The 230,686-nt window shown below is 70.4% G+C and carries 197 protein-coding genes and 4 pseudogenes (1 of these 201 cut by a window edge); 82 read left to right on the forward strand and 119 right to left on the reverse strand.

Translation table 11 applies throughout. The features are described from left to right. The 10 genes from cysD to IE262_RS25100 form a co-directional block, all read right to left on the reverse strand. Positions 1-508, reverse strand: a 508-nt coding sequence (cysD, locus tag IE262_RS25065) for a sulfate adenylyltransferase subunit CysD (protein WP_189876671.1), incomplete at its 3' end; no start/stop codon positions are given. Then, entirely contained in the window at positions 505-1,083 is a 579-nt protein-coding gene (gene cysC, locus IE262_RS25070; RefSeq protein WP_189877125.1) for an adenylyl-sulfate kinase, read from the reverse strand. The genes cysC and cysD, both read right to left, overlap by 4 nt. Positions 1,084-1,103: 20 nt before the next feature. After that, the gene (locus tag IE262_RS25075; RefSeq protein ID WP_134028572.1) at positions 1,104-1,853 is read right to left on the reverse strand and encodes a phosphoadenylyl-sulfate reductase; all 750 of its coding nucleotides are present in this window, start codon (positions 1,851-1,853) and stop codon (positions 1,104-1,106) included. After that, on the reverse strand, positions 1,850-2,029 hold the full coding sequence (locus tag IE262_RS39650; protein ID WP_134028570.1) for a hypothetical protein: 180 nt from the start codon (positions 2,027-2,029) through the stop codon (positions 1,850-1,852). The genes IE262_RS25075 and IE262_RS39650 overlap by 4 nt, the downstream gene beginning before the upstream one ends. Further along, positions 2,026-3,717 carry a nitrite/sulfite reductase gene (locus IE262_RS25080; protein ID WP_134028568.1) on the reverse strand — a complete coding sequence of 564 codons (1,692 nt, stop codon included), beginning with the start codon at positions 3,715-3,717 and terminating at the stop codon, positions 2,026-2,028. The genes IE262_RS39650 and IE262_RS25080 overlap by 4 nt, the downstream gene beginning before the upstream one ends. A 135-nt stretch (positions 3,718-3,852) precedes the next feature. Beyond that, entirely contained in the window at positions 3,853-3,936 is an 84-nt protein-coding gene (locus IE262_RS40585) for a putative leader peptide (RefSeq protein WP_309486338.1), read from the reverse strand. Between the two features lie 105 nt (positions 3,937-4,041). Continuing rightward, positions 4,042-4,605, reverse strand: coding sequence for a GNAT family N-acetyltransferase (locus tag IE262_RS25085; protein ID WP_134028566.1), 564 nt, complete (start codon positions 4,603-4,605; stop codon positions 4,042-4,044). 103 nt (positions 4,606-4,708) lie between these two features. After that, a complete protein-coding gene (locus IE262_RS25090) occupies positions 4,709-6,118 on the reverse strand; it encodes a hypothetical protein (RefSeq protein WP_189876675.1) in 1,410 nt (469 codons plus the stop codon). A 158-nt stretch (positions 6,119-6,276) separates the two neighbouring features. Beyond that, positions 6,277-7,554: a GAF domain-containing protein gene (locus IE262_RS25095; protein ID WP_189876678.1), complete on the reverse strand. Its 1,278-nt coding sequence runs from the start codon at positions 7,552-7,554 to the stop codon at positions 6,277-6,279. A gap of 499 nt (positions 7,555-8,053) precedes the next feature. Continuing rightward, positions 8,054-9,697 (reverse strand): acyl-CoA dehydrogenase family protein, encoded by a 1,644-nt coding sequence (locus IE262_RS25100; protein WP_189876681.1) that lies wholly within the window; start codon positions 9,695-9,697, stop codon positions 8,054-8,056. Positions 9,698-9,794: 97 nt separating this feature from the next. Between IE262_RS25100 and IE262_RS25105 the strand changes: the two genes are divergently transcribed. The 3 genes from IE262_RS25105 to IE262_RS25115 all read left to right on the forward strand — a co-directional run bounded on the left by IE262_RS25105 (position 9,795) and on the right by IE262_RS25115 (position 12,068). After that, positions 9,795-10,955 carry a YihY/virulence factor BrkB family protein gene (locus IE262_RS25105; protein ID WP_189876683.1) on the forward strand — a complete coding sequence of 387 codons (1,161 nt, stop codon included), beginning with the start codon at positions 9,795-9,797 and terminating at the stop codon, positions 10,953-10,955. A gap of 29 nt (positions 10,956-10,984) precedes the next feature. Further along, positions 10,985-11,677 (forward strand): helix-turn-helix transcriptional regulator, encoded by a 693-nt coding sequence (locus IE262_RS25110; RefSeq protein WP_189877127.1) that lies wholly within the window; start codon positions 10,985-10,987, stop codon positions 11,675-11,677. 76 nt (positions 11,678-11,753) lie between these two features. Beyond that, a complete protein-coding gene (locus IE262_RS25115) occupies positions 11,754-12,068 on the forward strand; it encodes a hypothetical protein (RefSeq protein WP_189876686.1) in 315 nt (104 codons plus the stop codon). On the opposite strand, the gene IE262_RS25120 is transcribed toward IE262_RS25115, so the two are convergent. From IE262_RS25120 to IE262_RS25135, 4 genes are all read right to left on the reverse strand, one after another. Continuing rightward, on the reverse strand, positions 12,065-12,460 hold the full coding sequence (locus IE262_RS25120; RefSeq protein ID WP_189876696.1) for a VOC family protein: 396 nt from the start codon (positions 12,458-12,460) through the stop codon (positions 12,065-12,067). The genes IE262_RS25115 and IE262_RS25120 overlap by 4 nt on opposite strands. Positions 12,461-12,545: 85 nt before the next feature. Next, positions 12,546-13,562 (reverse strand): DUF5954 family protein, encoded by a 1,017-nt coding sequence (locus IE262_RS25125; protein WP_189876699.1) that lies wholly within the window; start codon positions 13,560-13,562, stop codon positions 12,546-12,548. A 19-nt stretch (positions 13,563-13,581) separates the two neighbouring features. Further along, positions 13,582-13,770 carry a DUF397 domain-containing protein gene (locus IE262_RS25130; RefSeq protein WP_189876702.1) on the reverse strand — a complete coding sequence of 63 codons (189 nt, stop codon included), beginning with the start codon at positions 13,768-13,770 and terminating at the stop codon, positions 13,582-13,584. Then, positions 13,767-14,552, reverse strand: coding sequence for a helix-turn-helix domain-containing protein (locus IE262_RS25135; RefSeq protein ID WP_229877455.1), 786 nt, complete (start codon positions 14,550-14,552; stop codon positions 13,767-13,769). Before IE262_RS25135 ends, IE262_RS25130 begins: the two co-directional genes overlap by 4 nt. A 158-nt stretch (positions 14,553-14,710) precedes the next feature. Between IE262_RS25135 and IE262_RS25140 the strand changes: the two genes are divergently transcribed. From IE262_RS25140 to IE262_RS25150, 3 genes are all read left to right on the forward strand, one after another. Then, positions 14,711-15,124: an ATP-binding protein gene (locus tag IE262_RS25140; RefSeq protein ID WP_189876709.1), complete on the forward strand. Its 414-nt coding sequence runs from the start codon at positions 14,711-14,713 to the stop codon at positions 15,122-15,124. A 79-nt stretch (positions 15,125-15,203) separates the two neighbouring features. After that, the gene (locus IE262_RS25145; RefSeq protein WP_134028540.1) at positions 15,204-15,662 is read left to right on the forward strand and encodes a MarR family winged helix-turn-helix transcriptional regulator; all 459 of its coding nucleotides are present in this window, start codon (positions 15,204-15,206) and stop codon (positions 15,660-15,662) included. A 110-nt stretch (positions 15,663-15,772) separates the two neighbouring features. Continuing rightward, a complete protein-coding gene (locus IE262_RS25150; protein WP_189876712.1) occupies positions 15,773-16,921 on the forward strand; it encodes a serine hydrolase domain-containing protein in 1,149 nt (382 codons plus the stop codon). Between the two features lie 44 nt (positions 16,922-16,965). Here the strand turns inward: IE262_RS25150 and IE262_RS25155 are convergent. The 4 genes and pseudogenes from IE262_RS25155 to IE262_RS25170 form a co-directional block, all read right to left on the reverse strand. Further along, a pseudogene (locus tag IE262_RS25155) lies at positions 16,966-17,276 on the reverse strand (hypothetical protein); the annotation flags it as partial. Between the two features lie 78 nt (positions 17,277-17,354). Beyond that, positions 17,355-18,095, reverse strand: coding sequence for a VOC family protein (locus IE262_RS25160; RefSeq protein ID WP_189876715.1), 741 nt, complete (start codon positions 18,093-18,095; stop codon positions 17,355-17,357). A 318-nt stretch (positions 18,096-18,413) separates the two neighbouring features. Beyond that, positions 18,414-19,403 (reverse strand): helix-turn-helix domain-containing protein, encoded by a 990-nt coding sequence (locus IE262_RS25165; RefSeq protein ID WP_189876717.1) that lies wholly within the window; start codon positions 19,401-19,403, stop codon positions 18,414-18,416. Between the two features lie 35 nt (positions 19,404-19,438). Further along, positions 19,439-20,497 (reverse strand): AraC-like ligand-binding domain-containing protein, encoded by a 1,059-nt coding sequence (locus IE262_RS25170; RefSeq protein WP_229877457.1) that lies wholly within the window; start codon positions 20,495-20,497, stop codon positions 19,439-19,441. Positions 20,498-20,882: 385 nt separating this feature from the next. On the opposite strand from IE262_RS25170, the gene IE262_RS25175 reads away from it, so the two are divergent. Together IE262_RS25175 and IE262_RS25180 are read left to right on the forward strand one after the other, a co-directional pair. Continuing rightward, positions 20,883-21,296: a hypothetical protein gene (locus IE262_RS25175; RefSeq protein WP_134028530.1), complete on the forward strand. Its 414-nt coding sequence runs from the start codon at positions 20,883-20,885 to the stop codon at positions 21,294-21,296. Between the two features lie 80 nt (positions 21,297-21,376). Further along, on the forward strand, positions 21,377-22,267 hold the full coding sequence (locus tag IE262_RS25180) for a hypothetical protein (protein WP_189876722.1): 891 nt from the start codon (positions 21,377-21,379) through the stop codon (positions 22,265-22,267). A 377-nt stretch (positions 22,268-22,644) separates the two neighbouring features. Here IE262_RS25180 and IE262_RS25185 read toward each other — a convergent pair whose 3' ends face one another. After that, positions 22,645-23,208, reverse strand: a complete 564-nt coding sequence (locus IE262_RS25185) for a snapalysin family zinc-dependent metalloprotease (RefSeq protein ID WP_189876725.1) — start codon at positions 23,206-23,208, stop codon at positions 22,645-22,647. Between the two features lie 176 nt (positions 23,209-23,384). Here IE262_RS25185 and IE262_RS25190 point away from each other — a divergent pair, with 176 nt between their 5' ends. Continuing rightward, positions 23,385-23,969 (forward strand): short chain dehydrogenase, encoded by a 585-nt coding sequence (locus IE262_RS25190; RefSeq protein WP_134028524.1) that lies wholly within the window; start codon positions 23,385-23,387, stop codon positions 23,967-23,969. Between the two features lie 204 nt (positions 23,970-24,173). After that, positions 24,174-24,854, forward strand: a complete 681-nt coding sequence (locus tag IE262_RS25195) for a ThuA domain-containing protein (protein ID WP_189876728.1) — start codon at positions 24,174-24,176, stop codon at positions 24,852-24,854. Between the two features lie 270 nt (positions 24,855-25,124). On the opposite strand, the gene IE262_RS39655 is transcribed toward IE262_RS25195, so the two are convergent. The 9 genes from IE262_RS39655 to IE262_RS25240 form a co-directional block, all read right to left on the reverse strand. Then, the gene (locus IE262_RS39655; protein WP_229877458.1) at positions 25,125-25,481 is read right to left on the reverse strand and encodes an antibiotic biosynthesis monooxygenase family protein; all 357 of its coding nucleotides are present in this window, start codon (positions 25,479-25,481) and stop codon (positions 25,125-25,127) included. 60 nt (positions 25,482-25,541) lie between these two features. Then, complete coding sequence (locus tag IE262_RS25205) at positions 25,542-29,054, reverse strand: nSTAND1 domain-containing NTPase (protein WP_189876731.1); 3,513 nt, start codon at positions 29,052-29,054, stop codon at positions 25,542-25,544. Between the two features lie 235 nt (positions 29,055-29,289). Continuing rightward, positions 29,290-31,224 (reverse strand): alkaline phosphatase family protein, encoded by a 1,935-nt coding sequence (locus IE262_RS25210; protein ID WP_229877459.1) that lies wholly within the window; start codon positions 31,222-31,224, stop codon positions 29,290-29,292. Positions 31,225-31,322: 98 nt separating this feature from the next. After that, complete coding sequence (locus IE262_RS25215) at positions 31,323-32,447, reverse strand: LacI family DNA-binding transcriptional regulator (protein WP_189876734.1); 1,125 nt, start codon at positions 32,445-32,447, stop codon at positions 31,323-31,325. A gap of 323 nt (positions 32,448-32,770) precedes the next feature. After that, positions 32,771-33,745 carry a carbohydrate ABC transporter permease gene (locus IE262_RS25220; protein ID WP_229877460.1) on the reverse strand — a complete coding sequence of 325 codons (975 nt, stop codon included), beginning with the start codon at positions 33,743-33,745 and terminating at the stop codon, positions 32,771-32,773. Further along, positions 33,745-34,629, reverse strand: a complete 885-nt coding sequence (locus IE262_RS25225; protein ID WP_134028514.1) for a carbohydrate ABC transporter permease — start codon at positions 34,627-34,629, stop codon at positions 33,745-33,747. Before IE262_RS25225 ends, IE262_RS25220 begins: the two co-directional genes overlap by 1 nt. 10 nt (positions 34,630-34,639) lie before the next feature. Continuing rightward, positions 34,640-35,977 carry an ABC transporter substrate-binding protein gene (locus IE262_RS25230; protein WP_189876737.1) on the reverse strand — a complete coding sequence of 446 codons (1,338 nt, stop codon included), beginning with the start codon at positions 35,975-35,977 and terminating at the stop codon, positions 34,640-34,642. A 388-nt stretch (positions 35,978-36,365) separates the two neighbouring features. Beyond that, complete coding sequence (locus IE262_RS25235; RefSeq protein ID WP_134028509.1) at positions 36,366-37,454, reverse strand: LacI family DNA-binding transcriptional regulator; 1,089 nt, start codon at positions 37,452-37,454, stop codon at positions 36,366-36,368. Between the two features lie 177 nt (positions 37,455-37,631). Further along, entirely contained in the window at positions 37,632-38,645 is a 1,014-nt protein-coding gene (locus IE262_RS25240) for a hydroxyacid dehydrogenase (protein ID WP_189876740.1), read from the reverse strand. A gap of 571 nt (positions 38,646-39,216) precedes the next feature. Between IE262_RS25240 and IE262_RS25245 the strand changes: the two genes are divergently transcribed. Genes IE262_RS25245 through IE262_RS25270 form a run of 6 tightly spaced genes read left to right on the forward strand, consistent with a single transcriptional unit; the run spans position 39,217 to position 48,897 of the window. Then, positions 39,217-40,566 carry an extracellular solute-binding protein gene (locus IE262_RS25245; RefSeq protein WP_189876751.1) on the forward strand — a complete coding sequence of 450 codons (1,350 nt, stop codon included), beginning with the start codon at positions 39,217-39,219 and terminating at the stop codon, positions 40,564-40,566. After that, positions 40,563-41,558 (forward strand): carbohydrate ABC transporter permease, encoded by a 996-nt coding sequence (locus IE262_RS25250; protein ID WP_134028505.1) that lies wholly within the window; start codon positions 40,563-40,565, stop codon positions 41,556-41,558. Before IE262_RS25245 ends, IE262_RS25250 begins: the two co-directional genes overlap by 4 nt. Further along, complete coding sequence (locus IE262_RS25255; protein ID WP_189876754.1) at positions 41,555-42,424, forward strand: carbohydrate ABC transporter permease; 870 nt, start codon at positions 41,555-41,557, stop codon at positions 42,422-42,424. The genes IE262_RS25250 and IE262_RS25255 overlap by 4 nt, the downstream gene beginning before the upstream one ends. Positions 42,425-42,479: 55 nt before the next feature. Beyond that, positions 42,480-44,264 (forward strand): Ig domain-containing protein, encoded by a 1,785-nt coding sequence (locus IE262_RS25260; protein WP_189876756.1) that lies wholly within the window; start codon positions 42,480-42,482, stop codon positions 44,262-44,264. A 28-nt stretch (positions 44,265-44,292) separates the two neighbouring features. After that, the gene (locus IE262_RS25265) at positions 44,293-47,622 is read left to right on the forward strand and encodes an alginate lyase family protein (protein ID WP_189876759.1); all 3,330 of its coding nucleotides are present in this window, start codon (positions 44,293-44,295) and stop codon (positions 47,620-47,622) included. Between the two features lie 30 nt (positions 47,623-47,652). Then, positions 47,653-48,897 (forward strand): alginate lyase family protein, encoded by a 1,245-nt coding sequence (locus tag IE262_RS25270; RefSeq protein WP_189876762.1) that lies wholly within the window; start codon positions 47,653-47,655, stop codon positions 48,895-48,897. Between the two features lie 203 nt (positions 48,898-49,100). Here the strand turns inward: IE262_RS25270 and IE262_RS25275 are convergent, their stop codons facing one another. Beyond that, positions 49,101-49,979, reverse strand: coding sequence for an alpha/beta fold hydrolase (locus IE262_RS25275; protein ID WP_189876765.1), 879 nt, complete (start codon positions 49,977-49,979; stop codon positions 49,101-49,103). A gap of 88 nt (positions 49,980-50,067) precedes the next feature. Here IE262_RS25275 and IE262_RS25280 point away from each other — a divergent pair, with 88 nt between their 5' ends. Further along, a complete protein-coding gene (locus IE262_RS25280) occupies positions 50,068-50,667 on the forward strand; it encodes a TetR/AcrR family transcriptional regulator (RefSeq protein WP_189876768.1) in 600 nt (199 codons plus the stop codon). A gap of 72 nt (positions 50,668-50,739) precedes the next feature. On the opposite strand, the gene mmuM is transcribed toward IE262_RS25280, so the two are convergent. Then, entirely contained in the window at positions 50,740-51,669 is a 930-nt protein-coding gene (mmuM, locus tag IE262_RS25285) for a homocysteine S-methyltransferase (protein WP_189876771.1), read from the reverse strand. 224 nt (positions 51,670-51,893) lie between these two features. Between mmuM and IE262_RS25290 the strand changes: the two genes are divergently transcribed. The 5 genes from IE262_RS25290 to IE262_RS25310 all read left to right on the forward strand — a co-directional run bounded on the left by IE262_RS25290 (position 51,894) and on the right by IE262_RS25310 (position 58,295). Then, the gene (locus tag IE262_RS25290) at positions 51,894-52,994 is read left to right on the forward strand and encodes a glycoside hydrolase family 43 protein (RefSeq protein ID WP_189876774.1); all 1,101 of its coding nucleotides are present in this window, start codon (positions 51,894-51,896) and stop codon (positions 52,992-52,994) included. Between the two features lie 5 nt (positions 52,995-52,999). Continuing rightward, a complete protein-coding gene (locus IE262_RS25295; protein WP_134028487.1) occupies positions 53,000-54,412 on the forward strand; it encodes an RICIN domain-containing protein in 1,413 nt (470 codons plus the stop codon). Positions 54,413-54,539: 127 nt separating this feature from the next. After that, positions 54,540-55,589 (forward strand): rhamnogalacturonan acetylesterase, encoded by a 1,050-nt coding sequence (locus tag IE262_RS25300; protein WP_189876777.1) that lies wholly within the window; start codon positions 54,540-54,542, stop codon positions 55,587-55,589. Between the two features lie 83 nt (positions 55,590-55,672). Continuing rightward, the gene (locus tag IE262_RS25305) at positions 55,673-57,412 is read left to right on the forward strand and encodes a DUF2264 domain-containing protein (RefSeq protein ID WP_189876780.1); all 1,740 of its coding nucleotides are present in this window, start codon (positions 55,673-55,675) and stop codon (positions 57,410-57,412) included. A gap of 82 nt (positions 57,413-57,494) precedes the next feature. Beyond that, positions 57,495-58,295 (forward strand): isocitrate lyase/PEP mutase family protein, encoded by an 801-nt coding sequence (locus IE262_RS25310; protein ID WP_189876782.1) that lies wholly within the window; start codon positions 57,495-57,497, stop codon positions 58,293-58,295. Positions 58,296-58,912: 617 nt separating this feature from the next. On the opposite strand, the gene IE262_RS25320 is transcribed toward IE262_RS25310, so the two are convergent. The 12 genes from IE262_RS25320 to IE262_RS25375 all read right to left on the reverse strand — a co-directional run bounded on the left by IE262_RS25320 (position 58,913) and on the right by IE262_RS25375 (position 73,815). Beyond that, on the reverse strand, positions 58,913-59,506 hold the full coding sequence (locus IE262_RS25320; RefSeq protein ID WP_189877134.1) for a TetR/AcrR family transcriptional regulator: 594 nt from the start codon (positions 59,504-59,506) through the stop codon (positions 58,913-58,915). A gap of 100 nt (positions 59,507-59,606) precedes the next feature. Beyond that, positions 59,607-60,941: a jacalin-like lectin gene (locus IE262_RS25325; protein ID WP_189876785.1), complete on the reverse strand. Its 1,335-nt coding sequence runs from the start codon at positions 60,939-60,941 to the stop codon at positions 59,607-59,609. A gap of 131 nt (positions 60,942-61,072) precedes the next feature. Next, the gene (locus IE262_RS25330) at positions 61,073-61,873 is read right to left on the reverse strand and encodes an ABC transporter permease (protein WP_189876788.1); all 801 of its coding nucleotides are present in this window, start codon (positions 61,871-61,873) and stop codon (positions 61,073-61,075) included. Between the two features lie 5 nt (positions 61,874-61,878). After that, positions 61,879-62,682 (reverse strand): ABC transporter permease, encoded by an 804-nt coding sequence (locus IE262_RS25335; protein WP_189876791.1) that lies wholly within the window; start codon positions 62,680-62,682, stop codon positions 61,879-61,881. A 1-nt stretch (position 62,683) separates the two neighbouring features. Beyond that, on the reverse strand, positions 62,684-63,703 hold the full coding sequence (locus IE262_RS25340) for an ABC transporter ATP-binding protein (RefSeq protein WP_134028472.1): 1,020 nt from the start codon (positions 63,701-63,703) through the stop codon (positions 62,684-62,686). A 124-nt stretch (positions 63,704-63,827) separates the two neighbouring features. Then, complete coding sequence (locus IE262_RS25345) at positions 63,828-66,713, reverse strand: glycoside hydrolase family 2 TIM barrel-domain containing protein (RefSeq protein ID WP_189876794.1); 2,886 nt, start codon at positions 66,711-66,713, stop codon at positions 63,828-63,830. 12 nt (positions 66,714-66,725) lie between these two features. After that, positions 66,726-67,619, reverse strand: coding sequence for a carbohydrate ABC transporter permease (locus IE262_RS25350; protein WP_134028468.1), 894 nt, complete (start codon positions 67,617-67,619; stop codon positions 66,726-66,728). Further along, on the reverse strand, positions 67,616-68,581 hold the full coding sequence (locus IE262_RS25355; protein ID WP_134028466.1) for a carbohydrate ABC transporter permease: 966 nt from the start codon (positions 68,579-68,581) through the stop codon (positions 67,616-67,618). Before IE262_RS25355 ends, IE262_RS25350 begins: the two co-directional genes overlap by 4 nt. A 20-nt stretch (positions 68,582-68,601) precedes the next feature. Next, on the reverse strand, positions 68,602-69,864 hold the full coding sequence (locus tag IE262_RS25360; RefSeq protein WP_189876797.1) for an ABC transporter substrate-binding protein: 1,263 nt from the start codon (positions 69,862-69,864) through the stop codon (positions 68,602-68,604). A 227-nt stretch (positions 69,865-70,091) separates the two neighbouring features. Continuing rightward, complete coding sequence (locus tag IE262_RS25365; protein WP_373305141.1) at positions 70,092-71,336, reverse strand: ROK family transcriptional regulator; 1,245 nt, start codon at positions 71,334-71,336, stop codon at positions 70,092-70,094. Between the two features lie 215 nt (positions 71,337-71,551). Continuing rightward, positions 71,552-72,796 carry an FAD-binding protein gene (locus IE262_RS25370; protein ID WP_134028462.1) on the reverse strand — a complete coding sequence of 415 codons (1,245 nt, stop codon included), beginning with the start codon at positions 72,794-72,796 and terminating at the stop codon, positions 71,552-71,554. 95 nt (positions 72,797-72,891) lie between these two features. Continuing rightward, positions 72,892-73,815 (reverse strand): aminoglycoside phosphotransferase family protein, encoded by a 924-nt coding sequence (locus IE262_RS25375; RefSeq protein ID WP_189876804.1) that lies wholly within the window; start codon positions 73,813-73,815, stop codon positions 72,892-72,894. 133 nt (positions 73,816-73,948) lie between these two features. Between IE262_RS25375 and IE262_RS25380 the strand changes: the two genes are divergently transcribed. From IE262_RS25380 to IE262_RS25405, 6 genes are all read left to right on the forward strand, one after another. Further along, positions 73,949-75,268: a radical SAM protein gene (locus tag IE262_RS25380; protein ID WP_189876807.1), complete on the forward strand. Its 1,320-nt coding sequence runs from the start codon at positions 73,949-73,951 to the stop codon at positions 75,266-75,268. A 304-nt stretch (positions 75,269-75,572) separates the two neighbouring features. After that, complete coding sequence (locus IE262_RS25385) at positions 75,573-77,066, forward strand: cellulose-binding domain-containing protein (protein WP_189876810.1); 1,494 nt, start codon at positions 75,573-75,575, stop codon at positions 77,064-77,066. A 198-nt stretch (positions 77,067-77,264) separates the two neighbouring features. Beyond that, positions 77,265-79,073 carry a glycoside hydrolase family 15 protein gene (locus IE262_RS25390; RefSeq protein WP_189876813.1) on the forward strand — a complete coding sequence of 603 codons (1,809 nt, stop codon included), beginning with the start codon at positions 77,265-77,267 and terminating at the stop codon, positions 79,071-79,073. A gap of 328 nt (positions 79,074-79,401) precedes the next feature. After that, entirely contained in the window at positions 79,402-80,466 is a 1,065-nt protein-coding gene (rsgA, locus tag IE262_RS25395; RefSeq protein WP_373305142.1) for a ribosome small subunit-dependent GTPase A, read from the forward strand. Positions 80,467-80,605: 139 nt separating this feature from the next. Continuing rightward, on the forward strand, positions 80,606-82,015 hold the full coding sequence (locus IE262_RS25400; protein WP_229877490.1) for a bifunctional transcriptional activator/DNA repair enzyme AdaA: 1,410 nt from the start codon (positions 80,606-80,608) through the stop codon (positions 82,013-82,015). A 1-nt stretch (position 82,016) separates the two neighbouring features. After that, on the forward strand, positions 82,017-82,520 hold the full coding sequence (locus tag IE262_RS25405; RefSeq protein WP_134028450.1) for a methylated-DNA--[protein]-cysteine S-methyltransferase: 504 nt from the start codon (positions 82,017-82,019) through the stop codon (positions 82,518-82,520). A 359-nt stretch (positions 82,521-82,879) separates the two neighbouring features. Here the strand turns inward: IE262_RS25405 and IE262_RS25410 are convergent, their stop codons facing one another. After that, positions 82,880-85,243 (reverse strand): glycosyl hydrolase family 95 catalytic domain-containing protein, encoded by a 2,364-nt coding sequence (locus IE262_RS25410; protein ID WP_189876817.1) that lies wholly within the window; start codon positions 85,241-85,243, stop codon positions 82,880-82,882. A 212-nt stretch (positions 85,244-85,455) separates the two neighbouring features. Between IE262_RS25410 and IE262_RS25415 the strand changes: the two genes are divergently transcribed. Both IE262_RS25415 and IE262_RS25420 read left to right on the forward strand, forming a co-directional pair. After that, complete coding sequence (locus IE262_RS25415) at positions 85,456-86,781, forward strand: protein phosphatase 2C domain-containing protein (RefSeq protein ID WP_189876820.1); 1,326 nt, start codon at positions 85,456-85,458, stop codon at positions 86,779-86,781. 259 nt (positions 86,782-87,040) lie between these two features. Continuing rightward, positions 87,041-87,493 (forward strand): ATP-binding protein, encoded by a 453-nt coding sequence (locus tag IE262_RS25420; protein WP_373305143.1) that lies wholly within the window; start codon positions 87,041-87,043, stop codon positions 87,491-87,493. Between the two features lie 112 nt (positions 87,494-87,605). Here IE262_RS25420 and IE262_RS25425 read toward each other — a convergent pair whose 3' ends face one another. Both IE262_RS25425 and IE262_RS25430 read right to left on the reverse strand, forming a co-directional pair. Beyond that, the gene (locus tag IE262_RS25425; RefSeq protein ID WP_134029022.1) at positions 87,606-88,649 is read right to left on the reverse strand and encodes a DUF2637 domain-containing protein; all 1,044 of its coding nucleotides are present in this window, start codon (positions 88,647-88,649) and stop codon (positions 87,606-87,608) included. A gap of 341 nt (positions 88,650-88,990) precedes the next feature. Continuing rightward, positions 88,991-89,833: a (2Fe-2S)-binding protein gene (locus tag IE262_RS25430; protein WP_189876823.1), complete on the reverse strand. Its 843-nt coding sequence runs from the start codon at positions 89,831-89,833 to the stop codon at positions 88,991-88,993. Positions 89,834-90,010: 177 nt separating this feature from the next. Between IE262_RS25430 and IE262_RS25435 the strand changes: the two genes are divergently transcribed. Continuing rightward, entirely contained in the window at positions 90,011-90,871 is an 861-nt protein-coding gene (locus IE262_RS25435) for a GntR family transcriptional regulator (RefSeq protein WP_373305127.1), read from the forward strand. Positions 90,872-90,991: 120 nt separating this feature from the next. Here the strand turns inward: IE262_RS25435 and IE262_RS25440 are convergent, their stop codons facing one another. Further along, positions 90,992-91,750: a hypothetical protein gene (locus tag IE262_RS25440; protein ID WP_229877462.1), complete on the reverse strand. Its 759-nt coding sequence runs from the start codon at positions 91,748-91,750 to the stop codon at positions 90,992-90,994. Positions 91,751-91,929: 179 nt separating this feature from the next. Next, positions 91,930-93,609 carry a PucR family transcriptional regulator gene (locus tag IE262_RS25445; protein WP_134028439.1) on the reverse strand — a complete coding sequence of 560 codons (1,680 nt, stop codon included), beginning with the start codon at positions 93,607-93,609 and terminating at the stop codon, positions 91,930-91,932. Positions 93,610-93,936: 327 nt separating this feature from the next. On the opposite strand from IE262_RS25445, the gene IE262_RS25450 reads away from it, so the two are divergent. The 4 genes from IE262_RS25450 to IE262_RS25465 are packed head-to-tail and all read left to right on the forward strand — an operon-like array spanning position 93,937 to position 99,014. Then, the gene (locus IE262_RS25450; protein WP_189876826.1) at positions 93,937-94,827 is read left to right on the forward strand and encodes an FAD binding domain-containing protein; all 891 of its coding nucleotides are present in this window, start codon (positions 93,937-93,939) and stop codon (positions 94,825-94,827) included. Beyond that, complete coding sequence (locus tag IE262_RS25455) at positions 94,827-95,417, forward strand: (2Fe-2S)-binding protein (protein WP_189876829.1); 591 nt, start codon at positions 94,827-94,829, stop codon at positions 95,415-95,417. Before IE262_RS25450 ends, IE262_RS25455 begins: the two co-directional genes overlap by 1 nt. Positions 95,418-95,421: 4 nt before the next feature. Next, entirely contained in the window at positions 95,422-97,815 is a 2,394-nt protein-coding gene (pucD, locus tag IE262_RS25460) for a xanthine dehydrogenase subunit D (RefSeq protein ID WP_189876832.1), read from the forward strand. Between the two features lie 17 nt (positions 97,816-97,832). Beyond that, positions 97,833-99,014, forward strand: a complete 1,182-nt coding sequence (locus IE262_RS25465) for an XdhC family protein (protein ID WP_189876835.1) — start codon at positions 97,833-97,835, stop codon at positions 99,012-99,014. Here IE262_RS25465 and IE262_RS25470 read toward each other — a convergent pair. The 3 genes from IE262_RS25470 to IE262_RS25480 all read right to left on the reverse strand — a co-directional run bounded on the left by IE262_RS25470 (position 98,966) and on the right by IE262_RS25480 (position 100,816). Further along, positions 98,966-99,778: a peptidoglycan DD-metalloendopeptidase family protein gene (locus IE262_RS25470; protein ID WP_189876838.1), complete on the reverse strand. Its 813-nt coding sequence runs from the start codon at positions 99,776-99,778 to the stop codon at positions 98,966-98,968. The genes IE262_RS25465 and IE262_RS25470 overlap by 49 nt on opposite strands. A 139-nt stretch (positions 99,779-99,917) precedes the next feature. Further along, positions 99,918-100,370 carry an SRPBCC family protein gene (locus tag IE262_RS25475; RefSeq protein WP_189876842.1) on the reverse strand — a complete coding sequence of 151 codons (453 nt, stop codon included), beginning with the start codon at positions 100,368-100,370 and terminating at the stop codon, positions 99,918-99,920. A 95-nt stretch (positions 100,371-100,465) separates the two neighbouring features. Continuing rightward, complete coding sequence (locus tag IE262_RS25480) at positions 100,466-100,816, reverse strand: MerR family transcriptional regulator (RefSeq protein ID WP_134028425.1); 351 nt, start codon at positions 100,814-100,816, stop codon at positions 100,466-100,468. A 61-nt stretch (positions 100,817-100,877) separates the two neighbouring features. Here IE262_RS25480 and IE262_RS25485 point away from each other — a divergent pair, with 61 nt between their 5' ends. Beyond that, positions 100,878-101,501, forward strand: coding sequence for an RBBP9/YdeN family alpha/beta hydrolase (locus IE262_RS25485; RefSeq protein WP_134028423.1), 624 nt, complete (start codon positions 100,878-100,880; stop codon positions 101,499-101,501). Between the two features lie 36 nt (positions 101,502-101,537). On the opposite strand, the gene IE262_RS25490 is transcribed toward IE262_RS25485, so the two are convergent. After that, positions 101,538-102,935 (reverse strand): Gfo/Idh/MocA family protein, encoded by a 1,398-nt coding sequence (locus IE262_RS25490; RefSeq protein ID WP_189876845.1) that lies wholly within the window; start codon positions 102,933-102,935, stop codon positions 101,538-101,540. 61 nt (positions 102,936-102,996) lie between these two features. Between IE262_RS25490 and IE262_RS25495 the strand changes: the two genes are divergently transcribed. The 5 genes from IE262_RS25495 to IE262_RS25515 all read left to right on the forward strand — a co-directional run bounded on the left by IE262_RS25495 (position 102,997) and on the right by IE262_RS25515 (position 107,859). Continuing rightward, entirely contained in the window at positions 102,997-104,292 is a 1,296-nt protein-coding gene (locus IE262_RS25495; RefSeq protein ID WP_134028419.1) for an ABC transporter substrate-binding protein, read from the forward strand. Continuing rightward, entirely contained in the window at positions 104,289-105,224 is a 936-nt protein-coding gene (locus tag IE262_RS25500) for a carbohydrate ABC transporter permease (protein WP_134028417.1), read from the forward strand. Before IE262_RS25495 ends, IE262_RS25500 begins: the two co-directional genes overlap by 4 nt. Further along, complete coding sequence (locus IE262_RS25505; protein WP_134028415.1) at positions 105,221-106,090, forward strand: carbohydrate ABC transporter permease; 870 nt, start codon at positions 105,221-105,223, stop codon at positions 106,088-106,090. The genes IE262_RS25500 and IE262_RS25505 overlap by 4 nt, the downstream gene beginning before the upstream one ends. Positions 106,091-106,095: 5 nt before the next feature. After that, positions 106,096-106,704 carry a hypothetical protein gene (locus tag IE262_RS25510; protein WP_189876847.1) on the forward strand — a complete coding sequence of 203 codons (609 nt, stop codon included), beginning with the start codon at positions 106,096-106,098 and terminating at the stop codon, positions 106,702-106,704. Positions 106,705-106,860: 156 nt separating this feature from the next. Further along, positions 106,861-107,859 (forward strand): glycosyltransferase family 2 protein, encoded by a 999-nt coding sequence (locus IE262_RS25515; RefSeq protein WP_189876850.1) that lies wholly within the window; start codon positions 106,861-106,863, stop codon positions 107,857-107,859. Positions 107,860-108,039: 180 nt separating this feature from the next. Here the strand turns inward: IE262_RS25515 and IE262_RS25520 are convergent, their stop codons facing one another. Together IE262_RS25520 and IE262_RS25525 are read right to left on the reverse strand one after the other, a co-directional pair. Then, positions 108,040-109,290, reverse strand: a complete 1,251-nt coding sequence (locus IE262_RS25520) for a cation:proton antiporter (RefSeq protein ID WP_134028411.1) — start codon at positions 109,288-109,290, stop codon at positions 108,040-108,042. Between the two features lie 3 nt (positions 109,291-109,293). Further along, positions 109,294-109,779, reverse strand: a complete 486-nt coding sequence (locus IE262_RS25525; RefSeq protein ID WP_229877463.1) for a cation:proton antiporter regulatory subunit — start codon at positions 109,777-109,779, stop codon at positions 109,294-109,296. 328 nt (positions 109,780-110,107) lie between these two features. Between IE262_RS25525 and IE262_RS25530 the strand changes: the two genes are divergently transcribed. Then, entirely contained in the window at positions 110,108-110,548 is a 441-nt protein-coding gene (locus IE262_RS25530) for a hypothetical protein (RefSeq protein WP_134029018.1), read from the forward strand. 78 nt (positions 110,549-110,626) lie between these two features. On the opposite strand, the gene IE262_RS25535 is transcribed toward IE262_RS25530, so the two are convergent. After that, positions 110,627-111,733, reverse strand: coding sequence for a sugar ABC transporter substrate-binding protein (locus IE262_RS25535; protein WP_229877464.1), 1,107 nt, complete (start codon positions 111,731-111,733; stop codon positions 110,627-110,629). A gap of 510 nt (positions 111,734-112,243) precedes the next feature. Between IE262_RS25535 and IE262_RS25540 the strand changes: the two genes are divergently transcribed. Continuing rightward, positions 112,244-112,849 (forward strand): GOLPH3/VPS74 family protein, encoded by a 606-nt coding sequence (locus IE262_RS25540; protein WP_189876854.1) that lies wholly within the window; start codon positions 112,244-112,246, stop codon positions 112,847-112,849. A 65-nt stretch (positions 112,850-112,914) separates the two neighbouring features. Here the strand turns inward: IE262_RS25540 and IE262_RS25545 are convergent, their stop codons facing one another. Together IE262_RS25545 and IE262_RS25550 are read right to left on the reverse strand one after the other, a co-directional pair. After that, positions 112,915-113,982, reverse strand: a complete 1,068-nt coding sequence (locus IE262_RS25545; RefSeq protein WP_189876857.1) for an L-idonate 5-dehydrogenase — start codon at positions 113,980-113,982, stop codon at positions 112,915-112,917. A gap of 29 nt (positions 113,983-114,011) precedes the next feature. Then, positions 114,012-114,794, reverse strand: a complete 783-nt coding sequence (locus tag IE262_RS25550) for an SDR family oxidoreductase (RefSeq protein WP_134028403.1) — start codon at positions 114,792-114,794, stop codon at positions 114,012-114,014. Between the two features lie 139 nt (positions 114,795-114,933). On the opposite strand from IE262_RS25550, the gene IE262_RS25555 reads away from it, so the two are divergent. Beyond that, positions 114,934-115,701 (forward strand): IclR family transcriptional regulator, encoded by a 768-nt coding sequence (locus IE262_RS25555; protein WP_189876860.1) that lies wholly within the window; start codon positions 114,934-114,936, stop codon positions 115,699-115,701. A gap of 19 nt (positions 115,702-115,720) precedes the next feature. On the opposite strand, the gene IE262_RS25560 is transcribed toward IE262_RS25555, so the two are convergent. The 3 genes from IE262_RS25560 to IE262_RS25570 form a co-directional block, all read right to left on the reverse strand. Then, on the reverse strand, positions 115,721-116,719 hold the full coding sequence (locus IE262_RS25560) for an asparaginase (protein ID WP_189876863.1): 999 nt from the start codon (positions 116,717-116,719) through the stop codon (positions 115,721-115,723). A 208-nt stretch (positions 116,720-116,927) separates the two neighbouring features. Continuing rightward, positions 116,928-117,725 (reverse strand): S1 family peptidase, encoded by a 798-nt coding sequence (locus IE262_RS25565; RefSeq protein ID WP_189876866.1) that lies wholly within the window; start codon positions 117,723-117,725, stop codon positions 116,928-116,930. Between the two features lie 375 nt (positions 117,726-118,100). Then, positions 118,101-120,920, reverse strand: a complete 2,820-nt coding sequence (locus tag IE262_RS25570; RefSeq protein ID WP_189876869.1) for an ATP-binding protein — start codon at positions 120,918-120,920, stop codon at positions 118,101-118,103. Between the two features lie 616 nt (positions 120,921-121,536). On the opposite strand from IE262_RS25570, the gene IE262_RS25575 reads away from it, so the two are divergent. Next, entirely contained in the window at positions 121,537-123,078 is a 1,542-nt protein-coding gene (locus tag IE262_RS25575) for an AMP-binding protein (protein WP_189876872.1), read from the forward strand. A gap of 174 nt (positions 123,079-123,252) precedes the next feature. Here the strand turns inward: IE262_RS25575 and IE262_RS25580 are convergent. Both IE262_RS25580 and IE262_RS25585 read right to left on the reverse strand, forming a co-directional pair. Beyond that, a pseudogene (locus tag IE262_RS25580) lies at positions 123,253-123,546 on the reverse strand (fibronectin type III-like domain-contianing protein); the annotation flags it as partial. Positions 123,547-123,899: 353 nt separating this feature from the next. Continuing rightward, the gene (locus tag IE262_RS25585) at positions 123,900-124,133 is read right to left on the reverse strand and encodes a hypothetical protein (protein WP_189876874.1); all 234 of its coding nucleotides are present in this window, start codon (positions 124,131-124,133) and stop codon (positions 123,900-123,902) included. Positions 124,134-124,652: 519 nt separating this feature from the next. Here IE262_RS25585 and IE262_RS25590 point away from each other — a divergent pair. Then, complete coding sequence (locus IE262_RS25590; protein ID WP_189876876.1) at positions 124,653-129,389, forward strand: beta strand repeat-containing protein; 4,737 nt, start codon at positions 124,653-124,655, stop codon at positions 129,387-129,389. Between the two features lie 102 nt (positions 129,390-129,491). Here the strand turns inward: IE262_RS25590 and IE262_RS25595 are convergent, their stop codons facing one another. Beyond that, the gene (locus tag IE262_RS25595) at positions 129,492-130,172 is read right to left on the reverse strand and encodes a hypothetical protein (protein ID WP_189876879.1); all 681 of its coding nucleotides are present in this window, start codon (positions 130,170-130,172) and stop codon (positions 129,492-129,494) included. Positions 130,173-130,392: 220 nt separating this feature from the next. Here IE262_RS25595 and gcl point away from each other — a divergent pair, with 220 nt between their 5' ends. After that, positions 130,393-132,177: a glyoxylate carboligase gene (gene gcl, locus IE262_RS25600; protein ID WP_189876882.1), complete on the forward strand. Its 1,785-nt coding sequence runs from the start codon at positions 130,393-130,395 to the stop codon at positions 132,175-132,177. A gap of 421 nt (positions 132,178-132,598) precedes the next feature. Here gcl and IE262_RS25605 read toward each other — a convergent pair whose 3' ends face one another. Both IE262_RS25605 and IE262_RS25610 read right to left on the reverse strand, forming a co-directional pair. Beyond that, positions 132,599-133,531, reverse strand: coding sequence for a 2-hydroxy-3-oxopropionate reductase (locus IE262_RS25605; RefSeq protein ID WP_134028386.1), 933 nt, complete (start codon positions 133,529-133,531; stop codon positions 132,599-132,601). A gap of 31 nt (positions 133,532-133,562) precedes the next feature. Further along, on the reverse strand, positions 133,563-134,420 hold the full coding sequence (locus IE262_RS25610; RefSeq protein WP_189876884.1) for a TIM barrel protein: 858 nt from the start codon (positions 134,418-134,420) through the stop codon (positions 133,563-133,565). 263 nt (positions 134,421-134,683) lie between these two features. Here IE262_RS25610 and IE262_RS25615 point away from each other — a divergent pair, with 263 nt between their 5' ends. Continuing rightward, on the forward strand, positions 134,684-134,944 hold the full coding sequence (locus IE262_RS25615; protein ID WP_134028382.1) for a YkoF family thiamine-binding protein: 261 nt from the start codon (positions 134,684-134,686) through the stop codon (positions 134,942-134,944). Next, positions 134,941-135,345, forward strand: a complete 405-nt coding sequence (locus IE262_RS25620; protein ID WP_189876887.1) for a helix-turn-helix domain-containing protein — start codon at positions 134,941-134,943, stop codon at positions 135,343-135,345. The genes IE262_RS25615 and IE262_RS25620 overlap by 4 nt, the downstream gene beginning before the upstream one ends. A gap of 50 nt (positions 135,346-135,395) precedes the next feature. On the opposite strand, the gene IE262_RS25625 is transcribed toward IE262_RS25620, so the two are convergent. Beyond that, positions 135,396-136,655 (reverse strand): cytochrome P450 family protein, encoded by a 1,260-nt coding sequence (locus tag IE262_RS25625; protein ID WP_189876889.1) that lies wholly within the window; start codon positions 136,653-136,655, stop codon positions 135,396-135,398. A 278-nt stretch (positions 136,656-136,933) separates the two neighbouring features. Here IE262_RS25625 and IE262_RS25630 point away from each other — a divergent pair, with 278 nt between their 5' ends. The 6 genes from IE262_RS25630 to IE262_RS25655 all read left to right on the forward strand — a co-directional run bounded on the left by IE262_RS25630 (position 136,934) and on the right by IE262_RS25655 (position 143,147). Next, the gene (locus IE262_RS25630; RefSeq protein WP_189876892.1) at positions 136,934-138,565 is read left to right on the forward strand and encodes an FAD-dependent oxidoreductase; all 1,632 of its coding nucleotides are present in this window, start codon (positions 136,934-136,936) and stop codon (positions 138,563-138,565) included. Positions 138,566-138,638: 73 nt separating this feature from the next. Then, on the forward strand, positions 138,639-139,619 hold the full coding sequence (locus IE262_RS25635) for an amidohydrolase family protein (protein WP_189876895.1): 981 nt from the start codon (positions 138,639-138,641) through the stop codon (positions 139,617-139,619). Positions 139,620-139,773: 154 nt separating this feature from the next. Beyond that, a complete protein-coding gene (gene uraD / locus IE262_RS25640; RefSeq protein WP_373305130.1) occupies positions 139,774-140,343 on the forward strand; it encodes a 2-oxo-4-hydroxy-4-carboxy-5-ureidoimidazoline decarboxylase in 570 nt (189 codons plus the stop codon). Next, positions 140,340-140,759, forward strand: a complete 420-nt coding sequence (gene uraH / locus IE262_RS25645) for a hydroxyisourate hydrolase (protein ID WP_189876906.1) — start codon at positions 140,340-140,342, stop codon at positions 140,757-140,759. Before uraD ends, uraH begins: the two co-directional genes overlap by 4 nt. A 2-nt stretch (positions 140,760-140,761) precedes the next feature. Then, on the forward strand, positions 140,762-141,709 hold the full coding sequence (pucL, locus tag IE262_RS25650; protein WP_189876909.1) for a factor-independent urate hydroxylase: 948 nt from the start codon (positions 140,762-140,764) through the stop codon (positions 141,707-141,709). A gap of 64 nt (positions 141,710-141,773) precedes the next feature. Beyond that, positions 141,774-143,147, forward strand: a complete 1,374-nt coding sequence (locus IE262_RS25655) for an 8-oxoguanine deaminase (RefSeq protein WP_189876912.1) — start codon at positions 141,774-141,776, stop codon at positions 143,145-143,147. A gap of 16 nt (positions 143,148-143,163) precedes the next feature. On the opposite strand, the gene IE262_RS25660 is transcribed toward IE262_RS25655, so the two are convergent. The 5 genes from IE262_RS25660 to IE262_RS25680 form a co-directional block, all read right to left on the reverse strand. Continuing rightward, the gene (locus tag IE262_RS25660; RefSeq protein WP_189876915.1) at positions 143,164-145,374 is read right to left on the reverse strand and encodes an alpha-N-acetylglucosaminidase; all 2,211 of its coding nucleotides are present in this window, start codon (positions 145,372-145,374) and stop codon (positions 143,164-143,166) included. 145 nt (positions 145,375-145,519) lie between these two features. Then, positions 145,520-145,942 carry an acyl-CoA thioesterase gene (locus IE262_RS25665; RefSeq protein ID WP_134028364.1) on the reverse strand — a complete coding sequence of 141 codons (423 nt, stop codon included), beginning with the start codon at positions 145,940-145,942 and terminating at the stop codon, positions 145,520-145,522. Between the two features lie 83 nt (positions 145,943-146,025). Then, positions 146,026-146,658 (reverse strand): hypothetical protein, encoded by a 633-nt coding sequence (locus tag IE262_RS25670; protein ID WP_134028362.1) that lies wholly within the window; start codon positions 146,656-146,658, stop codon positions 146,026-146,028. An 87-nt stretch (positions 146,659-146,745) separates the two neighbouring features. Beyond that, positions 146,746-147,354 carry a histidine phosphatase family protein gene (locus IE262_RS25675; protein ID WP_189876918.1) on the reverse strand — a complete coding sequence of 203 codons (609 nt, stop codon included), beginning with the start codon at positions 147,352-147,354 and terminating at the stop codon, positions 146,746-146,748. Positions 147,355-147,471: 117 nt separating this feature from the next. Next, on the reverse strand, positions 147,472-148,680 hold the full coding sequence (locus tag IE262_RS25680; protein ID WP_189876921.1) for a pyridoxal phosphate-dependent aminotransferase: 1,209 nt from the start codon (positions 148,678-148,680) through the stop codon (positions 147,472-147,474). 87 nt (positions 148,681-148,767) lie between these two features. Here IE262_RS25680 and IE262_RS25685 point away from each other — a divergent pair, with 87 nt between their 5' ends. Next, the gene (locus IE262_RS25685; RefSeq protein ID WP_134028356.1) at positions 148,768-149,406 is read left to right on the forward strand and encodes a winged helix-turn-helix transcriptional regulator; all 639 of its coding nucleotides are present in this window, start codon (positions 148,768-148,770) and stop codon (positions 149,404-149,406) included. 149 nt (positions 149,407-149,555) lie between these two features. Here the strand turns inward: IE262_RS25685 and IE262_RS25690 are convergent, their stop codons facing one another. From IE262_RS25690 to IE262_RS25700, 3 genes are read right to left on the reverse strand one after another with little or no spacing between them, the layout of a single operon-like run. After that, positions 149,556-150,467, reverse strand: a complete 912-nt coding sequence (locus tag IE262_RS25690) for a hypothetical protein (RefSeq protein ID WP_229877467.1) — start codon at positions 150,465-150,467, stop codon at positions 149,556-149,558. Further along, the gene (locus tag IE262_RS25695) at positions 150,467-151,747 is read right to left on the reverse strand and encodes a VWA domain-containing protein (RefSeq protein ID WP_189876924.1); all 1,281 of its coding nucleotides are present in this window, start codon (positions 151,745-151,747) and stop codon (positions 150,467-150,469) included. Before IE262_RS25695 ends, IE262_RS25690 begins: the two co-directional genes overlap by 1 nt. A gap of 49 nt (positions 151,748-151,796) precedes the next feature. Continuing rightward, positions 151,797-153,293: an IucA/IucC family protein gene (locus IE262_RS25700; RefSeq protein WP_189876927.1), complete on the reverse strand. Its 1,497-nt coding sequence runs from the start codon at positions 153,291-153,293 to the stop codon at positions 151,797-151,799. A gap of 225 nt (positions 153,294-153,518) precedes the next feature. Between IE262_RS25700 and IE262_RS25705 the strand changes: the two genes are divergently transcribed. The 6 genes from IE262_RS25705 (at position 153,519) to IE262_RS25730 (ending at position 158,846) form a co-directional block, all read left to right on the forward strand. Continuing rightward, positions 153,519-154,997, forward strand: a complete 1,479-nt coding sequence (locus IE262_RS25705) for an IucA/IucC family protein (RefSeq protein WP_189876930.1) — start codon at positions 153,519-153,521, stop codon at positions 154,995-154,997. A gap of 92 nt (positions 154,998-155,089) precedes the next feature. Further along, entirely contained in the window at positions 155,090-155,812 is a 723-nt protein-coding gene (locus IE262_RS25710; RefSeq protein WP_134028348.1) for an OBAP family protein, read from the forward strand. Positions 155,813-155,884: 72 nt separating this feature from the next. Continuing rightward, positions 155,885-156,727, forward strand: coding sequence for an MBL fold metallo-hydrolase (locus IE262_RS25715; RefSeq protein WP_189876933.1), 843 nt, complete (start codon positions 155,885-155,887; stop codon positions 156,725-156,727). A gap of 84 nt (positions 156,728-156,811) precedes the next feature. Then, on the forward strand, positions 156,812-157,399 hold the full coding sequence (locus IE262_RS25720; RefSeq protein WP_134028344.1) for a hemerythrin domain-containing protein: 588 nt from the start codon (positions 156,812-156,814) through the stop codon (positions 157,397-157,399). Between the two features lie 254 nt (positions 157,400-157,653). Further along, entirely contained in the window at positions 157,654-158,568 is a 915-nt protein-coding gene (locus IE262_RS25725; RefSeq protein WP_189876935.1) for a HipA family kinase, read from the forward strand. Further along, positions 158,565-158,846, forward strand: coding sequence for an Rdx family protein (locus IE262_RS25730; protein ID WP_189876938.1), 282 nt, complete (start codon positions 158,565-158,567; stop codon positions 158,844-158,846). Before IE262_RS25725 ends, IE262_RS25730 begins: the two co-directional genes overlap by 4 nt. Before the next feature lie 3 nt (positions 158,847-158,849). Here IE262_RS25730 and aceB read toward each other — a convergent pair whose 3' ends face one another. Further along, positions 158,850-160,484, reverse strand: coding sequence for a malate synthase A (gene aceB, locus IE262_RS25735; RefSeq protein ID WP_189876941.1), 1,635 nt, complete (start codon positions 160,482-160,484; stop codon positions 158,850-158,852). A 189-nt stretch (positions 160,485-160,673) separates the two neighbouring features. Beyond that, the gene (locus IE262_RS25740) at positions 160,674-161,273 is read right to left on the reverse strand and encodes a nucleotidyltransferase family protein (protein ID WP_189876944.1); all 600 of its coding nucleotides are present in this window, start codon (positions 161,271-161,273) and stop codon (positions 160,674-160,676) included. 209 nt (positions 161,274-161,482) lie between these two features. Here IE262_RS25740 and IE262_RS25745 point away from each other — a divergent pair, with 209 nt between their 5' ends. Further along, positions 161,483-161,797 (forward strand): DUF5955 family protein, encoded by a 315-nt coding sequence (locus IE262_RS25745; protein ID WP_166681496.1) that lies wholly within the window; start codon positions 161,483-161,485, stop codon positions 161,795-161,797. Between the two features lie 325 nt (positions 161,798-162,122). On the opposite strand, the gene IE262_RS25750 is transcribed toward IE262_RS25745, so the two are convergent. Next, a complete protein-coding gene (locus tag IE262_RS25750; protein WP_189876946.1) occupies positions 162,123-162,920 on the reverse strand; it encodes an IclR family transcriptional regulator in 798 nt (265 codons plus the stop codon). Positions 162,921-163,222: 302 nt separating this feature from the next. Between IE262_RS25750 and allB the strand changes: the two genes are divergently transcribed. Together allB and alc are read left to right on the forward strand one after the other, a co-directional pair. Beyond that, complete coding sequence (gene allB / locus IE262_RS25755) at positions 163,223-164,563, forward strand: allantoinase AllB (protein WP_189877143.1); 1,341 nt, start codon at positions 163,223-163,225, stop codon at positions 164,561-164,563. A gap of 49 nt (positions 164,564-164,612) precedes the next feature. Beyond that, the gene (gene alc / locus IE262_RS25760; RefSeq protein ID WP_189876948.1) at positions 164,613-165,761 is read left to right on the forward strand and encodes an allantoicase; all 1,149 of its coding nucleotides are present in this window, start codon (positions 164,613-164,615) and stop codon (positions 165,759-165,761) included. A gap of 12 nt (positions 165,762-165,773) precedes the next feature. Here alc and IE262_RS25765 read toward each other — a convergent pair whose 3' ends face one another. Beyond that, on the reverse strand, positions 165,774-166,865 hold the full coding sequence (locus IE262_RS25765; protein ID WP_308432792.1) for a sensor histidine kinase: 1,092 nt from the start codon (positions 166,863-166,865) through the stop codon (positions 165,774-165,776). Between the two features lie 10 nt (positions 166,866-166,875). Continuing rightward, positions 166,876-167,571 carry a response regulator transcription factor gene (locus IE262_RS25770; protein ID WP_134028326.1) on the reverse strand — a complete coding sequence of 232 codons (696 nt, stop codon included), beginning with the start codon at positions 167,569-167,571 and terminating at the stop codon, positions 166,876-166,878. Positions 167,572-167,748: 177 nt separating this feature from the next. On the opposite strand from IE262_RS25770, the pseudogene IE262_RS25775 reads away from it, so the two are divergent. Then, positions 167,749-167,940 (forward strand): annotated as a pseudogene (locus IE262_RS25775) (M15 family metallopeptidase domain-containing protein); the annotation flags it as partial. 23 nt (positions 167,941-167,963) lie between these two features. Then, positions 167,964-169,040, forward strand: coding sequence for an endonuclease/exonuclease/phosphatase family protein (locus IE262_RS25780; protein WP_134028325.1), 1,077 nt, complete (start codon positions 167,964-167,966; stop codon positions 169,038-169,040). Between the two features lie 66 nt (positions 169,041-169,106). On the opposite strand, the gene IE262_RS25785 is transcribed toward IE262_RS25780, so the two are convergent. After that, on the reverse strand, positions 169,107-169,817 hold the full coding sequence (locus IE262_RS25785) for an SDR family oxidoreductase (RefSeq protein WP_373305135.1): 711 nt from the start codon (positions 169,815-169,817) through the stop codon (positions 169,107-169,109). Between the two features lie 329 nt (positions 169,818-170,146). On the opposite strand from IE262_RS25785, the gene IE262_RS25790 reads away from it, so the two are divergent. Beyond that, on the forward strand, positions 170,147-170,770 hold the full coding sequence (locus tag IE262_RS25790) for a dihydrofolate reductase family protein (RefSeq protein ID WP_189876954.1): 624 nt from the start codon (positions 170,147-170,149) through the stop codon (positions 170,768-170,770). A 109-nt stretch (positions 170,771-170,879) separates the two neighbouring features. Continuing rightward, entirely contained in the window at positions 170,880-171,275 is a 396-nt protein-coding gene (locus IE262_RS25795; protein WP_189876956.1) for a guanyl-specific ribonuclease, read from the forward strand. A gap of 92 nt (positions 171,276-171,367) precedes the next feature. On the opposite strand, the gene IE262_RS25800 is transcribed toward IE262_RS25795, so the two are convergent. Beyond that, complete coding sequence (locus tag IE262_RS25800; protein ID WP_189876958.1) at positions 171,368-171,571, reverse strand: hypothetical protein; 204 nt, start codon at positions 171,569-171,571, stop codon at positions 171,368-171,370. 170 nt (positions 171,572-171,741) lie between these two features. On the opposite strand from IE262_RS25800, the gene IE262_RS25805 reads away from it, so the two are divergent. Then, positions 171,742-173,037, forward strand: a complete 1,296-nt coding sequence (locus IE262_RS25805; RefSeq protein WP_373305136.1) for a sensor histidine kinase — start codon at positions 171,742-171,744, stop codon at positions 173,035-173,037. Between the two features lie 6 nt (positions 173,038-173,043). Here the strand turns inward: IE262_RS25805 and IE262_RS25810 are convergent, their stop codons facing one another. Continuing rightward, positions 173,044-174,072, reverse strand: a complete 1,029-nt coding sequence (locus IE262_RS25810) for an aldo/keto reductase (RefSeq protein WP_134028315.1) — start codon at positions 174,070-174,072, stop codon at positions 173,044-173,046. A 168-nt stretch (positions 174,073-174,240) separates the two neighbouring features. Between IE262_RS25810 and IE262_RS25815 the strand changes: the two genes are divergently transcribed. Beyond that, positions 174,241-174,924 (forward strand): response regulator transcription factor, encoded by a 684-nt coding sequence (locus tag IE262_RS25815; protein WP_189876960.1) that lies wholly within the window; start codon positions 174,241-174,243, stop codon positions 174,922-174,924. Positions 174,925-174,943: 19 nt separating this feature from the next. Here the strand turns inward: IE262_RS25815 and IE262_RS25820 are convergent, their stop codons facing one another. Further along, complete coding sequence (locus tag IE262_RS25820) at positions 174,944-175,954, reverse strand: Gfo/Idh/MocA family protein (protein ID WP_189876962.1); 1,011 nt, start codon at positions 175,952-175,954, stop codon at positions 174,944-174,946. A 128-nt stretch (positions 175,955-176,082) separates the two neighbouring features. Between IE262_RS25820 and IE262_RS25825 the strand changes: the two genes are divergently transcribed. The 5 genes from IE262_RS25825 (at position 176,083) to IE262_RS25845 (ending at position 183,653) form a co-directional block, all read left to right on the forward strand. After that, positions 176,083-176,820, forward strand: coding sequence for a GntR family transcriptional regulator (locus IE262_RS25825; protein ID WP_189877147.1), 738 nt, complete (start codon positions 176,083-176,085; stop codon positions 176,818-176,820). A gap of 154 nt (positions 176,821-176,974) precedes the next feature. Beyond that, positions 176,975-178,120: an ROK family glucokinase gene (locus IE262_RS25830; protein ID WP_134028311.1), complete on the forward strand. Its 1,146-nt coding sequence runs from the start codon at positions 176,975-176,977 to the stop codon at positions 178,118-178,120. Continuing rightward, entirely contained in the window at positions 178,117-178,698 is a 582-nt protein-coding gene (locus IE262_RS25835) for a sugar kinase (RefSeq protein WP_189876964.1), read from the forward strand. Before IE262_RS25830 ends, IE262_RS25835 begins: the two co-directional genes overlap by 4 nt. A gap of 144 nt (positions 178,699-178,842) precedes the next feature. After that, entirely contained in the window at positions 178,843-181,755 is a 2,913-nt protein-coding gene (locus tag IE262_RS25840) for an SCO1167/SCO6262 family helicase (RefSeq protein WP_229877492.1), read from the forward strand. Then, the gene (locus tag IE262_RS25845; protein ID WP_189876966.1) at positions 181,752-183,653 is read left to right on the forward strand and encodes an SWIM zinc finger family protein; all 1,902 of its coding nucleotides are present in this window, start codon (positions 181,752-181,754) and stop codon (positions 183,651-183,653) included. The genes IE262_RS25840 and IE262_RS25845 overlap by 4 nt, the downstream gene beginning before the upstream one ends. A 483-nt stretch (positions 183,654-184,136) precedes the next feature. On the opposite strand, the gene IE262_RS25850 is transcribed toward IE262_RS25845, so the two are convergent. The 5 genes from IE262_RS25850 to IE262_RS25870 form a co-directional block, all read right to left on the reverse strand. After that, complete coding sequence (locus tag IE262_RS25850; protein ID WP_189876967.1) at positions 184,137-184,412, reverse strand: helix-turn-helix domain-containing protein; 276 nt, start codon at positions 184,410-184,412, stop codon at positions 184,137-184,139. Between the two features lie 746 nt (positions 184,413-185,158). Continuing rightward, a complete protein-coding gene (locus IE262_RS25855) occupies positions 185,159-188,128 on the reverse strand; it encodes an RNaseH domain-containing protein (RefSeq protein ID WP_189876969.1) in 2,970 nt (989 codons plus the stop codon). A 31-nt stretch (positions 188,129-188,159) separates the two neighbouring features. Further along, positions 188,160-191,483, reverse strand: coding sequence for an ATP-dependent DNA helicase (locus IE262_RS25860; protein ID WP_189876971.1), 3,324 nt, complete (start codon positions 191,481-191,483; stop codon positions 188,160-188,162). Further along, positions 191,480-192,724: a restriction endonuclease-related protein gene (locus IE262_RS25865; RefSeq protein ID WP_189876973.1), complete on the reverse strand. Its 1,245-nt coding sequence runs from the start codon at positions 192,722-192,724 to the stop codon at positions 191,480-191,482. The genes IE262_RS25860 and IE262_RS25865 overlap by 4 nt, the downstream gene beginning before the upstream one ends. 92 nt (positions 192,725-192,816) lie before the next feature. Then, entirely contained in the window at positions 192,817-194,052 is a 1,236-nt protein-coding gene (locus IE262_RS25870) for a helix-turn-helix transcriptional regulator (protein ID WP_189876975.1), read from the reverse strand. Between the two features lie 409 nt (positions 194,053-194,461). On the opposite strand from IE262_RS25870, the gene IE262_RS25875 reads away from it, so the two are divergent. The 3 genes and pseudogenes from IE262_RS25875 (at position 194,462) to IE262_RS25885 (ending at position 197,975) form a co-directional block, all read left to right on the forward strand. After that, positions 194,462-195,349, forward strand: a complete 888-nt coding sequence (locus IE262_RS25875) for a DUF5655 domain-containing protein (protein WP_189876977.1) — start codon at positions 194,462-194,464, stop codon at positions 195,347-195,349. 376 nt (positions 195,350-195,725) lie between these two features. Beyond that, positions 195,726-196,038, forward strand: a pseudogene (locus IE262_RS25880) (transposase); the annotation flags it as partial. Between the two features lie 605 nt (positions 196,039-196,643). Next, on the forward strand, positions 196,644-197,975 hold the full coding sequence (locus IE262_RS25885; protein WP_229877469.1) for a hypothetical protein: 1,332 nt from the start codon (positions 196,644-196,646) through the stop codon (positions 197,973-197,975). Between the two features lie 34 nt (positions 197,976-198,009). Here IE262_RS25885 and IE262_RS39660 read toward each other — a convergent pair whose 3' ends face one another. Further along, positions 198,010-198,597, reverse strand: coding sequence for a DUF6461 domain-containing protein (locus tag IE262_RS39660; RefSeq protein WP_229877470.1), 588 nt, complete (start codon positions 198,595-198,597; stop codon positions 198,010-198,012). A gap of 210 nt (positions 198,598-198,807) precedes the next feature. Here IE262_RS39660 and IE262_RS39665 point away from each other — a divergent pair, with 210 nt between their 5' ends. Both IE262_RS39665 and IE262_RS25900 read left to right on the forward strand, forming a co-directional pair. Beyond that, positions 198,808-199,452, forward strand: coding sequence for a 7-cyano-7-deazaguanine synthase (locus IE262_RS39665; protein ID WP_229877493.1), 645 nt, complete (start codon positions 198,808-198,810; stop codon positions 199,450-199,452). Then, on the forward strand, positions 199,452-199,676 hold the full coding sequence (locus IE262_RS25900) for a 6-carboxytetrahydropterin synthase (protein ID WP_189876983.1): 225 nt from the start codon (positions 199,452-199,454) through the stop codon (positions 199,674-199,676). Before IE262_RS39665 ends, IE262_RS25900 begins: the two co-directional genes overlap by 1 nt. Positions 199,677-199,786: 110 nt before the next feature. On the opposite strand, the gene IE262_RS25905 is transcribed toward IE262_RS25900, so the two are convergent. From IE262_RS25905 to IE262_RS26050, 31 genes are all read right to left on the reverse strand, one after another. After that, a complete protein-coding gene (locus IE262_RS25905) occupies positions 199,787-200,254 on the reverse strand; it encodes an NUDIX hydrolase (protein WP_189876985.1) in 468 nt (155 codons plus the stop codon). 215 nt (positions 200,255-200,469) lie between these two features. Beyond that, positions 200,470-201,522 (reverse strand): Wadjet anti-phage system protein JetD domain-containing protein, encoded by a 1,053-nt coding sequence (locus tag IE262_RS25910; RefSeq protein ID WP_229877471.1) that lies wholly within the window; start codon positions 201,520-201,522, stop codon positions 200,470-200,472. Beyond that, positions 201,519-205,979: a coiled-coil domain-containing protein gene (locus tag IE262_RS25915; RefSeq protein WP_189876987.1), complete on the reverse strand. Its 4,461-nt coding sequence runs from the start codon at positions 205,977-205,979 to the stop codon at positions 201,519-201,521. Before IE262_RS25915 ends, IE262_RS25910 begins: the two co-directional genes overlap by 4 nt. Positions 205,980-206,000: 21 nt before the next feature. Further along, on the reverse strand, positions 206,001-206,816 hold the full coding sequence (locus IE262_RS25920) for a hypothetical protein (protein WP_189876989.1): 816 nt from the start codon (positions 206,814-206,816) through the stop codon (positions 206,001-206,003). Continuing rightward, positions 206,813-208,363, reverse strand: a complete 1,551-nt coding sequence (locus tag IE262_RS25925; RefSeq protein ID WP_189876991.1) for a hypothetical protein — start codon at positions 208,361-208,363, stop codon at positions 206,813-206,815. Before IE262_RS25925 ends, IE262_RS25920 begins: the two co-directional genes overlap by 4 nt. A 734-nt stretch (positions 208,364-209,097) precedes the next feature. After that, positions 209,098-210,468, reverse strand: coding sequence for an SPDY domain-containing protein (locus IE262_RS25930; RefSeq protein WP_189876993.1), 1,371 nt, complete (start codon positions 210,466-210,468; stop codon positions 209,098-209,100). A gap of 64 nt (positions 210,469-210,532) precedes the next feature. Then, a complete protein-coding gene (locus IE262_RS25935) occupies positions 210,533-211,666 on the reverse strand; it encodes a DnaB-like helicase N-terminal domain-containing protein (RefSeq protein WP_189876995.1) in 1,134 nt (377 codons plus the stop codon). After that, the gene (locus IE262_RS25940) at positions 211,666-212,943 is read right to left on the reverse strand and encodes a DNA cytosine methyltransferase (protein ID WP_189877157.1); all 1,278 of its coding nucleotides are present in this window, start codon (positions 212,941-212,943) and stop codon (positions 211,666-211,668) included. Before IE262_RS25940 ends, IE262_RS25935 begins: the two co-directional genes overlap by 1 nt. Next, entirely contained in the window at positions 212,943-213,815 is an 873-nt protein-coding gene (locus IE262_RS25945; RefSeq protein WP_189876997.1) for an adenine nucleotide alpha hydrolase family protein, read from the reverse strand. The genes IE262_RS25940 and IE262_RS25945 overlap by 1 nt, the downstream gene beginning before the upstream one ends. Before the next feature lie 23 nt (positions 213,816-213,838). After that, entirely contained in the window at positions 213,839-214,804 is a 966-nt protein-coding gene (locus tag IE262_RS25950) for an alpha/beta fold hydrolase (protein WP_229877472.1), read from the reverse strand. 145 nt (positions 214,805-214,949) lie between these two features. Beyond that, the gene (locus IE262_RS25955; protein WP_189876999.1) at positions 214,950-215,315 is read right to left on the reverse strand and encodes a hypothetical protein; all 366 of its coding nucleotides are present in this window, start codon (positions 215,313-215,315) and stop codon (positions 214,950-214,952) included. 107 nt (positions 215,316-215,422) lie between these two features. Then, complete coding sequence (locus tag IE262_RS25960; protein WP_189877001.1) at positions 215,423-216,265, reverse strand: hypothetical protein; 843 nt, start codon at positions 216,263-216,265, stop codon at positions 215,423-215,425. 30 nt (positions 216,266-216,295) lie between these two features. After that, positions 216,296-216,892, reverse strand: coding sequence for a hypothetical protein (locus IE262_RS25965; protein ID WP_189877003.1), 597 nt, complete (start codon positions 216,890-216,892; stop codon positions 216,296-216,298). Positions 216,893-216,911: 19 nt separating this feature from the next. Further along, positions 216,912-217,391: a hypothetical protein gene (locus IE262_RS25970; RefSeq protein ID WP_189877005.1), complete on the reverse strand. Its 480-nt coding sequence runs from the start codon at positions 217,389-217,391 to the stop codon at positions 216,912-216,914. Between the two features lie 98 nt (positions 217,392-217,489). Continuing rightward, the gene (locus tag IE262_RS25975) at positions 217,490-219,277 is read right to left on the reverse strand and encodes a type IV secretory system conjugative DNA transfer family protein (protein ID WP_189877159.1); all 1,788 of its coding nucleotides are present in this window, start codon (positions 219,275-219,277) and stop codon (positions 217,490-217,492) included. Positions 219,278-219,547: 270 nt separating this feature from the next. Beyond that, positions 219,548-220,144, reverse strand: a complete 597-nt coding sequence (locus IE262_RS25980; RefSeq protein WP_229877473.1) for a hypothetical protein — start codon at positions 220,142-220,144, stop codon at positions 219,548-219,550. A gap of 69 nt (positions 220,145-220,213) precedes the next feature. Next, entirely contained in the window at positions 220,214-221,041 is an 828-nt protein-coding gene (locus IE262_RS25985; RefSeq protein WP_229877474.1) for an SPDY domain-containing protein, read from the reverse strand. Positions 221,042-221,111: 70 nt separating this feature from the next. Beyond that, a complete protein-coding gene (locus IE262_RS40225; RefSeq protein WP_268249579.1) occupies positions 221,112-221,240 on the reverse strand; it encodes a hypothetical protein in 129 nt (42 codons plus the stop codon). Further along, positions 221,237-221,602, reverse strand: coding sequence for a hypothetical protein (locus IE262_RS25990; RefSeq protein WP_189877007.1), 366 nt, complete (start codon positions 221,600-221,602; stop codon positions 221,237-221,239). The genes IE262_RS40225 and IE262_RS25990 overlap by 4 nt, the downstream gene beginning before the upstream one ends. Before the next feature lie 111 nt (positions 221,603-221,713). Continuing rightward, positions 221,714-222,454: an SPDY domain-containing protein gene (locus IE262_RS25995; protein ID WP_229877494.1), complete on the reverse strand. Its 741-nt coding sequence runs from the start codon at positions 222,452-222,454 to the stop codon at positions 221,714-221,716. 53 nt (positions 222,455-222,507) lie between these two features. Continuing rightward, positions 222,508-222,873 carry a hypothetical protein gene (locus IE262_RS26000; protein WP_229877475.1) on the reverse strand — a complete coding sequence of 122 codons (366 nt, stop codon included), beginning with the start codon at positions 222,871-222,873 and terminating at the stop codon, positions 222,508-222,510. A 286-nt stretch (positions 222,874-223,159) separates the two neighbouring features. Then, positions 223,160-223,906, reverse strand: a complete 747-nt coding sequence (locus IE262_RS26005) for an SPDY domain-containing protein (protein ID WP_189877011.1) — start codon at positions 223,904-223,906, stop codon at positions 223,160-223,162. 499 nt (positions 223,907-224,405) lie between these two features. Next, positions 224,406-225,152 (reverse strand): hypothetical protein, encoded by a 747-nt coding sequence (locus tag IE262_RS26010; RefSeq protein WP_189877013.1) that lies wholly within the window; start codon positions 225,150-225,152, stop codon positions 224,406-224,408. A 359-nt stretch (positions 225,153-225,511) separates the two neighbouring features. Beyond that, the gene (locus tag IE262_RS26015) at positions 225,512-225,808 is read right to left on the reverse strand and encodes a hypothetical protein (protein ID WP_189877015.1); all 297 of its coding nucleotides are present in this window, start codon (positions 225,806-225,808) and stop codon (positions 225,512-225,514) included. After that, positions 225,798-226,235 carry a hypothetical protein gene (locus IE262_RS26020; RefSeq protein ID WP_229877476.1) on the reverse strand — a complete coding sequence of 146 codons (438 nt, stop codon included), beginning with the start codon at positions 226,233-226,235 and terminating at the stop codon, positions 225,798-225,800. Before IE262_RS26020 ends, IE262_RS26015 begins: the two co-directional genes overlap by 11 nt. Positions 226,236-226,342: 107 nt before the next feature. Then, complete coding sequence (locus tag IE262_RS26025) at positions 226,343-226,840, reverse strand: hypothetical protein (RefSeq protein WP_189877017.1); 498 nt, start codon at positions 226,838-226,840, stop codon at positions 226,343-226,345. A 47-nt stretch (positions 226,841-226,887) separates the two neighbouring features. Then, positions 226,888-227,331 (reverse strand): hypothetical protein, encoded by a 444-nt coding sequence (locus IE262_RS26030; protein ID WP_189877019.1) that lies wholly within the window; start codon positions 227,329-227,331, stop codon positions 226,888-226,890. Positions 227,332-227,429: 98 nt separating this feature from the next. Then, positions 227,430-227,789, reverse strand: coding sequence for a hypothetical protein (locus IE262_RS26035; RefSeq protein WP_189877021.1), 360 nt, complete (start codon positions 227,787-227,789; stop codon positions 227,430-227,432). Between the two features lie 2 nt (positions 227,790-227,791). Beyond that, entirely contained in the window at positions 227,792-228,151 is a 360-nt protein-coding gene (locus IE262_RS26040) for a hypothetical protein (RefSeq protein WP_189877023.1), read from the reverse strand. 67 nt (positions 228,152-228,218) lie between these two features. Next, complete coding sequence (locus tag IE262_RS26045) at positions 228,219-229,397, reverse strand: hypothetical protein (RefSeq protein WP_189877025.1); 1,179 nt, start codon at positions 229,395-229,397, stop codon at positions 228,219-228,221. A gap of 20 nt (positions 229,398-229,417) precedes the next feature. Continuing rightward, positions 229,418-229,951, reverse strand: coding sequence for a hypothetical protein (locus IE262_RS26050; RefSeq protein ID WP_189877027.1), 534 nt, complete (start codon positions 229,949-229,951; stop codon positions 229,418-229,420). Positions 229,952-230,199: 248 nt separating this feature from the next. On the opposite strand from IE262_RS26050, the gene IE262_RS26055 reads away from it, so the two are divergent. Beyond that, a protein-coding gene (locus IE262_RS26055; RefSeq protein WP_189877029.1) for a glycosyltransferase family 2 protein crosses the window boundary here: on the forward strand, positions 230,200-230,686 show its 5' portion. 287 nt of this gene lie beyond the right edge of the window; the window shows 487 of its 774 coding nt (coding positions 1-487); it begins with the start codon at positions 230,200-230,202; its stop codon lies beyond the right edge, outside the window.

Consider the following 230,686-nt stretch of genomic DNA (forward strand, 5'->3'; position numbering starts at 1 on the left):
GGGGGTCCCACTGGGAGAACTCGTCGCGCAGCGAGAAGACCCGTTCCTTGGCCCGCGCCTTCTCCTCGTCGCGGCGGCCGCCGCCGAAGACGGCGTCGAACCGCTCGGACTGGATCTTCTCGGTCAGCGGCACGGTCTGGAGGGGGTTCCGTGTCCCGTCGGGCCGTTCGCGCAGGACGCCGCGGTCGATGTAGTCCTGCACGGAGGCCACGTGCAGGCGCAGGCTGTGCTTCTCCACGGTCCGGTCCCGGTAGTCGATGACCTCGGGGAAGTTGTGGCCGGTGTCGACGTGGAGCAGGGAGAAGGGGATCGCGGCGGGGGCGAAGGCCTTCAGTGCCAGGTGGAGCATGACGATGGAGTCCTTGCCGCCGGAGAACAGGATCACCGGCCGTTCGAACTCGCCCGCCACCTCACGGAATATGTGCACCGCCTCGGACTCCAGCGCGTCCAGGTGCGAGAGGCAGTACGGGCTGTCGGTCTCCGAGGAGACGGTCGCGACGGTCGTCATGCCAGGCCCCTTTCGACGAGCAGCTTGTGAAGCGTGGCGGCCGACTCCTGCACGGTCTGGTTCTGCGACTCGATGCGCAGGTCAGGTGTCTCGGGCTCCTCGTAGGGGTCGTCGACACCGGTGAGCCCGGAGATCTCACCCGCGGCCTGCTTGGCGTACAGCCCCTTCACGTCCCGTACGGAGCAGACCTCGACCGGGGTGGCCACGTGGACCTCGATGTACGCGGCACCGCTCGCCTGGTGGCGCTTGCGGACGGCCTCGCGGCTGTCGGCGTACGGGGCGATGACCGGCACGAGTGCCTTCACTCCGTTGCGGGCCAGCAGGTCGGCGAGGAAGCCGATGCGCTGCACGTTGGTGTGGCGGTCCGTGCGGCTGAAGCCGAGGTCGGCGGTGAGGAACTCACGGATCTCGTCGCCGTCGAGCACCTCGACGAGGTGGCCGTCCTCGCGCAGCCGGTTCGCCAGTTCGTACGCGATGGTGGTCTTGCCGGCACTCGGCAGACCCGTGAGCCAGACGGTGGCTCCGGTCGTCACGTGGTTCTCCCGGGGGGTCGCGGATGTCTCGGTGGTCGGCATGGGCGCCGTGGGGGGCGGCGTCATTCGTGCATCCCGCACTCGGTCTTGGCGCGGCCCGCCCAGCGGCCGGCGCGGGCGTCCTCGCCCTCCAGGACGCGGCGGGTGCAGGGCGCGCAGCCCACGGAGGTGTAGCCGTCCATCAGCAGCGGGTTGGTGAGCACGCCGTGCTCGGCGACGTACGCCTCCACGTCGTCCTGCGTCCAGCGGGCGATCGGGGAGATCTTGACCTTGCCGCGCTTGTCGTCCCAGCCGACGACCGGGGTGTTCGCCCGGGTCGGGGACTCGTCGCGGCGCAGGCCGGTCGCCCACGCGTCGAACCGGGTCAGGCCCTCCTCCAGCGGCTTGACCTTCCGCAGGAAGCAGCACAGGTCGGGGTCGCGGTCGTGCAGCCTGGGCCCGTACTCGGCGTCCTGCTCGGCCACGGTCTGGCGCGGGGTGAGCGTGATGACGTTGACGTCCATCACGGCCTCGACCGCGTCACGGGTGCCGATGGTCTCCGGGAAGTGGTAGCCGGTGTCGAGGAAGACGACGTCCACGCCGGGCCTCGCACGGGACGCGAGGTGCGCGACCACGGCGTCCTCCATCGAGGAGGTCACACAGAAACGCCTGCCGAAGGTGTCCACGGCCCACTGGAGGATCTCCAGCGCGGACGCGTCCTCCAGATCGCGGCCGGCCTGCTCGGCGAGCGCCTTCAACTCGGCGCGCTTCGCCGCCTCCGGGTCGGCCGCGTCGTTCAGTGATGCGTCTGAGTCCGCCTGAGCGGTGGTCATGTCTGATCCCCTCCACTGTCGGCATGTCGCAAGCCCCGGGCGAGAAGCCCGAGGAACTTCAGCTGGAAGGCCCGACTGCACGCTCCGCATTCCCACGCACCGTGCCCCTCTTCACTGGGGCGCAGGTCCTCGTCACCGCAGTAGGGGCAGTAGAAGGGGGCGGCCCGCTCGCTCACGACAACGCCTCCTCAGAAGCGCGCGCGGCCCAGGTGGCGAATCGCTCGCCGTCCTCGCGCTCCGCCTGGAACCGCTTGAGAACGCGCTCCACGTAGTCGGGCAGCTCCTCGGAGGTGACCTTCAGGCCGCGGACCTTACGGCCGAACCCGGCGTCCAGGCCGAGCGCGCCGCCCAGGTGCACCTGGTAGCCCTCGACCTGCTCCCCCTGGTCGTTGAGGACGAGCTGGCCCTTGAGACCGATGTCCGCGACCTGGATACGGGCGCAGGCGTTCGGGCAGCCGTTGAGGTTGATGGTGATCGGCTCGTCGAAGTCCGGGATGCGGCGCTCCAGCTCGTCGATCAGCGCGGAGCCGCGCGCCTTGGTCTCGACGATGGCCAGCTTGCAGTACTCGATGCCCGTGCAGGCCATGGTGCCGCGCCGGAACGGGGAGGGTGTGGCGGTCAGGTCCAGGGCCTCCAGGGCCTCGACCAGCGGCTCGACCTGCTCCTCGGCGACATCGAGGACGATCATCTTCTGTTCGACCGTCGTACGGACCCGGCCCGAGCCGTGGGCCTCCGCCACCTCGGCGATCTTCGTCAGGGTGGCGCCGTCGACGCGGCCGACGCGCGGGGCGAAGCCCACGTAGAAGCGGCCGTCCTTCTGCCGGTGCACGCCCACGTGGTCGCGCCAGCGCTCCACGGGTTCGGCGGGTGCGGGACCGTCGGCCAGCTCCCGCTTCAGGTACTCGTCCTGGAGCACCTGGCGGAACTTCTCCGGACCCCAGTCCGCGACGAGGAACTTCAGGCGGGCGCGGGTGCGCAGGCGCCGGTAGCCGTAGTCACGGAAGATGCCGACCACGCCGGCCCAGACGTCCGGAACCTCGTCCAGCGGGACCCAGGCGCCGAGCCGGACGCCGATCTTCGGGTTGGTGGACAGACCGCCGCCCACCCAGAGGTCGAAGCCGGGGCCGTGCTCGGGGTGCTCGACGCCGACGAACGCCACGTCGTTGATCTCGTGGGCGACGTCGAGCAGCGGGGAGCCGGAGATCGCCGTCTTGAACTTGCGGGGCAGGTTGGAGAACTCCTTGCTGCCGATGTAGCGGCTGTGGATCTCGTCGATGGCCGGGGAGCCGTCGACGATCTCGTCCTCCGCGATCCCCGCGACGGGTGAGCCGATGATGACGCGCGGGGTGTCGCCGCACGCCTCGGTGGTGGACAGCCCGACGGCCTCCAGCCGGTTCCAGATCTCCGGCACGTCCTCGATGCGGATCCAGTGCAGCTGGATGTTCTGCCGGTCGGTGATGTCCGCGGTGCCGCGGGCGAACTCCTGCGAGATCTCGCCGATCACGCGCAGCTGCCGCGTGGTGAGACGGCCCCCGTCGATCCGCACCCGCAGCATGAAGTACTTGTCGTCCAGCTCCTCCGGCTCCAGGATGGCGGTCTTTCCGCCGTCGATGCCGGGCTTGCGCTGGGTGTAGAGCCCCCACCAGCGCATACGGCCGCGCAGGTCGTTGGGGTCGATCGAGTCGAAGCCCCGCTTCGAGTAGATCGTCTCAATGCGTGTCCGCACATTGAGACCGTCGTCGTCCTTCTTGAACTGTTCGTTGCCGTTCAGTGGGGTGAAGTGACCCACGGCCCACTGGCCCTCGCCACGGTGACGGCTCACCTTGCGGCGGGGCGTGGCAGGGCGTTGCGGGGTGGCGGCCATGGTTGTTACGTCCTTCGGGACAGGCGGGAATGCGGCTCTGACCTGCGTCTATGGGCGCATTGCGGCATGTGTGCCGTACGTGCGCGTCGTTGCGCAGGAGGAGGCAGGAGGGGGAATGCGGCGGTGCTGGAGCGATCAGCTCGCCGGACAGATGGCGCTGGACATGCGGCCGAGGTCGACGTGCCGCCGACTCACCAAGGCAATTCCAGTTCCAGACATGACGGAAGCGTGTCATGGCGCTTTGGACCCAGTCCACCATTATCCGCATGGTGGACAAGGATGTCTCGCATGGCGGGACACTGTGATGTGCGTCATGGAGTGCTGCTACGCCCCGGGCCAGGGGCCGGGAGTGGCGACCTCCGGCTCCTCCTCGACCTTGGTGTCGAAGAGCCGGAACCCGCGCCGCTGGTAGTTCGCCATGGCGTGCTCCCCGTCCTTGCTGCACGTATGCAGCCAGACCCGCTTGGTCGGGGGCAGCCGCGGCCAGCGCTCGGCCAGATCCCAGGCCCGCGCGGTCCCGTACGAGAGGAGGTGACCGCCGATGCGCCGCCCCCGGAACGCCGGGACGAGGCCGAAGTACGCGATCTCCACGACCCCGCCGTCCTGCGGTTCGAGCTCGACGTACCCCGCGGGCGTCCCGCGGTCGTAGGCCACCCAGGTCTCCACGCCGGGCCGGTCCAGGTGCTCCTGCCAGCGCGCGTACGGCCACGACAGCCGGTCGGTCCAGCGGATGTCGCCGCCGACGGAGGCGTACAGGAAACGGCTGAACTCGGGGGAGGGGATCTCGGAACGGACGATCCGGACATCTCCCTGCGGGGCCCGCGCGGGCAGCAGGTCGGCCGGGGACGTCTGCTCCAGGGACCAGGTGGTCACGGTGATGGTGGACATGGAAGCCAGGGAACCATGAGGCCGGACCGGCCGCGAAGGCCGGGTCCGGCACTCACCTCCCGGGCCTTGGGTTCCTCGCGCGGCGCCCGGATCTCTGTGCCGGCTAGTTCATGGAGCTGTTGACCGCCGACAGCGGTACCGCGTACAGCACCCGCTCCGGGACGGCCGCCGGCTCCCATGTGCCGTCCGTGTTCGCCGCCGACGCCGTGAGCGTCCACAGCTCGCCGGTCGGCTGCGCGTACGACAGGGACTCGGTGTGCTGTCCCCAGCAGGCGTACGACTGGTCGGCGGTGCACCGGGCGGCGTCGGCGCCGGTCTCGTCGTCGGCGTTCTGCCGCCACAGCGTGCCGTGCTTGCCGCGGCCGCCGGGGGACTGGCCGAGGTACCAGTCGGCCTTGTCCGCCCCGCTCGGCTTGTGCGAGATCACGCCCCGCAGACCGACCGCCTTGGTCTCGTACGCCTCGTCCGCGTTCACGATGCCGCGGGAGTTCGCGCCCAGCAGGCCCGTGCGGCTGAGCGCGGTGCTGAATTGGTAGCGCCAGACACGGGCCGGTTCGCTGCCGGCCGAACTGAACCATTCGTTCGCCACCAGGCTGTTCGGTGTCGAGGTCCGGTCCAGCGAGAGCGAGCCGAAGCAGGGAACCCCGTTGTCGTCGGACGCGGTGCACCTGCCGCCCGTCAGGCTGTACGAGCCGACGGCCGGCAGCACGTACTGGTAGCCGTGCGCCGAGTAACCGCCGCTCACCTTGCCGACCGCGTGGCTCTTGACGTTCGCCTGGAGTATGCGGTGCATGTCGAAGACGTAGAGGGCGCTGTCGTGGCCGGCACCGTTCTTCGCGGTGACGATCAGCTTGTCCTGGTACCAGACCATGCCGCCGACGGGAGAGCGCACGGCACCGAAGTCCTTGCCGCCCGCGAGGGGGGCGACGAGCAGGACCCAGCGGTACTTCAGGTTGTCCGGGTCGTTCGCGTCGATGAAGGCGACCCGGGCGAGTCCCTTGTCCTGCGCCGGCTCACCGGCCTTGCGGTCGTTGTGCGTCCAGCCGGACAGGATCACGCGGTCCTCGCCCCACAGGCCGTCGTCGTCGGCGTCGGCGGAGGTGGTGACGGACTGGGGGAGCCACTTCTGGGTCGTGGCGTCGCCGCTGTCCCAGCAGTACGCGCGGCTCGCGGCGGGCTCGACCGGCAGGGCCGCCCGCTCGGTGTCGTCGCAGGCGGACTTGTTCCGCATCGTGTGGTTGGCGCTCCGCAGGACGCCGCGTACGCCGACGTTCCCGCCCATGTCATTCGTCAGGGTGTCGAGGGTGGATTTGTCGGCCAGGTTCTCGCGTAACTGGAGCTTGCCGATCTCGCTCGCCGAGGTGAGCGGCTTCAGACCGCCCGGGTTGTCACCGCCCGCGGCCTGAGAGGTGCTGATCAGCGTGGCCGCGGCGGTCAGGGCGAGCGCGGTCCCGGCCAGACCGGCGCGCAGCGCACGGCCCCTTCTGCGTCGACGGTGCCTACCGCGACTCATACAACCTCCCAGGAACGGCCAACTGCCTCTCATGATCAGAACGTTGACGGAGAGCCAGGTGGGGCGGCCTGGGAGGGATGCTACTTCAGAGGGCCCCCGCCGGTGTGGGGCTACCGCATAAATGCAGGGATATCCCTCACTCCTGGGCTACCGTCCGTTCACCCGTGCAGTGCCCCGCCGCGGGCCCGGACCACCCCCGGGGCCAAGGAGTGCGGCAGCAGGTCCAGCGGGTCGTCCGGCAGCAGCAGGTCGACTTCCGTGCCGTCCGTGAAGCGGTAGGGCCGGTGTTCCAGCAGGGCGCCCATGTAGCGGCGCACCCGGGACATCTCCGCGCGGACCGTGACCGTGCGGGCCGGGTCGCCGAACATGTCGTCGGCGAGGGCCGCGGCGCTGCGGCCGGTGGGGTGGAGGGCCAGGAGGTAGAGCAGTTCGGCGTGTCGGGGGCTGAGCCCGTGGGTCCAGGAGCCCGCGGCGCCCGAGGCGGTCACCGTGGAGCGGCGCGGGTGCGCCAGGTCCAGGACGACACGGGTCGTGTCGTCGCCGGCCGGCCACTCGGTGCCGGGGCGGATCAGCCAGCCTCCGGGCAGCGGCTCGACCTGGCACGTGCCCAGGTGGGGCAGCCGGCGCCGGCCGTGGGAGAGGGACTTCGGCAGGGCCAGCCGCCTCGTGTACGGCATGCCGGTCACCGCGGCCGTCCAGCCGGCCGTGTCCACGGCCGCCGCCCGCCCGTCGATGCGCGCCAGCACCGGAGCCGCGACCGCGCGCAGCCGTTCCAGCGAGCTCAGGTGCAGATCCCGCAGCCGGGCCTCGGCGAGCTTGGCGACCGAGCCGACGAGGGCGAGCGTGGCGGGGTGATGGGACTCCAGCGGTCCGCTGACGTCCACCGCGCCCAGCAGCCGCCCGTCGCGCGGGTCGGTGATGGGGGCGCCGGTGCACGCCCAGGACTGGAGGGTGCGTACGAAGTGCTCGGCGGAGACGACCTGCAGCGGGCGGCGGGCCACCAGCGGGGTGCCGACACCGTTCGTGCCGACGACCTCCTCCCGGAAGTCCCCGCCGATCCCGAGCCCCTGCCCGTCCGCTCTGCGCAGCCCGACCGGGCTGCCCTCACGCCACAGCACCCGGCCCTCCGCGTCGGCGACGATCACGATGTGCTGACCGGAGTCCGCGTACGGCAGCAACCCCTCGTGCAGTACGGGCAGCACGTGCCGCAGCCGTGAGGTCTGCCGGCGCCGCTCGACCTCGTCCAGGCTGAGCACATCGGCCCGGAAGTCGTGGTCGGGGTCGACCCCGCCGCGAGCCGTGCGGTCCCAGGAGTCCCTGATCACCGGCCGGGGCGCCACCTTCGGCCGTTCCCCGGCGAGCGCGGCGCCGCGCGTCTCGCCGAGTACCCGTGCCGCCCGTCTCGTGTCCTCGGCGGCGAGTCGCGTGACATCCATCGGCGAGTGCGCCACTCGATCCTCCCGGCAGATCCGACGGACCTGTCCGTTCCCGTCCTGACGGCCACGGACGTCCGCGCGTGCGTTGACAGCGGGTCTCATAGTGTGCCGCCGAACGGTGCGGAGGGGCACAGTCCGGCCACGGAGAGCGGAGGAGTTGCAACCCCCTGCAACCCTGGTGAACAGCCGTACGGTGCTTGAAACTTGTTCAACGTCGCCTGCTGAGGCGACCGTGCCTGCACTTCCCCGGGGTCGCTTGGGGGCTGAGACAGCGGGGGTGGTGCCGTGTCGGCGCAGCATCACCCCCGCGTCGTCAGGCCACGGACTCGCCTGTGCGCTACGACGGTCGAGGGCGTGCCCGTGCCGTACGGGAGCCGTGGGCGCCCGGTGGCGGATGGCCGGAAGTGACGTATGCCCTGAAGTGTCGTACGTCGGAAGTGACGTACGCCTGAAGTGTCGTACGCGAAAGTGACGCACGGCCGAAGCGGCCCCTCCGCCCTCAGCTCACCGGACGTGCCCGCTCCACCACCGACGCCAGGTCCAGGCTGTGCGGCAGTGTGCCGAAGGCCGCGCCCCAGTCGCCGCCGAGGCGCGAGGCGCAGAACGCGTCGGCGACCTGCGGCGGCGCGTACCGCACCAGCAGCGACCCCTGGAGGACGAGGGCGAGGCGCTCGACGAGACGGCGGGCGCGGGCCTCGATGTCGTCCAGGTCGGCGAGCTCGGTCAGCAGGTTCTTGATGGCGCCGTCCAGCCGGTGGTCGGCACCACGGGCCCCGCCCACCTCCGTCAGGACGGCGTTCAGCGCCTGCGGCTCGCGTTGCAGGGCCCGCAGCACGTCGAGGGCCTGCACATTCCCGGCGCCCTCCCAGATCGAGTTGAGCGGCGACTCCCGCAGCAGCCGGGGCATGCCGGACTCCTCGACGTACCCGTTGCCGCCCAGGCACTCCAGGGCCTCGGCCACCATCGGTGTGCAGCGCTTGGTCACCCAGTACTTGGCGGTCGGCACCGCGAGCCGAAGGAACGCGCGCTCCTCGGCCGACCCGTCGGCCGCGTTGTCGTAGGCTGCCGCCAGCCGCAGCGCCAGCGTCGTCGCCGCCTCGGACTCCAGCGCCAGATCCGCCAGCACGTTCCGCATCAGCGGCTTGTCGATCAGCTTCCCGCCGAACGCCTCCCGGTACGTGCAGTGGTGCACCGCCTGCGCCACCGCCTGCCGCATCAGTGAGGCCGAGCCCAGCACGCAGTCCACCCGGGTGGCCGCCACCATCTCGATGATCGTGGGCACGCCCCGGCCCTCGTCACCGACCCGGCGGGCCCACGTCCCGTCGAACTCGACCTCGCTGGAGGCGTTGGACCGGTTGCCCAGCTTGTCCTTCAGCCGCTGGATGCGGAACACGTTCCGTGTGCCGTCCTCCAGTACGCGCGGCACCAGGAAGCAGGTGAGCCCGCCCGGAGCCTGCGCCAGCACCAGGAACCCGTCCGACATCGGCGCCGAGCAGAACCACTTGTGCCCGGTCAGCTCGTACGTGCCGTCCTCGGCGAGCGGTCGCGCCGACGTCGTGTTGGCCCGGACGTCACTGCCGCCCTGCTTCTCGGTCATCCCCATCCCGAAGAGGACGCCGGCCTTCTGCGCGGCGGGCCGCAGCCCCTGGTCGTACACCATCGACGTCAGCCGGGGCTCCCACTCGGCGGCCAGCGCCGGATCGGTGCGCAGCGCGGGCACCGCCGCGTGCGTCATCGACAGCGGGCAGCCGTGGCCCGCCTCGACCTGCGTCCAGATCACGAAGGAGGCCGCGCGCCGTACGTGCCCGCCCGGCCGCGCCCAGGCCGCCGTCATCCCCGCCGAGACGCCCTTGCCGAGCAGGCGGTGCCAGGCCGGATGGAACTCCACCTCGTCGAGACGGTTTCCGTACCGGTCGTGCGTGTGCAGCTTCGGCGGGTTCTCGTTGGCCAGCACCCCCCACTCCTGTGCCTGCTCGGAGCCCGCCGTGCGCCCGAACAGCGAGAGATCCTCGCGCACCTCGTCGAGCAGACCGGGGGCGAGGTGCCGGTCGACCGCCTCCACGAGGACCCGGTCGGAGGCGAAGACGTCGTACCCCACCAGGGGTGGAGCCTGATTGGTCACTTCGTGGGTGCTGGCTGCCATGTCCCGGAACCTACCCTTCGGTAAGGCCACCGTCACCAGTATCCGGCATGAGGACCAGAAGGTGAGGTCAGCGTGCCGGGACGGATACCGTTAGGGCGTGCAGCCAGCAAGTGAGCCCCCCGAGTCTCCCGAAAGCGCCTCCGGCCGTCTCCACCGGGCACGCGCCCTCTACCGGAACGTCTCCAAGCGCAGGACGGCCTGGCTGCTGCTCAAGGACACCGTCAACTCCTGCATCGAGTACCGCATCCTCGGGCTCGCGGCGGAGGCGGCGTTCTTCACGCTGCTGTCCGTGCCGCCGCTGCTGCTCAGCCTGGTCGGGCTGCTCGGCTATGTTGACGACTGGACCGGCGCGAACACCATCGCCAGCCTGCAGAACAACATCCTGGAGGCGTCCCGCACCGTCCTGTCCGACAGGGGCGTCACACAGATCGCCCAGCCGATACTGAACGACGTGACGAAGGGCGGCCGCCCCGACGTCATCTCCATCGGCTTCCTCTTCGCCCTCTGGTCGGGCTCCCGGGCGGTGAACGTCTTCATCGACACCATCACCGTCATGTACGGCCTCGACGGGGTACGCGGCATCGTCAAGACCCGGCTGATGGCGTTCCTGCTGTTCATCGTGGCGCTGCTGATCGGCTCGATCGCGCTGCCGCTCATGGTGGCCGGCCCGGACGAGGTCGTGAACATCGTGCCGTGGTCGACGACGCTCGTGCAGATCCTGTACTGGCCCGTCGTGATCGTCCTGTCGGTCGTGTTCCTGACAACTCTCTACCATGTGTCGGTCCCGGTCCGCTCACCGTGGGTCGAGGACGTCCCCGGCGCCCTGGTGGCCCTGGGCATGTGGGTGCTGGGAAGCTTCCTCCTGCGCATCTACCTGACGAACACGGTCGAGGGCCCGACGATCTACGGCTCGCTGGCCGCACCCGTGGCCGTCCTGCTCTGGATCGGCGTCTCGGCCTTCGCGGTGCTGGTGGGCGCCGCCGTCAACGCGGCCATCGACCGGGTCTGGCCGGCCGCCGCGACGGCCGCCGCACGTGCCGCGAACGAGCGGATGCGGCAGGAGCAGGCCGCCGAGTACGTCGCCCGCGCCACCGCGGCCCGGGACGCCGACCCCGACTACGCCGCCAATCCCGACATGCCCTCCGAGTTCCCGGAACGCTGGTCCCGCTTCCTGCCCCCGGAGGACGTCACGTCCCGCCTGCGCGCCCACGCCAAGAGCACGAACAAGCAGGGGGACGGAACACCTCCGGCGGAGTAGGGCCCGGGCGTGGAGCTAGCCTGATGTACGTGTACGCGGAGAGGGCGTCCCGGTTGACGGGTGCGGTGGTGTGGACCACCATCCCGTCCGGCTCCGATACGGGGCTCGTGCTCCCCGACGGCTGTATGGACCTGCTCTGGAGCGAGGGGCGGCTGATGGTCGCCGGGCCCGATACACGGGCGTATGTTCCCGGGCAGGCCGAGGACCTGTCCGCGCGCTGGGCCGGGGTGCGGTTCGCTCCCGGTACGGCGCCCGCCTTCCTCGGCGTCCCCGCGCACGAGCTGCGCGACCGGCGCGTCGACCTCGCCGACCTGTGGCCGGCCGCCCGGGTTCGACGGCTCGCGGCGCGAATGAACGCGGCCGCCGATCCGGCACTCGGGCTCGAAGAGCTGGCACTGGAGCGGGCGGCCCGGTCCGAACCCCCCGACCCGATGGTGCCCGGGATCGTGGCCGCGCTGAACGGCGGCCGACCGGTCGCCGAAACCGCCGATGAACTGGGCCTCAGCGCACGCCAGCTGCACCGCCGCTCGCTGACCGCCTTCGGGTACGGCCCGAAGACGCTGGCCCGCGTCCTGCGACTCCAGCGGGCCCTCGCCCTCGCCCGTGGCGGGGTGCCCTTCGCGGACACGGCGGCCCGGACCGGGTACGCCGACCAGGCGCACCTGGCGCGTGAGGTGAGGGAACTGGCGGGGCGGCCGCTGGGGCGGTTGCTCGGACGGTAGGGCCCTGGACGTGCCCTGCGAGGGGTGCCATGATCAGGCCGGCCTCCGGCGTTGGCCGGGCCTCAAGGGAGAGACCGTGAAGCTGTACCTCGCCATGGCTCTGGCCCTGTTGGCGTTGCTCATCGCCGCCTCCGGCGTCGCCGCGGTCACCCGTGGTTGGGTGCTCCCCATGAACCGGCGCCATGTCCGCGCCCCGCGTCTCTACGGCTGGGGCCAGCTGGTGGTGGCCTTCGCGCTGTGCTGGCAGCTGGTCTTCGGACTGGTGATCAGCGACTCCGGCACCGGTCCGGCGGGGACGCTGATCGGCGGCGTGATCCTCCTGGCCGGCATCGTCGTCATGATGGTGGGCCAGCTCGCCGGTGGTAACCGCAACGCAGCGGACGGCCTCTAGTCGCCGGGCAGCGGGGCGAACAGGTCCACGCCGTTGCCGTCCGGGTCGTGTACGACCGCGTACCGCTGGCCCCACACGGCGTCCCACGGCTTGAGCTCGCCGTGATGGCCGGCGGCCACCAGCTCCTCGTACGCCGCGTCCACTTCGGCGGGGCTCTCGCACAGCAGGGCGATGGAGGACCGGCCGCCCGTCCCCGGCTGCCACTGGGGGTGGAAGGACCGGACGGTCTCCTCGGTGTCGAGCAACAGCCGCAGCCCACCCGGCAGTGGTGCCTCGGCGTGCGCCTCGTTCTCCGCTCCCTCCGGGAAGGCGAATCCGAGACGGCGGTAGAAGGCGACAGAAGCGGCCATGTCGGAGGCGACCAGGCCGATCGCGTCGAATCGTGGAGTCATGGGGCCACCGTAGGCAGCTCCGGGCGGAGTGGTCTTGAAGGAATCGGACACGGGCGGCAACGACGTGGGGCCCGGCGGCTGACCGTCACTCGGGGGTGAGGGTTCCGTCCTCGTCCATCGTCGGGTGCATCTTCATCGGGCCGTACTCGTCGACGTCCGAGGGGCGCGGCTGTTCCGGCCCGTCGGGGCCCATGCGGAGCATGCGTTCGACGCGGCAGATCCGGAAGAGCCGGTCGTCCACACGGAACTCGTCCGCGCGGTCGAGCGCCCGGTACTCCTGGGCCGCCTCGGCGTACCTGGCCTTCTTGGCGTCGTCGAACTGGTACAGCAGGGCCCAGATCTCGTCCAGTCCATTGTAGAGCATGCGCCGGGCGTCGTGCGGGGTGGCCATGAGGGCGCCGCGCGGCCGCCAGCCGTGCTGCCCGCGCTCGACCACGCCGAACCCGGTGGGCAGCAGGACGAGCTCCGGGTGGGTGACGACCGCGCCTTCCGATTCGGCGCGCACGTCGTCGGGGAAGTGGGTGCCCCGGTACGCGAAGTCCCGCAGCCCCAGTTTCATCGCACCCGCGGACGGACCGTCCGTGCGGTCCGCATCGAGGACGAAACCGACGTCCGGGGAAGCGGTGTCGCGCGCCTGCCGGTCCCACGACCGCTCCACCGGCTCGGGGTCGGTGGGCCGGGGCGGCTCCAGTCCGTCGTCCCCGATCCGCCCGAACTCGTCGCCGCGCACCACCCGGTACCGCACCCCGCACGCCTCCACCTCGTTCACGGGCTCGCGCTCCAGCACCGCCACGGCCGCGAGCAACTCCCGCCGTACGGCCCGGTCCTCGGTGTCGTCCTTCGCGGTGAAGAACAGATGCGACTGCAGCCCGTCCCGGGCCACCTGCGGCATCCCGTCCACCACGGGTTTCAGCACCCGCCACTCCGGCCCGACCGCCGGGTCCTGCATCGCGATCCCGAACACCGGCCCACGCAGCGCGAGATGGGGATAACGCAGCGAGGCCTCCACCGCGTCGGCCTCCCGCACCCAGGCGGCGGGGTCGTCGCGGTGGATCAACTCCTCGTGGAGGGCCCGGATCTGTTGCTGCCAGTCATCGGTCATGCACGCATTGTGTCGGGATTCAGGTGCGTGTGGTGACCGAACCGAGGAAGGCGGTCCAGGCGGTGGGGGTGACGGTGAGGTGGGGGGTGGTGGGGGTTTTGGAGTCGCGGATGTGGATGGTGGTGGGGCGAGTGGCGACTTCAACGCAGGCGCCGCCCTCGTCGCCGCTGTAACTGGACTTGAACCACTCAAGTGCGGTGCCGCTCATCGCTCTCCCAGAAGACGGTCCAGCAGGTCCCTCGTGTCTTCGGTGGTAAGGGCCTGTGTCCGCAGCATCGCATACTTCTGGTTGAGGATCGCCACCTCGTTCGGGTCGGCGATCAGTTGACTGCCGCGCTGTGTCTCGGTGTAGGCGAGTCGCTGGTGCTCGGGGGTCTCCAGCAGGATGAACGGGCCGTTCAGTCCGGCGTGCGTCGTCCGCCCCAGGGGCAGGATCTGCAGAGTGAGACCGGGCAGGTCGGTGTACTCCCGTAGGTGCCGCAGCTGTTCGAAGTACACCTCGTCGCCACCCAGGCGGTCTCGCAATGCCGCTTCCCAGACGACGAAGCTGATCATCGGTGGCGCCTTACGGTGCAGGACCTCGCGGCGCTCAATGCGCGCGGCCACCAACTGCTCGATCTCGTCTGCGTCGTAGACCGGTACGCGACCGCCGAAGACCGCCCGCGCGTACCCTTCCGTCTGGAGCACCCCGGGGACCAGCAGGCTCTCGTACCAAGAGATAGCGATCGCTTCTCGCTCCCGATCCAGATACTCCTCCGCCCACAACGGAACCAGATCCACCTCCGGCATGTACTCCAACGCCGCCGCCAACGCCCCCTTCGTATCGAGGAGTTGGTCGAGCTGCTCGGCCAGGTCCGGCTTCAGTGGCCGTCTGCCCTGCTCGATCGACGCGATCTGCTGCTCACCGACGACGAACCGGTCACCCAGTGACTTCTGCGTGTACCCAGCCGCCTGACGGTAGAGGGCGAGCAGTGCGCCCACCATCCTCATGGCCGACGCGTTCCTCCGCGTCCGTGACCGTGTCCTGGTGCTCATGCGGTCCAAACTCCCCATCCGCGTGCGTACGTTCACCGTCGTGCACCCGTACAAACCCGATGTACTGATGCACGCACTGTTTCATCATGGGCACGTAGCGTGACACTTTCCATGTGAACGTAGAAATCCCCCACCCGTCCCCACGCGAACGCTTCTACCGCCGCGAACGCGCCTCCGTCCCCGCCGCCCGCTCGTTCGCGCGGGAGGCGCTCGCCGACTGGGGCGTGCGGGAACGGGCGTACGACGTCGAGCTGTGTGTCAGCGAACTCGCCACCAACGCCCTGGTGCACGGCGTGCCACCCGGCCGTGGCTTCCTGCTGAGGCTGTCGCCGCTGTCGTACGACGGTGGGGTGCGTGTCGAGGTGCACGACAGCGGGGAGGGCGTACCGGCCGTACCGCAGGCCGACGTGCGGGAGCCGGGCGAGGGCGGGCGCGGGCTGCTGCTGGTGTCGGAGCTGGCGGACAAGTGGGGGGTGGGGGAGAGGGGCCCGGGAAAGATCGTGTGGTGCGAGTTCGTCGGAGGGTGAGAGATTGACCTCAAGTGTGGTTGAGCTTCTACGGTCGGTCTCGTCGAATCAGCGCAAGTAATGACGGAGGCACCGGGCCATGGAGTACTCGCACAGCGACGTCGATCTGGTCCAGCAGCCCATCGGCTACTGGAGTTGGGCGGCCTACAAGGCCGTCATCACCCGCACCCGCACCGCCCTCGCAGGGATTGGCACGACGCAGCCGCAGTGGTGGGTTCTCGCGCAGGTCGCACGCGCCGACACCGTCAAGACCCGCGATGAGGTGTCCCGCCTCCTCCGGAACTACCTCGACACGGGCCCGGAGATCTTGGAGGCAGAGATCGACACCACCATCGCCCAGGGCTGGATCACCGAGGACGTGGAGGGGCGCCTGGGTATCACTGCTGAGGGAAAGGCGTTCTACGAAAAGGCCGCGGCCCTCCAGGACGAACTGTGGGCGGAACGGCACGCAGGCATCTCCGACGAGGAGTACCTGACCACCCTCAAGGTGCTGCAACGGTTCATCCACAACACCGGAGGGCGGGCCTGGCACCACTGAGGTGTCCTTGGACCGACCGATGATTTCGTGCCGTTTCGGGAGTCGTACTTCTGACAGCCGCCCGAATGGACGGATGCGGACCGAGCGGGACCGAAGGGCGCGAGGGACCGATGACCAACCTGCACGACTTCCTCAAGAAACACGTCAGCGACGGATCAGTGCCGGGAGCGGTGGCCCTGGTGGCGCGAGGCGACCGGACCGAGGTGGAGGCCGTCGGGGTCGCCGACGTCGAGGGCGCCGCTCCGATGGCGCGGGACTCGATCTTCCGTATCGCGTCGATCACCAAACCTGTCGTCGCCGCCGCGGTCATGATGCTCGTGGAGGACGGCCGGATGACGCTGGACGATCCGGTCGCGCGGTGGCTGCCGGAGCTCGCGGCACCGGTCGTTGTCCGTACGCCGTCCGGTCCGGTCGACGACGTGGTCCCGGCGGCCCGGCAGATCACTGTCGCCGACCTGTTGACCTTCCGGGCGGGATACGGCTTCCCGTCAGACTTCTCACTGCCCGCGCTTCTGCCGCTGTTCAGCGAGCTGAAGCAGGGGCCGCCGCAGCCGCAGGCCGTCGCGCCGCCGGACGAGTGGATGGCGAAGCTGTCACGCATTCCGCTGCTGCACCAGCCGGGCGACGCCTGGCTCTACAACACCTGCTCCGACATCCAGGGTGTGCTGATCGCCAGGGTCTCGGGGCGGCCGCTGCCCGAGTTCCTGGCTGAGCGGCTGTTCGAGCCGCTGGGCATGGTCGACACCGGATTCGAGGTACCGGCCGGCAAGCGGGACCGGTTCACCAGTTACTACCGTGCCGATCCGCCGGGCGCGTTCCAACTGGTCGACGCCGCTGACGGGCAGTGGGCCCGTATGCCGGCGTTCCCGTCCGGCGCGGGCGGTCTGGTGTCGACCGTCGACGACTGGTACGCCTTCGCGCGGATGCTGCTCGCCGAGGGCACCGCCGCCGGTCGCCGACTGCTGTCGCCCGCCTCGGTGGAGCTGATGATCACCGACCATCTGACCCGGGCCCAGCGCGAGGCGGGCAGGTTGTTCCTGGAGGGTCAGGGTTGGGGTTTCGGCGGCTCGGTCGACATCGAGACCGTCGATCCCTGGAACGTGCCGGGACGTTACGGCTGGGTCGGCGGCACCGGAACGGCGGCGCACATCACCCCGTCCACCGGCACGGTGTCCATCCTGCTCACCCAGGTCGCGATGACCGACCCGACCCCACCGCCCCTGATGCGGGAGTTCTGGCGGTACGCGGCCGGAGTATGAGCTTGTACTGAGGGTTTCGGCGCACGGGCCGGGCCGGCCTCTCCCAGGAACGCCTGCCAGCGCATGTCGACGTCCTCGCCGCTCAGGCCGCTGGCCGACGACCACAGCCAGAGCGGCAGTGGAACTCCTTGCCATGCTTCGGCGGCCGCCCGCCCTGCGGCGGGGAGATCCACGGAACCGGGACGGGCTTGCGCATCACCCGTTCCGTACGCATCCGGCCCAGAACCTCCACCCGCAGCCCTGCCAGATCGACGACCGCCCGGCGGACCTGCGCGGCGGTCACCTCGGCGACATCGTCGGCCGGACCGAGACACACGGCGTCCAGCAGTTGGCACCAGGGCGTCCGGCCCGATTCTCCGCAGCCGGACCCGCCCGGGGTCATGGCCCATGAGCACACAAGGCTCACGCGTCGGGGGGTCGCTAAGGCTCAGCGTCAGGACGGGTCGAGGACGCAGAACTCGTGGCCCTCCGGGTCGGCCAGGCACGTCCAGGGGACGTCGCCCTGGCCGAGGTCGAGGTCAGTGGCGCCGAGGGCCCGCAGCCGGGCCACCTCTGCCGCTTTGTCGTCACCGGGGTACGGCAGCAGGTCGAGATGGACCCGGTCCGGCACGGTCTTCACGTCGGGCGTGCGGAGGAATTCGAGATACGGGCCGGCATCCTTGGCGGAGCGCAACACCGCCTGATCGTCGCTCACCTCGTGCAGGGTCCAGTCCATCGCCTCGTCCCAGAACCGGGCCATGGCCCGCGGATCCGCGCAGTCGACCACCACCGCGGCGATCGGCCCGGTGTCCCGGTAGATCGCGCGAGGTTCCAGCACGCAGAACTCGTTGCCCTCGGGGTCGGCGAGGACCATCCACGGCACCTCACCCTGGCCCACGTCAGCGGGCGTCGCACCGAGAGACTTCAGGCGCGCGACCAGCTCCGCCTGATGGGCCGCGGAGGTGGTGGCGAGATCGAGGTGTACACGGTTCTTCGCCGATGTCCTGGGTTCCGGGACGGGGACGACATCGATGCCGACGAAGACCGGGTCCGGCCAGACGAGGCCGCCGGCGGGTCCGACGTAGGTGGTGACCCCGGGGCTGTAAGCACTCCAGCCGAGCGCCTCCGCCCAGAACCTGCCGACTGCCGAAGGATCAAGAGCCTTTATGTTCACCATGACAGGTCGCAGTGCCATGCCGGCGATCCTATGCGCCCGCTCGGGCTCAGCCTTCTTATGTCCTCCCGCCCTCGGCCTCACGGCCCGGTGCAGCGCGCCCGAAAGGCCGTCAACGATGCGATCCGGCGACTCATGGATGAGCCCCCGGCCGACCAGAGGACAGAACGGTACGAGCTCCTGCTCATCCAGTGGCGCGAGCTCGCAGACCGGGACGTCACACCCGCCGCCTGAACTGACCGATGCCCGCCCGGGAAGATCCTCCGGACAGGCATCGGCCTGTCGGCGTTCCTGTGGGCGGCAGTGAGCCCGGCCGCCCTCGGGGGGAGAGATAAGCCCCTACGACGGGGAGGCGGAGGCTTGGTGTCGGTAGTCGCGAGGGGAGAGGCCGTAGGCGGCGCGGAAGGCGCGGGTGAAGACGGCGTGGTGGGTGAAGCCCCAGCGGTGCGCGATCTCGTGTACGGGTAAGGCCCGCTGGCCAGGGTCGTTGAGGTCCCGGCGAGCTTGTTCCAGCCGGTGCCGGCGGATCCATCCGGTGACCGTGGCTCCTTGGCCGTGATCCTTGAAGACGCGGTGCAGGTAGCTGACCGAGATATGGTGCGCGGCGGCGATCCCAGCCGGTGTGAGATCGGGGTCACCCAGACGCTTCCGGATGAAGGACTGAATCTGCAGCGCCAGGGTGCGGGTCCGGGTTTCCGGAGCGAGGTGGCTTTCGGCTTCAAGTTCGGCCGCGAGCAGCGCGGACACCAGATCGATCAGAATGCCTTGCAGGAGAGGTCCGTCGGACGGGCGGAAAGAATCAGTACCTCCGGCCAGCTGGGTGACGAACCCGGCCAAGAGCGCACCGAAACCCTCACGCCCCGACAACGGATGAGTGACCAGCCGATCGATCTGATCCAAGGGCACCGACACCATGTTCTTGGGTACTTCGATTCCGATGACCTTGAGCGGTTCATGCCCGGACACAAAGGCCAGGGCGTCGTACGGGCGCGACGTATCGAGGATCTGAATGTCCAAGGGGGCGCACGTATCCTGCTGATTCCCCTGCGCCAGCGTCTTTTCTCCCCGGAGCATCAGCGTGAGGTGATACGCCTCCGGATCGCTCTGCCGGATCAGCCTCGGGGTTCGCTGATATCTCGTCGCTTGCACGGTTCCCGGCCATACGCACACGGAGCCGAGCTGCAGGAGTCGCATGTCCGCGTAGAAGTCATCTGCGTAGTCGCTGGTGATGCGCATGGGTGCGTGCAGGTTCACCATCTCCTCGTGCCAGCAGTCGAACCTGTCGGCTCTGGGAAGCTCACTGGTCCGGAACACGGTCTCAATCATCATTTCTCCCCCTGTGCGAAGCAGAGACGTCCGGCCGGTCACCCTGTTGAATCGGCGTCGCTGTGGTGATGTTGACCATCGTCTTGTGGCTTGGTGGGCTTGGTGAGCGCGGCCACGCCGTGTTCCGTCTGCGTCTGGTGGCGGTAGTCGCTCGGCGCGAGGGCGTAGGCCGCGCGGAATGCGCGGGTGAAGACAGCGTGGTGTGCGAAACCCCAGCGGGCGGCGATATCGCAGATGGGCAAGGCTCGTTTCGCCGGGTCGCCGAGGTCGCGTCGGGCCTGTTCCAGGCGGTGATGCCGGATGAATCCCGCCACCGTGCTTCCCGGACCGTGGATCCGGAAGAGACGGTGCAGGTAGCTGACCGAGATGTGGTGCGCGGCGGCGACCGCGGCGGGGGTCAGGTCGGGGTCGTTGAGACGCTGCCGGATGAAGGACTGAATCCGCAGCGTCATGGTGTGAGCGTGGGTTTCCGGGGCGAGTGAGTCCTCGGCGTCGAGTTCGTGGGCGAACAGGGCGGCGAGCAGGTCCGCCAGGACTGTCTCCAACCGCGGGCCATCGGCTGCTGTGTAAGAGCCGGTGTTTGTTGTCAGGTGGGTGAGGAAGCTCGACAGCAGTGCACCGACCCCGTGTTGTCCCGTCAGCCGGCGGCCAATCACCCGGTCGACCTGGCGCACAGGCAGCGGCAGCCGCGCCTTGGGGACTTCGACGCCCACGCAGGCGACGTGGTCCTGTCGCTCGTCCATGTGGATCGCGAACGGTCGCGAGCTGTCGTTGGTCCGCAGGTCGTAAGCGCCGTACGTGGCGTCCGGGCCGCTCATCGTGAACCCCACCGTCCCGTGGATGATCAGCGACAGGTGGTACAGCTCCGGGTCGGACTGCCGGATGAGCTTCGGCGTTCGCAGAACAGCTACGGGCTGCATGGCCATCGGCGACACGATCATGTTCCCGAGTTCGACAACACGCTGATGCGCCCGGTAGTCGGACGTGTCCCGCCTGGTGACCTCCATAGGGGCGTGAGTCCTGCCCAACCGCTCGCGCCACGCCGCGAACCGATCGACCGCGGGCAATTCGTCGGTGCGGAACACCGTCTCAATCACTGTCGTCTCCCCCGTCGCACGGTGCACACACGCCCGAACAGCACACGAGGTCCCGTCGGCAGTCGCAGGGTGCAGGACCAGCATGAAGGAGGGCGTTGGAGCGACAAAGACGTTTTCTCGACACCAGGGGTGCTGGGGCGGACGACCGCCCTCTCGCGCCACGGGACGGATCGCGTGTAGAGGCTGCGTCAAGAAAGCAGCCACTGTCCGTCAAGGAAACTCGACGAGGTTCGTGACAGTGTTGATCTCATCCAGTCGTCGAAGAAAAGCATCAGCGCACTCGGCGGATGGAATGTGAAAAGAAATTCACGTACACAGCAGTGCTGTGCAGAAATCTCGCTGTCCAAAAACATTCCCAGTGGTACAGAAATGAGAGGACGCCGTTGTGCGACGACGTTTCGCAATGCTGTGCAGCGCCATGGCCGTGGCCGTACCAGCCGTCACGTTGGGGGGCGGGACACCCGCGGTCGCCAACTCCGAAACAGGCAGCGCCGCGGTGGAACGGTTCTGGGTCTACGGCGACGACGGACTGAACGGTGACAAGAAGTCCTACACCGGGACCGACAGAAACTTCGAGAACGACGAGTGGGACGGCGGGTCTGCGGAGGGGGCGGTGAGCGACTCGGTCAGTTCGGTGGACAACAACACCAGCCGCTTCGTCGTGCTCTACGCCAACCGCGCACCGAGCGGTTCCACCGTCTGCTCAGGTGCGCAGTACGTGTCCCAGCCGTGGACGTCGGACAGCGACCTCAGCAACAACAACTTCGACAACAAGGCCGACTGCCTGGTCTTCCGGTAATCACCGGGCGAGGCGGGTGGCGGCTCGCTCGGCGCCCGCCTCGCACTCAGTTCTCCGATCGATCCACGGGAAGCGCCGACATGTCCGTCCGCACACGAAGTGCCCTTGTCGCGACGGCCGCTGTGCTCATGGTCGGCTCGTTCATGACGGTGGCTGTCGTATCCACGGCATCCGGCCCTCAGCGCTCCGCGAAGGCGGCGGATGTCCCGCCGGGGCGAGAGGCGCGTGAGCTGATCCTCCCCTTCGACGCGTACGGGCTCTCCACGTTCCAGATCCATACCGTCGAGTACGCCCAGGACCTCCTCATCCGCGACTGCATGCGCGCCCAGGGCCTGGGCTGGGATCCGCTGCCGCCACCGGCCGAGGCTGCCGCCGAACCGCCCAACCGGCGCCGCTACGGCGTGCTCGAAGCCGAGGTGGCTGCCCGCTACGGCTACCACCTGCCCCCTCCTACGCAGGCCATGAACCGCCGTGAAGCGGTGTGGAAGGAGAGACGGGACCTGCCGTCCCATGTGCGGCGCGCCGCCTACGGTGAGGAGGGTGGCGGCGGATGCTGGAAGAAGGCGCAGGAGTCGCTGCTTCAGGGGGCCGAGTTCGACACGTCCCAGTACAACGCCTATGTCTCTGAAGCGTTCGACGAAGCGCTGGACGACCCCGAGGTAACCGCGGCCATTCGTAAGTGGAGCGCGTGCATGCGGGCCCGTGGCTTCGAGCAGGCGGATCCTCTGAGTGTTACGGGCGATCCGAGTTGGAGGAAATCGTCGCGCCCTTCCCCGCAGGAGATCGCCACCGCGCGAGCGGACGTACGGTGCAAGGAGAGCACCGGTCTGATCTCCGTCTGGCGCCAGGTCGACACCCGGATACAGCGGAAGATCATCCGCTCGCACGAGGAGGACTTCCGCGCTTTCGCCGAGAGCAAGACGCGCTGGCTGGAGACCGCCCGCCAAGCGGTGCGCGACGACAGGAGATGAGCCGCACCGCCGGCAGTCTCACCGCGTGGCATACGAGCAGCCGGTTGGGGAGGTTCAGTGCGTACGCTCAGTCCTCGATCACCATGACTTGCTGCATCATGCCGGGGCGTACGGAGAAGATGCCGATCTCCGCCCCGCCCTCGTGGACCTGGCCCCGGCCGCAGCTCCGCCACCGAGCTGCGCAGGGCAGGTGCTCATCACGTCCTCGACAACCTCACGGACGTAGAGCGCCTGCCGGCCCTCATCGCGAGCCGGAACAAAACGCTCTTTGAATCCCGATTCGAGTCGTAGAAGGCCAGACGCCCAGACGTGCGAACGCCCGCCTCAGGGAGGGGCAGGCGGGCGTTCGGTCTTCCTCATGTGTGGTGCGGCGGGTGTCAGTCCACGATCACGTCGGCGCGTGGCGCCGGGGCCCGGCCGACGAGCGCGCCGCCGAAGTTCCCCTCGACCTCCGCCTTCTCCGCCGCGTTCGGGTAGGGGTTCGTGCACGTGGTGCCCGCGCTGGAACCGGACATCAGGCTTGAGCACGGTCCGGGCTTGCGGTCGGGCAGGCCCAGGATGTGCCCGAGTTCGTGGGACGAGATACGGATCGTGTTGTGGCCCTCGTTGACGGCCTGGCGCCCGATGTAGACGGTTCCGTTGCCCAGGGTGGTGGGCAGGGCGCGCGGCCAGCCGTCGTCCGCGAGGACCCGTATGTTCGCGCGTTGCCCGGCGGCGACCGGCCGCAGCTCGACGGCGTCGACACTCTCGTTCCAGATCGCCGCGCCCCGGTCGACCGCGCTCTTGAACTCGGCGGAGCCGCTGGCGTCGTAGGTGAAGACCCGGGCGGCGAGGGGGGCATCCTTTGCGTCAGGGGTAGCGGCTACGGCCTGGGCGCCCGTCAGGGACAGGGACACCACCAAGGCAGCGGCCAGGCCGCCGGTCAGCGTGCGGACGTACATGATCGACCTCCTTGTGGGGGAAGGTTAGTCGTGTGGTAGTCGTGCTCATGACATTCTGCTCACTGCCCGGTGGGGGTGGGGGTGAATCCGCCAATCCGAGGTGGGCCCGACCGGATGTCGCAAGGGTGGTGAGTAATGCGGGCGCTCGGGGCACCGTCACTGCCATGATCGGTGACATGAAAGTACTGGTGGTCGGAGCGACGGGAACGGTCGGCAGTGCTGTCGCCGGCGCGTTGGAGGCTTCTCATCAGGTCGTGAAGGCTTCGCGCAGAGGCCCGGTGACGGTGGATCTGGAAAATCCCGCCTCCCTGGATGCGCTCTTCGGCGAGGTGACGGACCTGGACGCCGTGGTGTGCTGTGCCGCCAGCGGCCCGCTGGTGGACCTGGCGTCAGCGACGGATGACGAGATCGCCGACGGACTGCGGGGCAAGCTCTTGGGACAGGTCGCGCTGGCCCGGCGAGCGGTGAGGCATCTTCGGGACGGCGGTTCGATCACTCTGACCGGAGGCACCTTCTCCGCTCCGCTCGCCCGCGGCTCGCTGGGAGCCCTCATCAACTCTGGTCTGGAGGGCTTCGTCCGCAATGCGGCTGATGAGCTGCCGCGGAGTCTGCGTATCAACCTCATCAGCCCTGGGTGGGTAAAGGAGACCCTGGAAAGCATGGGGGCGGACCCAACCGGCGGTACTCCCGTCCGCGAGGTGGCCCGTGCCTATGTGGAGGCCGTGCAAGGCACCGCGCAGGGCCAGACCATACGCCCGTAACTGCCAGAGCAGCCCGCGAAGAGAGCAATTGGCAGATCTCGGCCACCGAAAGTCTGGTGCGGCTTGGGGCCGGAGCCGTCAGGGCTGACCCAAATCTGCCAATTGCCGTGTGACCTGATTGTCCTGCTGGGCGGGGCACGGCCAGCCCTTCTTCGAAATTTTCGGTCCTTGGGGGCGGCAGTCGCAGCGAAATAGGCTCTGCCCATGTCAGCGACCACGCCAGCCCGCATCCTCGTCTACACCCGCACCACCGCCTACCGGCACGACTCCATCCCGGCCGGAGTGGCCGCCGTACGCGCTCTCGGCTTCGATGTCGACGCCACCGAGGACCCGGCCGTGCTGGAGGAGTTGGAGGGGCCCCTCAGCCCGTACGCGGCCGTCGTCTTCCTCTCCACCAGTGGTGAGGTACTGACCGACGTGGGGCGTGCACGGCTCTCGGCGTACGTCGAAGGGGGCGGTGGCTTCGTCGGAGTGCACGCGGCCGCCTGTACCGAGTACGACTGGCCGTACTACGGGGAGTTGCTCGGTGCGCGGTTCGCTCGCCACCCCGACTACCAGCCGGGCAAGGCCGTGATCGAGGACCGGGAGCATCCCGCGACCCGGCACCTGCCCGCCGTATGGGAGTTCACCGACGAGTGGTACGACTTCCGGGCCAACCCGCGCGGCGCCGTGCGTGTGCTCGCCTGCGCCGACGAGTCCTCGTACGACGGTGGCGGGATGGGCGCCGACCACCCGCTGGTCTGGTGCCGCGAGCAGGGCGCGGGCCGGGTCTTCTACACCGCGCTCGGACACGCCTCGGAGGCGTACGACGACGCGGACTTCCGCGCCCATCTGCTCGGCGGGATCAACTGGGCGGCCCGCCTCGGCGAGTTGCCGGTGCTGTGATGCCTTCATGCGACCTGAGCACTGTGTGACCAGGAACCACATTGAGGTGTGGCATGAACGTGCTCTGCCGCCGGGTCCTGAACGGATCACGTTGTGGGCGGTGTTGCGCGGTTCGCTCCTGCCGATCCTGGTCTGGGCCTCCGTCATGTGCTTCGTGTACTTCGTCTACAACCCGGTCGTAGCGGTGGTCCTCGGTGGGCTCTTCGCGTTTTCGTTCATCGTGGGGTTCTGGCTCCGCCGCAGGGCAAGGCACTCCGTCCGTTGCAGCGTTTACGGTGCGCTGGGCGGAGTGCTCGACAAGCCCATGGCCGGGTTCTGAGGCGTTGCGGCAGAGGTGGGTCCTTGGTTGCATCGGGCGTGTGACCGACGCCCTCCCGGACCGGACTCCTCGTAGCCGGCCGCGGTGGCTGACGCGGTGAAGTCGGGGTTTGCCAGCGCCGCGTCCCGGGCGTCGATGCTGTCCCAGTGCGCCGCATTGACCAGGTCGAGTCGGGACTCCGCGTACAGCCTGCGGTGCAGCCGCGCATCGCGGAAACCGGGGGCGGCGTGGATGAGCCCGACGTGCTCCCGCCAACGGGCGATGGACTCGTCCATCCGGTCTTCGGGCAGTTCCCACGCGTCGATCACCACTACGGGCCGTGGGGCCGGGACGGGAAGGATCGAGTCTGTCGGCCCCGGCCCGCCCGTTCATGGGCACAGCGGTCCGTCGTACGCGGCCGACGGCAGGTCCTTCTCGACGTCCGGCGGTAGCTTGTCGTCGCCCAGGATGCGACAGAGGTCGTCCATCCGCTCCTTGGCTCTGCTGCGTTCTCGCCCCTCCCCGGCGACGTTGGGGGGAGGAGATGGTGAGGCGGAGAAGGCTGCGGACGCCTCGGATGCCGCTGCTGCCTCCGGAAGCCTTTCCAGTGGGTCGGCGTCGGCGCCGCGGGGAGCGACGAACGCGATCAAGCCGTCGACGCGCAGGACGAGGGACTCGGCACGGTCCTCGCCGAGGAGGGTGACGTCCCTCCAGAAAGAAGGAAGAGGAGCGGTGTGGGTCGTGGCGCCTCGCACCGGCGTCTTCTGCCGCCGCAGATCATTCTGTCCATAGAACAGTGTCGGTCTGTCCCGGTCGCCGACGGCGATGTGGTCCGGGGGCTCCTTGGCCGTGAACTGGTCACGCCAGAGGACCTTTCCGCTCGACAACTCGTAGACGGTTATGCCGGTCTCCACGGTGTCCGTGTCTGCGGAGCGTGTGTATCTGGCGACGGCAAGCCGGGTCAGGTCAGGGCTGGCGTCGAACAGCCATCCGTGGTTGTAGGTGTCGGCCGTGTTGTCGATCGTCTCCTCGAAGGTGTGTGTCTTGCGCAGGGCGGGGGAGCCACCGTCGATGTCCCACAGTTGGATCGAGTACGTCGGCCGCCGTGCCGCGGGGGAGGTCGACCAGCCGGGGTCCGTGCTGGAGTTGGCGGAGGTGACCAGACCGTCCTCGGCCAGTCCGACCAGAGCACGTGAAGGGAGCGACAGCCGTCTCCGGAGCTCGCCGTCGCTGCCGTTCCAGACGAGCTGTTCGCCCTGGTCGGCCTCCAGGCCGACCAGCAGTTCACCGTCGGGACCAAGGACGAGCTGCTCGTACAGGGGACTGAACCACTCGGGCCGGTCTGCCGGTCTGGTCTTGCCGGTCTTCACCTCATACAGGTACACCTCACGGTCCGCATCTCTCCCGTACGGCTCTGCCCGAAGTACCGAGGAGTCCGTGAACGCCACACGGGAGCCGTCCGGACTGACGGCAGTGAGGGCGCCGCTGTGACGCGTGGACCGCCGCTGGAAACCGGAACCGTCGAACGTCCAGATGGCTCCTGTGCCGTCACCCGCCTGGGAGGCGATCACCCGCCCTCCTCGGTCGGAGGAGTGGAAGGGTTCCAGTGGCTGGCTGGTCGGGTGCTTCCAGCGGGTCCCGTAGTCGGGGACGAGCAGGTCGGCATAGCCGTACCGCGCGTGCATCCGGCCGAGCAACTGGCGGGTTCGCGCGGTGTCGTCCGTCCGGTAGGCGCGCAGGGCCAGCAGCAGCGCCGTGTACGCGTGGCCATTCACATCCTCCGCTTCGGCCACCGCCTGCTGCCACAACTCCCGCGCCGCGCTCTCGGACAGCCCCTCCGCGGCGTTGCGTCCACGGTCCGCCATGACCACGAGGGACGTGACCGTGATGGCGAAGGCCGTCACCGCGGCACCCAGCCCAAGTCTGCGACGGTGCCCCGCGCGGATGCTCGCATCGATGAACACCCGGTCCGTCGGGCTGAGTTCGCCGGGGCGGCGGCTCAGCCATCTGCGGGCGTCACGGAGGTCCGCCCCGCGCAGGAGGCGGCGCCCGGAGCGTCCCGCCGTCTCCCAGCGGGCCGCCCGCCGCCGCACGTCCTCCTGCCACGTACGGAACTCGTGGTCGGCCGTGATGAAGCCGGCGAGCCGTTTCCACTGCGTCAGCAGCGTCTCGTGCGCCAGCTCGACCGTCTCCTCCGGCGGACCGTCGTCGGGGCGGAAATCCTCGCCGGGCACGATGAGGCGGCTGGTCATCAGCCGCTGGGCGAGCCGCCACCGCGCGGGAGTCAGCTCGGACCGGCGCGCGACCCGGCGTGAGGGTGTGGTGCGGCCGTCCGCCGGATGGACGAGCTGAACCAGCAGCGCACGAGCCTCCCTTCGCTCCTCTTCGGTCAGCCACGTGGTCCACACCTGCTCCGCGTAGGTGGCGAGCGCGTCGTCGACGCGGCCCAGCGCCTCGTAGGCGGCGTGCCCGATCACGCCTCGCCGCTGGCGTTCCCACAGGCCGGCGAGGGTGAACTGGAGCAGCGGCAGCCGCCCGGGGTCGACTCCGATGTCTCCGAGGATCCGGTCGACCAGTCCCGGCTCGTACGACACCCCGGTGCGCTCCAGCGGGCGTACGATCGCGGCGCGCAGCCCCGTGTCGGACATGGCCCCCAAGGTGAACAGGCGTTCGCCACTGACGAGTTGGGAGAGCGACGGATGGTCCAGCACGGTGGTGAGGAAGTCGGCGCGCAGGATCAGCAGCACCTGGAGCCGGGGGCTTCCGGGTGCCAGGGAGTACCGCAGTGCGTCGGAGAGCGGGGCGAGATCGGCCGGTATCGGCCCGACGAGCGTTTCCTCGAACTGGTCGAGGACCACGAGCAGCCGGTCCTTTCCCTGCCGGGCCAGTATGCGTTCGACGATGGCGGGCATCTGCCCGGTGCGCAGCAGTCGCTCCATGCGCGGCCGCTCTTCGAGCCGGGCGGTTTCGGTCAGGTCGGGTTCGAGCAACGGCAGCAGGGCCAGAGCGAGGGCGGAGAGCGGGCTTGAGTCGGGCCGGCCGGGTCTGAGGACGGTGATCAGCAGGTCGGTGCGGTCCCGTAGCCGCGGCAGCACGCCCGCGAACAGCAGCGAACTCTTTCCGCTTCCGGACGGGCTGACCAGGCAGGTGACCGACGCGTAGCGGAGTCGGTCGACGACGCGCTGCGCGTCGTCGTCACGGCCGTGGAAGACCTCGGCGTCGCGTTCGTGGAAGTGGTCCAGCGCGCGGAAAGGGCCGGCCCTGAGGGCGAGTTCGCCGAGCGGTGGCCAGTGCTCGCGCAGCGTCCCCGTCGGGATGAGATAGGCGGTTCGCACACGATCCGCGCGGTCGGCGGCCACGATCATGCCGACCACACCACCGCTGTCGACGTCCCACACCGGGGCGCCGGAGAAGCCCAGCTCGACGCGATGCTGGCTGGCCGGGTCGGTGTCGTACTGGAACCAGCCGGCGCCTTGACGGCCCCGCAGCCACCCGACGCTCCACGTGCCGTCGTCGTAACCGGCCGGGAACCCGAAGGTGCGCACGCGGCGATCGGGGCCCGCCGCGCCTTCCACGAGGTGTGCGACCGGCGCCTTCTCCGGTGGTTCAGAGAGCAGACGCAGGACGGCGATGTCCCCGGACCCGTCGGCACGCACCGGCGTCCAGGACTCGATCACCCCTTCGACGGTCCGGCCGGGCTGAGCCAGCGGAAAGTCCACCCGCACGCGGCCTCCGGGTACCTCCTCCGCATCGTGCGGCGCGCCCAGGGCCTTGGCCACGACGTGCGCGCAGGTGAGCACTTCACTCACCCCGATGAGGAAACCGGCCCCGATGGGGCGCCCCTTGCTGTCGAGTATCCGAGCCACCGCGGCGTCGCCAGGCGCGACGCTGTCCCCGTCCATTGCCACCACCTTCGCCAGCGTGTGGAACAAGTCACGTGACCATTCGGGTCGAGCGACGCGCTCTCCACCTTACGGAAGGGGGTTCGTAACGCACCGAGTTGGGCTGCGCGATGAAGGCCACGCCGTGGCCGCCGATCGCCGATCTCCAGGGCGCGAAACCGGCAAGGGGTGACAACGACACCCCAACCATCACCTCAACCCTGACCCCAACCATGGTTGCCAGGGGCAGGTTCGCTCAGGAGGTTGCGTCGCCGCCCTGCGGGCCGAACGCCGTCATGAAACGGTCGCGGAACTTGTCCATCCGCCATTCCGGGGCGTTGTCGGTGGGCTTGAGCCCGTCCGTCCAGCCCCAGTCGGAGATCTTGTCCAGCACCTTCGGGTCCTGGGCGACGATCGAGACCGGCACGTCGTAGTTCGGGTTCTCGCCGGTGACCGTCTTGTTGGGCTGGTGGTCGCCGAGGAAGATCAGGACGGTGTCCTTCGAGCCGTACTTCGCGACGTAGTCGACGAGACTGGTCACCGAGTACTCGATGGACTTGCGGTACTCGTCGCGGACGTTCGCGGGGTCCTTCCAGACCTCCGCCGGGTCCTTGCCCTCCTTCTTCTGGAGGGAGTGGTAGACCGAGCCGTCGCCGATCCGGTCCTCGGGGATCGTCTTCGGGATGGGCGCCCAGGGGTTGTGGCTGGAGGTCAGGATGATCTCCGCCATCATCGGCCCCCGGCCCTCCTTGCCGTGTTCCAGCTCCTCGAAGGCCTTCAGGGTGTACTGGTCGGGCATGGTGGACCAGCTGAACTTCGGGCCCTTGTAGCCGAGTTCGTCGGAGTCGTAGATGTGGTCCAGGCCGAAGTACTTGCCCTCCGGCCACGCCATCTGGGTGCCCGGCACGATACCGACCGTGCGCCAGGCACCCGTGCGGCGGAACGCCTCGGTGAGGGTGAGACGGTCGCCGGAGACGAGATTGCGGTAGCGCTGCTCGTTCTTGATCCACAGACCGGACAGGAACGTGGAGTGGCCCAGCCAGCTGCCGGCGCCCGTGATGGGGGAGCGCAGCCAGCCGCTGCGTGACGCGTACCCGGCGTCCGTCAGTTCCTTCGTCTTCCGCTCCAGCGTCCGGCCCAGCGGCTCGCCCATCTGCGGGTCGTCGATCGCGGAGCGTCCGTAGCTCTCGATGAACGTGATCAGGACGTCCTTGCCGCGCAGTCCGGTCAGCAACTGGTCCGGCGGGACGTCGGCGAAGGCGTCGTCGTCCGCCTGCTTCTGGAACGCCTTGCCGTCCCGCAGGCCCGAGCGCACCGCCTCGACGCGGTTCTCGACGAGCGTCGCCGCGCTGTGGGAGGCGACCGGCACACCGGAGAACTCCAGCGTCAGCGTGGAGCAGGTGATCCAGGCCGTGCCGAGGACGATCAGCGTACGGCCCGTGGTGTGGCGGTTGCTCACCATGAGACGGGTCAGCCGGAGCACCGACAGCACCAGGAGGACGACGAGGGCGCCCACGAGCACGATCAGCCCGATCGTCGCCGCGAGTGCGCCGCCCTCGCCGGCCAGGTCCTTCATGAACGACTGGGCGTCGTCCAGCAGGATCCAGTCCAGCACCAGGTCGAAGGGCCGGTCGAGGGTCCAGTAGAAGCCCATGTCGAGAAGTTTGAGGATGGTCAGCAGCCCGAGGCCCATGCCCAGGGCCACCGCCATCACCTTCCGTGTCCTCGGCGGCAGGAGGAGCAACAGCCCGGCGCCGAGAATCCCCTCCGCCGGGATGCGGACGAACCTCGCCGGTTCGAACTTCGTGATGTCGTTCGGCACGATCAACACGAACAGCACGAGCACGACGGCGAGTCCGGTGACGGTCCGGGCCAGGGCGCGGGCCAGACCGGGGCGCCGTTCGCGCCAGCCGTGGGGGGCGGGAGGTCCGGCGGTCTCGGCGGGCTCGGCGAGCTCGGCGGTGCCCGTGGCGTCCGTGTCGCTCGTGTCGTCCGCGGCGTCCGCAGCGTCCATGTCGTCTGTGTCGCCCGTCTTCGTCTCGCCCGGCTCGGCCGTCAACGCGGCTTTCCTGTCGGTGGGTTCGGCCTTGCTCTCCGTCCCGGTCGGGTTGTCGTCGTCCGGTGACCGCTCCGGAACAGCGGCCGCTTCGTGGTCCGTTGACGGAAGCTGCGGAGTGGGTGTGTGCGACAACCCGGAGGTCCTTCCATGGAAAACCGTACGGTGGTACGACGGACCGGGCCCGAAAGCGGGGACCGCCACTCACGGTACGGCTCGGCGACGCCTTCCGTTCACCGGGGTGCCGTTCCCGTGCTCGCCCGCTCCACCAGCCGCGTCGACAACTCCGTGCGCGTGCCCTCGGGTTGTTCGCCCGCCATCAGCCGCACCAGCAGACGCAGTGCCGTTGCCGCCATCTCCGACAGCGGCTGGCGGACCGTGGTGAGGCCGGGGGAGGCCCAGCGGGCCTCCGGCAGGTCGTCGAAGCCGACCACGCTCATGTCGTCCGGTACGCGGAGCCCCCGCTCGGCCAGCGCCCGGTACACCCCGAGGGCCATCTGGTCGGAGCACACGAAGACGGCGGTCGGCGGCTCGGGCAGATCGAGGAGCTCCAGCATGCGGCGGTAGGCCGAGGTCTCGTCGAAGTCGCCGTAGCGGACGTACTCGGCGCGGTGCCGGATCCCGGCGGACGCGAGCGCCGAGCGGTAGCCCGCGATCCGCGCGCTGCCGCACATCGTGCGCCGGTACCCGCCGACGCACGCGATCCGCTCGTGGCCCAGCGCGAGCAGGTGCTCGGCGGCGCTGACCCCGCCCTGCCAGTTGGCGGCGCCCACCGAGACGACGCCCGGCGGGGGTTCAACGGCGGGGTCGATCATCACGAACGGGATGCGGTGCTTCTCCAGCCAGGTGTACTGGGACGGGGTCAGCTCGACCAGGTTGAGGAGGACGCCGGACGAACCGCGTGTGGTCAGCTTGTGGAGCCAGCCGCGCTCGGGGTGCCCGCGCCGGGTCCGGCTCGGCGAGGCCGACACCACCACCTCCAGGCCCGCGTCGTGCGCCGCCTCCTCCACCCCGTGCAGCACCGCGCCCGACCAGGAGCTGTCCAGCGAGTGCACCACCAGGTCGACCAGGCCCGGTGCCTTCGCCGCCTCGACGCGGGGTCTGCGGACGTAGCCGAGCCGCTCCAGCGCCTCGGTCACCCGCCGCCGGGTCTCCGGCGCCACGTCCTCCCGTCCGTTGACCACCTTGGACGCGGTCGGCACCGACACCCCGGCCTCGCGCGCCACCACCGCCAGCGTCGGCCCCGTCGTCGCGCCGCCCCCTGCCGTACGGGCGCCCGTAGTTCCCGTACGGGCCGCGCCTCCCTCGCGGGACGTGCCCCCGGCAGGGGCCACGGCCCCGCTTCCGGAACGGACCATCGAAGACCACCTCTCCGGCCCGCCCGAGGGCCATCGAAAGTTGGACCGGCGCTGTTTTCCGCGTGATCGGAAACTGTGCGACAGAAAGCGCTTCCTACCCTAGGTGTGCCGCAAGGCGACGTGAAGACACCGGAAGGGGAGGGGGCGGACAGGTTCGGCTGGAGGGTGAGATCGGGCCCTGCCGTCCGAGGGACGCCGCACTGCGGGGGCGGCGACTCCGCCATGCCCGGGGACGGTGTGTCTGCCGGAATGTGACACATCCGGGACATGCGTCACACCTGCGGTTCTACCTGCCGACGGACCCCAGCGACGTCACCTTGCGGTCACTTGAGGGCTCCCAGCGTCACCCCGGTCCGCCAGTAGCGGCGCATCGCGACCATCATGATCGCCATGGGGATGATGGAGAGCAGGGCACCGGTCAGCACCAGGCTGGTCACGTCGATGCCCGACTCCAGGCGTTTTCCGGACCAGTTGTACAGACCCAGGTTGAGCGTCCAGTTCTCCTCGCCCCGCAGCACGGTCAGCGGGAGGAAGAACGCGTTCCAGGTGTTGACGAAGGCGAGCAGGAACACCGTCGCGCCGCCCGTGGTCATCATCCGCAGCACGATGCTGAAGAAGATCCTCAGCTCCCCGGCGCCGTCGATCCGGGCCGCCTCCAGCAGCTCGAACGGGATCGTCGCCTCCGTGTAGACCTTGGCCAGATACACGCTGAACGGGTTGATCAGGCAGGGGATCAGCATCGCCCAGGGGGTGTCGACCAGACCGATCGCCGAGAACAGCAGGTAGAGCGGAAGGGTGAGCAGGGCGATCGGGATGAGGAAGGACCCCACCACGGCCGCGAACACCACGCCCCGGCCGGGGAAGTCGAACCGGGCCAGCCCATAGCCCGTGGCGAGGGCGATGAGGGTGCCGCCGAGGGAGCCGACGCCCGCGTACAGGAACGAGTTGGCGGTCCAGCGCAGGAAGATGCCGTCCTCGTACGTGAACACCTGGTGCAGGTTGTCCCACAGGTGCATGCCGGAGAACCACAGCCCGTTGCTCTGGTACAGACCCACGCGGTCCTTGGTCGAGGCGACGATCAGCCACCACACGGGGAACAGGCTGTAGGCGCCGGCCAGGACCAGACCGACGAGGAGGAAGCGCTGGCCGCCCCGGGAGCGCGCGGCCGGGTCCGGACGCGTGAGCCGCCGCACGGTACGCCCGCGGGGCGGCACGGTGGCGGTTGCCGTGCCGTTTGCCCCGCCGCTCTCCCTGCCGTTCTCCGCGCCGTCTTCCTTGCGGTTTTCCGTCAGCGCCATCAGTCCGCCTCCCGCGAGGTCAGCCGGTAGAAGAGGAAGGACGCGACGCCGAGGATCAGGGCGAGCAGTACGGACAGGGCCGCGGCGTAGTGGTAGTTGCCGGCGTTGAACGCCTGGTTGTAGATGATCATGATCGGGGTGAAGCTGTCGCTGACGGTCTGGGGGGTCACGTTCCGGAACAGCGCGGGCTCGTTGAAGATCTGCAGCATCTGGATGATCGACAGCAGCGCGGTCAGGACGAGCGCCCCGCGCACGAACGGGACCTTGATGCTCAGCGCGATCCGCAGCTCCGAGGCGCCGTCCAGCCGCGCGGCCTCGAACAGCTCACGGGGCACACCCTGGAGCGCCGAGTAGATGATCACCATGTTGTAGCCGATGCCGTGCCAGGTGAGCAGGTTGCCGATGGCCGGCCACACCATCGACGGGGCGAAGAAGTTCCAGTCGAACCCGAACAGTTCGCCGAGCGGGGTCAGGGGGCCCACCTCGGGGCTGTACAGATTGACCCACACGATGGCCGCGACCACGCCGGGGATCATGTACGGAACCAGCAGCAGAATCCGGAACCGGCCGGCCACCTTCGAGGTGACCGCGTCCAGCGCCAGCGCCAGCACCAGGCTGACGAGCAGCATGAACGGGATCTGGACACAGGCGAACAGCACCACCCGCAGGATGGACGTCATGAACGCCGCGTCGGTCAGGCCCTGGCCGTAGTTCTCCAGCCCGACGAACTCCTTGGTCGCACTTCCGAGACCGAGCCCGGACTGCTTCTGCAGGAACATCGACTGGTAGACCGCGTAGCCGATCGGAAGCAGGTAGAGGAAGACGAAGCCGAGCTGGAAGGGCACCGTGAAGGCGGCACCCTTCCAGCGCTGCGAGCGAATCATGGAGTCCGCCTCAGCCCTTGACGCTGATGCCGCGCCGCTTCAGGTCGTCGACCGTCCACTTCTGCATGTGCGCGAGCAGGTCGGTCACCGTCTGCTTCTTGCTGACGACCGCGGCCCACTCGTCCTGCATCTCCGTGAACATCGCGGTCCAGTTCGGGCCGAAGGTCCAGTCGGTGGTGATGGTGCCCAGGCTGTCCGTGACGATCTTCTTGGCCGGCTCGTAGTTCTTGCCGAGCAGCTTCTCGGAGATCGCCTCGGAGACGTACGCGTCGCTGTCGGTCAGCGCCGGCATCACACCGCTGCCGGTCTCCGGGCTTGCCATGGTCTTCACGGCGCCGCTGTCGGTGGACATCCACAGGGCGGCCTTCGCGGCCTGCTCCTTGTTCTCGCACTGCTCGGACACCAGCGTCAGGTTGCCGCTCTGGTTGGTGCCGGCGGGGGTCTTCGGCGCCTCGCCCTTGAAGGCCGGCCAGGGGGACAGCGCCCAGTCACCGAAGGACTTGGTGAAGTTCTGCACCATGCCGGACATCTGCCAGGTGGAGATCTGCCGCGTGGCGGTGCCGCCGTTGTCGTAGTTGCGCTGCACGGCCGCGTAGTCGGCGAACGAGAGCGTGGAGTTCAGGTCGTTGTCGATGATCTCCTGGATCACCTTCGCGGCCTTGAGGGTGCCCTCGTCCTGGAAGTCCACCTTCCAGGAGTCGCCGTCGATGCTGTACCAGTGCGCCCCGGCCTGCATGGCGAGCACCTCCAGGGTGCTCGGGTCCTCACCGGCGTAGTTGGTGATCTTGATGCCGTGCTTCTTCAGCACCTTGCCCGCGGCGATGAAGTCGTCCCAGGTCGCGGGCGGCTGAAGGCCGTACTTCTCGAAGATGTCGGTGCGGTAGATCGTGAAGGCGGGCGCCGAGCTGGTGGGGACGCCGTAGACCTTGCCCTGGACCTGGCCGGTGGCCCACGAGCCGGGGTTGAACTTGTCCTTGTCGCCTTCGACGTACGGGGTGATGTCGGCGAGCGCGCCCTGGGAGACCCAGCTCGTCACGTACTCTCCGGTGTTCTGCAGCAGGCAGGGCGCGTTGCCGGCCTTGACCGCGTTGGTCAGCTGCTTCTGCATGGTCAGCTGGTCGGTGACCTTGGTGTACTTCAGCTTGACGTCCTTGTGGCTCGCGTTGAACGCCTTGACGACGGCCTCCTGGCCGTTCGCCCAGCCCCAGAAGTCGAGGGTGACGGGACCGGAGGACCCGGACCCGGAGTCCGAGGAGTCGGAACCGCCGCAGGCGGAGAGCAGACCTGTCAGGGCGAGGCCCGCGACTGCGGCGCGAGCGAACCTTCTCCGGGGACTGGTGAAGTTCATCTGACCGTGATCCTTTGGAATTCGGGCGTCTCAGAACGAGGACGGCGGCTCAGTGGTGCCGGCCAGGAACGGCGGCCGCTTCCGTCGGCTCGCGGTGGCGGTGACCGGCCAAGCAGAAGCTGTAGTAAGCGGTTGCAGGGAAGGTAGGCCGAGGCCGGGACACATAGCAAGAGGTGCGGGCCAATTTGTTACGCCGGTTTGTCGGTCGCGTGACGAGGGGACGGATCGCGGCCGAGGCGCCACCGCGGGCGCATCCACGCAGGTGGACGGGCTTTTCGGAGGGTGTGCAGGGGTGAGGGCCGGGGTCGGTGACCGCCCTGTGGTGACGCGGAAAGATTCGAGAAACCGTTTACGAAAACAGGGCGAGCAGATCGCCCGGCGCGGTGGATCAGTCGCGCCGTGCCGGGGGCGCGACGGAGTTCCGTACGACGACATGGGTGCCCAGCACCAGGTGCTCGCCGTCCGCGCTCCTGCGCCGGCCCGGTCCGCCCTCGCGGCGGTCGGCGACGGCCCGCAGCGCGACGCGGCCCATCTCCTCGTACGGCACGTGCACGGTGGTCAGTTGAGGGGTGAGCTGCGAGGCCAGGGGGATGTCGTCGTAGCCCACGATCGAGACGTCCTCGGGCACGCGCAGCCCGGCCGCGCGCAGGGCCTGCATGGCGCCCGCGGCGACCACGTCGGTCCCGGCGAGCACCGCGGTGAAGTCCACGCCCTCCCGCAGACTCGTCTCGACCGCCTCGTACCCGTGCTCGTAGTCGTACGGGCCGTGGCGCACCATGCCCGGGTCGAAGGGCACGCCGTACGCCTCGAAGGCCCGCCGGGCACCGTTCAGACGGCTGCGGGCGGTGGTGAGTTCGGCGTGTCCCGGCAGCACCAGGATCTTGCGGTGGCCGGCGGACAGCAGGTGGCTGGCCATCGCGTAGGCGCCGCTCTCGTTGTCGTAGTCGACCGTCGTCGCCGGGACGTCGCCCTCCAGGGGCGGCCTGCCGACCAGGACCAGGTGCGAACCGGCCGCGTCGAGGGAGCGGGCGAAGCGGGCCATGCGCAACTGGTACTCGTCGTAGTCGTACGCGCCGCCGAGCAGGACCACCGCGGCGACGCCCTGCTGGCGCATCAGGTTCACCAGGGCGAGCTCCCGCTCGGGGTCGTCGCCCGTCGTGCCGACCAGGGACAGCCAGCCGCGCAGCGTGGCCGCGCCCTCGACGCCCTTGGCCACATGGGCGAAGGCGGCGCCGGTGATGTTGTTGATGAGGATGGCCACCGTCGGGGTGCCGCCGCCCGCGAGCGAGCGGGCGTGGGCGTTGGTGACGTAGTCCAGGTCCCGGACGACCTTCATCACCCGGCGGCGCAGCTCGTCCGAGACCGGGTAGTTGCCCGACAGGACGCGGGACACGCTCGCCACGGAGACGCCCGCGCGTTCCGCGACGTCGCGGATGGTCGCCCGTCCGGCGTCACTGGGCGCCTTGCGCTGACTCACCGTTGCGGCTCCTTCACCGTAGTGTCCCGTTCACCGCGGAAGCCGGGTTCCCGTCCCCCGCCGGTGGCGAAACCGTATCCCATGGTTACTCCTGGCCGGACGGCTTGTGGACGGGCTTGTGGAGGAGTGTGCGGACGGGCTCGTGGACGAGGCGGGAGGCGTCGCGGGCGGGGCGCATCAGGCGACCCTGGCCAGATCCGCGTGCCGCACCTCGTGGGCCAGCGGCAGGCCCGCGGCCAGGCGTTCCAACTCGTCGACGACGATGCGGCCGAGCCGCTCCAGTTCGTTGCCGAGCGAGCCGGCGATGTGCGGGGTGAGGTACACGTTGGGGAGCCGGTAGAGCGGCGAGTCGGCGGGCAGCGGCTCCGGGTCGGTGACATCGAGGATCGCGCTCAGCCGGCCCGCGACCAGCTCGTCGGTGAGGGCGTCGTGGTCGACGAGGGCTCCCCGCGAGGTGTTGATCAGCACGCCGCCGTCGCGGATCAGCGCGAGCCGGCCGCGGTCGAGCATGCGCTGGGTCTCGGGGATGTCCGGGGCGTGCAGGCTGACGATGTCGCTGTGGCTCAGCAGGTCCTCCAGCGACACCAGCCGGGCACCCAGCGCGGCGGCCTCGACGGCGTCCACGTAGGGGTCGTGGAGGAGGACCTCGAAGTCGTACGGGCGCAGCAGTTCGAGGAGGCGGCGGCCCACGCGTGAGGCGCCGATGACTCCGACACGGCGGCCGAGGTTGCCGGTCGCCGCCGTCTCGGCGGTGGTCGGATAGGTGTGGGTGGCGCGGTAGCGCTCGCGGTGCGTGAAGGTGTCCTTCCCGGCCAGGAGGATCATGGCGAGCGTGTACTCGGCGACCGGCACGGCGTTTCCGGTGACCGCGCTGGAGACGGCGACCCCGCGCTGCCACAGGGTGTCGCCGACGAGGGAGCGGACGGAGCCCGCCGCGTGCAGCACGGCGCGCAGGTTCGGTGCCGCGGCCAGGGTGTCCGTATCGAGGCGCGGACAGCCCCAGCCGGTGACGAGCACCTCGGCGCGGGCCAGCGCCGGGGCGGCGGCGGGGGCGGTGAAGTCCCGTACGACGAGCGTGGGGTCGATCTGGGCCGTCTGCCGCAGCCGCGCCATGAGGGGCTCGGGGAAGAGCAGCGGGAGGTGCACCGGATCCATGGCGAACACGGCCCTCGGCAGGTGGGCGCTGGGCATGGCTCTCCTGAAGTGGGGAAACATTTTCTGAAAGCGCCTTCTACCGTAAGTCTCGCCCGGTGGGAGGGTCAATCAGTGTGAGTGTTCACCACGAGCGGGAAACGTTTCGGCACGAGGCGATGCGCCAAACGGCCTTGTCAGGCCCAGGTGCGGGGCGAAGTCCGGATGGTCGCCGTAACAAGTTTCCGGCATCCGCCGAACGGCCGGCGCCCGTGGCCTGACCCTGCGGCCCGGCGCCCGTCAGGAGGCCGGGCGTTTCCGTCCCCGCTCCGCTCCGCGCGCTTCGGCGTCCTGTGGGCCGCAGTGTCCGGCGACATCGGTCACGAGGCCGCCGACACGGCAACTGCCCAGTTCGGAGGGCATGTTGTGGAGGTGGCGGGCCGGCTCGGGCAAGCGGTGTCAGGGGGCGGCGAGGTGCGCCGGACTTTTCGAAAGTCGGCGCAGACCCTTGACGCGCCTTCTGAACGCGATGAAGCTTCGGCCACTCGGATGGAGCAAACGGTTCCTACCTGTTACCACCGCTGCCGAGTTGCATTCCCCCCTTGGTTCCCTTGCAGAAGGTGAGGCGCTCATGCGCGCACACGCCGGTGCTCCGCCCAGTCGCCGCCGGTTCCTCGCGATGTCGGCCGGTGGAGCCATGGCCGGAGCTGCGGCGTTGAGTGGCTGCGCGCTGCAGGTGTCCAGCGGGGTCAGCGGTTCCGGCGAGACCGTCACGGTGATGGTCAACTCCGGGGACATCCTGCCGGAGCAGATCCAGCAGGCGAAGAAGGACCTCGGCATCAAGATCGTCCTGGTGAAGTACGACATCACCAAGCTGATCGCGATGCTCACCAGCGGCAACCCGCCCGACTTGGTGCGCGGCGTCGGCGCGGTGGAACTGCCGTACTTCGCGGCACGGGACGTGGCCGAGGAGCTGGACCCCTACTTCGCCCGGAGCAGCGTCCTCAAGGCCGACGACCTCGACCCCGTCAATGACCTGTGGCGGTTCGACGGCCGGACCCAGGGCAAGGGGCCGCGCTACGGCATGGCGAAGGACTTCTCCCAGGACTCCATGTACTGGTACAACACCGCGGCCTTCGACAAGGCCGGTGTCGACTACCCGCCCGAGACCGATCCGGTCACCTACGAGGAGTGGCTCGCCACCGCCGAGCGCCTGGTCCAGCGCAAGAACAGCCAGACCGTCGTCTTCGGCGGCAGCTTCGCCGGGCTGACCCGGGCCACGCTCCTGGCGACCATCACGGCGTCGGCCGGAGGCAGCCTCTTCAGCGACGACTTCTCCCGGGTCGACTTCACGGCCCCCGAGGCTCGCAAGGCGCTGGCCTGGTACATCGACTACTGCAGGACCAAGGTCGGGCCGAGCCTCATCCAGCCCGATCCCAATGGCTGGGACGGGCCCACCTACCAGGCCGGACGGCTGGCGATGTCGAACTCCGGCTACTGGATGGGCGGCATGATCGGCGCCGACAAGAAGCTGGCGGAGGTGTCCCGGCTGGCGCCCGCCCCGATCTTCGCGGGTGGTGAGCGGATCAGCGCCTGCCAGGGCGGCACCGGCCTGTGGATGCCGCGCGGCGCGAAGAACAAGGACGCCGCATGGCGGGTCTTCGAGTGGTTCTTCGGCGAGGAGCCGGCCAGGGCGCGCGCATCCGGCGGCTGGGGCATCCCCACGCTGAAGTCGCTGCGCCCGCTGATGCCCGCCAAGGAGGACTACCAGAAGCGGGTGCTGAAGGTGCAGGAGAACGAGCTGAAGCATTTCTCGGTGGTCTCCTTCACGCCCTACACCCGGGCGGACGCGTTCGACGCCCTCTTCAACCAGACCGCCCCCGCCGCGATGAACGGCCAGATCTCCGTCGACACCCTCGCCGGCCGCCTGAACGCGGCCATCAACGAGCAGCTGAAGCGCGGTAAGGAGCAAGTGGGATGACGGTTCATCAGGTCACCTCCGTCACGGACCGGCCGGGCGCCGCGTACGCCGGGCGCGCACAGGCAACCGGCCGGCCCCGGATCTCCATGACCGCGCGCAGGCACCGGGCGTTCTACCTGTTCACCTCGCCCTGGATCCTCGGGTTCCTGCTGCTGACCGTCACACCGATGGCATACGCGCTGTGGCTGAGCTTCACCACGTTCGACGGCATCTCGCCCAACTGGCGCTACGTCGGACTGGGCAACTACCGCGAGCTGCTGAGCGATCCGGTCACCTGGGACGCGCTGGGCCGAGCGGGCCTGTTCGCCGTGACGTCCGTACCACTGTCGATCGTCGCGGGCCTCGCTCTCGCCGTCCTGGTCAACCGGCCCCTCACGGCGCGCGGCCTGTTCCGCACCCTGCTCTATCTGCCCGCCGTGGTCCCCCCGGTCGGCGCGGGCATCGCCTTCAAGCTGCTCTTCGACCAGAACTCCGGTGCCGCCAACGGCGTACTGACCTTCTTCGGCATCGACGCCGTGGGCTGGCTCGCCGACCCCTACGCCCGCTACGTCCTGCTGATGGCAGTGCTCTGGGGCGCCGGAAACGTCATGATCATCTCGCTGGCGGGCCTCCAGGACGTGCCCCGGGAGCTCCATGAGGCGGCGCGGATCGACGGGGCGAGCGCCTGGCGCGCCTTCCGCAGCATCACCGTGCCACTGCTGTCGCCCGTCCTGCTGTTCCAGACGGTGACCGGGATGATCGCCTCGGTGCAGACCATCATGCCGCTGCTGCTGGCCCCGCTCGGTGACACCAGCGGCATCACCACGATCCCGCAGTCCAACTACCTCTACATGATGCATGTGTTCGCGCAGTACTTCGCGCTCGGCCGCTACGGCTACGCCTCCGCGCTGCTGTGGGTGCTCTTCGTCCTGATCCTCATCGCGACCGGACTCATCTTCAAGTGCGCGTCCGGCGCGGTGTTCTACAACGTCGACCCGGAGGCGAAGAAATGACCGCCACCAGTCTGCCGCCCACGTCGTCGCCCGACGTACGCGTGCGGGTGCGCGTCAGGCGCCTCACCCTCTACACGGTCCTCGTATCGGTCGCCGGACTGTTCCTCGGCCCCTTCGGCTGGCTGGTCCTCTCCGGCCTGAAGACCCAGGGTGAACTGGCCGCCTCGCCCGTGCACTGGCTGCCGGACGTCTTCCAGTGGCACAACTTCGCACGCGCCTTCACCGAGATCGACTTCCTCGGCTACGCCCGCAACTCCCTGATCATCGCCCTCGTCTACGCCACCCTCGTCACCCTCAGCTCGGCCTGGGTCGGTTTCGGCTTCGCACGGCTCGACGCCCCCGGCAAGAAGGTGCTGTTCGGCGTCCTGCTCGGCTCGATGATGCTGCCGCAGATGGTCACCCTGCTGCCCACCTACCTGATCTTCGCCAAGCTCGGCATGGTCGACACCTACTGGCCGTGGGTGCTGTGGGGCCTGTCCGCGGCGCCGTATCTTGTCTTCCTCTTCCGGCAGTTCTTCGCGGGCATGCCACGTGAGCTGGAGGAGGCCGCGATCGTCGACGGCTGCGGCTACGCGTCGATCTTCTGGCGGATCTTCCTGCCGCAGTCCTGGCCCGTGCTGTCCGCGAGCTTCATCATCGCCTTCACCTGGACCTGGGGCGACTACATCGCCCCGCAGCTGCTGCTGTCCACCGACCGCACCACACTCGCCGTCGCCGTGATGACCGCCTACGTCAACGAGGGCGGCACGCCCGTCCTCGAACTCCAGGCCGCGGCCTCCGTGATGTATGTCGTCCCCATCCTGCTGATCTTCCTCGTCGCCCAGCGTGGCTTCGTCGCCGGGATGTCCACCTCCGGTCTCAAGTGACCTCTGCCCTCTCTGTCGTGTCTCTCATCTCTCTCCCGTATGGAAGGACCGCTCCATGAACGACCCCGAGACCGTCGGCCTGTCCCGGCGCACACTCCTCCAGGCCGCGGGCGCCTCCGCCGCCGCGTACACCCTGGTCGGAGCCACGGCCGGCACCGCGAGAGCCGAGGGCCCGCCCACAGCTGCCGACCGGCTGGTGGTGTACCCGATCCCCAGCGGGGTCCCGACCAACTCCAGCTTCTCCGTCAAGGCCCGCAAGCCGGACGGTGCGTGGGAGACGGTTCCGGTCTACCGCGCCAGGGCGAAGCAGATCGACGCGAACACGGGCAGCGGCCCCGTCTTCAACTCCTCCGTCGCCACCTTCGACTTCAGCGGCACCGTCGAGGTCGCCGTCACCTCGTCCAAGGGCGCCATCGGCTCGGCACGGATACGCCCCCTGTCCTACGACATCCCGTTCACCGTGGACGGCGACACGGTGAGCTTCACCCTCACCGAGCCGCGCAACCTCTCCATCGAGATCGACGGCGAGATCTTCGACAACCTGCAACTGCACGCCAACCCGATCGAGTCGCAGCGGCCCGACCCGGACGACCCGGACGTCATCTACTTCGGCCCGGGTCTGCACAAGACCGCCGACAACGTGGTGAAGGTGCCCAGCGGCAAGACGGTCTATCTGGCCGGCGGCGCCGTGCTGACGTCGCGGGTGGAGTTCCACGAGGTCGAGAACGCCCGGCTGATCGGCCGCGGCGTGCTGTACAACTCGCCGAGCGGTGTCCTCGTGGAGTACTCCAGGAACATCGAGATCGACGGTGTGATGGTGCTGAACCCGAGCAGTGGTTACACCGCCACCATCGGCCAGTCCCAGCAGGTGACCATCCGCAACTTCCACGCCTACAGCCACGGCCAGTGGGGCGACGGCATCGACGTCTTCTCCAGCGAGGACGTCCTCATCGACCGCGTCCACATGCGCAACGCGGACGACTGCATCGCCATCTACGCCCACCGCTGGGACTACTACGGCGACTGCCGCAACATCACCGTCCGCAACTCCACCCTCTGGGCGGACGTCGCGCACCCGATCAACGTCGGCACGCACGGCAACACGGACAAGCCGGAGACCATCGAGAACCTCGTCTTCAGCAACATCGACATCCTCGACCACCGCGAACCGCAGATGGACTACCAGGGCTGCATCGCGCTCAACCCGGGCGACAGCAACCTGCTGCGCAACGTCCGCGCCCAGGACATCCGGGTGGAGGACTTCCGCTGGGGCCAGCTGATCAACATGCGGGTCATGTTCAACAAGAGCTACAACACATCGGTCGGACGGGGCATCGACGGGGTCTTCATCCGGAACATGACCTACACCGGCACGCGCGCCAACCCGTCCGTCATGGTCGGCCACGACGCGGACCACGCCATCCAGAACGTGACCTTCCAGAACCTCGTCATCAACGGCAAGTTCATCGGCAACGGGATGAAGAAGCCCGGCTGGTACAAGTTCACCGACATGATGCCGGCGTACGCCAACGAGCACGTGCTGAACACACGGTTCCTGAACTCCACCGAGGCGACGTCCAGCGACGCGCCCAGGATCACCAGCCCGGACAAGGCCACGGCCACCAAGCACCAGGTCTTCAACCACCTCATCACGGCCGGCGGGCTGCCGACGAAGTTCAGCGCCGAAGGGCTGCCGAAGGGGCTGGACATCGACACCGGCACCGGTCTGATCTCCGGGAAGGCCAAGGACAACGTCGGCACCTTCACGGTCACCGTCTCGGCCACCAACAGCGTGGGCACCGCCACGCAGGACGTCACGCTCACCATCGAGCACCCGTGACGCGGCACCACTGAAACAGGAGACATCCGTGCATTCCCTCAGCCGACGGTCGTTCCTCGGCGCGGCGGGGCTCACGGCCGTGGCCGCGGGCGGGCTGCTGTCCGCCTCCGCCACGGCCGCCCGGGCCCGGACGGCCGCCGAAGCGGCCTTCACGTTCCGACACCCCGGCCTCCTCCACTCCCAGGAGGACCTGGACCGGATGAAGGCCGCGGTCGCCGCGCAGGAGTCCCCCGTCCACGACGGCTACCTCGCGCTCGCCGCGCACGCCCGGTCGAAGTCCACGTACACGGTCCAGAACACCGGCCAGATCACCTCCTGGGGCCGCGGCCCCACCAACTTCCAGAACCAGGCGGTCGCCGACTCGGCCGCCGCCTACCAGAACGCGCTGATGTGGTGCGTCACCGGCGACCGCGCCCACGCGGACAAGGCGCGGGACATCCTGAACGCCTGGTCGGCGTCGCTCACCGCGATCACCGGGGCCGACGGCCCGCTCGGCGCCGGGCTCCAGGCGTTCAAGTTCGTCAACGCGGCGGAGCTGCTGCGGCACACCGGCTACGACGGCTGGGACGCGGACGACCTCGCCCGCTGTGAGCGGTCGTTCCTGGACGTCTGGTATCCGGCCGTGTCCGGCTACATGCTCTACGCCAACGGCAACTGGGACCTGACCGCCATCCAGACGGTCCTCGCCATCGGCGTGTTCTGCGAGGAGCCCACGCTCTTCGAGGACGCCCTGATGTTCGCCGCCGCCGGAGCGGGCAACGGCAGCGTCCCGGGCCGCGTCGTCACCGACGCCGGACAGGGCCAGGAGAGCGGCCGCGACCAGGGCCACGAACAGCTCGCCGTCGGCCTGATGGGCGACGCCGCGCAGGTCGCCTGGAACCAGGGCGTCGACCTGTGGGGCTTCGACGGCCACCGCATCCTCGCGAACGCCGAGTACGCCGCCCGCTACAACCTCGGTGGCGACGTCCCCTTCACCCCCGATCTGGACCGCACCGGCAAGTACATCAAGACGACCGTCTCCGACAAGGTCCGCGGTACCCTGCCCCCGATCTACGAGATGTACTACGCCCACTACGCGGGCGTACGCGGCCTCGACACCCCGCACACGAAGGCCGCCGTCTTCCGCGGCACCGGCGGCGCCCGCGTCGTCGAGGGCAGCAACGACGACCTGCCGAGCTTCGGTACCTTCGCCTACGCCGGTGCCACAGCACCCGCAGCGGCCACGCCCACGCCTCCGGCGGGCGTCACGGCCGTGGGGCAGGACAAGACGGTCACCGTCAGCTGGCTGCCGTCCGCGTGGGCGGACGAGTACACCGTCCAGCGGGCCACCAGGCCCGAGGGCCCGTACGAGCAGATCGCGTCCGGCATCGACACATCCACCTACACCGACGACGACGTCCGCACGGGACGGACCTACTACTACCAGGTCACCGCCTCCAACTCCCTGGGCAGCAGTGGCAGTTCAGGATGGGCGGCCGCCACCGCAGGTCTGCCCGAGCCCTGGGCGACCCAGGACGTCGGGGACGTGGGGCGCGCCGGGGCCGCCCTCTTCGACGGTGAGCGGTTCGTGCTGGAGGCGGGCGGCACCGCGGACTCCTACCGGGTGGCGCACCTGCCGCTGCGCGGCGACGGCTCCGTCACCGCGCGCATCGTGTTCCCGCTCAGCTCGCAGTACTCCAAGACCGGCGTCACCCTCCGCGGTTCCCTCGATCCGGAAGCCCCGCACGCCTCGATGCTGATCCAGGGCCTGCCGCTGCACACCTGGAGCGGCGTGTGGACCGTACGCCCGAAGCCCGGGGCGCCCGTCTCCGCCACCGGCAGCACCCCCGTGCCGCCCACCCAGCAGCAGGCCATCACCACCAGCGCCTCCTTCCCGATCTCCGACCTCGGGAACCTGCCGGAGTCGGCGACCCCGATCGAGGCCCCGTACGTGGAGGGCGCGGGCGACGGCTACCGGCTGCGCATGCCGTACTGGGTGCGCGTCACCCGCAGGGGCCGGCGCTGCACCGGAGCCATCTCCCCGGACGGCATCCGCTGGACGGAGGTCGGCTCCACCGAGGTCGACCTCGGCCGCACCGCGTACGCCGGGCTCGCCCTCACCTCCTGCCTGGGCGTCGACGAGGAGTACGCCGAGACCGGCACCGGCGCCTTCGACAACGTCACCGTGATGTCGTCGGCCACCGGCGAGGTGTGGGCCACACCGCGCCCGGCACATGCCGCCACCGACCTGCGGGCGCGGGCCGGTGCGGACGCGGTGGAGCTGGCCTGGACCGACCCGGACCTCTCGGCCCGGTACACGGTGCTGCGGGCGACCGACGCGCACGGCCGGTACGAGACGCTCGCGACCGGCGTCGGGCCGGTCGGCTTCGGCACCCGCATCACGTACGCGGACGCCACGGGCACCCCCGGCACGACGTACCACTACGCCGTCGCCAAGTCGAACGCCGCCGGACGCGGCCCGCTGTCGGCGCCCGCCTCCGCGCCGATGCCGGCCCCGTCGGTGCCGGAACTCACCTCCGCGACCACCGCGTTCGCGAACAAGGGCGTCCCCTTCCGGCACGTGCTGCGGGCCTCGCACGAGCCCGTGCGGTTCACCGCCGACGGACTGCCGGACGGCCTGCGCCTCGACAGGCGCACCGGTGTCGTCCACGGAACGCCCACCCGGACGGGCGAGTTCACCGTCACCACCACCGCGGGCAACGCCGCCGGTGACGGGAGCGGCACGCTCCGGCTCACGGTCGGCACACCCCCGCCCGCGCCGTGGACGTACGGCGACCTCGGCGATGTGATCCTCGACGACCGGGAGTTCGGGACCCTTGGCGTGGTGGCGGTCACGACCCCCGGTGCCACCGGGTACGAGGACGGGACCTTCGTCGTCCGTGGTGCCGGGGTCGACCTGAACGTCAACAACCAGGGCATGACGGGGCAGTTCGTGCGTCGTCCGGTCAGCGGGGACTGCGAGGTCACCGCACGGCTCGTCTCCCGCGAGGGTGCGAGCGGCGACCGGGTCGGGCTGCTCATGGCCAAGTCACTGTCACCGTTCGACCAGGCCGCCGGAGCCATCGTCACGGGCGGGACCTCCGCCCAGCTCATGCTCCGCACCACCGTGGCCGGACGGTCGGCCTTCACGGGCAACGCCACGGTCGGCGCCCCCTGCCTGCTGCGGCTGAAGCGCACCGGCACCGCCTTCACCGCGGCCGTCTCCACCGATGACGGCGTCACCTGGACCTCCCTCGCCGCGGGAGAGATCCCCGGCTTCGGCGACGCCCCCTACTACGTGGGCCTGGTGGTCTGCTCCCGCAGCCCCCGGGCTCTCGGCACCGCGCGATTCAGCGAGGTGAGCGTCACTCCCGGCTAGATCCCCCACAGGAATGGAGATGCACCAGAGATGAGCCGCACTTCCCCCCACCGGCACCTCCAGAACACGGAAGTGAGCCGCCGCGGTCTGCTGAAGACCGCCGGCGGCCTCACCGCCGCCCTCGCCGTCGGCGCCTCGGCCACCGCCCTCACCGGCCCGGCCGAGGCGGCCCCGGCCACCTTCACCCACCCCGGCATGCTGCACGCCTACGGCGAGCTCAACCGCGCCAAGGTACGGGTCGCCGCGGGCGACAACCCGTGGCTGTCCGGCTGGAACCGCCTCACCGCCAACGGCCATTCGGCCAGCACCTGGACACCGAGGCCGCAGGCCACGGTCATCCGCGGCGGCACGGGCGAGAACTACACCATCCTCTACAACGACATCCACGCCGCCTACCAGAACGCCCTGCGCTGGAAGATCGCGGGCACGACCGCCAACGGCGACGCGGCGGTCCGCATCCTCAACGCCTGGTCGTCCACCCTCACCTCCGTCACCGGAAACGCCGACCGTTACCTCGCCGCCGGTATCTACGGCTACCAGTTCGCGAACGCCGCCGAGCTCATGCGCGGCTACAGCGGCTTCGACCTGGAGCGGTTCAAGACGATGATGCTCAACGTCTTCTACCCGCTCAACGACCGGTTCCTCCGCGAGCACAACGACGCCTGCATCACCAACTACTGGGCCAACTGGGACCTGTGCAACATGAACTCGATCCTCGCGATCGGGATCCTGTGCGACGACGGGGCCAAGTACGACCAGGCGGTCAACTACTTCAAGAACGGCGCGGGCAACGGCGCCATACGCAACGCCGTGCCGTTCGTGTACGAGGACCAGGGCCTCGCGCAGTGGCAGGAGTCCGGCCGCGACCAGGGCCACACCGTGATGGGCATGGGCCTCATGGGCGCCTTCTGCGAGATGGCCTGGAGCCAGGGCGAGGACCTGTACGGCTACGACAACAACCGCTTCATGAAGGCCGCCCAGTACGTCGCCAAGTACAACCTCGGTGAGGACGTCCCCTTCACCACCTACCGCTGGGGCAGCGGCCAGAACTGCGCCCAGCAGACCCACACGGTGATCTCCTCCGCCAGCCGCGGACACGTCCGCCCCGTGTGGGACATCCTGCACTACCACTACGCACGGCGACGGGGCCTGTCCGTCCCGTACATCACCCGTATCGCCGAGAGTGTCCGCCCCGAGGGAGGTGGCGGCGACTACGGCCCCAACAGCGGCGGCTTCGACCAGCTGGGCTTCGGCACGCTGATGTACGCCAAGTAGCGGAAAGTGCCCGAAAAGTGACCGCACGTGGGAAAACCGGAGGTGATGTGACGCTCTGACGTGAACGACGGTTCACGAGCGCGAGGAACTGGTGGGCGCGTGACGGTGGACCGGACCGGGCCCGTGGTACGCCGCGCCGCCCGCCGGCGCCCACCGGTTCCGGCCGCCCGTGCCGCCGGAGAACTCGCCCTGTGGCCCAGGCCCTAAGCGGTGACGCCGTCGACGAAGCGCAGGATTCTGGCGTTGGTCTCGGCGGGCGACTCGGACGGCAGGGAGTGGGTGGCGGTCGGCCACAATTCGGCCTGGACGTCCGGGATCCGGCCCTGGGCGCGGGCGTGGGCGGCGCGTGGGGCGTGCATCACGCTGCGCCCCGCGACCAGGGCGAGTACGGGGACGGCCAGGGAGCACAGCTGGTCGTCCGTGATGAACGCGGGCATGGGCGTGGCCATGCGGTAGTCCCGCATGCCCGCTTCGATCACGGCGGCGACCGGGTCGTCCTGGGGAGTGGCCGCACCGCCGTTGATCCACCGGAAGAACGCGGGACGGCCCCAGCGGGAGATCACCGGCAGAGCGGCGAGGGCGGAGCGGAGCAGCAGGCCGAGGGGGAACCTGCCCAGGGTGTTGACCGGGTCGAGGAGGGTGAGCGAGGCCAGCCGTGCGGGCGCCCGTACGGCGTAGTTGCATGCCAGCCAGCCGCCGAAGGAATGGCCGACGAGGTGGACGCCGTCCAGGCCGAGCCCGGCCAGGGTGGCTTCCAGCCAGGCCGCCTGGTCGTCCGCGTCACGCAGGGGCGCGGTCTGGGTGCTGCGGCCCGGCTCCCCGAGCACGTCCAGCGTGTAGACGGGGTGGCGCTCGGCGAGGGTGGGGAGATTCGGCTGCCACATCACTGAGGTGGCGGCGCGCCCCGGCAGCAGGGCGAGCGGGGCGCCGCCCAAGGGGCCGAAGCGGTACACGCGCACCGTCCCGAACCTGGTCGGTACGTCGTGGGTGGCCGCAGGCTCCGGCAGGGCGCGCATTCCGGCGTCGTACACCGCGTCGAATGCGGCGTGGGCCTGCGGGGAGTGGTACGTGCCCAGGCCCATCGGCCACCTCCAGTTTTGGCGATACGATCGGATTGTAAAGAGCCTGCGAGACACTTGGCAATACGATCGGATTGCGAAAGGGGTGGAGATGCCCAAGCGGGTCGACCACGAGCAGCGCCGGAACGCGATCATTGAGGCCCTGTGGCGGATCGCCGGCACCAGCGGCCTGGAGGGTGTGAGCCTCAGTCAGATCGCCACGGAGGCCGGGGTGTCCAAGGGGCTGGTCCAGCACTACTTCCGCAATAAGGACGAGATGCTGGTCCACGCCACCGGACGCCTGCGCGAGCGGGTCGGAGAGCGCATCGCGCACGGGCTCGCAGGCCTGCCCGCGGCGCGCACCTCCCGCACCGCCCTGCGTGCCTTCCTCGCCGCCCTGCTGCCCACGGACGACGGCAGCCGCACCGAGTCGCTGGTGGCCAACGCCTTCCTCATCCGGGCGCTGAAGGACCCGGCGATCGCCGACCGCTTCCGCGACGGAAACACCCAGCTGCGTCACGCCGTCGTCGGTCTGGTCTCCGCCGCGCAGGCCGAGGGCGACCTGTCGGCCGACCTCGATCCCGCCCGTGAGACGGACATCCTGCTCGCCCTGGTCGCCGGCCTCGGCGACGCCCTGCTCCTCGGTCACCACACGGCGGCGTCCGCACTGGCCGTCCTGGACCACCAACTGGACCGGCTCGCGCCGGGCTGACCGGTTTCCTCGTGCCGGCCATGCCGACCGGTTTCCTCGTGTTCGTGAAACCCTTCGGCCGGTCGTTCGCGGTCACCGCGCTCGGTCCCGTCGCACCGTCTCCGCGATTCCGGTGATCGCCTCCGGTCCCACCCGGCAGCAGCCGCCGATCAGCCGCGCCCCGGCCCGCTGCCAGCCGGTCACCTGCTCGGCGGTGAAGGTGGAGCGGCCCGTCCAGGTGCGGGCCCTGGCGTCCCAGGTCTCGCCGCTGTTCGGGTACACCACGACCGGCTTGCCCGTCACACGGGCCGCCGTCGCGGCGGCGCCCCGCACGTCCTCGGGGGCGCAGCAGTTCACGCCGACCGCGACGATCTCGTCCAGGTCGGCGGCCAGGGCGAACGCCTCCTCCAGCGGCTGGCCGGCGCGGGTGCGGTCCCCGGCGACCGTGTACGACAGCCACGCGGGCACGCCCAGGCCGCGTACTCCCCTCAGCAATGCCTCGGCCTCCACGGCGTCGGGCACGGTCTCCAGGGCGAGGACGTCCGCCCCGGCCGCGGCCAGGACCTCCAGGCGCGGGCGGTGGAAGGCCTCCAGCTCGGCCACGGTCAGCCCGTAGCGGCCCCGGTACTCGGAGCCGTCCGCGAGCATCGCGCCGTACGGGCCGACGGACGCGGCCACCCACAGGGGCCGCGAGGCGTCCTTCACCCGCCGGGTCGCCTCGCGCGCCAGCTCCACGCTCAGACCGAGGAGTTCGGCCGCACGCCCGCGGGAGATCCCGCGCCTGGCGAAGCCCTCGAACGTCGCCTGGTAGCTCGCCGTGATCGCCACGTCCGCGCCCGCCTCGTAGTAGGCGAGGTGGGCCTCGGTGACCGCCTCGGGGCACTCGGCGAGCAGCCGGGCCGACCAGAGCCCGTCGCTCAGGTCGTGGCCGGCGGACTCCAGCTGGTTGGACATACCGCCGTCTAGGACGAGCGGGCCGGAGGCGAGGGCGTCGGCGAGGGCGGGGTGGGTGCTGCTGGTCATGTCTCGACGCTAATCGACCCCGGGGCCGCTTGGTCGAAGCGGGGCGCTCCGTCGGCGTCGCCGCGTCTTCGTCCCGTCCGACCCGTTGACCTCGCGGTAACACGCCCTTACCTTTTCGGCGTTCGGAATGACAGATCTTGTGCGAAATCCCGAACCAGCTCGAACGTTTCTGTTTTCTTTTGTGTTCGCCTGAGTCCCCCCACTCCGCGAGAGGCCGTGTGCACATGAGCCGTGAGAACGACCCGTTCGCACTTCCCGACCGACGACTGCTGCTGAAGGGCGCCCTGGCCGCGGGCGCCCTCACCGCGATGCCGACCGTGGCGCAGGCCGCGCCCTCCGCGCAGGCCACGCAGTACGCGCAGGCCGCGCCGTACGCCAACCCGCTCGTCCGCAACCGCGCCGACCCCCACATCCACCGCCACACCGACGGCCGTTACTACTTCACGGCCACGTCCCCCGAGTACGACCGGATCATCCTGCGCAGATCCCGCACGCTGCGCGGCATCGCGACCGCCGACGAGACGGTCATCTGGCGCAAGCACGCCACCGGCGTCATGGGCGCGCACATCTGGGCGCCGGAGATCCACCACATCGACGGCAGGTGGTACATCTACTTCGCCTCCGCGCCCGCCGAGGACATCTGGGCGATCCGCATCTGGGTGCTGGAGAACTCCCACCCCGACCCCTTCCAGGGCGCCTGGGTCGAGCGCGGCCAGCTCAAGACGGCCTGGGAGACCTTCTCCCTGGACGCCACCACCTTCACCCACCGCGGCACCCGCTACCTCGCCTGGGCCCAGCACGAGCCCGGCATGGACAACAACACCGCCCTCTGGCTGTCGGAGATGGCCGACCCACTGACCCTGACGGGCCCCCAGGTCCGGCTCACCACACCGGAGTACGACTGGGAGACCATCGGCTTCAAGGTCAACGAAGGCCCCTCGGTGATCAAGCGGAACGGCCGCCTGTTCATGTCGTACTCGGCCAGCGCGACCGACTTCAACTACTGTCTCGGCCTGCTCACCGTCGACGCCGACGCCGACCTCATGAACCCCGCGAACTGGTCGAAGTCACCGACCCCGGTGTTCACCAGCAACGACACCACCAAGCAGTACGGCCCCGGCCACAACTGCTTCACGGTCGCCGAGGACGGCCGGACCGACGTCCTCGTCTACCACGCGCGCCAGTACAAGGAGATCGACGGCGACCCGCTGAACGACCCCAACCGCCACACCCGCATCCAGCGGCTCGGCTGGAAGGCCGACGGCACACCGGACTTCGGCATCCCGGTCGCCGACGCACCCACCCACGGATCCCAAGGAGCGTGATCGGCATGAGACGCGCGTACGCGATCCTCCTCAGCCTCTGCCTGGCGCTGGCCGGGGCGCTCGCCACCGCAGGCCCGGCCCAGGCGGCGCCGCAGACCCTCACCAACGGCACGCAGTTCACCGACACGTCGGGCAACCCCGTGCAGGCCCACGGCGGCGGGGTCATCAAGGTCGGCTCCTACTACTACTGGTTCGGCGAGAACCGCAACGCCGACAACACCTTCCGGTACGTGGACGCCTACCGCTCCACCGACCTGAAGAACTGGGAGTTCCGTAACCACGTCCTGACCCAGTCCAGCGCCTCCGAGCTGGCCAGGGCCAACATCGAGCGGCCGAAGGTCATGTACAACGCGTCCACCGGCAAGTTCGTGATGTGGATGCACAAGGAGAACGGCACCGACTACAGCGAGGCCCGCGCCGCCGTCGCCGTGTCGGACACCGTCGACGGCACCTACACCTGGCAGGGCAGCTTCCGCCCGCTCGGCCAGCACATGTCCCGCGACATCACGGTCTTCGTGGACACCGACGGCGCCGGTTACATGATCTCCGCCGCCCGCGAGAACTACGACCTGCAGATCTACCGGCTCACCGCCGACTACACCGGCATCGCGAGCCTCGTCGCCAACCCCTGGCCGGGCGGCCACCGCGAGGCCCCGGCGCTGTTCAAGCGGGGCGGCGTCTACTTCATGCTGACATCGGGCGCGACCGGCTGGAGCCCCAACCAGCAGCAGTACGCCACCGCCACCAGCATCGCCGGCCCGTGGACCGCGATGGCCAACGTCGGCGACTCGACGACCTTCGGCTCGCAGACCGCGTACGTCCTTCCCGTGCAGGGCAGTTCGGGCACCTCCTACCTCTACATGGGCGACCGCTGGGGCAACTCCTTCGGCGGGACCGTCAACGACTCCCGTTACGTGTGGCTGCCGCTGACCTTCCCGAGCTCGACCACGATGTCCATGTCCTGGTCGCCGGAGGTCACCATCGACACGGCAGCGGGGACGATCAGCGGCACCAGCGCCCCGTACAACACGCTGATCGCCCGCCACTCCTCCAAGTGCGCCGACGTGACCAGTCAGTCGCTGTGGGCGGGCGCCCAGATCAAGCAGTACACCTGCAACGGCGGCACCAACCAGAAGTACTGGTTCAAGTCCGTCGGCAGCGGCTCCTACCAGCTGATGGTGCGCAGCAGTTCCCTGTGCGTGCAGGAGAACGCCTCCACCGTCACCCAGGAGAACTGCGACGCCTCGGCCGCCGGCCAGCAGTGGTCGCTCACCACCAGCGGCTCCTACGTCACCATCAAGTCCCGCGCGACAGGCGAGTGCCTGGACGTGAACGGCGGGTCCACCGCCGACTCCGCCGCCCTCATCACGTACACGTGCAACAGCGGTACGAACCAGCAGTGGACACGGGGCACGTGACGCACGGTCAGGGATGACGGTCGGCGGTCAGGTGCGTCAGGTGCAGGACCGCCGACCACTAGAAAGCGCTTGCCGAGACGGTGTACGGTCCTCCGCCGGGACGGGCCGTCCGTCGTGAGGAGCCGTAATGAGACGTTTCACTGTCGCCCTGCTGACCGCGGCGACCCTGGGCACCGTCCTGTCGGCCGTGCCGGCGCAGGCGCAGGCGCACCAGGGTCTCCCAGCCCTCGGCAAGGAGAACTGCACCGCCACCGCCTGCCACTTCGATGTCGCTCCCGGCACCTACGACGTGACGGTCCTCCTCGGCGGCGAGAGCGCCGCGAGCACCAGCATCGGCGGTGAGACCCGGCGTTCGCTCCTGCCCGAGACGGCCACGGCGGCGGGGGAGCGCGTGGCCCGCAGCTTCACCGTGAACGTCCGCACCCCCGAGGGCGAGCCGACCGGCGCCGAGGGCACGCCCGGCCTGGACCTCGTGCTCGGCGGCTCGGCGCCCGCGCTCGCCGGCATCCGCGTGACCCCGGCCAACCGGGCCCGCCAGATCTTCCTCGTCGGCGACTCCACCTCCTGCGACCAGCCCGGCGACCCGTACTCCGGCTGGGGTCAGCAGCTCCCCCAGTACCTCCGCAAGGGCCTGTCCGTCGCCAACTACGCGGACTCCGGCGAGAGCACGGTCTCCTACCTCGCCGACCCCCGGCTGTGGGGTACCGTCCAGCGGCTGATCCGCCCCGGCGACCTGGTTCTCATCCAGCTCGCCCACAACGACAAGCAGACCGACGAGGCGACGTACCGGGCCAACCTGGAGACCCTGGTGGCGGGTGTCCGAGAGAAGGGCGGCGAGCCGGTCCTGCTCACTCCGATCGTCCGCCGCTGGTTCAACGCGGACGGCACGCTGAACAACGACACCGCGCTGCTCGTGAACGGCCTCGGCGTGAACCACCCGGCCGTCATCCGCTCGGTCGCGGCGGACAAGGGCGTCCCCCTGATCGACCTGACCGCCAGGACCAAGGCGCTCGTCGAATCACTGGGTGTGGAGGCCTCCAAGTCGGTGTACTTGTACAACGAGAAGCGCGACAACACGCACACCTCCGTCCACGGCGCGACGGTCTACGCGGGCCTGGTCCGCGACGAACTCGTCGCCCAGCACCTGGTGCCCGAGGGCAGGGTGCGGCTGCGATAAGCCCCTGGGGCGCCCCGACCGGAACCGGGGCGCCCCAGGCCTGTGCCCGGATGCCCGGACCGACGCAAGACAGGAAGCCCCCGATGCCACGCGAGTCCCTTGGACCTGAGTCTCACGAGCCCCACGAGGACCGCACCCTCAGCCCGTACACCGGCTTCACCCGCGCCCACTGGGAGGCGGCCGCCGGCTCCCTGCTCGCCGCGGTGGAGCCGTACGCGACCGCCGACGGCGCCCTGTACCACCTGCCCGGCGACCGCACGAGCTGGTCCGGACGGCTCTCCGACGGCCTGGAGGGCTACGCCCGCACCCTCCTGCTGGCCGCCTTCCGCCGGGACGAGAAGGCGCTCCAGCGGTACGGGGACGGTCTCGCGGCCGGAGTGTCCGGCGTCTGGCCGCGCATCGAGGACCGCGGCCAGCCCCTGGTGGAGGCGGCGTCGATCGCCCTCGCGCTGCGCCTGACCCGCCCCCTGTTGTGGGACCGCCTCGACGACGCCGTACGGCAGCGCGCGGCGGCCTGGCTCGGCGACGCCCTCACGGCCGAACCCTGGCCCTGCAACTGGGAGTTGTTCCCGGTGACGGTCGGCGGGTTCCTCGCCGACATCGGCCACGAGACGGACGCCTCCCACCGGGCGGTCGAGCGCGGCCTGGAGCGCATCGAGCAGTGGTACGTCGGCGACGGCTGGTACACGGACGGCGACGGCCGGAAGTTCGACTACTACAACGGCTGGGCGATGCACCTGTACCCGGTGCTGCACGCCTGGCTGGCGGACGACGCACGGCTGCTGGACCTGTACGGCGGCAGGCTCTCGACCCACCTCGCGGACTACGCCCGCCTGTTCGGGGGCGACGGCGCGCCCATGCACCAGGGCCGCTCCCTGACGTACCGGTTCGCGACGACGGCACCCCTGTGGCTGGGCGCCCTCACGGGCCGTACACCGCTGCCGCCAGGGCAGACGCGGCGGCTGGCGTCGGGCGCGCTGAGGTACTTCCTCGACCGCGGCGCCGTGGACGACCGCGGCCTGCTCACGCTGGGCTGGCGCGGGCCCGACTCCGCCGTCCTGCAAGGCTATTCGGGACCGGCCTCCCCGTACTGGGCGAGCAAGGGATTCCTGGGCCTGCTGCTGCCCGAGGACCACGAGGTGTGGACGGCGACGGAGGAGCCCTCTCCGGTGGAGCGGGCGGACGAGGTGCGACCGGTCGGCCCGCCCAACTGGCTGCTCCAGGCCACCCGTTCGGACGGCCTGGTCCGCCTCCACAACCACGGCAGCGAGGACGTCCGCTACGACCCGTACTACACGCGGCTCGCGTACTCGACGGTGACGGAGCCGTCCCGGGCGGACGACAACAGCCTGATCGACAACAGCGTCATCGTGGGCGGGGACCCGAGCCGCACCGGCATCGAGCCGCTGGGGGTGGGCGAGGGCTGGGCGGCCTCGCGCCACACGGCGGCCCACGGCGCCAGGGTCACGAGCCTCGTGCTGGCCGAGGGTGCGGTGGAGGTACGGGCCTTCCGTGTGTCGGGGGCGCCCGAAGGAACGCCGGTGCGTGTCACGGGATGGGCGGCGAGCGAGGGCACTCGGGCCGAACTCAAGCCCGTGCACGGCCTGCCGGACTCAGCCGACGGTTTGACGGGCGTCACGGCGGGCGAGGACACGGTCTTCGTGGCCCTTGCCCGCCTCACCGCCGAGCCGGACCCCGTACCGCTGGAGGAGTCGGTCTCCGTACGCGTGGACGGAACGGGCGAGATCCACGTCCGCTTCAGCGGCGGCTCCGAGGCGCGGGCACGGCTGGAGGACGGGGCGGTCGTGGTCGTGGGCGCGTGACCCCGACGAACATGTCGGCCGGTACCGAAACGTCCGGCTCCTAACCTGTCCGTATGACGGACGGAGACCAGGGAGATCCGACATGAGTGCCTTCAGCGAGCTCCACCACGGCGACGCGCCGTTGTTCCTGCCCAACGCCTGGGACCATGCCTCGGCGGTGGCGTTCGCCGCGCAGGGGTTCGCCGCGGTCGGGACGACGAGTCTGGGGGTCGCCGCCGCTGTGGGGCTCCCGGACGGTGCGGCGGCGACACGGGAACAGACGCTCCGACTGGCCCGGTTGCTCGGCTCGGAAGCCTTCCTGCTGTCCGTCGACGCGGAGGACGGTTTCAGCGACGACCCGGAGGAGGTGGGCGAGCTGGCGCGCGAGCTCCACGCCGCCGGGGCCGCGGGGGTCAACATCGAGGACCGACTCGGTGATGTCGCGCTGCACGCCGCGAAGATCTCGGCCGTCAAGTCGGCGGCGCCCGGCCTCTTCGTGAACGCCCGCACCGACACGTACTGGCTGGGAGAGGGCGAGGGGACGACACGGCGCCTCGACGCCTACCAGCAGGCCGGCGCCGACGGCGTGTTCGTGCCCGGTCTGAGCGAACCGGCCACGATCGCCTCGCTCGTACGGGCCCTCGACGTGCCGCTCAACATCCTCTACTCACCCACCGGCCCCTCCGTCGACCGGCTCGGCGACCTCGGCGTCCGCCGTGTCAGCCTCGGCTCGCTGCCGTACCGGCGGGCCCTGGGGGCGGCCCTGGAGGCGGTCGCCGACATCAGGGCCGGACATCCGCCGCGGGGTCTGACACCGACCTACCAGGAGGTGCAGGCACGCGCGGGGTCCCTGACGGAAGCAGAGCATCCACGAGCCGGTCGGCGAACGCGACGGCGTGAGTGACGGCGCCCAGATGACCTCCCGGAAACTCCGCGAGCGCACCGCCGCAGACCCCTGCGACGGACTCGGCCGTGCGGTGGAGGAGCAGGCCGCGGGATTCCTGGCCGAAGGCGAGGGTGAGGCGGCCTGGGCTGCCCCGGAAGGCGGCCGGGTCCGGACCGTACGCCGTGAACTGGCGCAGGACGTGGGTGAGGAAGAGGTCCATGGGTGTCGCCGGACGCACGTCGGTGTCCGCTTCGGCCGCGGACGGCCGTGCCGCCACGCTCCGCCCGGTGCCCGCATCCTGGCCCGTAGCCTCCAACCCGGCCTGGAGCCGGGCCATCGCCGCCTCGACGCCCGCCGCCCGGTACGTCTCGTACACCTCCCGGAACATCGCCAGGTGCCGTGCCGCGTCGGGCAGAACCCCCACGCACGGCGGCTCGTGCACGACGACGTGCCGCAGCCGCTCGGGGTGCCGGGCGAGCAGGTCGAGGGCGGTGATGCCGCCTGAGCTGCTGCCGAAGACGTACGCGTGCGCGGACGCACCGGCGGGGAGTACCGCGTCGAGCCCCATGGGGTGCCCCGCGCCGCCGGGGAGGACGAGCAGCACCGGGCCGGTGCCGCACACGTCGACGTACGGGTCACTCATCGGACGGCTCCTCGTGGTCGTTCCGGGGCCAGTGCTCCAGTGCCACATGCAGGGCGGCGACGGCCCGGTCCCAGGACGCCTGTACGTCACGGGGGGCGCCGAAGCCGCCGCTCGCCTCCAGCGCGCAGTAGCCGTGGAAGGTGCTCCGCAGCAGGCGTACGGCGTCCGTGAGGTCGGGCTCGTCAAGGCCGTAGGCGCGCAGCATGCCGTACGTGATCTCGGCGGTGCGGCGCAGGGCGGGCGAGTCGGCGACCAGGTCCTGGTCGATCCGGATCTGGGTCGCCGCGTACCGCCCCGGCCGCTGAAGCGCGTACTCCCGGTAGGCGCCGGCGAAGGCGGCCAGGGCGTCCTTGCCCGCGCGCCCGGCCACCGCCGCGGCGATACGGTCGATCATCTCGCCCCCGGCCAGGAACGCGACCCGTGTGCGCAGGTCCCGCAGATTCCTGATGTGCGCGTACAGGCTCGCGTCCTTCACCCCGAACCGCCGCGCCAGCGCGGACAGCGTGACGTTCTCGAACCCGACCTCGTCCGCGAGGTCGGCCGCGGCCTCCACGAGCCGCTCGGTCGTGAGCCCGGCACGGGCCATGGCGAGCACTCCTCTGCGTCTGCGCCGTCCCATCGGCGATAACCTAGGGAGCCTAGGTTATCGCCTAGGAGGACAAGGTGCAGAAGAGGCCCGAGCTCCGTCAGCCGATCGGCGCGTACAGCACCCCCAGCTTGTCGATCTCGTCGCCCGCGCGGCCCGTGAAGCCGGCGATCTGCCAGCCGGAGGGAGCGGTGAAGGTCTTCGCGTCGGACGTGGCCGTACCGGCGGAGAGGGAACGGCCCTTGTCGGTCGTGAAGGCGGCGGAGAAGATCCTCGTACGGCCGTCCCTCTGCCCTTGTGTCAGCCGCACGGAGGTCAGGTGTTCACCCGAGGCGAGGGTGAGCGAGGTGGCCGTGCCGCCGGTCCCTCCGTGCGACACAGCCGTGCCGCCGTCGTGCGTGAGCGCCACCGCGTCCAGGCGCGAGCTGCCGCGCAGGGTGAGGGTGCGTGGCGACACGTCGGCCGGCAGGTCGTCCGCGTCGTTGAACGCCGTGCCGTGCGGGCCGCCGAAGAAGTCGCTCGCCCGCAGGGACGAGTTGAGGGTGTAGGAGAAGTCGACCGCGTGCGGGTAGTGGTCGGAGAGGTGCTTGCCGTCGGAGCGGAGGAACGACTTCCAGTCGTTGTTGTAGCGGGTGGCGTCGAGGTTGACGAGGTCGCTGCCGCGGTAGAGGACCTTGTCGACGACCTCGCAGTCGTTGGTCGGGGCGGCGGCGTCGCAGACCAGAGCGTCGCTGCCCTGGGCCGGGGGTGTGCCGCCCTTGACCAGCTTCACCCACGGGTCCTTGAGGCCGTTCTCGTTCACGAGCGTGCGGATGTTGTCGCCGGAGCGCGTGTAGCGGGTGTTCGTGTCGCCCATGACGATCACGGCGTTGCCCGCGGAGTTCGCCTGGATGAAGTCCGACAGCTGCTCGACGTTGGCGCGGCGGGCGGCGAGGGCGTCGTCCGTGTCGTCCGCGTTGGTGTGCACGTTGTAGAGGTCGACGAAGACGCCCTCGGCGAGGCGGACCCGGGCGAGGGTGAACCCCTTGGGCGTCAGGCAGTTGGTGCCCGTGCAGTTGGTCCACTTGACCCGCTCGAAGTCCTCGAAGGAGTGGTCCGAGAGGGTGTTGAGCCCGTCGCCGAACGCGGCTCCGCCGCTGGTCGCCGTGCGGTACGGGTGGGAGTCGTTCGCGTACAGCGACGCGTGGTAGTTGAAGTCCTCCTGCACGTTCACGATGTCGTACGGCCCGAGCCGCTGGCCGATCAGCGGGGTGTTGGTCTCGGGGTCGCTGTCGCCGAGGCCGAGCGGGAGGCCCGCGATGTTGTAGGTGAGGACGTTGAACGTGCCCCCAGGGGTGCTGCCCGAGTCGGCGGCGGCCACGGGCGCCGAGCCGGTGGTGGCGAGTCCGGTGAGGGCCAGGGCGGCGGCCGCGAGGCTGCCGATGAGTCGTCTCATGGTGGAGGTCTCCGGTGGGGGGAACGGGGAGGCAGTGACTGTGAAGATGAACGGTGCTCAGCTTCCGTTTCGGTGTCAACCAGTGTGACTGCAAAGGAAGTTGGGAAACGGCAGCCACCCACAGACGGACATCACCCGTTCACCCCCGCGTAGTGCCCGAGGCTCCACCGCCACAGCAGCCGCGCCCCCAGGTAGGCCAGCACGCCCACCAGCGGTGAGAGCGCCGCCAGCCAGTACGGCACACCGGTGTCGTGGCCGTGGCCGGTGAGGACCGCGGCCGGGAAGTACGCGACGAACGCGAGCGGAAGCCCGTACGTCAGGAAACCGCCCACCGCCCTCGGCAGGACGTTCAGCGGGTAACTGCCGAACGTGCCGAGCAGCTCCTCCAGCCAGCGGCTCCAGTAGTCGGCGGCCGGGAAGCGCAGGGCGGCCGACGCCACCGCCGTGAACAGGGCCGCCTCCAGCAGCATGCCGCCGATCACCGCGGCGACCAGGTACGAGATCCGGCCCGCCGTCCAGTCCAGGTCGCTGCGGCTGAGCGCGCCCGCCATCAGCCCCGCCGCCACCGTCAGGTCACCGATCGCGTTGGTCGGGAAGTAGGCCAGCTGGACATGGCGGTGCACCGGCATGGGGCGCACCAGATAGATGTCGATCCTCCCTTCCTGGATCTGCCGGCCGACGAAGTGCATACGCCCCAGCACCAGCACGAACAACCCGTGCGCGAGCATCCGTGTCGCCGGGATCAGCAGCACCTCCGAACTGTCCCAGCCGCCCATCCCGGTGAACCGGGACAGCAGCACCGTCGCGAACACGATCACCGACACCTGCCAGATCGCGCCGATCGCGATCATCAGCAGGAACTCGGTGCGGTACTCCAGTTGCGCGCGGAAGTTGAGAACGGTGATACGCCACGCGATCCGGACGGCCTTCACAGTTCTCAGCCTCCCTGGGAGATGACACGGCGGGCGGCCCGCCGCCACAGGAAACGGGTGAACAGGGCGAGCAGGACCACCCAGACCGCCTGGATCGCCAGCTGACCGCCGGCGTCCGACAGCGGGATGCGGCCGATGTAGAGGGACAGGGGCACGCTCAGCGTGGCCTGGAAGGGCAGGAACCCGCTCATCGTGAGGAACCAGTCCGGGAAGAACCACAGCGGCGCGTACACCCCGGACAGCAGGTTCTGCGCGAAGATCAGGATGAGCATCGCGGCGTTGTTGCGCACCGTCCAGAAGCACAGCTGGTCCAGGACGAGCATCACGAAGTACAGGACCAGCTGGCCGAGCACCAGGCTGAGCGCGAACACCCCCGCCACCGCGGCCGACACCGGCGGCTGCACCACCCCGGCCGCGAGACAGACCCCGTATCCGGCCAGCGCCCACACGAACCCGTACAACTGCTCGCCGAGGGCGCGCAGGGCGTGGTAGCGCTGGGGAGGCAGGGGCCGCAGATACCAGTAGACGATCGTGCCGAAGTGCATGTGCTGGAGCACGGTGTCCCGGCCCGCGTACTGGTCCAGCTCCCGCAGGCGCGAGGCGAGGACGGCCAGCACGGCGTACGTCACGGCCTGGTCGACGTCGAGTCCGGCGGTGGTGCCGGTGTTCGCGTACAGGCCGTGCCACAGGGACGCCACCAGAACCACCTGCACCGTCAGCCGGAGCAGGACGGCGGTTATCCGGGGCGGGGTGTGCAGCTCGCCGAGGGGGGTGACGCGGGCGGTGCGCCAGGCGTGCAGAACCGCCATCTCAGGCCCCTTCCGCGACCGGTTCCGCGACGGGCCCCGCCTGGACGTAGGCGGCCCGCATCACGTCCTCCAGGTCCGCCTCGTCGATGGCGACGCCCGTCACCTCGTACCGCTCGATGACCGCCTTCAGCGCCTGGTGCACGGTGGGCGCCTCGGACCCGTCGGGGCCGAACACGACCTGCGGCCCGTCCCGCCGCAGCACCGCGATGCCCGGCAGCGCCGTGACATCGGCGTGCGCGTCGGCGAGTGTCGCCCGCACCTGCCAGGTCGAGCCGAACGACCGGCGGATCTCGTCGAGCGAGCCGTCCAGCACGAGCCGCCCGTGGTTGATGAGGACGACCCGCTCGGCCAGCCGCTCCACCTCCGTCATGTCGTGCGTGGTGAGCAGCACCGTCCGGCCCCGCTCGGTCACCTGGTATCGCAGGAACTCGCGCACCTGCTCCTTGACCACCACGTCCATCCCGATGGTCGGCTCGTCGAGGAACACCACCGGCGGGTCGTGCAGCAGCGCGGCGGCCAGATCGCTGCGCACCCGCTGCCCCAGGGACAGGTGCCGTACCCGCGTGTCCCAGAAGGAGGACAGGTCGAGCAGCTCGTCGAACTCCTTCAGCCGCGCCGCGTGTTCCGCCTTCGGCACCTCGTAGATGTCCCGCAGGATCGCGAACGACTCACGCACCGGCAGGTCCCACCACAACTGGGTGCGCTGCCCGAACACCGCACCGATGTTGCGGGCGTTGCGCTCCCGCTCCTCGTACGGCACCACGCCCGCGACCCGGGCCTCGCCTGCCGAGGGGGTGAGGATGCCGGTGAGCATCTTGATGGTGGTGGACTTGCCCGCGCCGTTCGGCCCGAGCAGGGCGAGGAGTTCACCGGCAGCGACCTCGAAACTGATGTCGCGGACCGCCTCCTTGGCCACCCGCTCCGGGTTGACGAGGGATCTCACGGCGCCCAGGAGACCGGGGCGGCGGACAGTGGTGTGGAAAGTCCGGGACAGGCCGCGGACCTCGATACTTCCGGACACTCGACGAACCTCCGTGACACGTGCATCGCGGCCGACCGGCGGGGGCCGGTCGGCCGCGGAGGATCTGATTCACCCTTGCGGGCTGTCGATCAGTCGGTCAGATGACTTCTTCTGATGTCTCCGCTCATGCGTCTGGCGAGAAGACGAAGGAGAACTCCGCCGGCTCGGCCCGCAGGAAGTACCGCGGCAGCGGGCCCGGACCGCACGACTGCGAACCGATGCCCTGCTGGCCGTGGTCGAGGTTGACCCAGACCGTGTCACCGGGCGTGAGATCCGTCAGGTGCCGTGCCGCGTCCAGCTGCTCGGTCGTCCAGCGCCGGGCGCTGAACCAGAACTCCGGGTCGCCCTCGATCCGCAGCCCACCGAGCCGCGCCCAGCGGACATCGGCGCGGGCGCCGTTCTCCTGCGGGCGCACATACGGGGTCTGCAACTCGTCCACCGAGGACTCCCAGCGGCCCAGCACGGAGGCCGACCTGGTGTCCGGGTACGCCTCGCCGGGACCGCCGCCGTACCACTCCACCCGGTCCGCCCGCGCGAGCCCGAAGCGGATGCCGAGCCTCGGCAGCGGCACCGTCCAGTCACCCTCGGGCGTCACGGACACGGTCAGCCTCAGCCGCGTACCGTCGGACGTCCAGCGGTACACCGTGCGCAGGCCCACCTCCCGGGCGGCGGGTGCCACCCGCGTCCGTACGGTCAGCGCGTCGCCGTCCCGTTCCACCGCGTCCAGCCGGTGGCGCATCCGGTGCAGGCCGTGGGTGCGCCACAGCACGCCCCAGCGCGTGTCGTCCTGCCAGGACGCGCCGTCGTCGTTGTCCGTCGGAGCCCGCCACACATCCAGGCGCAGCCCGGTCACGTCGACGTCGCCGAGGGACCTCAGCGCACCCGTGCGGGCGTCGAAGACGGCCGGGCCGAGCGTGATCAGCCCCTCGCCGGGCACAGGAGCGGCCGAGGCGGCCACCGACACCGGCTGACGTTCGCCGACCGGGAGTTGGGCCCAGGCCACCACGTGGTCCTTCGGCCCCCACGCGGTCTCCTCGGCCAGCAGCGCCCGTACCGTCCACAGCGTCTCGCCGCTCCGGCCGGTCTCCGGCGGCTCCGGCAGCTTCACCTCCGCCGACTCGCCCGGCGCGAGCGCGGGCACCCGCAGCGCGCCCGTCCCGACCGTCTCACCGTCGACCTGGTACGCCCACGCGAAGGCCAGCGCGGACAGGTCGGCGAAGTCGTACGCGTTCGTGACCCGTACGGTGCCGTCCGCGCCGTCGCCCTCGATCCGGACCGGCTCGATCACCTTCTTGTACTCGACGAGCCCCGGAGACGGCGTCCGGTCCGGGAAGATCAGCCCGTCGCAGACGAAGTTCCCGTCGTGCAGCTCCTCGCCGAAGTCGCCGCCGTACGCGTAGCCCAGCTCCGGGTGCTTGATCCCGTGGTCGATCCACTCCCAGACGAAGCCGCCCTGGAGCCGCTCGTGAGCCTCGAAGATCCGCTGGTAGTCGGCGAGCCCGCCGGGCCCGTTGCCCATCGCGTGCCCGTACTCGCACTGGATGAAGGGGAGGTGGCGGCGCTTGTGCGTGCCCCCGTCCAGGCCCTGGCCGATGCGCTCGACCTCGGCGTGGTCGGCGTACATCCGCGAGTACACGTCCGTGTCACGGCAGTTCCAGTCGCCCTCGTAGTGCACGAGCCGTGAGCTGTCCCGGCCGCGGATCCACTCGGCCATGGCCGTCAGACCGCGCCCGGTGCCGGCCTCGTTGCCCAGGGACCACATGACGACGGACGGGTGGTTCTTGTCGCGCTCGACCATACGGGCCGCGCGGTCGAGCAGGGCCGGGGTCCAGCGGTCGTCGTCGACGGGGTTGTCCCGCCAGCCCTGCTCGGTGAAACCGTGGGTCTCCAGGTCGCACTCGTCGATGACCCACAGCCCGTACTCGTCGCACAGGTCGAGGAACGCCGGGTGCGGCGGGTAGTGCGAGGTGCGGACGGCGTTGAGGTTGTGCCGCTTCATCAGCAGCACGTCCTCGCGCATCGTCTGAAGGTCCAGGGCGCGGCCCCGCCCCGGGTGCCACTCGTGCCGGTTGACGCCCTTGAACAGGACGGCCCTGCCGTTGACCTTGATCAGGCCGTCCTCCAGGACGACGGTGCGGAAACCGATCCGCAGCGGCACCCGCTCGCCCGCGGTGGCCAGCACACCGTCGTACAGGCGCGGGGTCTCCGCGGTCCACGGCTCGACCGGCACGGTCACCGGCTCACCCGTCGCGACATCGATGTCGAGCTCGGGCACGGTGACCCTGCCGTCGACATCGGAGTCGACACGCAGGGTCCCCAGACCCTCGACGTGGTCGTACGACGCGTGCACGAAGAAGTCGGCCGCGCTGCCCGCCGGGCGGTGCAGGAGCGTCACATCACGGAAGATGCCCGGCAGCCACCACTGGTCCTGGTCCTCCAGGTACGAGCCCGCCGACCACTGGTGCACACGGACCGCGAGCACGTTCCCGGCCGGCTTCAGCAGATGCCCCACCGCGAACTCGTGCGGCAGCCGGGACCCCTTGAACTCGCCGATGTCCGTGCCGTTCAGCCACACCCGGGCACAGGACTCCACCCCGTCGAAGCGCAGCACCGCGCCGCCCTCCGACAGCGCGGGCCACTCATCGGACCAGTCGGCCGGCAGGTCGAACACCCTCAGGTGGTCACCGGTCGGGTTCTCGGTCGGCACACGGGGCGGGTCCACCGGGAACGGGTACAGGTGGTTCGTGTAGATCGGCGCCCCGAACGCTCCGTCGCCCTGGAGGACCCAGTGGCCCGGAACCGCCACCTCCGCCCAGTCCCCGGCGTCGTACCCCTGCGCGGCGAAGGAGTCGTCCTCGGCGTCCGCGGTCGGTGACAGACGGAACCGCCAGGTGCCGTTCAGCGACAGGGACTTGGCGTCGGAGGACGCGTACCAGGCGCGCGGCGGCAGGGCGCCGCTGCCCGGCGAGACGTCCTCGACGTAGTCGGTGGAGGTGGTGCGGAATGACATCGGTCTCCTTGCTCAGCCCTTGATGCCGGTCTGTGCGATGCCCTGGACCAGCCAGCGCTGGAGGAACAGGAACACGAGCAGCAGCGGCAGGATCGAGATGGCGGTGGCCATGAAGATCAGGTGGTAGTTCACGGTCTGGTTGGTCATGTAGGCGGAGAGCGCGACCTGGACGGTCCACGCGCTCGGGTCCTGGCCGATGACCAGCGGCCACAGGAAGGAGTTCCAGCCGTTGATGAAGGTGATCGTCGCGATCGCCGCGAAGAAGTTCAGCGAGTTGGGCACGACGACGCGCCAGTACGCGCCCCAGTAGCCGAGCCCGTCCACCCGCGCCGCCTCCTCCAGTTCCTTCGGAAACCCTAGGAAGTACTGCCGGAACAGGAAGCAGGTGAAACCACTGAACAACCCCGGGATGATGAGACCTCGGTAACTGTCGATCCAGCCGAGCGACGAGACCAGCACGAAGCCCGGGACGAACGTGACGGCCGTCGGGACCATCAGCGTGAACAGGACGGCGTAGAAGACCTTGTTCGCGTGCCGGTACGGGATACGGGCCAGGCCGTAGCCGGCCAGCGAACACACCAGCAGGGTGCCGACGGTGTGCAGGACGCCGACGATCAGCGAGTTCACCATCGACTGGCCGAAGTCGACGGTCGTGTCCTCGAACGGCGCGGTGACATTGCCCCACTGGATGTCCGTGGGGAAGAGCTTCCAATCCTCTCCGGTGATCTCGGCGTCCGTGGAGAAGGCGTTGCGGACCAGGACGTAGAACGGGATGAGGAAGAGGAGCGCGGCGACACCGATGGCGGCGTACAGGCCGGTGGAGCTCATCACCCCACGGCCCCGCGAGGCCCGGCGCGGCCCGCCGGCCGGGGCGGCCTTGGTCATCTCAGGTGCGGTCGTGGTCACTTGGACTCGTCACCCCTTCCAAAGCCCATGATCTTGCCCTGGAACAGGGTCACGACGACGATCAGCAGGGTCAGGATCACCGCTCCCGCGCTCCCGGCACCGTAGTCCTGGTTGTCGCCGAGGGCGGTGTAGTACAGCTCGACCAGCGGCGGCCGCCCCCAGGTGGTCTTCGACAGCAGGTTGAAGAATTCGTCGAAGGCCTGGTACGCGGCGATCAGGAGCAGCAGGATCACGGCCGTCGAGGTCGCCCGCAGCTGCGGCAGCGTGATGTGCCGGAACGTCTGCCAGCCCGGCTTGGCGCCGTCGATCGCGGCGGCCTCGTACAGCTCGCCCGGGATGTTCTGCAGCGCGGCCAGGAAGAGGATCATGTAGAAGCCGGACTGCAGCCACAGGCGCGCGGTGACGATGACCAGCCAGTACCACGGCGGGTTGGGGTTGTCGAGCCAGGCGATGTTCTCGACGCCGAACCAGCCCAGCACGGTGTTCGCCAGGCCGAAGCGGACACCGTTGAAGACGGACATCTTCCAGATGAGGGAGGCGGCGACATAACTGCACGCCGTCGGCAGGAAGAACACCGACCGGAAGAACGCCCGCATGAACCGCAGCCGGTTCACCATCAGGGCGAGTCCGAGGGAGAGCGCCCAGGTGGTGGGCACGATGATCGCGGCGAACACGGTGAACGTGCCGAGGGCGCCGGTGAAGTTGTCGTTCCCCAGCATGGACCGGTAGTTGTCGAGACCGACGAACGTGCTGGGTGTGACGGTGAAGCGGGCCTCGTAGAAGCTGAGCCAGATGCTCCAGCCGATCGGGACGTAGACGAAGATCAGCAGGCCGATGAGGAACGGCCCGGTGAACAGCCAGAAGTTGAAGGTGCCGCTGCCCCGCAGCCCCCGCCGAGGCCCGGCCTTGGAAGGCTTCGCCGGGGCGGGGCGCGCGAGGTCGCGCGTGGTGGTCGTCGACATGTCGTGGTCCGCCCGCCGGCCTATCCGAAGAGCTTCTTGAGCTCGGCGTTGACCACCTTGTCGCACTTGTCGAGGGCGGCCTCCGGGTCACCGTTCTTGCGGACGGAGTCGGCGAAGACGTCCTCCGTCGCCTTGATCATGGCCTGCGTCCAGCCGATGTTGTCGAAGTGCCCGAACTCGTTGAAGAGTTTGACGCCCTCGGCCGGCAGACCCGACTTGAGCTTGTCCGCGGACTCGGCGATGGAGGTGCGCGGCGGGATGTGGAAGCCGTAGGAGAGGGCCCAGTCCTCCTGGTACTCCTTGTTGTCGATCCACAGCCACTTCACGTACTCCTTGGCCTCGTCGACCCGGTCGCCCTTGGCGTTGACGAACATCGACCAGCCGCCGTTGTAGACGGCGGGCTTGCCGGCGTCGCCGACCTTCGGGAAGGGGAAGATGCCGAGGTCGTCGCCGAGCGCCTGCTGCATCACCGGCATGGCCCACATACCGCAGAACTGGATGGCGGTGAGGCCCTGGGTGAGCGCGGCGGGGTCCCAGTAGTCCGCCGGGGCGCCGAGGAGCAGGTCGCCGCTGGTGAACAGCTTGCGCATCTGCCTGATGCCGTCGACGACGGCGTCCGTGTGGTAGGCGGGCTCGTTCTTGTCGTTGAGGGTGTCGGCGCCGGCCGCCCAGATCATCGGGCGGATGACGGCCTGCAGGGTGTTGCCGAGGTAGACGCCCTTGACCTTGTCCGTGGTGAGCTTGGCGGCGGCCTCCAACAACTCGTCGAGCGTCTGCGGCACCTCGACGTTCGCCTTCTCCAGCATCGACTTGCGGTAGAAGAAGAACTGCGGGTCGTCGATCATCCGGACGCCGTATATCTTGCCGTCCACCGTGTGCGACTGGATGTCGGCCTGGTTGAAGTCGTCCTTGACCGGCTCGACGATGTCGCTCAGATCCGCCACCTGACCGCTCTTGATGAGCTGGATCTGCGGGTGGAACTCGAAGAGGTCGGGTGCCTCCTTGGTGAGCAGGGACGCGAAGAGCTTGCTCTCGAAGTTAGAGCCGGTGATCCACTGCGTGGTGACGTTGGCGCCCTTGTACGCCTTCGCGTACTTCTTGATGGCCTGCTCGGTCCCGGCCTCGCCGTACGCGTGGAAGTACTGGACGAGCGCGTTCCCCGACGCGCCACCCCCACGGCCGTTGTTGCTGCCGCACGCGGCCAGTCCGCCGGCGGCGGCGAGGCCCATGGCGGCCCGCAGAACGGTACGGCGGTCCCAGTTGCTGTTGCTCAATGCCGGCATGCTGACGTCCTTGTCTCGATATGCGGCTGCGGCTCTGTCGCTGAGCGCCAGATGACTCAACTGACTCGGATGACTCAGCTGGCTCAGATGGCTCAAAGGGAGGTGCGGAGCGGGACGTTAACCTTCGGCTAAGGCTTCGGCAAGGGGTTGAACGAAGTCTGTTCGAAGCGTTGTATCCGGTTCGGGATGCCGAACGCGGGGTGGTGCGAAGGGGCCGCCTTACGCCGTCACGCGGGCGGCGCGGTACGGCTCCGTGGGACGCCGGAGCGCCGGGCCGGCCGCTGGCTGATCGACGAGAGCGCGCCCTCCAGGGCGAAGGTCGCGGCTCCCAGGCATACCGGGTCGGAGGGGATGGGGGAGAGGACGATCGCGGTGGCCGCGAACGGCCGGCGCAACGCGTGCCGGGCCACGGCCTCACGCACCTCGCGCAGCAGCGGCTCGCCGAGCGTGGCCGCGACCCAGCTGCTGAGCACGACCACCTGGGGATTGAGGAGGTTGACGAGGTCGGCGATGCCCGCGCCCAGGTAACGGGCCGTGTCGCGGACGACCTTGACGGCCACCGGATCCTGTGCGGCGACCCCGCGGGCGAGCGCGTCGATGGTGGCGGTCTGGTCCTCGGGGTGGAGCAGCGGGCTCTTCGGGCTCAGTTCCCTCAGGTTGAGCATGATCCCGGGCGCGCCGACGTACGTCTCCACACAGCCGTGGTTGCCGCAGTGGCACAGCCGCCCGTCGAGCACGAGGGTCGTGTGCCCCCACTCGCCGGCGCTGTTGCTGACACCCCGGTGCAGTCCGCCGCCGAGTACCAGTCCGGCACCGACTCCGGTGCCCAGATTGACGACCACGGCGTCCCCGCGCCCACGGGCCGCGCCGAACCACTGCTCGGCGACCGCGCAGGCGCGCAGCGGATTGTCCAGGTGCAGCGGGTAGGCGATGTGCTCGGCGAGCAGGTCGAGCAGCGGCACCTCGTGCCAGTCCCAGTTCGGGGCGTACTCCGCGATCCCGGTGTCGCGGTCGACCTGCCCCGGCACGCTCACCCCGACGCCCAGCACCCGGGCGCCCTCGACCCCGGCCTGCGCGACCACCGAGCCGACCGCCGCCGCGACATGGGCGACGACCTGCTCCGGTCGGCCCTCACCCGGGCGCATGTCCTCGTCGGCGCGCGCGAGCACGTTCAGTCCCAGGTCGAAGAGTTCGACGCGGACGTATGTCTCCGCGATGTCCACGCCGATCAACGCGCCCCCCGACGCGTTGACGGCCACCAGTCCCCGCGGGCGACCGCCCGCCGAGTCCTCGAACCCGACCTCCGTGATCATGCGCAGATCGAGCAGCTCGCCCACGAGGGTGGCGACCGTGGCGAGGCTCAGCCCGGTGGCGGCGGCCAGTTCCTGCCGGGACGTGGGCGACTCGGCGATGATCTGGCGCAGCACCTCGTAGCGGTTCGCGGTGCGGATGTCGCGTGAGGTGCGCTTCACCACCGACACGGAACTCCCTCGATCCTTTCGGCCCATGGCCGGGCCCGTCGGCCCCGGCGCGGCGCAAGGCTATGGCCTGCCGGGACTTTCGACAAGGGGTTAGGAAAGGGGGTTTACAAAGTCCGGCGGTGGCGGGACGGCACGTCAGCGTATGTGGCTGAAGAGCGCGCACCGCCGCGCGCGCCGGGGGCGCCGGCCGCCCAGGACCTGGGCTCTCAGTCGCCCAGTACCTCCCGCACGAACGCGTTCCGGAACGTGCCCGCCGGGTCCAGCTCCCCTGCCAGCGCCCGGAAGTCGCCCAGCCGCGGGTACCGCTCGCGCAGCACCGCCGACGGCACCGTGAACACCTTGCCCCAGTGCGGTCGCGGCTCATACGGGTCCAGGGCCTCCTCCACCCGCCGCACCACGGGCAGCACGGCCGCGGTGTCGTCGACCCACGTGAAGTGCAGGGCCACCGTGTCCCGCCCGAAGGAGGGGCTGAGCCACTGCTCGTCGGCGGCCACCGTACGCACCTCGCAGATCTGGAGCACCGGAGCCATCACCTCCCGTACGGCGTCCAGCGCGTGGAGCGCGTCCAGGGCGTACGGCCGCGGCAGCAGGTACTCCGACTGGAGCTCGGCCCCGCTGCTCGGCGTGAACTCCGGCCGGAAGTGCGGCAGTCGCTCGTGCCAGGGGCCGGGCACCCCGAACTGCGGCGTGCAGTTCTCCGCGGGCATCCCCGGCACCGGATGCACCGCCGCGGTCGCGGGCGCCGCCCACGGGAAGTCCACGGGCGGCTCGTCGGTGCGCCGCTTGACCCAGACGTGGTTGAAGCGCGGCTCCCGCCAGTCGGTGAACAGGCTGACGCTGTACGCGCTCGCCGCCACGGCCGCGTGGTCGAGGCCGGCGAGCGGCAGGTCGACGTACACGTGCTGGCTCACCTCGAAGGCGGGCTCCAGGTCGAGCGTGAGCGCGGTGACGACACCGAGGGCGCCCAGGGACGTCACGGCCCCGCCGAAGCGCGTATCGCCACGGCCGATCACGACGATCTCCCCGCCCGCCGTGACCAGCTCGACCTCGCGCACGGCCGAGGCGAGCGGGCCGTTCGCGTTGCCCGACCCATGGGTGCCGGTCGCCACCGAGCCGGCCACCGAGATATGGGGGAGGGAGGCCAGGTTGGCCAGGGCCAGGCCGTGCCGGTGCACCGCGGCCGCGAGTTCCGCGTACCGGACGCCGCCCCCGACCCGTACCGTACGGGCCGCCGTGTCCACCTCGACCACCGGCGGCAGCGCGGTCAGCGACAGCAGCACGCCCTCGCTCCCCGGCTCGGCGATCTCGTTGAACGAGTGCCCGCTGCCGAGGACCCGCACCGCCCTGCTGCCCGCGACCAGGGCCCGCACCTCCTCGATGGAGTGCGGCCGGTGCAACTCCTTGGCCTTGTACGCGATGTTGCCGGCCCAGTTGGTCAGCGTGTCGGTCATTCCGGGTCCCTTTCCCTCGTGCGCTCCGGCGTGTTCGGCGTGTACGACGTGGAGGCACGTGTACGACGGAATCCAACCCAGGGGACACCGAGTGATCAACCCCGTGCGCTCCCCGTACCGTGCGCTTCGTCGGCGAGGACCTCGTGGATGACGTGCCGGGCGTGGGTCGCCATCACGGGGTTCGAGTCCCGGTAGGCCTGAAGTTCGAGGAGCGCGATCGACAGGGCCCAGCCGCGGCCGCGCGCCCAGGTGGCGTCGTCGGCGTCCAGACGGGCCCGGAAGGCGGCTCGCGCCGCGGCCGGGAGCACGTACCAGGCCACGATGAGGTCGACGGCGGGCTCGCCCAGGCCCAGGCAGCCGAAGTCGATGACCGCGCTGAGGCGTCCCTCGGCCAGCAACATGTTCCCGGGCTGGAGATCCGCGTGGATCCAGACCGGCGGCCCGGACCAGGCGGGGGCGAGCAGGGCGGCGTCCCACGCGGCGGTGGCCGTGTTGGTGTCGACGACTCCCCGCAGCTCCGCCAGCGCGGCCCGGGTCACCGCATCCCGGGTCGCCAGGTGCTCGGCGCGGTAGGACGGCGGTCCGTCCGCGGGATCGATGTCACGCAGCGCGGTGACGAACTCCGCCAGGTCCTCGGCGAGCGCGCCGGGTTCGGCGAGGTGCCCGACGGCCGGTGGCTCGCCGTCGAGCCAGCGGTAGACGGACCAGGGCCGGGGCAGTCCCTCATCGGGTGTTCCCCTGCCCAGCGGTACGGGGATGGCGACGGGAAGCAGTGGTGCGAGCCGCGGCAGCCATCGGTGCTCCTTCTCGATGTCATCCGCGGCCCCGGCGGTGAGGGGCAGGCGGACCACCATGTCCTCGCCGAGCCGGTACATGGCGTTCGCCGTGCCGGCGGTGCCGACCCGCACCACCGGCAGGCCCGCCCACTGCGGAAACTGCGCGGCGACGAGCCGGCGCACGAGGGCGGCGCGGGTGGCGGGGTCGGTGTCGTGGCTGGGCTGGGACGCGGCGGTATGCATCCGGCCATACGACTGGTCCGGAGCACCGGCCGTCAACGGATTTGCCCGCCGAAAGCAGGGCCCCGCCCCTACGCACCCCCACCCGGGGGCATAGCGTGAGGAGTCGTACATCCGATCCAGAAGGAGAAACGGGATGGGCAGCCGCACCGCGCTGGTAGAGGATCTGATGGAGCGATTCCCGCACGTGCCGCGGGAAGCGGTCTTCAAGGAGGACCTGCTCCGGGGCGGTGTGGCCTTCGACGCGTCCGCCCTCAGCGACAACGAGAACGGCGAGGTCAAGCCGAAGTCGTACTTCATCTTCTCCTTCGACCACGGCACCCTGCCCGAGCTCGGCGAGGCCGCGCTGCGCCGCCCGCCGGAGGAGATCATCCTCACCGGAGGCCCGTACGACCTGCGCCGCACCGTCGTGTCCGTACGCGTCAACCCGTCCTCGCCGTACCGCGTGGCCGCCGACGAGGACGGGGTGCTCGGGCTCTACCTCGACGGGAAGCGCATCGCCGACGTTGGTGTGCCGCCGATGCCGGAGTACTACCGGCACACGCTCGCCAACGGGAAGTCCGTGATGGAGGTGGCCCCGACCATCCAGTGGGGTTACCTGATCTACCTCACCGTGTTCCGGGTGTGCCAGTACTTCGGCGCCAAGGAGGAGTGCCAGTACTGCGACATCAACCACAACTGGCGCCAGCACAAGGCGGCCGGGCGTCCCTACACCGGTGTCAAGGACGTCGAGGAGGTCCTGGAGGCGCTGGAGATCATCGACCGGTACGACACCGCGAAGGCGTCCACGGCGTACACGCTCACCGGTGGTGCCATCACGTCGAAGGTCGCCGGGCGCGACGAGGCCGACTTCTACGGGCACTACGCCAAGGCCATCGAGGAGCGCTTCCCGGGGCGGTGGATCGGCAAGGTCGTCGCGCAGGCGCTGCCGCGGGACGACGTGCAGCGGTTCAAGGACTACGGGGTGCAGATCTACCACCCCAACTACGAGGTGTGGGACCGGCGGCTGTTCGAGCTGTACTGCCCGGGCAAGGAGCGGTACGTGGGCCGCGACGAGTGGCACAAGCGCATCCTCGACTCGGCGGAGGTGTTCGGCGCGCGCAACGTGATCCCCAACTTCGTGGCGGGCGTGGAGATGGCCGAGCCCTTCGGGTTCACGACCGTCGACGAGGCCATCGCGTCGACCACCGAGGGGCTGCGGTTCTTCATGTCCCACGGCATCACGCCCCGTTTCACCACCTGGTGCCCGGAGCCCACCACCCCGCTGGGCAAGGCGAACCCGCAGGGTGCGCCGCTGGAGTACCACATCCGGCTGCTGGAGGCGTACCGCGCCACGATGGACGACTTCGGGCTGTCGTCCCCGCCCGGATACGGCCCGCCCGGACCTGGTCGCGCGGTCTTCTCGGTGAGCTCGTTCATGGACAGCCTCCCGGCTGAGGAGCGCGTGGGCGCGTAGAGGCGCGCCCCGGGGCATGTGAAGGGCGCGCGTCAGCGAGTAACTTCCCGTGCGGGTGAGTCGATCGGGGCTGTCGTACGTAGAACTCATCAGCGGCAACTGGTGGCAACGGGCGGCAACGGGCGCGAACCGGCGGTAACCACATCTGGACATGTGGCTTGTCAGTTGTGCGGGAACCGTGAAAAGCTCGGGGCCTGTCGTGAGATACCCCCAACTCCCTTACTTCTAGGGTGAGTTGCCCTTTGCATTGTGGATGCGCATCGTTTCAGATGGACGCACCTCGCTCTGTGGATGCAGGAGACCCATGCCCCACCTGCCCAAGCCCCAGGACGCAACCGAAGCCGCGCTGCTCTCGGAGTGCTGGGACGCGGTCCTTTCGTACGCCGACCTGTGCACATCCGGGTCGGCCTCGGCCACCCAGCTGGCAACAGAGGCGTTCACGCACGGCATACAGCAGGCCCGCGCCGATGAGGCCAGAGCCGGCCGGGGCACGGGCCGAAGGGCGTTACGACTGCCCCGCATCCCCTTCCTGCTGGCCTCGGTCCGCACCACGGCCGCAGCCTGGGAGGCCCACGGGCGGGGCCCCCGCCTCGACGCCGATCTGCGGCTGTGGCTCAACTCCGACAAGGCCGCCCGGTACACCGGCCCGCCCCTGAACCGGCCGCTCGCGCTGCGTGGTCTGAGCGACATGCAGGAGCCGGACGCCGCCCTGCTGTGGCTGGTCGAGGTGGAGTCGCTGCCGCTGCCCGTCGTGGCCCGGCGCCTCCGGCTCGACCCGGCGAACGCCTCCAGGGAACTCGACCAGGTGCGCTCCCTGTTCCGGGAGCGTTGCCAGAGCAACCACCTCGACACACCCATGGACCCGGACTGCCGCAGCTACGCGCGGCTGCTCGACGCGGTCACCCGCTCCCCCGAGGCCGACACCCCCGAGGACCTCTCACGGCACCTCGCCACCTGCGTCGAGTGCGCCGAGGCCGCCGCCTGCCTCCGGCTGCCGGGCAGCGGACTGCCCGCCGCGCTGGCGGGCGGTGTCATCGGCTGGGGCGGCCACGCCTACCTGGAACGGCGTCGCCGGGCCGCCGAGGCCGGGCTGATCCCCGGCCGCGCCGACCTGTCGGGCGCCGACCGGGGCCTGTCGCCGAGCAGGGAGCCGGCGCCCCGGGTCGGCCGCACCGGCATGCTGGTGGCCGCCGGGATCGTCTCCGTCCTGGCCCTCGCGGTCTCCCTCATGCCCTTCGGCTCCGAGAGCGGCACCCTGGCCCAGGACGACCCGTCGAGCCGTCAGCCCGTGGCGGACCCGGACGTGTCGCTGCCGACGGTGGCGCCGCTGCCGTCCGACACCTCGGGCGACCCGTCGGAGATACCGCGAGCCGACGCCAGCCGCACCCCGGCCCGCGACTCCGACCCGGAACCACAGGGCGAGGGCTCGTCCCCGGCGCGCGTTTCGCACCGGCCGGTCACGCCCGACGAGTCGGGCTCCTCCTTCTGCCGACTCCGCTACGAGATAGTCAACGAGTGGCCCGACGGCTTCCAGGCCACCGTCACGGTCACCTCCGCCGAGACCCTCGACGACTGGCGCATCGGCTGGACCTTCAAGGACGGCCAGCGCATCACCCAGATGTGGGACGGCTCCTCCGACCAGGACGGCTCCCGTGTCACGGCGACCCCCGCCGACTACAACCAGTCCGTCGACGCCGGCAGCCCCTTCGGCGTGGGCTTCCTCGCCTCCTGGCAGGGCGACAACTCCACCCCACGCGACTTCACGCTGAACGGCCGGAGCTGCACGAAGGTGAGCTGAGGCCGCCGGGAGGGCCCAGGCAGCCGCCCCAGACGGGCGCCGGCCCGGTGAGGCGTCCGGTCCGGTGAGGCCCGCCGGTACTCCCAGGCGGTGGAGCCGCACGATGTCACCGGTCTGCACCCCCCGCGGGGCGCGGCCCCCGTACTCGATCGCCCCGCCCCGCATGCCCGGGGCGGCGGGTGCGTCGAGACTGGGCCCATGCCGGGACGCATCGAGGACTACGCCCTCGTCGGGGACCTCCTCACCGCGGCGCTCGTGGGCCGGGACGGGAGTCTGGACTGGCTGTGCCTGCCACGGTTCGACTCGTCGGCGTGCTTCGCCGCGCTGCTCGGCGACCGGGACAACGGCCGCTGGCTGATCGCCCCGGCGGAGCCGGACGGCCCGTACGCCCGCCGCCGCTACCGTGGTGACACGCTCATCCTCGACACCGAGTGGGAGACGGCCACCGGCCAGGCCCTCGTCACCGACTTCATGCCGCGCCGCGAGGGCGCCCCCTGCGTCGTCCGCATCGTCGAGGGCCTGTCCGGCAGCGTCGACATGCAGATGGACCTGCGGCTGCGCTTCGACTACGGGCGCGTGCTGCCCTGGATGCGCCGGGAGGACGGCGCCCTGACCGGGATCGCCGGCCCGGAGTCGGTGTGGCTGCGCACCCCCGTACGGCTCACCGCGCACGGCAAGGCCCACACCGCCCGCTTCCGCGTCAGCGCCGGCGAACAGATCCCCTTCGTCCTCACCTGGCACCCCTCCCACCTGCCCGCACCCGACCCCGTGGACGCCTTCGCGGCACTGCGGGCCACGGAGACGTACTGGCAGGAGTGGCTGCGGCCGCTGACCTACCACGGCCCCTACCGCGACGCCGTGGCCCGCTCCCTCATCACCCTCAAGGCCCTCACCTACGAGCCCACCGGCGGCATCGTCGCCGCCCCCACCACCTCCCTGCCCGAGCAGATCGGCGGCTCGCGCAACTGGGACTACCGCTACAGCTGGCTCCGCGACAGCGGCCTCACCCTGGAAGCCCTGCTGCGCAGCGGCTTCACCGCCGAGGCCGAAGCCTGGCGGGGCTGGCTCGAACGGGCGGTGGCCGGACGCCCCCAGGACATCCAGGTCATGTACGGCATCGCGGGCGAACGCCGGCTCAACGAGTGGGAGGCCGACTGGCTGCCCGGGTACGAGGGCTCACGGCCCGTACGCGTCGGCAACGCGGCAGCCCAGCAGCGACAGCTCGACGTGCAGGGCGAGGTGATGGAGACCGTCTACCTCACCGTCCGCTCCGGACTGCGCCCCCGGCAGCACATGGTCTCCCTCCAGCGACTCCTGCTCGACGACCTGGAGCATGCATGGACGGCCCCCGACCAGGGGCTGTGGGAGACACGCAGCGCCCCGCGCCACCACGTCCACTCCAAGGTGATGTGCTGGGTCGCCTTCGACCGCGCGGTGCGTCTCGCCGAGGAGTTCGGGCGCTCCGGGCCCGTGGACCGCTGGCGGCAGGTCAGCGACCGTATCCGCCAGGAGGTGTGCGAGCAGGGCTTCGACCCCGCCCGCTCCACCTTCACCAGCGCCTACGGATCGCCGGAGCTGGACGCCGCGCTGCTGCTCATCCCGCAGACCGGCTTCCTGCCCCCCGACGACCCCCGGGTCCTCGGCACCGTCGAGGCGGTACGACGCGAACTCGCCGCCGACGGGCTGGTGTTGCGCTACGCGACCGGCGACGGCCCCTCCCCGGACGGGCTCACCGGACCCGAGGGCGCCTTCCTGGCCTGCTCCTTCTGGCTCGCGGACGCGCTGCTGCTGATCGGCCGCGAGGACGAGGCCCTCGAACTGTTCGAGCGGCTGCTGTCACTGCGCAACGACGTCGGCCTCCTCGCCGAGGAGTACGACCCCGTCACAGGCCGCCAACTCGGCAACTTCCCCCAGGCGTTCACCCATGTTCCCCTCATCCGGGTCGCGTACGAACTGGACCAGCACGCCACGCAGCACCGGCGCGGTCTGCCGCGCCCCGGGGAGTGAGAAAACCGATTGACGCAGGTCCGTGGGGGCCCGCTAGGGTGAGGGCACTTCGGGTGGTGGCCGGTGGCCGCCGCCGTCGAACCGGGCGAGGAACGGGAGGTGTTGACCGATGGCTGTCATTGCGATGGGTGTTGCCCGCATCCGCATCCAGGAATCCATCAAGTCCACCTCCGTGGTCACCGGCTGACACCTCGATCTGTGCCGCGCGCATTCGCGCCTGCCGGGGCCACCCTGTGAAGGGTCTCCCTTGACTTCCTCTCCCTCCTCTCCGTCCTCTCCGTCCTCTTCCTTCTCTCCCACCTCTTCTTCTGCTGCTGCTTCCTCCGCTCTGGCTCGCTACGGCTGGGACCAGGCGTGGGCGGACGAGTTCGCCCCGTACGACGCCGAAGGGCTCCTGGCCGGGCGGGTGATCCGGGTCGACCGGGGCCAGTGCGACGTGATCACCGCCGACGGGGTCGTGCGCGCGGACACCGCGTTCGTGACACCGCACGACCCGCTGCGCGTCGTGTGCACCGGCGACTGGGTCGCCGTCGAGCCCACGGGCAACCCCCGCTACGTACGGGCGTATCTGCCGCGCCGTACGGCCTTCGTGCGCTCCACCTCCTCCAAGCGGTCCGAGGGGCAGATCCTCGCGGCCAACGTCGACCACGCGGTCGTCGCCCTGTCCCTCGCCGCGGAACTCGACCTCGGCCGGGTCGAACGCTTCCTGGCGCTCGCCTGGGAGTCCGGCGCACAGCCCGTCGTAGTGCTGACCAAGGCCGACCTCGTACCGGACGCGGTGACACGCGCCCACCTGGTGCAGGACGTGGAGACGAGCGCGCCCGGAGTGCCGGTGCTGCCCGTCAGCGCCGCGTTCGGGGACGGCCTGGACGTCCTCGCGGCGGTGGTCTCCGGGGGCACGTCCGTGCTGCTCGGGCAGTCCGGCGCGGGCAAGTCGACCCTCGCGAACGCGCTGCTCGGCACGGACGTCATGGAGGTCCAGGCCACGCGTGACGTCGACGGCAAGGGCCGCCACACCACCACGACGCGCAATCTCCTCGCGCTGCCCGGCGGCGGTGTGCTCATCGACACCCCCGGGCTGCGCGGCGTCGGCCTCTGGGACGCCGGGACCGGGGTCGGCCAGGTGTTCTCGGAGATCGAGGAACTGGCCGCCGAGTGCCGCTTCCACGACTGCGCGCACGCCGCGGAGCCGGGGTGCGCGGTCCTCGCCGCCGTCGACTCCGGCGCGCTGCCGGAGCGGCGCCTCGACAGTTACCGGAAGCTGCTCCGCGAGAACCAGCGGATCGTCGCGAAGACGGATGCGAGGGTGCGGGCGGAGATCCGCCGGGAGTGGAAGCGGAAGGGCGCCGAGGGGCGCGCGGCGATGGAGGCGAAGAAGGGGCGCTGGATGTAAGGGCGCCGGGGGCGATCCCTGGGGGCGAGGCTCGCTGGGGGGGCGCCCCCAGCCCCGCCTCCCCCGCATGCCGCGCTCCAACGCCGTGTCCGATTCCCGCCAGCCCCGACCCCCGCCGTCGTCCATCCTGGGAAGCGTGATCGATGAAGAGACCAGGTACGAGGCCGTGCGGAGCAGGGACGCACGGTTCGACGGCGAGTTCTTCTTCGCCGTCGAGACGACCGGGATCTACTGCCGGCCGAGCTGCCCCGCGGTGACGCCGAAGCGGCACAACGTGCGGTACTACGCGACCGCCGCGGCCGCCCAGGGCGCCGGGTTCCGGGCCTGCCGGCGGTGCCGGCCGGACGCGGTGCCCGGCTCCGCCGAGTGGAACGTACGCGCGGACGTCGTCGGTCGTGCCATGCGCATGATCGGCGACGGTGTCGTCGACCGGGAGGGCGTCGCCGGGCTGGCCGTACGGCTCGGGTACAGCGCCCGCCAGGTCCAGCGGCAGCTCACCGCCGAGGTCGGCGCGGGGCCGGTGGCGCTGGCCCGCGCGCAGCGGGCGCACACCGCGCGCCTGCTGTTGCAGACCACCGGCCTGCCGATCACGGAGATCGCGTTCGCCTCCGGCTTCGCCAGCGTGCGGCAGTTCAACGACACGATCCGCGCCGTGTACGCCGCCACGCCCACCGAACTGCGCGCCGCCGCGCCCCGCCGGGACGCCCCCGGCCGGGAGGCCGCCGCCCCGTCCACCGGGATTCCGCTGCGGCTCGCCCACCGGGGGCCCTACCAGTCCGCCGCCGTCTTCGACCTGCTCGCCGACGAGGCGGTCGCCGGCGTCGAGGACATGACCGGTCCACGCGGCCGCCGCACCTACCGGCGCACGCTGCGGCTGCCCCACGGCCACGGGATCGTCGCCGTCGACGAGCGTCCGGGCGGCGGTTCGGGGACCGGCCGCGGGGGCTGGCTGGACGCGCGGATCCGGCTCTGCGATCCGCGTGACCTCACCACCGCCGTACAGCGGCTGCGGCGCCTCTTCGACCTCGACGCCGATCCGTACGCCGTGGACGGGCGGCTCGCCCGTGATCCCCGGCTCGCCCCGTCGGTCGCCGCGCGCCCCGGCCTGCGGTCACCCGGTGCCGCCGACCCTGAGGAACTGGCCGTACGTGCCGTCGTGGGCGTGGCGCGGGCCGAGGAACTGGTGCGGACGTACGGGAAGCCCCTGGACGCGCCCCGCGGCGCGCTCACCCACGTCTTTCCCGAGCCCGCCGTGCTCGCGGGGGCGGAGGACGGCCGTGGCACCCTCGGCGCGCTCGCCGCCGCGCTGGCCGACGGGACGCTACGGCTCGACGCGGGCGCCGACCGGGACGACGCACAGGAGGCGCTGCGGGCGCTGCCGGGCATGGACGCCCGTACCGTCGCCGTGATCCGCACCCGCGCGCTCGGCGACCCGGACGTCGCGCCGCCGGGCGTGCACGCCCCCGAGAGCTGGCGTCCCTGGCGCTCGTACGCCCTGCACCACCTCAGGACCGCCCGCCGGTCCGAGCGAGAGAAAACCGGAGTCTGACATGTCCGAGCTCGTCCACTACACGCAGATCGACAGCCCTCTCGGTCGGCTCCTCCTCACCGCCGACGATTCCGGAGCCCTGACTTCCCTGTCCGTCCCCGGCCAGAGGGGCGGGCGGGTCCTCCAGCCGGAGTGGCGGTGCGCGCCGAGCCTCTTCCGCGCGGCCGAGGAGCAACTCGGCGCGTACTTCGCCGGTGAACTCAAGGAGTTCCGGCTGGAGGTACGCGGTAGCGGTACCGCGTTCCGTGAGCGGGTGTGGGACGCGCTGGACGATGTCCCGTACGGGGCGACCACGACGTACGGCGACATCGCCGCGCGTATCGGGGCGTCCCGGGCGGCGGTTCGGGCCGTCGGTGGTGCGATCGGGGCCAATCCTCTGCTGATCGTTCGGCCGTGCCACCGGGTGATCGGTGCGGATGGCTCTCTGACGGGCTATGCGGGGGGTCTCGACCGCAAGCTGTGGCTGCTTGGGCTGGAGGGGGCGGTGTCGCCGCCCCTGGGCTGACCGCCGGGGGTTGTCGCCCCCGCCGCCCCTACCCGTCCCATCCCTGGGAGCTGCGCCCCCAGACCCCCGCTTGTCGGCCTGAACGGCCTCGTCCTCAAACGGCGGACGGGCTGAGGTGCCTGGCCTCGGCCGAAAATCTCAGCCCCGGCCGCACATTCCAGCCCCGGCCGCACAATCCAGCCTCTCCGGCGTTTGAGGAGCGGGGGCCCGGGGGCTGGCCCCCGGAACGGGGTCCGGGGCGGAGCCCCGAAGCCCTGGGGGTCCAGGGGGCGTAGCCCCCTTGGCGGGGTCGAAGGGGCAGCGCCCCTGGGACGGGACGGGTAGGGGCGGCGGGGGCGAAGACACCCCCGGGGCAACACTCACGCGGTCGGCAACCCCCACCTCGGCGCATCCTCGTTCGCCCGCACCGGCGCGATCGTCAGGTCAGGACGGTCACCCTTCGCCGTGATCAGCGCCGACTGGCCCTTCCCCAGAGCGATACGGACCGCACCCCCACCCACATCCGAGTACCGCAACCGCCGCCCCCACCCGTCGCGCACATCGATCGCCCCCGCGATCCCGTGCCGTACCACACACGCCGCCCCCGCCTCGCTGGTCAGCCGGACCCAGCGGGTCACGCCACCCTCGCGTACCGCGGAGAGCAGGAACGCCCCCTCCGTACGGAAGTCGTGGACCGTCAGGTCCGCCCAGGCCGCCGGCAGCGCGGGGAACACACGGATGACGCCGCCCCAGGACTGGCAGACCATGTCGTGCAGGGACTGGGCGGCCGACAACGGGGTCTCGATGACCGGGCCCGACTCCTTGTACATGGTGTTGGGCTGGATGAAACGGGACATGAGCTCGCCGAGGTAGCCCAGCGCGTCCTCACCCTTGCCCAGCAGCGCCGACATCGAGGCCGCGCCCGTGAACGTGTACCCCTGGAGCGCGCCCTCGAAGCCGACCCAGTGCGCCAACGACTTCTCGATCAGCGCCCGTTCCTCGGGCGTGCGGCCGGTCACCTCGTACAGCGGGTACACGGCGAGCAGATGCGAGTAGTGGCGGTGCGACTTCGCGAAGGGAACGTCCGCGCCGATCATGAAACCGTTCGCGTCCGTCGGATACGGCACCCGCTTGGCCAGCACCTCGCGCCAGCGCGGCGCCAGCTCGTCGTCGATACCGAGGAGTTCGGCGGACTCCAGCAGCGTACGGCAGCCCCAGGTCAGCAGCATCAGGTCGTAGGTGCAGTCCCGTGAGTCGTCGCCGTACTCGGGGGAGAACGTCGCCGGGAGATGCAGCTTGCCGTCCGGGCCGGGTTCCAGGAAGTGGAGGTAGTAGTTGATCGCCCTGCGCAGGAGCGGGAAGAGGACGTCTCTCAGGATCGACTCGTCCATCGTGTGGCGGTAGCTGAGCCAGACGTTGTGCAGGGCCCAGGTCAGGTTGCCGACCTCGGGGGTCGGCGGGTTCTGGCCGGGGATGCCGACGCCGTACCCCATGAGCGGGCTCGCCGCGCCGTTGACGAGAGAGGGGTCCGTGGTGCGGGGGATGCCCATCGAGTCGGCGTCGTACGGGGCGGCCACCTCCTTGGTCAGGTTCTCCCGGAACGCGCTCAACGACCGTGTGACCGCGTCGAGTTCGAGATGATTGGAGCCGTGGATGAGCCAGTACTCCAACTGCGCGTTGAGGTTCCACCAGGTGTTGGGCCACGGTGTGGGTTCCAGCCAGGGCCCGCAGGTCGCCATCACGGGTGCGTCCCGGCGCGCGGCGGACGCCGCCTTGTACAGCTGGATCCAGTAGAACCGCTGGATGCGGGCGTCCGGCAGGGAGAGGAAGCTCTTGCGGTAGTAGGCGTGCCACCAGTCGTGGTGCGTCGACGCCAGCCGGGCGTACGGCAGCCCGGACGCGGTCCGGATCGTCCGCACCGCCCGTCGCAGCGCCGTGTTCCGCGGATACGAGGACGCCACGTGGACGTACAGCGTCCGGCTCGCACTCGCACTCGCGCGCCGCTCCCGCCACGCCGTCACGTACTGCCCGCCCGACAGCAGGGGTTGTACGGAGGTGGAGACGCCGTCCTGCTCACCGACCTCGGCGGGAGGGTTGCCCCGGTAGCCGTCCGGCAGCGGCTTGAACGCGGCACGCGGGCTGATCGCGTCCGCCGGGTGGAACACCCACCGGAATCCGCGCTCGCCCTCGCTGGGCGTGACTTCCACGGCGAGCACCGAGCGGGAGGTGTGCACCAGGGCCCGGATCGTGAGCGTGCCCCGATCGGTGGTGAGCGTTCCGGTGAGCTCGGCGTCGCGCAGCCGGAGCCGCCAGTCCAGGCCGGTGATGCGGCCCACGGGTTCCAGGGTGAAGTGGCCGATCGGCAGCCGGGCGAGCCCGAACAGCGAGCCGAACTCGGGGCGGTGGTCCTGGACTTCGGAGTGCTGCACGTTGAAGCGCACGGCGGTGCAGGTGCCGTCCTCCTGGCTGCCGCCCGGCTCCGCGTAGATCCCGGAGCCGAGGAAGCCGTTGCCGAGGAACGGGCCCTCGTACCAGGTCGTCGGCATCCGCTGCCAGACCAGGTCGGCGTCGTCGAGGACCGTGCGCCAGGGGTCGGAGGGGGCGAGGCCGGGAGCGGCGACTGCGGACGCGCTCGCCGGGGCGGCGGGCAGACCGCCGGAGACGAGGGTTCCGCCGAGGGCGGTTCCGGTGGCGAGGACGGTACGTCTGGAGGGGCTGGGCTGCGCTTCGGACGGGCGGGACATGGTGCCTCCCGGCGGCTCAAACAGCACATTTCACAGGGTGATTCATCGGAGCTATCCCGCGATGCAAGGTAGAGAAGGTGTGTGTGCTCGTCAATAAGGAGGGAGAGGTCCGATGTGTGAGGAGGGGGTTGGGGCCAGCCTCGTCGGATGCGCCACCTGGATTTTCCCGGAGCCCCGTTTTCATCCGGCTCCCGCGGTGGACAATTAGGGGCATGAGCCAGCAGGGGGCGAGGACCACCCGTCACGAGGACGACTGGTGGGGGCAGTTGTACGACGACTCCACCGAGGACACGGGACCCGCGGCCGCGGCCGATTCCCTCGACGACCGCTTCGCCTCGGCGGCGGGCACGGTGGGGCAGGGACCGGCGCCCCGACCGGAGTCCCCGTCCAGCGGCGCCACGCCTCCGCCCGACGCGTCCCCTTCCGCTCCCTACGTTCCCTACGACAACTCCGGTTACGGCAACTCCGATTGCGACAAGTCCGGTTATGGCAGGCTCCGTGACGACAGGTCCGGTTCGTACGACCTGGCCGCCCCCTCGCGTCAGGCCGCCCCTGGTGAAGGCCAAGGGCCGACCGCCGTCGCCTATGTCGGTTCCGGGCCGCCCACGTACGACGCGGAGCCCACCGCGCTGCCCGCCGCGGACCCGGACGACCTCGGGGATCTCGTCGCGGACACCGTGCTGGACGGGGCGCAGTACGGGGCGTGCACCCTGCGGGCCGCTTCCGTGCGCGGGGACTCCGCCCGGTACCGGGGCGAGCCGCGCCGGGACGCCTTGCTGACCGCCCGGTTCGGCTCGGGCGACGAGGCGCTGGTGCTCGTCGCCATGGCGACCGGCGCCCGCGCCACGCCGGGGGCGCACCGTGCGGCGGCCGAGGCGTGCGAGTGGATCGGGCGGGCTGTCGGCCGCAGTCAGGTCCGGCTCGCCGAGGACCTCCGGGCCGCCCGGCGAGGCGACCTGAAGGCGGGGCTGCACCGGCTCACCGACCGGGCCCTCGGCCGACTCCGCGCCAGCGCCGCCGAACAGGGCGTCGAGCCCGAGGAGTACACGGCCGGCCTGCGCTGCCTGCTGCTCCCGGCCGACCCGGAGTGCCGTACGCGTGTCTTCTTCGGTATCGGCGTCGGCGGTCTGTTCCGGCTGCGGGACGGCGAGTGGCAGGATATAGAGCCGAGCGCCACCGCGACCACCGGCGCGCCCGTCGTGGGCTTCGGCTCGCCGCCCCACGAGACCCCTGAGGGCGACCGCCTGACCATGAACCTCGGCATCGCGACGCCCCCGAGTCCGTACGAGCCCGCCCCCGCACCGCCTGCCGACCCCTTCCGCTTCCGCGCCTCAGTGGCCCGCCCGGGGGACGCGCTGCTGCTGTGCACGGCGGGTCTCGCCGACCCCCTGCGCGGCGAACCGCAGCTCGCCGAACACCTCACGGCCCGCTGGGCGAACGGGAAGCCCCCGGGCCTCGCCGCCTTCCTCGCCGACACCCAGGTCCGGGTGAAGGGGTACGCCGACGACCGTACGGCCGCGGGCGTCTGGGAGGGATGACCGGGCCGGCGGCGGGAGGCGTCCGCCTCCGGTGCGGTTGCCCCGCGCGATGGATTCCCTGGTGGTGAGGGTGCTGTGGACTGTCCGCACAGTGGCTTGACTGTGTGCGTTTGAAAGCCTACGGATGGTGCTTGACGATGCGGTAGGACTGTCGCTTCCCTGACGGGGCATGGATCCCGTGAACGCGTTCGAGCGGGAGGGGATCGTCATCGGCGTGCGGACGGGGGCCATGAAGAGGCAGGCGCGAGGGGGTGGTCCCGTGGCGATCGGGGCCTCCTCGGCGAAGGCGACGGAGGAAACGACCGACGGTGGCACGGACCAGACGGGCGCGGGGGAACTCAGACACAGGCTCGGACGGGCGGATCTGCGGGCGGTGCCCGAGGCCCGCAGGGCGCTCAGGGAGTTCCTCCGGCACTGGGGGCGCCCGGGTAGATCGGAGATAGCCGAGCTGCTGACCAGCGAGCTCGTCACCAACGCACTCATCCACACCGACCGCGACGCGGTCCTGACGGCCACCGTCTCAGCGCAGGAACTCCGCGTGGAAGTACGGGACTTCGTGGGCCGCAGACCCCAACCGCGGGTAGCGGACGCCGGCGACGGTACGCACGGCCGCGGCCTGATCCTGGTGCAGTCCCTCGCGGACTCCTGGGGCGTACGCAGCCACGGCGTGGGCAAGGCGGTGTGGTTCGAACTGGGCGCGGACGCCGCGTGATGGTCCCGGGGCCGTTCTGACCGGAAACGGGGCGGGGGCGCGGCTCGCGTGCCGCGCCCCCGCCCCGTACGGCCCGTGAAGGCCACACGGCCTTCGCGAGCGGGAGCGTGTTCTAGCCGAACTGCTGCTCCAGGTCCTTGAGCTTGCGCTCCAGGGAGTCGAGCCGGGGCAGGGCCATGGTGTCGTCCTCCGCGGTGAGGTCGACGGTGCCCGGCTTGTCAGAACTCCCGCGGACGGGCTGAAGGGAGGGACGCGTACGAACGGGCAGCGGCTCCGGCGCGGATAGAGCAGGCTCCGCGGGGGCGGGCTCGGAGACGCGCTCCACGGTGGTCACGTCCACCTGCCGCCCGCCGCCACGGCCGGGCAGGGCCCGGTGGCCGCGGCTGATCGCCTTCAGGTGGGCACGCTCCAGGCGCTCCTGCTCGCGCTTGCGGTCCCGCTTCTCGTCCTTGATGCGCTTGTCCTCGCGCACCTCCTCCACGGCCTCGTCCAGGGAGCGCACACCTTCGAGGAGCATCAGCGACCAGGCCTTGTACGTCTCGCGGGGCGCGCGCAGCCAGCGGACGACGCGGATCTGCGGCAGCGGGCGCGGGACCAGGCCCTGCTCGCGCAACGCGGCGCGGCGGGTCTGCTTGAGCGCGCGGTCGAACAGCACCGCGGCGGAGAGGGACATGCCCGCGAAGAACTGCGGGGCGCCGTCGTGGCCGAGGCCCCTGGGCGCGTGCACCCAGTTGAACCAGGCCGCCGCGCCCGCGAACGTCCACACGAGTATCCGGGAGCCGAGCGCCGCGTCACCGTGGCTGGCCTCGCGTACCGCGAGCACGGAACAGAACATGGCGGCGCCGTCCAGACCGAACGGAACCAGGTACTGCCAGCCGCCGCTGAGGCCCAGGTTCTGTTCGCCGAAGCCGACCAGGCCACGGAAGGAGAGGGCGGCCGCGACCGCGGCACAGCAGAACAGGAGGATGTAGGAGGCCGTGCCGTACAGGGCCTCCTTGCGCCGGCGGCGTTCCTCGCTGCGTTCCCACGAGTCCTCGGTCTTCGCGTGCTCCCCGGACCGCTTTCCACGCGCGAGCACCGCCATCGCCGCCAGCATGCCCAGGAGCAGCACGGCGCCCGGAAGCAGCCAGTTCAGCGATATGTCGGTCAATCTGATCAGTCCCTTGCAATGGGATGGGGCGTAACGCCCGCCATAGTGGCCCAATCACCGCTGCCCTCAGGGGGTTTCGGGGCAAGAGGCCGCCAAGAAAGTGCACGGAGATGCGCAAGGCGGCATTCTGCTCGAACTGGCGTGCGAGGGCCGGGAGTTGAGTGCGAGCAACACTACCCGTACGGGTGGTTCCTCGGAAAGTTCCCGCGACTGGTGAGGAAGTTGTGAATCTCCCGTAACCCGGTGCGCGGTCCATGCCGCTTGTGGATCTTACGACACTTGCCGCGCGCTGCCGCGCGGGGTGCGTTGGGGATCGAGGGCAGCGGGTCTTCGGGCTGCCCTGGGCGTCAACTCGCGGCGGCCGCAGTCAACTTGGCGATGCGTTCCGTGCCGCAGACGCGCGGGCAGCCGGCGCAGGTGTCCTCGGGGCGCAGCGTGTAGAACATGCAGCAGCTGACCCGGTCCCGGGTGGGCAGCGACGAGCCGTCCGGGTCCGTCGGTTCGCGGAACGCCGCGGAGCCCACGTACGGCTTGGTCGTGCCGGGCAGCAGCAGCTCCAGCTCGCGCTGTGCGCGCTGCTCCTCGCCGAGCAGTTGGGCGACGTACCAGATCCCCTCGACGACCTCGTCGGTCGCCATGCCCCACAGGGCGCGCCCTCGGCGCCGCATGCGCGGGCCGAAGCTACCGAGCACCGGCTCGACGTGCTCGGCGACCGCCGCCCGTACCTCGGCCCGCAGGGCCTCCTCGTCCGGTACGACCCGCGCGCCGGGCAGGCCGGCCGCCGGATCGTCCGGCAGGCACGCGAACGCGCCGACCCGGACGGCCAGGCGGCCCTCGGTCCGCTGGAAGGCGACGTGCCGCACGGGGAAGCGGGGGACCCGGCGCGCCAGGAACCACGGGACGGTGAACAGCAGACCGGCCGACCACACGTACCGGTGCAGGCCGAAGCTCGCGATGACGTCCGGGCGCGCCTTCCGGCCGTATTCCCGCAGCACCTGCTCGTCGTCCCAGGCGAGGAACGCGTCGAGGCCGGCCCCGCCCTCCGTGAGCCGCGTGACCGGGACCCAGCCGTCACCCCGCGGTGTCTCGTCCGTGAGGGAGAGTTCCGTCACGCCCAGGTGCGGATACACCTCGGTGAGCCGGGTGTACGCATCCGTGACCGGCGACGCCGCCGGTGCTGGGAGCGGCATGGGAGACCCCCGTTTCGCGGTCGTCGAGTAGAGCGATGATCAAAAGGTAAGCCTTACCTTAGCCGAGGTGCTCGATATGGGAACTGACGCTCGATGCGCTTATCGTGCTTAACGGCCGGTAACAACCGCCGTAGCAATCCGAGTGCCCCGCACACCATCGACCCCGGAGGAGGACCCGTGGAGCAGGCCGGACCGCGCCCGCGGGACCCACGGGGTTCCGACGACACCGACACCGGGGCCGACTCCGGGAACGAGCCCGCGTTCCCCGAGGTGCGCGGCCGGGCCGCCCGGGTGCCACAGCAGCCCGGGGCGGCGGACGTGGACCGGGCGCGGGGGCTCGCCCAGAGCGCCGCTCATCCCGCGCGGAGCGACACGGTCCGGGGTGAGCACACCCACAGCGAGCCGCCCGTTCCCCGTCCGGTCCTCCAGCGGGCCTCCGTCCGCGGACAGATCCTCGACGCCCTGCGGGCCGCGCTCGCCGCCGGGGAGCTCACACCGGGCGAGGTGTACTCGGCGCCCGCGCTGGGCGAGCGTTTCGGGGTGTCGGCGACCCCCGTGCGCGAGGCCATGCAGCAACTCGTCGTCGAGGGCGCCGTCGAGGTCGTGCCCAACCGGGGCTTCCGCGTCGTCGAGCGCGGCGCCCGCGAGCTGGCCGAACTCGCCGAGATACGGGCACTGATCGAGACGCCCGTCGTGCTGCGCCTGGCCCGTACCCTGCCCGCCGAGCGCTGGGCCGAGCTACGGCCCCTCGCCGAGGAGACCGCGCGGGCGGCGGCGTCCGGCTGCCGGGCGACGTACGGCGAGGCGGACCGGGCGTTCCACCGTGCGGTACTCGCTCTCGCGGGCAACGAACAGCTCGTGCGCGTTGCCGACGATCTGCACCGTCGCGCTCAGTGGCCGTTGGGGGGCGAGCCGGGGCGCTGCCGCGCCGAGCTGATGGCAGACGCCGCCGTGCATCTCGCCCTGCTTGACGCGCTGATGGCACAGGACCTGGGTGCGGTGCAGGCGCTGTTGCAGGAGCACTTCTCTGGGGTGTGAGTGCCCTGATGAGAGCGCCGTTGGGGTTTCGGCCGACTTATGGCTGCGGGTTGTTCGTGGCTTGTCGCGCAGTTCCCCGCGCCCCTTACGGCGGCGCACCCTCGCGTGGACAGTTGCCCCTCACGTCGTTGCCGTCGGTGGGGTCAGCTGGCGGGCCAGCCAGGTCGGTACGCCGCCCAGTAGCCGGAACAGGCGGGTTGCCTCCGTTCTCAGGCGGGTCGCCTCCGGGTCCGTCTCCGCGTCCGCCAGGGACGCGAGCGCCGGGGCCGTGCCCACGAGGTAGCCCAACTCCTCGCGGATGCGCAGGGATTCGGAGAAGCCGTGGCGGGCCTCGGCCAGTTCGCCGTCGCGCAGAGCCAGTCCCGCGAGGTGGCGCCAGGTGAACGAGAGCAGCAGCGGGTCGTCGTGGGCGGTGGCGCCCGCGTGCGCGCGGCGGTAGGCGGCGCGGGCGGCCTGCGGGGAGCGCGCCAGGTTCTCGGCCAGCAGGCCACGGCGGAAGTCCAGCAGGGCCCGGCCCGGTGCGCCCGGCGCGATCAGGGCCGCCGCCCGGCCGAGCGCCGCGCGAGCCTCGTCCGCCCGGTCCCGCACCCCCAACAGGGTTGCCGCGTACGCCAGTTGCCCGCGCTCACAGGCCGCCGCGCCCCGCTCGTCGTCGCTCTGGGCCTGCGCCTCGGCCGTGCGGAGCGCGTCCTCGGCCTCCTCCCAGCCCTGCTCGGTGTAGAGGCAGCGCTCGACGAGGAGCGCGGCCCGCTGGAGCGAGGCCGCCGGTGTGGTCGGCGGGAGCAGCGCCGCCGCGTCGGCCCAGCAGGCGCGCGAGCGCAACCGCCAGACCGCGGTCTGGAGCGGATCGTCGTCCGCGGTCGTTCCCGTACCAGACATGGCGGGATGCGCCACGTTGCCCTCCCCGAGCGCGCCTTCGAGCTGTTGAGTGGTGGCGGCATCTCAGCACGGATCGAGGTACCCGGCCAAGGGGTCGGGTGAAGGATTTCACAAAGTCATGGGGTGAGACGGGGCGCACGGACGGCACCGCGTGCCTCCCATCGCGCACCCCCGTGACCTCAGCTCATGCGCAGGGCGAGGAAGAAATCCAGCTTGTCCTCAAGGCGCGAGAGGTCCCGGCCCGTCAACTGCTCGATGCGGCCCACCCGGTACCGCAGCGTGTTGACGTGCAGGTGCAACCGGGTGGCGCAGCGCGTCCAGGAGCCGTCGCAGTCGAGGAACGCCTCCAGGGTGGGGATCAGTTCGGCGCGGTGGCGGCGGTCGTAGTCCCGCAGGGGGTCGAGGAGACGGGCCGTGAACGCACGGCGGACGTCGTCCGGGACGAACGGGAGCAGCAGCACATGGGACGCCAGTTCCTGGTGGCCCGCCGCGCACACCCGGCCGGGCCGCGCCGCCGCCACCCTGCGCGCGTGCCGCGCCTCCTCCAGCGCCCCGCGCAGCCCCTCGGCCGAGTGAACCGCCGCGCTCACGCCGAGCGTGAGCCGCCCGTCGTCGTTCAGGCCGGCCGTCAACGGGACACGCACGGACTCCAGGAGCGCGTCGGCGACGACACCGCACTCGGAGCCGTCGTGCTCGGCGGAGACCGCCGGGAGCGGGACGAGCGCGATCGCCTCGCCACCGGTGTGGGCGACGGCGATACGGTCGGCGTGCTCGGGCCCGGCCGCCCGGGGGGCGGCGAGGATCTCCTCCAGCAGCGCCTGCGCCACCGGCCCGCCGACGGTGTCTGCGCCGTCCGCGCCGTCCCACTCCACCCGGGCCACGACCACCTGCCAGTGCGGGGCCGCTCCCAGGCCGGGCAGCAGCACCGGCGCCGCCACCCGCAGCCGGGCCGCGATCTCGGCGGGCGCGGCACCCGCCTGCACCAGCTCCAGCACCTCCTGGGCGAGCCGCCGCCGTACCGTACGGGCCGCCTCCCGCCGGTCCCGCTCGACCGCGATCAGCTGGGTGACCCCCTGGAGCAGATCGAGCCGCTCCTCGGCCCAGTCCCCGGCGTCCGCCTCGACCGCGAGCAGCCACTCGGAGAGCACGGTCTCGCGTACGTCCCGGGCGGCGGCGGTCCGGCCGGTGCCGCGGACCGGGAACAGCGAGTACGTCGTCGTGCCCACGGTCACCCGGTGCGGTCCACGCCGGCCCGAGCGCGTGGCCGCCAGGTGCTCGGCGGCGAGCCGGGCGCACACGTCGGCGGGCAGCGCGGGCCCGCCCACCCTCGGGCTCGCGACGAGCCGCCCGGCGGGCGAGAGCACCCACGCGCCCAGGTCCAGGTCGGAACCGAGCAGGTCCAGGACCACGTCCGGACCGCCGCCCGCCGGTCCCGAGGTCATCATCCGGCGGTGCCGGTCCACCACGGCCGCCAGGTCACCGGCCCGCTCGCCCGAGACCTGCCGGACGACGTGCTCCGTGATCGTCGCGAAGGCCACCGACTCGCTGACCGCGAACAGCGGCAGCCGATGCCGGGCACAGGCCGTGATCAGGTCCTCCGGTACGTGCCCCAGCTCGGCCTCACCGGCGGCGAGCGCCGTGACCCCGGCGCCCACCAGGATCTGTACGAAGGGCTCGGAGTCCGCGGCGTCCCGGCGCCAGGCGAGCCCGGTGAGCACCAGCTCTCCGCCGGAGAGGTAGCGGCTGGGATCGCGCAGGTCCGTGGTCATCACGCCGCGCACGGTGCGCTCCAGCTCGTCCTCGCCGCCGAGCAGCCGCAGGCCCAGCGCGTCGGTGTCCAGCAGTGCGCGCAGCCGCATGTGTGTTCGCCGCCGTTCTTGTCGGGTCGTCGTGTCCGGAAATCTACGTCCGATCATGGGCGGGGCGCCCGGCGGGGGTGCCCCGCGTGGGGCCGGAGCGAGCGCCTTCCGGCCGCATGGGTGGTGTCCTGGGGTTTTCGTGGCCGTGCTCACTGTTTCCTGGGGGAAACGGTGAGGTTACCGGTGGGCCCGCGTTCATACGAATCTACAAGACGGTCGCCCTGGCCAGCCAACTCCTTCATGTCTTCCGTGACTGACCCCGGCTGAGCACGGCGCTGTGTACTGGTCCTGTCCCACGCGACCACGAGACGAAGAAGAGAGCCGGTCATGGACTTCCTTCGCCCCGCCAGCTGGGAGGAGGCGCTCGCCGCGAAGGCCGAGCACCCCACCGCTGTGCCGATCGCGGGCGGCACCGACGTGATGGTCGAGATCAACTTCGACCACCGCCGGCCCGAGTACCTCCTCGACCTGACCCGCGTCGGCGACCTCTACGAGTGGGAGACCGGCGAGGACAGCGTCCGGCTCGGCGCCTCGGTCCCGTACACCAGGATCATGGAGAACCTGCGCACCGAACTGCCGGGACTCGCCCTCGCCTCCCACACGGTTGCCTCCCCGCAGATCCGCAACCGCGGCGGCGTCGGCGGCAACCTCGGCACCGCCTCCCCGGCCGGCGACGCCCATCCGGCCCTCCTCGCGGCCGGAGCCGAGGTCGAGGCCGAGTCCGTACGGGGCTCGCGACGCATCCCGATCGACGCGTTCTACACGGGCGTGAAACGCAACGCGCTCGCGCCCGACGAGCTGATACGCGCCGTGCACATCGACAAGGCGGACGGCCCGCAGCAGTTCTCGAAGGTGGGCACGCGGAACGCGATGGTGATCGCGGTGTGCGCCTTCGGCCTCGCGCTGCACCCAGGGACCCGCACGGTCCGTACGGGCATCGGATCGGCGGCGCCCACGCCGATCCGCGCCACGGCCGCCGAGGAGTTCCTGAACGCGGCGCTCGACGAGGAGCGCCTCTGGGACAGCGGCCGGAGCATCACCCCGTCGGTCGCCCGGCAGTTCGCCCAGTTGTGCTCGGCCGCGTGCAACCCGGTCGACGACGTCCGCGGCACCGCGCGCTACCGCCGCCACGCCGTCGGCGTCATGGCCCGCCGGACCCTGATGTGGACCTGGGAGTCGTACCGCGGCAACGCCCGCACCATGGAGGGAGCTGCCTAATGCGCGTCAACTTCACGGTCAACGGCCGTCCGCAGCAGGCCGACGACGTGTGGGAGGGCGAGAGCCTTCTGTACGTGCTGCGGGAGCGACTGGGACTGCCCGGCTCCAAGAACGCCTGCGAGCAGGGCGAGTGCGGATCGTGCACCGTACGGCTCGACGGCGTGCCGGTGTGCTCGTGCCTCGTCGCCGCCGGGCAGGCCGAGGGGAGCGAGATCGTCACGGTGGAGGGACTGGCGGAGTACGCCAGGCAGCGGGCATGCGGGACCGGCGGATGTGACACTTCCGCGGAATGCGGCACATCGGGGGACGAAGCCAGGCGGTGGTCCGCCCACGGCACCGACTCCGCAACCGGCGAGGGCACCGAACTCGCGCCGATCCAGCAGGCGTTCATCGACGCGGGCGCCGTCCAGTGCGGCTTCTGCACCCCGGGCCTCCTCGTCGCCGCCGACGAGATGCTGGAGCGCAACCCGAACCCCACCGACGCGGACATCCGCGAGGCCCTGTCGGGCAATCTCTGCCGCTGCACCGGCTACGAGAAGATCATGGACGCGGTCCGCCTGGCGGCAGCCCGGCAGGGAGAGGGGGCCTGAGCACATGGTGCACACATCGGCGAACGGCGCGCCCACCAGAATCACCCAGGGCGCGCCCACCCAGGGCGGTATAGGTGAGTCCACGCTCCGCCCCGACGGCACCCTCAAGGTCACCGGCGAGTTCGCGTACGCGTCCGACATGTGGCACGAGGACATGCTCTGGGGCCAGATCCTGCGCTCCACGGTCGCGCACGCCGAGATCGTCTCCATCGACACCAGCGAGGCCCTCGCGACACCGGGCGTGTACGCCGTCCTCACGTACGACGACCTGCCGACCGAGGTCAGGACGTACGGCCTGGAGATCCAGGACACGCCCGTCCTCGCCCACGGCAGGGTCCGCCACCACGGCGAACCCGTCGCCGTCGTCGCCGCCGACCACCCGGAGACCGCACGCCGCGCCGCCGCCAGGATCAAGGTGGAGTACCGGGACCTGCCGGTCATCACGGACGAGGCGTCCGCGACCGCGCCCGACGCGGTCCTCCTCCACGAGAACCGCACCGACCCCCACGCGGCGCACGTCCCGCACCCGAACATCGTCCACCGCCAGCCGATCATCCGCGGCGACGTGGAGCAGGCCCGCGGGCGAGCCGACGTGATCGTCGAGGGCGAGTACGTCTTCGGCATGCAGGACCAGGCGTTCCTCGGCCCCGAGTCGGGCCTCGCGGTCCCCGCCGAGGACGGCGGCGTCGACCTCTACATCGCCACCCAGTGGCTGCACGCAGACCTCCGCCAGATCGCCCCCGTCCTCGGCCTGCCCGAGGACAAGATCCGGATGACGCTGTCCGGCGTCGGCGGCGCCTTCGGCGGCCGTGAGGACCTGTCGATGCAGATCCACGCCTGCCTGCTCGCCCTGCGCACGGGCAAACCGGTCAAGATGGTCTACAACCGCTTCGAGTCCTTCTTCGGACACGTCCACCGCCACCCGGCGAAGCTGTACTACGAGCACGGCGCGACGCACGACGGCAAGCTCACCCATGTCAAGGCCCGCATCGTCCTCGACGGCGGCGCGTACGCCTCCTCCTCACCGGCCGTCGTCGGCAACGCCGCCTCGCTGGGCGTCGGCCCGTACATCGTCGACGACGTCGACATCGAGGCCGTCGCCCTCTACACCAACAACCCGCCCTGCGGCGCCATGCGCGGCTTCGGCGCGGTCCAGGCGTGCTTCGCGTACGAGGCACAGATGGACAAGCTGGCCGGGAGGCTCGGCATGGACCCGGTGGAGTTCCGCCGGCTCAACGCCATGTCGCAGGGATCCCTCATGCCGACCGGGCAGGTCGTCGACTCCCCGGCTCCGGTCGCCGAACTCCTGCGCCGCGTCAAGGCGATGCCGCTGCCGCCCGAGCAGCAGTGGCTCGTGGCCGGCGAGGACGCCGACCTGCGCCAGCTCCCCGGCGGCCTGTCCAACACCACGCACGGCGAGGGCGTCGTCCGCGGCATCGGCTACGCGGTCGGCATCAAGAACGTCGGCTTCTCCGAGGGCTTCGACGACTACTCGACGGCGAGGGTGCGCCTGGAGGCCGTCGGCGGCGAGCCGGTGGCGACGGTGCACACGGCCATGGCGGAGGTCGGCCAGGGCGGCGTCACCGTCCACGCACAGATCGCCCGCACGGAGCTGGGCGTCGCACAGGTGACGATCCGCCCGGCGGACACGCAGGTGGGCAGCGCCGGTTCGACATCGGCGTCGCGCCAGACGTACGTCACCGGGGGCGCCGTGAAGCACGCCTGCGAGCTGGTGCGCGAGCAGGTCCTGGACAGGGGCCGCCGCATGTTCGGCGCCCACCACCCGGCCTGGGCGACGGCCGAACTCCTCCTGGAGGGCGGCAAGGTCGTCACCGACGGCGGTGAGGTCCTCGCCGACCTGGTGGACGTGCTCGGCGACGAGGCGGTCGAGATCGAGCAGGAGTGGCGGCACCGGCCGACCGAACCCTTCGACCTGCGCACGGGACAGGGCGTCGGCCATGTGCAGTACTCGTTCGCCGCGCACCGGGCCGTCGTCGAGGTCGACACCGATCTCGGCCTGGTCAAGGTCATCGAGCTGGCCTGCGCGCAGGACGTCGGCAAGGCGCTCAACCCGCTCTCGGTCACCGGCCAGATCCAGGGCGGCACGACTCAGGGCCTGGGCGTGGCCGTGATGGAGGAGATCATCGTCGATCCGAAGACGGCGAAGGTACGAAACCCCTCGTTCACGGACTACTTGATCCCCACGATCCTCGACACGCCGACCATCCCCGTCGACGTGCTCGAACTCGCCGACGACCACGCCCCGTACGGGCTCCGCGGCGTCGGCGAGGCCCCCACCCTGTCGTCGACTCCGGCCGTCCTCGCGGCCATCCGGAACGCGACGGGCCTGGAGCTGAACAGGACGCCGGTACGCCCGGAGCACCTCACGGGCGCGTGAGCCGAGGAGACCGGGAGATGCTGGACATCGCCGAAGAACTGCACCGGTGGGTCGAGCAGGGGCGCGACTTCGCCGTGGCCACCGTCGTGGCCGTCGGCGGCAGCGCACCCCGCCCGGCCGGCGCCGCCCTGGCGGTGGACACCGACGGCACGGTGATCGGCTCGGTCTCCGGCGGGTGCGTGGAGGGCGCGGTCTACGACCTGTGCACCCAGGCGCTCCAGGACGGCGAGCCCGTCCTCGAACGCTTCGGCTACAGCGACGAGGACGCCTTCGCCGTCGGCCTCACCTGCGGCGGCACCGTCGAGATCCTCGTCATGCCGGTCCGCTCCGGCGACCGGGCCCGCCCGGTGCTCGCGTCCGCGCTGTCCGCCGCCGCGCGCGGCGAGGCGGCGGCGGTGGCCCGGATCGTCTCCGGGCCGGCGGAACTGCTGGGCCGCGCGCTCCTGGTACGGCCCGACGGTGGGTACGAGGGCGGTTACGAGGGCGGCTTCGGCGCCCACCCCGGGCTGGACCGCACGGTCGCGGCCGAGGCGGGCGCCTTCCTGGACGCCGGCCGCACCGGCACCCTGCACATCACAGAGCAGGGCTCGCGCTGCGGAGCACCGCTCACACTCCTGGTGGAGTCCTGGGCACCGCGGCCCCGGATGATCGTCTTCGGCGCGATCGACTTCGCGTCGGCACTCGTCCGCATCGGCAAGTTCCTCGGCTACCACGTGACGGTCTGCGACGCCCGCCCGGTGTTCACGACCGCGGCCCGCTTCCCGGAGGCCGACGAGGTCGTGGTCGAGTGGCCGCACACCTACCTGGAGCGCACCTCGGTGGACGCCCGCACGGTGCTGTGCGTCCTCACCCACGACGCCAAGTTCGACATACCGCTGCTGAGGCTCGCGCTGCGGCTGCCCGTGGCGTACGTCGGCGCGATGGGCTCCCGCCGCACCCACCTCGACCGCAACGAGCGCCTGCGCGAAGCCGGCGTGACGGAACGGGAACTGGCCCGCCTCCGCTCACCGATCGGCCTGGACCTCGGCGCCCGCACCCCGGAGGAGACGGCCCTGTCCATCGCCTCCGAGATCACCGCGCACCGGCGCGGCGGCAGCGGAGTGCCCCTGACCGGGGCACACACGCCGATCCACCACGATGTGACGTTCGGTCAGCAGAGGGGGACGTCCGGGAGCTTGGCCGACGGGTGGTCGATGTAGATGTTGCTGACGAAGCCGTTCTGGTCCCGCAGCTTGCTCCACCAGTTGTTGGTGTAGCCCTCGGCGTTCACCGTGTCGCCCTGCTTCTGGCACAGGACCCGCACGCTGGTGGGGCCGCTGAGCGTGGTCACCACCGGCGCGCTCAGGCGGGCGTCGCTGCGCACCCGGACGTCGCTGCCCCACGTCATGTACGGCGTACCGGCGCCACCGCAGGCGTTGTCGCTGGTGAGGTAGTACTGGTTGTAGCTGCCGGGGTAGGCCAGCCCGCTGCCGTTGATGACGATGTTCTGGCCGACACCGTTGTAGAGCTGCTCGTAGTGGATGTGCGCGCCGCTGGAGTTGCCGGTGCTCCCGGTGGTTCCTATCTGCTGGCCCTGTGCGACGGAGGCGCCGTTGGCGACGCTGAAGGAGCCCAGATGGAAGTAGTAGGTCCGCCAGCCGCCGCCGTGCTCGATGGAGATGTAGTTGCCCGCGCCGTTCGCCTCGTAGTAGCGGTAGGCGGTACCCGCCGCCGAGGCGAGGACCGGAGTGCCGCTGGTGCTGCCTCCGTCGGCGCGGACGAAGTCCAGCGCGCGGCGGACCTCGGCCGAGTGATGGCTGTAGGTCCACTTCTGGCCGCAGGGGTAGGGGGCCTTGAAGTTCGGTGCCGCAGCCAGGGCCGGTCCTGAGGTGGCCGCGGCGGACAGCTGGACGGGGCCGAGCAGCAGGCCGGCCAGCGTGCACAGTACGGCGGCAGCGACGGCCCACAGGCGTCTGAAACGCATCTGGCGGTGCCCCTTTCGTGGGGAGCAGCAGGAAGCCGCCGCCCGGTCGGACGGCGGACCGCGACACAAAGTAGGCAGGCGCGGTGATCTCGGCAAGGCCTTTCGCGACGTGCAAGGAGGCGTGGAGACGGCGCCTGGCTCAGGGCGTCGGCTCCTGCCGCAACAGAGCGTCCACCGCCCGTCCGAACATCCAGCGGGCCGCCGACTTCAGGGGCAGGTCCAGAACGCCGGGCAGCAGGCGCACCGACAGCTCCTCGCGCCAGAGCACCCGGGACCCTCCGTCGCCGTGCGGGCGGACCTCGATCTCCGCCCAGCCGGTGACGAACCGTCCGCGTTTGGCCAGGCGGCACAGGGCCGTGGCCGTGGGCCCCGTCGGTGGCTGCCAGGTGACCACCTCCATGGGATCGTCGAAGGCGAGGGCGCCGAGTCCCGAGCGGGCCACGAAGACCGTGCCCTCGCGGGTCGGCGGGGGAGTGAGCACCCTGACGGCGGTCAGGGGGACCACGTCGGCGTGACGTTCCCAGTGCGTGAGGCGGTGCCAGGCATGGTCGACGGGGAGCGGGGTAACGCGTTCCAGGAGGAAGAGGACCACTGGGTGATCGTAAGCAGTCATGACCGGTGCGCGTTGGCCCCGTGGACGGCGGACTCGCGCAGGGTTTCCAGGCGCGGAGGTTGCGTTGACGCGGCTCAGGCACCTGACATGAGTTCGCTCAATCGCCGCTGCGTCTTGCGGAGTTCGGCTTGCCTTGCGTCGAGCTGTCCGGCCAGGGCGTCGAGCTCCGCTCGCAGGTCAGGGCACATCTCAAGGGACGTGCCGTGATCGCCGGTGCGAGCGCAGTCGAGGTACCGCCGGATGGCCGAGGTTCCCAAGCCGGCGGAGATCATCGTCCTGATCTGGGCCACGCGGGTGACATCGGACTCGGCGTAGTCCCTGTATCCACTGCTGGTGCGAGCCGGGACCAGTAGCCCACAGTCCTCGTAGTGGCGTAGCGCTCGCGCGCTCGCGCCGGTCAGCTCGGCGAGCTCGCTGATCAGCACCGTCGATTCCTCCTCATCGGCTTGACCTTCACGCTGACGTGAACCCATACCGTCCTGCGGCATGACAACTGGAACAACCCAGCGGCGTGCCTCGATCATCCACGGTTACGGCGCATCCCCCGACGATCACTGGTTTGGCTGGCTTGCTGAGCGACTCAGGGAGCAGGGCGTCCCGACCACGATCCCGGCTCTTCCGAAACCGCACGACCCAGATCCCGCGCGGTGGACGGAAGCCGTACGCGCCGACGTGGGAACCCTGAACGAGAACTCGATAGTCGTCGCACACAGCCTGGGCTGTCTGACCGTGCTGCGCTGTCTGCGCTCTCTTCCGGACTCCTGGCACCTCGGCACCCTCGTGCTGGTCTCCGGATTCATCGACCGACTGCCCGCGCTCCCGGACCTGAACTCCTACATCGGAGGCGGCTGCGACGTGGAGGGGCTCGGCAACCACATCGGTCGGCTCACCATCATCCGGTCGGACGCAGACCCGTACGTTCCGCCTGGTCACACCGACCGTCTCGCCGACCTACTCGGAGTCTCCGCACAGGTGGTCCCCGGAGCCGGTCACTTCCTCGCTTCTGACGGCGTCACTTCACTACGCGAAGTCCTCGAAGCCATCACGCACGGCGCTCGCCCGAGGTGCTGTACCTCGTGTGGTGACGGCGGTGGTGTGCGGCAGGCATGACCCACCGCACACCCGCGCCCCACCCCGCCCCACTGCTCAGACGTCGAGCAACTCCCGCACCCGAACAGGCATCCCTGTCTCGAACGACCGGTTCGCCGCCAGCCCCGTCACCAGCGACCGCGCCCCGTCGACCGCGTCCGCCGCGCGCCCCAGCGGGTCGTGAGCCGACGGCCGGTCGCTGTCACCGCCGCCACCGTTACCGCCGCCACCGTCAACGCCGCCGAACAGGTCGGCCAGCATCCGTACGTCCCCGCCCCCGTGCCCGCCCTCACCCGTGGGCACCTTCACCTCGCGCGGGGGCTCCCAGAAGCGGCGCACCAGCAGCTCCGTGCGTCCCGCCTCGTCGCCGACCGCCGTGCCGTGCATCACCGCGCTCGCGCCGTCGGACCGTACATCGGGCCGTGTCCACGTCGACTCCTCGACCAGCAGCTCGATACGGCCCTCGCTGCCGTTGAAGGCGATGCGGTAGCCCTCCCAGGGGGCGTACGCCGTGAGGTGGTACGTCAACGTGGCCCCGGACGCGTACCGCACCAGGACCGCCATGTCGTCCTCGATGGTCACCCCGGGCCCGAACACGTTCTGGTCGCGGTGGTAGCCGTCCTCGTGCTCGGCGTCCAGATACAGGGAGGACAGGACGGAGGAGTCCGCCAAGTGGACCGCGAACGGGTCGTTCTTGGCGGCTGCCGAGCCGTGGGCGCGGTCGTAGTCGCGGGCGAGGCCCCGGCGGCGGCCCGCCTCGTCGCCGTAGAAGAACAGGCCGCCCTGGGCGTAGACCGTCTCGGGCCGCGAGCCGAGCCACCAGTTGACCAGGTCGAAGTGGTGGGTCGACTTGTGGACCATGAGGCCGCCGGAGTTGGCCTTCTCGCGGTGCCAGCGGCGGAAGTAGTCGGCGCCGTGCCGCAGGTCGAGCAGCCACTCGAAGTGCACCGAGCCGATCTCGCCGATCTCACCCGAGGCGATCAGTTCCCGGACCGCAGCATGCACGGGGTTGTAGCGGTAGTTGAAGGCGACCCGGACATCGCCGCCCGTGCGGCGCTGCGCCTGGAGGATGCGGCGGGCGCGGTCCGCGTCGATCGTCATCGGTTTCTCCGTCACCACGTCGCAGCCCGCCTCCAGGGCGCGCACGATGTAGTCGTCGTGGGTGCGGTCCACGGTGCACACCACGACGCGGTCGACGCGTTCGCGGCGCAGCATCTCGTCGAAGTCCTCGGCCGCGTAGGCCGGTACGGGCGCACGTCCCGGGTGCGCCGCTGCCAGCCAGTCGTTGTGGACGGCCATACGGTGCGCGTTGACGTCGCAGAAGCCCACCAGCTCGATCCGGTCCGAGTAGGCGCCCGCCAGCGCCTCGGTGAAGAGCTGGGCGCGGGCGCCCAGGCCCACCACGGCGGCGCGGCGGTGTCGTGGGGATGCGGTGCAGAGGTCTTGTTGTGACATCCGGATCTTCCCTAGGGTCGAGCGGGGTGGAAGCGCTTTCTACCCGGAAGGGGTGACCCACATGCCCGGAAGCAGGACAAGGACGTCCTTCAGGCCCCGCGCCGCGGCCACGGCACTCGCGCTCTGCGTGGTGCTCGCAGGCTGCTCGGGAGGGGACGGATCGAGCAGCGCCGGCGGCAAGGTCGTGCTGCGCTACACCTGGTGGGGAAACCCGGACAGGGCGGCCAGAACCCAGGAGGCCGTCGACCTCTTCGAGAAGAAGAACCCGGGGATCGAGGTGCAGACCTCGTTCTCCGGATACGACGCCTACAAGCAGAAGCTCGCCACCCAGGCCGCCGGCGGCGACGCCCCCGACGTCATGCAGCTCGACTACCGCATGATCGACCAGTACGCCTCCGGAGGCGTACTCATGGACTTCGCCGAGCAGCCGGACGCCCTGGACACCGGTGAGTTCGACGCCGGGCTCCTCGCCACCGGCAGGGTCGACGGCAAGCAGTACGCGATCCCGCAGGCCCGCGGCACCGAGACCGTCGTGTACGACACCAAGCGGTGGAAGGCCAGCGGGGTCGAGCCGCCCCGCGAGGGCTGGACATGGAGCCAGTGGGCCGATGCCATGCGGGAACTGGCGAAGAAGACGGGCAAGCCCGGCGCCACCGACCCGGGGCAGAGCGAGGACGCCTTCGAGGTCTGGCTGCGCGGCCAGGGCAAGGCCCTCTACACCAAGGACCGCGAACTCGGCTTCACCGCCGACGACCTGGCCCGCTGGTGGACCTTCACCGACAAGCTGCGCAGGGAGGGCGCCGTCTCGTCCGCCGAGCAGACCACCCAGATCGACGGCACCGTGGAGAACACCCCGCTCGGGCGCGGCTACACCATCTCCGACACCAACTGGGACGCTCCGTCCAGCGGCTTCCTCGCGCTCATCCCGGACGGGGTCACCCTCGCGCCGATGCCCTCCGGCGAGGACGGCACACCGGGCCAGTACTTCAAGCCCTCGATGTTCATGGGCGTCTCCGCCGACACGACGCACCCCAAGGAGTCCGTCCGGCTCATCGACTTCATGCTGAACGACGCGGAGGCCGCGAAGATCCTCGGCGCCACCCGCGGCATCCCCGTCAACGAGACCCTCCGGGACGCGATAGCCCCCGAACTCAAGGACTTCGACAAGACCGTCTACGACTTCCAGGCGTCCCTCGACGGCAAGCTCAACGCTCCGCCCCAGGCGCCCCCTTCGGGCGACAGCGCGCTGCAGACCACCTTCCAGCGCGACTACGACCAGGTGTCGTACGAGCGGATCTCACCCCGCGAGGCGGCCGAGAACTTCATCACCGAGGCGAAGGCGGAGCTGAGGCCATGACCACCACACAGACGAAGGCGGCCGTAAGGCCGCAGGCCGACGTCCCGAAGAAGCCCGTTCGCCGCCGACGCGAGGGCGCCGCCTGGGTGTTCCTCTCGCCCTGGGTGCTCGGCGCCTGTGTGCTGACCCTGCTCCCCATGGCCGTCTCGCTCTACCTCTCCTTCACCGACTACGACCTGTTCAACGCGCCCAACTGGGTGGGCCTGCGCAACTACACGCAGATGTTCACCGAGGACCCGCGCTACTGGCGGTCGGTGGGCGCGACCCTCACCTACGTCGTCATCGCCGTGCCCCTGCAACTCGGCCTCGCGCTCGCCGTCGCCCTCGCCCTGAAGACCATGAGGCGCGGCAGGGCCTTCTACCGCTCCGCCTTCTACGCGCCCTCGCTGCTCGGCGCCTCGATGTCCATCGCCCTGGTCTGGCGGGCGATCTTCAACGACGGCGGCACCGTGGACAACCTCTTCGGCACCGGCGGCTGGGTCAACAAGCCCGGCTGGGCGCTGTTCGCGGTCGCCCTGCTGACGGTGTGGCAGTTCGGCGCACCGATGGTGATCTTCCTGGCCGGACTCCAGCAGATTCCGGGGGAGTTGTACGAGGCCGCCGAGGTCGACGGCGCGAGCCGGTGGCGTCAGTTCCTCTCCATCACGGTGCCGATGCTGTCCCCGGTGATCTTCTTCAACCTGGTGCTCCAGACCATCCAGGCCTTTCAGGTCTTCACCCCCGCCTTCGCGGTCAGCGCGGGCAAGGGCGGGCCCGCCGACTCCACGCTGTTCTACACGCTCTACCTCTACGACCGCGGCTTCGTCGCCTCCCACATGGGCTACGCGTCCGCCATGGCCTGGGTGCTGCTGATCGCCATCGGCGCCGTCACCGCGGTGCTGTTCCGCACCTCGCGCTCCTGGGTCTTCTACGCCTCCGAGGGGGACCGATGACCACCACGACGTCAACCACCGTCGCGCGCAAGCCACTTGACTGGCGGCGCCTCGCCCTGCACGCCGGATGCCTGGCCGCTCTGCTCGTCATGCTGTACCCGCTGGCGTGGCTGCTCGCGACCTCCCTCAAGCCCGCGAACGAGGTCATCGCCAGCCTCAATCTGCTGCCCGGCAAGCTGGAATGGTCGAACTACAAGACCGCCCTGGACGGCGTGAACGACGTCTCCGTCACCCGGCTGCTCACCAACTCCCTGCTGATCGCGGGCGGCGCGGTCGTCGGCAACGTCATCAGCTGCTCCCTGGCCGCGTACGCCTTCGCCCGGCTGCGGTTCCGCTTCCGGGGGCCGCTGTTCGCGTTCATGATCGCGACGATCATGCTGCCGCACCACGCCGTGCTGATCCCGCAGTACATCATCTTCAACCAGCTCGGCATGGTGAACACCTACTGGCCGCTCATCCTGCCCAAGTTCCTCGCCACGGAGGCCTTCTTCGTCTTCCTCATCGTGCAGTTCATGCGCGGGCTGCCGCGTGAGCTGGAGGAGGCGGCGCGGATCGACGGCTGCGGCCCCTTCCGCAGCTTCTTCAGCGTCATCCTCCCGCTGACCAGGCCCGCGCTGATCACCACCGCGATCTTCACCTTCATCTGGACCTGGAACGACTTCTTCACCCAGCTGATCTACCTCTTCTCCCCCGAGAAGTTCACGCTGACGCTGGCCCTCAGGTCGTTCGTGGACGCGTCCAGCACCTCGGCCTTCGGCCCGATGTTCGCCATGTCGGTGATCGCGCTGCTGCCGATCGTGCTGTTCTTCCTCGCCTTCCAGCGGTTCCTGGTCGAGGGCATGGCGAACTCCGGGATCAAGGGGTGAGCGGGATGCGGACGACCCGCGAGGCGGGCGAGATCTTCGGCCCGCGCATGACGCTGTTCGCCGACGTGCTGAGCATCGGGTTCGCCACGGCCGTGGCCTGTCTGCCGCTGGTGACGGCGCCCGCCGCCCTGTCCACGGCGTGCGCGGTACTGCGGGGCGTACGGGAGGATCGGCCGGCCACCGCCGGGCGGTACTTCACGCTGCTGGGGCGGCGACTGCGGGTGGGCGACCTGGCGGCCGGGACCGTCGCCCTGGCGGGCGTGCTGCTGGCCCTGGCCGACCTGGCGCTCGCCGGCGCCGGGCTGCCCGGCGCCCCGGCCTTCGCTCTCGCCGCCGCGGCCATCAGCGCGTCCGCGGCCGTGGTCGGCCTGCGCGCCTGTGGCCGGCCCGAGTCGGTCACCGACTGGCCCGCTGCGGTACGGGCGGCCGCCCGCGACACCGTACGCGACACGGGCGGCAGCGCACTCGTCCTGCTCGCCCTCGCGGCGGCCGCGCTGTGCGCGTGGGCCCTGCCGCCGCTGCTGTTCCTGGTGCCGGGCCCGCTGGCCATGGCGCTCACCGCCGTCCATGTACGGGGCACCGGACCGGACGCTTACCGGCTAGGGCAGCGCTGAGCGGCCGCGGGCGGCGGCGCGGTGTGGCGTCCGCGTAGCGGGGGGTGACGAACAGGCGAGTTTGCGGGCGAAGCGGCTCGGGGTGTTTGAGTCAGCCGTGGCAGGGCGACCCGTGTGAGCCCAGGGTCCCCTACACCGTCCGGGACGGAGCGCACCATGACCCGCTACGCCGTGGTGATCCCGACCCTCGTCCGCGACACGCTCGCCGACTGTCTCGCCGCGCTCGCCGCCGCGACCGGACCGGCGCCCGCCGAGATCGTGCTCGTCGACGACCGGGCGGGGGCCGTCCCCGGGCCGCTGGAGCACCCGTTGAGCGTGCTCGGGGACCTTCGGGACCGTACGACGGTGGTGAGCGGCGGCGGCCACGGACCGGCCGCCGCACGGAACTCCGCGCTGCGGCGGGTCACATCGCCGTGGGTGGTCTTCCTCCATGACGACGTACAGGTCGGACCGCACTGGTGCGAGCAGGTGGCCGCGGACCTGGGCGAGGCGTCGCCCGAGACCGCCGGGGTGCAGGGCGTGATCACCGTACCGTTGCCCGCGGAGCGCCGCCCCACCCAGGGGGAGAGGACCACGGCGGGGCCGGCCCGGGCACGGTGGAGCACCGCCGACATGGCGTACCGCACGGACGTCCTCAAGCAGGTCGGCGGCTTCGACGAGCGCTTCCGGCGGGCCCACCGCGAGGACACCGACCTGGCGCTTCGTGTCCTGGACGCCGGATGGCGTGTCCGCCGCGGCCGGCGGAGCACCCGCCACCCCGTGCGGCCCACCGGCCGGTGGGTGTCGGTGCGGGCTCAGCGAGGCAACGCCGACGACGCGTTGATGCTGCGGCTGCACGGGCCGGGCTGGCGGGCCAGGGCCGCGGTGCCGCGCGGCCGGGTACGGCGGCACCTGGCGATCACCACGGCGGGAGTTGCCGCGTGCGTGCTCGCGGCGACCGGGCGCGGGGCGGCTGCCGCGGTGGCCGCGGGGGGCTGGGCCGTGGGGACCGGGGAGTTCGCCTGGGCCCGTGTCGCGCCGGGGCCGCGGACGCGGTACGAGGTCACTACGGGGCTTGTCACGAGTGTTGTCATTCCGCCTGTCGCCAGCTGGTACTGGCTTACTGGGTTGTGGCGTTATCGGGGGGCCCTGCCGTGGCGGGAGGGTCGTCGTTGATCGCGTGGACGCCGTAGGTGGTTCGGTTGTATGGCGGCTGCGGGTGTGTCGTGGCTGGTCGCGCCCACGCGGCGGAGCCGCACAGTGTCACAGCCCCGTGCCCCTGAAAGGCCGCTGCGCGGCCCCCGCGTCACCTCGCCCCATCTGCCGCCCAGTGCCGTCGGCCGCGCCGCCGGCCGTTCACTTGCGGCCCACCGCGTCCTGGCCGTCGAGAGCCTCGTGCGCGGCCTCCGCAGGCGCTGTGGTGCCCTCGGCCGCCGGGTGCGCCGGCCGGCGGAGGCGGGCGGTGAGGTGCAGGGCGACGGGCTCGGTCCAGCGGGCGGTGAGCGGGCCGAGGATCACCAGGATCAGGACGTACGCCGTGGCCAGCGGGCCGAGGGACGGCTCGATGCCCGCCGTGACGGCGAGCCCGGCGATGACGATGGAGAACTCGCCGCGGGCCACCAGGGTGCCGCCCGCCCGCCACCGTCCCTTGACCGAGATCCCGGCGCGGCGGGCGGCCCAGTAGCCGGTGGCGATCTTCGTGGCCGCAGTGACCAGGGCCAGGGCGAGCGCCGGCAGCAGCACGGGCGGGATGCTCGCGGGGTCGGTGTGCAGTCCGAAGAAGACGAAGAACACGGCGGCGAACAGGTCCCGCAGCGGGGCCAGCAGGCTGTGCGCACCCTCGGCGACCTCCTGCGACAGGGCGATGCCGACCAGGAACGCGCCCACGGCCGCGGACACCTGGAGCTGCTGGGCGATCCCGGCGACCAGCAGGGTCAGCCCGAGGACGACCAGCAGCAGCTTCTCGGGGTCGTCGCTGGAGACGAAGCGCGAGATGTGCCGCCCGAAACGCACCGCGACCAGCAGGACGAGCCCGGCCACACCGAGGGCGATGGCCAGGGTGAGGCTGCCCGCCGCCAGACCCGCCCCGGCCAGCAGCGCCGTGACGATCGGGAGGTAGACGGCCATCGAGAGGTCCTCCAGGACCAGGATGCTCAGTACCACCGGGGTCTCCCGGTTGCCGAGTCGCCCCAGGTCGCCCAGCACCTTGGCGATGACACCGGAGGACGAGATCCAGGTGACGCCGGCCAGCACGACCGCGGCGACCGGACCCCACCCGAGGAGCAGCGCCATGGCGGCGCCCGGCAGCGCGTTGAGCGCGGCGTCGACGAGCCCGGCCGGGTACTGGGTCTTGAGGTTGGAGAGGAGGTCGCTGGCCGTGTACTCCAGGCCCAGCATGAGCAGCAGCAGGATCACGCCGATCTCGGCGCCGATCGCCACGAACTCCTCACTGGTGCCCAGCGGCAGCAGCCCGCCCTCCCCGAAGGCGAGACCGGCCAGCAGGTACAGCGGGATCGGCGACAGCTGGAAGCGCCCGGCGAACCGGCCGAGCAGCCCCAGACCCAGGATGATCGCGCCGAACTCGATCAGGAAGACCGCGGAGTGCATCGTTCACTCCCGCCCGAGTATCGCCGCGGCCGTCTCCACACCCTCGCGGGTGCCGATCAGGATCAGCGTGTCGCCGCCCGCCAGCCGGAAGTCCGGCGTGGGGGAGGGAATGGCCTCGGCGCGGCGCAGCACGGCCACGATCGAGGCGCCGGTCTCGGTACGCATCCGGGTGTCGCCGAGGACGCGGCCGTTCCAGTACGAGGTGGAGGACAGTTCGACGCGCTCCGCCACCAGGCCCAGCTCGGTCGTGGACAGCAGGTTCGGGCTGTGGTGGTCCGGCAGCAGCGCGTCCACCAGCGCCGCCGACTCGCCCGTGGTCAGCCGCAGGGACAGCGCGCACGCGTCCGGATCGTCCTCGCGGTACGCGCTCACCGTCCTCGTCCCGTCCCGGTGCGCCACGACCGACAGCCGGCGGTGCTCCCGTGTCGTCAGGTCGTAACGGACCCCGATCCCCGGCAAGGGTGTACTGCTCAGGCGTGGCGTACCCACGACCGTCCTCCAGTCTGGATCGTCGGCGTCTCGGCGACGCCGGTAGGGACAACCGGAGGGCGGGCCCACCATCCGGGCGGCACACAGAACCGGTGACAGCCCTGTCGGCCGGTCGGCGGCACTCTCCACGGAACGACCGCGGACCCTCCGTGGCAGTCCTTCCGGGCCGCCCGTGCACTACACCCTAACCGGGGTCAAGTGCGCAGGCGGGGGCGCCCCCGGTGAGTGAGATGGGACAATCCGCTTCCCGGAGGAGCGGGTTGCGGCCGCAGGGCGGTCCGCGGTGCCACCGCGGGGCGACGTGGCGGTGAGGGAAGGGAGCGTGGCCGTGGTCGAGTGGGTCCGGATCGGCAGCGGGGGACGGGCTGTTCCCGAGCCGGTCGCCACACCGTTCGTCTGGTCGGGGGCCTTCGGCGGTGCCGTGGTCTTGATGGCGGTCTTCACCCTGCTCGGTGGTGTCGGCCGCCCCACACCCGCCCTGGTGGCGCTGTCCCTGCTGGCCGCGCTCCTCGGAGTGTGGGCGCGGTTCGTCGCCGCGCCCGGAACGGCCGTGCTGTGCTGGCTGTTCCTCAACGGCTTCGGCATACCGCCCGCGGGCACGCTCAGCTGGGCCGGTGAGCGCGACGCGTTCTGGCTCGGCTGCCTGTTCACCGCGGCCCTCACGGGCACGGCCGTCGCCCGCGTCGTCAACGCCCGCGCCGCGTACCGCCGCATCACCCCGCAGCAGGGCCCGGCGTATGGGCCGCCAACCGACGGCGACCTGTTCTGACGGGCCGTTCGCGAGGACGACCCCGGGCGTGCCCGGCGGCGCGCACACGGGCGGGCCGTGCGGCCCGCCCGCTCCACGCTACTTCAGGCCGATCTCCTGGCAGGCGGCCTCGTACTTCGGAGTGCAGATGTCCTCGACGGTGTAGACGTCGTCCCGGATCACGGTCTCCTTGATGTTGTCCTTCGTGAGGGCGACCACCGGCACCAGCATCGACGGGATGTCCTCCTGCGTCGGGCTGTCGACCCTGTCGCGGGCCAGTGCGTCGAACTCGATCGTGCGGCCCTGGACCTTGGCCACCGCTATCTCCGCGGCGTTGTTCGCCTCCAGCAGGAACGACTTGTACACACTCATGTACTGCTCGCCCGAGATGACCCGCTGCACCGCGTCCAGATTCGCGTCCTGCCCGGTCACCGGAGGAACCTTGTTGACGCCGGCCTCCTTCAGCGCGTCGATGGCGGCGCCCGCCAGGCCGTCGCTAGCGGTGTAGACGGCGGCGATGTTGCCGAGCCCGATGGACTTGATCGCCTTCTCCGTGTTCGCCTTGGCGACCGCGGGCGACCATTCCTTGGTGTAGTAGGACTCGGCGATGACCACGCTGCTCTGCAACTGCTTGAGCGCGCCCTGCTTGACCAGCTCCGTGTTCGGGTCGCCGACCGAGCCGTTGATCATGACGACCTTGCTGGTCCTGGCCTTGTCGCCGAGCGCCTCCACGACGGCGCGGCCCTGCACCTCCCCGACCAGCGCGTTGTCGTGCGAGACGTAGGCGTCGATCGGGCCCTCGGCGAGCCGGTCGTAGGCGATGACGGGGATGCCCGCGTCCTTGGCCTTCTGGACGTCGGGGGCTATGGCCTTGGCGTCCAGCGCGTCCACGACGATGACGTCCACCTCGGCGGAGATCATCTCCGCGAACTGTCTGCTCTGCTTGGCCTTGCTCGCATCGGCGTTGGCGTAGAGGACCTTGCCCTTGTCGTTGGTCAGGTCAGCGACCCGCTTCTTGATGAGGGGATAGTCGAACTTCTCAAAGCGAGCCGTGTCCTTGTCGGGCAGGAGGAGACCCACTGTGATGTCGTCGCCCTTCCTCGGGGACGCGGCGTCGCTGCTGCCGCCGATTCCGTCGACGACACCGCACGCGGTGAGGGAAAGGGCCGCGCTCGACGCGGCGAGGGCAAGGGCGAAACGACGCACAGCGATCCTACGGGTGGTATCAGCGTTCACATCAGGTGCCTTCCGGGGGAAAGAGAGCATCCTGGCAACCAGGTGACTGCACAGCCAACGCGGCCAGGGCACGAGGCGTCAAGCGGCGCTGGTGAACGGGACGGGCACAGGATCTTTACGGAACCCCCCGAGGTTGGCGTGACAGGTGTTTAGGGCGCGTTCGGACGGAATCTCCCCAGGTGGGAGGGGGTTGAGCGAAGTGTCCGGCATACAGATGCCCGGCGGCGCGGCCTCCGGACGCCCCTGCTGTACGGTGTCGGCGGCCCGCGCGCCGGTCACACCGCACGCCGCTGCCCGACGGCGTCGTGTGGCTGATCGATGAAGGGTTCCGGCGGCGCGCCTGCGGCAAGGGGAATCGCCGACGTGGAAAGGACTCCGATCCGGACCGGAGCGGTGTCTGATGGAGGCGAACCGCCGCACCTCGTCGAACCGCCGTACCCCGTCGAACCGCCGTACCCGATGCCTCTGCCTGGAGTCGCCATGAGCACACCGCGGGACCTGTTGATCACCGCCCTGGAGGTCGCACCGGACCGTCCGGTGGAGCAGGGCGATCTCTCGCTGGCCCTCGCGGGAGCCGAACTGTGCGACCTCGTCAGCGCGGAGGTGGTCGCTGTGGACGGCGACCGCATCGTGCCCGGCCTGGTCACCGCCATGGACGACCGGCTGTTGGACGCGGCGGCGTCGTCGCTCGACCGGGAGGCGCCGTACGAGTCCGTCGAGGACTGGCTGTGGCGCCGGGGCCGTGGCCTGTACGCGGCCTATCTCGCCGACCTGGAGGCGGAAGGTCAGGTCACCAGGCAGCGCAACCGGTGGCTGCCGCTCCGGACCGGCCGCAGGACACTGGCCGACTCACCCGCCCGCCGACACGCGGCCGAGCGCCGGTTCTCGGGCGACCCCGTCCTCGCCGCCCTCGCGGCCGCTGTGGGGATCGGGCCGGAACCGGCCGAGGACCTGGCGGATCTCGTCGACGACGCGGTGCTGACCGTACTGGCCGCGGTCAATGACGCGGTGATGGAACTGGAAGCGGTACGGCAACGGCGAAAGATCGAGGACGCGGCCTTCGACAACGTCTGGCGGGGCCCCTGACACCAACCTCCGCCCGCGCACGGCATCTTGGGCACTCCTCCGGTCCGTACCTGGCCAGTCCCCGGTCAGTTCCCCGGATCACCCTGGTCACTCCGGTCACCCCCGGTCAGGTCCAGCAGCACCTTGGAGGCGACCGTGCGGTCCCGGGCCATGTCGAACGCGGCGACGGACTGCTCCAGCGGGAAGGTGTGGGTGACGGTCGGCTCCACGGGCAGCCCCTGAGCCAGCAGCGACAGGGCCTCGTCGAACTCGGTGTCGAAACGGAAGGCTCCGCGCAGGTCGAGTTCGCGGGTGACCGCGACATTGCCCAGCAGGGGGACCTCGCCGGGCGGCAGCAGTCCCAGCAGGACGACGGTGCCGCCGCGGCGTACCCGGTCCACGCAGGTCCGCAGCCCCGCCGGTGCCCCGGACGCCTCGACGGCGATGTCGAAGGAGGACGCCCAGACGGGATCGTCGGACCGGTCCGCGCGTGCCGTGGCGGTGGCGCCCATCTCGGTGGCGATCCGCAACGGCTCGTCGAAGAGGTCGCTGACGACGATCTCCGCGGCGCCGTGGTGCCGGAGTGCCGCCACGACGAGGCAGCCGATCGGACCGGCGCCGGTGACCAGGACCCGCTTGCCGCTCACCTGGCCCGCCCGGCGCACCGCGTGCAGGGCCACCGACAGCGGTTCGGCGAGCACGGCGCGGCGCAGGCTCAACCCGGGCGGCAGGGGGCGGATCTGGTCGGCGGGGACGCTGATCAGCCGGGCGAATCCACCCTGAACGTGCGGGGTGTGGGCGGCGCTGCCCAGGTAGCGGGTATGGGCGCAGATGTTGCGCCTGCCGTCGGCGCACTCCTGGCAGGTGCCGCAGGGCGTGGCGGGATGGACCGCCACGGGGGTGCCGACGGCCGGGCCGTCCGGTCCGTCGGTGCCGGGCCCGAGGGCGGCGACGTGGCCGACCACCTCGTGGCCGAGCACCATGGGTTCCCGCAGGGCGAAGTCCCCGACCCGCCCGTGGTGGTAGTAGTGCAGGTCGGATCCGCAGATCCCGCCGAGCGCGACGGTGACCGCGATCTCGCCCGGTCCGGGAACGACGGGCGGTCGCTCGTCGACCCGCAGATCGCCGGCTCCGTGAACGACACACGCTCGCATGGGGAAGGCTCCTTGAGGGGCAGGGAGGGTCACAGGACGGAGAGCATGCCGCCGTCGACGTACAGCACCTGGCCGCCCACGAAGTCGGAGGCCGGCGAGGAGAGGAAGAGCAGGGCACCGACGAGGTCCTCGACGTCGCCCCAGCGGCCGGCGGGCGTCCGCTTGCGGACCCAGGCGCTGAACTCCTCGTCCGCGACGAGGGCGGACGTCAGCTCGGTGTCGAAGTAGCCGGGGCCGATGCCGTTGACCTGGATGCCGTACGGGCCGAGGTCGGCGCACATGCCCTTGGTGAGCATCTTCAGGCCGCCCTTGGTCGCCGAGTAGGGCGCGATACCCGGACGCACCGTCTCGCTCTGCACCGAGCAGATGTTGATGATCTTGCCGCGGCGCCGGGGCACCATGCGCCGGGCGACCTCACGGCCGACGAGGAAGGCGCTGGTGAGGTTGGTGTCGAGCAGGCCGTGCCAGTCCTCGTCGGTGAAGTCGAGGATCGGGGCGCGTCGTTGGGCGCCGGTGTTGTTCACCAGGATGTCGATCGGCCCGGCCCGGTTCTCGATGCGGGCGACGGCGTCGGCGACGGCGGCGGAGTCGGTGACGTCGAACGCCTCCCCGAGGACGGCCTCACCGAACGTCTCGGCCAGCTGCTTGCGGGTTTCCTCCAAGGCGACGCTGTCACGGCCGTTGAGGACGACCGTGCAGCCGGCTTCGAGCAGGCCCTTGGCCAGCGCCCGGCCGATACCGCGGCTGGATCCGGTGACCAGGGCCACCTTGCCGGTGACGTCGAAGAGCGGGTGGCAGACGGGATGGCTCACGTGTGTCGTTCCTTTTTCCACTGAGTGGGAAACTTATCTGCTCAACGGAAAACATCGTCAACAGTGCGGGCAGGCGCTGTCAACCACTGAGTGGAAATCCTTTCCGTCCAGTGGTTGCGCTCAGTGGTAATTTGCCGCTGTGAGTACCAGCGAAGTGCCGACCGATGTCGTCGGCCGGGCGATCCGGCTGCTCGTCCTGGTCGGCGAGCATCCGCACGGTGTGACGCTGTCGGTACTGGCCCGGGAGAGCGGCGTCCCCGTCAGCACCGCGCACCGGCTGGTCAACTCCCTGTGCCGCGAGGGCCTGGTGGAGTTCGAGGCCGCCGACAAGCGCTACAGGCCGGGCCTGCGCCTGTTCCAGCTCGGCCAGCAGGCGGGCCAGGCGTACGGGTTCGCCGGTACGGCTCTGCCCGTGATGCAGCGCGTGACGCGGCAGACCGAGGAAGCCACCCTCATGTCCGTACTCGACGGCACACGGCACCTGTACGTGCACTACGTGGACGGCCCCCTGCCGGTCGGGGTGCGCAGCGAGCCGGGCCGTCACGGCCCGCTGCACTGCACCTCGATGGGCAAGGTACTGATGGCCTTCGCTCCCGACGACGTACGCGCCGACCTCCTGGACCGCGTCGAGCTCACCCCGCACGGACCGAACAGCATCACCGACCGCGAGGCCCTGCGCGAAGAGGTCGCCCGCGCCGCCGAACGCGGCTACGCCACGGCCGACGAGGAGCACCACCGCGGCCTGCGTGCCGTGGCCGTTCCCATCCTCCGCCCCGACGGCAGCGTCTTCGCCGCCCTGTCCACCGCAGCGCCCGCCTTCCGCCGCAGCATGGACGATCTGGTCGCCATGGTGCCGCTGCTCCAGGCGGCGGCCTCCGAACTGGGCGTCCGGCTCCCCGCCCGCTGACCGTCACCGACCAGCGCGCTCAGGACGCGAAGACGGCGAACGCCTCGGTGATCGCCTCCGGACCCACGTCCTGGGCCAGCAACTCATGGAGCAGGAGGCGCGCCCGGTACGGACCGAGGTCGCCGGCCGGGACGAGTCCGCGGCCGATCAGGTCCATCTCGGAGCCTGGATAGCCGTACGTCCCGGTCAGGACAGGGCCGTTGTCGATGCGCGAGGAGAGAACCACGGGGACCCGCGCGGCGAGCCGTTCGAGGGTCTCGACGAGTCGCCCGGGCACGTGGCCGACGCCGAACGCGGCGATGACGAGCCCGTCACATCGGCCGTCCCAGGCCGCGAGCAGTTCACCGTCGTCACCGAGGCTCACCGTGTACAGGCCCACTCGCACGTCACGGACGCGCGGCCCTGCCACAAGGCCGAACCGTCGGGGCGGCGCGGCGGTCAGCCGTACGCTCCCCTCGGTGATCCGGCCGATGGGCCCGGACCCGGGTGACGTGAAGGCGGCGGGGCTGGTGGTGTGGGACTTGCGGACATGGCGTGCCGCGTGGATCTCGTCGTTCAGGACGACCAGCACCCCGGCGCCCCGCAGGTGCGGGGCGGCTGCCGCGAGGACTGCCGCGTACAGGTTGGCGGGTCCGTCGGGGCCGGCCATGGTGGGGTTGCGCATGGCTCCGGTGACGATGACCGGCTGCTCGTGGCGGTGACGAAGGCCGAGAGCGAACGCCGTCTCCTCGATCGTGTCGGTGCCCTGCGTGATCACGACTCCGTCGATACCGCCGCCGGTGAGGGTCCTGTCGACCGCCGAGCCGAGCTCCGTGAGGTCGTCGAAGGTGAGCGAGGCGCCGGACACACGGCGGAAGTCGTGCACGCGCAGCTCGACGCCGTGGCCCTCCAGGCCGGGGACAGCGGCCAGAAGGTCATGGGCGGAAAGGGCCGGGGCGACCCCGCCGGTCACCGGATCGGCCGTCATGGCGATCGTGCCGCCGAGAGAGTAGACAGCCACCGTCCGCGTCGCGCTCATCCTCGCCCACCTTCCGATTGGTCTCGGCCCGGGTGATCCTGCCCTCCGGGAGAGCGCGCGACGCGGGCCCCGGCGACGGATGAGGCACAAGGACACGGATGAGGCACATGGATAGGGGGCGCTGCGGACCGCTCGTGGCTGGCCCGCAACGCCCCCTGGCAATCACCTGAGGGGATACCTCAGGAGTCAGTGGGCCGAAGCCGTCCGGCTACGACTGGACCTGGGTGGTGACCAGGTTCGAGAAGGTCGTCAGCCGGGTGTAGACACCGGGGTACCGCGCGTCGGCGCAGCCGTAACCCCAGGAAGTGATGCCTGCCAGGACGCCCCCGATCATCAGGGGACCGCCGCTGTCGCCCTGGCAGGTGTCCACGCCGCCGGAGGAGTAACCGGCGCACACCATGTCACTGGGCATGAAGTCGGAGCCGTAGGAGCTGGAGCTGCCGCAGGTCGAGTCGGCCACGACCGGCACGGTCGCGGTGCGCAGCTGGTTGGAGGAGGAGCCACCCGAGGAGGTGGTGCCCCAGCCGAGGATCCGGGCGGTGGTGCCGGCCGCGTACACGGAGGTGTCGGACGAGCCGACGTACCGTGCCGGCGTGTACGGCATCGAGGTCGACAGAGTCAGCACCGCCACGTCCTTGCCCGCGGTGGCGTCCGTGTAGTTGGGGTGGATCCATATCCGGCTGACCTGGCTGACCGTGCCGTCGGTGCCGTTGCGGTAGGTGCGGCCGCCCACGACGCGCGTGCTGCTGGTGGTTCTGCCGACCACACAGTGGGCCGCGGTGATCACCTTGGTGGGGGAGACCAGGGTGCCACCACAGAACTGGCTCTGCGAGGCGTTCGTGATCTGCATGACGTACGGGTACGCGCTCGCGGTGGTCGTCGTACCGCCGACGATGGGGGAGGGGGCGGCGACGGCGGAGGGAGCGCTCAGCAGCGCGGACGCGGCGGCGGCAGCGGCCGCCGCACCGAGCACGGCGGTCTTCTTGGCACGCTTGAACCCGAACAAGTGGGGTCTCCTTCATGGGGGTTGCCGGTGGGGGACGCGCGGGTGTGGGGGTGGTGCACCGGGCCGGGAGTTTGGTCCGGTGTGCCCTGCGTGCGGCACGCCCTCAAGCTAGAAGTGGCCACAATCAACCCCCAATGGGGGAACCCCCTAAGGGAGTTGGGCAGGGAAAACCCTCGATGACCCCACGGGAGCGGGCTCGTAGGCTGGCACCGGGGCAGCGTGCAGGTCTCGGCTCGTACGCCTCAGCCCGCACGTCTCAGCCCGTACGCCTCGGCCGGGGCGTGTCGGCTCGTGCACCTCGGTTCGTGCGTATCGGCCTGTACGACTCGTCTGTGCAATCGGCCCGTACGTCTCGGCTCGTACGCCTCGGGGAGGTCAGTTCGTACGGTGTCCCGCTGTCAGCCGCACGATGTCCACCCGCGACCGGATGCCCAGCTTCCGGTAGACCCGCGTGAGCGTCGCCTCCACCGTCTTGACGCTGATGAACAGCCGACCGGCGATCTCGCGGTTCGTCGCGCCCTCCATGACGAGTTCGGCGACCTGACGCTCCGTCGCGGCCAGAACGGCGAGCGCGTCCAGCGCGGCCGGAACCGGGGCGGCGGGCGGCTGCGGTGCCGGGGCGGCGATCGCCCGCTCGGCCTGCCTCAGCCACGGCAGGGCCCGGCAGCGGCGGAACAGCCGGGTCGCCTCGTCGTACGACGTCGGACCGGGCCGGGGCGTGCGCAGCCCCGCCAGGGCGTACGCGGCCCGCGCCTCCTCCAGACCGTGGCCCAGCTTGGCCAGCCGGTCCTGCACGGACGTCAACTGCCGTACCGCGGCCTCCTGTTCGCCGCGTGCCGCGCGCACCAGCGCCTCGGACCGGTCGAGTACGGCGAGCACGCTCTCACGCCCGAGCCGCAGGGCGCGTTCCCGCGTGGCGGCGATGAAGTCCTGCGCCTCGGCGTACTCGCCCACCCGTACCAGCGCCTCCGCCAGGTCGCCGTGCCAGCGTCCACGCGCCGGATCGGTGACCCCGAGGCTCTCCTCCAACTCCCGTACGCGGCGCAGGGACTGGACCGTGCCCGCCGCGTCGCCGGCCACCAGCTGGGCGTACCCGAGGGAGCCCAGGGCGCGGGAGAGGTACACGAGGTCACCGTCCGCCTCGGCGTGCTCCGCCGCCTCCCGGGCCAGCGCGAGCGCCCGGTCGACCTCGCCGCCCGAGGCCTCCGCGAGCGCGGTGAGCATGGCGGAGGCGCCCTCGCCGATCCCGGTGTCCCGGGCCAGGCGCAGGCTCTCCCGGGCGAGGTCCAGCGCCCGGCCGCAGTGCCCGGAGCGCAGCTCGGTCTCGGCGAGGTAGCGCAGGAAGTGCACCTCGCTCTCGACCATGCCGCGCCGGCGGACCTCGCGCAGCAGCGCGGTGACCGTCTGACGGGCCTCCGGGAGCTGGTCGCTCATGAGCAGCCAGCGGAACCGGGCCGCGCCGGCGCCGTTGTGGTGGCAGGCCACGTGGGGGTCCTGCGGTTCCTTCAGCGCCCGCTTGATGGTCGTGGGCGCGTCCGGGTGGCCCATCAGGGTCTCGATATGGGCCTGGAAGGCCAGCGCCAGAAGCTCGGTGCGCCGGTCGCCGGCCCGCTCGGCCAGCTGTGCCGCGTGCGCCGCCTCCTCGCGGCCGTCCGCGAAGTCGCCCTCCACGACCAGTGCCCGCCAGGCCAGTTGGTAGCGGACCAGGGCGAGGAGTCGTGGGTCGTCGCCCGCGTCGGCGAGCGCCTGCGGGTAGGCGGCGTCGACCTCGGAGATGGACTGCCCGGCCGCCTCGATCACCACGATCCAGGCCCGCACCCGGTCGGCGGGTTCGGTGGCCCGGCCCAGCACCTCGCGGGCGATGTCCCGGGCGAGGTCGTTCTCCCCGGCGGTCACCGCGTCCTCCGCCGCCTGCAGCCGCCGCTGGTCCGGACCCGGCTCGGCGTCGGCCGGGGTGTGCCGGGCCGCGAGCAGCCCCAGCTCCGCGGCGACCGAGGGGGCGCCCCGGTCCAGGGCCACGGCCGCGGCCTCCCCGAGTCGCGCGGCGACCGCCGGGTCCGTGCCGGTGGTGGCGAGGGCCAGGTGACGGGCGCGCTCGATGGGGTCGGAGGCCGCCGTGGACAGCGCGGCGTGGGCGGCACGCCGCTCCTGGGCGCCCGCCTCCGCGTACAGCGCGGCCGACACGAGGGGGTGTGCGAACCGTACGCCGGGGCCCTCCCGCTCGGGGGCGAGCAGGCCGAGCGCGACGGCCTGCGCGGTCTCCGCCTCGGCGTCCCGGCGGCCGGCCGCGTGCAGCAGGGCCAGCGTGGGGCGCGCCCCGGCGCTCGCCACGAGCAGGGTGCGACGGGCCTCCACGGGCAGCATCTCCAGCCGGTTCAGCACCAGCGCCCGCAACGAGGTCGGCACCGGCAGCGGCTCGCCCGGGCGCGGCGGGGTCGGGCTCTCGGCGAGGGCACGGCCGAGCTCCAGCGCGAAGAGGGGGTTGCCGCCGCTGGTGCGGTGGATGTCCCGTACGGTCGAGCGGGGCAGACCGGTATAGCCGCGGAACCCGAGGAGCTCGGCGACCTGGGCCTTGGTGAGGGGGTTGACCCGGATGGCCAGGGTCTCGGGGGGCAACGCGCGTAGATGACGGTCCTGCTCCTGACTCTGCGGGTCCGTCGCGGTGCGCGCGGCGCAGAGCATACGGACCGGCATGCCGCCGAGCCGGCGGGCGGCGAAGCCGAGGAGTTCGGCGCTGGCCGAGTCCAGCCACTGGAGGTCGTCGGCGACGATCAGGACGGGCCCCTTGGCGGCCAGCGCCCGCAGGGCCGACAGTACGGCGAGCCGCAGGGCGAGGCCGTCGCGCTGGAGTGTGGACTCGCCGCGGCCGGTGAGCGCCGACTCAAGGGCGTCGCGCTGCGGGGCGGGCAGCCGGTCGGACACCTCGTCGATGACCAGGCCGAGCAGGTCGGCCAGCGCGAGGAACGGCAGATGGGATTCCGACTCGGTGGCCGAGCAGCGCAATACGGTTCGCGCCGATTCGGCGTATTCCGCGGCCAATGTCCGCAAAATGGTCGACTTTCCGATTCCGGCGGGTCCGTGCATCAGCACGCTGCCGCCGCGCGCCAGTTGCTCGCGTGCGGCGATGAGTACCTCGTCCCGGCCGACGACCAGGTCGGGGCGCGGTCTGCCAGGCTCCTTGAAGTCCCGTAGCACGGTCCACCGCTCCCCTCTGTGTCACGTCCGGGCCAATATTAGGCAAGGACTCTTTGAATTTCGGACTCACGGCGTGGTGAGGGAAATAACAGGAGGGACCGCACGAGGGCAAGTCGGGCCCCGTGCGGAAAGCAGTGCTCTGCCTCTGCGAATGGCTGCCGCGGCCCCGGAACCGGGGTGGGACGCGCCCCTGCACGGCCCGGACGAGATCGGTCCCGGCAAGGGGCGCTGGGCCCCCGGCCCGACGGGGCAGCCCCAGGCCACCGCCGGAGGGGGCAGATTCCGGCCACCGGCCCGACAAGGCAGACACATCGCCGAGCGAAGATCCCCTGCCACCTGCTCTTCCCTCCCTCGGCGGCTCCGAAGCCCTGTTCGGGGGTAGTGAGATCTGCGTCACACGCATTACACGATGTCAGACGGCTGTCCGGCAAGGTCACGGACGGGTTCCGGGTAGCCCGGGACTTCGCCTGGCCCGGCCCGGGCTTCAAGGTCGTATCGCCTACGTGGACCGTGCCGACGACGTGTTGAAGACGTCAAGTTCAGGGGACATTGCTCTTCGTACGCGGATCGCGGCGCGTGATGACGGCACCTTCGTACCGAGGAGTAGGGGAGAGCGATGCGGGTCCCGATGACGATTTCGGACTTTCTGGACCGCGCCGAGCTGGGCTTCGCCGCCAGTCCCGGTGTGATCGACGAGCCGAGCCAGCCCGCGGCGCCGGTGCCGGCCTCGACGTACGGGCGGCTGGGCGAGCGCGTCCGGGCGTGGCAGGCAGGGCTGGACGCGCTGGGTGTGGAAGAGGGCGAGCGGGTGGCGGTGGTCAGCCACAACTCGGCGCGTCTGCTGGAGTTGTTGTTCGCGGTGCCGATGAGCGGGCGGATCTGTGTACCCGTCAACTTCCGTCTGAAGGCGGAGGAGATCGAGTACGTGGTGCGGCAGAGCGGTGCCTCGGTGGTGCTGGTCGACCCCGAGGTCCGGGACGCGGTGGCGGACATCAAGGCGGAGCACCGGTTCGTGCTGGGGGAACAGACGGAGGGCGAGCTGATGCGGTTCGGCGTGGAGCCGCGCCCTTGGTCGAGTCCGGACGAGGATGCCACCGCGACGATCAACTACACCTCCGGAACCACTGCACGCCCCAAGGGGGTTCAGCTCACCCACCGCAACATCTGGGTGAACGGGCTGACGTTCGGTCTGCACACCCGCGCGTGGGAGCGGGACGTGTATCTGCACACGCTGCCGATGTTCCACTGCAACGGCTGGGGCATGCCGTTCGTGATGGCCGGGCTCGGCGTGAAACAGGTGGTGCTGCGCAAGGTGGACGGGGCGGAGATCCTGCGGCGGGTGGACGAGCACGGGGTGACGTTTATGTGCGGTGCGCCGGCGGTGTGGAACGCGGTGCTGGACGCGGCGGCGGGCTGGGAGGGGGAGGTCCCGGGGCGGGATCGGGTGCGGATCGTGTGTGCGGGGGCGCCGCCGCCGAGCCGGATGATCCAGCGGGTGGAGGAGGAGCTGGGTTGGGAGTTCACACAGATCTACGGGTTGACGGAGACCTCGCCGGTGCTGACGTTCAACCGGACGCGTCCGGAGGACGAGGGGCTGCCGGCGCGGGAGCGGGCGCGGAAGCTGTCGCGGGCGGGGCTGCCGGCGCTGGGGGTGAAGCTGCGCGTCGCGGGTTCGGGCGAGGTGCTGGCGCGGTCGAATGTGGTCCTGGACGGCTACTGGGAGAAACCTCAGGAGACGGCGGCGGTGCTGGAGGGGGGTTGGTTCCACACCGGGGACGGCGGGTCGGTCGACGAGGCGGACGGGCATCTGACGATCTCCGACCGGAAGAAGGACGTGATCATCACCGGAGGCGAGAACGTCTCCTCGATCGAGGTGGAGGACACGATCTTCAGCCATCCGGCGGTGGCGGAGGTGGCGGTCATCGGGGTGCCGGATGCGAAGTGGGGCGAGACGATCAAGGCGTTGGTGGTGCTGGCCGAGGCCGCCGAGGTGTCCGAGACCGAGATCATCGCGTACTGCAAGCAGCGCATCGCAGGCTACAAGGCCCCCACGTCGGTCGAGTTCCGGGACGCCATCCCGCGGACGGCGACGGGGAAGGTCCAGAAGTTCAAGCTGCGGGAGCCGTACTGGCAGGGTCGCGGCCGGGGCGTCAACTGACGCTCCATGCGCGCGTCGATGTCGCCGCACAGACCCCTGGCGTATGGCCCGACTCGTCTGTCATGGCGCCTGACCAGGGGACCTCCTGGTCAGGGCACCGTCGCCCGAGCAGGGCGAGCAGATGGCATCCGGCCGGACGCCCTGCTGCATCCGGTCCCGACTCCGCGCGCAGGATCAAGACGTGTGAGTGAGGTGTTCGGCCAGCAGACCGGCCACAGCCCGGCGTGCGTACGGATTGTCCAGGGCGGCGGCGGGGGCGGTTTCCCGAAGCAGTGGCTTCCACCGGGGCACGTCCGTGTGGATCATCACGGTCACGTCGTGCGGCAGATCCCGCGACGACGCCCCGACCAGGAGGTGCACGGGGCCGTCGTCCAGCACTCGGCGGGGCCGCGTGACGTCCCATTGGGCGAGGTCGTCGGCGGCGACGGGGAACGTGACCGTACGCTCCTCGCCCGGGGACAACTCGACGCGGGCGAACGCGGCGTCACCGGTCTCGGGTTCCGGGGCGGAAAGTCATCAAGGTGCTCGGCGAGCTCACTGGCCGCTCTGTGCAAGTGTGTCCTCACGTCCGTCGAGGATGGCACGGACGAGGAGTGCTCGACCGGCGCCTGCCTGATCCGATGACCGCACGACGAAGACGCCCTGGCCTCATGACTGGGGTCATTTCGTGCGTTCGGGGCCGCCCTACTTCAGGCTGCCCTCAAGGGCCTCGAAGATGTCCGAGTCCGTCTCCTTCTGCCAGTCCGGCAGGTCCGGCCAGTCGGCCACGTACCCAGGCCTCGGGTCCTCGAAGTGCTTGAACATCTGCGCCGTTCAGGAGTCTACGGGCGACGTACCCGGACCCGGAGGCCGCGCCAGCCGCAGGGCTGCGAGTACGCCTTGCGGAATTGCCGCATGACCAGCTCGTCCTCGTCGGCGCCCAACTCCTCGCCGAGGAGGAGTTGCAGGTGCCCGATCAAGGCCGGCGAGGCTCCCAAGCTGGCCCACCTGGCCATCAGCAGGGCCATCGCCCGGCTGGAGGGAGAGGCGACGGACGACGAAAGGGAAGTGGTCATCACACCGCGCCTCATCATCCGCAGCACCACGGCCGCGCCTTCCCGCCCCTGACCTCGTCGCTTCGAGGGCTTGCCGGGAACCAGCGTGGCTTCCGGCTCCGCGGCGCCGACGTACAGGTGGTGGGCGTGCCGTACGAACGGTACGGCGAGGAGGCGCTCGCCTGTGTGCTTCGAACAGGTCTGCCCCCAACCCGGGCGCGTGGCTCCCCGACCGGCGCGTTCTGCTTCCTCCGTCCGACCGCGCGGCGCACAGCGATGGGTGCACCACGGTGTCGTGGGCGGTCTCCGCGCCGCTCACGCGGCTTGCGCGCTCCGCTGTTCGGGGGATTCGGGCGTCAGGGATCTGGCGTGGCGGAAGTTGCCGGGAGCGTACTGGTGACACCGACCGGGGTCGCCCATCTCCCTGTGAGGGACGGCGGTCTGTGATGCCCAGCAGGCGTCGCCGCCGGTAGTGGCCCCCAGGACTGGGGGGCGAGAAGCGGCCCCGAACAATCCAGAACCCCTGTGGAGGGCTGCTCCATGCCTGGAACCGTAACCTTAGTCACCACCTCGCCGAATCCTTCGGTCGTCGGTCAGTCGGTGACGTTGACCGCGACCGTCACCCCGCTCGGGCCGGGGACTCCGACGGGGACGGTCACCTTCGCCGTCAGCGGCGGGCCGACCGTGACGGCGCCCGTCGTGAACGGTGTCGCGACAGCGACGGTCACCAACCTGTCCGTCGGAAACCACACGGTCACCGCCTCCTACAGCGGTGATACCAACTTCACCTCGTCGACGGGCACCACGGTCCAGGCGGTCGTCAAGGCGTCCACCACGACGACGGTGACCTCCTCGCCGGATCCGTCGACCTTCGGCCAGACGGTGACGATCACGGCGACAGTGGCTCCGGTCCCGCCGGGCACGGGGACGCCGACGGGTACCGTCACCTTCTTCATCGCCGGAGGGCCGACCCTGACGGCGCCCCTGGTGGGGGGAACGGCGACGGTCACCACGAGCGCGTTGAGCGTCGGCACGCACACGATCACCGCGTTCTACGGCGGGGATGCCAACTTCCTGCCGTCGACCGGGACGGACACGCAGACGGTCCAGGGCAAGGCGGCCACGACGACCACCGTGACCTCCTCGCCGGATCCGTCGGTGACGGGCCAGTCGGTGTCCTTCACCGCCACCGTCGCGCCCGTGCCTCCCGCGGTGGGCACCCCCACCGGAACGGTGACCTTCACCTTCGGCGACGGATCGCCGTCGGTGACGGTCGCCCTGGTGGGGGGTGTGGCCACGGTCAACCACACCTACGCGAGCGCCACCGGCAGCCCGTACACGGTCACCGCGACCTACAGCGGGGACACCGGCTTCGCCGGCTCCTCGGGTACGACCCTTCAGGCCGTGGTACCGGCGTCGACGACCACGACGGTGACGTCCTCGCCGGATCCGTCGGTGGTGGGGCAGCCGGTGACCCTGACCGCGACGGTGGCGCCGGTTTCGCCGGGCGCGGGGACGCCCACGGGCACGGTCACGTTCGTCTTCGGGGACGGCTCGCTGCCGGTGACCGTGCCGTTGACCGGCGGCACCGCCACTACCACGCACGCCTACGGCACCACCGCGGGCAGCCCGTTCACGGTGACGGCCACCTACACCGGTGACGGAAGCTTCCTCCCGTCGTCGGGCACGGACACCCAGACCGTGCAGCGGGCGTCGACGACCACGACGGTGACCTCCTCACCGGATCCATCGGTGGTGGGGCAGCCGGTGACCTTCACGGCCACGGTGGCGCCGGTTTCGCCGGGCGCGGGCACGCCGGCGGGCACGGTCACCTTCGACTTCGGCGACGGATCACCGACCCAGAGCGCCATCCTGGTGGGCGGTACGGCGACGGCGACCCACGCCTACACCTCCACGGCCGGCAGCCCGTACACGGTCACCGCCACCTACGCCGGGAACACCAACTTCACCGGCTCCTCGGGTACGGACACCCAGACCGTGCAGCCGACGTCGACGACGACCACGGTGACGTCCTCGCCGGATCCGTCGGTGGTGGGGCAGCCGGTGACCATCACCACGACGGTGGCACCGAACGCACCGGGCGCCGGCACGCCCACAGGAAGCGTCACCATCAACTTCGGTGACGGCAGCCCGTCCCAGACGGTGCCCCTGGTGGGCGGTACGGCGACGGTGACCCACACCTACACCACGACGACCGGCAGCCCGTTCACCATCACCGCCTCCTACGGCGGGGACAGCAACTTCGCCTCCTCCACCGGCACCCGTATTCAGACGGTGAATCGGGCGTCGACGACGACCACGGTGACGTCGTCGCCGGATCCGTCGGTGGTGGGGCAGCAGGTGTCGTTCACGGCGTCGGTGGCGCCGGTTTCGCCGGGTGCGGGTTCTCCGACGGGGACGGTGACGTTCAGTTTCGGTGATGGTAGTCCGGCGGTGACGGTGCCGGTCGCGGGTGGTGTTGCGACGGCGACGCACACGTACACCAGTACTTCCGGGAGTCCGTTCACCGTTACCGCCACCTACAGTGGCGACTCGAACTTCGCCGGTTCGTCCGGGACCCGTATTCAGACGGTGAACCGGGCGTCGACGACGACCACGGTGACGTCGTCGCCGGATCCGTCGGTGGTGGGGCAGCAGGTGTCGTTCACGGCGTCGGTGGCGCCGGTTTCGCCGGGTGCGGGTTCTCCGACGGGGACGGTGACGTTCAGTTTCGGTGATGGTAGTCCGGCGGTGACGGTGCCGGTCGCGGGTGGTGTTGCGACGGCGACGCACACGTACACCAGTACTTCTGGCAGTCCGTTCACCGTTACCGCCACCTACAGTGGCGACTCGAACTTCGCCGGTTCCTCGGGTACGGACACCCAGACCGTGCAGCGGGCGTCGACGACGACCACGGTGACGTCGTCGCCGGATCCGTCGGTGGTGGGGCAGCAGGTGTCGTTCACGGCGTCGGTGGCGCCGGTTTCGCCGGGTGCGGGTTCTCCGACGGGGACGGTGACGTTTGATTTCGGTGACGGCAGTCCGACGGTGACGGTGCCGGTCGTGGGCAGTACGGCGACGGCGACCCACGCCTACGCCTCCACGGCCGGCAGCCCGTACACGGTCACCGCCACCTACGCCGGGAACACCAACTTCGCCGGCTCCTCGGGTACGGACACCCAGACGGTGAACCGGGCGTCGACGACGACCACGGTGACCTCCGCGCCGGATCCGTCGGTGGTGGGGCAGCAGGTGTCGTTCACGGCGTCGGTGGCGCCGGTTTCGCCGGGTGCGGGTTCTCCGACGGGGACGGTGACGTTTGATTTCGGTGACGGCAGTCCGACGGTGACGGTGCCGGTCGTGGGCGGTACGGCGACGGCGACCCACGCCTACACCTCCACGACCGGCAGCCCCTACACCGTCACCGCCACCTACAGCGGCGACACCAACTTCAACACGTCCAGCGGCACCGACACCCAGACCGTCCACGCGGCGGCAACCACCACCCACGTCACCACCAGCCCCGACCCCTCGGTGGTCGGCCAACCGGTCGCCATCACCGTGTCGGTGACCGCCTCGGCGCCGGGCGCCGGAACGCCGACCGGAAACGTGGTCGTCAACTTCGGAGACGGCTCACCCGCCCAGACAGTGACGCTGTCCGGCGGGACCGCGACGCTGAACCACACCTACACCAGCGCCGTGGGCAGCCCCTACACCGTCACCGCCACCTATGCGGGGGACGGCAACTTCAACGCCTCCACGGGGACCGCCACGCAGGTCGTGAGGCAGGCAGCGACCACCACCACGGTCACGTCGAGCCCCGACCCGTCGGTCTTCGGCGAGCCGGTGACGATCACCGCCACGGTGACACCCAACCCGCCCGGAGCCGGTACGCCCGGCGGGACCGTGTTCTTCGTCATCAGCGGCGGACCGGTCCTCAGCGCCCCCGTCACCGCGGGCACCGCCACCGTCACCACCAGCGCGCTGACGGTCGGCCCGCACACCATCACCGCCATCTACACCGGCGACAGCAACTTCTCCCCGTCGCTCGGCACCGACACCCACACGGTGAACCAGTCGGCCACGACGACCGTGGTGACGTCGGCGCCCGACCCGTCCCTGGTCGGTCAGCAGGTGACGGCCACGGCGACGGTGACAGCGACCGCTCCGGGTGCGGGGACGCCGTCGGGAACCGTCGTCTTCGACTTCGGCGACGGCTCCGCGCCGGTCACCGGAGCCGTCGTGGGCGGCACGGCAACGGCAACCCACACCTACGGCACCACGACCGGCAGCCCCTTCACCGTCACCGCAACCTACGGCGGAGACACCAGCTTCGCGGGATCCTCCGGCACCGACTCGCAGACGGTCGACGCGGCGGCCACCACGACCACGGTGACCTCCGCGCCGGATCCGTCGGTGGTCGGTCAGAGCGTGACGGTGACCGCGTCGGTGGCGGCGGTTGCTCCGGGTGCGGGGACGCCGGTGGGGACGGTGACGTTCGACTTCGGTGACGGGTCGCCGACCCAGAGCGGCACGCTGGTGGGTGGTGTGGCCACGGTCACGCACGCGTACGCCACCACGTCAGGCAGCCCGTACAGCATCACCGCGACCTACGGTGGCAACGCCGACTTCGCCGGCAGCGCGGGTACGCACGCGCAGTCGGTGATCCAGGCGGCGACCACGACCACGGTGACCTCGGCTCCCGATCCGTCGGTGGTGGGTGAGCCGGTCTCGGTGACGGCGGCGGTGGCTCCGGTCGCCCCGGGTGCGGGATCGCCGACCGGGACGGTCGTCTTCGACTTCGGCGACGGGTCGGGAACGGCTGTGGCGACGGTGTCGGGTGGGGTGGCCACGGTCACCCACGCCTACACGGGCGTGGCGGGGAGCCCGTACACCATCACCGCGACCTACGGCGGGGACACGAACTTCACCGGTAGCGCGGGTACGGACACGCAGGCGGTGAACCAGGCGGCGACCACGGCCACGGTGACCTCGTCTCCCAATCCGTCGGCCGTGGACGAGCCGGTGACGGTGACGGCGACAGTGGTCGCGAACGCCCCGGGTGCGGGGACGCCGACCGGGACGGTCGCCTTCGACTTCGGCGACGGGTCGGGAACGATCTCCGTGACGGTGTCGGGCGGGGTCGCCACGACCACCCACACCTACACGGACGCCACGGGGAGCCCGTACACCATCACCGCGACCTACGGCGGGGACACCGACTTCGCCGGGGACACCGCGACGGAGAGCCACGTGGTGAGCCAGGCGGCGCAGTAGGCAGCCACAGCAGCCGACTGAGCCCGATGGGGAGTGACGCTCGACCGGCAACACCGGTCGGGCGTCACTCCTTTGTGCGGGAGCCGACCGGGTTGCCCAGAGTCAGGCACCGGTCGTGTGCAGGATGACCGCAGGGTCGTTCACCGGCTGGGGCGTGCCGGTGAGGTCCAGCACGAACAGAGGGACACCGAGGGCGTCCGCGCGGATGCGGGCGTCCTCGGCGTATCCGGCCAGGGAGACATAGACGCAGTCCGCCGACTCCGTCATGGCCGTCAGCCACAGGCACTCCACGTCGCGTACCGACGCCGGGCAGATCGTCGGGTCGACCTGGGCCAGCAGTCGGCGCGCGGCCAGCCTGATACCGGAAGGGGGGCGCTCGTCGGCGCGGCGGATGTCCCCGTAACCCAGCCAGCGCAAGTAGAGCGTGGCGGCGGTGACCGCGTCCCGGGCGGTACGGATGGTCACGGGATGGAAGGCCGGGCGGCTCGGGGGCGGGACCGCCTCGGGGGTGGGCGCCGGGGAGCTTCCGGTGACCGGGATCCGCAGCACGGTCCCGCAGGGACAGCCCAGCTCCGGGTGCGGCCACTGGTTCCGGCGGCCGCAGGACGCACAGCGCACGCTGACCCACTCCTCGTCCCAGGCGCGATGGACGAGTTCCGTGGGCGTGGCCCGCCGGTCCAGGGCCGGGGCCACCGGGGCGCCGCACGCGCAGGGATAGGCCGGCGCGGCGTAGACGTGCTCGCGCCGACAAGCCGGACAGAGTACCGGCACGCTCTCGGACATGGCCCACTCCACGGCATCGCGTCGGGACAGCACTCCCATCCTGCTCCTGCCGGTCCCCGCTTGTCCGTCTCTTGACGGCCTTCGGCGGCCCACATAACCTCATTCCAGATAGTAGAAGTTAGTTTCCGCAATACGGAATCCAGAACCACGCGGAAGTGTGTGCGTGGAAGCGCCGGGCGCGACGGGAGTGCGCATCCGACAGCCGGAGCAGGAGTACGAGATGGCTCGAATGACCGCTGCCCGCGCGGCAGTTGAGATCCTGAAACGCGAGGGCGTCCGGGACGCGTTCGGTGTCCCGGGCGCGGCGATCAACCCCTTCTACGCGGCGCTCAAGGCCGCCGACGGGATCACCCACACCCTCGCCCGCCATGTGGAGGGCGCCTCGCACATGGCAGAGGGCTACACCCGCACCCACCCGGGCCATATCGGCGTCTGTGTCGGCACATCCGGACCGGCCGGCACCGACATGATCACCGGGCTCTACTCGGCGACCGGTGACTCCATCCCGATTCTGTGCGTCACGGGCCAGGCCCCCACGGCCGTGATCCACAAGGAGGACTTCCAGGCCGTCGACATAGCGGCCATCGCCGGGCCGGTCACCAAGATGGCCGTCACCGTGCTGGAGGCCGCGCAGGTCCCCGGCGTCTTCCAGCAGGCCTTCCATCTCATGCGCTCAGGCCGCCCGGGACCCGTCCTCATCGACCTGCCCGTCGACGTCCAGCTCACCGAGATCGAGTTCGACCCGGAGACGTACGAGCCGCTGCCGGTCTACAAGCCGGCCGCCTCCCGGGCCCAGATCGAGAAGGCCCTCACCCTCCTGGCCGGCTCCGAACGGCCGCTCATCGTCGCCGGTGGCGGTGTCATCAACGCCGACGCCTGCGAACTGCTGGTGGAATTCGCCGAGTTGACGGGCGTCCCGGTCGTCCCCACCCTCATGGGCTGGGGCGTCATCCCCGACGACCACGAGCTGAACGCCGGCATGGTCGGCCTGCAGACCTCGCACCGCTACGGCAACGCGACCTTCCTGGAGTCCGACTTCGTCCTCGGCATCGGCAACCGCTGGGCCAACCGACACACCGGCAGGATCGACGTCTACACGGCCGGGCGGAGGTTCGTGCACGTCGACATCGAGCCCACCCAGATCGGCCGGATCTTCGCCCCCGACTACGGCATCGCCTCCGACGCCAGGGCCGCGCTGGAACTCTTCGTCGAGGTGGCAGGGGAGCTGAAGGCGGCGGGCGGGCTGCCCGACCGGTCCGACTGGGCCGCCGCCGCACAGGAGAGGAAGGCCCGCCTCCAGCGCCGTACGCACTTCGACGACATCCCCATCAAGCCGCAGCGCGTCTACGAGGAGATGAACAAGGCGTTCGGGCCGGAGACCCGGTACGTGACCACCATCGGCCTCTCGCAGATCGCCGGCGCCCAGATGCTGCACGTCTACAAGCCGCGCCACTGGATCAACTGCGGTCAGGCGGGCCCCCTCGGCTGGACCGTGCCGGCCGCGCTCGGCGTCGCCAGGGCCGACCCGGAGGCGTCCGTCGTCGGGCTCTCCGGCGACTACGACTTCCAGTTCATGATCGAGGAGCTGGCCGTGGGGGCACAGCACAAGATCCCGTACGTCCATGTCCTGGTCAACAACTCCTACCTGGGTCTGATCCGCCAGGCACAGCGCGCCTTCGACATCGACTTCCAGGTCAACCTGGAGTTCGAGAACATCAACTCGCCCGAGCTGGGCGTCTACGGCGTCGACCACGTCAAGGTCGCCGAGGGCCTCGGCTGCAAGGCGATCCGCGTGACCGACCCGAACGAGCTCCGCTCCGCCTTCGAGCAGGCGAAGAAGCTGGCCGCCGAACACCGGGTCCCGGTCGTCGTCGAGGTGATCCTGGAGCGTGTCACCAACATCTCGATGTCCACGACCAACGACATCGGCAACGTCGTGGAGTTCGAGGAGATCGCGACCGAGCCGGGGCACGCGCCCACATCGATCAGAACACTGAAGACCTGAGGGCCCCAAGAGGTGAGCGTGCCGGACCGGTGCGGGGAGCGGGCTGCGTTCCCAGGCCTCCCGACGCCGGGTCCGGCGCTCGCCTCCCCGTTCGTCCGCCCAGGGGACGCCCCGCGCCGGCGGCGACCGCCACAGTGGCGCGGGGCCCACCCCGCAGCGGCGCGACCTCGCATACCGCGAGCCGCTTTGTCGCACCGCTGCTCATGGTTCCCCCGTTGCCCTTCCCAGGGCGTTCCCCCGTGATCAAGGCCCGCCGCCCCCGTGCCGGCGGGCCCCATGTGCCGAGAATGTGCCCGCATCCGGGGGCAGGTGAAGCCTCCGGGCGCGTCTTCAGAGCTTGATTTGAGGGTGGCGTAGTCGGCCTACGCACACTGGCGTACGCAGGGACGTGCCGACGTGGGCTGTCGGGAGCGTGACCGCGTCAGGGCCGTGCGCCGGAGAGGCGCTCCACGGCGCGCAGCAGGGCCGAGTGGTCCAGGCCGCCGTCGCCCTGGGCGCGGAGGCTGGCGACGAGCTGGGCGACCACGGCGCCGACGGGGAGCGGGGCGCCCACGGTGCGGGCCGCGTCCGTCACGATGCCCATGTCCTTGTGGTGCAGGTCGATGCGGAAGCCCGGCTTGAAGTCACGGTTCAGGAAGTTGTCCTTCTTCCGCGTCAGCACGGTGGAACCCGCGAGCCCGCCGCCCAGGACGTCGAGCGCCGCCCTGAGGTCGACGCCCGACTTCTCAAGGAAGACCACGGCCTCGGCGCAGGCCTGGATGTTCACGGCGACGATCAGCTGGTTCGCGGCCTTCACGGTCTGGCCCGAGCCGTGCGGGCCGCACAGCACGACCGTCCGGCCGAGCGCCTCGAAGACCGGCTTCGCCGCGTCGAAGTCGGCCTGCTCGCCGCCGACCATGATGGACAGCACGGCTTCGATCGCACCGGCCTCACCGCCGGACACCGGGGCATCGAGGACGCGGATGCCCTTGTCCCCCGCGGCCACGGCCAGGTCGATCGAGGTCTGCGGGGTGATGGAGGACATGTCGATCAGGAGGGCGCCCGGCCTGGCGTTCTCCAGAATGCCGTCCGGTCCGTACGCGACGGCTTCCACGTGCGGGGAGGCGGGCACCATCGTGATGATCACGTCGGCGTTCCGCACCGCCTCCGCCACGGACCCGGCCGCGGTGCCTCCGGCGGCGGCCAGCCGGTCCAGCTTCTCCTGCTCCAGCGTGAAGCCCGTGACCTCGTAACCCGCCTTGATCAGGTTCTCGGACATGGGGGAGCCCATGATGCCGAGGCCGATCCAGGCAACCGCCGGGCGGGAGGTGCCGGTGCGGGTCGGGTGGGAGGAGTCCGGGAGCTTGTCGGTCATGGTGAGGCTGCCTCTCGGGACGGGGCGGTGTTCAGCGGGCGGCACGCGCCTCGCGCGGAAGCCACGCGAAGGACTCGGCGCTCGGCCGGTCGCCCGGCTTGTACTCCAGGCCCACCCAGCCCGCGTAACCGGCCTTGTGGAGCTGGTCGAGCAGCTCTCCCAGCGGGAGCGTGCCCGTGCCCGGTGCGCCGCGGCCGGGGCTGTCGGCGATCTGGACGTGACCGGTGCGGTCCGCGTACGCGGAGATCACCTGCGGCAGGTCCTCGCCGTTCATGGACAGGTGGTACAGGTCCATCAGGAACCGGGCGTTGCCGAGGCCCGACGCCCGGTTGACCTTGTCGACGATCGCGACGGCGGCCGGCGCCGACACCAGTGGGTACCGCGGTGACTCGGGCTTGTTGAGGGCCTCGACCAGCAGGATGGCGCCGATCCGGTCGGCGGCACGGGCCGCGAGTACCAGGTTCTCCAGGGCGAGCCCGTCCTGTTCGGCGGGGTCCGCGCCGTCGACGCGGTTGCCGTACAGGGCGTTGAGCGCCGTGCAGCCGAGGGAGGCGGCGAAGCCGGCGGCCACGTCGACGTTGGCGCGGAACCGCTCCGACTCCTCGCCGGGGATCGACAGGGCCCCGCGGTCCGGGCCGGGCAGCTGCCCCGCGTAGAGGTTCAGCCCCGTGAGCCGGACACCCGCGTCCTCGATCGCCTTCTTCAGGGCGCCGAGCTCGGACGGCTCGGGCGTGGGCGCGTCGACCCAGGGCCACCACAGCTCGACCGCGGTGAAGCCGGCCGCGGCGGCGGCCGCGGGGCGCTCCAGGAGCGGGAGTTCCGTGAAGAGGATCGACAGGTTGACGGTGAAGCGCTGGTCTGCGGCGGTGCTCCATTCAAAGCCTGACATCGGCGCGGCGCCTCTTTCCATATTGCGGAAATTCAATTCTGCTACATGGAAGGCTGCCCGGGGCTGGAGCCGGCTGTCAAGACCGCTCACAAACGAAGGACCAGGCACTCGGCATCATCCGCGTCGTCAGCACCGTCCGCGCCCGTGCATCACTGCTGATCGCCGCGGGCGATTCGTTAAGGTCGTGGCGAAGCGACCGGGGCACACCAGCAGTCGGAGGACTGAGGGAACGCGCAGGTCAGTGTCGATGCCATGGGGGCACAGTGCGACTGAGAGTGGAGTTCACGACCGAGCCCTTCGATCTCGACGAGCCGCCCGCGCACGCGCTGGTGGCCCGCGAGGTCATGGAGACGGCGGACCTCGACGCCGTCGAGGTCGGTCCCTTCGGCAACACCGCGGAAGGCCGGGCCGACACGGTACTCAGTGCTGTCGACACCGTGCTGCGCACAGCACTGGAGGCCGGTGCCACCCGTGTGTCGTTGCAGGTGAACGTGATCACCGCGGCCGGGGAGGGCGGTAGGTGACCGGCAACGGGGACCATCCCTTCCTCGCGGCGGTGAAGCCGCTGGTCGACGCCATGGGCGGCGAGATGCTGCCGCCCGGCGAGGCCGGTCCCGATGACGTGGTGCTCTCCTGGGAGGGCGCCGGCATCGTCGCCGTACGGCTGCCGCAGCTCGCCGACTCGCTCGACCACATCCTGGCGGCCATGGAGCGCAAGCAGGGCAAGCCCCTGGCCGAGCTGGACCGCAAGGCCAAGCAGCAGGTCGTCCGGACCCTGGAGGCACGCGGCGCCTTCCTGGTGCGGCACGGCGTGGAGACCGTGGCCGGGGCGCTCGGCGTCAGCCGCTTCACCGTCTACAACTACATCAACTACGCCAACGAGCAGCGGGCCAAGGCGCGAGGGGGCGAAGCAGAGCCGTTGTAGAGCCCTGCCCCCGTACATTCAGTTCCGGACGGTCAGGACGGTCGGGACGGTCAGGACGGGTCGAGGATGACGGGAAGTTCCGCCAGCCCGCGGAACGCGGGGAACGGCACGGTCAGCCAGCGTGCGTCCTCCGGTGCCTCGGCCAGGGCCATGTCGGGGTACCGCTCGAAGAGCGTGGTGAGGGCGATCTGCATCTCCAGACGCGCCAGTGGGGCGCCGATGCAGTAGTGCGGGCCGACACCGAACGTCAGATGCTCCGCCTGGACGTTGGGGCGCTTGACGTCCATCCGGTCAGGATCGGGGAAGGCTTCCGGGTCACGGTTGGCCGCGGCGATCGAGATCTGGACGAGCGCACCCTTGGGGATGAGCGTGTCACGGATCACGAGGTCTTCCTTCGCGTAGCGGAATGTCGAGTTCTCCACGGAGGTCTCGAACCGGAAGATCTCCTCGATGGCCGAGGCCATGGCGGCCGGGCCCTGGAGTGCCAGCCGCTTCTGTTCCGGTTGGGCGAGCAGATGGTGGACGGCGTTGCCGATCTGGTACGCGGTCGACTTGTGGCCGGCGAAAAGCAGCACCCACGCTGTGGAGACCAGTTCGTGGTCGGTGAGCGCGCCGTCCTGGTCCTGCGCCGTGACGAGTGCGCTGAGCAGGCCTCCGTCCGGCTCCTGCCGCTTCCGCGCGATCAGGTCCACCAGATAGTCGCGCAGATTGCCCTCGGCCACTTCCAGCGCTTTCCTCGCCTCTGGGCCGAAGCCGGTCCGAGCGACGGTACTGGACCATGCGTGGGCCTGCTTGCGTTCGTTCTCCGGGACGCCCAGAAGTTCGCAGATCACTACGAGCGGCAGCGGGAAGCAGAACTCCGGCAGCAGATCCACGGGCCCCGAAGCCGAGCACCGGTCCAGCAACTCCTCAGTGATCTCCTGGACGCGTGGACGCAGCGATTCCACCCTCTTCGGGGTGAAGGTGCTGCCGACGATCCTTCGGAGCCGGGTGTGCTTCGGCGGGTCCGAGAAGAGCATGTTGTCGTCCAGGGCGATCGACGAGTCACCGAAGATGCGCTGGTAGGCGTCGATGGCGCCGTACATGTCCTTGCTCAGACGAGAGTCCGCCAGGGCGGTACGGGCGTCGTCGTACCGGGTGATGAGGTAGGTCTCGACCCCATGGGGAGGCGACAGCGGACACACGGGGGCTGTCGCCCTGAGCGTGGCGTAGACGGGATAGGGGTTGGCGCGAAAATCCCGACCGCAGGACGAGGCCGCGGCCGCGGCCTCGTCGGACGACATTTCCTCAGATGCGAGCGCTTCCGTCATGGCTGGTCCCAGGGATCGAGGTGCGGGCGGGGTGATGACCGCAGGGGTGCGTTCCGGCGGTCAGTGGCACGGTTTCCCGTGCGTCGCCGTGAAGTAAACGTCGCTGGGCCATACGGGCCGGGTCGCCCTTTGAATTGCGCGAAATGCTCCGTTGACCCGGTCGGCCCATCCCGGGGCGCGCTCCGGTCGCGTGTGCACCGTTTCCGTTGATACACACGGATGGACAGGCACCGTCCGCGACGTCTCGGACCGGGCCCCGCCGGACGGATGGGAAATCAGTGAGCGGACGCGCAGCGGCATCTGTACCAGTTCTCATCGTAGGCGGATCCCTGGTGGGCCTTTCCACTTCCGTGTTCCTGGGGCGTCTTGGGATTGAGCACATGCTCGTGGAGCGGCATGCCGGGACGTCAATGCACCCACGCGGCCGTGGAAACAATGTGCGCACCATGGAGATTTTCCGGACTGCCGGTCTGGAGGCGCGTATCAGGGAGGCCGCCGCCGCGCTCGCCGGAAATGATGGCGTCCTTCAGGTGGACACCCTCGCCGGGCACCGGCGACGCTGGATCATTCGGGACATCTCGGCAGGAACGGATGTCTCGCGGATCAGTTCCTCGAACTGGTGCCTGTGCAGTCAGAACGATCTCGAACCGGTGCTCCTGAGCCGTGCCCGTCGCCAGGGCGGAGACATCCGCTTCGGTACCGAGTTGCTTTCCTTCACGCAGGGGCGAGAAGGAGTCCAGGCCAGGATGATGCGCCGGGACACCGGTGAGACCTATACCGTGCACGCTGATTTTCTGGTGGCAGCCGACGGGCCCAGGAGCTCCATCCGAAAATCTCTGGAAATCAGCCAGTCAGGGGCCGGTGATCTGTTCCACAATGTCAGCATCACCTTCCGGAGCAAGAAGCTCAAGGACTGCATCGGAGAAAAGCCGTTCGTCGTCTGCTATGTCACCGACCCGAGCGGTGAAGGGGCTTTGCTGCCGGTGGACAACGAGGAGCGATGGGTGATCCATGTTCCTTGGCGCCCGGACAGTGGTGAATCACTGGAGGACTTCAGTGACGACCGCTGTGCCGCCCACATCCGTGCGGCCGCCGGCGTTCCGGATATCGATGTGGAGATCACCGGAAAGGCTCCTTGGCACGCTTCCAGTCGTGTCGCGGACAGCTACGGAAAGGGCCGGGTTTTCCTGGCCGGTGACTCGGCACATGAAATGCCGCCCACCGGGGCGTTCGGGTCCAACACCGGAATTCAGGACGCGCACAATCTCGCCTGGAAGCTGGGCGCGGTGCTCCGCGGCTGGGCGGGCATGCCCCTGCTGGACACCTACCAGCAGGAACGACGTCCCACGGCCCTCGCGACCATCGCCCGGGCATGCCTGCAGGCGGTCGAGGAGCAGCACCCGGGATTCAGTCCCGAGGAGGGACGCAACAACGACCCGGCGGACATCATGACCGTGGCGCTCTGCTACCGGTATGCGTCGCATGCGGTCGTGGGCGCCTCCCCGGAGCGGCCGGTCGTACCGGAAACCCTCCAGCTCGACGGCGAACCGGGCAGCCGCGCACCCCATATGTGGATCACACGAGAAGGGCTCCGGATCTCCACGCTGGATCTGTACGAGCGTTCCTTCGTGGTCCTCTCCGGACCGAGAGGCCACGCGTGGCGGGGCGCGGCCGAAAGAGCGTCGGAAACGCTGAGGGTTCCCGTCGAGGCGTATCTCGTGGGAAGCGGCCGTGACTGCGACCTGGTGCCCGAGCCGGATGCCGACTGGGGAAAGGTGCACGGCACGGCCGAAGACGGTGCCGTCCTCGTGCGCCCGGACGGTTGTGTCGCGTGGCGGGCGCAGGCCGGGATGCCGCACCCCGAGCGCGTGCTGACACAGGTGCTGCGGACGGTGCTCTGCCGCGACTGAGACAACGACTGAGAGCAGCAGAGAAGCGGAGAGCAGCAGAGAAGCAGAGAACCGCAGAGAAGAGGACATGGCGATGACGCTCGTGGGAGACCCTCAGTTCCAGGACGGCCGTGTGGACGTCCACCACCACTTCACCGCACCGGCCTGGCTGGACTGGGCAGAAGAACGAGGCGTCGTCGCACGTGACAAGCTGCCCTGGTGGACGCGCTGGGACCTGAGCACGGCCCTGGACGTCATGGACAAGGCGGGCATCGGAACGGCCGTCATGACGGTGGCGATGCTGGGCCGGCTCCAGGAGCGCGCGGAGCGCCGGGACAGCGCGCGTGTCGCCCTGCGGGCGGCGGCCGACGTCGTCGAAAGTCATCCCACGCGCTTCAGGTTCTTCACACCCGTCTTCCTCGACGACCTGGAACTGTCCACGTGGAGCCTCACCTACGGCCTCGACGAGCTCGGGGCCGTCGGCGTGAGCACGAGAACCAGCATGAACGGTGTCTACCTCGGCGACGAGACGCATGACCGCCTGCTGAACGAACTGAACGAGCGGTCCGCGGTCATCAGCACCCACCCCATGGAAGTACCGGCGGGAAACGACCGCGGTACGGGACTGCCGGGAGTGCCGCCCTTCCTCTGCGACTTCCTTGTGGACACCACACGCGCCGCCATCAACCTCATCAAGAACGGCACCCTGGACCGCTATCCGAACCTCACCTTCATCCTCCCCCACGGAGGAGGCTTCCTTCCCTACATCGCCACCCGGCTCGAACTCTTCGGCGGGCATCTCACCCCCGAAGTCGAGCCGGGCCGGGTCCGTGACTATCTGCACCGGTTCTACTTCGACACGGCGGGACCCATGTCTCCCTCGGCCACACCCACCCTGATGGCCACCGTGGACCCGGATCACATCCTCTTCGGCACGGACTGGCCGCCCACCCCCGGACACGTCGTCACCGACATCACGACACCCGCCCTGGACAACGACCCGGTCATCTCCGGCCGGCAACTCCACGGGATCAACCGGGAGAACGCCCTGCGTCTGCTGGGTCGGAACCCGTGATGCCGCGTCGCCCTCGGCGGCGAGCGGACCACGGCCTGCCGATGACGGGCGGGCGTTCGTAACCTCGATTTTTCAACAATCCGTTGACGTCGTGTTGCCGAAGGGCGTTAGCTGTTCGAACAGCCCGTCCAGCGACACACGCCACGGAGGCCCGTTGACTTCGAGTTCTTCCCCGCCGGGTCCAGGGCCTGTGTCGGAAGTGGCGCCTGCCGGCCGACGCCCGGCACAGGCCCTGGCGGCGTTCAACGCCCTGGAGGAGCACGCGGCCACAGCGGCGCTCCGTGAGGCGTGCGCCTCGGCGGAGTGGGGGCGCAGGCTGCTCGCCGGGCGGCCGTACGCCACGACCGACGACCTCCTGCGCGCCAGCGACGCCGCCATGGCGGAGCTGAGCACAGCGGACCTTCAGGAAGCGATGGCAGCGCACCCGCCGATCGGCCGCCCCGAACCCGGCGACCCCACCTCGGCCCGGGAACAGCGCGGCATGGCCGGCGCCTCCGAGGAGCTCAGGGCCGAGATGCTCGAACTGAACCTGGCCTACCAGGACAGATTCGGCCATGTCTTCCTGATCTGCGCGACCGGACGCACCGGCGAGCAGATGCGCGACGCGGTCAAGGAACGGCTCGGCAACTCGCCCGAGCAGGAGCGCGAGATCGTCCGCACCGAACTCGGCAAGATCAACCGCATCCGGCTCACCCGACTCGTCGAAGAGGACGCACCCGCATGAGCACCGGCAGCGCGTCTCCGCCGACAGGTTCCGTCCCGCCGAGAAGTTCCGTGTCCACCCACATCCTGGACACCAGCGTCGGCCGCCCCGCCCGGGACGTCGCCGTCCACCTCGCCGCCCGCTCCGGTCGCGACGCGCCCTGGCAGGCGCTCGGCCATTCCGTGACCGACGCCGACGGACGGTGCAAGGACCTGCCCGCCCTGCCGGACGGGACCACCCACGTCCGGCTCGACTTCGCCGTCGAACCGTACTTCGAGAAGAAGCAAGCCGATGCGCAGCAGGACGCCCCCGCGAACCGGGACAGCGGCGCGTTCTTCCCGGAGGTCACGGTCACGTTCGCCGTGACGCCGGGCGAGCACTACCACGTACCGCTGCTGCTCAACCCGTTCGGCTACTCCGTTTACCGAGGGAGCTAGCTATGGCAGTCACTTCCCGCGCCACCCCTTCCCGCCCCTCCGCCGCCCGCCCCGTACTGGGACAGAACCAGTACGGCAAGGCCGAGACCCGGGTCGTGCGGATCACACGGGACGGCGCCACCCACCACATCAAGGACCTGAACGTGTCGGTGTCGCTGAGCGGCGACATGGACGAGGTCCACTACTCCGGCTCGAACGCGAACGTCCTGCCGACGGACACCACCAAGAACACGGTGTACGCCTTCGCCAAGGAGCACGGCACCGAGTCCGCCGAGCAGTTCGGCATCCACCTGGCCCGCCACTTCGTGACCTCCCAGCCGTCGATCCACCGGGCCCGCATACGGATCGAGGAGTACGCCTGGGACCGTATCGAGCACGGCGCCGAGGGCGCGCACTCGTTCGTCCGCACGGGCCAGGAGACCCGCCTCGCCCAGATCACCTACGACGGCGAGAGGTGGGAGGTCGTCTCCGGCCTCAAGGACCTGACCGTGATGAACTCGACGAACTCCGAGTTCTGGGGCTACGCCAAGGACAGGTACACCACGCTCCCGGAGGCGTACGACCGTGTCCTCGCCACTGAGGTCTCCGGCCGCTGGCGCTTCGGCTGGGCGGACGGCGCGAAGCCGGCACCCGACTGGGACGAGTCCTACGAGCAGGTCAGGAAGCACCTGCTCCAGGCGTTCGCCGAGACGTACTCGCTGTCGTTGCAGCAGACCCTCTACGCCATGGGCGCGCGGATCATCGACCACCGCCCCGAGATCGACGAGGTCCGCTTCTCGCTCCCGAACAAGCACCACTTCCTGGTGGACCTGGAGCCGTTCGGGCTGAGCAACGACACCGCCGACTCAGCCGTGTACTTCGCCGCCGACCGTCCGTACGGCCTCATCGAGGCCACGATCCTGCGGGAAGGCTGCGAGGAGCGGATACCCGCCGACCTCACCAACCTCTGACACGCATACGGACGCGGACCCGGACACCGACAGCGGGACTTCCAAGGAAGAGGACGACTTAACGATGACCCAGCGCATCGTCATCGAGAACGCGGCGATCGCGACCGTGGACGCGAACGACACCGAGTACGCCTCGGGCCATGTGGTCATGGCCGGCAACCTGATCGAGTCGCTCGGCGCGGGCAGGGCCCCCGAGGGCCTGGAGAACGTCGTACGCCGCATCGACGCCACCGGTCACCTGGTGACCCCGGGACTGGTCAACACCCACCACCACTTCTACCAGTGGATCACCCGGGGTCTGGCCACGGACCACAACCTGTTCGACTGGCTCGTCGCGCTCTACCCGGTCTGGGCGCGCATCGACGAACGGATGACGTACGCGGCGGCCCAGGGCTCCCTCGCGATGATGGCCCGGGGCGGTGTCACCACCGCGATGGACCACCACTACGTCTTCCCCAGGGGCACCGGCGACCTGTCGGGCTCCATCATCCGCGCCGCCCGTGAGACGGGCGTCCGCTTCACCCTCGCCCGGGGCTCGATGGACCGCGGCGAGAGGGACGGCGGGCTGCCCCCGGACTTCGCGGTCGAGACCCTCGAAGGCGCCCTCGCCGCCACCGAGGCCACCGTCGACGAGCACCACGACGCCTCCTTCGACGCCATGACCCAGGTGGCCGTCGCCCCGTGCTCGCCCTTCTCCGTCTCCACCGAACTGCTGAAGGAGGGCGCCGAACTGGCCCGCCGCAAGGGCGTACGGCTGCACACCCACGGCTCGGAGACCGTGGAGGAGGAGAAGTTCTGCCACGAGCTGTTCGGCATGGGCCCGACCGACTACTTCGAGTCCACCGGCTGGCTCGGCGAGGACGTGTGGATGGCGCACTGCGTCCACATGAACGACTCCGACATCGCCGCCTTCGCCCGGACGAGGACGGGCGTGGCCCACTGCCCCTCGTCCAACGCCCGGCTGGCGGCCGGTATCGCGCGGGTCCCCGACATGCTGGCGGCCGGCGTCCCCGTCGGACTCGGCGTCGACGGCACCGCGTCCAACGAGTCCGGTGAACTGCACACCGAGCTCCGCAACGCCCTGCTCGTGGGCCGTCTCGGCCCGCACAGGGAAGCCGCGCTGAACGCCCGTCAGGCCCTGCGGCTCGGTACGTACGGCGGTGCCCAGGTCCTGGGCCGCGCACGGGAGACCGGCTCCCTGGAGCCGGGCAAGCTCGCCGACCTGGTGCTGTGGCGGATGGACACCCTCGCCCACGCCTCGATCGCCGACCCGGTGGCCGCACTCGTCCTCGGGGCGGCCGCACCGGTCACCGCCTCCTTCGTGGGCGGCGAGCAGATCGTGGAGAACGGCCGGCTGCTGCACGTCGACGAGGACGCCGTCGCCCGCTCCACCCGGGCGGAGGCACGGCGCCTCGCCGACATCGCCGGGAGGTGCTGACCTCTCACACGCTCTTTCAGGAGATGGCCGCGAGCCGGTCCCGGACCAGGGTGGCGAGCTCGTACGTGTCGCCGGTCGGCCGGGTCGGCAGCGGACCCGGGTCACGGGTCCAGCGGTCCTCCAGCGCGAACCAGTCGGTCTCCTTCGGCTCCCGGCCCGCCCGCAGGGCGGCCTTCAGCTCGGTGAAGTACGTCGACCAGCGCAGCCGGTAGAGTCCGCCGACCAGCCCCGCCCACTCACGGTTGGCGTAGTCCCGCAGACCGGCGTCCGCGCCCGCACGGGTGCCCCACACGGTCAGCAGCGAGAGGTTGTCGTACGCGAGCTGTTCCCGCTCCTCGGCGGTCGCGCCCCATGAGCGGGCGTCCGCCACCCAACGGCCCAGCAGATGGCGGGAGTCGGTGGCCAGCAGCCGGTCCAGGAGGTCCATGAGGGACAGCCAGGTGTCGGCCAGCCTGTCGAGGCGGGCGGCGTCCTTGGTGTCGTACGCCTTCCTGATGTCCGGGAGGAGGACACGGCTGCGGTTGGAGAGGGCCTGGCGGGCCACGTCGAGGAGGTCGAGGCGGTATGCCGAGGACTTCCGCAGCTCCGGGCGCACCCTCAGCAGTTCGACGAGCGCGGGTTCGAACTCGGCCGGATCGTAGCGGAGTTGCTTGGGGGACCAGCTGGCGGCCCTGACGGCCTTCAGTGACGGCCGGGCGCCGAACAGACCGTCCGCGGCCTCGCTCCACCGGTCGGCGCGCGTGGTGCCGTACGCGGTGCGGCGCAGGACGTCCCAGGCGGCCTCGGCGTGCGGATCACGGGCGCCGTACCGGGCGTGAGCCCATTCACTGAACCACTTCTTCAGGTCCAGCTCGCCCTCCCGCCAGGCGAGTTCGGAGAACAGGGCGAACGCGGCCGGGTTGTTGTCCGCGGCCTCCGGCATCAGCGCGATGCCACGCAGCCTGCTGCCGTCCTTCGTACGCCACTTCTCGTACAGCTCGGCCCAGTCGGGGGTGTTCGCGCCGAGCGCGGTGTGACCGCCGAAGTTCCAGATCGAACCGAAGGCATACGGCGTGTCACCCCAGTCGGCCTCACGGTCGGTGACCGTGGGGAAGCGGTCGGAGAGGCCGTCGACGACGAGCATGTACCGCTTGTCGACGGCGTCGACGATCGCGCGCGGTGGGTTGCGCTGCCAGCCGAGGATCACCCAGACGGCGCCGGGACGCGCCTTGTGCAGGGCCCGCTCGACTCCCTTCGCCGCCTCCCCGACGGGCACGTCACCGGGGTCCCCGCCCTCGTGCAGCAGGTCCATCTTGTACAGCGTCGACGGGCCGAACATCTCGCCCTGCACCCGGTAGAAGGCGTCCGCGACCCGGGCGAACTCGTCCGTGCGCGGGTCCAGCCAGTCGGGGCGCGCCAGGCCCATCCACCGGCCCTGCGGGATGGTGCGCGCCCCCTGGTTGCGCTCGGCGAAACCGGGCGGGACCGTCCCGAAGTAACCGGGGAGTACGGGCGTCATGCCCAGCTCCCGCACCCGGTCCACGATCCGGCGCCCGAGAGCGGCGCGCGCGTCCAGGAGCTGCCGGGAGACGGGGTGCGGGAAGCCGGAGAGATTCTGCAACAGCCACCACGGCTGGTGGGCGGGCCCCGGGATCCACGCCCTCAGCTCCTCGTCCTCGTACCCGAACTCCTGGAACAGCCGGTGGTAGAGCGCGTCCGCGCCCGCGTAGACGAGGATCTCGTTGTAGCCGTGCAGGGCCAGGACGTCGAGCTCGCGCTCCCAGTACGCCCAGTCGAGGTAGGCGCCCGTGTAGCCGTCGTTCGTGTCGTTGAGGGCGAAGCGGTGCGGGACGCCCGCCCGGCGGGTGACGGTGCCGTCGAGGCCCGGGAGGTCGCGGGGGAGGGAACCGGTCTGTTCACCGGCCCAGTTGATGTCGGCGTACGCGACGTGCCGCAGATACCAGTTGAGGCCGGTCAGCCGGGTCGCCGGGGTGTCGCCGGAGACGGTGATACGCCCCCTCTTGCCCGACACGCGGAAGGTGTCGCGCTCACCCTCCGTGCGGAAGGTGATCTGCGACCAGTGGCGCGGCAGCAGCCGCCGGGCCGCCGCCGTCGCCGCGTCCGCTCCGCCGGGTTCTCCGCCGGGCGCACCGTCCGCCGTGGTCCCCCCGGTCGGGGCACAGGCGACGGCGGCCCCGGCCGGACCGGCGGCGAGAGCGGTCAGAAGGGCACGGCGGGCGAGCGGCATGGTGCCTCCGGGGCGCAGGTGAGGTCGCGGATGGGGAACGCCGCCGAGAGGAGTACCCGCTGAAACCCCACTCCCGCACAGACACACGGCCACAAGGAGGACAACAGGGGCTGAACGGCTCAACACTCCATCCCCGCCGTGAGGGTCAGAGACCGAAGGCCGTCGCGTCGGTCGTCAACGTCTCGAAGATCCCGCGCGGGTTCGTGATGAGCCGGCGCTCCTTGAGGTCCATCAGTCCGCACAGCACCGAGATCTCCGCGGCCACCGTGCCGTCCGTCTTCCGGATCGTCTGCTCGATCCGGTACGTCTTGCCCTCGCCCCAGACGAACGAGCACGTCACCTCGGTCTCGTCGCCCGCGCGCAACTCCCGCCTGTAGCGGATGGTCTGCTCCAGCACCACCGGCCCCACGCCCTTCGCCAGCAGTTCGCTCGGGCTGACGCCGGAGTGCTCCAGCATCGACCAGCGGGCGTGCTCCGCGTACTGGAGGTAGACGCTCTGGTTGAGGTGCCCCAGGGCATCGGTCTCGTACCCGCGGACGGTCACCCTGACGGCATACGGCTCGGTCACTGAGCCCCCTTCACGAGATCAATGCAACTCCAACTCCGTTGTACGGTAGGCCATTTAGTGGCCGGGCCGCCCGATCGGGGGCCTCACACCCGGCGCGGCGAGGCCAGCACGTACCGCGTTGCGGTGCGCGGCTCGGTGTGTTCGCTGACCTGCCAGCCCGCCTTCTCCAGTGTGGCCGCGCAGGCCCGCAGCGCGGTGGTGTCGGGGTCGCGCACGGCGACGGCCTCCGGCTGCGGGGTGGCCCGGATCCGGTAGCCGGCCTCGTCCGTGCCCACGGCCGGTCTGTGGCCCGCCGCCTCCAGCGCGAGCGCGGCGGCCTGCACCAGGTGCGTGCGCTCCCAGCCGCAGGGGCGGTCCGTCGTGCCGTCGGGGTTGGTCATCCGGCGCAGCTCCAAAAGCCCCTGCCAGGCACTGTGCACCTCACGCGTGCGGGCCGGGCCGGACGGGGGTGCCTCCTCGCCGCCGATCCGGGCCGCGAACACTCCGGAAGCCGCGGGGGCCGGGGGAGGGGTGGGCGCGCTCGGCTCGGGGGGTGCCTCGCGTATGCGGTGCCCGGCCGGAGTCAGGAAGTGGTCGTGCGGCGGGCGCGGGTGCCGGAAGGCGAGGCCCCGCTTGACCAGTGCGGCGAGCTGCGCGTTCGTACCCTTCAACCGGCCCGTCACGGGGTCGGCGGCGTCGATGACCCGGCGCTGGGCGGCGGTCGGCGGTCGTGTCACGGCACACTCCTTCCCCGGGAGCCCATGGCGGAGCGTCGTCAGCTCCCGGTGGAGCGTCTTGCGCTCCTCCCGTCCCTGCCGCCGAGACTACGAGGAGGCTCTGACATTCCACCCGGCGATGACCGGACGCCCGTGCTCCGTGCCGAGCCGGCTGAGCGTGCCCGTCCCGAGCTGGAAGAACGCACCGTCCGACGGCGGCAGCCCCAGCCACCGCGCGGTCAGTACCCGCAGGAAGTGCCCGTGGGCCACCAGCGCCACGCTGCCCTCGGTGTCCGCCGCCGCGGCCCGCACCTTGGCCAGCATGCGGTCGGCCCGCGCCCCGACCTCCTCCGGGCTCTCCCCGGGGTGCTCGGGCGGTCCCGGCGCGACGCCGTCCGTGAACAGGAACCAGCCGGGCCGGGTGCGGTGGATCTCGGCGGTCGTGACGCCCTCGTATGCGCCGTAGTCCCACTCGCTCAGATCCGCGTCGATCCGCACGTCGTGCAGCCCTGCCAGGCCCGCCAGCTCAGCCGTGTCCCGCGCCCGTTTCAACGGGCTGACGAAGACGGTGCCGATCCGTTCCGGGCCGAGGAGCGGCGCCACCTCACGTGCCTGGGCCCGGCCCTCGTCCGTGAGGGGGAGGTCCGTCCAGCTCGTGTGCTGCCCGGACAGTGACCATGCGGTCGCGCCGTGCCGCACCAGAAGCAGGTCACCCATGGCCGCACTCCTCCTTTCGCCCTCCGGTCGGTGATCGACCCGTGATCGCCAACAGGATGCCGGGCGCCGGCATTCCCGCCTCGGGGATCCCTGGGACCCCTCGGGGCCTGGGGACGCCTACTGCCGGTACCCGCTCAGGAACCGTCCGATCCGGCTGATCGCCGCGTCCAGGTCGTCCACGTGCGGGAGCGTGAGGATGCGGAAGTGGTCGGGGGCCGGCCAGTTGAAGCCGGTGCCCTGCACGACCTGGATCTTCTCCCGCAGCAGCAGGTCCAGGACGAACTTCTCGTCGTCGTGGATCTTGTGCACACCGGGGTCGATCCTCGGGAACGCGTACAGCGCGCCCTTGGGCTTCACACAGGACACGCCCGGGATCTCGTTGAGCTTCTCCCAGGCACGGTCGCGCTGTTCGTGGAGGCGGCCGCCGGGCGCGGTGAGGTCACGGATGGACTGGCGGCCGCCGAGCGCGGCCTGGATGGCGTACTGGGCGGGGGCGTTGGGGCACAGCCGCATGGAGGCCAGCATGGTCAGGCCCTCCAGGTAGTCCCTGGCGTGCTGCTTGGGGCCGGTGACGACCAGCCAGCCGGAGCGGAAGCCCGCCACCCGGTACGTCTTGGACAGGCCGCAGAAGGTGAGGACCACGAGGTCGGGGGCGAGAGAGGCGGCCGCGTGGTGCACGGCGCCGTCGTACAGGATCTGGTCGTAGATCTCGTCGGCGAAGACCATCAGACCGTGGCGCCGGGCGAGGTCGAGGATGCCCTCGATGATCTCCTTCGGGTAGACCGCGCCGGTGGGGTTGTTCGGGTTGATGATGACCACGGCCTTCGTGCGGTCCGTGATCTTCGACTCCATGTCCGCCAGGTCGGGGTACCAGTCGGCCTGCTCGTCGCACAGGTAGTGGACCGCCTTGCCGCCCGCGAGCGTCGTCACGGCGGTCCAGAGGGGGAAGTCCGGCGCGGGGATCAGGACCTCGTCCCCGTCCTCGACCAGAGCCTGCACGGCCATCGACACGAGCTCCGACACGCCGTTGCCGAGGAAGACGTCGTCGACGCCGACCTCCAGGCCCAGGGTCTGGTAGCGCTGGGCCACGGCCCGCCGGGCGGAGAGGATGCCGCGCGAGTCCGTGTATCCGTGCGCCTGGGGGAGCATCCGGATCATGTCCTGGAGGATCTCCTCGGGCGCCTCGAAGCCGAAGAGCGCGGGATTGCCGGTGTTCAGGCGCAGCACGCTGTGGCCCGCCTCCTCCAGCGCGTTGGCGTGCTCTATCACCGGGCCCCGGATCTCGTAACAGACCTCGCTGAGCTTGTTCGACTGCCGGAACTCCATGCGCTCTCGCCCCTCCGGTATGTGGTGTTGCTTGGTTTTACCAAGTAGCAGCTTGGAAAGTCCAACAACATGTCTAGACTGCGTCGCATGTCACCTCGCCGAAGCTACGACCAGTACTGTTCCGCCGCCCGGGCCCTCGACGTCGTGGGCGACCGGTGGACCCTCCTGATCGTCAGGGAGTTGCTGGCCGGTCCCCGTCGCTACACCGACCTGCACGCGGACCTGCCGGGCGTCAGCACGGACGTACTCGCCTCGCGGCTGAAGGACATGGAGCGGGACGGACTGACGACCCGGCGCCGGCTGCCCCCGCCGGGCGCGGCGTACGTGTACGAACTCACCGGCCACGGCCGGGAGTTGCTGTCCGTGCTCCAGGCGCTGGGCGAGTGGGGCGCACCCCTGCTGGGGGACCGCCGGGCCACCGACGCCGTACGGGCGCACTGGTTCGCGCTGCCGCTGTCGCGCGTGCTGCGGGACGCGGGCGCGGGCACCGGGCTCGTCGAAGTGCGGCTGGAGGAAGGGGAGTTCCACCTGTGGGCCGGCGCCGAGGAAGGGCCGGTGTACGGGGAGGGGCCGGCGCCCGAGGAGCCGGACGCCCGGCTGTCCTTCGACACGGCGACCTGCGTGGCGGTGGCCCGAGGCGAGCTGAGCCTTCCGGACGCGGTGCGCGAAGGGCGTGTGGAGGTGCGGGGGGAGGGCGCACTGGCCAAGGAGTTGCGGGAGGCGTGACGGCCGCCCTGACGGGGAGCGGCCCGCCGAACCGGCAGGGTTCGGCGGGCCACCGAAGGGGGCGGTCCTCAGCCGGACGGCGAAGGTCAGGCGCCGGACGGCGAAGGCTGGGCGCCAGGCTCCGAAGGCCAGGCGCCCGACGGTGAAGGTCAGGCGCCCGGCGGCACCTGGGAAGGCCGTCCCGATCCCCGTGTCAACGCGTACCCGCCGACCCCGGCGAGGGCTGCGAGGATGCCGCCCACCGCGGTCCACACCCAGCGGTCGGACCACCATCCGGAGGCCCAGCCGTCGTCGGGTTCGAGTGAGGACAGCACGGCCGTCGGCGACTCGTCCGACCCCTCGGCCCCCTCGTCCCCGGACGGCTCCTCCGTGGTCATGGCGATACCGGGCACCAGCGGCTCCGCCAGCGAGCCGTCCACCGCCGCCGAACCGCCGACGTCCTTCGAGTCGACCCGGATCTCCGCGTTCACCGGCACACCCAGGTCGGCCGTTCCCAGGTCCGTGGCGGTCAGCCGCACGTAGTACGTCCCCGGCAGCGGGTCGTTCGCCCACTGCTCCGACCAGGCACGCACCGTGCGCAGGGTGCAGGACAGGTTCACCGCTCCGGCGTCCGCCCCGGCGAGACGCGTCTGCGCTCCGTACTGGCAGGCCTGACGGCGCCGCAGCCCGTCGTACACGTCGATCTGCCAGGTGGCCGAGGACCGCGCGGAGTCCGGCAGCTTCACCGTCGCCTTCACGGTGGGCCGCCCGCCCGCGTCCGCGGGGAACGACCAGTACAGGTAGTCGCCCGTGGAGGCGCTCGCCGTCGCCTTCTGCCCCTGTTCGATCTCCGTCGCCGTACGGAAGGACGTGCCCGCCTCGGTCGGCGCGTCACCCTCCTGCGAACCGTCGCCCGAACCGTCGTCCGACGGGCTCGCGGAAGGCGAGGAGTCGGCGACGGCGGGGGACACGGTGCCGCCGAGCAGCAGGAACACCCCGGCCGTCACCGCTCCGGCCGCCGCCCGCACCACGCGTGTGGCCCGTACCCCGCGTGTGGTCCGCCTCATCCGTATCGTCCGCATCAGTTGGTCCTCCAGACCGCGACCCGCCAGCGCGACAGCCAGCCCCAGAGCACCCCCGCCAGGAAACCGGCCAGTACCAGCACACCCAGCAGCCACCAGCCGCGCCCGAGACCGAACGAGGCCACGTCGCTCGACCCGCCGGGCCCGTCCACGACGTCGATCGTCATTTCGAGGGGCAGCCCGGGGGTCGTCTTCACACCGGCGGCCGGGGAGAAGGAGTTGGTGACCTGGAGGCACACGGTCTCGGCCGCGGGCTTGACGTCGTCCTCCACGTCGTCGTCGAGTTCGGCCTTCGGATAGCGAAGGCCCGTCGAGATCACATCGGTGCGGCCGTTGCCCGCGGCCTCGCCGCGCACGATCTCCCGCCCGTGCACGGTCACCGCGCGCAGCAGCAGACCGTACGACGGGTCGACCCGGCGGTCCGCCGCGACGCTCACCGAGGCGCGCAGCTCCTGGCCCGGCAGGACGTCCACGCGGTACCAGCGCTGCTGCCCGAACTCCTCACGGTCGGTGTAGAGACCGGACTGAAGGGCCGGTGCCCCGGCACACGCGCCGGCGCCCTCCACGCCCTTCGGCACCACCACCGGTTCGGCGGCGCGGTCCACCAACTGGTTGACGCGGTCGGTGAGTTCGTCCGCGTGCTCCACCGAGGTGTACGTGCCGCCGGTCGCCTCGGCGATGCAGCTGAGCTGGACGCGCAGCTTCGCGTTCGGCACCAGTCCGAGCGTGTCGATGGTGAGACCGATGCCCCGCGCCGCTATCTCGCGGGCCACCTCGCACGGGTCGAGCGGGGCGCAGGTGTCCTCGCCGTCGCTGATCAGCACGATGCGCTTGGAACCGTTGCCGCCCTCCAGGTCGTCGGCCGCCTTGAGCAGCGCGGGACCGATCGGGGTCCAGCCGGTCGGGGTGAGCGTCGCGACCGCCGTCTTGGCCTCGGTGCGGTCGAGCGGGCCGACCGGGTAGAGCTGCGCGGTGTCCTTGCAGCCCGTCTTCCGGTCGTCACCGGGGTAGTCGGCGCCCAGGGTGCGGATGCCGAGCTGAACGTCCTCCGGGGTCGCGTCGAGCACTTCGTTGAACGCCTGCTTCGCCGCGGCCATCCGCGAGTCGCCGTCGATGTCCCGTGCCCGCATCGAGCCGCTGACGTCGAGCACGAGGTCGACCTTGGGCGGGTCCTGGGCCGTCGTCTCGTCGGCCAGGGCCGTGGTCGGGACGGCGATCCCGGCCGCCAGGGCGGCGAGCAGGGCACAGACACCCGCCGCCAACCGTTTACTTGTGATCATCGGCGGATCTTATTGATCAGAGGCGGCGGGCCACAAAACGAGTGATCGCTCAGTTCAGGAGGCTCGGCAGCTCGGCCCAGCTGTCCCCCGGCCGCTCGGGCGACAGCCTCATCAGCGTCAGCGCCTTCGCGGGCACCGGCCCGTCCAGCAGCGTCCCGAGGTCGGGCGTGCGCGGCAGGTCCCGTACGACGGCCGAGAGCGCTTCGCGGAGCGCCGGCGTCGAACCGGCCGTCGCCCCCAGCGTTCCCGCGACCAGGGAGCCGAACAGCTTACGGCGCAACGTCGTCTCGTCGTCCGTGACGATCCGGCCGCTCAGTTCCGGGGCCGGGACACCGTGCCGGGCCAGCCGGGCCGGGCTCACCCGGATGTCGGCCAGGTCGCGGTAGACGAGGCGCACGGGGGCACCCGTGGGGGACAGGACCACGAGCAGGTTCTGGCCGTGCGCCTCCAGGGCCACGCCCAGGTCGAGCAAGCGGAGGCAGACCGTCAGCGTGAGGCGGGCGAAGCCGGCCAGCCACGAGGGTGACCGGGGCAGACCGGTCGCCGCGAGCGCGGCCACCGGGACGACGCGCTCGCCGCCGTCCACGTCCGCGTACGCGTCCGGCGACTCACGCACCACCGCGGCCAGATCCGGGGAACCCGTGGTGACCGCGCCCAGGGTGCGGGTGATGTGCAGCAGGCCGTCCGTGCGGACGGCGATGCGCTCCATGAAGGCCGAGACCGTCGCCGACGTCTCGATCGAGTAGACCGAGATGTCCCGCACCGCGGAGGTCAGCCGGGCGCTCAGCGCCGTCTTGACGTGCGGGCCGTCGTCGGAAAGGGCGAGGGTGCGCAGCGACATCAGCGGATGAGCGGTGATCCCTTCCTCCGGGCGGGACGTGAGCACATGGGCGGCCTGCCAGGGATGGACCGGGATCAGCACGCGCCCACCGTCACGGAACCGCCTCGGCCAGGCGCCGACCACCAGACAGGCGTCCACCGGGGCCAGCCCCAGCCGGACGAGCGGCCGGTGCTCCGGCCCGTACGCGAGCTGCTCCGCCGCCGAGAAACCGGGCCGGGAACGGCAGTTGGGATGGAAGGGGTGACCGTCGACCACCCCCTGCTCCCACTCCCGGCTCATCACCGGGGCCCCGGCGGGGGTCTGGTTCGCGCGGGACAGCGCCAGGGACGCCGTGCTGTGATCGAGTTCGGCCGCGAAGCCGGCGCCGTGCGGGACGGCCAGCGCGGTCATGAGCCGCGCCGGACGGTCGTACGGTATGCCGTCGAGCCGCACCTCGGCGGCATACGCGGCCGTCGCGTACGGGTCCGCGGGCGGGCCGTGCAGCCGGCGGCCGTCGGCGAGGTGGAGCGTGAGACCGTGTCGGCCCGTCTCACGGCGCGTGACCCAGGGCAGTGGCTCATGGGCGAGCCCCCGCCACAGCCGGGACAGCACGGCCGCCCGGGCACCGGGGAGCGCCGCCGCGTACGGCCGCGTCAGGTCGGGGCGTACGGCGCACAGCTCGGCACCGAGCGCGGCCTCGGCATCGGACGTCGGACGACGGTGCACGAGCGGGCTCCTCGGGCCTGTGGTGAAAGCGGCGTCGTCCGGCAGGCGCCGCTTGCGACACAGGCTTCCGACACAGGCCCAGGGTACGGGGGGGGCTCTGTGCCGGGACGCCGTACGGAGACTGGGGCGGGACGCTGTAGGCCCGCCTGCCCGCACGGCTTCGCCACCCAAGATGAGGGCGGACATACTGATCAGGAGTGCGTCGTATGGAGCGAATGGACCCCCGTGGACGGCAACGACCCCCGTGACGACCCCGGCGCCGTCGCCGATGCCTGTGCCGCCGCGCCGCTGCTGAACTGCCTGCTGCGGGAGGCGGCCGAGCGCGTCGATGCCGGTGTGTACCGGCTCCGGGCCAGCGGCCGCCTCCTGCGGGTACGCGGCACACGCCGCCCCACGGAACCCGAGGTGCGCACGGCCGGGTCCTGGCACCGGCTCACCCACCCCGAGCTCGTCAAACTCACCGCCGAGGAACTCCGTCTGCTCACCGGACTGTCCAATTCCGAACTGCCCGCCGAGATGCTCGACAGCCGCGACGCGGTGGCCGCCCTCCTCACCGCCCGCGCCCACGCCACGGCACCCACCGACCCCTACCTCCGCTCCGAACAGTCCCTCGTCATCGGGCACCCCCACCACCCGGCCCCCAAGGCACGCGGCGGCGGCCCGATCGCGGCCTGGCTGCCGTACGCTCCCGAGGCGTACGCCGCCTTCCCGCTGACGCTGCTGGGCGTACGCGAGGACACGGTCGTGGAGGAGGGCGACACCACGGCCCTGGACGCCCTGGGGGCGGCCCCGCCCGGTTACCGTCTGCTGCCCGCCCACCCCTGGCAACTGGACCTCGTCGCAGCGGAGCTGGCCCCCGCTCTCGCGGACGGCCGACTCGTCCGGCTCGGCCGCACACCCGCCCCGGTCCGGCCCACGGCGGCCATCCGCACCGTGTACGCGCCGGAGGACGACCTCTTCCTCAAGTTCAGCCTGGACGTGCGGATCACCAACGACGTGCGCCGGCTGTGGCGGCACGACCTGCTCAAGCTGCGCCGTACGGACACGGCGGTCGCCACGGCGTTCGCGGAGCAGCCGGGCGCCTGGCTGAGCGACCGCGGCTACCGGACCGCCGACTTCGCCTTCGAGGAACTCGCCGTCCTCGTCCGCGACGGCCTGCGCGCCCACCTCGCCCCCGGGGCGACGCCCCTCCTCGCCGCCGCCCTCGCCGAGGGCTTCGACGGCAGCCCGCTCGACCGGACCGCCGACCCGGCCGCGTGGTGGGAGGCCTACCTGCGTGCGGTCGTGCCCCCGGCGCTGGGCACGTTCCACGACCACGGAGTCGTCCTCGAAGCCCACCTCCAGAACACCGTGGTCGCCGTCGGCCCCGACGGCACACCCGTGCAGGCCCTGTTCCGCGACGCGGAGGGCGTGAAACTCGTACCGGACGTGGGCCGCGTGGCGGGCTGGGAACGCCTGGTGTACTGCCTGATCGTCAACAACCTGAGGGAGATCGCGGACGCCGTCGCCGAACGCCACCCGGGCGTCCGTCTGTGGCCCGCCGCACGCCGGGAGCTGGCGCGCCACCGGCGCATCCCCGAGATCACCGCCCTGCTCGACGCGCCCACCCTCCCCGGCAAGACGAACCTCCTGCTGCGCTGGACCTCCGCGGACGGCGCGGACGCGCGCTACCGGCCCGTGGCCAACCCCCTTCGCGGCGCGTAAGTGGGCGCGTGCCGGAGGTTTGGCCTCGGCGGTTCGGGCAACAGCGACACTCCTGGACGGAAGGAACCTCCAAGGACCTCCAAGGAGCGGAGATGAACCTGAAGACCGCCAGACGGCATCCGCCGGTGACCCCACCCGTCCGCCCGGCCGGCCTGTGGCGGAGGACTCTGGACGCCGGGGCCCGGCTCCTGCAGACCGCCACCCCTCTGAAGAACTTCGATGTGTACGTCGTCGGCTTCCACTGCGCCAAGGGACGTCCGGACGAGCAGATGGAGGCCCACCACTACTGCCGGATCGTCGGCGAGGACATGCTCCAGTGCGCGCTGTTCGACGGCAACACCGCCGACGCCAACCTCATCGGCGTCGAGTACATCGTCTCGGAAGCCCTGTTCGAGGAGTTCCCGCAGGCCGAGAAGGATTACTGGCACCCGCACAACTTCGAGATCCTCTCCGGGCAACTGGTCGCGCCCGGCCTCCCCGACACGGCGGAGAAGGCGCTGATGAAACTGCTGATCAACTCCTACGGGAAGACCTGGCACACCTGGCACACCGGGCGCCAGGAAGGCGAACCGGGCATGGAACTGCCCTACGGCGACCCGAAGCTGATGTGGTCCTTCAACCGGGAAGGGGAGTGCGACCCGGCGCTGGCCCGCCGCCGCGACGAGGCCATGGCCATCGACACCCGGTCCAAGGCCGCCCACCGGCAGGACTTCCTCGCCCTCACCCACCCACAGCACGGCGTCGACGCCATGGCCACCGACTTCCCGGCTGCCACACCGGTCCCCGGCGTCACCGACGCCGACCGCTCGCGCTGACTAGCCGACCGCTCGCGCCGACAACGGGGCGTACGCGGGCCTGTGCAGGGCACCGACCATCGGAGGTGCGTCATGACCGTCCTCCCGCCCGACGACACGGTGGGGATCCGGTTCGTCGGCAACGCCACCACGCTCATCCACTACGGTCGGCTGACACTGCTCACCGATCCCAACTTCCTGCACCGGGGCCAGTACGCCCACCTCGGCTACGGCCTGCTCGCCCGCCGCCTGACCGAACCGGCGCTCACCATCCGGGACGTCCCCCGCGACCTCGACGCGGTGGTGCTGTCGCATCTGCACGGCGACCACTGGGACCGCGTCGCGCGGCGGGGCCTGGACCGGTCGCTGCCCGTCCTCACCACCCCGCACGCCGCCCGGTGGCTGCGCCTGCGCGACGGATACAAGCGGGCGACCGGCCTGCCGACCTGGCACAGCCACACCCTGGAGCGTGACGGCAGCCGGGTCACGGTCACCGCCCTGCCGGGACAGCACGCGCTCGGCCCGCTGCGTCGCCTGCTGCCCCCCGTCATGGGAAGCCTGCTGGAGTTCGGCCCGGCGAACGGGCCCGTGCGGCTGAGGCTGTACCTCTCCGGTGACACCCTGCTGTTCGACGGCATCGACGAGATCGCCCGCCGCTGTCCGGACATCGGGCTGGCCGTCCTGCATCTGGGCGGTACGACGCTCCCGGGCGGCTGGGTGGTGACCATGGACGGCGCGCAGGGGGCCGAACTGGTCGACCGGCTGCGCCCACGCGCGGTGATGCCCGTGCACTACGACGACTACTCGGTGTTCCGCTCCCCGCTGACCGACTTCCTCGCCGAGGCCGAGCGGCGTGGCTGGGTCCGCGACGTCGTACGGTGCGAGCCCGGTCACCTGGCGCGGGTGACCGCCGAAGCGGAGGTCCACGTGGTATAGGCCGCAATGTCCGAATTCGCGGGTTCGGTTTCCGGACGCTCCGGGTACCCGGGGTCGGAACAAGGATCCGAGGAGGGTGAAGCAATGAGCGAAGCGAACGAGGAACGCAGGCAGGCGGCGCGACTGCCGGAAGGCGACGTGGTGGGGATCCTGCTGGAGCAGCACGCCAGGATCCGGGACCTCTTCGCCGATGTGAAGAGCGCTGAGGGCGACCACAAGCAACAGGCCTTCGACGAGCTGAGAGCGCTGCTCGCGGTACACGAGACGGCCGAGGAAATGATCGTACGGCCGGTCGCGAAGGACACCGCGGGGCCGCAGGAGGCCGATGCGCGCAATCACGAGGAGCAGGAAGCGAACAAGGTGCTCGCGCAACTGGAGAAGATGGGCGTCGACGATTCCGGCTTCGATGCCCGCTTCGCGGAGTTCGAGAGGTCGGTCATCGACCACGCCGAGCACGAGGAGAGGGAAGAGTTCCCGGCGGTGCACTCCGGACGCAGCGAGGACCAGCTCAAGCGGATGGGCACCCTGCTCCGCACGGCCGAGAAGATCGCTCCCACCCACCCCCATCCTTCGGCGGCGGGTAAGCCGATGGCCCAGTGGAGTGTGGGCCCGTTCGCCTCTCTGGTCGACCGTACGCGCGACGCCATCCGGTCTGCCGGGTCGGCACGCTGACGACGGCCGCCACCGCCGCCCTTCGCCCCCGGCACGGCTGGGGCGGCTCCCGGGCCAGGAATTCCCGCAGTCGACCGCGACGGCTCGGGCGCTCCGCGCCGGCTGGCGCGCCCGGCTATCATCGTCACTTCATGCCAGAGGCTGGACGCAAGAGGCGCACTGCCGTTGACGGACTGCTCGGGAGGCAGGGCGATGAGCATGCCGGCCGTAACTCCCCGGATTCTCCCCAGGGCTGACCGGTGGGGCCCGGGGCCATGCTGAGGGAAGTCACCGCAAGCCGCTACGTCGCACCCTTGCGCTCCGGTGGCTCCGTCCCCGGAGTCGTCGAGGCCGACGACCTGGGCACGTACGTCGTGAAGTTCACGGGCTCCGCGCAGGGCCGCAAGGCGCTGGTCGCCGAGGTGATCGTCGGCGAGCTGGCACGGGCCCTCGGCCTGCGTTTCCCCGAACTGGTCCTCGTGCACTTCGACCCGGAGATCGCCGCGCACGAGCCCCATCAGGAGGTGCGGGAACTCCACGGGGTGAGCGCGGGAGTCAACCTGGGCATGGACTACCTCCCGGGCGCGAAGGACTTCACCCCGGAGATCGCGAAGACCTTCTCCGTGGACCCCGTGGAGGCGGGCCGGATCGTCTGGCTGGACGCGCTGACCGTGAACGTCGACCGTACGGTGCACAGCTCGAACCTGATGATCTGGCCGACCCTCGGCACCGTGCCCCCGCGCCTGTGGCTGATCGACCACGGCGCCGCCCTCGTCTTCCATCACCGCTGGGACACCTCGGCGCCCGACAAGGCGTACGACTTCCGCCACCATGCGCTCGGCCACTACGGGCCCGACACACGGGCCGCCGACGCCGAACTCGCGCCTCGCGTCACCGAGGAACTGCTGCGCGAGGTCGTGGCCGAGGTCCCCGACGCCTGGCTGACCGAGCACCCCGGCTTCGCGACGCCCGGCGAGGCACGCGAGGCCTACGTCGCGTATCTCTCCGCCCGCGTGAAGGCGTCCGCGACCTGGCTGCCCATCGGCTTCCCCAGCCGCGAGGAACTGGCCGCCGAGAACGTCCTGCGCGTGGCGAAGACCCGGCAAGGACGCCCGGACTGGCTCAAACAGGTCCCCGACCTGCACGGCAAGCCCGCGGCCGGACAGGATTGGTCGGTGCACCTCGGATGACGGATGTGCGGCGCGTGGAGATCGAGTACTGCACCCAGTGCCGCTGGCTGCCCCGCGCTGCCTGGCTGGCACAGGAACTGCTCACGACGTTCGAGGCCGAACTGACCGAGCTGTCCCTGAAGCCCGGCAAGGGCGGCGTGTTCGTCGTCCGCGTGGGCGACGAGGTGGTCTGGGACCGCCGCGAGCAGGGATTCCCGGAGCCCACGGCGGTGAAGAAGGCCGTACGCGACCGAGTGGCCCCGGGGAAGTCCCTGGGCCACTCGGACAGGCCTGCGTGAGGGTCAGCCCTTGAGCTGCTCGTACGCCGGCAGGGTCAGGAAGTCCACGTAGTCAGCGTCGAGGGCGACCTGGAGCAGCAGGTCGTGGGCCTGCTGCCAGTTTCCGGCGGCGAAGGCATCCTCGCCGAGTTCGGCCCTGATGTTCTCCAGTTCCTCGGCGGCGACCTTGCGGGCCAGCTCCGGGGTGGCCTTCAGGGACTCCCCGGCGTGCTCGAACTCGACGCCCGCGTTGATCCACTGCCAGATCTGGGAGCGGGAGATCTCGGCGGTGGCCGCGTCCTCCATGAGGTTGAAGATGGCCACCGCACCGAGGCCGCGCAGCCAGGCCTCGATGTACCGCATGCCCACCTGCACGGCGTTGACGAGGCCGTCGTACGTCGGCCTGGCGTCCAGGGAGTCGATCGCGATCAGATCGGCGGCCTCGACATGGACGTCCTCGCGGAGGCGGTCCTTCTGGTTCGGCCGGTCGCCGAGGACCTTGTCGAAGGACTCCATCGCGATCGGGACCAGGTCGGGGTGGGCGACCCAGGAGCCGTCGAACCCGTCGTTCGCCTCGCGGTCCTTGTCGGCGCGGACCTTCTCGAAGGCGACCTTGTTGACCTCGGGGTCCCGGCGGGACGGGATGAAGGCCGCCATGCCACCGATGGCGTGGGCGCCGCGCTTGTGGCAGGTGCGGACGAGGAGTTCGGTGTACGCCCGCATGAACGGGGCCGTCATCGTCACCGCGTTACGGTCCGGGAGCACGAACTTCGCTCCGCCGTCACGGAAGTTCTTGACGATGGAGAAGAGGTAGTCCCAGCGGCCCGCGTTCAACCCCGAGGCGTGGTCGCGGAGTTCGTAGAGGATCTCCTCCATCTCGTACGCGGCCGTGATCGTCTCGATGAGGACGGTGGCGCGGACCGTGCCCTGCGGGATGCCGGCATAGTCCTGCGCGAAGACGAAGACGTCGTTCCAGAGGCGGGCCTCCAGGTGCGACTCCGTCTTGGGGAGGTAGAAGTACGGGCCCTTGCCGAGGTCCAGCAGGCGCTGGGCGTTGTGGAAGAAGTACAGGCCGAAGTCGACGAGCGCGCCGGGGACCGGGGTGCCGTCGGCGTCGACGAGGTGCCGCTCGTCGAGGTGCCAGCCGCGCGGCCGCATGACGACCGTCGCCAGCTCCTCGTTCGGTCGCAGGGCGTACGACTTGCCGGTGCGCTCGTCCGTGAAGTCGATGTTCCGGGTGTACGCGTCGGCCATGTTCACCTGGCCCAGGACCACGTTCTCCCACGTCGGGGCGGAGGCGTCCTCGAAGTCCGCGAGCCAGATCCTGGCGCCCGAGTTGAGGGCGTTGATGGTCATCTTGCGGTCGGTGGGACCGGTGATCTCGACACGGCGGTCGTTCAGGGCGTCCGGTGAGGGAGCCACCTTCCAGGAGTCGTCCGCGCGGATCACGGCGGTCTCCGGGAGGAAGTCGAGCGTGGAGGTGCGGGCGATCTCGGCTCGGCGCTCCGCGCGACGCGCGAGGAGCTCGTCACGCCGGGGCGTGAACAGCCGGTGCAGCTCGGCCACGAAGGCGAGGGCCGCGTCGGTGAGGACCTCCTCCTGCCGGGGCAGGGGATCTGCGTCGACGATGGCCAGCGGGGAGGGCGCTGGTGCGGACATGACCTGTCACTTCCTTCAGCGAGCTGACGTGAGTACACCGCGGCACCGGCACCGGGTGTCTGACCACTGCCTCATCAGGGCTGATCAGGCACGGTCAATGGATACTAGTTTCCTCATGGTGGAAGCTCAATGATGTGGCGACGTCGAGGATCTCCGGGGCGAGGCCGTGGGGCGACCCGTGCCACCCGCTCACTCAAGGTGGACCAGGTCGCTGTCCGTGTCGATGTCGTACGGCTGTGCCACGTCCCCGCACTCGACGAGCGTCACCTCGTCCTCATGGGCCTTGAGATAGGCGCGTGCCCCTCGGTCCCCGGTCGCCGTCGCGGCGATGCCGTCCCAGTGAGCGGAGCCGAAGAGAACGGGGTGCCCCCTCGCCCCGTCGTAAGCGGCCGCGGCGAGCGATTCCTCCGACCCGTACGCGGCGAGTACACGCGCCACCGCCTCCGGTCCGATGCCCGGCTGGTCCACCAGTGACACCAGTGCGGCCCGGACTCCCGTACCGGCCAGCGACTCCAGCCCGGCCCGCAGCGAGGAGCCCATGCCTCGCGCCCACTCCGGGTTGTCCACGAGCGTGCAGCCGGGCAGCGCGGCCCGCTCGCGCACCGCGTCCGCCTCGGCGCCGAGCACCACATGGATCCGGGAACAGCCTCCCGCGCGCAGGACCCCGACCGCGTGTTCGACGAGAAGACGTCCCCGGTGGGACAGGAGTGCCTTGGGGCGACCCCCGAGGCGGCGCCCGCCGCCCGCGGCCAGCAGTAGTCCGGCGACCTGGTCATTGGCGTCCGTCATGCCCCCTGCATACCGGACGCGGCGCGCGTGTGCCCAGGGACCCCTGTGGTCGGTCCTGTGTCCGGGGGCTGAATTTAGCTCCGCATGGTGGCGCCCGCGGCATTTGGTGGCGTTTACTGGCCCGCATCTCTGGATGGCCGGCCAGCGTCAGGGGAGCGTTGGGCCGTACGGAGACGCATGCGCGCTGGGCGGCGTGAGAGGGGGAGGCTGTGTTGCGGAGCTTGGGGCAGAGACCGGTGACCGGCAGCGACGAGGACCCGAGGGCGGTGGAGTTGAAGTCCGCCGTGTCCCGGCTGCGCCGTGAACTCGCCGCGCACCCCGCCGAGTTCACCGACCGGGCTGTGGCCGAGGACGAGCTCGCGGCCCTCGCCGCGATGGCGGTCGGCGGCATCCCCGAGGTGCCCCGCCTGCGCCGTTCCCTGCTTCTGATCGCCGGGTCCATCGGCTCGGTCAGTGCGCTGGCGAAGGGGCTGGCGGACGTACGGAGCGCGGTGGAACTGTACGGGGAGCCGCCGCGGAGGTGATCGGGCCGGGTTTTCCTCGCCCCCGCCGCCCCTACCCGTCCCATCCCTTCCTGGGGGCTGCCGCCCCCAGACCCCCGCTCATCGGCCTGAACGGCCTCGTCCTCAAACGCCGGACAGGCTGACGTTCAGCCCCTCCGGCGTTTGAGGAGCGGGGGTCCGGGGGGCGGCCCCCGAAGCCGGGGTCCGGGGCGGAGCCCCGAAAGCTGGGGCCGGGGCGCGGCTCCGGAGCCCGGGGGTCAGGGGGCGCAGCCCCCTTGGTGGGGTCGAAGGGGCAGCGCCCCTGGGGATGGGACGAGTAGCGGCGGCGGGGGCGCGAACCCCGGTCTCAGGTGCCCGTGCCGGAGCTGGCCAGCGCCTCCGACAACTCCACGGCCACCTGCTGCAGCACCGGCACGATCCGCTCCGTCGCCGGGTCCGTCACCCGGCCCGCCGGACCCGAGATCGAGATCGCCGCGGCGGTCGGCGAGTCGGGCACGGACACGGCCAGGCAGCGGACGCCGATCTCCTGCTCGTTGTCGTCGACCGCGTACCCGAGGCGCCGTACCTCCTCCAGCGCGGCCAGGAAACCATCAGCCGTGGTGATCGTCTTCTCGGTGGCGGCGGGCATGCCCGTACGGGCGAGCAGGGCGCGCACCTCCTCGTCCGGGAAGCCCGCGAGCAGTGCCTTGCCCACGCCCGTGGAGTGCGGCAGCACCCGGCGCCCCACCTCGGTGAACATACGCATCGAGTGCTTGGACGGCACCTGCGCCACGTACACGATCTCGTCGCCGTCCAGCAGCGCCATGTTCGCCGTCTCACCGGTCTCCTCGACCAGCCGGGCGAGGTAGGGACGGGCCCAGGTGCCCAGCAGCCGGGACGCCGACTCGCCGAGGCGGATCAGCCGGGGGCCGAGCGCGTACCGCCGGTTGGGCTGCTGGCGGACGTAACCGCAGGCCACGAGTGTGCGCATCAGCCGGTGGATCGTGGGCAGGGGCAGTCCGCTGCTCACGGAGAGTTCGCTGAGCCCCACCTCGCCGCCCGCGTCGGCCATCCGCTCCAGCAGGTCGAAGGCGCGCTCAAGGGACTGGACGCCGCCGGGCGCGGCGGACGGCTTGTCGGTGGTGCTGGCGCTCGACGACGGCACGGCGCGTTCCTTTCGGCTGGCAGGCAGGGCGACAGCCTACCCGTGAGTCGCATTCCGACCTCTTGGAAAGCCGCGTTCTGCCTGCTGGAATGTTAATTCCATTTTGTGGAAACGTACAGAGCGCCGGGAAAGCGTGCACAGTGGGCAAAGGCGCCCTTGACCGTGGGGATGGGGGAGTGAAAACTCCCTCAACAGATCGTTGAAGGCCCTGGTGTGGGTGCCGGCGTGAGAGACGTGAGAGAGGGGTCCGGGTGTCCGACGGCAGAGGGAACGACGTGAACGACGTGAACGACGTGAACGACGTGAACGACGTCGAACTGGTGCTGCGTTCGACCCGTGTGATCACTCCCGAAGGAACCCGCGCCGCCTCGGTCGCGGTCGCCGACGGCAGGATCACGGCCGTGCTGCCGTACGACTCAGGCGTGCCGGCGGGAGCCCGGCTGGAGGACTTCGGCGACGACGTCCTGCTGCCCGGGCTCGTCGACACCCACGTGCACGTCAACGACCCCGGCCGCACCGAGTGGGAGGGGTTCTGGACCGCGACGCGCGCGGCGGCGGCCGGCGGCATCACCACCCTCGTCGACATGCCCCTCAACTCCCTCCCGCCGACCACGACCGTCGACCACCTCCGCACCAAGCGTGAGGTCGCCGCGGCCAAGGCACACATCGACGTCGGCTTCTGGGGCGGCGCGCTTCCCGACAACGTCAAGGACCTGCGGCCGCTGCACGACGCGGGCGTCTTCGGCTTCAAGGCGTTCCTGTCGCCGTCGGGCGTGGACGAGTTCCCCGAGCTCGACAGGGAGCAACTGGACCGGTCGATGGCGGAGATCGCCGGGTTCGGCGGACTGCTGATCGTCCACGCCGAGGACCCGCGCCACCTGGCCTCCGCCCCGCAGCAGGGCGGCCCGAGGTACGCCGACTTCCTCGCCTCGCGCCCGCGCGGCGCCGAGGACGCGGCCATCATGACCCTGATCGAGCAGGCGAGGCGGCATGGCGCCCGTGTGCACGTGCTCCATCTGTCGTCGAGCGACGCGCTGCCACTGATCGCCGAGGCCAGACGGGACGGCGTGCGCATCACCGTGGAGACCTGCCCGCACTACCTGACGCTGACGGCGGAGGAAGTCCCGGACGGCGCCGGCGAGTTCAAGTGCTGCCCGCCCATCCGTGAGGCCGCCAACCAGGACCTGCTCTGGCAGGCGCTGGCCGACGGCACGATCGACTGTGTGGTCACCGACCACTCCCCGTCCACGGCCGACCTCAAGACCGACGACTTCGCCACCGCATGGGGCGGTATCTCCGGCCTCCAGCTCAGCCTGCCGGCGGTCTGGACCGAGGCGCGCAAGCGGGGCCACGATCTGGAGGACGTGGTCCGCTGGATGTCCACGCGTACGGCACAGCTCGTGGGCCTGGACGGACGCAAGGGCGCCATAGCGGTGGGCCGGGACGCCGACTTCGCCGTCCTCGCCCCCGACGAGACGTTCACCGTCGACCCCGCGGCCCTCCAGCACCGCAACCCCGTCACGGCGTACGCGGGCAGGACCCTGTACGGCGTGGTCAGGTCCACGTGGCTGCGCGGCGAGCGCGTCGTCGCGGACGGCGAGTTCACCGATCCGAAGGGCCGACTCCTCACCCGGCCCTCCTGACCCCCTCCCGTACCCGCGGCGCCCCACTCCGAAAGGCAGACTGATCACCGTGACGGCGATACCGAGTTTCACCGGCGACGCGAACCCCTACGGAGGCGGCGACCCCTACGCGGACTACCGCACCGCCGACTTCCCCTTCACCCACCATGCCAACCTCGCCGACCGCCGGCTCGGTGCCGGAGTCATCGCCGCCAACGACGAGTTCTTCGCCCAGCGCGAGAACCTCCTCCTGCCCGAGCGCGCCGAGTTCGATCCCGAGCACTTCGGGCACAAGGGCAAGATCATGGACGGCTGGGAGACGCGTCGGCGCCGTGGCGCCTCGGCGGACCACCCGTGGCCGACGGCCGAGGACCACGACTGGGCGCTGGTCCGTCTCGGCGCGCCGGGCGTCGTCCGGGGCGTCGTGGTCGACACGGCCCACTTCCGCGGCAACTACCCGCAGGCCGTGTCGATCGAGGGCGTGTCGTTCCCCGGCACCCCGTCCCCGGAGGAACTCCTCGCCGATGACGTGAAGTGGACGACGCTCGTCCCCCGCACCCCGGTCGGCGGCCACGCGGCCAACGGCTTCGCGGTGTCCGTCGAGCACCGCTTCACGCACCTGCGGGTGAACCAGCACCCCGACGGGGGCATCGCACGCCTGCGGGTCCACGGCGAGGTCGTCCCGGACCCCGCGTGGCTCGCGGCCCTCGGCACCTTTGACGTCGTGGCCCTGGAGAACGGCGGCCGGGCGGAGGACGCGTCGAACCTCTTCTACTCGCCCGCCACGAACTCCATCCAGCCGGGCCGGCCGCGGGCGATGCACGAGTGCTGGGAGACCCGTCGCCGCCGGGACCAGGGGCACGACTGGATCCGCTACCGGCTGGCCGCCCAGTCCGAGATCCGCGCGATCGAGATCGACACCGCGTATCTGAAGGGGAACGCGGCGGGGTGGGCGTCGGTGTCAGTACGCAACGCCGAGAAGACTGCGAACGGTGAGAACGGTGAGCAGGGGGAAGGGGACTGGACCGAAGTCCTGCCGCGCACCCGCCTCCAGCCCGACACGAACCACCGCTTCGTCCTCGACACGGCGGCCGTCGCCACGCACGCCCGCATCGACATCTACCCCGACGGGGGCATCTCGCGACTGCGGCTGCACGGCTCCCTGACCGAGGCGGGCGAAGCGCGGCTGGCGGCCCGGCACCAGGAGCTGAGCGACTGACGCAAGCCCCGCTCACCTGTTGGTGTGCGAGGCTGCCGCGGGTAGTTCCACGGTGATGCGGATCCCGCCGGCGGGGCGCGGGGTGAGGGTGAGTGTTCCGTCGTGTGCGCGGGTGATGGTCGTGACGATGGCCAGGCCGAGGCCGACGCCGGCGTGATCGGTGTGCAGGCGTTCGGTGCCGCGCTGGAACGGTTCGGTGAGGGTCGAGGCCCGCTCCGGGGTGACCTGCTCGCCGGTGTTCTCGACAGTGAGCACCACGGTCTTGGGGCGGACGCCGGTATGGACCCACACGGAGCCCTGTTCCGGCAGGTTGTGGACGATCGCGTTGTGCACGAGGTTCGTGGTCAGTTGCAGCAGGAGCGCTTGCGATCCGCTCGTGGGGGTGATGTCGCCGCTGGTCTCGATGGTGACGCCGTGCTTTTCCGCGAGGGGGAGGAGCGTTTCGGTGGCTTCTTCCGCCAGGAGGGACAGGTCGACGGGTTGGCGGGTGAAGGACCGCTGGTCGGCGCGGCTGAGCAGGAGCAGTGCCTCGGTGAGGTCGATCGCTCGGGTGTTGACGGCGTGGAGGCGGTCGAGGAGTTCGCCGGTGTCGTGGTGCGGGTCGGCGCGGGCCAGGTCGATGAGTGTCTTTGAGATCGCGAGCGGGGTGCGCAACTCGTGGGAGGCGTTCGCTGCGAATCTCCGCTGCTCGGCGACGTGTGCTTCGAGCCGTGTCAGCATCGTGTCGAAGGCGTCGGCGAGTTCGCGGAACTCGTCCTTGCGGCCCGGTAGCCGGATGCGGTGGGAGAGTGATCCGTTCGTGGCCGTGCGGGTGGCGTCCGTGATGCGGGTCAGGGGGGCGAGTACGCGGCCGGCGAGGATCCATCCGCCCACGAGGCCGAACACCAGCAGGACCGCCAACACCGCGGCTGCCCTCGGAGCGAAAACGTGCAGCAGGGCGGACCGGACGGGAAAAACGCCGTTCACCCTGTCATCGGGGTTGATGAGCATCGCACGGGTGGGGACGTAACGCAGGAGGAACACCCACACGGCGGCGAGCAGCAAGGCACCGGCAAGCATGAGGAACCCGGCGTAGCTGAGGGTGAGTTTGACGCGAACGCTCAACCCAGGTGCCCTATCCACGGTCTCCTCCCTCGTGTCCGGCCCGTGGTGGCGTGTCGATGCGGTAGCCGACGCCCGGCACGGTGGCGATGATCCAGGGTTCGCCGAGCCGCTTGCGCAGCGCCGAGACGGTGATGCGCACGGCGTTGGTGAACGGGTCGGCGTTCTCGTCCCAGGCGCGTTCCAGGAGTTCTTCGGCGCTGACGACACCGCCTTCGGCGGCGACGAGGACTTCGAGCACGGCGAACTGCTTCCTGGTCAGTGCGACGTAGCGGCCGTCCCGGTAGACCTCTCTGCGGAACGGGTCAAGGCGCAGACCCGCGATCTCCCGTACGGGGGGCCTGTTGTGTGCGCGTCGGCGGTCGAGTGCTCTGAGCCTGAGCGCGAGTTCCTGGAGTGCGAAGGGTTTCGTGAGGTAGTCGTCGGCGCCGAGCTCGAACCCGGAGGCCTTGTCGTCGAGACGGTCGGCCGCGGTGAGCATGAGGATCGGCATGCCGCTGCCGGAGGCGACGATGCGTTGGGCGATCTCGTCACCGGACGGTCCGGGGATGTCCCGGTCGAGCACGGCGATGTCGTAGGTGTTGATGCTCAGAAGTTCCAGAGCGGTGTCGCCGTCACCTGCGATGTCGGCCGCGATCGCTTCCAGGCGCAGCCCGTCGCGGATGGCTTCCGCCAGATAGGGTTCGTCCTCGACGATCAACACACGCATGTCGTCAAGGCTACGAGTCGGTACATATCGGCGGCGTATCGAAAACCGCATACGTGCCGGCAACACGGCGCCGCCTTGGCTGGCGGCATGAACCGAACCCCACCATCAGCACGAACAAGGAGTCGCCGGTTTCGGTGGCTCGTGGTGGTCGATGACTCGATTCCGGCTGTGGCCAACGTGCCGGGGGACGCGGTCGACATCGGGCGTTCCCCCGCGACAGCGTGGCTGTCCCAGCACGGTGCCGCGTACGGGCTGTGCCCGATCCACAAGAACGAACCCTGGCACTACGCACTGCGCCCCGAAGCGACCGATCGTCGCTGTCCGCGTATGTATGCCAACCCCACCCAGGACCCGAGGACGCAGCAGTGACCGGCAGTGAACGAGGACAGACGATGACGCGGGTGGACACGGCGGAAGCCGAACAGCGCGAGGCGGGCCGTCGGGATCCCGGCTCCCGTACCTGGCGCGCGGGCATCCGGCGGGCCATCCGCATCGTCTCCCGGCCGGGGCCCTGGAAGCGCGGCCCGGTTCTTGCGGCGCTGGCGCTGCTGCTGGGCCTGCTCATGTTGCTGCACGCGCAGATCACGGACCGTGGGGGCCTCGGCAGCCTGGTGGAGACGTTCCTGCCGTGGTTCGGCCTGTTCATCCCGGTGCTGCTGGCCGGGGCGCTGTGGCGCCGCTCCGCCTCCGCGGTGGCCGCGCTGCTGCTGCCGGTGACGGTGTGGCTCAACCTCTTCGGCGGGCTGCTCGGCGACAAGTCCCACTCGGGCGGCGACCTCACCGTGGCCAGCCACAACGTCGGCGCCGACAACCCCGACCCGGCCGGCACCGCCCGCGACCTGGCCGCCTCCGGGGCGGACGTGCTGGCCCTGGAGGAGATCACCCCGCAGTCGAAGCCGCTGTACGAGAAGGGTCTGGCGAGGGCGTACCCGTACCACACGGTGCAGGGCACGGTCGGGCTGTGGAGCAAGTTGCCGCTGTCGGACACCGAGCCGGTCGACATCAAGATGGACTACGGGCCGCTGGCGGACACCAAGCCGGTCGACATCAAGATGGCCTACAGCCGGGCGCTGCGCAGCACGGTGGCCACGGACCAGGGTCCGCTGGCGGTGTACGTGGCCCACCTGGGGTCGGTACGTGTGTTTCCCCGCAACGGCTTTTGGACGGACAGCCGGGACCGCGGCGCGAAGGCGCTCGCCGAGGCTGTCGCCACCGAGCCGAACGAGCGGGTGGTGCTGCTCGGTGACCTGAACGGCACCATGGACGACCGCGCGTTCGACGACATCACCTCGCAGCTGCACTCGGTCCAGGACAAGGCCGGGGACGGCTTCGGCTTCAGCTGGCCGACGAAGTTCCCGGTGGCACGGATCGACCAGATCCTGGTCCGCGGCGTGGAGCCGACGAGCGCGTGGTCGCTGCCGGCCACCGGCAGCGACCACCTGCCGGTGGCGGCCGGAATCAGCTGGTGAACCCCGCGTAAAGCCTTCGCCGAGGAACGCCGCAGGGGGGTTCGTCTCCGGTCGGCTGAGCAGACGTTACGCCGCGTGCCCGCCGTCCACCGACAGCTCCGCGCCCGTGACGTACGCCGCCTCCCTCCTGGCCAGATACGCGACCATCGACGCCACCTCCTCCGGCGAGCCGTACCGGCCGACGGCCGTGGCGCCCGCCTGAGCGGGGGCGTAGGGCCCGTCCGCGGGGTTCATGTCCGTGTCAACGGGACCTGGATGGACGAGGTTCGCGGTGATCCCACGCCCACCCAGCTCCCGCGCGAGCGCCTTCGTCAGACCGGCCAACGCGGACTTGCTGGTCGCGTAGAGCGTGCCACCCGGCCCCGGCACCCGCTGGGTCATGCACGAGCCGATCGTGATGATCCGGCCCCCGCGCGCCATGCGCGGCGCAGCCACCTGGGAGGTGACGAACACCCCTCGCACGTTCACCGCCAACACCCGGTCCACATCCGCCAGGGACAGGGACTCCAGAGGCCCGAGCAAGCCAACGCCCGCATTGTTGACCAGTACGTCGAGGCGTCCGAGGGCCTCGACCGCACGATCCACCACCCCGGCGGCCTCGGCCGCGTCCCCGGCGTCCGCGCACAGGGCCAACGCCCGCCGCCCCAGCGCCTCGATCCGCCGTACGACGTCCTCGGCGGCCTCCTTCGCCCGTACGTACGTGATCGCCACATCCGCACCCTCCTGGGCGAGCCGCACGGCCGTGGCCGCGCCGATGCCACGGCTTCCGCCGGTCACGAGGGCGACCTTGCCGTTCAAGTCACCCGCCGAAGCCGAAGCCGAAGCCGCGGTCGCCGTTGAAGCCGAAGCCGAAGCCGAAGCCGAGCCTTCAGCCGAGTCCGAAATTCGTATCGATGTCATGCCCACCATCCCAGCGCCCCCCGCCCCCCACCGCTGGCGGCAAACGGACGAGGACCTCGCTCCACCACGGCCTCCGCCGTGCCGACCGATGAGTTACCGACGCCGGTGGGGTCTGCACAAATGACAGCTGGACAGCAGATCCCCCATCAGCAGATCCCCATCAGTGGATCCCCATCAGTGGATCACCTCACGGAAGGCACCTCACCATGGGCAAGCTCACCCTCACCGGCTTCGTCACCCTCGACGGCGTCCACCAGGCCCCCGGCCGCCGCGACGAGGACCGCCGAAACGGCTTCGAGCACGGCGGCTGGACCGTCCCGTACGGCGACGAGGACTTCGGACGCTTCATCAACGAGGTCTTCGACCGGGCGGGCGCGTTCCTCCTCGGCCGGCGGACGTACGAGATCTTCGCCGGCTACTGGCCGAAGGTCACCGACCCGGCCCACCCGGTCGCCTCCAAGCTCAACTCGCTTCCCAAGTACGTCCCTTCGAGCACCCTCACCCAGCCCGGATGGAACAACACGACCGTCCTCGCGGGCGGCCTGGAGACAGAGGTCGCCGATCTCAAGACCCGCACCGAGGGCGAGGTCCAGATCCATGGCAGCGGCGCCCTGGCCCAGTCCCTCCTCGCCCTCGACCTGATCGACACCGTGCACCTGCTGACCTTCCCCGTCGTCCTCGGCTCCGGCTTGCGCCTGTTCGCGCAGGGGCTGGTCCCGACCGCGTTCCGGCACGTCGGGGGACACATCACCGGGAGGGGAGTCTCCATCCAGACGTACGAACTCGAAGGACGGCCCACGTACGGCTCGTACGACCTGCCCGAGAACTAGGGACGGTCGGTCGGCTTCGGTTAACTCCCCGAAAACTTACGCGAGGTGCCCGGAAAATCATGGAGCTTGTCATTGACATGCCACTGTCTACGCGCGTCATCATGAGCCCATGAGATTCCCCCCACGCATGACACGCATCGGCGCCTCCGCCGCCCTCCTGTCCGCCCTGCTCGTGGGCGGCACCGTCACCGCCAACGCCGCGGACACGTCGGCGGCCGCGGTCGGCCGCATCTGCTACAGCGACCTCCCGGCCCAGGCGTACGACACGCTCGACCTGATCGAGTCGGGCGGCCCCTTCCCCTACCCGCAGGACGGGACCGTCTTCCAGAACCGGGAAGGCATCCTGCCCAGCCAGTCCAGCGGCTACTACCACGAGTACACGGTCAAGACGCCCGGCTCGTCGACCCGCGGTGCTCGGCGCATCGTCACCGGTCAGAAGACCCAGGAGGACTACTACACCGCCGACCACTACGCCTCCTTCGCCCTCATCAACTACACCTGCTGAGAGCCGTCGGCGAACCTGGCCCCGCGTGGAACACCCGCAACACCGGTCGCGGGGCCAGGCACCGTCGCATCCCGACCGCGGCGGTGGTGACGTCAACTCGGCTTGCGGCTGCCGGCCGCCGCGAACAGCGCGAGCGCCAGGACGATCAGCGCGATGCTCACATAGATCTCGTAGCCGTCCAGGGCGCTCCACCGCTGGACGATCCCCCAGCGCAGCTTGCCCGTGAGTTCGTACACCAGACCGCCCGAGCCCTGCACCAGGGCGATGAAACCGAGAAACTCCAGGAACTGCTTCATACCCGGGATCCTCGTCCCGCGGATCCCCCGTGCCATCGGCCCTCAGGGCCAGGCTTGCCCGACGGAAGTACCCGCCTCGTGCGCGGCCGGTCGCCGAAAGTCTGCGGGGCTCCGACTTTGGTCGTCCATCGGGTACGGGGGGACGTGTCCGACGCCGTCGCTGCGTAGATTTGTCGACCGTGAGAGGTGACGATCCGGAGCCCGTGCCCGTGCCCGTGCCCTACGCCCCGCCCGCGCGGGAACTGCCGGGCCGGCGCTGGCTGTTGCCGTCGGCCGTGGCCAGCGGACTCGACCCGGACCGGCCGCACCGCGTCGGGCGCTCCGGCCGTCCCCGGCGCACGGTGCGCGACTGGATCGTCGACTTCACCGTCTTCGTGTTCGCCGTCCTTCTCGGCTTGATCGGCGCGCACGACATGACCACGGATCCCGGCACACCGCAGGCCCTGGCCGCCGTCGACCAGTGGATCGGGGCCCTCGCCTGCGCGGCGGTCTGGCTGCGGCGCAGATGGCCGGTGGGTCTCGCCGTGGTGATGGTGCCGGTCAGTTTCCTCTCCACCACGGCGGGCGGCGCGGGCCTGGTCGCGTTCTTCACGCTGGCCGTGCACCGGCCGTTCCGTCACATCGCCTGGATCGGCGGCCTCTCCATCGCGCTCAATCCGCTCTTCTTCTGGTGGCGCCCCGATCAGGACCTGCCCTACCTCGTGTCCGTCATCCTCGCGGTGCTGCTCGGTGTCGCGATGATCGGCTGGGGCATGTTCGTCCGCTCCCAACGGCAGCTCATGCTGAGCCTGCGGGACCGGGCGCGGCGCGCCGAGACGGAGGCCGCACTGCGGGCCGAGCAGGCGCAGCGGCTCGCGCGGGAGGCGATCGCGCGCGAGATGCACGACGTGCTGGCCCACCGCCTCACCCTGCTGAGCGTGCACGCGGGAGCGCTGGAGTTCCGGCCCGACGCACCCCGCGACGAGGTCGCACGGGCGGCGGGCGTCATCCGGGAGAGCGCGCACGAGGCGCTGCAGGACCTGCGGGAGATCATCGGGGTTCTGCGCGCGGGCGACGCCGAGGACGCCGGCCGCCCCCAGCCGACGCTCGCGGCGCTGGACACCCTGGTCGCCGAGTCCCGGGAGGCCGGCATGAAGGTCGTCCTGGACAACCGTGTCACCGAGTCCGCGGCCGTCCCCGCCTCCGTCGGCCGCACCGCGTACCGCATCGCCCAGGAGGGCCTGACGAACGCCCGCAAGCACGCCCCCGGAGCGGAGGTCACCGTGTCCGTCGCGGGCGCCCCCGGCGACGGGCTCACCCTCTCCGTGCGGAACCCCGCTCCTCCTGGCGACGTCCCGCCCGTCCCCGGCTCCGGCCAGGGCCTCATCGGGCTGACCGAGCGCGCCACGCTGGCCGGGGGCCGCCTGGAGCACGGCGCCGAGGAGGACGGCGGCTTCCAGCTGCGGGCCTGGCTCCCGTGGGGCTGACCGTCCTCAGGGCGTACGGGGCACCACGCGCTGCCCGGCCGTCCCGTACACCCACGCCGACGTGTCCTCGATGAACTCGGACGGGAACCCTGGGCGGAAGTCCGTGGCCTCCTCCAGCCGGGCCGCCACGGCGTCGGGCAGGACGAGTCCGGCCGCGCCGAGGTTGTCCGTGAGCTGCTCGACCCGCCGGGCGCCCAGGATGGGGTGGACGCCGGGGAAGCGGGCCGTCGTCCAGGCGATGGCCACCTGCGCCGGGGTCACGCCGAGTTCGTCGGCGGCCTCCTGCACGGCCTGGGCCACCGCGCGGTCACGGTCGCCGATCGCGTCGGCCGACAGACGGGTCGCCGTCCCCGGCGCGACGCCGCCGGGCCGGGTGTACTTGCCGGACAGAACCCCGTTCTGCAGCGGACTCCACGCCGCGACCGACATGCCGAACGCCTCGGCCATCGGCAGCAGTTCGCGCTCCGCGTCCCGGTTGAGCAGGCTGTACGGCACCTGGAGCGCCGACAACGGGCTCCAGCCCCGCCACTCGGCCAGAGTGTTGGCGCGCGCGACCACCCAGGCCGGGACGTCCGAGATGCCGACGTACAGCACCTTCCCGGACCGTACGGCGTCGTCGAGGGCACGCATGGTCTCCTCGACGGGGGTGTTCCGGTCCCAGATGTGCACCCAGTAGATGTCGACGTAGTCGGTGTCCAGGCGGCGCAGGCTGGTCTCCAGCGACAGGGCGAGGTTCTTGCGGTGGTTGCCGGCCGCGTTCGGGTCGGAACCGTCCCGCGAGACCGTGTACTTGGTGGACAGGACGAAGCGGTCGCGCTGCCCCTTGAGCAGCTCGCCGACGATGCGCTCGCTCTCCCCGCCCCGGTAGTTGACGGCCGTGTCGATCACGTTGCCGCCGACCGCCGCGTACGCGTCCAGGATCCGCGCACACTCCTCCTTGGGCGCCCCCACCCCGCCCTGCTCGCCGAACGTCATGGCCCCGAGGAACAACTCGGACACGCGGAGCCCGGTCCGCCCCAGAAGCCGGTAACGCACGGAACTCCTCTGGAGGTTGAGGACGATGGCGACGACTGACCTTAACGGTTGACGCGGGGTGCGGGCGACGGCTCGGGCGTCCCGGACCGGTCCGTCGGCCGCCTATGGCCGAACCCGCGCGGTCCGCCCCGTACGGCCTCGCGGCACGGCCTCATTACGGTAGGCCGCATGACTGCGATCCGACTGCTCCTGGTCGACGACGACCCCCTGGTGAGAGCCGGCCTGACCTTCATGATGGGCGGCGCCGGCGACATCGAGATCGTCGGTGAGGGCGCCGACGGAGACGAGGTCGAGGCGCTCGTCGACCGCACCCGCCCGGACGTCGTCCTCATGGACATCCGGATGCCGACGGTGGACGGACTCGCGGCCACCGAGCGGCTCCGCGGACGCAAGGACGCTCCCCAGGTCGTCGTCCTCACCACCTTCCACGCCGACGAGCAGGTACTGCGGGCGCTGCGCGCGGGCGCGGCCGGGTTCGTCCTGAAGGACACCCCGCCCGCGGAGATCGTCGAAGCGGTGCGCCGGGTCGCGGCCGGCGACCCCGTACTCTCACCCGCCGTCACCCGCCAGCTGATGGAGCACGCCGCCGGGCCCGGTCCCGACACTCGCCGCACGCACGCGCGGACCCGTATCGCCGTCCTCAACGACCGTGAGCGCGAGGTCGCCGTCGCGGTCGGCCGGGGCGCCTCGAACGCCGAGATCGCCGCCGGACTGTTCATGAGCGTCGCCACCGTCAAGAGCCACGTCTCCCGCATCCTCGCCAAGCTCGACCTCAACAACCGGGTGCAGATCGCGCTGCTGACCTACGACGCGGGCCTCCTGGAGGACCTGGAGGAGGGCGGGCACCCCTGACAGGGCGACAGCGGGGGTCTCAGCCCCGCGCCCCCGGGATCTCCCCGAGCCGAACAGGACGCCGCTCCAGGCGGGACAGCTCGCACGCCTCGGCGATGCGGAGGGACTGCAGGGCCTCCCGGCCGTCGCACGGATTGGCCCGCTCACCCCGCACCACCTGCACGAACGCCGCGACCTCCGCCTCGTACGCGAGCGCGAACCGCTCCAGGAACCCCGTCCACGGCTTGTCGGCGGGCGGCGGCCCGGACGGCTCGGTGGACGCGATCGGCGTCCGGTCGTCCAGCCCGACCACGATCGTGTCCAGTTCCCCGGCGAGCTCCATGCGGACGTCGTATCCCGCGCCGTTCTGCCGCGCCGCCGTCACCGTCGCCAGCGTCCCGTCCTCCAGCGTGAGCACCGCCGCGGCCGTGCCGACGTCACCCGCCTCACGGAACATCGCCGGCCCCGCGTCGGACCCGGTCGCGTACACCTCGGCGACCTCCTGCCCGGTCACCCAGCGCAGAATGTCGAAGTCGTGGACGAGACAGTCCCGGTAGATCCCACCGGACAGCGGCAGATAGGCGGCCGGCGGCGGCTCCTGGTCCGCCGTCGTCGCCCGCACCGTGTGCAGCCGTCCGAGCCGGCCGGACCGCAGGGCGTCCCGCGCGTGCGCGTACCCCGCGTCGAAGCGGCGCTGGAACCCCATCTGGAGCACGGTCCCGGCCGCGTCCACCTCGGCCAGCGCGTTCAACGTGCCGTGCAGATCAACGGCGATGGGCTTCTCGCAGAAGACGGGGAGCCCGGAGCGTGCTGCCCGACCGATCAGTTCGGCGTGGGCCGCGGTCGCCGTCGTGATCACCACGGCGTCCACCCCCCAGGTGAAGATCTCGTCGACCCCGGGCGCCGCCGTCTCCCCGAGGCGGTCCGCGAGCTCATGGGCCCGAGCGGTGTCGACATCCGTGATGATGAGCGAGCCGACATCACGGTGACGGCTGAGCGTGGTCGCGTGGAACGTACCGATGCGACCAGCGCCTATGAGTCCGATGCGCATGGGAACAACCTGAGGTCGATCACAACATCGTGTCAATGCTTTGTCCGGACAACCGGACTACACAACTTCCCGTCAACAAGAGCCGGAGCTACGCTCGGGCCGTGCCGAAACCAGAAGTGGACCCGACCGTGTCGCTCCAGCTCAGCGTAGACCGCAGCAGCCCGGTCCCGCTGTACTTCCAGCTGTCCCAGCAACTGGAGGCCGCGATCGAGCACGGAACCCTGACCCCCGGCAGCCTCCTGGGCAACGAGATCGAGCTCGCCGGCCGTCTCGGCCTGTCCCGCCCGACCGTACGCCAGGCCATCCAGTCCCTCGTCGACAAGGGCCTCCTCGTGCGCCGGCGCGGCGTCGGCACCCAGGTCGTGCACAGCCAGGTCAAACGCCCGCTGGAGCTCAGCAGCCTGTACGACGACCTGGAGGCGGCCGGACAGCGCCCCGCGACCCAGGTGCTCACCAACGCCTTCGCCCCCGCCTCCGCCGAGGTCGCCGCCGCGCTCGGTGTGGGCGAGGGCAGCCAGGTGCACCGCGTCGAGCGGCTGCGACTGGCCCACGGCGAGCCGATGGCGTACCTGTGCAACTTCCTGCCCACCGGGCTCCTCGACCTGGAGAGCGGCCAACTGGAGGCGACCGGCCTGTACCGGCTGATGCGCGCCGCGGGCATCACCCTGCACAGCGCCCGCCAGACCATCGGCGCCCGCGCCGCCACCGCCATCGAGGGCGAACGACTCGGCGAACCCGAGGGCGCCCCCCTCCTCACCATGCAACGCACCACGTTCGACGACACGGGAAGAGCGGTCGAGTACGGCACCCACATGTACCGCGCATCGCGCTACTCGTTCGAGTTCCAACTGCTAGTACGCTCGTGAGGGGGCGCGCCCCTTAGGGGCGCGGGGCTGTGTCGATATGCGGCTCCGCCGCGTGGGCGCGACCAGCCACCACGAATCCGCAGACAAGAACCGGACCTCACCCCGGCGGCGCCCCCCGCAGCACTCCGCGGCAGCGTACGGCAGAATCGGCGCGATGAGCACCTACCGCGACTTCACCCACCGCGGCTCCGCGCGGGCCACCGTCCTGCGGACCGTGGGAACGCGCGAACGCCGTTCCCACCTCACCGCCCCGCGCGTGCCCACGGTCGGCATCGACATCGGCGGTACGAAGGTGATGGCGGGCGTCGTCGACGCCGACGGCAACATCCTGGAGAAGCTCCGCACGGAGACCCCGGACAAGTCCAAGAGCCCGAAGGTCGTCGAGGACACCATCGTCGAGCTCGTACTGGACCTCTCCGACCGCCACGACGTGCACGCGGTCGGCATCGGCGCGGCCGGCTGGGTCGACGCCGACCGCAACCGCGTGCTGTTCGCCCCCCACCTGTCCTGGCGCAACGAACCGCTGCGCGACCGCCTCGCCGGACGCCTCGCCGTCCCCGTCCTGGTCGACAACGACGCCAACTCCGCCGCCTGGGCCGAGTGGCGCTTCGGCGCAGGCCGGGGCGAGGACCACCTCGTCATGATCACGCTCGGCACCGGCATCGGCGGCGCCATCCTGGAGGACGGCCAGGTCAAGCGCGGCAAGTACGGCGTCGCCGGCGAGTTCGGCCATATGCAGGTCGTGCCCGGCGGCCACCGCTGCCCGTGCGGCAACCGCGGCTGCTGGGAGCAGTACAGCTCGGGCAACGCGCTCGTCCGCGAGGCCAGGGAACTGGCCGCCGCCGACTCCCCGGTGGCGTACGGGATCATCGAGCACGTCAAGGGCAACATCTCCGAGATCTCCGGCCCGATGATCACCGAGCTGGCCCGTGAGGGCGACGCGATGTGCATCGAGCTGCTCCAGGACATCGGCCAGTGGCTCGGCGTCGGCATCGCCAACCTCGCGGCGGCCCTCGACCCGTCCTGCTTCGTGATCGGCGGTGGTGTCTCGGCCGCCGACGACCTGCTCATCGCCCCCGCACGGGACGCCTTCCGCCGCCACCTCACCGGCCGCGGCTACCGGCCCGAGGCCCGTATCGCGCGCGCCCAGCTCGGGCCCGAGGCCGGCATGGTCGGCGCCGCGGACCTCGCCCGGCTCGTCGCCCGCCGCTTCCGCCGCGCCAACCGCCGCCGAGTGGAGCGTTACGAGCGCTACGCGCGGTACGCGGAAGGCCGCCGTACGACCCAGGACTCCGCATGACCCCCTCGCTGCCCCGCCAGACCCCGACAGCGGAGGAGCCGCCCGGGCCGCCGGAGAGCCGGGGCCGTGTGTTCCGCCGCCGTGCGCTGACCCTGCTCATCATCGTGCTGCTGATCGGTGTGCCGGCCGGCTATCTGGTGATCTCCGCCAACCAGAGCCGCGACAGCGGCAAGGACAAGGAGGAGAAGTACTCGGCGACGGGCCTCACCGCGGGCTGGCCCTCCCGGGTCCAGCGCCGCCTCTACCAGGTGCCCATCCCGCCCTACTCGGACCATGTGGCGTACTACGAGACGAACAACTGGAAGACCAGCCGCCTCTACGTCCAGTTCCGCACCAGCAACAAGGGCCTGGACCGGATGCTCGCCGGTGTCGGCGCCGACACCGATGACCTGCAAAGGGGCGAGATCTCGATCGGCACCCGCGACCGGCGGATCGTGGGCTGGGAGTTCACCGGGCCGGGCCCCTGGCTCGGACTCGTCCGCGAGCGGAAGAACCCGGCGCCGACGCTGGACATCGTCGTGAACCGTTCGAACCCCCGGCACCCCATGGTGTACGTCGTGTCGCGGACGACCCCCTGACGCCCCGCCCGCCAAGGGGTGCGGAAGGACTCCGGAGCCGATTGTCGGACCCCGCCCGTAGAGTCGGAGACGTCTGATGCGACTGACGGGTGGGAGGTGACCGAACGTATGCGGGACGGGGCCGTGGCGACGACCGAGGGGGCCATGACGGCGGCTGCCCCCGGAACCGACGACGTGCGTGCCGTCTCCCCACGACTCGCGGCCGTGTTCGTGCCCGCGCCGCTGCCGCGCCAGGGGCGGGTGGCCTTCTGGGACCCGGAGGGCGGTTCCGGACCCGGCCCGTCCGCAGGTTCCTGGCCGTCCACCCGTCCCGGACAGTCCGCCCATGACGACGGTCTCACCTCCGACGGTCTCACCGCCGACGGCCTCACCGTCGTACGGCGGCACGGCGCCGGAGCCCGCAGGGCCACCGTGCCCGCGGTGACCCTGCCGCTCGGCGAGGCACTGCCGCTGCTCGCCCGCGCCCGCCGTGACCCCGCCGCGCATCCCGCCACGGCCTGCTGGGGCGCGGCCACGCTGCACGCCCTGCGGCTCGTCGCACGCGGGCGGCTGCTGCCGGGGCTGACCCCCCAGGGGCACGACGCGTGGCGGGCGGGACCGCTCGACCCGGACGACATCGCGCATCTGAGAGCGGTGGCGGCGGCTCTCCCGTACGAGGGCCACGCCGTCCCGCTCCCCGGGAAGGGCCCCCTGCGCCTGCCGGAGCCGGAGGCGCTGATGCGGTCCTTCCTGGACGCGGTGGCCGACACCCTGCCCCGGACCCCGGCCGCGCCGTACACCTCGGGGAAGCCGTTCGCGGCGGCCGCTCCGCAGCGTCTGCCCGGTGCGCGGGACTGGGCGGCGGAGGTCGCCGCGGGCATGGACGCGGGCGTACGGATCTCGCTGCGCCTCGACCTGTCGGCGCACGACCTCTTCGACGACGGTGAGGGCGCGCGGCGGGCCGGTGCGGCCGTCGTCCAGGTCCACAGCCTCGCCGACCCCACCCTCGTCGCCGACGCGGCCGCTCTGTGGGCGACAGACGCCGGGCGCGCCGCTGCCGCCCTCGGTCCACGCGCATGCGTGGACGCCGCCCTCGCCGTCCGCCGGGCGGCCCGTGTCTGGCCGCCCCTGGAGCGGCTCTCCGAGCAGGACGTGCCGGACGTCCTCGCTCTCTCCGAGGAGGAGCTGTCCGACCTGCTGGGCGTCGCGGCCACCCGGCTCGGCGCGGCCGGCGTCGCCGTGCACTGGCCCCGGGACCTGGCGCAGGACCTGAGCGCGGCGGCCGTGGTCCGGCCCGCCCCCGGCTCGGCCACGGACGGCACGGGCTTCTTCGAGAGCGAGGAACTGCTCCAGTTCCGCTGGCAGTTGGCGCTGGGCGGTGATCCGCTCACCGAGGCCGAGATGGACGCCCTGGCCGAGGCCCACCGTCCGGTCGTCCGGCTGCGGGACCAGTGGGTGCTCGTCGACCCGGCCCTCGTCCGCAAGGCCCGTCAGCGCGAACTCGGCCTGCTGGACCCGGTCGGCGCCCTCTCCGTGGCGCTCACCGGCAGCGCGGAGGTCGACGGGGAGACGGTGGAGGCGGTGCCGGTGGGCGCACTGGCCGTGCTGCGGGACCGGCTCACGGCCGGGGTGGAGACCGTCGAACCCCCGCCCGGGCTGGCCGCCCGCCTGCGTGACTACCAACTCCGGGGCCTGGCCTGGCTCGACCTCATGACCACTCTCGGCCTCGGGGGCTGCCTCGCCGACGACATGGGCCTCGGCAAGACGGTCACCGTCATCGCGCTGCACCTGCGCCGTGCCCGCCGCGCGCCGACCCTCGTCGTCTGCCCGGCGTCGCTGCTGGGCAACTGGCAGCGGGAGATCACCCGTTTCGCGCCCGGCGTCCCGGTCCGCCGCTACCACGGCCCGGACCGCACCCTGGACGACCTGGACGGCGGCTTCGTCCTCACCACCTACGGCACGATGCGGTCGGCGGCACCCAGACTGGCCGACCAGTCCTGGGGAATGGTGGTCGCCGACGAGGCCCAGCACGTCAAGAACCCGTACTCGGCGACCGCGAAGGCGCTGCGGACGATCCCCACGCCCGCGCGCGTAGCCCTCACCGGCACACCGGTCGAGAACAACCTCTCCGAGCTCTGGGCCCTGCTCGACTGGACGACACCGGGCCTGCTGGGCCCCCTCAAGTCCTTCCGCGCCCGCCACGCCCGCGCCGTGGAGAACGGCGAGGACGAGCAGGCGGTCGAGCGCCTCGCCCGCCTGGTCCGCCCCTTCCTCCTGCGCCGCAAGAAGTCGGACCCCGGCATCGTCCCGGAACTCCCGCCGAAGACGGAGACGGACCACCCGGTGCCGCTGACCCGCGAACAGGCCGCCCTGTACGAGGCGGTGGTGCGCGAGTCGATGCTGGCGATCGAGACGGCGGACGGTATCGCACGCCGGGGTCTGGTCCTCAAGCTCCTGGGCGCGCTCAAACAGATCTGCGACCACCCGGCGCTGTACCTGAAGGAGGAGCACCAGGGACAGCAGCCCCCGGGGGCCGACCGTCTGGTGGCCCGCTCCGGCAAACTCGCCCTGCTGGACGAGCTGCTGGACACCCTCCTCTCGGAGGACGGCTCGGCGCTGGTCTTCACCCAGTACGTGGGAATGGCCCGGCTGATCACCGCGCACCTCGCCACGCGCGCGATCCCCGTGGAACTGCTGCACGGCGGCACCCCGGTCAAGGACCGCGAGCGGATGGTGGACCGCTTCCAGAGCGGAGCCACCCCGGTCCTGATCCTCTCCCTCAAGGCGGCGGGCACGGGCCTGAACCTCACCCGCGCGGGCCATGTGATCCACTTCGACCGCTGGTGGAACCCGGCCGTCGAGGAGCAGGCCACCGACCGCGCCTACCGCATCGGCCAGACCCAGCCCGTGCAGGTCCACCGCCTCATCACCGAGGGCACCGTCGAGGACCGCATCGCCGAGATGCTGGAGTCCAAACGAGCCCTCGCCGAAGCCGTCCTCGGCTCCGGCGAGTCGGCCCTGACCGAGCTGACGGACCGCGAGCTGTCCGACCTGGTGTCACTGCGGAGGACATCATGAACGGGGACGCCGGGCGGCCCGCCGATGCCGCTCGCCGGGCGCTGCGCGCCGCGCGGGAACGGGACGCCCGCGTACGCGACGAGCGTGAGACCACGCCCGGCACGGAGCGGGAGGCACGGCCGGGTGACGCGGCGAGGGAGGCACTGCGGCGGGCCGTCCAGGGGGAGCGGGCGCGGGGGGACATGGAGGGCCCCGGAGAGCCACGGGCCGAAAGCGCCACCGCCGCACCGGACTCCGCCGCGCCGGACACGGCTCCGTCCACGCGCCCCGGTGACATCGCTCGCGAGGCGTTGCGCGCGGCCCGGCAGATGCGCTCGGACGCCAAGGACGAGGAAGCCAAGCCCTCGCGCCGTACCACCCGCCCCGCATCGGCGCGTTCCCGGGCGGAGCGAAGCCCCGGAAGCCAGGAACGGGGCGGACGTGTCCGGGAGTTGCGGGAACGGCTCGCGGGAGCCTTCGAGCCGCCCGCCGCCGACGGGCCGGGTAAGCCAACGGCCCAGCACCGCGACGCACCTCCGCCCTCCCCTGCGACCACCCCGTCCACCCCCACGCCCCCGTCCACCCCCACCACATCCCACGTCCCCCGCACGATGGCCGCCCCCACCCTCCCCCACTCTCGGCTTCGCTCGACCGGGGGGACCCCCATCACGGAGCTGCGCCGCACCTTCGCCGCCCTCCCCCCGCGTTCCCCGGCGCCCGGCGGCACCGACCGGTTCGCCGGGACCTGGTGGGGCAACGCCTGGGTGAACGCGCTGGAGGAGGGAGCCCTGGACGCGGCGCGGCTGGCACGGGGGCGGGCGTACGCCCAGCAGGGGCACGTGGACGCGATCACCGTCACCCCCGGACTCGTGCTCGGGTACGTCCAGGGGAGCCGCCCCCGGCCGTACCGCGCGCAGGTGCGACTGCGGACGCTCTCCGACGCCGACTGGGACCGCTTCCTGGACGCGGCGGCCGAACGGCCGGGGCACATCGCCGCGCTGCTCGACAAGGAGATGCCCCAGTCGCTCGCCGCGTGCGGAGTACAGCTGCTGCCCGGCCCCGGCGACCTCGAACCGCACTGCAGCTGCCCCGACTCCGGCCACCCCTGCAAACACGCCGCCGCGCTCTGCTACCAGACGGCACGGCTGCTGGACGAGGACCCCTTCGTCCTGCTCCTCCTGCGCGGCCGGGGGGAGCGCGAGCTGCTCGACGCGCTGTCCCGGCTGAGCGCCGCCCGCGCGGCCCGCGCCGCCCAGGACCAGGACCCCACGCCCCTGCCCGGCGTCCGCGCCACCGACGCCCTCGCCCCCCGGACCCCGCCACCGCTTCCCGCGCCGCTGCCCCCACCCCCGCACCCGGAACAGCCCCCGGTCTACCCGGGCGCACCGGGCGGCCCGGACCCGTTCGCACTGGACCAGCTGGCCACCGACGCGGCCGCACGCGCTCACGCCCTGCTCACCACCGGCCGCGACCCGGTCGCCGAACTGACGCTCTGGCAGGACGCGGTACGGCTCGCCGCCGCCCGCCCCGGCTCCGGCCTCACCGCCGCCACCCGCGCCCTCTACTCCGCACTGGCCACCGCCACCGGCCGCACCCCGGCCGACCTGGCCCGCGCGGTCGCCGCCTGGCGACAGGGCGGACCGGAGGGGCTCGCCGTCCTCGAAGAGCCCTGGGACCCGCCCGCGGGCCGCTTCGACCGCGCCCGACCGCTCCTCCTCGCCGCCGACCTGCCCGCCTTCCGCCCCCGGCGTAACCACCTCACCCACCCGCACGGCCACATCCAGCTCCGCCTGGGCCGAGACGGCCTCTGGTACGCGTACGAGTCGGAACCGGGCCGCGAGGACTGGTGGCCCAGAGGCACCCCCGACCTGGACCCGGTGGGCGCCCTGACGGGCCTGGGAGCGGCCGACGACGTGTGAGGGCCGCGATCGCGCCCAGGCCCAGTGGCCCCACGTACACGAAGCCCCGCATCAGGTGAAGGAGGTGTGAGGGTCCCCTGGCGAAGTTCGGGATCCCGGTGTGGAGAGTGGGGGTCCCGGGACGGAGGACTTGCGCGGGGACGCTAGCGTGGAGCGGTGAGTGAGACGCAGACGCCCGCCCTCCAGTACCGCTTGGACGGTCCGGAAGACGCCCCGGTCCTCATCCTCGGCCCCTCGCTCGGCACGACGTGGCACATGTCGTAGAAACCGTCCACGGGTGTCCCGTTGGTCCAGGGTGAGCGCGTAAGTGCAGGTCAGGGCCTTGTGGCGCGAGGGCGTCTGCTGGGTTGGTGACACGTCTGTGATCGCTCGTGACACGTGAGGACCCCCGTCGGCTTGCTCCGGCGGGGTCCTGCGTAGACGGGGACCTGATACGACGAAGCCCCGCCGGCTTGCTGCGGCGGGGCGTCATCGTGCAGTTGGTCATGGCGGATTGAGGCTTGCGCTGGAGGCTCCGTTGTACTCCGGCTCGCCGCTCTCAAGTACGCGGAGGAGCGAGGCGGTGACGACGCGGGCGGTGCGGCCTATCGTTAGCACGCGGCATGGGAATTCTCCGCGGCGAACGAGGTCGTAGCTCTTCGATCTCGACAAGCCGAACGCCTGGGCGGCGTCCTCGACGCTCGCGGTCCCACTCCAGGTGGCGCGGATATGCTCGGGGCTGAACGGGCCGTGATGCGTTTCGCTGCTCTGGCTGGGCATTCCTGTCGGTCGTGCCTTTCGGGTCTGAGCCTATTTGGGCGGGGTAAGGGAGCCTGGTGGTCGCACCGTGTTCGCCAGCTGGGACGGAGACTCGGGGTGCGCGCGGCTGCGTGTTCCAGGTGGCGGAGTGGTGCTGCACCTTTAGAGGAGTGGGCTGAGCTGGGAATTTGCCGGATTGGTCCGACTGGCGGCCGTGGGATCGTTTCGAAATCCGCAGGTCACGCGCGAGTGCTGAGTCGTGTTCGAAACGGCGGGCCGGAGGTCCTGAGGGTGCGCGCTCGGGCGGTCAATCTTCCGAGTGCGCCAAGTCCCAGTTCACGCAGGCGATGCTGTCTCGCGAAATGAGCAGCGCCCAACCGGCATTGCATGCCGTGTGGCGGTGACGTAATGGATCGTCGCTGTGCTGCCTTTCGGCGGGTGGTGAGGAAGTGGCGGTGGAGGTACAAGTATTCGGCGGGTCCCCGGTTTCGGTAACCGGGGACCCGCCGCTATATTGCCGCCTCGCGAGTTGGCCACGTGCGAGCGTTACCCGCACGACCCGGTCCCGGGGCCGGTGGTCTACGTCACCGTCCAGCTGGCGGCTGCACCGAAGATGCTCGCGATGGAGTTCGCCGGTTCTTGGGGTCGACTTCCCCGCCCGAGCTACCCACACGGATGTAGTCGACGCTGTCTGCGCCGCCGCTTATCGATGTTGACCGACCCGGAGCGGCGCCTCCTCGGGCATTCGCCTCGAAACGCGCTTGCCGCTACTCGTCTGCGGCTTCGTCACCCTGCTCTTCGGGCGGCGCCGACCGCCGGTACTGGGGGTGGTCGAGGTCGAGCTGTTTGGCTGCGTGCAGGGGCACGGGATAGCGCGAGCGGTCGGACCAGGCGATGGTCTGGTGGCACAAGCGCGCGGTCGCCCGTGCGAGCATTGTCCGGTCGACCCCATCGGCCACGCCGACCGGGTAGATCTCGGTCGCCGTGATTGCCCACCACGGCGTCTTGAGCTCGTTCGCCTCCCGCTCCCCCTCCTCCCCGCCCTTGCCCGGGTCGGCGTCCCAGCGGGTGATGGTTTTACCCAGGTCTCCACCCTTGGCCTGGTAGTTGCGCGGGATGTTGAAGAGGACCCAGAAGGGGTGGCCGAAGTCGACGTCGGCGCGGTGCAGCTTGGCCGATGCGAACGTGATGGACTCTTTTTCGGTTTCCGGGTCGGTCTCTCGAGGGACGGGGACGTACTGGGGTACCTCGTCGTCTGCGATGTTCATGCGGATGACCGCACTCGGCTTCTTGCGCGGTGCGTTCTTGCCTTTGCCGTACCCCGGGAGCCAGGTGCGCGGATCGGTGATGTCCTCTTCCTGGTAGCTCTGGTTCTCGTTGTGCAGGCCAGTCCACATCCGACGGCAGGCGTGCCCGTCGACCATGACGACATAGCCCATGCCGGGCTCCAGCTCGTCGCGTACGAGGCTGGAGAGGGCGTCTTCGACGTGTGCTGCTGCTTCCGCCCAGCGTTCCTTGTCTGTCTCGCCCTTGCCGTCGACGTGGAGCGCGTAGTCACTGGCATGGAAGGCAGCGATCGCCTGCCGGTAGGGCACCCAGGCCCCGATCTGAGGCGTCCACGCTCGCATCGTCCAGGCACCGTCTTCCTCCTCCGGCGGGAACAGGGCGGTGACAACGATGATGCGTTTGGTGTGCTTGCCGTCGGCGGTCTTGGCCTGCCGGCGGGCGTGGATCCCGCAGTAGACGAGGTTCCCCGCCTCGTGGCCCTTCCTGTCCTTCGCGATGGCCCGCGCGAGGCGCTGGTCGATGATCCCGAGCGAGCGGTACAGGTCGAGGAGCGCCATGTAGGCGGCGTGGTCTTTCCCCGGCTTCGGAGGACTGATTTCTGTTGCGGGATTGCCGAAAGATCCCGGTTTCATTCCCGTGGTGAACTGACAGACGAAGTCCTTCTTGGCCAGGAAGCGGCGGACTTGGAACTTGCCGTCATAGCGCTCCTTGCGCAGTAGGAACGCGTTTCGCTTCTCTCCGTCCTTCTTCTTCAGGGCCGGGATCTCGGTCTCGCACCAGGCGCCGACCATTACCTGCGACTCGCTGTCGGTGAAGTCGTCCTCGAGGGATTTGAACTCCACGGTCCGGTTGATGTCGTCGCCGTGTGACAGGAAGCGCTCGGCCTGGCGGAACACCACGCTGATGCCGGGGGCGAGGGAGACCTCCTCACCTGGCCCTGGGTCACCGATGGGCGGGCAGTCCGGGAAGGCCAGGGACAGCGCGTTGATCATGCGAAGGCGGGTGTTCCAGCGGTACCACAGGCATACGATCCGCAGGTGCTCGAAGCCCTGGGCCTTCACGGAGGCGGTGATCTCTTCGGGCGGGGGAAAGCCGATGGTGTGGAGGAGTTCGCCGGCCTCGATGCGGCTTGCACGCTCCTGCGGGGCCATCTTCTGTTTGTCCGTGGGGCGCGGCTCGAAGGTCATCGGTTCCACAGTGAAGTCGACCCAGGTGGCCTTCTCACCCAGCACCTTGGAGACGTGTTCGGCCAGGAGCCTCAGGTGGAGGGTGCCAGGTCCCGTGCCGACAGCGAAGTTGTCGTTCTGCGGCATGAGCGGGCGGATGATGCCGGCGTCAGGGGTGATGAACGAGGGGAATTCCCCCTTCTCGGCGGCTTTTTCCAGCAGGTCCCGCTCTTCGGTGACGCGCGTCTGCAGCGCTTGCAGGACGCTGATGTCCATCTCGTCGCGTGCGAGCAGTTCCAGGGCGCGCTGGTTGACTGCTCGGACGCTGCCGTTGCGCACCAGCTCGGTGTGCAGGATGGGAAGGCCGTGGCTGCCCTGGTAGATGTGCGTGGACTTGGCGTAGACCATGTTGCTGTGGACGCGGGTGACGTGGGCGTCCAGGAAGATGACGGGGTGGACGACGTTGGGCTCGGTCTTCATGACCACTGAGAGCCGGGACATCGCGTACTGGGCCTTGGTGGCCTCGTTGACCTCGGTTGCGTCGTCACGGAGGTTGTACTTGCGTCCGAAGGGGTGATCCCAGGCGATGAGGCCGCCCCGGCTGTCAGGGAGGTAGGTGACTTTCCTTTTGTTCGGGTTGGCCTTCCAGCCGATCGTGCGGTTCTTGTAGACCTGTTCGCCGTTGGCGTCGAGCTTGGGGGAGCCGTCCTTCTCCTTGTCGGCGACCTTCTTGGTGATTGGGACGAGGTCGTAGATGGTGAACTTTTCTTGGGCGAGCTTCTTGGAGATCACCCAGGGCACGGCCACGTACATCCAGTCGGGGCACTTCGGCTGCCTGCCCGTCACCGGCTTGAGGAAGCGCGTCATCTCGAACTCCTGCTCCGGCGTGCTCGCGATGGCCTCGGCCACCGGCGGTACGTCGAGGAGAACGGCCTGGTCGGTGTTCAGCCCCTTGCTGTAGCCGACGACGCACCGGAAGACGTGGCGCAGGGTCTCGTCGTCAATCTTCTCCAGTGAGACCAGGAAGTTGAGGTACCGGTCGAGGTGGACGTATCCGCCGGTCTTGAACTTCAGGTAGGTCAAGGCGGTTGAGTACGGCAGGTTCTTCTTCTCGTCCGGATGCTGCTGGCTTTTCTGCTCGTCGTCTCCGTCGCCTTTCAGCTTCTCCCATTCATCCCGCACGCTGCGCGGGAAGATCCGTACGTACACCTTCTGGCCCTGGACGAGTTCGGGGGTACAGCGCAGGGTGAGGGTGCTCGGGAGAGTGGCGGTGGTGTCGCTCAATGCTGTGATCTCTCTCGGGAGAAGCGCTGGGCTATGCGGAAAGGGCGAGGTCGACGCCTGCGTAGGTCAGGAATGCGTTGACCGCTTCGCCGTACAGTTCGGCCATCTGCTGGCGTTCTTCCGGCAGCCACCGGCCGGCCATGCGTTCGATGATGCTGGCCAGGTCGGAGCTCCAGGTCTCGTCGTGGAAGGCGTAGTCCACGAAGTGCAGTTCCATGTTGGTGCCGCCGCGTCGGGCTCGGCCGGCGAGCTGGATGAGGGACACCAGCATTCCGGCGACCATCTGTTCCTGGAGGACGAGGTCCATGGTCGACAGTTGCGGGGAGGAGCGCAGGATGGTGGCCAGGTGATCGCGTGCTGCGGTGCGGGCCTTCTGTAGAGCCTCGATGGGGTCCGCGGTTCCGCTGGCGGGCAGCGAGTTGATGCCTGCGGCGTTGACGCTGCCGTACATCCAGGTGGGATCGTCGATGATCAGCGGGGGCCTCACGCACAGGTAGATGGAGTGGATGGCTGAGCGGAGATTGACGACGATGTTGAGTCCTCTGGCGATGTTAGCCAGGGGGGCGATCAGGATGTCGCCGAATTGGGGAAATTCCTCGACCTCTTCGACGGTGATGCGGCGGACCAGTGACGGGTCGGGGAGGTAGCGGACGTTGCTGAGACGGTCTTCTTCCCGGACGAGGACGCACACGCGGTGGGAGAGCCCTTTCGCCTTGGCGATGCCGGTGGCGATGTGGCCGCACTGTTCGTAGCTGTTGGCGGTGAGGATCACGCGGGCGCGGGTGCGGGTCGATTCCGATTTGGCCAGGCGCGTGAGTTTCCTCGACAGCTTTGTCTCGTACAGGCGTTCACCGATTTCGCGCAGGGCTTCGGGCTTGTCGGAGGGGAACTGGCCGGCGATCGGGATGCGTTCTCCGGCCTTTCGGTGGCCGTTGCCGTAGGTGACGGCCGAGGACTCGACCAGGATAGATTCTTCCTGGGCGTCGGTCATCCACCACATTACGGGGGCGTGGACGTGTTCCTTGACCGCCTGGGGGAAGTAGGCCGTGGCGGAGAGCCCGAAGATGGGCCGCTCCACGCCGGCAGTGATCAGGGAAACGAGTCCGCCGAGTTCCGACACGTAGGTGTGCGGGTCGCCGGCCATATGCTGCGTGGCGAGCTTGGCGTCCTTCTCCGGGTTCTTCATGCCGGTGACCCGGTAGCCGTTGATCGGCCTGCCGATTGTTCCGTGCGGAAGTACGTCGGCGATGCCGCCGGAGCGCATCGAGTCGATGATGCGGTTGGCGCTGAGGAGCCCGGAGTGACGCAGGGACTGGGCGGTGTCGCGCAGAACGGCGAGCGACACGTCCAGTTCGCTCATCAGCGTGCGGATGAGTAGGTGGTCGATGGCCCGATTGCGTGTGCGGCCGTCGCTGATCATCGGAGCGAGGGCCTCGTGGAGCCTGAGTTTGAGCGCATCGCGCTGGTTGATGCCGCGCGGCGACACGACGGCCCCGAGGACGCTGCTAACTCGTTCCCACTCGGGGTCCAAGAGCATGGGTGTAGGAGCCGTCTCGTCGTCTTCGCCGAGGTCGGGTGCCGGTACCAGCGCGTTGAGCCGGGCGATGGCCTCAGGGGGAAGCGGCTGGCCGTCGCTGACCTGGTATTCGGGGAACAGGAGGCTGATGAGCTCGCGGTCCTTGGAGCGTGGCAGGCGCCAGCCCTCGTAGTCGTATTCGTGCCTCAGCCGCGGGACTCGGGCGTCGTCGTGGTGGTTGAGGCGGAATGCCTTGGTGCACAGGCCGGTCAGCAGAGACTCGGCCATGAGCCGGACATGGCTGACCGGTTCGATGAGCTGGTCCTCGAAGCGCAGAGGAAGGTGCTTGGCCGCGGTGTCCAGGACCTGCGGTTCTGCGGTCCACGGGCGCCGGGAGTGCAGGTCGACCGTGGTGGCGCAGCGGTCGACGGCGACGGCCTGGAAGGCGTCGATCTCGTCGATGATGACGAAATCGCTGGCGCGGAGCACGAACTCGCGGACGGTGACGGACCGGACCGGGCGGCCGTCGATCTGGATGCCCACCCGCATGGTGCCCTGGATGAAGTTGTGGTGGTTGGTGACGATCACCGTGGCGTCAGCGGCCTGGTAAGCGGGGGTGAACTTGCCGCAGGTCGGGATCCAGGGGCAGGCCAGCATCTCTCCGCCGCCGCGCAGGCTCAGGCAGTTCTCCTTGCCGGGGCGGTAGACGCCGGCGGAGTCGAGCCAGTGCTGCTGTGCGCATCCATAGGCGAGGTGGTCGACGTCACGGCGGCCTCGCTTGCCCCACTCCCCGGGGGCGTCGGGGTCCTCCTTGACGAGGGCCGCGTGCTTGAGGGCCCGTTCGTGCCGTGAAGACGGCGACATCAGCGGAGCGCACGTCGCCAGGTGCTCGGTCTTGCCTGCCTCGTGCAGGATCTCGAGGTCGCGGCTGATGTCCCAGACGGAGGCGAGCGTGGCCTTCACATCAGGGACGAGGAGGGTGATGCGGTAGTCGTTGAGCGCAGCCCACGAGCCCAGGAGACGGACCAGCACGGACTTACCGGTTCCGGTGGGCGCGTGGAAGATCTGGGTGCTGCCGGCCAGGAGGTCCAGCACGTTGACGGTGCCGGTGTCGCGTGCCTTGACCCGGTCGAGCAGGCCCGTCAGCACCTTGTGCAACCAGGGGCCAGCCTCTGTGTCCTCGTACTGGGTGTCCAGGAGCTGTGCGATGTCCTTGAGATCTTGGACGTAGACCGGGACCGTGCCGACGTTGGGCCGGGTGGTGAGGGCGGGAAGCGTGTCGTGGCCGAGAGGCTGGGTGAAAGCGGGAAAGCGGGGGATGGTCACGCGCCCGTGGACGATCTCGTTGCCCTCGGTGCGTTCACTCGTCTCGTACGTCTGGCCCGGCGCTGCGAACTCGTGGGGCTTGCGCCGGCTGCTCGGCCGCCGGTAGGGCGAAAGTAGGCTCTTGGCGTAGCCGAGGTAGTCCCCTCCCAACAGGGGGTAGGCCGCGGTGGCGGTGAGAGGATCACCGGCCAAGGTGAACAGCTGGAGGGTGGTCTCCTCGTCCTCGTCGTCGGCGTTGTCCATGGCGCCCAAGAGGATCCGCGCGGCGGAGGCGAACCGCTTCTCGTCGGTGAGGTCGGGGTTGCTGAGCTTCATCACCTCGGCCACGAGCAGTCGTTCCTCACTGCCCAGCTCATTCCATCTTTCCCATGCCTGGGGTTTGCAGCTGGCGAAGAACGCCGCGTGGCGGAAGGAGGCCAGCGGCTTGCCGTCGTCGTCCTGCTGCGGGAAGTAGTGGGCGGCCAGGGCCAGCGCGGCGCGGACGAAGGCGTCCCTGACAGTCATCTGGCTCATGCCCACACCACCCCGGCGCTCTGGCAGACCATCTTGGCGAAGTCGGTCATGGTCGCGGCCTTCATTCCGTACTTGTGGCAGGTCACGGTCAGCAGGGGGATCTGGTCGGCCCGGTGGTCGGGAACGACGAGCCATTCGGCGCCGCCCTTGTCGCCCTCGTTGCGGTGCAGGCTCTCGGCCAGGACGCGGCCGTGGGTGTAGTCCTTCACATCCACGGTGAAGACGTGCGTGCTCCCGTCAGGGCCCTTGACCTCGATGCGATGATCGTAGGCATCGCTCATCGGCCAGAGCCTGACGGCTTCGTCCACATCGGCCAGTGCGGCGGCCAGCCGCTCCCGCAGAACGGTGTGCAGACGCAGCTCGTGCAGGCCGGGCACACAGGTGTAGCGCCACACGCCGCGCTTGAGGGCCAGGTGCCCCTCGACCGGCTTCGCCTCCGGCACGGCACCAGTGGTGCCCAGCGCGAGCGCTGCCTCGTGCGGAGCCGGGGTGTCGGGACTGTCCGGATGCAGCTGCGGCGCGTCTCCGGACGTGGGCCGGAACATGAAGCTGGCACCGGTATCGGCGTGACGGCCATAGAGACAGGCGACGCGGTAGTACTCGCGGCCAGCACTCATCCGCTTGCTGATCTTCATGGGCCACTTGCACACCGTGCAGGGGAACCACCAGGTGCGGTAGACGGCGTGGTAGGGGATCGGCTCGTAGAAGCCGATCGCGTTGAGGGGCAGGCCGCGCTTGTTCAGCTCCGCGGCCGTGCCGGCCGGGCATTCCACCAGCGTGGTCCGGTCCTTGACGTACTGGGCGTCACCGCGGCCTTTGAGGATCTCGTACATCTGATCCTGGTCGATTTCGTCCTGAAGCTGCTCCTCGGTGAACCGCATCCGGCCGATCCGCCGAAGCCGCTTCAAAATCCGGTGCAACTGGGAGGTCTCCCACTGCAGATCGAAGGCGTTGCCGGTGACACAGCCCTCGGCGTCGACAACGGGAAAGTCCAGATCGCCGAAGCCGGACCGGTCCAGCCACGGTGGGAGCAGGCCGTCGACGGGACCGCGCAGCCTTCGGCGGAACTCGCCGAACGACAGAGGCACTCCGGGGCCGTACGCGGCGAGCAAGTCCCCGTGGTACCGCATCAACTTTTCGGCCCGGTCCCTCGGGGTCAGGTCCGGTGCGGTGATCGTCTGACAGGCTTTGATGAAGGTGAAGTTGATCAGGCGGAACGCCTCGAAATGCGAGAACGTCAAGCCGTCATCATCGACATGGGTCGTCACGGGAGACGACGGTAGAGCACGGGTCTGACAATGCCCCCGGAACGGCCTCGGACCGCCCTAAATGATCATTGCGCTTGAGACGCCGCAGCTGGGTATATCTCCGTATAGACATGCAGGTAGGAGGCAATGTGCTGCTGCCCGAGAGCGGTGGTGTGCCACCGGTATTCGAGGACGTGCGTATCGCCCGGTGCCATCCGGGGACGTAGTTCGATGAAACCTCTACTGGGATGCGCCTGGCGCTTCGGCCGATAGCCAACAGCCAAGTAGAACAGGGACTTACCCGTCAGCTCGCTCTCGTGGAGACCCTCCGGGCCGGCCGCGGCGACACGCAGCAGAACGCCCCACAGCCATTCAGACAGCAGATGCGCGGGAGGCGCCGACTCCGCAGGCTCTCCCAGCCCGGCGCGGGCACAGGCACGGCCGCGGCGCGTAATCTCCACGAGGATCCGGTCTACCTCGCCGACCCCCGGAACCTCTACGCGGTCCTTGGTCACTTTGATCAGTCCCAGCCGCTCCAGGGAGTGGAGGGTGGCCCCGGCCCCTTGATCGTGGACGCCAGCGCTCCGCAGGCGCTGCTGAAGGCGCGTGTGACCGACTACTTCGGTGGGTGCGTCGAGAGTGAACGGCAACCTCCGCCACTGCTTGGCCGGCGGAACCCTGACCTGGTTCTGCCGGCGCATCCACATCTCAGTTTCAGTCATCTGGTCATCGCGCAGGATTTCCCCCAGATAGACCTGCTGCCGTTCATTCAGCCCCTCCCAGCCCTCGACCGCTGACGCCGGCGGACCGTGCCGCTCCCGCTCGGGCAGACGCGGGGGCTCATCTCTCGGCCGCGTGCGCATCCAGGCGTCCATCACCATCCGGACGGGCACCTTGTACACGGCGGCCAGCTGCTGCACGAGTCGGCCCGTGTGTCCCGGCTTCCTCCAGTTCCAGCCGGACACCTGACGGCCCCGCTCCAGGCTGCGGACTTTGTGTGCGTCCACGAACAGATCACAGCCGACGGCAGTCGCGCGAAGACGGGTGGCGACCTCTTCTGCGGTGAGGCCAGCGGCATACCGGAGGTCAACTAGTGTCTCGGACCCGCTGGGCGTTCCCGTGAGGTCGGCGGTGGTGCAGCCCAGAGCATCGGCGAGCCGCCGCACGTTCCTGGCTTCAGGTACATACCTGCCCTCCTCCCAGTACACGACCACGCGGTACGTGACCCCCACACGGTCGGCAAGCTCCTGCGGAGTAAGCCCAGCCTGCTCGCGCAGCGCCCGGATCTTGGTGTGCTCAATGGCCAGCAGACGCCTCGGCATACCCGTAGGGAACCCCAGTGAAGACTTCATGGCAACTACTCGCAGAGTGGCTATCAGCCTGAAAGTGAGTTCAAGCGAGTGCGGGGAGTGCACGAAGTTCAGTCGCTGTACTTAGTCCCCATGGGCCCCGCGCTCGCGCTCCGGAGTAAGGAGTGAGTGCTTCGAAGGCACGTGCTCTATCCACTGAGCTACGGGGGGTTGACCTACGTAAACCCAGCTTCCCAGCGCTGTCCCCCGGGACGCGGAGGACACATGGTGGGATCGTAGATCCCTGGTGACCGAGGGACGCAGGCGCTCCCCGATCAGGCCGAACGCAGGGCCTCACGTTTTCTCCACGGCACGGAAGCCCCTGGCGGAAACAATTCTGCACCCGCCCGGCGTTGTCGATCTCCGAGCCGAGGAGGGGAAGGTGTCGGGCCTGAAGCTGTTCCACACGACAGATGGCGGTGTGACGGAGGTCGCGCCGCGTCTTGCTGATGTCGAGGCGGATGTGCAGGGCCTCATCGAGAGGCACATGCAGACGATGCTGGGGGTGCGGTTCCTGGCGAGCGAGTACAGCACCGGTGCCGTGCACGGGGGACGCATCGACTCGCTCGGCCTGGACGAGAACAACGCTCCCGTGATCGTCGAGTACAAGCGCGGCACCGACGCCGGCCTGATCAATCAGGGCCTTTTTTACATGTCCTGGCTCCTCGACCACAGGGATGCTTTCCACCGGCTGGTGCGCGAGCGGTTGGGATCGGCGGTGGCGGCCCAGGTCGTGTGGACCGCGCCGCGGCTGATCTGCGTGGCCGGCGACTTCAGCCGCTACGACGTCCATGCAGTGCGCGAGCACCGGCGCAGCATCGACCTGGTCCGCTACCGCTTCTACGGCACCGACCATCTCAGCCTGCAGACCGTGGCTTCTGTCACCGGACAGCCTGTGGGCACCCGGGCAGGAAGCCGCGTGCCGGGAGCCCCGCGCGCGTGTGCGGGGGCGGGTGCGATGGAGGAGCTTGCGGCGGCCGTGGATGAGGTCCTGCGTGGTCTGGGTGACGACGTGATCGCGGTGCAGCGCCAGCAGTACCGCGCCTTCCGGCGACTGCGCAACTTCGCCTGCGTGTGCACCCCGCAGCAGTCCAAGCTGCTCGTGTACCTCAAGGTGGACCCCACGCAGGTAGACCTGGTGCCGGGGTTCACCCGTGATGTCACGGGACTCGGTCACCACGGAACGGGGGACCTGGAGGTGCAGTTGCGCACGGACCGGGACTTGGAGCGGGCCGAGGACCTTTTCCGTCTTGGCTACGCCGTGGCGTAGCTGCTTCACAGCCGGGAGGACCACTGGCGAGTTATTCGGTTGTGAGAGGTCGTCGTGTGCTGTCTTTCCAAGCGGCGGTCAAAGGAATGGCGGTGGACTACCAATGGTGCGGCGGAGTCCTGGTTTCGGTAACCGGGACTCCGCCGCTATATTGCGCCCGAATCTGGTACGGCAGTACGGCGCGATTGACGGCTTGAACATCCGGGCTGTGGAACGGGTTGGCGAGGATTCGCTGACACTGCACGTGGCGCCGCTGAAGGAGTTTTCGCCCTCAGAGGTCGGTATTTAAGTGCATAGGCGATTTGCTGTCACCTGAACGTGTGGCAGCACGCTATTCCGGCCGGTCGGCGGGCTCGGGCGTGTTGGGCTCAGCAACGTGAGCGAGCGCAAGCCCTACAAGGCCGACCTGTCCGACGAGCAGTGGGCGCTTGTCGAGCCGGTGATCGCCGCATGGAAGGCCGCACACCGCTCGGCCAGCGGTCACCAGGGCCGGTACGCGATGCGGGAGATCGTCAACGCGCTCCTCTACCAGGGGCCGCACCGGCTGCCAGTGGGACCTGCTTCCGCACGACCTGCCGCCGCACGGTGCGGTGATGTACTACTTCACCAAGTGGCGCGATGACGGCACCGACCAGGACCTGATCCGCGCCCTCTTGAGCCGCATCGATCCCACCCAACGACGCTTCGACTGACGCGCCGACTGGTTTGCCGTCGCCAGCGGCAGGCGACCCGGCTCATTTCGACCGTGCCCTCGTGTGCGGGTGCCCCCTGTTAGGCCTCTCGGTTGCGGCGAGCTGGAGTTCGTGGAAGGTACCGTCGTGGGGCGTCGCGAAGAGGTTGCTCGCTTCGGTGTTGGGCTTGGTGCTCGTTGAGGTCGCTGCCCGATTCCCCCTGCCGCGTCCGCTGAAGCCGTTCCCAATGCTGGGCACATCGTCACCGGCAGGACGAATGTGGCAGGTAGGGAGAAATGATCTGGAAACAATGTCCTCGGCTCGCATTGTGAGTGAGATCACGAGGTTCATTTTTTGAGTCAGCGACTGAAGTCTGCATTGACATGTGCGTACGGACATCGAAACGGACAGCATCGGAGGCAGAAAAACAGCATGTCCGCAGCCTTGTATGGGCGTTCGGGCAGCCAAGACCATGCTCTTTTCGCCTGACGGGTCGTCTTGTCCATGTAAAACGCCGCTGCGATCATGTCGACGATTCCCGCCCTTGAGAGCCACGGACCTTCAGACGGCTCTGCGGCGCTACTGAAAGGTAGTCCGTGTTAAGACGCATCCTCCTGCCTGCCTTGATCACCTCCACGCTCCTCGTGGGAGCGACAGTTCAATCGACGGCTTCTGTTGCAGACACCGCCGACCGGCGCTCGGCTTCCACCAGTCAGGTTCCCCCCGCATCGGACAAAGAGCGCCTGGATGGAAGCGCCACCCGGTCCGGCCCCAGCGAGGAAGACTGCACAGAGGCCGCAGAACGAGCGGCACGCACCGCCACCGCACCTCGCCGGTACAACTGCTTGACCCAGCTCACACCCGCCGAGGGTAAAGCAGCTCTTGCGTCGAGCGTAACGGCCGGAAACGCTGGTGCATCTGCAGCGCTCGACGCTCCGCTGCCGGTGAACGACTGCACCGGTGACGAGGACGGCTCCTGGTACGCCACCCGGACCATGCAATGCCAGATTTACCCGAACGTGAAGTACACCTACCGGGACAGCGACGGCAAGGTGCTCGGCACGGCTCTGTTCGCCACCGCGCAGCAACTGGACCTGGCCACCAACAGCCTGCAGTGGACCGAGACCGACCAGATCACCATGCTGTCCTCCACCGGGACGCTGCCCGCCAACCTGGGTGTGTCGTGGACGACCAACTGCTCCGCCACCTGCACCCCGAAGAGCACCAAGCCCTGGGTGCAGACCTCCATCCGTGACGGACAGAACCTCAAAACGACCTACACCCTTAGGGACGTGCCGTCCACCGTCTACGACTACATCGACCTCGACTACCAACTCTCCATCGGCGCACCCGAGGCCATCGACCTGCTGCCGCCGATCACATGGGGCGGCGCCGAAGTTCGCTGTGACAACAAGCTCTCCAGTCTCGACAAGGCCGGCTGCGTGGTTCCCTGGTACACCCCAACACTGCACGTCTCACGGGCGCAGTACGGCTCGTCCGCGGACATGATTGAGTGGGCCCAGAACAACCTCTCCGGTCACTGGGGCCTGCGCGGAACCGGCCAGCCGCTCCACCGCCTGCAAAGCCCCTCGCAGCAGGACAGCAACCGACGCGCGATCTGCGGAACGACGAAGTTCACTCCTGACCCGGCCATCCAGGACGACTCCTGCGACGAGTTCCCCTTCGCTGGCACCTACGAAAGCGGTGCACTCAACGGCGTTGACCACGGTAAGGACTGCGCCCAGGTCACCGCAGTCCGCGCCGGAACCACGAACGACCTGGCTCTGGACTGGCCCACCGTGACAACGGTCGGGACCGTCTCCGGCAGCGAAAAATGCGTGCGCGGCCACATCCCCAGGAGTTTGAACACTGACTTGGGCGGAGCCTACGGCGTGTTCATCAAGGACGTACTGCTCGCAGACGACGACCCGTTCTGGATAAGAGTCACCTTCTAACTCCCTGACAGACACGCCACCGATGGCCGGGCGGTCAGCCTCGCAAGTGCTGGAGGCTGACCGTCGGAAGGGCACCCTTGGCCACCCCCGGGGAAAGCGTCAGCCCAAATGCGCGCTCCAGCGCCAGCAACGCCATCGCAGACGGGGACCAATCGTCGTCGAAGTCGTCTTCATCCTCAGGGAAGAAGCCGACGTCAGCCAGAGCACTACGGATGCGAGAGGTATCCGCGCCCGTTGTCATATGAACCGCCCAGGCATCGAAGTCGGCCATGATCTCCCCGTCCCGCGCGTGCACGATGCGGGTCGTACCCGCCATCTGATACCACACCGACACTGCCTCGGTCCCCATGGACAAGCCAGAGAGCACCGACGGCTGCAGCAACCTGCCGTGCGCATCAACATCGAGAAGAAAGATCCAATCCCCGCTGCGGCACACCCTCACCGCCGGTGTCTGCTCGTCCCACCCGAAGCACTGCAACGCCTCCTCGGGAGTACACAGCGGATACGGTGCCTGATCGGCGACACCCAGGCGCGACAGCACCTCGTCGAGCGAAGGCCCGCGCACACACGTGATGCCGAAGTGATCCCAGGGCACACACCCGGCCAATACAGATTCCGTCACTACCTAGCGTCCTTCAGCTCAACAGGTGTAGGGCGTGCCGTGACCGGGTCCTGGGCACGGTCAACATCCCGTGCCCACAAGCCCATTCGCATCGGTGAAACAAATTGTACCGCCGACACCTCGTCCCAAAGCAGCGCAACAAACCGCAGGGAACTACTGGTTCAGCAACCGTTGGCTATCGGGCTGGTGGACCAGCCACTCCTGAAGCAAGTGAACTCGCTATCCGCTACCGAGCCGGATTCGCATCTCTCGACGCGCTGCTCGACAACGGGTGACGAACTGCCGCTGTGCATCCGCAGGACGGCCCATCATCGCCGAACAGCTTGGTGGTCAGACGAGATCGTCGACCTAAGCGGGTTGGGACGCCTGCTGGGGGGATCGGCTCTCACTGACACGTCAGTGGGCGTACCCGACGGGCATTACACAGACGAGAGCATGCGGGTCACGGCCGTCCCCACTCGCAACGCGATCATGCTGTCAGTAGCAGCAGGAGTCGCCGTTGCGGCCAAGGCGGACACCGTCGCATTCGGGGCCCATGCCGGCGATCACACGATCTATCCCGACTGTCGGCCGGGGTTCCTCGAACAACTGGCCCGTACGATCCGCGTCGGCAACGAGGGCTTCCTTGTTGAGGACTTTCAGCTTGTCGCGCCGTTCCTGACCGTCACGAAGACAGACATCGTGACGGCAGCGGCAGAAATGGGCGTGCCGTTCGAGCTGACATGGTCGTGCTACAAGGGCGGTGATGTGCACTGCGGCACGTGCGGGACCTGCTGGGAACGCAGGGAGGCCTTCGAGCGCGCAGGCATCACTGACCCCACCCGCTACGCTGCTGCGCCCACAAGGGAGCGTTGATGAGCGGCCTGTGGCGCATCGGGAAGAAGTTTCGCTTCGAAGCGACTCGCGAGGTGGACGGTCGGCTCGACGGCCGCACCTTTACCGCGGAGGTCGTGCTGGCCTCCGAGACCTTGTCCAGCCCAGGTTTCGTCGTGGACTTCGGTGTGCTCGCGCCGGTGAAGAAACACATCGACGCGGTGCTCGACCACCAACTCCTCAACGAGGTAGTGCCTGACCCTTGAAATTCCCCACCGGCGCTCCCTTTGTTCCCCAGACCTGCTTTTGTTCCTCACCTCGCGATGCCACGAGCGCTGAAGGTGAGAAAGCCCACCGCGCAGGCGTCCACCGGTACTCACGCCGCGCGGATCGGTGTGTCGAGCACGGAGGCGATCGCCGCGGTATTGGCGACGATGAACTCGGCCAACTGCGGAGGCATCAGCTTGAGTTCCCTAATGGTCTCGGCTGTGAACGGTACCCGTACCACCTCGTATCCGCCCCGCTCAGGCTTGCTGAACTCTGTACCGGTCCGGGCGCTCAGGTTCATGGAGTACAGGCGGGCGGCGAAGATGTGCTGGATGCCGATACCCCCGTTCAGTCCGTCACTGATCAGGTGAACCAGCTCGGCGCGCTGCAGTGTGGCGCCTAGCTCCTCGAACACCTCGCGGTGCAGTGCCGCTTCGATGGTGGGGTCCTCGTCCTCGACTCCGCCGCCCACCGTGACCCAGTACGGCTCCTGGCCCGGCTTCGTGCGTTTTATGAGCACCAACTCATCCCCGTCGATGAGGATGGCACGGGCACTGCGCTTGACGATCTCGATCATGGGTTGGACCCACCTCTGCTTACGTTACGGCGGCAAGCTGGCCCAGTGTGCCTCGCGTCACCACCCCTTCTGGAAGGCGGGGTCTGTGCGGAGGTGTCTGGGCAGCTCTGCGGCGTCGTCGCTCTTCTGCTCGGTGAGGGCTGGCCTCTCCGTCTGTGGGTGGCTCTAGGACCTGGGTGGCTGCTGGAGATTGCGAGGCGGTCGTCAGTGCGACGTCAAGTGCGCCAACTGGAGTCGATGGAGAGCTGGTTGCGGTTGGTGGCTTCCTGCGCGAGGCGTTGGCCGGCGGTGAGCAGGTTGTGGGCCTGTGCGGACAGGGGCGTGGGCAGCCAAGCGGCGAGTGTCTGGGCGCGGTCGTCGGCGATGGGGGTGGAGGGGGTGGGGGTGTGGCCGAGGAGAAGTCGGTAGAGGCCGGTAGCCGGTTGGATCGGGGGCAGACCGTGTTGGAGGGCGGTGAGGGATGCGCGAGCGGGGATGGCCAGGCCGTCAGCGTCGAGGTCGCCGTAATAGAGAATGCGGTGGATGCCGGGGAGTTCCGTGAGGCGGCTGACGGAGGCTTCGAAGGATCGTCCGGCTCCGAAGGCGATGAACCGGGTGCGGCCGGGCTGCTTGGAGAGCAGGTCGTGGAGGGTGGCATACGTGTCGCTGTTCTCCACCACCAGAAGGGCGTTGCCGTCGCCGACTTGGTGGTGGGCGAGCGGGGGCGGCTGGCGGTAGGTGGCCAGCTGATCGAGGGTGAGGCGCCCGGGGGCGAATAGCGCGCCAGAGATGAGGGCGTCGAGACGTTTCTCGTCGCGGAAGATCTCGTAGGACCGCTCGCGCAGCGGGATCGGCGTACGCCGATCGGGGGCGTTGCTGCTGTCCCGGAACCAGCGGCTGCATGCGAGGAGGTCCTCGGTCTGGGCGGAGGTGAGACGGGCGGTGTAGGCCCAGTCGAGTTCCGGGCGCCAGGAGACGGGGCGGCGAGGCGCGCGCGGCGTGGCCGGGGTGGCGGTGGGCAGGCGGACTTGTTCGGGCAGGCGTGGTCGGCCGGCGTCCCAGCGGGCGCTGCTGGTGGGCAGGGTGAGGAGGCGGTGGTCCGCGAGTTCGTGCAGGAGTGTGGCGAGCGCGGTGCGTGAGTGCTCTCCGCTGGCCAGGCCGGGCAGGGCCGCGGTGAATGCTTCGACGAGAGTGGCGCGGGAGATGGTGGCCTTCTCGGCTCGGGCCTGCAGCGCGGCGCTGAGGCTGGCCGCTGCGGGTGACAGTGGCGGGGAAGAACCGGCGGTCATTGAGCGGAGGACTCCTTCGTGTACAGGCGCGCGGAGTGGAGGTAGCCGGACGGGGCGGCGGCGCCGTCGTCGGGGGTGATGCGCGGGGCGGGGACGAGGGCGTGGCGGATGCGCTCGTCGAGGCGGATCAGGGACAGGCCGGCGCGGGCTTCGGCGTCGTTGCGCAGCGGGATGCACATGGGGAAGCGGGCGGTGACCTCTTCGTCGCTCAGGCCGGTGGTGTAGATGAGCTGGATGCCCAGGGCGGCGGCCATCTCGAACTGGAGGTCGACGAGGTAGGCGGCGTTGGCGCGGCCGATCGGATTGTCCAGGAGCAGCAGTCCGCCGTTGCGGGTGCGGCTGCGAGGGCCGGGCGAGGTGCGCAGCGCGGCTAGGGCGCAGTAGAGGAGGATGGCGCCGGTGAGTTCCTGACCGCCGGAGAAGGTGGTGCCCATCTTCTCTACGGGCACCCGGGTGATCCGCCTGGCGGCGTTGGGCTTCATGACCTCGGCGGTGAAGCCTCGGGGTACGGCCTCCTTGAGGCAGCGCAGGACGACGTCGATGCCTTTGAGTTTGCGGGTGCGGGGGTTTTGGGCGAGGGCGTCAACGGTTTCGCGCATCGCGGCGGCGAGGGGCTGCTGGTCGGGTTTCTTGTAGCGGATCGTGAGGAATTTCTGTCCGGCCCAGGGCGCGTCGCCGTCGGGGAAGGCGGAGAAGCGGCTGGCCTGGTCGAGGCGGTGCAGCAGATCGGTGACGTGGGCGCCGAGCTGCGAGGCGAGGGCTTCGCGGGTCTTGGCCATGGCGTGCAAGTCGCTGGTCAGTGCGGCGATGCGGGAGCCGAGCGCCTGGGTCCAGTTCTCGGCCAGGGCAGGGATCTTCGCGCCGCCCAGGGCGGAGATCTGCGTGCGCAGCGGAATGTCGAGTCCTTCGAAGCGGACGTCGGCGGCTTCCTCTTTAAGGCGGCTGACGCCGGTTTCCAGAGCGCGGTCGGCGTCGTGGGCGGCCTGGTGGCGGGTGCGGTATTCCTCGGCGGCCTGCCGGGCTTCTGCCTCGGCAGCCTCGGCGGTGCCCGGATAGGGGTTCGCTTCGGCGGGCAGGTCGAGACCGTGGGCGGCGCTTTCCAGGCGCGGCAGGACGGACCGGAACGCCGCCAGGTCGCGGCTGCTGTTGGCCTGGCTGCGGCGGGCGCCGTTGTAGCGTTCGGACGCGCCGCGCTCCGTGGTACGGGCTTCCTCCAGCTCCCGTGCCGCGCGGGCACCCAGGGCGGTGGCGTCCTCCAGAGTGGTCGGCGTCCAGGCGGCGGCCTCTTCGCCGGTCAGCGGTGCTGCCGAGGCTGCGGACTGGAGGTGGTCGGTGCGGACCTTCAGCTCGCTCTCCTTGTCGCGCAGTGCGTTGAGCCGGTCGTCGAGGTCGGTGAGCTGTCCGGCCAGGTTGCGCAGGATGGCGTGGCGCTGGACCTCGTCGGTGGCCCGCGGGTCCGCGCTGAACTTCTGGGCGAGCGCTTGAATCGGCCCGGGCACCTGGTTCCATTCCCTCTGGCACCTCAGAAGGTGTTCTTCAGCGCGGGTGGCGCGCTGCTGCTGGTCTTCGCCCACTTGGACGGCGCGCAGCTCGTCCAGGGCCTGCTCGTAGCGGTGCTTGAGTACGGGGAGAGGCTCGTGCGGTGCGCCGGGTTCGGTGGTCGCGTCGCCGCCGGGCGGAGCGGGGACGGCGCGGTGGCTTTCGGCGTGGGTGTCGGCCTCCTGCCGGGCGGCTTCGATGGCCTGGGCGCGGCGCAGCAGCTCCGCTTCGGCCCGCTTGCACGCGGCACGCAGATCGTCGGCTTCGGTCCGCCACTCCTGGCACTGCGCGGTCAGGACGGCGATGCGGTTGTGGGCCTGGGCGGCTTCGGTCTCGGCGCCGGCCAGCTGCCGGAGGACGTGCAGGGCGCGCTGGGCTTCACCGGTCCGGTCGACGAGCTCCTCGTACGCCTGCTCCGCCTCGTGCAGGGTGGCGTCGTGCCTCTCGGCCGCGTCGCGGGCCTCCTGGGCGGCGGTCTCGGACGCGGCGGCGGTGGTCTGCAAGTCGTTCAGCTGGGCGAGGCGGTCGGGGACGGGCATCTGTGCGCAGGCGTCCAGCCAGTTGGCGAGGTGCCGCTCCAGCTCCCGTGCCTCCGCCAGGCGCGTGTCGAGGACCTGCAGCTGGCGGGTGGCGGCCGTGATGCGCGCGGTGACCTCGCCTCGTTCGCGTCCGGCGGCGTCTTCGTCGTGCAGGGCGGGGGAAGGCTCGATCACGAAGCGGTCGTTGTCGGTGGCGGCTGGGCTCAGCAGACGCTCGCCGGTGCCCACGGTCACGGCGGCGGCCGGAAGGGGGCGGGTCTGTTCCAGGTGGCGGCGAGCGGTGTCCAGGCCGTCGGCCCCGCCCACGATGATTCCACCGATCAGGTCGGGGTGCGCGCGGATGACCCCGGGGTGGGCGTTGGCGGGCACGTTGTCGTGCATCCACCGCCAGCCGGGCCAGGCCGCGATGCCGTGCGCGACAAGGTCGTCACACAGGTGCCGCACGGCAGGGCTGGCCGGGTGCAGGCCCCCGCTCGTATCGAGCACGTCGAGCAGGTCCTGGTCCTCGCGCAGGCTGATGCGGGTCCGGGTGAGCGTGGTCTCCAGATGGGCGATGCGGCGTCCGGCGGCCTCCCCCAGCACGGCGGCATGTTCATGGAGCAACTCCAGCGCGTCGGCGGCGCGCAGCTCGTCGGGCTCGGCTTCGAGGAGGTCGGCGCACAGCGGCAGGGACTGGACGGCCGTGGCCTGCTGGCGCAGCCGGTCGGTCTGGGCGAGCGCCGCATCGGCCGCGGCACGGTCGGACAGTGCCCGCCGCTGTACGTCGGCCAGGTGCTGGTGCGCCTGATCGCGCCCCGTGCGGGCGGCCTGACGTGCTTGTTTGGCCTCGTCCATGAGCTGGCCGAGGTGGCAGGTGTGCGCCTCGGCGCGGGCCGCGGCGTCCCCGGCCTGTTCGTCGGGCTCGACGAGCCGGTCGCGGCGGGCCCGATCCAGCGTGGTGGTGAAGGAGTCGATCTGCTCACGGAGCGCGCGGAGATCGGCCTGGGCCGCGCCGGTGTCTTGAAGGAGCCGTTCGCGGCGGCGCTGCCACTGCTCGATGCCGGTCTCGGTCTGCCGGTTAGCCTCGGTCAGCTGGCGGACCTTCTCCAGGGCGGCGGCCTCGGCGCGGGCGTACCCGGCACGCAGGTCGGCTGCTGCCTGGTGGACGGCCATGATGTAAGGGGCGGCGGTGCGCTCTGCCAGGCTGAGAGCCTCCTGGGCGCGGGCGTGATCGTCCTGGGCCTGCGCATGGCGCAGCGCCGCCGGAACCATTTCCCAGCCCGCCTTCTCGGCTTCGGTCTCCTTCTTGTCCTGCTCGGCGCTGCGCTGCTTTGCCCGGAGGGCGCCCAGTTCGAGGGTGCTGGCGTGATGGCGTACGTGGTGCACGCGCCGCTCGGCCCGTTCGGCCACCCGCTTTGCCTCCTCGTGCTCGCGGTATGTGTCGGTGACAGCGTCGGCGTGAACCGTGAATGCGTCGGACAATTGCCGCTCGCGGAGCTGGACAGCGGCGGTCAGCTGTACGAGCTGCTGCTGCGCACCCTCGGCGGCGCGGGTGGTCTCCTGCCGCCTCTGGTGAAGCCCAGCGACCTCGCCACACGCTCGCTGCATGGCTAGGGCGAACTGTCGTTCCCTGTCCCATGCGGCGCGCTGGTCGTGGGCCTGGGCGTAGGAGTGGAAGGCGGTGCCCAGCTCGGCGTACTGGTCGTCGTCGGTGGCCTTGCGCAGCAGCCAGTCCACAAAGGCGTCGGATGTGGTGGTGGTGAACGCCGCCGCCGCGTCGCTCTCCTTGGCGTTCATCCGGCGCTGCACGTCGAACAGATCGGGCTGCAGCCCCAGGGTGCGCTGGTGTTTCTCCCATCGCTCCTGGCCGTCCTCGATGCGCAGTTCCAGGGCGTCGACGCGGCGCTGCACGTCGCGCAGCTCGGTGCAGTAGTCCTCGAACGGCAGCCAGTGCCCGTCGCGGTGGAAGGGCAGACGGTCGGCGTCCAGGGCGGCGGCCGGGTGGAAGCTGTAAAAACGGCGGTGCAGTTTCCCCTCGCGGTCCGGGGCCAGGATCTGGGCGGTGACCAGGAGGCGTCCGGTGCGTGTGTCGGCCCATTCGAGGACCACGTGGGAGGGCTGTGCCAGGGACACGGTGAAGTTCCGCAGCGCCTCCACGTCCTGGTGGCGGTGCGGGATGGTCGTGCAGGTAATGCCGGTCAGCAGTACGCCCTTGCCGCCGCCGTTCTGCAGCATGATCAGGTTGGCCGGGGCCGGGCGGTGGGTGACGTGGCCGGCGGCCGGGATCAGCGAGGCGGTCTCCACCTCCGGGCCGGCGCCGGAGAAGTCCAGGGTGACGTCTTCGTATCGTGCGTCGACGGGGCCGAAGTTGCGCAGCAGAATCCGGTTGAGTTCGTACATGGCAGGCGTCCTTACGGCAGGTCAATGGGGCAGCGGCGAACCCGGCAGGGCGTCATCGGCGCTCAGGGCGGTGTCTGCCGCCGACTCGGAGGTGGCGGCCTGGTCGCGGGAGGGCAGGGCGGCAACGCCCAGGGCCGCCAGTTCCCGCAGCATGTCGCCGGCGGCCTGGTCGCGGATCTGCAGCCGGTACTTGACGCTGGTGGCGTACGTGCCGGCGTCCTCGTCGCTCACCTTGCGCACGAAGCCGTGCTCGGCCAGGTGGGTCAGGGCCCGGCGCACCAGGGAGTAGGTCACCGTCCTGGGAGTCTTGTCCGCTCGCGTGGTGCCGGTGGCGTTGCGGCGCAGATAGGCCCGCCACAGTCCCTCCAGGCCTGGCTGGCCGGCCGGGGGGTCGGTGTCGGCGTCGGTTTGGGCGAGCCGGTGCTCGATGGCCCGGGCCAGAGAACGGACCTCCTCGTCCACCCGCTTGACCGTGACTCGGCCGACGTGCTCGTCGTCGTCGAGGTCCTCCGGTCGGGGGAAGGCCAGGGCGGCGATGGCGAGCTGGGCCAGCAGATACAGCGGCCGGTCGGCGGTCTGCGGGACCAGGTCGGGCACCGAGACGGCGAAGTCGGTCTCCGGGGTGGTCCCCAGGACCAGGCCCGGCATGCGGTGGACCTCCAACACCGTCAGGTCGAAGCCCTGGGCGATCTTCCGTACGATCTGGGCGAAGTCCGGTTCGGTCTCGAAGCGCCGGACCAGCCGCGCGTACGCGCCGGAGCGGGCCGGTGCCTTGCCACGGGCCAGGGCCAGAGCGACCATCCGGGCGGCGTCTGCAATGTCCTCGTGCTGGGTCACGCGCTCTCCTGGTCACGGTCAGGGATGGGCTCCGCCGACGACATCCGGTCCTCGGCGGCGGTAGGGGCATCGGATGGCCCGGGCGGGAGCGGGTGCTGCGATTGGGTGCGGATCAGTAGGAAGTCGCTGCCACCGAAGCGTTCGTCCACCAGGTCGGTGCCGTCGTCGACAGCCACGACGGCAGGTTCGCCGACGGCCAGTTGACGCACCGGCACCTGCCGGAAGAGCTGCTGCACGCGCATCGCCAGGAGTGCGTCCGTGCCGGATTCAGAACCCATGCCGGGGCCGGGCAGGCGGGCAGAGCCAAGCAGTACGGACAGCCGCACTCCCCGGTCGGTGGCAGAGTCGAGCAGGGCGTCCACCGCCTCGTGCTGCGCGTCGCTGAATACGGTGGTGTGCTCGCCGTCGCCCGGGTCGTCGTCGTGTGCGACCGGTACCAGGTCCCCCGCGGTTGATTCGCTGACGCGGGTCAGGGCCTCGAAGTAGTCCGGCAGATACATCACGCGGGGCTGCTGCGGGCCCAGGACAGCCCGGGTGAACGCTTCCAAGGGGCCGAGGCAGGCATCCAGGGAAAATTCCATCACCGGTTGCAGGAGCTGCTCGTGCATGTGCACCCGGGCGTGCAGGGTCGGCGCAACAAACACCTGGCGGTCCTGTTGGCGCCGGTACTCCGGGCCGACCTTCAACAGCATGTCGATGAGCACCGAATGCCGTTGCATGCATTCGACGATCAGCGCGCCCAGCCCCTCCAACTGCCGGCGCTTTTGCACGTCGTCAGTGACCTCCAGCAGCTGGTCGACTCGTTCCTTGAGCTGTTGCTCAGTCGCGGAGCGGCTGCGGACGTGTTCCAGGGCCTCGTCGACGGTCTCCTTGACCTCCGTATCCCAGTCCACTGCCCGCACGTTCCGCTTCATCGCCTCGATACGCCCGTGGATGTCCTTGGCGTAACGGATGCTCTGTAGACGGGCGGTGTGCGCGATCTGCCACGCCTCGCCGATACGGGCACGCTTGAGCAGCGCCTCCAGCTTGGCCTCGGCGGCGATCTGTTCGGAAGCGATGTCCACATCGATCGCGTGCACCAGCACGGTGATCGCCGCATCCGTGGCAATCAGCGCCGCCTGCCCCACATGGTCGGGCACCTCCTTGAGGATCTGGAAGGACGTCATACGGGTCTCGAACCCCTCGTCCGTCACGCTGCCGATCGCGTGATGGAACGCCCGGTCGCGCTCCTCGGTGTTGATCAGCCGTTCGGTCACCCAGCGCGCGACGGCCCGGTACTCCTCAACTGGGCGTCCCGGCAGCTGCAGCGCGGCGAACTCGGCCACATGATCTACCACCGTCTCCTGGCGGACCGCCGTGCGCATGTCCGTGCGCAGCGTGACGACATCGATCGCGGCCAGCGCCAGCTCGGCCAGGCGGTAGCCCTCCCACCCCCGCTCGGCCTTGGCCTTGCTGCTGTCGAGCGCCAGTAGCGGGCGAACCACCGCCAGCGCCTTCATGCGTGAGGTAATGCTCTCGTAGACCGCCCGTGGCTCCTCAAAGATCACCCGGAAGGCTCCAATCGCCCTTTTTCCACTGTGAGTTCACGCTAGAACGTGGCACTGACAATCGCGGTGGGGCCGAACCGGAGCGGTCGGCAGAGAGGGGGATGAGGCGCGCACCTCCCGTGCAAAAGGGGCCATGCATCTTCACGGATCGTTCCCTGACCGGACCGGTTGATGCGATCGCCTGGCGCCGTCGCGGACCCTGCCCGCTGGGCGCGCAGGCCGGTGGTGAGCGGTACGCACGCGCGGATGCGATTTGGGGTCGGCATGCGGGACGGGCCTCTCGGGGGTCGGTGCAGGTACGGCGCAGGACTCTCATGGTGGTGACGATCCGCGGTTTCGCTAACCGGGGCTTTCGTGCTATCTGCGTGTGCCATCCCAGACCGGGGCGTCGGACCGGTTTCTGCGACGTCACCGCTGTCCCGCCGCGACGCGCGCGGGGGGCGCACAGCCGCAGATCTTCTCGCTGTGTCGGCCGCAAGTGCCCGCTACCAAGGCGAGGGCCATAGCCGGGTGTAGCTCCCGGCGTGGTGACACTACGGGGAGAACAAGATGGCGGTTAACAGCGTGGAGACGCGGCGCAGCCCAGGCGGTACCCGAGTTCGTCCCTGTGCAGCGCGGAGCGGGGGATCTTCAGAGGCGCGCGATGAGTAATTCCCGGCCACCGCGGAGTGTGGTACCAAGCCGCGACTGGGTTACGCGAGTGTCCAGGCGGACGTCGCCCAACTCCAGGAGGGTCAGCGTCGAGGGCCTGCAGCCGGAGCGGTCGGTGGTACCGCAGGCGGGGGCGTGGCGGTGATTCGGCTGGTGCGGTGCGTGGTGTGGGGAGGGCTGCTGCGCCGGGTGCCGGTTCCGTGGGCGAGTTCTTCTGCGAGGTGGGCGAGAAGGCTGGCAGGGGTGTGGGCCGAGGCGTGTATGGCCCAGGCCGGGTGGTTGATGTTGGGGCCAGCCCAGATGGTCCAGGTGGAGAGGGTGGAGTGGGGGGTCTGGGCAGCGAAGGCGTCGAATTGCACCCCCGCGTCGTCCTGGGCTGTTTGCCAGCGCAGCCAGCGTCCATCCACGGTATGCGTCCAGCCTGCGTCGGTGAGCGGGCGGGTGACCGCGGTGACAGTCTTCTCGATGACCGGGCTTCCGACGGCTGTCTCCCACGCGTCACCGGCGGCGATGACAGTCAGCAGGGTATTCAGGATGGGGGCGGGTGTGGCGGCGGCGATGGTCATGTGCCACATGCGGTCGCTGACGGGTGATTCGTACGCGGCGAAGGTCCATTTCGTGTCACAGGCTTCGGCGTCGTGGTCGAGCAGGGCGCGCAGGGTGAGCGATTCGTGGTTGGCGATGGTGGTGTTGTCGTCCCAGGTGCGGTACTTCTCCCAGTCGCCGTTCTCGTTGAGGAAGTCGTGCAGCAGGGTCTCGTGGTCACCGGCATCGGCGGCGTAGGCGGGCACGATCTCCGGTTCCTGTGCGGGTGGTTGGGGTTCTGGGGCGGGTGGGTCGAGCGAGGTGCGGGCTTGAGTGGCGGCGCGTTCGGTGTCGGTCATAGGCGCGGGGCCGGGCCGCATGGTGTGTCCGTGGAGGCGTTCGAAGGCTGTGAGGGCCTTTGCGGGTGAGTCGAAGGTGTCGGCGATCTGCCGCAGGTGGTTCTCGCCGTGGAGGTAGACGCTTTTGCCGCTATCGCGGTAGGTGCCGATGGCGACGGTGGTGCCGCTGTCGTCGGCGTGGGCGTGGATGATGAGCCGGCCGTGGCGGATGTCATCGTGGATCTTCTGGGCTTCGTTCGACACCTCCCGGATCTCCGTCCGGGTACACCAGCGCATCGGGTAGTTGGCCCAGGTCCACTCCTCCTCCATGGCCTCGCGGAGCCGAGGGGTGATCTCGGTGGTGAAACCGTCTGCGGTCAGGGCCTGTGCGGCCTTCTCGGCCCAGTAGGGCTCTTCATGGTCGATGCGGGCTAGGACCAGGGTGTCGTCGTCGAGGGCCTCGAAGCCGTGGGCGGTCAGCGCAGCGCGGGCTGGCTCTCGTTGAGGGCCGGTGATCGTGGCGGTCACGGCGCTGGTGTGCGTGGGGTGGGCGTCGAGGCGGACATACGCGTCGGAGGAGGGGGACGTCACGAAGGGGTGCTCGCTTCTGCTGGTGGCGGGACCGTTGGAGGCCCGGCCACCGGCGGGTTCGGGATCAGCGGGAGATACGGGCGGGGGGTGCCGTGGTCCGTGGCGGGCCGGCCCGGGGCGGTGCCGTGGCCCTGGTGCGCGTGGACGTGGTCGTGGGTGCGAGTGACGTGGCGTGGTGCCAGCGGGCGCGTACGGCGGACAGTTCGGCGAGCGCGCGGCGGCTGCCGAGGATGAGCTGGAACGGGGCGGTCGCCGGGTCATCGGTGAACGCCTCGATACGTCGGCCCACTCGATGCGCGGTGGTCAGGACGGAGCGCTGGAGGATCCGCTCGCCCCAGTACTCAGCGGAACCGGCCGGTGCGCTGAGAAGGTCGAGCAGCTCGGCCGGCTCGGCCCCGGATACGAGGAGGCCACGCTGCTGGGCCTCCCACAGGACGGTGACCGGGTCGACGGGGGCACGGCGCCGGGTCAGAGCGGTCAGGCACTGCCACAGCCCGGCGTGCAGGGAGTGGGTGAAGTCGTCAGTGCTCAGCCACCGCATCTGCTCGACGTCTGCCGGGTGCGCCGTCGCGGTCGCGAGCAGCAGCCGCTCCTCATCGACTGCCTCCTCGGCGTCCCCGAGGGCAGCCATCGGCGCGGGTGCGGGGGTACGGGGCAGGGAGCCGGAGTGCGACGGGAACCTGGCGGCGATGTCGTCCACGGCACGGGCCAGGGCGTCGGCTTCGGCGAGGGTGGTGGGCACTGGGTGCGGGAGCGTGACGTCCGTCGCCGTCAGCGAGAGGCGCTCGGCGTGGGCACGCAGGATACGGCGGGCATGCTCGGTCTCGATCATCCGTGCGTATGCGGACGCATGCCGGGGCCACGGGCAGACCTGGATGAGCGTGTGCAGGTAGGAGGCGGTAAGCCCGCGGGCATGCTCGCGGGCGGCGGTGAGCACCGCGTCCAGCCAGCTGGTGTCCTGCGCGTGCTGGTCCGGGTCGGGGGCTGGCAGGGCGCGCATCGCGGCGAACAGGGCGCCGTGTGCGTAGTTGGAGAACGAGTCTGGCTCGATCCCGGCGATGTCGGTGAGGCGGTGGGGTTCGAGGAGGAGGGCGCCGAGGAGGGCCTGCTCGGCGTAGTACACGGGCTGGGGCGGATGCGTGTCGGGCAGGTCGTCGAGGTCGTCCTCGGGTTCGTCGGGGGCCGGGGTGCGGGGCATCAGACAGCCAGGGTGAAGTCGTCGGGGTTGAGGGGCACGCGCAGGTGCGGGGCAAGGAGGTGGCCGGCGAGCAGCGGGGGAACGGCGTTGCCGATCTGGGAGAACTGCTGGCCCTTGTTGCCCTGCCACGGGTAGTCGGCGGGGAAGGTCTGGAGGACGCCGGCCTCGCGGGCGGTGATCCGGATCGGCTCTGGCGCGGGCGGCTTGGCCTCCGTCTCGTTCTCCGGCGGGGTGCCGATGGGTTCGGCGATCCAGGTGCACTCGTTCGCTCGGTGCCCGAAGAACAGCGTCCCGGCCGGCTCCTCGATTGATCTGACGGTGGCGTTGGCCTGGTTGTTGCTGCGCAGCGACCAGGACCAGCGGTGCGTCTCCGCCGTAAAGGTCGGAGCGGGGGCATCGGCCAGCCGGTTGTCCCGGACTCCGTGCCGGGCGGCCCAGCTTGCTCCTTCCCGGCGGGACTGCAGGACGATCCCGTCGGCGCGGGGTGCCCAGGTGCCCCGGTCGCGTGCGTCGGAGAGGGTCTTGCGTGAGCCGGAGGGGAAGGGTTCGGGGCCGCCTCCTGGTCCGCCGCCGGCACACACGGTGGGGACGGGACGGTCGGTGGCGCCCCAGCCGAGGGCCTCAGCCATGGACACCCATCGGGCTCGGCCTGGCCCGAACAGCGACTCGGGCTCGGCAACCTGGGCGTGGGTGGGCGCGGGCGGTTCGGCCGTACGGACGCGGGAGGCGAGCAGGATGGCGCGCTTTCGCGTCTGGGGTACGCCGTAGTCGGCAGCGTTGAGGATGCCAGTCCACACGGAAAATCCCCAGCGGCGGAGAATGGCCGCGTACTGGCGCCAGAGCGGCAGGACGTCGGGGACTTCCTCCATGGCGACCCACTCCGGTTCGCCCACCGTGTTCAGGGTGTTCAGGTAGCGCATGGGCTCGGCGGCCAGCAGGCTGCGCTCGTCCCGGCAGGCAGCGAGCAGCTTCTCGCGGGTGTCCCTCCCGGCGGCGAGATCCGCGACGGCCTGGTGTACCAGCGGCTGGTCCACCAGGCCGAGGCGCTTGCCGGCCATCGACCACGCCTGGCACGGAGGGCTCGCGATGAGACCCACGGTTCGTCCGAGGAACGGCCAGATGGGATACATGGCCACGTCTGTGCGAATCGTCAACTGCCCTGCTGCCGCACGGGTCTTGCAGGCCCACTCGTCCCATTCCAGGCCCACGTCCCGTACACCGAGGACGTTCAGAGCGTGGCTCCATCCACCTGGTCCCGCGAACAGGTCCAGGGTGATCAAGACGCTAGTCCGAAGTCGTCCTGCACCGGTTCGACTTCACCGCGGCAGGCCCACGGGGAACAGCCGTCGATGACGCCCTGCTCCAGCTCCTCCAAGTCTGTTTCGGTGTCGGTGAGTTCCTGCTGCATTGCCGCCCATTCGGCGGCAGTGACGTGGTCGATCGGGGCTTCGCTGAGAGGGACGCGGGAGCGGTGGAGAAACGCCTCACCGAGCAGCCTGTTGCCGGTGGCGTTGGCGCGGGCGTTCCCCTTGCGGATGGCCGCGTCGAACTCCACCACGTCCTGCCATTCCTCAGGGGAGTTGTCGCGGATATGCCGCCATTGGGCGTTTCCGTGGAACGGACACCCGAGGCAGCTCGATTTCGGCGTATCGGCCAGTCCGAGCGAGGTCAGGTAGCGCAGGCAGTCGGATCGCGACCAGCCCATGTCGATGAGCGGATGCCGGTTGCGCATGTATTTCACATCGGCGTCCTTGGCCCGATGGAATTCATCGGTGGAAATGCCGACCCACTGCTCGACGAACACGCCCTTGGGAATGCGTGCCGGATAGGGGTAGCCGAGGAGTTCCCGGACCTTCTTCTTGATCGGCTTTATTTTGTATTCCCCGGTGCACTGGCGCCGGGTCATACCGGGTCTTCCATCCTTGTTGAGGACGTAGAGCGGCATGGACGCGAAGCGGTGGTCCGGGTCCAGGGCGTCCTTACGGATGTTTCCCGAGGAGACCCGCAGGACGGGTATACCTGCGGGTTCGGCTATCTCACGTTCCAGGCGGTCCAGGTGCGCATAGACGGCCCCGGGCTCCCAGCCTGTGTCGGCGAAAATCGCGTAGTCGACCTTCGGGAGAATTCCTTTGGCTGACAGGGCGAGCATAGCGCTGGACTGAATCCCGGCGCCTAGTGAAATGGCTCTGAAAGCGGGAAGTTCGGAAATGACGGGTCCTTCGGGAGGTGAGAGTCAGAGTGCGGCCCGGCGGCGAGGTGGGCGATGCGGGCGCTGATGAGGGCGGGGTGGCGGATGGGCAGGGCGTGCGTGGTGCGCGGGAGGATCTCCAGGCGGGCGCCGGTGAGGCGGTCGGCCAGCTGTGCGGTGTGAGCGGCGGGGATGTGCTGGTCGTCTGCGCCGGCCATCAGCAGCAGCCGCCCGCCGAGCTGCTCCAGCACGGGCAGGTGGCTCGCCCGGTAGCGGCGCAGGGACTGCCAAAGCGCTGCGAGATCGGCCGTGGGGGTGTGGCGTACGCCGTGGCGGCACGGCAGCGGTTTGTCGTCCGGTCCGGTGCCGGGGCGGGGTGTGAGGGTGTAGCGGTGAGTATCGGGGAGCAGGCGTCGCACCCAGTCCACGGCCTGGGGTGCGTGGGTGCAGGTCAGGGCGAACAGGCTGCGTCCGGCGGCCAGTAGCAGGGCGCGCGGGCTGCGGCCGGGCAGCACGCTCGCGCCGTGGGCGGTGGCCGACAGCAGAGCCATGCCCCGGATCCGGGGCCGGAGCTGGGGGTGCAGGGCGGCGAGTTCCTGGAGGATGAGGGCGCCGAGGGAGTGGCCGGCGAGCACCAGTGGTCCCGTGGGGGCGAGGGCGCGCAGGATGTGGTGCAGGTCGTCGGCGAGCTGCTCGATGGTCAGCGGTGCTTGGCCGCGCGGGGTGTTGCCGTGCGCGCGCTGGTCGTAGCGCAGCACGTTGAAGCCCAGGCCGGTCAGGTGCCGGGTGTGAAGGCGCCACAGGTCCGCGGTGACCGACGCGCCGTGCACCAGCACGATCGTCGCGCCGTCGGACCGCGGGCGGGCTGGGGTGTCGCGGTAGACGGACAGCGCAGTGCCGTCAGCGGCGGAGACCGACAACACCTCCGTGGCAGAAGGCGGATTGGGCACAGAGGGACTCCGGAGAGGGGGGATCAGTAGAGGGGCAGCCGGGCACCGTCCACGCGGTGCCGGCGAGGGAAGTCGTCCGTCCGGCATGGCGGTTGGCCACGTGAAGCGGGCGGGGCGGAGAAGCGGGCTTCGCGGGCCCGGGCGCTCAGCGGCGCCGGGTACTCGGTGCGCTGCGGTGCTGACCTGTGGGGTGTGCGGTGAAGTGCCGCGGCGGAGCTGGTGGCCAGAGTTGGGTGGCCGAGGACGGGAAGGTGGCCTGGGCGAGGTGGTTGAGGACGGCCAGTCCCTTGTCGGTCAGGGCCAGGCGCTGGCCGATAAGGGACGCGGGGTGGGCGGTGTGGTCGCGGTAGGCCAGGCCCTTGCGTTCCAGGGCGTGCCACGTGGTGATCGCGATGTGCGACGAGGTCTGGGTGTCCACGTACGGCGAGCCGTTGCTCCGCAGCCGGACCCGGCTGGGCGTGCGGGCGAGGACCCGCAGGGCGGCGCGCTGCTGCCAGCTCAGGCGGCGCACGATGGCGGACAACTCCGAGGCGGGAAACGGCGGTTCGCCGGGACCGCAGGGCTGGGTGCTCCCGCACTCCGCCGAACGAGACGGCAAGCTGGGCGGGGTGGTGCCGGTCATCGCGTGAGTCCCGCAGCCTGTTTCGTCGCAGGAGGTGGCACAGCCGTCGCCCGAGCGGCGGCCGTGGCGGGTTTGTGGTGGGCGAGGGCTCGGTGGCCTTCGGCGGTGACGTCGAGGCGCTGGCCCTGGTGCAGGGATGTCGTGGTGTCCACGGCGACGAGTTCTCGTTTGATCAGGGAGTTTAGGGTGGCGACGTTCACGGTGGTCCGGTCCTTGTCGATGGCCTTGAGCACGCCGTATCGGCTGATCACGTAGCGGGTGCCGCCGCCTGCGGACAGCCAGCCGAGGACGGCGTACTGGCTGTCCGTGATCTTCGGCGGCGGGGTCGTCTGGCTCTGGTCCTGTTCGGCGTGCTGCTTCAGGTCCCGGGTGATGCCGCTGGCGAGGTAGTAGCAGCCGGTGTGGGCCAGGTCGAGCTGGTGGGCGGCGTTAGCGAGGTGCTCCGCCATGGCCGGGACTGCCTCCGCGTGCCGGGCCTGGCGCACGGCTGCTTCATCGGCCGGCGGGCCAGGGAATGCGGCACCCTCCAGCGGATTGGCTTCCAGCGCGCAGGCCAGGTCGGAGGCGGCGAGACTGGCGGCGAAGACGACGGAGGCCAGCGCCTCCAGAGACGGGCGGCTACCGGGGACAGCGGTGTAATGGCTGCCGTCGAGGGCGCCGAGGCGTTCCATGGCACGTTGGACCAGCCCGTGGGTGGCCACAATCTTCGACGTGAGCTGCTGCCGGGCGTCGGTGCCGGGCGTGAGGGTGAGGGAGCGGATCTCGCTGTGCAGGTCCTCGAAGTCGCGGCCGAGCTGCCGCAGGCGGGCGATCTCGGCGTTCAGATCGATCTGTTGCATGGTGCTGTTCCGGGGAAGGGGAAGTGGTGGTCAGCGGCGACGCCGCTGGGCCTGGTCCGGGGAAGGCGGCGCAGGCGCGGACGGAGGGCGCGAGGGCGCGGGCGGGATGTCCTGGAGGGTCGGCATCCCGAGGTCGACGCGCACGCGGAGGCCGTAGGAGTAGAGGTGGGTCTCGGCACGCACGACCGCTTTCACGGCGTCGGCCTCGCTCAGCCCAGCAGGCAGCGTGTACTCCTGCGACGACTTGGTCGGGGTGAAGCCGTACTGGGCGAGGACATCGCCGGCGCTGTCCGTGCAGGCGGTTGCGGTGACTGTGCCGTCGTGGAAGCGGATGGTCGCCTCGGGCTCGGCACCGTTGGCGCTGGGGTGGCGCGTGGTCCGGGCGAGGTCGACGAGGTCCATGGTGTGGGCCATGAGCCCGTAGGCCGCGACACCGGCGCGTTCGTGCGCGTCCTCGCCAGTCTGGGGTGGCAGGAGGTAGAGCGTGCGGCCCTGGTGCTCGTGGGCGGTGAAGCCCGCCCCGGTCAGCATGCGGGCGGCGTTGCGGATAGGGCGGTTGACGATGACGAAGGTCCATCCGTCGTCGGTCGAGCCGATGAAGACGTCGTGGTGGTCGGTGATGGCCATGGCAGTCCGGGTGGTGGGGTCAGCGGCGGGGCGGGCGCGGGGTGGTGCGCGCCGCTGTGGTGGGCGATGGTGGAGGGGAGCCTTTGGACTCAAGCGCGGGGTTGAGGCTGGTCAGGGAGGCGCGGGCCTCGTCCAGGGCCTGGTGGGCGTGGCTCAGGTGCGCGTGCAGGTCCCTGTGGCGGTCGATCGCGTCGAGTTGCCAGTCGAGGGTGGTCGGGGCGCCGGGTTGTGCGAGTGCGGCGAGCGGGGTGAGGGCCAGGGTGTAGTGGGCCACGGCATGGCCGATATGTCCTGCGGTCTGGCTGAGGGTTTCGGCCGGATGCCGGGCGGAGGAGGTCTGCTGGCCCTCGTTGAGGTGGTGGTGGGCGTCTCCGGCGAGCCGGATGGCGAGGTGGCCGAGCAGCTCGATGTGGCGCAGGGCAGTGAAGAAGCCACCGGGGCCGCCAGCGATGCGGTGTTCGCGGATGTCGGCGATGACCGCGTCGAGCGCAGCGCCCACAGTCAGATCGTCGAGATCGCTGGGTTCGTACGGGGCGATGAGCCATCTCCTGACGGAAGTTGAGGAGGAACAGGGCGCTCAGGATCGGTCAACCGTTCCTAGGCCGCAGGCCCGAAGTCACTCTGTTTCGGCGCTGCCTTGGCTACGGCGCGGGCGGTGATGGCCTTCGAGGCGCGGGCGGATGCGGCGGCCAGCTCGTCGGCGCCGGGCTCCAGGTACCAGGGGCGCAGGTCGAGCATGGCGGCCCGCATGCCGGTGGCGAAGCAGAGCGCGGTGCCCTTGGGCAGTGCGCGGATCGCGTCGGCGGGCAGGATCCGCTCCTGCCGCATCGACACAGAGGTCGACGTGCCGGACTCGGAGTGGGAGGTGGAGGTGGTCTCGACATCGTGGTCGCCGATCAGTCGGGAGAGCTTGTCGGCGAAGTCTGGGTCGTCGATGCCGGAGCCGATGACCTTGACGGTGGAGGCGGACCACATGGCGTCCATGCCTGCGTCGCCCCAGACCTTTTGGCCCTGGCGGTAGGACTGCAGGATGGTGACCGGGATGATCCCGCGGCTGCCGAGGTGGGAATACAGGTCGGGCAGGTCGCTGATCTTGCAGACGTTGGCGGCTTCGTCGAGGATCGCGAGCATCGGTGGGTCGAGCCGTCCGCCGGCGCGTTCGGCCTGCGCGGTTGCGGCGCGCATCACGGAGTCCGCGCATGCGGCGATCAATGCTGACGCTCCTCCTCCGCCGTCCTTGGACAACAGGTAGAGCGTGTCGGTGGAGTTGACGAACTCCGACGGCCGGAACTCGGGGACGTCCTTCTGCGGGGTGACCCAGGCGGCGATCTCGCTGTTCAGTAGCGCGGCGGCGTACTGGCGAGCCGTCTCGTAGATGCCGTCCCTCGTCTCCGGCGGGCCTTCCACGGTGCCCTTGAGCTGCGCGGCGACGGCGGTGAAGCCGTGGTCCCGGAGGATGTCCAGCGGCGTGCGGTCCGCGGGGAAAGCCAACCACTGCATGACGTCCGTGATCGGGCGGTCGTCGAGCGCTGCTGCAAGGAACAACTGCGACAGGATGTTGCTGCCGGCCTTGGACCAGAAGTCGCCCTGCTGGGAGGCGTCCACCGAAGCGGCGAGGAAGTGCCCGGCCAGTCTGCCCGCGCCGTCGAGGGACTTGGCGTCGGCGAGGGGGTTCCACCACATCTCGCGCGCCGCGTGCGCGATCTGCTGTGGGTCCATGGCCCACGTCTGCCCTACGCTCGCGCGGGCGGCGTAGGTGGCGGTGAAGGCGTCGCCTGCTGCCTTGTTCGAGGTCAGGAGGACCGGGCCGGGGGCGTTGAGGATGGAGGGGATGGCGAGGCTGGTGGTCTTGCCGGAGCGCGGCGCCATGATGGCGACGGCGACGTCCTCGTACCCCATGCGCACCTCATGACGGGTCCCCTGAAGGTTGCCGAGGAGGATGCCCGTGTCGCGGGCTTCAACGTGTTTGGCGTTCTTGAGACTTGGGCGCAGGGATCGGGCCTTGGCGGTGATCGCTTTGGCCATGAGCGGCTCGATGTCCCGCGGCTTGGCCATTCCGTTGATCTTTTTCCGGCCGCCGCTGCGGTTCTTGTGGCGGGCCCACAGGACACCGGCTGTGGCACCGAGTGCGAGGAGGACGACGGTCGGGACGATGCGGGTCCCGATGAGCAGGGACGTTTCTTCGGCCTTGGGCCAGAGCTGGTCGGGGTGGAGCAGGGCGACGGTCGGCTGGTAGGGAGCCCAGGTCCCCCCGGTGAGGTAGGCGGTGATGTTGCCGGACAGCCAGGCGAGGTGGGAGAGGGGAACGAAGACGGCGAGGACTGCCAGGAGGAGTCGGAGGACGATGTCGTAGCCGTCGGTGCTGTTGGCGGAGTTATTGGACAGGGTGCGGTTCCTGTGATGCGGGAGTCGAGGGGCGAGGCAGCTACCGGATGCGGGCTGCCGGGGCCACGGGCGGCCGGGTAGGCGGTGACGTGGTGCCGGGTGATGCCGTCGCGTCGCGGGCTAGGAACGAGGCTGCTGTCGCCCACGCCGGCGAGGTGGCGCGGGGCGACGGTAGACGAGTTGCTCGGCCTGGTTACGGGTCTCGGCGGCCTCGCGGCGCCTGCGGTCCTCCTCCGCGTACGTACGCGACAGGGACGGTGCGGGACACCGTCACCTCCGCGCCGGGCTGTGCCGGCCGGGAACGGAGGCTGCGGTCGTGGTCGGCGCCGGGGCCAGGGCTGAGGGCGCGTTGCGGGCGGCGGCGTGAATGTCACGGATGATGTGTCCGTGGGTGGCCCAGTCGTCGAGTGAGCTCCACGCCTCGGCATGGTGGGCGGCGAGCGCGTCGTCGAAGACCTCGGTCCCGGGCCGAGTGTCGGCGGGCAGGCTGTCGAGGGTCTGGAGCCACTCGTCATGCAGGGCGTCGAGCCGGGCGAGTGCGTCGCGCAGCGTGCCCAGTTGCCACACCCAGCGGTTCTGCACCGCGCGGGCGGGCAGGGAGGCGAGCTGGATCTCGGCGGTGGCCAGCAGCTGGTGCGCTTGCTCGCGGACGGCCTCGAACGCGTCGGCTGTGTCGGCGTCGCGCTGGGCGGCACGCAGACCGTAGGCGTCATCGTCGTACGGCCAGCCGTCGAGGTCGGTGTGTTGGTCGGAGTAGATGTTCCAGGCTGCGAGGATGAGTTCGCTCTCCCGCAGGAAGGCGTCCAACTGGTCCAGCTGCAGCTGGTGGATCTCGTTCGGGGCGGGCGTGGTGGGGATCAAAGGCATTCCGGGTGCAGGTTCTGGTGCGGGGGCAGGGTGGGTGGTGAGCCGGGTGGCCGGGCCGCCCCGGCTTGGTCAGCGCCCCCGGACGGTGACCGGGGATGCGGTGGCAGGGGCTGGTCCGCTCTGCGCCGGTGGCGCGGCGCTGCGTCGGACTTTGCGGGCAGCGACGCGGGCGGCCTTCAGGCGCGCCTCGTGGGCGGCGGCGAGTTGGTCGCCCTGCGGTCCGCGCTGATGCTGGCTGACCAGATGGGAGTGCGGAACGTCGTACCGGCCGCGTTGCACGGGCTCGTCGCTGGCCAGGGCGGCGGCGAACGCGGCGATCAGATGCTGTGGCATGTTGTCGTCGAGGGAAGCGCGCCACAGCCGGTTACGGCCGCCGAGCCCGGTGGCGACGGTGGCTTCCGCGGTCCAGAAGAAGCGCTCGGCGGGGGATATGGTCCAGCGGCGCAGGCTCAGGATGCCGTCCGGATGCGCGGCGGTCTCGTTGCCGTTCTCGTCGCGCTCGTAGGTCCAGCCCGCCGAGGTGAGGGCCGACCAGACGTCCGGGGTGGTCTCGGGTGTCGGCTGAAGCAGAGCGTCGGTGAGTGAGGCGAGGATCTCGACAGGGGTGTTGCCGCCGAACTCCGTGTACCAGCGCCGCGCTTCAGGTCCGCCGCGGATGCGCCACCATGCGGCGTACGGCTCTGGTCCGGGTTCCAGGACCAGGGTGTGCTGGTAGTCGGGACTGGCCAGGAGGACGTGGGGATAGTCCGGGTCGGAATGGTTCTTCCACCCTGCGGCGCGCAGCGTCTGGCTGATGCGTCGGGGATCGCCGCGTCCGGCCAGGTACCGAGGGCGGGTCTCGAACCAGATGGTGTTGTGTGGCTCGTTGGCGCGGGTGGGGAAGTAGGGGTGGGTCACTGGGCTGTTGATGAGAGAGGAATAGAGGGAGCCAGGCCGCTGCCAGTCCGCTCGGATTGAACGGCGTTGGTCAGTGTGCCGGTGGGCGTGCGATAGCGGGCGTCACCGGTCCCAGCCGGGTCACGGACTGGTTGTCGTGCGGGATGCGCCAGGAGAGCTGGGCGGAGCACTCGATCAGCTGCCGATCCGCGTGCGTCACGAACGGCCCTGTGCAGTACCGAGTTCGGAGTGCAGGATGGCCCGCAGTTCGTCGAGCGTGTAGTGCAGGCTGTGCTGGCCGGTCTGCTCCCATGCTGCGCTGCGCAGGTCGGCGACGAGGGTGAGGGCAGCGCCGTGCGGGATGGTGGGGTTGTCGGTGAGGGCTCGGGCGAAGGCCCGCAGCGTGTCGCCGAGTTGGATGGGAAGGCCGGCGTATTCGTCGAGCAGCGGCTCTATGAGGGCGAGTGCCGTGCGCAGGTTGGGGTTGGTGCGCAGATACTCCGTGAGCTGCGACAGGGTCTCGGCGGCGTCGCGGATGTCGTCGGGGGTGGGACTGACGTCGTCCGGGAAGTGGTCGGGCATGAAGGGTCCTCGGGGTGAGTAGGGAGGCGGGCCCGGGTGGAAGACCGCGGGTGGGGGCGCGTCGGCCCTGTCGGGTTGGGTGAGGGCGGTGCGGATGGCCACGGTGTGTCGTCAGCGACGGCGTGTGCTGCCTGCTGTGGAGTAGGGGCTCGCGGGGGTGAGTCGGGGCCGGGCGGTAGCCCAGGAGTTGCGCGCCCAGGTCGCGGCGTGGGCGGCGGTGATCCGGGCCTGCTGCCAGGCGCCGAGTTCGGAGGGCAGCACGGAGACGGAGGTGGTGCGGATCCGATGGGAGGGCGGGACGTGCCCGCGCGGACGCATCACCGGCCGTGGGTCGGCCAGAGCGGTGGCGAATGCCTGAATGAGATGCATCGGGGTGGTCGGCGTGAACGTCGCGTCCCAGCTCCGGCCGTGCTCGGTGCTGGCTCCGGCGAACCAGTGGGCCTGCCCGGCCCCGTCGGAGTAGAACTGCACGAACGCGTCGCCGTCCGGGCTCGTCGCGGTGAACTGCCCATCGCGTTCAGTTGTCCAGCTCTGCTGCTGAAGCGATGCCCAGACGTTGGGTGCGTGCGCGGAGCGCGGCTGGGTGAGCGCGTCGGTGAACCCGGCGACGATTTCCACAGGTACTTGTCGTCCGAAGGTCGCATGCCACGCGTGCTGCTGCGCGGTCGGCTTGCCGGAGATCGTCCAGCCGCCGGGCTGGGTGAACGGGTCGTAGCCGACACGGACCGCACGGTCAGGGCTGTCGAAGACGATACGGCCCCCCTTGGTGGACTTGTCCTTCCAGCCCGAGGCGCGCAGGAACTCCGTGACGTGCCGCAGGTCGCCGCCACCGGCGAGATGGCGGGGCTGGATGAGGTAGTGCTGCTCGGGCTGTTGCCCTGGCCCTCAGCCGACCCACTGCTTCTTCATCGGCGCCGCCTGACGACGAGCGCCGAAGCGGCCGGTTTCGGTGTTGCCGGCAGGGTCGGGGTGGCTGGGTTGGCGAGGGCGTCGAGCTGTTCGACGTGCTCGTCGAGGTCTTGGCCGATGCTGTGGAGTTCGTTGGCGGCGCGGCCCACCGCCAGCCAGACCTCGGGCGGGAGGATGCCGCGCTCGGAGTGGTGCTTGGCGAACCGGGAGCCGGCGCCCATCAGAGCGGTGAACCGGCCCAGGACGCCGACGTCCTGGTCGAGGACGGTGGCAAGGATGTGGGCGGCCTCGCGCGGCGGTGCGAGCGCGAGATGTTCGGACAGCTGGCCGATCTGGTCGGCGATCTCCTGGGCGAATCTCACGGGGTGAACAGAGGGGTCGGTCACGGGTCTCCTGGTCGGGATGCGGGGGCGTGGGAGTTAGCTGTGGTGGCCGAGGCGGCGGGAATCGTCCAGGGCGGATTCGGGGCGCCCGGTGGCCAGTGGGTTGGCCCCATCACGAGGGCTCAGGACGAGGGCACGCAGGTATCGACGGAAGAAGACGACAGCCAGGCGGGGCGGACGTTCAGCTGTGATCGGCGGTGGGGTTCGGCGGGGTGTGAGTGGTACGGAAAGCTCCTGAGGTGGGGGTGATGAGTGGGCGGGGCGGTCAGCGAGTGCGGGGCGCGCGCCGGGAGGAGGGCGGCGGTGCGGCGGCGAGGCAGTGGCCACGGGCTGCGGTGATCCGTGCTTCGAGCTGGGCCTGCTCGTCGTCGTATCCGTGCAGGGTCTGGGTCAGGCGGGTGTAGGGCCCGCATCCGTACAGCGGTGTTCCGACGGCCATCCGCAGCAGCGGGTCATCGGAGGCGAGGCCGCGGGTGAACGCGGCGACGACGCCGGGCGGGGTGTGGGTGCTGAACGCGGCCGTCCACCAGGTATGTCCGTCAACCGTGCAGGCGGCGTGCCACGGCCCGCGCGTGGGGCTGAGTGCGGTCTCCTCCGCGAAGCGGACCAGGCCGTCCGGTGACACGGCGGTGGGCGTGGGAGCGGCGGCGTCCGTGGTCCAGCCTGCCGCGTGCAACGGGCCGAGGACATCAGGGTCGTGGCCCAAGGCCGGTCGCAGCATGGTGTTGACGAGCTCGGTGACGTACTCGACGGGGATGTGCGCGCCGAGGAGCGCTGCCCAGTCCTGGCCGTGAGAGGTGGCGGCGCGCAGGCTCCAGGTCCAGGCCGCCCGGCGGCTGAGGGCGACGTGCAGGCGCCCGTCGGGGCTGGCCAGGGCGGTGTGCTGGTCGAGCGTGGACACGTCCCGCCAGCCGTGGCCGCGCAGCAGCCACTCGGTCAGGTGTTCCCAGTCGCCGCCGCCGGCGAGATAACCGGGCGCCGCCAGGACATAGGGGATGGTGGGGTGGGGCATGGGGCTCCTGCAGGACGGACCAAGGGCCTGGGCGACGTCAGCCGGCGGACGCTGCGGGCCCGGGAGGACGCCCCGGCTGGGGGCGCGGGTGTGGTCGGTGCGGCGTGCTGGGCGCGGATCTCGGCGGCGGCGCTGCGGTAGGCGGCTGCGTCGAAGAGATAGTCGGGGATGTGGACGACGTACCCGGCCATGAGAAGTGAGGGAACGGCGCGGGAAGCGAGCTGCTTTTTTCGTCCTCGCCGAGGTGGTCGGGGACCTCGTGCCAGATGTTGGTCGGACCCAGACGAGCCTGCGGGCTGGGCGGCTTTTGCGTTCGAAGCCGAGGTTGTCGAGCAGCGCGAGGGGCTGCTCGGGTGCGCCTGTGGGGGTGTCGGCGTGGACGGTGTCGGTCAGGGGTTTGCGGTAGGTCTCGACGTCGGTGCCTTCGTCGTCGGCACGGTTTCCCATGAGACGGATCTCCTGTTGCGGTGAAGCTCCTTGAAGGTCCCCGCCCAGCTCTTCAGCGGGTGCGATACGGGGCCGGTGCGACGGGTGGCTGGGCCGGTGTGGTGTCCAGCGCGGGCCGGCCGGGACGGCGGGGCAGCAGCACTGCTCCGACTCCCAGCTCGGCCAGACGGTGCCCCACCGCGCGGACGGACGCGGCCACCTGGGACGTATGGCCCTCGGACAGTACGAACAGGTGCCGGGGCGCATCGAAGGCGAAGCCGTGTTCCGTCAGGATCTGGGCGATGTCGTCCCGGTCGGGCTCGGAGGTCACGATGTCCTTGCCGGACCAGGTCATCACCACACGCTGCTCCCCAGGGGTCCGGGATGCCGGCAGGCGGGAAGCGTTGTCTCGGACCTGGGCGAGGGCCTGGTCGTAGCGGGGCAGCAGGCGCAACGAGACGTGCTTGGCGGCACGGAAGGGGTTCGCGTCGACGGCGATGCCGTCGGGCTGGCGGACCCCTCGGAACGCCTCCGCGGGCAGGTCTGTCGGGGCCATGGCGGCGATGAGGAAGCCGTCGTCGTGGCCCGTGTGTTCCATGACAAACAGCCGCGTGCCGTCATCTCGGCTGAGAACCGCGCAGTGGTCGACGGGGTGCTCGGCCAGGGCGTCGGCGACCTGGTCCATGTCCCAGACATCGGCGGTCAGCTCGTCGTCGGAGGTGCTGGCATGTTCCGGGTGGTACTGGCAGCTCCACTGGCCGGGCAGTTCGCCGGCGAGTACGGCGGCGAAGGAGGCGAGGGAGTCGTCGGGGGCGGGCAAGAGTCTCCTCGGGGCAAGAGGGGTGGGTCATCTCCGGCGACCGGTGGAGGCCGGCGCGGTGGTGAGAGCACTGGGGCTGGTGGGGATGCGGAGTGGCGGGCAGGCGCAGTCGGCTGAGGCTTCCGTCTCGCTCAGGCCGGTCTTGGGCGCGCACGCCTGCCGGGCGGGGCTGGGTGTGGGCCGGTCGGCCATCCGCAACGGGCACTAAATTTCTAGGGAGTTGATGGAGAACGTGCGGAGGTTGCCGTGGTCTGGGCGACGGGCAACGCGGGGGCGGGAGCCGTCTGATGAGGCGTGGCAGCCAGGTCTGCGGCAATGGTTCCGAGGTCCTGCTGGATGCCGAGCAATCGGCGGGCGATCTACTCCAACTGGTGCTCCCAGGCGGGGCCGTAGGCGTCGGGAAGGGCGCCGAGGCGGTGCGCCGCGTGCTCGACGAGGCCGCGCGCGGTGGCCAGTGGCCCGGTTGCCTCGTCGGCGAGCCGTTGGAACAGCTGGGCGAGTTGTGCGGATTCCTGCCAGGTGGCGTCGAGTTCGCTCAGGCTGGCGGCCAGCTGCGCGGGCCAGTGAACGGCGGGGGTGGCTGCGGTGCGTCGGCGCCGGCGCGCAGCAGCGTCAGGGCCCGGCCGGGGCGGCGGGTGGGGAGGGTCACCGGCCACCTCGCGCGTCGTGCACGTGGACGAGCTGGTTGAGGTGGGTTAGGGAGTACCAGCCGCAGTCGAAGGACCCGCTCCCGAAGGGCACCTTGGGCAGCACGTAGTCTTCCAGTGTGCGCCGGTGGATCAGGCAGTCGGGGCAGTGGCGGGAGAGGTGGATCATGTAGCGGGGATGGGCGGTGACGAAGGTGCGCTCGCCGCCTTTGGGGTTGCGCAGCCGCCAGCCGTCCTCGTCCGTCGGTGTGTGCCAGGAGGGGGCGACGATGGTCATGACGTCGCCTGACAGGCGGCCGTTGGCGACGCCGGTGGGGATCACGACGGTGTCGCCGGGGGTGAAGTGGGCGTGGGTGATGTCCCGCCTGGCGGTCAGCGTCTCAAGGGAGGATCTCCAGGCGGCGGGTATGTGCGAGGGGCCGGGAGCGTCGGGCACAGCAGGGCTCCTTCCACGAGCGGCGCGGGGTGGCGGTGGGAGGCTCAATGCTCCGGAGGATCCCCGGTTTCGGTAACCGGGGATCGTCGGGTATAATCGCGGGTCGGCTACCGGAACGGGTTTTCGGTGCCGCGGTCGTGTTCGGTGGCGGCGTCGAGGAGTTCGGGCAGATCGGTGCCCTCGGCCTCGCGCTGGTCGATCCACCACCCGGCCCGCGTGACGGTGCGGATTTTCTCCTCCAGCACCACCCAGTCGGTCTCGTCCCAGGTGCCCTCGGTGACCAGGGCGGCATACGCGCGGGTGACAAGCTGGTGGCGGCAGCGCTCGCCCCAGTCCTGGGCGCGTTCGGTGCCCTCCAGTGGCGGCATCTCGAACCTCTCGGTCCACTGTGCGGCGGCCTGCTTCTCTTCGGCGCGCCGGGCGGCGAGCCACTCCTTCGTGCTGGCACTGTCGCCGTCGCGGGCGGCCTTCCAGCAGTCGGTGCAGTCGCGTTCGGTGAGCCAGCGGGCGAATCCGGCGCGCCGGTCGGCAGGGCGGTCGGACAGGTCGCGCGTGATCTCGTGTCCGCAGGCGTGGACGACGGTCCAGGTCTTCTGGACGGCCATGGGCGGGAATTCTCCTTTGTGTGGGGGCGGCGCGGGCGCCAGCGGGGTCAGGGGGTGCGGGAGGCGGGTGCGTGCTGCTTGGCGAACTGCTCGGCGGCGCGTTCGAGGAGATCCGCCTGGCGCCGCGGGGTCCTGCGGGCAGCGGTGGCCAGGACGCCGTCGATACGGGCATCGAGGGTGCTGACGGCGTCCAGACCTGCGGCGCGGGCGACGGCCAGGCGCAGTTCGGCGTCGACCCAGGGCCAGTCCTCGGTCCTGGGCACCGGAGTTGTCTCGTCGCCGCCCAGGGACGAAGCCAGGCCGCGCAGGTAGTGGCCGCCGTCGCTGAGGATCTCGGCCAGCGGGATGTCGTCCTCGGCCATGAAGACGCCGTGTTGCAGGAGCGTGAGGACGGCGCAGCGCAGCAGGGTCGGCTCGTCGCGGTCGGGTGAGGTGCAGACCGCGCAGTCCTCGATGTGGTGGTCCCAAACGGACGAAGACGGGTGGGGCAAGGCGGAAGGGCCTTTCAGAGGTGAGGGAGGGGAAGCGGGGTGGTGGCGACGTCCACGGGGACGTGGGCGTGTCGGCCTCGGACCAGCAGTGGCCTCCCTTATTGAGGGGACCGAGGAGTCGCTGGGGTGGAAACAGATGGGACGACGGTGGTGGGTTCACTGGTCACCGCGGGCGGTGATGCGGTGGCGGGCGGCGTACCGGGCGGGCTGCTGCGCAGGTCCGGGTCGAGGTCGACGTTGTAGCGGGCGGCGGTGAGCATGTCGGCCGCCCACGTGGCGCGCTTGTTCTCCCAGGCGCGGCCCAGGTCGAACGGGAGACGAACCCACTGCCCGCGCAGGGTGGGGTAGGTCTCGAATCCGGCGCGGGCCAGGACGCTCGCCGCGAAGGCGTCGTACGGGCCCGCGACCTCAACCTCGCCACCGGGGCCGCGGAGGATGCGGATCGGTGTGCTGGTCATGCTCACCTGCCTCGCCCGGGTTTGGAGGAGGGACCGATACCGGTGCCGGGGACGGGCGTGGTGGTGAGAGCGGGAGGCAGGTACGCAGGGCGTGCAGCGGCTTGCGCGATGCGGGCGCGGGGTGTCGCCAGCCCCTGCTGCACGGTCGGTTGAGGCGGGCCGGGGTCGAGGACGGGCTCGGTGTGCACCTGGTAGCCGTGGCGGCGAAGGTCCTTCACCGCCTGGCGGGCGCGACGCAGGCCGTCCTTCTCGGGATGAGTCAGCCGGTACAGGCCCGGCGTATCGGGGACCGGCTCGAACTGCTCACGGACCAGGAACCAGTGGGCCAGGTGTGGGGGGATATTCGCCGTGGCGATGGCCACGAAGCCGTGTTCGGGGTGGGCACTGAAGCGGAAGTGGTCAGACAGGTGCGGGGTCCTTCTTCTCGGGTCACCGGCGCGCGGAACTCGCACCGGGAGCGTGGGCAGGGACTGGCGGGAGCGCGCGGACAGCGTGGTCGTGTGCGGCGAGTGGGTGGAGCGGGGCGTCGGCGCGGGCCTGGAGCAGGAACACCTCGCGGTCGGCCATCCATGCCTCGATCACGGGCATCATGCGCGCGTCGCGCTCGGCCTTCGCGTCCCCGTACGTCTCGGCCGGCACTGCGGCCGGAGTCTGGCGGAGGTCGTCCAGACGGGCGTTCCAGTCGGCCAGGATCCCGGTGCCCTGCGCCAGGGCTTCGCGTAGGCGGTCCAGCGCGGCGGCGTCTTCGGGCCAGGAGGTCGTGGCGGGGCGGCACTGATCGAGCAGGGCCGGTGCGTGGGTGAGGACGTCGCGGAACTCCTGCCAGGTGAAGTCGGCGGACTGCCCTTCCAGGTCCGGGATGTGGTCGGGGTTCATGGGGCTGCCGTCGCTGAAGCGGCCGAATTCCTTGATCGCCTGCCGGGCGTCGTACTCCTCGCGGATCCGCTCGAGTGCGAAGGCGACGGTGGCCTTGCGCCGAGTGTGAAGGGCGTAGTGGTAGGCGGGCAGGAACCGGTTGGCGATCGCGTGAGCGGCCTGCTCGGGCGCGACGGGCAGGACGATGCTGTTCGGCGGACTCGTCTTCGCGACGTGTTCATCGAAGCCGTTCGGGGCGAAGGCGCCGAGCAGGTAGTGGTGTTGGTGTCCGGGCCGTTCAGTGAGCAGCAGTTCGATCGCCGTGTCGTCGGTCAGGATCGCTGTGTAGGGGAGCCGCTCGGTTTGGACGGCGTGGATCAGTTCGCCGGCATCCCACAGCCACGGGAGCAGGTCGTGCTGCCACACAGGGTGGCTGTGCACCTCTACCTTGGCGCTCCAAGTGCCCGGCAGGTGGGCGGCTATCTCGTCGGCGACGTCGACGAGGTAGCGCCTGTTGCTGGCCGTGACGGTGGCCTGGTGGCGGCGGGCGGTGGGGATCAGCTGGTGCACGGCGTCGCGCGACGTCTGCGGATTGTTGACCGCCTTGGCGAACGTGCCGTCGTCGCGGCGCTGGAATCCGATGCGCTTCAGTGCGGTCTGTGCCCACCGGTACCGCTCGCCGTGAGCGACGGCGACGATGCCGGCGCTGGCACTCAGGGCGAGCGTGATTTCGGCGGGGGGTTTGGAAGGCATGCGGGGTTCTTTCGATGGGGTCAGCGCTGCAATCGCTGCCGGGGCTGAGGCCCGGCATGGGCAGGCGGTTGCGTCCGTAGCGCGGCCGAAGGCGGTGTGGAAGGTGGCGCCGGGGCGGGTGCTGGGCGCAGGGCGGTGGCGTTTTCGCGAAGCCGGGCGGCGGCCTCGGCGTATTTCTCGGCTGCGATGCCCCGCATGATCTCGGGGTCGTTGCGCAGCGGGGAGGCGGCGAGGTCCGGCAGGGCCTCCCGGTGGAAGCCGGTGGCTGCGTAGGTCAGGGCCTCGGTGAGCACGTTCAGGGCGCCCGCGATCCCGGCAGCGGCCTCGGCGAGCCGAGCCAAGGCGACCCGTTCTGGAAGGTAGACCGTCTCCGGCACGGTGAACCGTTCCTGCGCGCGCTCGGTGGCGTACTCAAGATGGTGGGCCAGGACGTTGATGTCGTCCGTCAGCGTGACCACGTCGACCGCCGCGGCGTTGGTGGGGAAGGCGTCGGCGAGTTCGTCCAGGCGCCGGCCCAGGTAGTTAAGGGCGGCCCGGGTGGCGGAGGCGTGCATCAGACCGCCTCGTTCACATCGCTCGGCTTTGTAGGGAACGCGGCTTCGTGAGCAGCGGGTTCTGCGCATTCGCTGGATTCCGTGTGAGATGAGCACCGCTTACGTCGGCGGATCATGAGCAGAATGCGCCCGCCGTGACGACGCGATGGCCGACCTCGGTGGCGCGCACGGCGAGCGGCAGGCCCACGTAGCCTTGACCGGCGACAACAACGTCCATGACGACTCCAATCTGGGTAAGGAGCACCGCTGTGCCCCTGGTTTCTGTGGTGATGCCTGTGCACAATTCGGCGGCCACGCTCGGGCCCGCGGTTCGGTCGGTGCTGGCGCAGACCCACACCGATCTCGAACTGCTGATCACGGATGACGGATCCTCGGACGGGTCGATGGATCTGCTGAGAGAGCTGGCGCGGCAGGACGAGCGGGTCCTGCCGGAGGCAGCGGTCCGGCAGGGGGGCGCGGCTCGGGCCCGCAACCTGGCCATCGCGCGGGCCCGGGGTGACTACGTCGCCTTCCTCGACAGCGACGACTTGTGGCTTCCGACGAAGGTCGAGAAACAGCTCGCCTTCGCTGCGACTGCCGGGACGCCCCTGACGTTCACCTCCTACTACAAGATGGACGCCTCGTTCGCGGGCGAGGCCGCCGACTTCATCCCGAACGGACGTGTGGTGTGGGCACCGGAACGCGTGGACTACAGCGCGATGCTGGTCCAGGACCACATCGGTGCCCTGACCGCCA

Origin of the sequence: Streptomyces bluensis (assembly GCF_014650715.1) — a bacterium.
Lineage (GTDB): Bacteria > Actinomycetota > Actinomycetes > Streptomycetales > Streptomycetaceae > Streptomyces > Streptomyces bluensis.

Coding starts and splice junctions, on each gene's coding strand:
- cysC (WP_189877125.1), bottom strand. CDS start 1,083: ATGCCGACCACCGAGACATCCGCGACCCCCCGGGAGAACCACGTGACG.
- IE262_RS25075 (WP_134028572.1), bottom strand. CDS start 1,853: ATGACCACCGCTCAGGCGGACTCAGACGCATCACTGAACGACGCGGCC.
- IE262_RS25080 (WP_134028568.1), bottom strand. CDS start 3,717: ATGGCCGCCACCCCGCAACGCCCTGCCACGCCCCGCCGCAAGGTGAGC.
- IE262_RS40585 (WP_309486338.1), bottom strand. CDS start 3,936: ATGTCTGGAACTGGAATTGCCTTGGTGAGTCGGCGGCACGTCGACCTC.
- IE262_RS25085 (WP_134028566.1), bottom strand. CDS start 4,605: ATGTCCACCATCACCGTGACCACCTGGTCCCTGGAGCAGACGTCCCCG.
- IE262_RS25090 (WP_189876675.1), bottom strand. CDS start 6,118: ATGAGTCGCGGTAGGCACCGTCGACGCAGAAGGGGCCGTGCGCTGCGC.
- IE262_RS25095 (WP_189876678.1), bottom strand. CDS start 7,554: ATGGATGTCACGCGACTCGCCGCCGAGGACACGAGACGGGCGGCACGG.
- IE262_RS25100 (WP_189876681.1), bottom strand. CDS start 9,697: ATGGCAGCCAGCACCCACGAAGTGACCAATCAGGCTCCACCCCTGGTG.
- IE262_RS25120 (WP_189876696.1), bottom strand. CDS start 12,460: ATGACTCCACGATTCGACGCGATCGGCCTGGTCGCCTCCGACATGGCC.
- IE262_RS25125 (WP_189876699.1), bottom strand. CDS start 13,562: ATGACCGATGACTGGCAGCAACAGATCCGGGCCCTCCACGAGGAGTTG.
- IE262_RS25130 (WP_189876702.1), bottom strand. CDS start 13,770: ATGAGCGGCACCGCACTTGAGTGGTTCAAGTCCAGTTACAGCGGCGAC.
- IE262_RS25135 (WP_229877455.1), bottom strand. CDS start 14,552: ATGAGGATGGTGGGCGCACTGCTCGCCCTCTACCGTCAGGCGGCTGGG.
- IE262_RS25145 (WP_134028540.1), top strand. CDS start 15,204: ATGGAGTACTCGCACAGCGACGTCGATCTGGTCCAGCAGCCCATCGGC.
- IE262_RS25150 (WP_189876712.1), top strand. CDS start 15,773: ATGACCAACCTGCACGACTTCCTCAAGAAACACGTCAGCGACGGATCA.
- IE262_RS25160 (WP_189876715.1), bottom strand. CDS start 18,095: ATGGCACTGCGACCTGTCATGGTGAACATAAAGGCTCTTGATCCTTCG.
- IE262_RS25165 (WP_189876717.1), bottom strand. CDS start 19,403: ATGATGATTGAGACCGTGTTCCGGACCAGTGAGCTTCCCAGAGCCGAC.
- IE262_RS25180 (WP_189876722.1), top strand. CDS start 21,377: ATGTCCGTCCGCACACGAAGTGCCCTTGTCGCGACGGCCGCTGTGCTC.
- IE262_RS25185 (WP_189876725.1), bottom strand. CDS start 23,208: ATGTACGTCCGCACGCTGACCGGCGGCCTGGCCGCTGCCTTGGTGGTG.
- IE262_RS25190 (WP_134028524.1), top strand. CDS start 23,385: ATGAAAGTACTGGTGGTCGGAGCGACGGGAACGGTCGGCAGTGCTGTC.
- IE262_RS25195 (WP_189876728.1), top strand. CDS start 24,174: ATGTCAGCGACCACGCCAGCCCGCATCCTCGTCTACACCCGCACCACC.
- IE262_RS25205 (WP_189876731.1), bottom strand. CDS start 29,054: ATGGACGGGGACAGCGTCGCGCCTGGCGACGCCGCGGTGGCTCGGATA.
- IE262_RS25215 (WP_189876734.1), bottom strand. CDS start 32,447: ATGGTCCGTTCCGGAAGCGGGGCCGTGGCCCCTGCCGGGGGCACGTCC.
- IE262_RS25220 (WP_229877460.1), bottom strand. CDS start 33,745: ATGGCGCTGACGGAAAACCGCAAGGAAGACGGCGCGGAGAACGGCAGG.
- IE262_RS25225 (WP_134028514.1), bottom strand. CDS start 34,629: ATGATTCGCTCGCAGCGCTGGAAGGGTGCCGCCTTCACGGTGCCCTTC.
- IE262_RS25230 (WP_189876737.1), bottom strand. CDS start 35,977: ATGAACTTCACCAGTCCCCGGAGAAGGTTCGCTCGCGCCGCAGTCGCG.
- IE262_RS25240 (WP_189876740.1), bottom strand. CDS start 38,645: ATGCCCAGCGCCCACCTGCCGAGGGCCGTGTTCGCCATGGATCCGGTG.
- IE262_RS25245 (WP_189876751.1), top strand. CDS start 39,217: ATGCGCGCACACGCCGGTGCTCCGCCCAGTCGCCGCCGGTTCCTCGCG.
- IE262_RS25250 (WP_134028505.1), top strand. CDS start 40,563: ATGACGGTTCATCAGGTCACCTCCGTCACGGACCGGCCGGGCGCCGCG.
- IE262_RS25255 (WP_189876754.1), top strand. CDS start 41,555: ATGACCGCCACCAGTCTGCCGCCCACGTCGTCGCCCGACGTACGCGTG.
- IE262_RS25260 (WP_189876756.1), top strand. CDS start 42,480: ATGAACGACCCCGAGACCGTCGGCCTGTCCCGGCGCACACTCCTCCAG.
- IE262_RS25270 (WP_189876762.1), top strand. CDS start 47,653: ATGAGCCGCACTTCCCCCCACCGGCACCTCCAGAACACGGAAGTGAGC.
- IE262_RS25275 (WP_189876765.1), bottom strand. CDS start 49,979: ATGGGCCTGGGCACGTACCACTCCCCGCAGGCCCACGCCGCATTCGAC.
- IE262_RS25280 (WP_189876768.1), top strand. CDS start 50,068: ATGCCCAAGCGGGTCGACCACGAGCAGCGCCGGAACGCGATCATTGAG.
- mmuM (WP_189876771.1), bottom strand. CDS start 51,669: ATGACCAGCAGCACCCACCCCGCCCTCGCCGACGCCCTCGCCTCCGGC.
- IE262_RS25290 (WP_189876774.1), top strand. CDS start 51,894: ATGAGCCGTGAGAACGACCCGTTCGCACTTCCCGACCGACGACTGCTG.
- IE262_RS25295 (WP_134028487.1), top strand. CDS start 53,000: ATGAGACGCGCGTACGCGATCCTCCTCAGCCTCTGCCTGGCGCTGGCC.
- IE262_RS25300 (WP_189876777.1), top strand. CDS start 54,540: ATGAGACGTTTCACTGTCGCCCTGCTGACCGCGGCGACCCTGGGCACC.
- IE262_RS25305 (WP_189876780.1), top strand. CDS start 55,673: ATGCCACGCGAGTCCCTTGGACCTGAGTCTCACGAGCCCCACGAGGAC.
- IE262_RS25310 (WP_189876782.1), top strand. CDS start 57,495: ATGAGTGCCTTCAGCGAGCTCCACCACGGCGACGCGCCGTTGTTCCTG.
- IE262_RS25320 (WP_189877134.1), bottom strand. CDS start 59,506: ATGGCCCGTGCCGGGCTCACGACCGAGCGGCTCGTGGAGGCCGCGGCC.
- IE262_RS25325 (WP_189876785.1), bottom strand. CDS start 60,941: ATGAGACGACTCATCGGCAGCCTCGCGGCCGCCGCCCTGGCCCTCACC.
- IE262_RS25335 (WP_189876791.1), bottom strand. CDS start 62,682: ATGGCGGTTCTGCACGCCTGGCGCACCGCCCGCGTCACCCCCCTCGGC.
- IE262_RS25345 (WP_189876794.1), bottom strand. CDS start 66,713: ATGTCATTCCGCACCACCTCCACCGACTACGTCGAGGACGTCTCGCCG.
- IE262_RS25355 (WP_134028466.1), bottom strand. CDS start 68,581: ATGTCGACGACCACCACGCGCGACCTCGCGCGCCCCGCCCCGGCGAAG.
- IE262_RS25360 (WP_189876797.1), bottom strand. CDS start 69,864: ATGCCGGCATTGAGCAACAGCAACTGGGACCGCCGTACCGTTCTGCGG.
- IE262_RS25370 (WP_134028462.1), bottom strand. CDS start 72,796: ATGACCGACACGCTGACCAACTGGGCCGGCAACATCGCGTACAAGGCC.
- IE262_RS25375 (WP_189876804.1), bottom strand. CDS start 73,815: ATGCATACCGCCGCGTCCCAGCCCAGCCACGACACCGACCCCGCCACC.
- IE262_RS25380 (WP_189876807.1), top strand. CDS start 73,949: ATGGGCAGCCGCACCGCGCTGGTAGAGGATCTGATGGAGCGATTCCCG.
- IE262_RS25385 (WP_189876810.1), top strand. CDS start 75,573: ATGCCCCACCTGCCCAAGCCCCAGGACGCAACCGAAGCCGCGCTGCTC.
- IE262_RS25390 (WP_189876813.1), top strand. CDS start 77,265: ATGCCGGGACGCATCGAGGACTACGCCCTCGTCGGGGACCTCCTCACC.
- IE262_RS25405 (WP_134028450.1), top strand. CDS start 82,017: ATGTCCGAGCTCGTCCACTACACGCAGATCGACAGCCCTCTCGGTCGG.
- IE262_RS25410 (WP_189876817.1), bottom strand. CDS start 85,243: ATGTCCCGCCCGTCCGAAGCGCAGCCCAGCCCCTCCAGACGTACCGTC.
- IE262_RS25415 (WP_189876820.1), top strand. CDS start 85,456: ATGAGCCAGCAGGGGGCGAGGACCACCCGTCACGAGGACGACTGGTGG.
- IE262_RS25430 (WP_189876823.1), bottom strand. CDS start 89,833: ATGCCGCTCCCAGCACCGGCGGCGTCGCCGGTCACGGATGCGTACACC.
- IE262_RS25440 (WP_229877462.1), bottom strand. CDS start 91,750: ATGTCTGGTACGGGAACGACCGCGGACGACGATCCGCTCCAGACCGCG.
- IE262_RS25445 (WP_134028439.1), bottom strand. CDS start 93,609: ATGCGGCTGCGCGCACTGCTGGACACCGACGCGCTGGGCCTGCGGCTG.
- IE262_RS25450 (WP_189876826.1), top strand. CDS start 93,937: ATGGACTTCCTTCGCCCCGCCAGCTGGGAGGAGGCGCTCGCCGCGAAG.
- IE262_RS25455 (WP_189876829.1), top strand. CDS start 94,827: ATGCGCGTCAACTTCACGGTCAACGGCCGTCCGCAGCAGGCCGACGAC.
- pucD (WP_189876832.1), top strand. CDS start 95,422: ATGGTGCACACATCGGCGAACGGCGCGCCCACCAGAATCACCCAGGGC.
- IE262_RS25465 (WP_189876835.1), top strand. CDS start 97,833: ATGCTGGACATCGCCGAAGAACTGCACCGGTGGGTCGAGCAGGGGCGC.
- IE262_RS25470 (WP_189876838.1), bottom strand. CDS start 99,778: ATGCGTTTCAGACGCCTGTGGGCCGTCGCTGCCGCCGTACTGTGCACG.
- IE262_RS25485 (WP_134028423.1), top strand. CDS start 100,878: ATGACAACTGGAACAACCCAGCGGCGTGCCTCGATCATCCACGGTTAC.
- IE262_RS25490 (WP_189876845.1), bottom strand. CDS start 102,935: ATGTCACAACAAGACCTCTGCACCGCATCCCCACGACACCGCCGCGCC.
- IE262_RS25495 (WP_134028419.1), top strand. CDS start 102,997: ATGCCCGGAAGCAGGACAAGGACGTCCTTCAGGCCCCGCGCCGCGGCC.
- IE262_RS25500 (WP_134028417.1), top strand. CDS start 104,289: ATGACCACCACACAGACGAAGGCGGCCGTAAGGCCGCAGGCCGACGTC.
- IE262_RS25505 (WP_134028415.1), top strand. CDS start 105,221: ATGACCACCACGACGTCAACCACCGTCGCGCGCAAGCCACTTGACTGG.
- IE262_RS25510 (WP_189876847.1), top strand. CDS start 106,096: ATGCGGACGACCCGCGAGGCGGGCGAGATCTTCGGCCCGCGCATGACG.
- IE262_RS25515 (WP_189876850.1), top strand. CDS start 106,861: ATGACCCGCTACGCCGTGGTGATCCCGACCCTCGTCCGCGACACGCTC.
- IE262_RS25520 (WP_134028411.1), bottom strand. CDS start 109,290: ATGCACTCCGCGGTCTTCCTGATCGAGTTCGGCGCGATCATCCTGGGT.
- IE262_RS25540 (WP_189876854.1), top strand. CDS start 112,244: ATGAGCACACCGCGGGACCTGTTGATCACCGCCCTGGAGGTCGCACCG.
- IE262_RS25545 (WP_189876857.1), bottom strand. CDS start 113,982: ATGCGAGCGTGTGTCGTTCACGGAGCCGGCGATCTGCGGGTCGACGAG.
- IE262_RS25560 (WP_189876863.1), bottom strand. CDS start 116,719: ATGAGCGCGACGCGGACGGTGGCTGTCTACTCTCTCGGCGGCACGATC.
- IE262_RS25575 (WP_189876872.1), top strand. CDS start 121,537: ATGCGGGTCCCGATGACGATTTCGGACTTTCTGGACCGCGCCGAGCTG.
- IE262_RS25585 (WP_189876874.1), bottom strand. CDS start 124,133: ATGACCACTTCCCTTTCGTCGTCCGTCGCCTCTCCCTCCAGCCGGGCG.
- IE262_RS25590 (WP_189876876.1), top strand. CDS start 124,653: ATGCCTGGAACCGTAACCTTAGTCACCACCTCGCCGAATCCTTCGGTC.
- IE262_RS25595 (WP_189876879.1), bottom strand. CDS start 130,172: ATGTCCGAGAGCGTGCCGGTACTCTGTCCGGCTTGTCGGCGCGAGCAC.
- gcl (WP_189876882.1), top strand. CDS start 130,393: ATGGCTCGAATGACCGCTGCCCGCGCGGCAGTTGAGATCCTGAAACGC.
- IE262_RS25605 (WP_134028386.1), bottom strand. CDS start 133,531: ATGACCGACAAGCTCCCGGACTCCTCCCACCCGACCCGCACCGGCACC.
- IE262_RS25610 (WP_189876884.1), bottom strand. CDS start 134,420: ATGTCAGGCTTTGAATGGAGCACCGCCGCAGACCAGCGCTTCACCGTC.
- IE262_RS25625 (WP_189876889.1), bottom strand. CDS start 136,655: ATGACGGAAGCGCTCGCATCTGAGGAAATGTCGTCCGACGAGGCCGCG.
- IE262_RS25635 (WP_189876895.1), top strand. CDS start 138,639: ATGACGCTCGTGGGAGACCCTCAGTTCCAGGACGGCCGTGTGGACGTC.
- uraH (WP_189876906.1), top strand. CDS start 140,340: ATGAGCACCGGCAGCGCGTCTCCGCCGACAGGTTCCGTCCCGCCGAGA.
- pucL (WP_189876909.1), top strand. CDS start 140,762: ATGGCAGTCACTTCCCGCGCCACCCCTTCCCGCCCCTCCGCCGCCCGC.
- IE262_RS25655 (WP_189876912.1), top strand. CDS start 141,774: ATGACCCAGCGCATCGTCATCGAGAACGCGGCGATCGCGACCGTGGAC.
- IE262_RS25660 (WP_189876915.1), bottom strand. CDS start 145,374: ATGCCGCTCGCCCGCCGTGCCCTTCTGACCGCTCTCGCCGCCGGTCCG.
- IE262_RS25675 (WP_189876918.1), bottom strand. CDS start 147,354: ATGGGTGACCTGCTTCTGGTGCGGCACGGCGCGACCGCATGGTCACTG.
- IE262_RS25680 (WP_189876921.1), bottom strand. CDS start 148,680: ATGGAGTTCCGGCAGTCGAACAAGCTCAGCGAGGTCTGTTACGAGATC.
- IE262_RS25685 (WP_134028356.1), top strand. CDS start 148,768: ATGTCACCTCGCCGAAGCTACGACCAGTACTGTTCCGCCGCCCGGGCC.
- IE262_RS25690 (WP_229877467.1), bottom strand. CDS start 150,467: ATGCGGACGATACGGATGAGGCGGACCACACGCGGGGTACGGGCCACA.
- IE262_RS25695 (WP_189876924.1), bottom strand. CDS start 151,747: ATGATCACAAGTAAACGGTTGGCGGCGGGTGTCTGTGCCCTGCTCGCC.
- IE262_RS25710 (WP_134028348.1), top strand. CDS start 155,090: ATGAACCTGAAGACCGCCAGACGGCATCCGCCGGTGACCCCACCCGTC.
- IE262_RS25715 (WP_189876933.1), top strand. CDS start 155,885: ATGACCGTCCTCCCGCCCGACGACACGGTGGGGATCCGGTTCGTCGGC.
- IE262_RS25720 (WP_134028344.1), top strand. CDS start 156,812: ATGAGCGAAGCGAACGAGGAACGCAGGCAGGCGGCGCGACTGCCGGAA.
- IE262_RS25725 (WP_189876935.1), top strand. CDS start 157,654: ATGCTGAGGGAAGTCACCGCAAGCCGCTACGTCGCACCCTTGCGCTCC.
- IE262_RS25730 (WP_189876938.1), top strand. CDS start 158,565: ATGACGGATGTGCGGCGCGTGGAGATCGAGTACTGCACCCAGTGCCGC.
- aceB (WP_189876941.1), bottom strand. CDS start 160,484: ATGTCCGCACCAGCGCCCTCCCCGCTGGCCATCGTCGACGCAGATCCC.
- IE262_RS25740 (WP_189876944.1), bottom strand. CDS start 161,273: ATGACGGACGCCAATGACCAGGTCGCCGGACTACTGCTGGCCGCGGGC.
- IE262_RS25770 (WP_134028326.1), bottom strand. CDS start 167,571: ATGCGTGTGTTGATCGTCGAGGACGAACCCTATCTGGCGGAAGCCATC.
- IE262_RS25780 (WP_134028325.1), top strand. CDS start 167,964: ATGACGCGGGTGGACACGGCGGAAGCCGAACAGCGCGAGGCGGGCCGT.
- IE262_RS25790 (WP_189876954.1), top strand. CDS start 170,147: ATGGGCAAGCTCACCCTCACCGGCTTCGTCACCCTCGACGGCGTCCAC.
- IE262_RS25795 (WP_189876956.1), top strand. CDS start 170,880: ATGAGATTCCCCCCACGCATGACACGCATCGGCGCCTCCGCCGCCCTC.
- IE262_RS25800 (WP_189876958.1), bottom strand. CDS start 171,571: ATGAAGCAGTTCCTGGAGTTTCTCGGTTTCATCGCCCTGGTGCAGGGC.
- IE262_RS25815 (WP_189876960.1), top strand. CDS start 174,241: ATGACTGCGATCCGACTGCTCCTGGTCGACGACGACCCCCTGGTGAGA.
- IE262_RS25820 (WP_189876962.1), bottom strand. CDS start 175,954: ATGCGCATCGGACTCATAGGCGCTGGTCGCATCGGTACGTTCCACGCG.
- IE262_RS25830 (WP_134028311.1), top strand. CDS start 176,975: ATGAGCACCTACCGCGACTTCACCCACCGCGGCTCCGCGCGGGCCACC.
- IE262_RS25835 (WP_189876964.1), top strand. CDS start 178,117: ATGACCCCCTCGCTGCCCCGCCAGACCCCGACAGCGGAGGAGCCGCCC.
- IE262_RS25840 (WP_229877492.1), top strand. CDS start 178,843: ATGACGGCGGCTGCCCCCGGAACCGACGACGTGCGTGCCGTCTCCCCA.
- IE262_RS25845 (WP_189876966.1), top strand. CDS start 181,752: ATGAACGGGGACGCCGGGCGGCCCGCCGATGCCGCTCGCCGGGCGCTG.
- IE262_RS25850 (WP_189876967.1), bottom strand. CDS start 184,412: ATGCCCAGCCAGAGCAGCGAAACGCATCACGGCCCGTTCAGCCCCGAG.
- IE262_RS25860 (WP_189876971.1), bottom strand. CDS start 191,483: ATGAGCCAGATGACTGTCAGGGACGCCTTCGTCCGCGCCGCGCTGGCC.
- IE262_RS25870 (WP_189876975.1), bottom strand. CDS start 194,052: ATGCCGAGGCGTCTGCTGGCCATTGAGCACACCAAGATCCGGGCGCTG.
- IE262_RS25900 (WP_189876983.1), top strand. CDS start 199,452: ATGAGCGGCCTGTGGCGCATCGGGAAGAAGTTTCGCTTCGAAGCGACT.
- IE262_RS25905 (WP_189876985.1), bottom strand. CDS start 200,254: ATGATCGAGATCGTCAAGCGCAGTGCCCGTGCCATCCTCATCGACGGG.
- IE262_RS25910 (WP_229877471.1), bottom strand. CDS start 201,522: ATGACCGCCGGTTCTTCCCCGCCACTGTCACCCGCAGCGGCCAGCCTC.
- IE262_RS25915 (WP_189876987.1), bottom strand. CDS start 205,979: ATGTACGAACTCAACCGGATTCTGCTGCGCAACTTCGGCCCCGTCGAC.
- IE262_RS25935 (WP_189876995.1), bottom strand. CDS start 211,666: ATGCCCCGCACCCCGGCCCCCGACGAACCCGAGGACGACCTCGACGAC.
- IE262_RS25945 (WP_189876997.1), bottom strand. CDS start 213,815: ATGCTCGCCCTGTCAGCCAAAGGAATTCTCCCGAAGGTCGACTACGCG.
- IE262_RS25960 (WP_189877001.1), bottom strand. CDS start 216,265: ATGCAACAGATCGATCTGAACGCCGAGATCGCCCGCCTGCGGCAGCTC.
- IE262_RS25965 (WP_189877003.1), bottom strand. CDS start 216,892: ATGGCCATCACCGACCACCACGACGTCTTCATCGGCTCGACCGACGAC.
- IE262_RS25980 (WP_229877473.1), bottom strand. CDS start 220,144: ATGCCTTTGATCCCCACCACGCCCGCCCCGAACGAGATCCACCAGCTG.
- IE262_RS25990 (WP_189877007.1), bottom strand. CDS start 221,602: ATGCCCGACCACTTCCCGGACGACGTCAGTCCCACCCCCGACGACATC.
- IE262_RS26005 (WP_189877011.1), bottom strand. CDS start 223,906: ATGCCCCACCCCACCATCCCCTATGTCCTGGCGGCGCCCGGTTATCTC.
- IE262_RS26025 (WP_189877017.1), bottom strand. CDS start 226,840: ATGGCCGTCCAGAAGACCTGGACCGTCGTCCACGCCTGCGGACACGAG.
- IE262_RS26035 (WP_189877021.1), bottom strand. CDS start 227,789: ATGACCAGCACACCGATCCGCATCCTCCGCGGCCCCGGTGGCGAGGTT.
- IE262_RS26045 (WP_189877025.1), bottom strand. CDS start 229,397: ATGCCTTCCAAACCCCCCGCCGAAATCACGCTCGCCCTGAGTGCCAGC.
- IE262_RS26050 (WP_189877027.1), bottom strand. CDS start 229,951: ATGCACGCCTCCGCCACCCGGGCCGCCCTTAACTACCTGGGCCGGCGC.